Source organism: Nocardioides sp. Root151, assembly GCF_001427925.1.
GTDB lineage: Bacteria > Actinomycetota > Actinomycetes > Propionibacteriales > Nocardioidaceae > Nocardioides.
On the sequence record NZ_LMGG01000004.1, the window covers coordinates 473104 to 700056 of the forward strand.

Consider the following 226953-nt stretch of genomic DNA (forward strand, 5'->3'; position numbering starts at 1 on the left):
CGGCACGCGCGCTGGCGGCGTTCTCGTCGCTCACAGGCCGAACCGGTGGCCGGATGAATGTCGCGCAGATGCAGGCGTTCGCGCTGTCGCTCCCCGGAGCGTGGCCCGACAACCCGTGGGGCCACGAGCACCCCGTGATCAAGGTAGGCCCGGGGGAGCGCGGCAAGATCTTCGCGTTCCTCGGCGAGACCGGTGTCGGGGTGAAGTGCGGTCCCGACCGCGACGTCGCCGACGAGTGGCTCCAGCGCTACCCCGACGACGCCTCCGTGATGCGTTACATCGGCCGCTCCGGCTGGAACGACCTCGCCTTCGGCGGCGCGATCCCCGACGACGAGCTGCGTGCGGCCGTCGAGGAGTCGTGGTCCACCGTGGTCTCGAAGTTGCCCAAGAAGCTCCGGCCCGACGCGCAGGGGACCACCTGATGGCCGACCACGAAGCGTTGATCGAGCGCATCAACTCGGTGATCTTCACGCCGGTCCGCGCCCAGGTCGGCTACGAGATGGGCCACGTAGACGACTTTCTCGACGGCCTCGTCGTGGCCCTGCGCCAGGGTCGTCCCGTGGAGGCACTGGTCGACATGGTGCGCTTCTCGACGGTCCGCTTCCGCGAGGGGTACGCCATCCTGGAGGTCGACGAGTTTCTCGCCAGTGTGGTGGCGGAGTCGAAGGGGGCTCCGGCGCCGGAGCAGTCGCCGCCCCAGGAGCAGTCCCACCACACGCCTGCCGACCCCCACGTCGAGGTGCCCGGCGTGATCGAGGAGCAGCACGGCCTGTTCAAACGGCTCTTCCGCCGCTGAGCGACGGAGGCACCGGAACGCGGCTCACTCGGGCTCGGCGGGCGGGTCGAGCTCGCGCGGCGCCTGCTCATCGCGCTTCTCCAGCGCCTTGCGCTCCTTCTTCTCGAGGCGTCGGCGTTCTCGCTCAACCATCTCGTCCCTCATGAAGACCACTCGGCCCAGGTTCAGCCCGGTGCCGAGCATCACGAAGAGCGGCCACGGGAAGTTGGGGTGGAAGCCGTCGCCGCCGAAGCTGGTGGCGGCCCAGATCACCCAGCAGATCAACGACGCGGAGAGGAACGTCCACAGGGCGTCCTTGCGGTCCTTGCGCCAGGCCAGGACGGCTCGTTGGTCGTGGTCGACCAGCGCCGCCGGGGTGGTCGCCGTGACCGGCACCAGGTCGCCGATCAGTGCGGGGAGCTCGCCGAGCGTCCGTGAGCCGAGCACCCGGTCGGTGCGCTCGTCGAGCTCGGTGCGGTCCAGTCGCCCGTCGCCGTACGCCTGTTCCAGCACCCGGCGTACGACGTCGCGGTCGCGATCGGCCGCACGCAGGGCACGGTTGTCCGCGTCGCGCGGATCGTGCTCGAACTCGTCCCAGATCGCAGGCATGGACCAAGACTAGGCCCCGCCCGACGCCGGTCGGAGGCGTCACCAAAATCGGCCCGGCTCGTTACTCGGAGGTACACATCCGCGCGTCGGCATTGCCGATAATGAGAACACGTTCTAGTATTGCGGCTTCGTCACCAGTGCGTTCGCGCAGGCGGCACCGGACCAGGGAGGTAACAGAGTGGGGTTCTCCGCTGTGTCCGTGGTCCGTGGCCCCGGCGAGATCACGGCGATGGTCGTGCAGGTGACCAAGCGGATCTTCACCAGGCCGTTCCAGTTCCGCGAGTTCATCGAGCAGGCCTGGTTCATCACCAGCGTCACCCTGATGCCCACGATCCTCGTCTCGATCCCGTTCGGCGCGGTGATCTCGCTCCAGGTCGGCAACCTGACCGGCCAGCTGGGCGCGCAGTCCTTCGCCGGTGCCACGGCGGTGCTGGCGGTGGTCCGCGAGGCGGCACCGATCGCGGCGGCCCTGATCATCGCCGGAGCCGCGGGGTCGGCGATCTGCTCCGACATGGGCGCCCGCAAGATCCGCGAGGAGATCGACGCCATGGAGGTGCTCGGCATCGACCCGCTCGAGCGCCTGGTGGCTCCCCGGGTGTGCGCCACCGTCTTCGTGGCCCTGATGATCAACGGGCTGGTGATCTCCGCCGGCATCGGTGGCGGCTACTTCTTCACCGTCATCATCCAGGGCGGTTCGGCGGGTGCGTTCCTGTCGTCGTTCACCGCACTGGCCTCGCTGCCCGACCTCTACATCGCGATGATCAAGGCCGCCGTGTTCGGCTGGCTGGCCGCTGTGGTGGGCGCCTACAAGGGGCTCAACGCCGGCGGCGGCCCCAGCGGCGTCGGCCGGGCGGTCAACGAGTCGGTGATCATCGCCTTCATGCTGCTGTTCTTCATGAACGCGATCATCACCGCGATCTACTTCCAAGTCGTCCCACCGCCGGGGTTGTGATGGCGACTCTCACCTCACTCGGTACCTCGTTCGTCAAGGGCCGCCGCGACACCCTCGAGGCGTACGGCGACCAGTTCCTGTTCTACGTGAAGGCACTGAGCTGGACGCCCCGCGCCGTACGCCGCTATCGCCGCGAGATCTGGAACACCCTGGCCGAGGTCACGTTCGGGGCGGGCGGCCTGACCATGATCGCGGGCACCGTCGGGGTGATCGCGTTCCTGGCCTTCTTCGCCGGCACGGAAGTCGGCATCCAGGGCTACGCCTCCCTGAGCCAGATCGGCGTCGCCAAGTTCAGCGCGTTCATCTCCGCGTACTTCAACACCCGCGAGGTGGCCCCCCTGGTCTCCTCGATCGCGCTGGCTGCGACCGTCGGGTGCGGCTACACCGCGCGACTGGGTGCCATGCGCATCTCGGAGGAGATCGACGCGCTCGAGGTGATGGGCGTGCCGTCGCTGCCGTTCCTGGTCACCACCCGCATGATCGCGGCCTTCATCGCGGTGATCCCGCTCTACATCGTGGCGCTCTCGGCGTCGTACCTCTCGCCGCGGCTGATCACGACGCTGATGTACGGCCAGTCGGCGGGCACCTACGACCACTACTTCCTGCAGTTCCTGCCGCCGATCGACATGCTCTGGTCGTTCTTCAAGCTGCTGTTCCTGGCGATCTCGGTGATCCTGATCCACTGCTACTACGGCTACACCGCCTCGGGCGGCCCCGCCGGTGTGGGTACGGCGGTCGGCCGCGCGATCCGCACCTCGATCGTCTGGATCGTGGTGGCCGACTTCTTCCTCAGCTTCGCGATCTGGGGTTCGACGACCACGGTCAGGATCACGGGGTAGTCGCGTGCTTCTGGTCAACCTGCACCACGGCAACGCCGCAGAACACCGGCGGTTGCTGTTCTTCGGCGTCGTCTTCCTGACCCTGCTGGCCACCTTCATCGGCACCTCGATCGCGGTCTACCAGAAGGTCTTCGAACCGGTCACCATGGTCACGATCAAGGCCGACCGGGCCGGGCTGCAGCTCGCGAAGTTCGGAGACGTGCGGGTCCACGGCGTCCTCGTCGGACAGGTCCGCGGCATCGACCAGGACGGCAAGCAGGCCTCGATCAAGGTCGGCCTCAAGCCCGACGCGGCCGAGAACATCCCGTCCAACGTCTCCGTGGAGATCCTGCCGACGACGCTGTTCGGCCAGAAGTACATCTCGTTCGTCGACCCCGAGTCCCCGTCAGGGAAGTCACTCGCGGACGGCGACGTGATCCCCTCCGACCGGGTCGAGACCAACGTCGAGCTCAGCCGCATCCTGGCCGACCTGTTCCCGCTGCTCCGCTCGGTGCGCCCGGCAGACCTGAACGCGACGCTGAACGCACTGGCCACCGCACTTGCCGGCCGGGGCGAGGAGATCGGCGAGACGATGGACAAGCTGGGCTCCTACCTCGGCGCCATCGAGAGCCACCTGCCCACGCTGCGCAAGGACCTGATCCTTCTCGGCGAGGTCGCGGAGACCTACTCCATCGCGGCGCCCGACCTGATCGACGTGCTGCGCAACGCGACGGTGACCAGCCAGACCGTGCTGGACAACAAGGAGAACCTCGGCACCTTCTTCGCCGACGTCACCGGGCTGGCCGGCACGACCACGCGCATCCTCCGGGAGAACGAGACCGACCTGATCCGGATGGGCGAGGTCACCGAGCCGCTGCTCAACCTGCTCGCGGTCTACTCCCCGGAGTTCCCCTGCCTGCTGCGCGGTCTCGACAGGTACGACGACTACCTCGGAGACATGTTCGCCGGCGACCGGGTCAAGCAGTACGTCGAGCTCGGTGCCACCCAGTACGCCGGGTACACCAGCGCCGACCGGCCGCAGTACGGCGAGGTCGGCCACGGGCCGTGGTGCGCCGGACTGCCCAACCCGCAGGTGCCCTACCCGCCCGTGCCCGCCCTCAAGGACGGTGACGACCGCACGCTCGACGACTCACCGACCGCGTTCCTCCAGGACCCGAGCCGGTTGCTCGACCTGCTCGGCATCAGTGCCACCAGCCGGCGCAACGTGACGATGGGCGAGGTGGGCACCGCCGCCGACCAGAAGATCACCAGCTCGCTGCTGGCCGCCCGCTCGGGCAGTCCGGCCGACTCCTACGGCTCGATGCCCTCGCTGCTCTACGGTCCGCTGATGCGCGGGGCGGAGGTGTCCTCATGAGCCGCAACTCGGTCACCATCGCGGCCGGCATCAAGCTCGGCATCTTCACCGTGGTCAGCATCCTGGTCACCGGCCTGCTGGCCGCGATCATGGGCAACATCGGCTTCGGTGCGGGGAAGACGTACCAGGCCGAGTTCACCAGTGCGTCGATGCTCGAGAAGGGTGACGACGTACGCATTGCCGGGGTGTCGGTCGGCGAGGTCAAGGACGTCGAGCACCACGACCGCAACCACGCGCTGGTGACCTTCCGGGTCAAGGCCGACGTGCCGATGACCACCTCGACGCGGGCCGAGATCAGGTTCAAGAACCTGGTCGGCGACCGCTACCTCGCCATCGAGGAGGGCAAGGCCGGCGACGCCCCGAAGCTCGACGAGGACTCCACGATCCCACTCTCGCGGACCAGTCCGGCGCTCGACCTGACGGTGTTGTTCAACGGGTTCCAGCCGCTGTTCACCGCGCTGAACCCGACCCAGGTCAACGACCTGTCGCTCAACCTCGTGCGCGTGCTGCAGGGCGAGGGCGGCACCGTGCAGAGCCTGCTGGCCAACACTGCGTCGCTGACCAACAGCCTCGCCGACCGCGACAAGCTGATCGGTGAGGTCATCACGAACCTCAGCCAGACCGCAGACACCGTCAACAACCGCTCCGAGCAGTTCACCGAGCTGATCGTCGAGCTGAAGGGCTGGATGACCGACCTGGCGAAGGACCGCAAGACGATCGGCAGCTCCCTGGACAACATCTCCGACCTCACCGAGGTGGTGGCCGGGCTGCTCAAGGACTCACGGCCCTGGCTGAAGGCCGACGTGGTCGAGCTCCGCAAGCTCGCGGAGCTGCTCACCCGCCCGGAGAGCGAGAAGGTGCTCGGAGAGCTGCTCGACCGGCTGCCCGAGTCGATGACCGACCAGACCCGTACCGGGACCTACGGCTCCTGGTACAACTACTACCTCTGTGCCGCCTCCGTGCGGATCCAGCTGCCGGTGCTCAGTGACGTACCGGGCCTGGCCAAGCTCCAGGAGCAGCTCGGCAACTTCAAGATCAAGTCCAACGCGGCCAGGTGTCAGTGATGCGCGGCTACAGCGAGCACCAGATCCTGCGTCTGGGGGCGATCACCCTCGTCGTCGCCCTGCTGATCGTGGCGGCGGCGTTCAACCTCTCCAAGTTCCCCGGGTTCGGCGGCGACAGCTTCCAGGCCGAGTTCAAGGACGCCAGCGGCCTGCGCAAGGGCAACATGGTCCAGGTCGGCGGCATCCGGGCCGGCCGCGTCCAGGACATCGAGCTCAAGGGCGACAAGGTGCTGGTCACCTTCGAGGTCGACCACGGGGTCGAGTTCGGCAGGGAGAGCCGGGCCTCGGTGCAGGTGCTGAACCTGCTGGGGGAGAAGTACCTCGAGCTCACGCCGGCCGGTCCGGGGCAGCTCGACACCGACGACGTCATCCCGGTCTCCCGCACCAAGGCCGCCTACGACATCGTCGGGGTGCTGGGCGACCTCACCGACACCACCGCGCGCATCGACATCCCGCAGCTCAAGCAGGCCCTGAACACGGTGGGCTCGACGATCGAGTCCTCGGGCCCGGAGCTGCAGGCCGCCTTCACCGGCATCTCACGGCTCTCGCAGTCGGTCGCCGGCCGGGATGCCGAGCTGCAGACCCTGCTCGAGGGCTCGGCGTCGGTCAGCGAGATCCTCGACGACCGCCGCAACGACGTCGTCAAGCTGGTCAAGAACGCCGACCTCGTCTTCAAGGAGCTGCGCAGTCGCAAGGCCGCCGTGCACCGCCTGCTGGTCAACGCCAGGGTGCTGGCCCGTGAGCTGCGCGGCGTCGTGGTCGACAACCAGTCGGAGATCGGACCGGCCCTCAAGGAGGTCGACGACCTGCTGAACTTCCTGACCTCCAAGGAGAAGGAGCTCAAGAACACCCTCGCCGCCTACGGCCCGTACGCCGACATCCTCGGCAACATCATCGGCACCGGACCCTGGTTCGACGCCTACGTGGTCAACCTGGCCGGCCTGGCCACCGGTGAGTTCAGCCAGGTAGGGACGGTGAACTGACATGACCCGTTACCTCAACCCGCGCCTGCTCGCCGTGGTGGTCGCCGTACTCCTGCTGGCCGGCACCTTCATGGCGATCCGCGGCGACGAGGAGACCAAGACGGTCACCGCCCACTTCCCACGGGCGGTCAGCATCTTCAAGGACACTGACGTCCGCGTGCTCGGGGTGACGGTCGGCAAGGTCACCGACGTGGTGCCCGAGGGCAACTCGGTGCGCGTCGAGATGCAGTACGACGCCAGCGTGAAGCTGCCCGACGACGCCAAGGCCGTGATCGTCACGCCGACCCTGGTGGCCGACCGGTTCGTGCAGCTCACCCCGGCGTACACCTCGGGGGCGGTGATGGCCGACGCCGCCGACATCGCCTTGCCCGACACCGGGGTCCCGGTCGAGCTCGACCGGATCTACGCCGGGCTGCGCGACCTGACCACCGCGTTGGGGCCGAACGGCGCGAACAAGGACGGCACGCTCAACCACCTGCTCAAGGTCGCGGACAAGAACCTCAAGGGCGAGGGCAGGCTCGGCAACCAGATGATCAACGACCTGGCCGCGGCGGCGACCACGTTCGGCAACGGCAGCGGTGACCTGTTCAAGACCGTGGAGAACCTGGCGAACTTCACCGAGACCCTGGCCGCCAACGACGAGTACGTCGTCGCGTTCATGAAGGACCTGGCCGGCGTGTCCGCCGACCTGGCCGACGAACGACAGGAGCTGCAGCAGGCCCTGGCGTCGGTGGCCGGTGCGGTCGGCACGGTCGAGAAGTTCATCAAGCGCAACCGGAAGGCGATCGGCACCGACGTGCGCAAGCTGACCCGGGTGGCGAAGAACATCGCCTCCGAGAAGGACTCGATCGACCTCGCGCTGACCGCCGGCCCCGTGGGCATCGGGAACCTCGTCCGCGCCTACGACCAGAAGTCCGGCGCGATCGGCTCCCGTTTCGGGTTCCAGCAGAACCTGGCCGACTCCGACGGCTTCCTCTGCGCGGTGATCCAGCAGTCCGAGCTGCCCAAGGCCAGCAAGGACCTCGCCTGCACGCTCTTCAAGTCGCTGCTCGAGCCGGTCGTCTCGCAGGCCAACCAGAGCCTCCCGAGCCGCGGCACCGGAACCAAGGGCGCGAGCCCCGACCAGCAGGTCGCCGACCAGTACGCCGGCGACACCTCGACCACGCTCTCCGACCTGACGGGGGCCCGATGATGACCCGGCTCCTGCGTGGACGCATCCTGCTGGCGGTGGTGCTGGCGCTCCTCGTGCTGGTCGCCGGCTGCAAGTTCGACGGCGCCTACGACCTGCCGCTGCCGGGCTCCGGTGTCGACGAGGACAAGTCGTTCGAGGTCACCGCCGAGTTCGACGACGTGCTCAACGTCGTACCGCGTTCGCCAGTGATGGTCGACGACGTCCCGGTCGGGGAGATCACCGACGTGGAGCGGGTCGGGTGGCACGCCAAGGTGACGATGCGCATCCGCGACAACGTCGAGCTTCCCGCCAACGCGGTCGCGATGATCCGGCAGACCAGCCTGCTCGGCGAGAAGTACGTCGCCCTCGAGCCGGACCCGGTCAAGCCCCCGGTCGGCCGACTCGGCGACAAGGACAACATCGCGCGGGCCGACACCGGTCGCAACCCGGAGGTCGAGGAAGTGCTCGGCGCGCTGTCGTTCCTGCTCAGCGGCGGCGGCGTGGCGCAGCTCGGCACGATCACCACCGAGCTCAACAACGTGATGAACGGTCGCACCGACCGCCTCAAGACCCTGCTCTCCAGCCTGGACTCGGTGGTCGGCACGATCGACGACCAGAAGGCCGACATCATCCGGGCGATGGAGTCGCTCAACGGCCTGGCCACCACGCTGAACGACGAACGCGCGGTGATCGGCGACGCCCTCGACGTGATGGGCCCGGCGGTCAAGGTGCTGGCCGCGCAGCACGACGAGCTGGTGCAGATGCTGGTCGGCCTCGACGACCTCGGCAAGGTCGGCACCCGGGTCATCGGCGCCACCAAGGGCAACCTCGTCGCCTCGCTGAAGTCGCTCAAGCCGATCCTGTCGAAGCTCAACGAGGCCGGGAAGTCGTTGCCGGCCGGGCTCTCGCTGATGCTGAGCTTCCCGTTCCCCGACGAGGCCCAGGACATCGTCAAGGGCGACTACGGCAACACCGAGATCCGGCTCGACATCAACCTCGAGAACTACCTCACCGACGCTCCGATCGTCTCTCTGCCCGACCCCGGGCAGCTGGTGAAGGACCTCCAGAAGTGCCTCGCCAGCGGCAACCTGGGCGGCAAGGACTGCGCCAAGTTCCTCACCAACCTCGACCTCTTCCGCGAGCTCCGGGCCGCCTGCAAGCTGCCCGCCAACCGGGCCAAGGACGTCTGCAAGATCGTGGCGGTGCTGCCCGGCGGTGGGATTCCCAGCCTCTCCGACCTGACCGACCTCCTCGGCCTGCCGGGTCTGCCCGACCTTCCGGCGTTGTCCGGGATCCCGGGGCTCCCCGGCCTGCGCGACGCGGCGACCAGCCCGCAGGAGTCACGCGCGCCGGACATCTACGGGACGGGGCTCTCATGACCCACGGTGTGAAGGTCCGCCTGATCGCCTTCTGCATCCTCAGTGCAGTCGGCATCGTCTACGTCACCGCGAACTACCTCGGCTTCGTCGACAAGGTGCTGGGACGAGGCATCACGGTGCACGCCACGCTGCCCGACTCCGGCGGCCTGTTCGTCGGGAGCGAGGTGACCTACCGCGGCGCCAAGGTCGGCAAGGTCTCCGGCATGCACGTCACCGGAGAGGGCCTCGAGCTCGACCTTGCCCTCGAGGACGGCACGAAGATCCCGAAGGACTCGGCGTTCTACGTGCACAACCTCTCGGCCGTGGGGGAGCAGTACCTCGACTTCCTGCCCGAGGACAACGACGGCCCGTACGCCGGAAACGGGTACACGTTCGACGGTGACGCCGACTCGCTGCCGGTCGGTGAGGACGAGGTCCTGGTGGCGTTGAACGCTTTCGTGGGCTCCGTCGACAAGGAGAGCCTCTCGTCGGTGGTCAAGGAGCTCGGCATCCTCTTCAAGGACACCGCGCCGGCGCTGCAGCAGCTTCTCGACGGTGGCACGAAGTTCATCGACGAGGCGGCCCTGCACACCGACGACACGATCCGCCTTCTCGACCAGGGCTTGACCGTGTTGCGCACCCAGAAGGGACGACGCGAGAACATCAAGGCGTTCAGCCGCGACCTGGCCGCGTTGACCGACTCGTTGCGGGGCAGCGACAAGGACCTCCGCACGATCCTCCAGGTCGCACCCGGGGCCGTCCGCGAGGTCGACGCGCTGCTCAAGGAGCTCGAGCCGACCCTTCCCGTCCTGCTGGCCAATCTCGTCACGACCAACCAGGTCGCGGTCAACCACCTGGCCGGCCTCGAGCAGCTGCTCGTCTCGTTCCCCCTGGCCGTGGCGGGCGGCTTCACCGGTACGCCGGGCGACGGTTGGGGACACGTCAACATCCAGCTCGCGCAGAATCCCGGCCCCTGTCGTGGCGCCGGCTACATGCCCGCCGACCAGTGGCGCCAGGGCAATGACCTGACCGACACCGCGATCTACCCGGCGCGGTGCCTGGAGCCCGGGAAGTCGGTGCAGCGCAGTCCCATGTACTCGCCCGAGCGCGGCGCCGGCACGAACTCGAGCGGCCGCGCCTACCGTGGCGCCTACGACCCGATCACCGGGCTGACCGACGGGGCCGTCGACAAGGACGGCAATCCCGTGTCCGTACATTCACCGAAGAATCTCTCGATCCTCGGTGACGACTCCTGGAAGTGGCTCCTCGTGGGGCCGGTGGCACAGCAATGAACCCAGACCAAGTGAACCCGGTCAACCAGTCCCTCGCCCGGACGCTGCGTGTCAACGTCGCGCTCTATGTGGCCGTGCTGCTCGTCGCGTTCGGCGCGGTACTCGCCGGGGTCTTCCTGGTGTGGCCCGAGGTGCAGGCCGACGACGGCCCCGGTGCGCAGAACGTCGCATCGCAGCCGACCAAGGAGGACGTGCCCGAGGTCGTCTACCACGACGTGCTCACCGCGGCCCGCGCCGAGGCGCTCGCGTTCGTGAACCTCGACTACCGCGACATCAGCACGTCCACCGAGGCCGTCCTGAAGGGCGCCACCGGCGGGTTCGCCGACCAGTACAAGGCGTCCGAGAAGGGGTTGCGCACGCTGATGAAGCGCAACAGGTCGGTCATGGAGGGCGAGGTGCTCTCGGCCGGTGTGGTGGCCGCCTCCGAGTTCACCGCACGGGTCCTGGTGGCCACCAACGGCACGGTGCGCAACAAGAGCACCGGTGGCAAGAAGGTGGAGCGCAACCTGCGGTTGCAACTCGACATGACCAAGTCCGAGGGCCGCTGGCTCGTCAACGACCTGCAGTTCGTGGGGTGACCGGGATGCCCGAGAAGAGCTCTCCACGTCGTCCCGTTGCCGGCTCCCGCGTTCCCGCCTCCGCGCCGCGCCGGGTCGCCGGGCGCTCCGCCCGTCCGGGAACGGACGTGCCCGACCTGACTGTCCCGACGCCCGTGTCGCCGGACTCGCCTGATGGTGCAGCCACGTCGTCCGTCGATCGCGCTGAGACCGTTCGGAGCTCGGCGGACACCGTGGCCCCGTCCGTCCAGGCGGACCAGGACGACCGGACCGACGTACCCCAGCGGCAGCCGGGAGTGCTGAGCAGCCGCGGCACCACGAAGGTGCTGGCCGGTGTGCTGGCCGTCCTGCTCCTGGTCGGCCTGGGCGAGGTCGTGACCTGGGCCGTGGCCCGCGGCGACTCCGGGGACTCCGGCAGCAGCGCGGCCGTGCTCGACTTCGGTGAGCCGTACACGGTGACCAAGGAGCCGGTGAAGGTGCCGATGGCCGACTGGCGCGACGCCACCGACTCGGCGGTCAAGTCGGTCACCGAGATCCTCAACGTGTCCTGGAAGGACTACGACCAGAACCTCGACGACGCGTCGAAGTACATCACCGACCGGTTCGCGAAGGAGTACGCCGCGACCACCAAGGACACCCGTGACCTGTTCCTCAAGAGCAAGGCGGAGTACGACTTCGCGGTCGTCGGTGCCTCGGTCGTGGAGGCGCAGCCTGACGAGGTGGCCAGCCTGCTGTTCCTCAACCAGTTCGTCTACAAGGGCGAGGGCAAGCAGCGCACCGGTCCCGAGATCTACCCGGTCCGGGTGATGGTGCGCATGGTGCGCACCGACTCCGGCTGGAAGATCGACGAGCTGCACGCACTCTGATCCGGGACATTCGTCCCGCGTGCTGGACTTTGCGGAACAGCCCGGCTAACTTGGGCAAAACTAGAACACGTTCCACCAAGTTGCTCAGGCGAGGCGCTTGAGTCCCGTGCGTCCGGAGGGGAAGGATCAGGCCATGTCGCCCTCAGAACCTGCCCCCGAACACCTCGAGACCGACCTGATCATCGTCGGTGCCGGACCCACCGGTCTGTTCAGTGCCTACTACGCCGGGTTCCGGGGCATGCGGGTCGCGGTGATCGACTCGCTGCCCGAGCTCGGTGGCCAGATCACCGCGATGTACCCGGAGAAGGCGATCCTCGACGTGGCCGGCTTCCCGACCGTCAAGGGACGTGAGCTGGTCGCGGGTCTCGTGGAGCAGGCCAACACCGCCAGCCCGTCGTACCTCCTGGGCCGTACGGCGACGTCGCTGGACTCGACCGACGACGACGTGACGATCGGGTTGGCAGACGGCAGCACCGTGCGAGGCCGCGCCGTCCTGATCACCGCCGGCATCGGCAAGTTCAGTCCGCGTCCGCTGCCCGCCGCCGATGGGTGGCAGGGACGTGGCGTCGAGTTCTTCGTGCCCAGCTTCGAGCCGTACGCCGGCAAGGACGTGATCATCGTCGGCGGAGGAGACAGTGCGTTCGACTGGGCGATCCACCTCGAGCCGATGGCCCGCTCGGTGACGCTGGTCCACCGCCGCGACGCCTTCCGTGCCCACGAGCGCACGGTGCAGAAGGTCCGCGACTCGTCGGTCGAGATCGTGACCCGCGCCGAGGTGTCCGAGCTTCGCGGTGACCCCGACCTGGCGGAGGCCGTCATCACCGTCGACGGCGAGAAGTCGATGCGGCCCGTGCAGGCCGTCGTCGCCGCCCTCGGCTTCGTGGCCGACCTCGGACCCATGAAGGAGTGGGGCCTCGAGCTCGAGAAGCGCCACGTCGTCGTCGACCCGTCGATGCGCACGAACCTGCCGCGGGTCTTCGCCGCCGGTGACATCACCGAGTACCCCGGCAAGGTCCGGCTCATCGCGGTCGGCTTCGGCGAGGCAGCCACGGCGGTCAACAACGCCGCCGTCGTGATCGACCCCGCGGCCCACGTGTTCCCCGGCCACTCGAGTGAAGGAAGCTGATGTCCGGACGTGACGCCGTACGCCTCGATGACGCGGAGCTCGACGCGTTCCTGCGCGACAACGTCAAGGTCCAGGTGGCCACCGTCGGCACCGACGGCACCGCCCACCTGACCACGTTGTTCTACGTCGTGCTCGACGACGGCCGCCTCGCGTTCTGGACCTACGGACGCTCGCAGAAGATCCGCAACCTCGAGCGCGACCCGCGGATCACCTGCCTCGTCGAGGACGGCACCGACTACTTCGAGCTGCGCGGTGCCTCCCTCAAGGGGGTCGCGGAGCTGGTCCTTGACCCCGACCGCATCTTGGCGATCGGCAGCGCCGTCGCCACCCGCATGGTCGGTGCGACCTCGTTCGAGCAGCTCGGCGACGTCGGCGCGGCCGAGGTGCGCCGCCAGGCGGCCAAGCGGGTCGCCGTCATCGTCACGCCCGAGCGGGTCAGCTCCTGGGACCACCGCAAGATGCTCGAGCCGCAGTCAGCACCCACGGAAGGATGATCAGATGAAGATCAAGGTCGACTTCGACCTGTGTGAGTCGAACGCCCTGTGCGAGGCGCTCGCCCCCGACGTCTTCGAGCTCGACGACGACGACTACCTGGAGGTCAAGCAGGAGGACGTCACCGACGAGAACCGCGACGGCGTGCAGCGGGCGGTCGCCGCCTGCCCGCGCTCGGCCATCTCGATCGTGGAGGACTGAGTCGGTGTCGCAGGATCTCGACCTCGACGGCCGGGTGGCCGTCGTCACCGGTGCCGGTGCCGGACTAGGGCGCGCGGAGGCCCTTGCCCTGGCGCGTGCAGGTGCCCGCGTCGTACTCAACGACCTCCCCGGTGCCGCCGACGAGGCAGCCGAGGAGATCCGTTCGATCGGTGGCTCGGCCGTCGTCGCTGCCGGAGACGTGGGGGAGCGCAGCACCGCCGACCTGATGGTGGCCACCGCCCTCGGTGAGTTCGGCAGCCTCGACGTGGTCGTCAACAACGCCGGCATCACCCGCGACCGCATGCTGTTCAACCTCGGCGACGACGAGTGGGACCTCGTCATCAGGGTGCACCTGCGCGGGCACTTCCTGCTGACCCGCAACGCCGCCGCCCACTGGCGAGCGGTCTCCAAGGAGACCGGTGCGCCGGTCTACGGCCGCATCGTGAACACCGCCTCCGAGGCGTTCCTCTCCGGCTCGCCCGGCCAGGCCAACTACGCCGCGGCCAAGGCCGGCATCAGTGCGCTGACCCTCTCGGCGGCCCGGGGCCTGGCGAAGATGGGCGTGCGCGCCAACGCGATCTGCCCACGGGCCCGCACCGCGATGACCGAGGCGGTCTTCGGCGAGGACGAGTCCGGCAAGGACGTCGACCCCTACTCGCCCGAGCACGTGGCCCCACTGGTGGCCTACCTGGCCTCCCCGGACGCCGACGCGATCAACGGCCAGATGTTCGTCGTGTATGGCGGCATGGTCGCGCTGCTCGCCCCACCCGTGGTCGAGCAGCGCTTCGACGCCAGCGGCTCCACCTGGGACCTCGACGACCTCTCCAAGCAGCTCGGCGGCTACTTCAGCGACCGTGACCCGTCCCTCAGCTTCTCTGCCGACTCGGTGATGAAGCTGACCGTCTGACCGCTCGTCATCCACGTGCCGGCGTCGTCCGGCCACTCAACCGTTCCCGTTCGAGAGGACTCACCATGGGCCGACTGGCCGGCAAGATCGCGATCGTCACCGGCGGCGCTCAAGGGCAGGGCGCGGCCATCGCGCGGGCCTTCGTCGCAGAAGGAGCGCAGGTCGTCATCGCCGACATCGCCGAGGAGTCGGGGGAGAAGCTCGCCGCCGAGCTCGGTGACGCCGCTCGTTTCCAGCGCCACGACGTCAGCGACGAGGCCTCCTGGACGTCGGTCGTGGAGTTCACCGCCGCCACGTTCGGCGACGTCAACGTGCTGGTCAACAACGCGGGCATCCTGCGGTTCGGCGAGATCCACACGATGGACCTCGACGAGTTCGACCTGGTCGTCCGCATCAACCAACGCGGCACGTTCCTCGGCATGCGTGCCGTCGTACCCACGATGCGCAGGAACAAGCAGGGGTCGATCGTGAACGCCTCGTCGGTCGAGGGGCTCGCGGGCATGGGCAGCCTGGCGGCGTACACCGGCACGAAGTTCGCGATCCGCGGGATGACCAAGGCGGCGGCGCTCGAGCTCGGCAGCCGCGGCATCCGGGTCAACTCCGTGCACCCCGGCATGATCGACACCGGCATGACGCGCGAGCACGGTGGCGACGCGGCAATGGAGTACGGCGCCAGCAAGGTGCCGATGCGACGCGTGGGAACCCCGGAGGACATCGCCCCGCTCTACGTCTACCTGGCCAGCGACGAGAGCGGCTACGTCACCGGCGCCGAGATCGCCGTCGACGGCGGCGTCACCGCCACCCACGCCTTCGGCGGCTGAATTCTCGATACTCCCTGACGTTTCGGCCCCACACGTTCGATACTCCCTGACGTTTCGGTCCTCAGGAGGGCCGAAACGTCAGGGAGTATCCCGATTCTGGGGCCGAAACGTCAGGGAGTATCCCGAGGGGGCGTGAGCGAGGGATCGGCTCAGCGCAGGAGGAGGCGGACGGCGACGGACATGGAGGTCTCCACGTCGGTGGCCGAGGAACGGCCGGTGACCCAGCCGACGAGCGAGGAGAGCCAGACGTCGCCGATGACCCGGGCGATCGCGATCTCCTCCTCGGTGGGCTCGGCGTCGCCGGTGCGGGTGCCCATCGCCTCGGTCAGCACCGAGGTGAGCATCATGCCGACGTGGTGGATCTCGGTCGAGACGCTGGCGTCGGCGAACATGAACGCGCGGGTCAGGGCCTCGGTGAGGTTGGGGTCCTTCTGGAGGATCTTGGTGGTCCGGCCGAGCACGTAGTTGACCCGCTGCTCGGCGGTGTCTCCCGGGATCGGCTTGCCGGACATCGCGGCCTGGGAGCGCTCGAACTCGCGGCCCAGGGCGGAGACCAGCAGGTGGATCTTGGAGGGGAAGTAACGGTAGAGCGTGCCGAGCGCGACGTCGGCCTGGTCGGCCACGGCGCGCATCTGTACGGCGTCGAAGCCGCCGCGGGAGGCCAACGCGATCGTGGCGTCGAGGATGCGCTTGCGGCGCTCCCTCTGGGCGGCCGAACCGAGCTCTTCCTGGCTGAGGGAGTTCAGGGCATTCATTGCTTTCCTCTCTCATCAGGGATACTCGTGTGACGCAACCCACGGGTAACTTGGGGGATCGGCGCCGCGTTCTTGAAACGAAACCGCATTCTACGGCGTTGGACTCTCCGCATACGCTACTGCCTCGTGGGCCATAATAGGAACACGTTCCACTTCTCGTGTCGTCGACGCGTGACGGGATCCGGGCCGAACAGGAAGAAGGTGACAGTGATGCGCGTGGCACTGCTGTCCTATCGGAGCAAGCCCCACTGTGGGGGTCAGGGCGTCTACATCCGTCACCTGAGCCGCGAGCTGGTCGCGCTGGGTCACGAGGTCGAGGTCTTCTCCGGCCAGCCGTACCCCGAGCTCGACGAGGGCGTGAGGCTGACCAAGGTGCCCAGCCTCGACCTCTACCGCGAGCCCGACCCGTTCCGGGTCCCGAAGCTGAAGGAGTTCCGCGACCTGGTCGACGTCGAGGAGTTCCTCACGATGTGCACGGCCGGGTTCCCCGAGCCGAAGACCTTCAGCAAGCGCGTCGCCAGGATCATCAAGGCCCGCCGTGACGACTTCGACGTCGTGCACGACAACCAGGTGCTCGGCCACGGCATGGTCGACATCATGGACGCCGGCATCCCGCTGGTCACCACGTTGCACCACCCGATCACCTTCGACCGCCGCGTCGACCTCGCCGCCGCCCCCAACTGGCGCAAGCGGCTGACCCTGCGCCGTTGGTACGGCTTCCTGCGCATGCAGGGCAAGGTGGCCCGCCGCGCGGTCAAGGTGCTCACCCCGTCCGAGTCCTCGGCCCGCGACATCGTGGCCGACTTCGGCGTCGACCCGTCGAGGATCCAGGTGATCCCTCTCGGCGCCGACGACGTGTTCTCCCCGCCCACCAAGCCCCGGGTGCCCGGGCGCATCGTCGCGATGGCCAGTGCCGACGCGCCGATCAAGGGCGTGCACACGCTCCTGGAGGCGTTCGCCAAGCTGCGCACCGAGCGCGATCTCGAGCTGCTCATGGTCACCAAGCCCGAGGCGGGCGGCCGCACCGAGAAGCTCATCGAGAAGCTCGCCATCGGCGATGCGGTCCGCTTCGTCAACGGCATCTCCGATGCCGAGCTGGTCGAGGTGATGGGCTCCGCCGAGCTGGCCGTCGTGCCGTCCCTCTACGAAGGCTTTTCCCTCCCGACCGCTGAGCTGATGGCCTGCGAGACCCCGCTGGTGGTCAGCCGTGCCGGCGCCATCCCCGAGGTTGTCGGGCCCGACGGACTCTGCGCCGACCTGGTCGAGCCGGGCAACGTCGAGGAGCTGCGCGAGGCGATCGCCGCGCTGCTCGACGACCCCGAGCGCCGGGCCCGCATGGGCCGGGCCGGCCGCGAGCGGGTCCTGCAGACGTTCAGCTGGCGAGCAGTCGCTGCGGCCACCGCGGCGGCGTACGACGAAGTGATCGAGAACCACCACGCAAGGGGAACCAATGCTGACCGTTGACTTCGACCGACTGGGCCTCCGGCCCGGTGAGCGCGTGCTCGACATGGGCGCCGGGGCCGGACGCCACGCCTTCGAGATGTACCGTCGCGGTGCCGACGTGGTCGCCTTCGACCGCGACGCCGACGAGCTGTCGAACGTGCTCGACCTCTTCGGTGCGATGAAGGAGGCCGGCGAGGTGCCCGACGGTGCCGAGGCCGACATCAAGGAGGGCGACGCGCTCGCCCTGCCGTTCGCCGACGGCGAGTTCGACCGCATCGTCGCCGCCGAGATCCTCGAGCACATCACGGCTGACGTCGAGGCGATCAGGGAGCTGATCCGGGTGCTGCGCCCCGGTGGCACCCTCGCCGTCTCGGTGCCGCGCTGGCTGCCCGAGGTGATCAACTGGAAGCTCTCCTCGGACTACCACAACGCCGAGGGCGGTCACATCCGCATCTACACCGACCACGAGCTGATCGACAAGGTCACCAAGGGCGGGCGCGACAACGACGGAACCCCGGGCGACGCGATGATCTTCGAGGGCAAGGGCTACGCCCACGGCCTGCACTCGCCGTACTGGTGGATCAAGTGCGCGGTCGGCGTGAACAACGACCAGCACCCGCTCGTGAAGGCCTACCACCAGGTGCTGGTGTGGGACATCATGAAGACTCCGCGTTGGAGCACCGTCACCCGGCTCGCCGAGAAGGCGCTCAACCCGGTGATCGGCAAGAGCATGGTCCTCTACTTCCGCAAGCCGGATGCGGCCTGAGACGCCCTCGCTCCCCGGCATCCTGACCGCCGCCGAGGTCGCCCGCACGGCGGCCTCGATCGCGGCCATGCAGGAGCCCGACGGAGCGATCCCGTGGACGGTCGGAGAGCACGTCGACGTGTGGAACCACGTCGAGGGCGCGATGGCGATGCTGGTCGGCGGTGAGGTCGAGGCGGCCGAGCGCGCCTACGAGTGGTGCCGGCGCACCCAGCGCCCCGACGGCTCGTGGCCGATGAAGATCGTGGCCGGCGAGGTCGAGGACGCCAGCAGCGAGACCAACATGTCCGCCTACCTCGCGGTCGGCGTCTGGCACCACTGGCTGGTGCGTCGCGACGTGAGGTTCGTACGACGACACTGGCCGGTCGTGCAACGCGCGCTGGACTACGTGGTCTCGATGCAGCTGCCCTTCGGTGGCATCGCCTGGTCGCAGGAGTGGGCCGACGGTCGACCCGCGAAGGTGAACGCCGAGGGCCTGCTGGCCGGCTCCTCGAGCATCTACCAGGCGCTGCGCGCCGGGGTCGCCCTCTCGGAGCTGATGGACGAGCCGCAGCCGGAGTGGGAGCTGGCCGGCGGACGCCTCGGCCACGCGCTGCGCCGTCACCGCGACGACTTCCTCGACAAGTCCGAGTTCTCCATGGACTGGTACTACCCGGTGCTGGGCGGTGCGGTCCGCGGGGACGACGGCGTCGACCTGGTCAACTCGCGTTGGGAGACCTTCGTGGAGCCGGGCCTCGGCATCCGTTGCGTCTCGAAGAACCCGTGGGTGACCGGCGCCGAGACCTGCGAGCTGGTGATGGCCCTCGACGCGCTGGGCGACCGCGACCGGGCCCTGCAGCTGCTGGCCGACATGCAGCACCTGCGCTCCGACGACGGCAAGTACTGGACCGGCTACGTGTTCCCCGACGACGTGAACTGGCCGGCCGAGCACACGACGTACACCGCCGCGGCGGTGATCCTCGCGGTCGACGCCCTCGGGCACGGCACCGGTGGGTCCGACATCATGCGCGGCACCACGCTGGCGGCGCACTTCGACGAGATGGCCCTCGAGTGCGGGTGCGAGCTCAGCCGACGCTCGTGACGTCGCCGGCCTGACCGCTGACGCGTTCGAGGACCCGCATGGAGCCGAGGGCGGCGTCCTCGGCGAAGGCTCCACTCGCCAGCGCGCGCTGGAAGACGTGGTACGGCGCCTGGCCGCCGTCGGCCGGGTCGGCGAAGACGTCGTGGATCACCAGCCTGCCGCCGGGCTGGACCCAGTGCGCCCAGCCGGTGTAGTCGTTCTGGGCGTGCTCCTCGGCGTGGCCGCCGTCGATGAAGAGCATCGACAGGGGAGTGCGCCAGTGCTGGCTGACGGTCGTGGACCTGCCGATCACGGCCACGACCTGATCCTCGAGTCCGGCGCGGGCGATGGCCTTGCGGAAGAACGGCAGGGTGTCCATCAGGCCGAACTCGTCGTCGACGACCTCGGTGTCGTGGTGCTCCCACCCGGCCTGGTTCTCCTCCGAGCCACGGTGGTGGTCGACGGTGAACAGCACGCCACCGACCTCGCGCGCGGCGGCGCCGATGTAGATCGCCGACTTGCCGCAGTAGGTGCCGACCTCCAGGGCCGGGCCGGTGGGCAGCTGTTCGCGGGCGACGCGGTGCAGCAGGAGCCCTTCGTCCTCGGGCATGAAGCCCTTGGCGGCGCGGGCATGGTCGAGAAGTTCGGACGGCATCACGCCGGACAGCCTATTCATGGCAATATTGGAACACGTTCTAGTCGGTTGAGTGCTGAGATGGTCGCTCGGGCAACCACCTCAGCACTCAACCGCGACGAAGAAGGAGTGACTGTGTCCCTCGGTATCAGCGACGAGCACCGCGAGCTCGGCGACTCCCTGCGCAAGTGGGCCGGGTCGCTCGGTGCCATCGACGAAGTGCGCGCCGCGGAACACGACGCGTCCGCCGCCTTCGGCCAGACCTGGGCGGCACTCGTAGAGATGGGCGTCCCGGCGATCGGCGTACCCGAGGGTGCCGGCGGTGGCGGGGGTTCCGTGCTCGACGTGGCGGTGGCGCTCGAGGCCTGCGCCCACCGGATGCTCCCGGGGCCCTTGTTGGGTACGGCGGTCGCGGCGGCGCTGCTCGGCGAGACGTCGGACGTCGCCGGTGCCCTGGCCCGTGGCGAGATGTCCGTGGGTCTCGGACTCGTGCCGTCCCTCACGGTCGACGATCGGACGGTGTCCGGGCACGTCGACGTCGTCTGGGACGCCCCGTCGGTCACGCACCTCCTGCTCGGTGCCTCAGGTGATCGCTGGTTCGTCGTACCGTCGACGCTGGCCGAGGTGACTCCCTCCATCGGACCGGACCTGTCCCGCCGCTTCGGCTCCGTCGACCTCGTCGCAGTGCCGCTCTCCGACGTCGTCGAGGTGCCCACGATCGATGCCGCGCTGCTGCGCCGTACGGCGGTCACGCTCGCTGCCGCGGAGGCCGCCGGCGTCGCCCGGTGGTGCCTCGACACGGCGGTGGAGTACGCCGGTGTGCGTGAGCAGTTCGGTGCGAAGATCGGCTCGTTCCAGGCGATCAAGCAGCTGTGCGCCGGCATGCTCGAGACCGCCGAGGCCGTCACCGCGGTCGCCTGGGACGCCGCCTCGATCGCGTTCGGCGACGACGACCAGTGGGCCTTCGCGGCCGACGTGGCCGGCACGATCGCCTTCGACGGCGCGGTGCAGGTCGCTCAGGACTGCATCCAGGTGCTCGGCGGCATCGGCTTCACCTTCGAGCACGACGCCCACTTCTACCTGCGCCGCGCAACCACGCTGCGCGCGCTGTTGGGCGACTCCGACACCTTCGCGGCGTCCCTCACCGACGCTGCCGCGAACGGCGTACGACGCTCGGTCCGGCTCGACTTCGAGGGCGAGGACGAGCCGGTGCGCGAGCGGATCCGCCCGCAGGCCTCGCGGTTGGCCGCGCTCGAGGGTGAGGCGCAACGCCGGGGACTGGTCGAGTCGGGCCTGTTCATGCCGCACTGGCCGACGCCCTGGGGGCAGGACGCGTCACCGCTGGAGCAGCTCGTGATCGACCAGGAGCTTGCGGCAGCGGGCGTCGCACGGGCCGACCTCAAGATCGGCGGCTGGGCGGTGCCGACCATCCTCGCGCACGGCAGCGAGGCCCAGCGCGAGCAGTTCGTGCGCCCCACGCTGCGCGGCGAGATCGTCTGGTGCCAGCTGTTCAGTGAGCCCGGCGCGGGCTCCGACCTGGCCTCGCTGCGCACCCGCGCGGTCAAGGTCGAGGGAGGCTGGCGGCTCACCGGCCAGAAGGTCTGGACCTCGCTCGCCCAGGACGCGCACTGGGCGATCTGCCTGGGCCGGACGAACCCGGAGGCCCCACAGCACAAGGGAATCACCTACTTCCTGCTGGACATGTCCAGCACCGGCATCGACGTACGACCCCTGCGTGAGCTGACCGGCGACGCGCTCTTCAACGAGGTCTTCCTCGACGACGTCTTCGTGCCCGACGACTGCGTTGTAGGCGAGGTCGACAACGGGTGGCGGCTGGCGCGCACCACGTTGGCCAACGAGCGTGTGGCGATGGCTGGCACCAAGCTCGACCTGAGTGTCGAGCGAGCGGTTGCGCTGGCCGGGGGAGTCGGGGCCGCGCAGCGTGCCCGCATCGGACATGCCGTCGCACTCGCCACGGTCTGCTCACTGCTCGGCGTGCGTACGACGCTGCGCTCGCTGGCCGGTGCCGGACCGGGTGCGGAGTCGAGCGTGGCCAAGCTGCTCACCGTGCGCAACCGTCAGGACGGGTCCGAGCTGGTCGTCGACCTGCTGGGGGACCGGGTGGTGCTCGGCGGGGAAGAGGTCGACGCGGCCGTGCACGAGATGCTGCTGACCCGCTGCCTCTCGATCGCCGGAGGCACCACGCAGATCCTGCGCAACGTGGCGGCCGAGCGGATCCTCGGCCTGCCACGCTGACTCGGGTTGGACTCAGCCGCGGTGCACCCGGGCGCCGTACGCCGGACCGGCGTCGCGGTACTTGCCGGTGAGGATGGCGTCGTCCAGGTAGAAGGTCTCCGTGGAGTTGACGATTCGGATCGACGCGGCACCGACACGCACCCACCGCGGATTGCCGAGGCAGGAGCGCGGCACGCGGAAGCGCACAGCCTTGGCGGTGTAGTCGATGCGGATCGCGAGGCGTGGGCACTTGACGGTGGTTCCGGCTCGTGTGGTCATCTCCTTCTCGCCCTGCGCCCCCGTGCGTCGGTCCCGGCTGACGAACACGTCTCTACGAAGGTTGTCGTCGGTGAGCACGGCGATGCCGAACGCCTGGAGGGCTGACGAGCCACGCAGGTCCCGAAAGACCATCGTCACGAACAGGTTGTCGTGTCGGTGGTCGACCACAGTGCGGATGATGTCGCTGTCCTGTGCGTTCGGGGCCGGGGTGAGGGCGTCGTCCTCCGAGTCGTTCCAGTGGACCTTCAGGACGTCGCCGCGGGCGTCGCGGTGGACCACCTTCTCGGCGTGAGCGCTCGAGATGGTGCCGGCAGTGAGACAGACGGTGGTGGCAAGGGCGAGGGCCGCCCCGATGATCTTGTGCACGTGTTCCTCTNCGGGCCCTGTTGCCCCGCGCACAGGCTAGGAGAGAAACGACGCCGCTGGAGGCGGAACGGACCAGATCGCCTCAGCCGCGACGAACGCGAGGGCCGTGGACCGGTCCGGCATTGCGGATCCGTCCGTTGAGGTTGGCGTCGTCGACGAAGGCGCGGCTCCAGTCCCGGCCGGTGTGGAAGGTGTAGATTCCCGCGCGCACCCAACGGGGGTTGCTCAGGCAGGATCGCGGCACCCGGATTCGGACGGTGTTGGCGCGGTAGTCGATCCGGCCGCGCAGGCCGATGCACGTCACACGCCTGCCGGCTTGGGTGACCAACTTGACCTCGCCCTGGCGGCTGGTCGAGGGACTGACGTGCAGCACGACGGTGCGTCCGAGCCTCTCGTTCGTGACCAGTGAGAAGAGGTAGCCGTGAAGGAGGTCGAGATGGCTGTCGAGCTCGGCATGCCTGACCGTGACGAAGACGTTGTCGCGTCGATGGTCGACCACGGTGCTGGTGATGTCACTCGACTTCACGGTCGGGACTGGCGTCTCTGTCTCCGTTTCGGTCTCAAAGGAGTAGTCCTGTCGGATGACGTCGCCGCGGGCGTCCCGGTGCACGACCTTCTCCGCGTGAGCCGCAGCCGCAGTGCTGGCGGTGAGACAGACGGTGGTGGCAAGGGCGAGGGCCGCCCCGATGATCTTGTGCACGTGTTCCTCTNTGGGCCCGTTGCCCGCGGACAGGCTAGGAGAGAACCACGTGCGGCACAGGCGAATCGACTAGTTCGCCTCGGCCTCGGCGTTGTCGATGATCACGTCGGCGTCGACCTCGGACACGTCGAGGCCCTGGCGGTAGCCGTTCCAGTGCCAGTGCAGGTAGCGGTCGATCGCCTTGACCACGTGCCCGGCGCGCACGGACTTGAAGATGTCGTAGGCGTGCTGGGCGAACGGCAGCTCGGCGTACACCACGGAGTTGTCGGCGACCTCGCGCAACCTGGCCACGAAGAGCCGGGCCTGCTCGACCGGGACGAGAGTGTCGTTGGTGCCGTGCAGCACGAAGAAGTCGGGGGCGTCCGGGCGGATCTGCAGGATCGGCGAGGCGGCCTCGAAGGCCTCCGGATCGTCCTTCCAACGCTTCTGCAGGATGCGCGGCGCGAGGAACCGGTCACGCATCAGGATCATCGACTTCAGGCCGGTGGCGCCGGCGAAGTCGTAGACGCCGTAGTGGGGGATCGCCACCGAGACGCTGGTGTCGGCGTCCTCGAAGCCCGGCTGGAAGTCCTTGACGTCGGGGGTGAGGGCGGCCAGCGCGGCGAGGTGTCCGCCGGCCGAGCCGCCGGTGATGGCGAGGTAGTCGGGGTCGCCGCCGTACGCCGCGATGTTCTCGCGGATCCACGCGATCGCCTTCTTGACGTCGATGATGTGCGCGGGGAAGGGGTTGCGTGGTGCGAGGCGGTAGTTGATGGCCACGCAGATCCAGCCCTTGGCGGCCAGGTGGGTCATCAGGGGGAGACCCTGTTCGCGCTTGTCGCCGATCGTCCAGCCGCCGCCGTGCACCTGCAGCAGCACCGGAGCGTCGGTCAGGTCCTGGTCCTTGGCGCGGTAGATGTCGAGCTGTCCGCGACGACCCGCGTCGGTGTAGGCGATGTTGCGCAGCACCTCGATGTCGGGGGTGACGATCTTGAACGGGTTGACCAACGATCGCCAGTTGGTCGCGAGCTCGGCCGGCGAGGGTGCTGCGTCGAGACGCTCCACGTAGTCGACGCCGATGCCCTCGGTCAGCGCCTCCTCGACGCCGTCCTTGACCTTGCCCGCCGTACGGATGAGGTGACCGAGTCCCACCGCGCTGGCCGCTGCGAGTGCCAGCCCGGCCTTGCTGCGCCGCTTCGGGCCCAGGTGGGTGACGGTGTCCGCGGCGGTCAGGGCCAGCAGGTGTGGCGCCAGCTCGTTGGTCATCCAGCCGGCGAAGAACGACGGGATGCCCGCGCGCAGTCCCGGAATCGGCCGGATCGCGTTGGCGGTCAGGGCTGCGGTGAGGATCTGACGACGTAGGTAGGCCACGCCCGGATGCTAGCCCGCCCGCGGTTGGGGGGAACGACCCGTCCAGAATTAGAACACGTTCTCATTTGCCCGGTAGGATGCCGCCCATGGATCGACTCAGTGGGCTGGATGCAAGCTTCCTCTACCTGGAGACTCCCGAGCAGTTGATGCACGTCTGCGGGCTGATCGTGCTCGACCCCGCGACGATCCCCGGCGGCTACTCCTACGCCGGTCTGCGCGACACGTTGCGCGACCGGGTGATCGACGTACCCGAGTTCACCCGGCGGCTGCGACGCGTGCCCCTCGACCTCGACCACCCGGTCTGGGTGGCCGACGACCACTTCGACATCGACCACCACCTGCACCGGCTCACCCTCCCGGCGCCCGGTGGGTACGACGAGCTCGTCGAGCTGTGCGGACATCTCGCCGGCCAGACCATGAACCGCAGCCGCCCGCTGTGGGAGATGTGGGTCATCGAGGGGTACGGCGACCGGGTCGTGGTGTTCTCCAAGATGCACCACGCCACCGTGGACGGTGCCTCGGGCTCCAACCTGATCTCGCACCTGTGCAGCCTCGAGCCCGACCAGCCGCCGCCGACGCAGGAGCGACCCGTCCCGCCGCCGCGCAGCCCGGGTGGGCTGGAGCTCTTCGGGCGCGGCGTGCTCAACAACGCGACCAAGCCGTTCGCGATCACCCGGCTCCTCCAACCCTCCGCGCAGCTGGTCTCCCGGACGGTCGCCCGTGCTCGTGAGGGCACCGCGATGGCCGCACCCTTCACGGCACCGCGCACCTCGTTCAACGGCACCATCACCGGCCACCGAACCATCGGGTTCGCCGACCTCGACCTGGCCGAGGTCAAAGCGGTCAAGGAGGCCACCGGCACGACCGTGAACGACGTCGTGCTGACCCTGGCAGGCGGGGCGCTGCGCGGCTACCTCGAGGGGCGCGGTGAGCTGCCGGACTCGTCGCTGCTGGCCAGCGTCCCGGTCTCGGTGCGGGGCAGGAGTCGGCGGGCCACCGGGGCCAACAAGGTCTCCGCGCTCTTCGCGCGTCTCGGCACCGACCTGGAGGATCCTCTCGAACGCCTCGAGATGATGGCCACCAGCAACCGTCACGCCAAGGACCACCACCAGGCGATCAGCGCCGACGCGCTCCAGGACTGGGCCGAGTTCGCCGCCCCGCGCACCTTCGGCCTGGCCGTGCGGGCGTACGCCGGACTGCGCCTGGCGGAGAAGCATCCCGTCGTGCACAACCTGGTGATCTCGAACGTGCCCGGGCCGCCGATCCCGCTCTACTTCATGGGTGCCCGCATCGACGCGCTCTATCCGCTGGGCCCGGTCTTCCACGGAGCCGGAGTCAACATCACGGTCATGTCGAACAACGGCCGCCTCCACGTCGGCGTGATCGCCTGCTCGGAGTCGATGAAGGACGTCGACGCGCTGGTCTCGCTGTTTCCCGCCGAGCTGGAGAGGTTGCAAGCCGCCCTCGACGGGTCGATCAGTGGGTGAAGTCGCGGGCGCGTGCGGCGGTCGTCGTACACGCTTCGAGCAGGCGGGGCACGAACGACTCGGCCTCGAGCACGCAGGCCGCGTGACCGGCCTCGATCTCGTGGATTGTGGCGCCCTTGATGCGCCGGGCCAGGTCGACCTGCCGATCGGGAGGGATCACCTTGTCGTGCCGCGTCACCACCACCGCGGTCGGCACGTCGATGCGGCCCAGCCACGGACGCGAATGGTGCCGGCCCAGAGCGGCCACGGCCTGGCCGACCGCCCAAGGGCTGGTGGAGGTGAACTCGGCAAGTGCCCAGTCATGGATGTCGGTCCGGCCGAGATCGAGGGCACGACCCGCGGCGCGCGCCGCAGCTGAGCCGATCCTCGAGCGGGAGACACCGCGCAGCCCGGACATGGTCAGACCCATCGACTCGTGGAATGCGCGCTCTGCCACTGTCGACCGGAAGCGATCGGTGCTCGCGCAGAGCACCAGCCCGTCGACCCGATCGGGGTGTTGTCGCCACATCCGCTGGGCCACGATCGAGCCCATCGAGAAACCGGCGAACACGGCGCGCTCCATGCCGAGCACGTCGAGCAGTGCGGCGACGTCGTCCGCACAGTCGCGCAGCGAGAACTCCTCGGACTGGATGCCGCGGCCGTGCCAGCGCAGGTCGAGGGTGACCACACGGAACCTCTCCGCCAGCGCCGGGATGGAGGGATACCAGGTGAGCAGGCCGGTCGTCCCGACGGCATGCAGCAGGACGATCGTGGGCGAGTGGGGGTGCGGTCCCGGGGTGTCGGTGACGAACGTGGAGCCGCGACCGGGCAGCTCGACCATGCGGCCCTCGGGAATCGGGGCCCATGGCAGGTGGACCAGATTGCGCAGCAACCGGCCAGCGGTGGTGAACATGCGAGCTCTCCCGTCCTGGACTGGAACAGGTTACAGTTTTGCGTCGGAGGGTGCGTGGAGGCCACGCCCGCTCTTCCGCCGGCTGAGAGACGAGCGCCAGCGGGCACTGCCCTTTTCGGTGGTTGAGGAGCGAGCGCCAGCGAGCGTCTCGAAACCACCCCAGAAAGTACTTCGAGATAGTTTCTCCGGGCCCTTGACCACCGAAGCCAAGGCCACCGACTGGCGGGCCGAACGACGCAAACGCCTCGCTCACCGGTTGTGGTCCTCACCCGGTTCCTGAACCCTTCCGTGGTGGCTGACGGCTCCCGATCCTCGTCTCGGGGACCAGTAGCCACCAACGAAGCATTCACCGGCGCCAGTGTGGTTTCGAGACGGCGCTGGCGCGCCTCCTCAACCATCGAGGGAACGCGGGGCGTCCTCAACCACCGAGAGGGCGTTCAGCGGTAGCCGAGGGCTTCGCGCGGGGCTCACCACGACGCGGAGCTACCGCTGAAGGAGCGCCCGGGCACGGAATCGGGGTTTCTGACAGCCGCAGCAGACGTCGTCAACCACCGAAGAGCAGGCCGCCCGTTTCAGCCGCCGGTGGATCGGGCGAGGCGGAAGGCGGCCTGCACCAGGGTGAGATGGCTGAACGCCTGCGGGAAGTTGCCGGCCATCCGGTGGTTGTCCGCGTCGTACTCCTCCGACATGAGGCCCACGTCGTTGGCCAGGCCGGCCAGCTTGTCGAAGAGCGCGTGGGCATCGTCGAGCCGTCCCGCCGCGGTGTACGCCGAGACGAGCCAGAACGAGCACGCCAGGAACGGGTGCTCGTCGCCGGAGAGACCGTCGACGCCCGACTGTGTGCGGTAGCGCAGCAGCAGGCCGTCGCGCATGAGGTCGTGCTCGATCGCCTCGATGGTGCCCAGCATCCGGGGGTCGTCGCCCTCGATGAACCCGACCAGCGGCAGCACCAGGAGCGACGCGTCGACCTCGGTGGTGTCGAAGTGCTGGGTGAAGCTGTTGCGCTCGGTGTTGAACCCGCGGGTCATCACCTCCTCGCGCACGGCGTCACGGATCCGGCGCCATTCGTCGACCGGGGCCGGCACGTCGTACTGCTCGACGGCACGGATGCCGCGGTCGAACGCCGCCCACACCATCACCCGCGAATGCGTGAAGTGGCGCAGCGGCCCACGGATCTCCCACAGTCCGTTGTCCGGCTCCTGCCAGTCGGTAGCGAGGGCGTCGACCAGTGCCCGTTGGAGCGCCCACGAGTCCTGGTTGAACGGAAGCCCGGCCTGGCGGGCCAGGTCGAGCGCGACCATGACCTCGCCGAGCACGTCGGTCTGGCGCTGGTCGACGGCGCCGTTGCCGATGCGGACCGGACGCGAGTCGGCGTACCCGGGAAGGTGGTCGAGCTCGCGCTCGGGCAGCTGCCGGGCCCCGTCGACGGTGTACATGATCTGGAGGTCCTCGGGGTCACCGGCCACGGCGCGGAGCAACCAGTCGCGCCAGAGGTTCGCCTCGTCGGTGTAGCCGGCGGTCACCAGCGCCTCCAGGGTCAGCGAGGCGTCGCGCAACCAGCAGAACCGGTAGTCCCAGTTGCGCTCGCCGCCGAAGTCCTCGGGCAGTGACGTGGTCGGGGCCGCGACGATGCCGCCGGTGTGCTCGTGGGTGAGCAGGCGGAGGGTGACGAGTGAACGCAACACCAGCTCGCGGTGGGGGATGTCCGCGCGGCAGCGCGCGGCCCACGACGCGCTCTCCTCGATGGTCTCCTGGATGCGGGCAGGCTCGATGATCGAGGTCGGCAGGTCGGTCCAGGACGGGACCCACGTCGTCGACCAGGTCAGCTCGTCACCCTCGTCGACGTCGAACTCGTCGGCGTGTCGATGGTCGACCGCACGCGGGAGCCGCGGCCCGCGCAGCACCAGCTTGTCGGGGCCGGCGATGGCGACGATCACGGGGTCGCCCCCGAGGTGCGTCCGGTGCACCCACGGTCGCACCTTCCCGTAGTCGGTGCGCACCACCCACTCGTGGCGCATCCGCACGCTGCCACGCACGCCGGTGATGCGGCGTACGACGTCCGCGCGGCGGTCACCGATCGGCATCACGTCCAGCATCGTGACCACGCCCGACTCGGTGGTGAACGTGGTCTCCAGGGCGGCCGAGTGGCCGACGTACTCCCGGGTCGTCTCGTAGGGATCGACCGGTTCGAACTGCCAGTGACCGTGCTCCTCAGTGCCGAGCAGCGCCGCGAAGCAGGCCGAGGAGTCGAAGCGGGGCAGGCACAACCAGTCGATCGAGCCGTTGCGGCCGACCAGGGCCGCCGTGTGCCGATCGCCGAGCAGGGCGTAGTCCTCAATCGGTTGCGAAGCCATGCATGTCAAGGTAGCGGCATGACAGCAGCGGATCCGGTCGCGGCGGCCCGTGTGGCGCTGGCCCTCCTCGACGCGCGCGGCGAGACCCTGGCCACCGCCGAGTCGCTGACTGGCGGGCTCATCGGCGGCACGCTCACCGCGATCCCCGGCTCGTCGAGCGTGTACGTCGGCGGCGTCGTGTCCTACGCGACCCGGGTCAAGGCGGACGTGCTCGGTGTGCCGCAGCAGGTCATCGACGACGAGGGCGTGGTCTCACGGGCCTGCGCGCTGGCGATGGCACACGGCGTACGTCGGGTGCTCGGTGTCGACTGGGGTGTCGCGACCACCGGTGTGGCCGGTCCGGACGCCCAGGACGGGATCCCCGCGGGCACGGTCTGGGTGGCGGTCAGCGGCCCCGACGGCGACCTCGCCGAACGACTGGAGCTGACCGGCGGCCGTGAGACGGTGCGCCGCGTCACCTGCCTGAGGGCCCTCGAGCTGGTGGCCGAATTTCAGCCCTCGGCGTAGTCGGGGCGCGGAAGAAAAGGTGAACGGGTAGCGTTGTGCCCATCAACGGAGAGAGGACAGACCCATGGTGCTGTTTCGTCGGCTGCTCGGCGAGGTGCTGCGTTCGCAGCGCATGCGACGTGGACTGACCCTGCGCGAGGTCTCCGCGGAGGCCCGGGTGAGCCTCGGCTACATCTCCGAGATCGAACGTGGCCAGAAGGAAGCGTCCTCGGAGCTGCTCGCCTCGTTGTGCAACGCCCTCGACGTGCCGCTCTCCGACGTGCTCAGCGACGTGAGCGACGCCGTGGCCCGTGAGGAGCGCGCCCTCGAGATCGCCACCACCCCGATTCCGGTCGTGCGCCGCACCGGCGACGTGGTCGCCTCCGCGGCCTGACCCCTCACCTCTGGCAGGACGGGCACCAGAAGCTCGGGCGCTCTTGCCCGGCCGGCCCCAACATGCCGGTCTGCACGGTCGTGCCGCAGCGCTGGCACGGTTGCTCGGCGCGGCCGTAGACCCAGTGCTGGTGCCCGTGCCGCGTGTTGCCGGTGGTGGTCTGCGTGCGACGTCCCTTGTTGGCCTCGAGCATTGCCTTGGCGCGCCCGACCAGGCGTTCCAGGTTGTCGACCTGACGAACCGGGGTGCCGGGCAGCACACCGGAGAGGAAGCACAGCTCGTTCTCGTAGAGGTTGCCGATGCCGGCCAGGTTGCGTTGGTCGAGCAGCGCCTCGCCGATCGGACGGTCCCTGTCCCTGCGGAGCCGGCGTACGGCCTCGTCGGGGTTCCAGTCGTCGCCGAGCAGGTCGGGGCCGAGGTGTCCGACGGCGTCGACCTCGCGGTCGCGGGTGAGCAGCTCGAGGATGCCGAGCGAGAAGCCGACCGCGATCCAGCGCGGTGTGCGCAGCACCACCCGGGCCTGGTCGACCGGCCGTTGCCAGCGGGTCTCGGCCCGATAGAGGTGCCAGGCACCCTCCATGCGCAGGTGCGAGTGCAGGGTGTGGTCGTCGCCGATGCGGGTGAGCAGGTGCTTGCCGCGGGAGATCGTCCCGTTGACCAGCTTCCCGGTGAGGTCGACCTCTGCCAGTTGGGGGACCCGGAAGTCGCTCAGGGTGATGCGGGCACCGGTGAGTGCCTTGTCGAGTGCCTGGGCCGTTCGCCAGACGGTGTCGCCCTCAGGCACGGATTCTCAACCCTCTCGGTGTGGTCACGAAACCCGCTTCGGCCAGGGCGGCACGCAACGGTGATCCGGCGTCGCCCCGCCCGAGGAGGGGTGCGCCGTCGGCCTTCTCGACCGTCAGCCGACCCAGTGTGCCCCGGCGTACGGCGTCTCCCAGTGCGGCACACGCCGGGCCGAGCAGGTCGGGCGAGTCGCTGAAGGTGAGCAGGGTGCGTCCACCGCGCTCGACGTAGAGGGTCAGTGCGCCGTCGACGAGCACGACCATGGCGCCCGCCTTGCGGCCGGGTCGGTGGCCAGCAGCCCCCTTCTCCGAGCGCTCGCCGTCGGTGGAGACCACCGGCCAGGGCAGGGCTGCGCCGAACGGGTTGGCCGGGTCGGTGGCCGCCAGGGCCACCGCGGTCGGCTTCTGTCCCGTGGGCAGCTCGACGTGGGTGCGGAGCCGGTCGACGGCGCCGGCGGCCCCGAACTGTGCAGCGCCGAGGCCGGCCACGAAGTAGCCGCGTCGGCAGCGCCCCGACTCCTCGAACGCGGAGAGCACCTTGTAGACCCCGGCGAAGCCTCCGGGCACGCGCTCGCTCATCACCGCGCCCCGGGTGACCACGCCGTGTCGTTCGAGCAGGGCCTCCGCGGTCGCGTGGGCACGACGGGTGGGGTCGGTGTCGATGGCCGGCAGCAGCGCCCAGCGGCCGGCTGTCTCGGGCGGGCCGGTGCGCGAGGGCATGGCCGCGCGCCCTCGCGCGGGGGCGACCCGGGCGCGGGGCGGCGTACGGCGACTGCGGTGGGCGGAGGTTCCCGACCGGGTGAGCGCACGTAGTGGCGCGAGGGTGTCGTTGGTCAGGTGGCCTGCCCACACGAGGTCCCAGAGCGCGGCGTTGAGCTCGGCGTCGTTCGTCGAGTCGACGGCCTGGCCGAGCTGCCGGAAGAAGTAGGCGCCGCCGGGTGCCAACGCCTCGAGCACCGCGCGATGGAGGTCGCCGAGGTCGGCCGCGGCGGGCTCGGGCAAGGTCAGGGGAGCCTGGTCGGCGAGGTGCACCGCGACCCAGCCGTCGCTGCCGGGGAGTGCCCCATGGCCGGACCACACCACCTCACCAGCCGCGGTGAGCTCGTCGAGCATCGCCGGCTCGTAGTCGCTGACCCGAGCCGCCAGGACGAGGGGTTCGAGCGCCGAGGCGGGCACCGGGCAACCGGCCAGCTGGTCGACCGCGGCGAGCACCCCGTCGACGCCGCGCAGTGCACCGCGGGCGCGGCCGGTGACGTGCTGCCACGGCGGCAGGAAGCGGCCCAGCGCCTCGGGATCGACCGGCTCGACCTCCTTGCGCAGGCGAGCAAGCGAGCGACGTCGGAGACGGCGCAGGACCTCGGCGTCGCACCACTCGTCGCCACTGCCGGCGGGCCGGAACTCGCCCTCGAGCACCCGGCCCGACGCAGCCAGGCGGAGCAGCGTCTGCCGGGCCACGGCGACACCGAGACCGAGTCGCGTGGCGACCTCGGCGGTCGTGAAGGGACCGTGGCTGCGGGCGTAGCGGCCGACCAGGTCACCCAGCGGGTCGTCGACCGGTTCGGTGAAGGCGTCGGGCGTGCCCTGCGGGACCGGCACACCGAGTCCGTCACGCAGGCGGGCGATGTCTTCGACAGCACACCAGCGCTCGTCGCCGCCCATGCGCACCACGGCCACACGGCGTACGTCGGCCAGGCCGGTCAGCCACGCGGCGGCATCGGCGCCCTCGACACTCCGCTCGGCGACCTCGGCTGTCGACAGGGGCCCGAGCAGCCGGAGCAGGTCGGCCACTCCCTCGGCATCGCGCGCCCGGCGATCGGGCGCGAGGCGTTGCAGCTCGGCCTCGACCTCGAGCAGCACCTCGGGGTCGAGCAGCTCGCGCAGCTCGGCGCGCCCCAGCAGCTCGGCCAGCAGTCCCTGGTCGAGACTGAGCGCTGCGGCCCGGCGTTCGGCGATGGGGGAGTCGCCCTCGTAGACGAACTGGGCGACGTAGCCGAACAGCAGGCTGCGGGCGTAGGGAGACGGCTGCTGCGTCGCGACGTCGACGACCCGCACCTCACGACGATCGACCCGGCCCATGAGCGCGACGAGGCCGGGCAGGTCGTAGACGTCCTGGAGCACCTCGCGCACGGCCTCGAGGACGATCGGGAACGAGGGGTACTTCGACGCGACCTCGAGCAGCTGCGCCGAGCGCTGCCGTTGCTGCCACAACGGCGAGCGCCGACCCGGGTCGCGGCGCGGCAGGAGGAGTGCCCGGGCCGCGCACTCACGGAACCGGCTGGCGAAGAGTGCCGACCCACCGACCTCGCCCGTGACCAGGTCGTCGATCTCGTCGGCCTCGAACACCACGACCTCACCGCCGGGCGGCTCGGCGTCGGTGTCGGGGATGCGCAGCACGATGCCGTCGTCGCTGGCCACAGCGGACGCCTCCACGCCGTACCTCTCGCGCAGGCGGGTGTTGATCGCCAGCGCCCACGGGGCATGCACCGGCGTGCCGTAGGGGGAGTGCACCACCAGCCGCCAGTCGCCGAGCTCGTCGCGGAACCGCTCGACCACGATGGTGCGATCACTGGGCAGCACGTTGGTGGCCTCGCGCTGCTCGGCGAGATAGGTGACCAGGTTGTCGGCGGCCCAGTCGTCGAGCCCCAGCTCCCGGGCGTGTGCCCCGGCCTTCACGGCGTCGAGGGACGACAGCTCACGGGTGAAGGCACCGACCGCCTCGCCGAGCTCGGCGGGCCGGCCGAGGGTGTCGCCCTTCCAGAACGGCAGCCGCCCCGGCACCCCGGGCGCCGGTGTGACCAGCACCCGGTCGTGGGTGATGTCCTCGATGCGCCAGCTGGTCGCGCCGAGTGCGAACACGTCGCCGACGCGTGACTCGTAGACCATCTCCTCGTCGAGCTCGCCGACCCGGTTCGCCTTCTCTCCCACCAGGAAGACGCCGAACAGGCCGCGGTCGGGGATGGTTCCGCCGCTGGTGACGGCCAGGCGTTGGGCGCCGGGACGGCCGGTCAGCTGGCCGGTCACCCTGTCCCACACGATGCGCGGCCGCAGCTCGGCGAACTCGTCGCTCGGGTAGCGCCCGCTGAGCAGGTCGAGTGTGGCGTCGTAGGCGCTGCGCGGCAGCTTGCTGAACGACGCGCTGCGACAGACCAGGGCGTAGAGCTCGTCGACGTCCCACGCGTCGAGTGCGGTCGCCGAGACGACGTGCTGGGCGAGCACGTCGAGGGGGTTGGCGGGGATGCGCAGGGACTCGATCGCTCCGCTGCGCATGCGTTGTACGGCGACCGCGGTCTGCGCCAGGTCTCCACGGTGCTTGGGGAACAGCACGCCTCGGGACACCTCGCCGACCTGGTGCCCGGCCCGGCCCACGCGCTGCAGGGCGCTGGCCACACTGGGCGGCGACTCGATCTGGATGACCAGGTCGACCGCGCCCATGTCGATGCCGAGCTCGAGGCTGCTGGTGGCCACGACGGCGGGGAGCCGGCCGCGCTTGAGGTCGTCTTCGATGATGCCGCGTTGTTCCTTGGAGACCGACCCGTGGTGGGCCTTCGCGATGAGGGGGGCGGCACCTTCGCTGGCGCCGGACTGGGCCATGATCTGGGCTGGCGGCTTGCCGTCGCCGGCCACCACCTGGCCGGCCCGCTCGGCGGCGATCTCGTTGAGGCGGGCGGTGAGGCGCTCGGCCAGACGGCGCGAGTTGGCGAACACGATCGTCGAGCGGTGTTGCTCGATCAGGTCGACCACGCGCTCCTCGACGTGCGGCCAGATCGAGGCGTTGCGCGGTGCGGCGGAAGCCGGACCCTCGAACTGCTCGTCGAGTGGCTGGCCGATCTCGGCCATGTCCTCGACCGGGACCACGACGCGGAGGTCCCACGCCTTCGACGACGGTGGCGCGACGATCTCGACCGGTGCGGTGCCGCCGAGGAAGCGGGCCACCTCGTCGAGGGGCCGCACCGTCGCGGAGAGGCCGATGCGTTGGGCGGGCCGGTCGAGGAGCGCGTCGAGCCGCTCGAGCGAGAGCGCCAGGTGGGCGCCGCGCTTGGTGCCGGCCACGGCATGCACCTCGTCGACGATCACGGTCTCGACGCCGCGCAACGACTCGCGGGCCTGCGAGGTGAGCATCAGGAACAGCGACTCCGGTGTCGTGATCATGATGTCGGGCGGGGTGGTCTGGAAGCGCCTGCGGTCGGCCGGGCTCGTGTCACCCGAGCGCAGGCCGATGGTCACGTCACGGGCGGTCTCACCGAGCCGGTCGGCGGTGTGCCGGATGCCGGCCAGGGGTGCGCGCAGGTTGCGCTCGACGTCGACCGCGAGGGCCTTCAACGGGGAGACGTAGAGGACCCGGCAGCGGCGCAGCTTGTCGGCCGGCGGTGGAGTGGTGACCAGTCGGTCGATGGACCACAGGAACGCGGAGAGCGTCTTGCCCGAGCCGGTCGGTGCGACCACGAGGGAGTGGCGCCCGGCACCGATCGCCTGCCAGGCGCCGACCTGTGCGGGGGTCGGCTCGGCGAAGGCGGCCTCGAACCAGGCACGCGTCGGTGCACTGAACTCCTCGAGGGCCATTCAGCCATCTTCCCCCATGCCACCGACAACCGCCCGAGTAACGCGGGGTTACGGTCGCTCCACACGTGTTGTGACACGGGTGAACCGACCACGGCACCGCACAAGTGCGGCCGAAGCTCTCAGTCGAGCAGGGGAGCGGTGAGGCGTCCGCCGACGTACGTCGCGGCGACCGACATCGAGCGCAGGTGGGCGCCGATCGCCGAGCTGTCACCGACGTCCGCCAGCGGGTCGGCGTCGAGCAGCACCAGGTCGCCGGGGTGTCCGGTCGCGACCGTGCCCCAGCCGTCGGTCGATGCGGCCAGTGCCTCACGCGCGGTCAGCGCCTGTGACGCGTTCCACGGCTCCCGTTCGTCGCCGCTGCGGTGGACCGCGGCCGACATCGCCAGCCACGGGTCGAGCGGAGCCACCGGCGCATCGGAGCCGAGGTGCAGTCGGGTGCCCGCGTCGTACATCCAGCGCAGGGCGAAACAGCGGTCGAGACGGTCGGCCCAGCAGTGCTCGGACACGTCGCGGTCGTCGAGCAGGTGGGCCGGTTGCACGCTGGCCCGCAGCCCCGACGCCGCGAGGAGTGGGACGTCGACCGGGTCGAGCAGCTGGGCGTGCTCGATCGACCCGCGCGCGCCGGTGGCACCGAAGCCGAGCAGCGCCTCGTGCACCGCGGCGTCACCGATCGCGTGCACCGCCACCTCGAGCCCGCCGGCGTGGGCACGGCGCATCAGCTCGTGCATCTCCTCGACGCTCTGGTTGGCGTAGCCGAACGGGTGGATCAGGTCCTCACCGTTCGTGTAGGGCATGCAGCACCACGCCGTACGAGTGTTCAGGGAGCCGTCGGAGATGATCTTCAGCGGGCCCATCACGCCCATGCTCGTGCCCGGCAGCGGGTCGCCGCTGCGCAGGCCGGCCGAGAGTACGGCGTCCAGGCCGGAGGCGTACGTCGCCATGCGGATGCGCAGCAGGTCGGCACCCTCGGCCCAGCGTTGGGCCCACTCCTCTGCGCCGCCGCTGAACTCGAAGTCGACGACGCCGACGACTCCGCGTGCGGCGGCCTCGGCCTCGACGGTGCGATAGGCGGCGGGAGTGGCCTCCTGACCCACCACCTCCTCGAGCCGTCCGTAGGCCTCGAACCACTCCGACTCACGGACCACGTCGTGGCGGGCGGGCAGGCCCAGTGCGCGCAGGGCCGCCGAGTTGAGCCACGCGTGGTGCGCGTCGCCGCTGATCAGCACGATGGGCGTGGTCTCCGAGACCGCGTCGAGCTCGGCGACCGTGGGCTTGCGCGGCCAGGTGGCCGAGCGGTGCCCGAACCCGACAAGGGGCTTGTCGGGCCACACGGACAGGCGTTCCTGCACGAAGAACGTGACCTCCTCGGGCGACCGCGCGGTCGACAGGTCGAGGCGGCCACTGGTCATCGCCACCTGGCCGAGGTGCACGTGGTGGTCCCACAGGCCCGGCACGATCCAGCGTCCGTCGGCGTCGTGCACACGGGCGTCGTCGACATCGGGCAGGTCGGCGCCCACCCGTCGTACGACGCCGTCCTCGACGTGTACGTCGATCGGGTCAGCGGGAGGAGCCTCACCGACGCCGAGCGGCACCGGGAAGACGTTGCGGATCAGCAGCGGTTCCATGCGCCGACACTAGGTGAGTCGACTCCCGAAATCTCATCGGGTCACGCGTCGTGTGGGGCGACTCACTACATGGAGGAGCCCTGCCCGAGCACGTTGCCGTGCGCATCGAGGACGCGGTAGTCCGCGTCGACCAGCCCGCCCGAGCCGGGGTCCTTGAGCACGAAGGCGTAGTTGCCGTCGTTGACCGGGACGGAGAACGTGGCGCCGGTGGCCAGGGTGACCTCGATCGAGCGGGCGTCGCGCGGCATCACTCCGGCAGCCGTGTAGTAGCTGGCGTTCTCCTTGGTCAGCGACTTGTTGTCGGGTCCGGACGTCGTCCCGGAGAAGGCGACCTGGTAGCTGCGCGGCAGTGCCCCGCCGGCCTCGGTGACGGCCGCGTCCGAGGTGAGCGGGGTGAGGGTGCAGGTCCAGTGCTCGCCGTCCTTGACGAGCAGGGCCGACATGATCAGGCCGGCGTCGTCGACGGCAGCCACGGTGGCTCCCCGGAGGTCGGGAGTGAGGGCGGGTGAGGGAGCCTCGACGACTTCTCCCGACTCCGGGTCGAACGACGAAGGCGGGAGGAACATCTCACTGCACACCTCGGCGATGCGCGCGGGCTGGTCCGCCGCGGGGTCCAGGTCGGCGAACGTGACCGGCTTGTTCTCGGAGCCCTGCTCCGGGATGGCGCACAGCACCGGGTTTCCGGAGTTCAGGGCGTTCAGCGCGACGATGTCTCCGACGGCGTAGTCACGCTCATGGGACACCATCCAGTCCTTGGCAGTGAGCTTCCGGGTGTCGGGATACATCGGGTAGTCGTCGTACTTGGCCAGTTGTGGCAGGCAGCGCCGGATGATCTCGTCGTGGGCGAGCGGCTTCTCCTCGGCCTGCACTGCGGAGTGGGGCAACTTGTCGCCGGCGGTCGGCACCGGCTCGCCGTCAGGAAGGGCGGCCCGCACACCGAGGGAGGTGCCGACCACGGCCGCCGCGGTGACCAGTGCTGCGCCGGCGATGCGGGTGCGGTGCCGGCTGCGGCCGGCACGGGCGCGACCGAGCAGGTCGTCGAGGTCGGTCTTCAGTGGCTGGCCGGTGTCGTCGGCGGCCTGCCGGAGCCTGTCGTGGAGTGGATCGTTCATCGCCTGGGTCCTGTCTCTACGTCATCCGTCGCGAGGAGCGGCCGCAGCGCACGCAGGGCGTCGGAGGTCTGGCTCTTCACCGTTCCCTCGGAGCACCCCAGTGCGGCAGCCGTCTCCGCGACGGACAACTGGTGGTAGTAGCGCAGGACGACGCACGCGCGCCGTCTCGGGGTTAGCTCGGACAGGGCCCGCACCATCGCGTCGCGTTCGACGATGCCGCCGTCGGGGGCAGGGATGCCCGCGACGTGGTGGTCGTCGATGTCGACCGACCGCTCCCGGCGCACGGGGCGCCGGGAGTCGTCGATGAGGATGCGGATCGTGGTGCGCCGTGCGTAGGCGAGCAGGCCTTCCCGCCTCTCGACACGGTGCCACGAGCGATAGACCCGGATCAGGGCCTCCTGTGCGGCGTCCTCGGCCCTGTGCCAGTCGGAGCACATGAGGTACGCCGTACGCCGGAGGTCGGCGAGTGACGCCACGGCGAAGGCCGTGAACTCCTCGTCGTACGCCCTGGCCATCCAGATCTCCTTGCAACTGTCGTCGTCACCCTTGAGACGAGGCCCGTGGCGATTCGGTTGGTCACCCGCGGAAAACGTGGGTCTGTCGCGGGTCGATCCGTGACTGACTCCATGGTCCACCCTGCCGGTCTGGGGTGCCTCGGTAGCGTGGGCGGCATGAAGCTTCCCGCCGCTGATCGTGTCCCCACCGCACCCCTGGCCGCACTGGGCCTGCTGGGCGGCTACCTCGTCGCCCGGGAGACCGGCGTACGCCCGCTCGGTGGTGCCGTGCTGGGTGGCGCGGGGCTTCTCGCCGGGCGCAGCTGGTTGGCCAAGGGCGGCCCGGCCACGACGGCCGCTCTCTCGGCGATCTACCTCGGCGGCTTCGGGGCCTCGCACCCGCTGGCGAAGAAGGTCGGCGCCTGGCCGGCCGTGATCGGTGCCGCAGCCGTGTCGGCCGGCGCCTCACACGTGCTGTCCGACCGACGCTGAGCGGCAGCCTGGTCAGGGCAGGTTGACCAACATCCGTTGGTACCACGCGACGTCGATCCACTGCTCGAACTTCCAGCCCACCTCGCGCAGCTGCCCGGTCTTCTCGAAGCCGCACGCGACGTGCAGTGCCTCGCTCGCCGGGTTCGGCAGGGCGACCAGGGCCACCGCGGTGTGCACCCCGGAGACCGCCATGGTCTCGAGCAGGGCGGGGTAGAGCATGCGGCCGACGCCCTTGCCGCGCACGGACTCGTCGAGGTAGATCGAGGTCTCGCGGGTGGTGTCGTACGCCGGGCGGGGTCGGTAGGACGCCGAGTAGGCGTAGCCCACGACGCTGTCGTCCCGGTCGACGGCCACGAGCAGGTGGTCGCCGGGGTGGTCGCCGTCGAGGCGGGCCCGCCAGTAGTCAAGGTCGGGTGGTTCCATGTCGAACGTCGCGTGAGAGGTGTCGACCGCGTGGGAGTAGATCGCCGCGATGTCGTGCAGATCGCGCTCTCGTGCGGACCGTGTGGAGTACTCACCCATCCGCCCATGATCGCAGGTGGGCCGTGCGACAGAATGGCCGCGTGGCGATCGAACCCGACATCAAGGACTGGACCTGGGTCCTCGACGAGCCCTGCCCGGAGTGCGGTTTCGACAGTGCAGGCGTCGACGTGGAGTCCCTGGGTGCCTCCGTGCGCACCAACGCCGAGGGCTGGCGGGTCGTGCTCTCCGACGATGCTCCAGCGCTGTCGCGACGGCCGTCCGAGTCGGTCTGGTCTCCCTTGGAGTACGCCTGCCACGTGCGCGACGTGCACCTCGTGTTCGGTGGGCGGCTCCGCTCGATGCTCGGCGAGGACGACCCGCTCTTCACCAACTGGGACCAGGACGAGGCCGCCGTGGACGGCGACTACCTCGCCCAGGAGCCGACGCGGGTCTCTCGCGAACTGGTCGCAGCGGCCGATGCGGTCGCCGCGACGTACGACGCGGTCGCGGGGGAGCAGTGGGACCGCACCGGACGCCGCAGCAACGGCTCGTTCTTCACGGTCGCCTCGATCGGTCGCTACCACCTGCACGACGTCGTCCATCACCTCCACGACGTCGGGCACGACGCGCGGCTGGCCACGGTCGCGGCGTACGACGCGCATGCGGCTGCCTACGCGTCGGCCTCGGCGGCGATGCCCGACAACGTGGCCGACGAGATCGCCTGGTTCTCCGATGCTGTCGCCTCGGCCACCGGAGCCGGCGGACGGGTGCTCGAGATCGGCACCGGCGGTGGACGCGACGCACTGGCCCTGGAAGCCGCCGGAGTTCGCGTGCGCCGCACCGACGTCTCGTCGCGTTTCGTCGACCTGTTGCGCGACGCCGGGCACGAGGCCGAGCGGATCGACCCGCTCGTCGACGACCTGGCCGACCACGTGACGGGTCTGCCGTACGACGGGGTGTGGGCCCACGCCAGCCTGCTGCACGTCGCGCGCGACGACTTCCCCCAGGTCGTACGCCGACTCGCGGAGGCCACCCGCGTCGGCGGCACCCTGCACGTCGCGCTGAAGGAGGGCGACGGCGATGCCTGGTCGACGCACGGCACCATCGAGGCACCGCGTCACTTCGTGTTCTGGCGGGAGGCGCCTCTGCGTTCCGTGCTGGAGGACGCCGGCTGGCGCGTCGACGAGGTGCGCCACCAGGACGGTGGCGGCCAGCCCTGGCTCATCGTGCGGGGGCGTCGGCGATGAGGCACACGGAGTTCTGGAGCCGCATGGAGCGGGCGCTGGGCAGCGGTTACGCGCGCTCGTGGGCCGAGCAGCACGTGATCGGCGAGCTGGGTTCGCGCACCGTGGTCGAGGCGTTGTCGGCGGGGGAGTCGCCCAAACAGGTCTGGGAAGCGGTCTGGCGCACGCTCGACCTGCCGTTGCGCGACAAGTGAAAAGCTCCGATCACCTGTTCGATTCCCCGCCTGCGTGTCGCGCTTGATCGAACGTCTGTTCGGGCTAGTGTGAACGTCGTCGGCCGGGGTTCTCCACAGCCCTGCAGGTGGTCGGCACCCATTGTCGGTGGCCCGGTCTAACGTCCGGGACAACACATCGACCACAGACTCGACAAGGACGGACCATCATGGCTGGAGACCGCGACAAGGCGCTCGACGCAGCACTCGCCAACATTGAGAAGAGCTTCGGCAAGGGCTCGGTGATGCGCCTCGGCGACGAGACCCGCGCACCCCTCGAAGTCATCCCGACCGGGTCGATCGCGCTCGACGTCGCGCTGGGCCTCGGTGGCCTCCCACGCGGCCGGGTCGTCGAGATCTACGGCCCCGAGTCCTCCGGTAAGACCACGGTCGCCCTGCACGCGGTGGCCAGCGCCCAGGCGGGTGGCGGCATCGTGGCGTTCATCGACGCAGAGCACGCGCTCGACCCCGAATACGCCAAGAACCTCGGCGTCGACACCGACGCGCTGCTGGTCTCCCAGCCCGACTCCGGTGAGCAGGCGCTCGAGATCGCCGACATGCTGATCCGTTCCGGCGCGCTCGACCTGATCGTGATCGACTCGGTGGCCGCGCTCGTGCCGCGGGCCGAGATCGAGGGCGAGATGGGCGACAGCCACGTCGGCCTCCAGGCCCGCCTCATGAGCCAGGCGCTGCGCAAGATGACCGGTGCGTTGAACAACTCCAACACGACCGCGATCTTCATCAACCAGCTCCGCGAGAAGATCGGCGTCATGTTCGGCTCGCCAGAGACCACCACCGGTGGCCGGGCGCTGAAGTTCTACTCCTCCGTGCGCCTCGACGTGCGCCGCATCGAGACGCTCAAGGACGGCACCGACATGGTCGGAAACCGCACCCGCGTCAAGGTCGTCAAGAACAAGGTCGCCCCGCCGTTCAAGCAGGCAGAGTTCGACATCATGTACGGCAAGGGCATCAGCCGCGAGGGTGGCCTGATCGACGTCGGCGTCGAGGCCGGCCTGGTCCGCAAGGCCGGCGCCTGGTACACCTACGAGGGCGACCAGCTCGGCCAGGGCAAGGAGAACGCCCGCACCTTCCTCAAGGACAACCCCGACCTGGCCAACGAGCTGGAGAAGAAGATCCTCGAGACGCTGGGTGTCGGTCCGAAGGTCGACGAGCCCGTTGCGGAGCCGACCAACATCGACTTCTGATGGTCGGTCCCGGCCCTTCGAGCGCGGGGCCGCCGCCCGAGTGGGCGGTGGCGCCCGAGGGCGAGCGGGCTCTCGAGCCGGATCGCCAGGAGCAGCCCGCCTGGCAGGGTGACGTGGGCGACGGGGTCGAGGCGTGGCTGCGCGCCGTGGCCGCCGGCGAGATCACCGCGTCCCCGGACGCGGAACCGCCCGGCGGCACGGAACGGCCCGGCGGCACGGAACGGCACCGAGGTGCGGGGCGGCCGCGGGGCACCAAGCGGTCCCGCCGTGCCGGGCAGTCGAACGGCCAGGAGCAGACCGCGAGTGGACTGGCCCCCGATGACGACGGGTCGGGCGACGAGGCAGACCACGAGGCGGTGGCCCGCAAGATCCTGCTCGACCAGCTCACCGGGCAGGCTCGCAGCCGCAAGGAGCTCGCCGACCGTCTGGCGAAGAAGAACGTCCCCGACGAGATCGCCGGCGCGCTCCTCGACCGGTTCGAAGAGGTCGGCCTGATCGACGACGAGGCCTTCGCCCGCTCCTGGATCGCCTCGCGCCAGCCAGGCAAGGGGTTGGCCCGTCGTGCCCTGGCCCAGGAGCTGCGCCGCAAGGGCATCGACGACCTCGTCGCCCGGGAGGCCCTCGACGAGATCGACCCCGACGACGAGGACGACGCGGCCCGGCGCCTGGTCCGCAAGAAGCTGCGCACCATGCAGGGCCTCGATCGGGTCAAGGCGACCCGGCGGCTGGTCGGCATGCTGGCCCGCAAGGGCTACCCGCCGGGCATGGCGTTCTCCGTCGTCCGCGACGAGCTCGCCGCCGCCGACCAGGTCGACGTCGACGATGACGACCCGGTCGGTGAAACTCCCCGCGACTGGTGAGTCAGATCGAGACCCCGTACGCCTCGTCGTAGAAGGCCGCACGAATGTAGGCCGGCTTGAGGTAGGCGAAGCCGTCGTCACCCCACGAGGTGCCCCAGCTGTTGCGGGCGATGAAGCGGCCGTCGCTGCGGTAGCCCACGATCGCGATCGCGTGGCCGCCGCGCACGGTGTTCGGCTTGAACGTGTCCACCTTGCCGTTCGTGGCGGTGGCGTTGTCCCACGACTCGTCGACCAGGAAGGCGGCCAGGATCGGTCCCTGCTCGGCCAGCCAGGTCTTCCAGTGGGTCAGGTTCAGCCGCAGGTTGTAGTACGCCGAGATCTTGCGGCGGGCGCAGCTGGCGTAGAAGACGTTCTCGCGTCCGGGGAACATCGTCGCGCCGAGGTGGAAGGGCAGGTCCTTCTCGCGGGCCACACCCTGCTTGCGGGCCACGTCCAGGGCGGCCTTGAGCGACGTACCGGCCTCCTCGATGAAGCTCTGTGGCCGTGTCGTGAACTCGTCGGTCTCCTTGGAGGCCATCCACACGTGCCGTGCCGAGAGCTGCAGCGTCTTGGTGGCCTTCCTGGCCTTGACGAGGTGCCAGCGGGCGACGCCGTCGGCGGTGGCCCATCCGACGCAGGACCCTGTTGACTCCTGGTCGTGGATGCCCCACCAGGACTCACGAAGGTCGACGCTGGCGGGCAGGGCGGCGGGGGCGCCGAGGGCTCCGGCGTCGCGGGAGTCGTCGAAGTTCCAGTCCGCGGTCGTGCCGGTCGAGGGCAGCACGTTGCAGACGAAGTGATCGGTGTCGGGGTTGGTGGTCATACCGCAGAGGAGGACGGCCACGCTCGGCCTGATACCGACTGATGGCCTAGCCTCGGGGCATGCCCGAGACCGTGCACGTCGTCGTGCAGTATGGCGGCCGTGACCTGGCCGGCGTGATCCGAGGTGACGAGTCGTGGTCGGCCGCGGCGAAACGGCTGGCGGCCACGATGAGCGGAGAGCCGGCGGCACTGGACCTCTCCGGCACCGACAAGCGTTTCGTCGTCGATCCCGACCTCCGGGTGGGGCTGCGGTCGATGACCCGCGGAGACCTTCCCGACGTGGCCCGCTGGCGCGCCGCGGACCACGTGAACCGCTGGTGGTCCGACGACGGTTCGCCGGATCTTGCGACCGTGACCGAGAAGTATGGCCCGCACATCGACGGCACCACTCCCACCCGGATGTGGGTGGTCGAGGCCAACGGCCGCTCGGTCGGCTTCGTGCAGGACTACCGTCTCTCCGACTATCCCGACTTCGCGCTGCTCACCCCCGATCCGGAGGCGATCGGCGTGGACTACGCGATCGGCGAGGAGGCCTGGGTCGGCAAGGGCCTCGGATCGCGGATGCTCTGGGCATGGCTGCTGCGCACCCGGCACCGGTTCCCCGACGCGGCAACCTTCTTCGCGGCGCCCGACCACCGCAACATTGCTTCGCTGCGCGTCCTGGAGAAGGTCGGCTTCACCCAGGGCACCTGGTTCGACGAGCCGCAGTCCGACGGGTCCAGTGCCACGGTGGTCGGATGCACCCTCGACGTACGGCGGATCCTGGGCTAGCGCCGTGGGTCCGAAGTCGTTGTGCGCTTGGCGCACCCCGGGCACGCACCTCGCTGCGTTGTCAGAGACTCGACGGCCTGGTGGCCGCCTTCGCTCCTCCGCCTTGCGATGCACGCACCCGGAGCCCGACAACCATCACAGGACCTCGGACCCACGGCGCCAGCGACTCGTTAGTCTCTTCCCCATGGCCACGACCGAGTCCTTCCACGACCTCCTCCGGGTGCCTGCGGGTGCCGTCGACCTGGGTGACATCGACCCGCACGGCAAGCCCGGGTTCGACGACGACAAGGCGGCCGGCGAGGCCGCACTCGCGGAGCTCGGCCCGGAGCTGGCCGAGCTCCAGGAGCAGTTGTTCGCCGAGCGCACCACCGACAGCAAGCGGCGGATCCTGCTGGTGCTGCAGGGCATGGACACCTCCGGCAAGGGCGGTGTGCTGCGCCACGCCGTCGGCCTGGCCGACCCGCAGGGGGTCCGGATCACCTCGTTCAAGGCGCCCACCGAGGAGGAGCTCGAGCACGACTTCCTCTGGCGGATCCGCAACGCGGTCCCGTCTCCGGGCTACATCGGGGTCTTCGACCGCTCCCACTACGAGGACGTGCTGATCGGCCGGGTCCGCGAGCTGGTCAAGCCTGCGGAGATCGAGAAGCGCTACGACGCGATCAACGCCTTCGAGCAGGAGCTGGTCGACGACGGCGTCACGCTCGTCAAGTGCATGCTGCACATCTCCGCCGACGAGCAGAAGGAACGCCTGCTGGCCAGGCTCGACGACCCGACGAAGTACTGGAAGTTCAACCCGGGCGACATCGACGAACGCGCCCAGTGGCCGGCGTACCAGCAGGCCTACGAGGCCGCGATCGAGCGCACCAACACCGAGACGGCTCCGTGGCACGTCGTCCCGGCCGACCGCAAGTGGTACCGCAACCTTGCCGTCGCGCGACTGCTGGTGGAGGCGTTGCAGGGACTCGACCTGGCCTGGCCCGCCGCCGACTTCGACATCGAGGAGCAGAAGGCCCGCCTCGAGGACGAAGCCCCGCTGACGTGATCGAGACAGTCCCCGTCACCCGCTATGTCACGCCGCTGCGCGAGGGCGGCTCACTCCCCGGAGTCGTCGAGGCCGGCGACCTGGGCACCTACGTCTGCAAGTTCCGCGGCGCCGGACAGGGCCTTCGCGTCCTGGTCGCCGAGGTCATCGTCGGTGAGCTGGCCCGACGCATCGGCCTGGCCACCCCGCGCCTCGTCGCACTCGACCTGACCGGCGACATCGCCCGCTACGAGGCCGACGAGGAGGTCCAGGACCTCCTCAACGCCAGCATCGGGCTCAACCTCGGCGTCGACTTCCTGCCCGGCTCCTTCGGGTACGACGGACAGGCCGAGACCGATCCGGCCCTGGCCGCGAAGATCGTCTGGCTCGACGCCTTCACCGCCAACGTCGACCGCAGCTGGCGCAACCCCAACCTCCTGGTCTGGCACGGCGAGCTCTGGGTGATCGACCATGGGGCCGCGTTGTACTTCCACCATGCCTGGGGCGGTGGCGTCACGGACCCGGCCCGGTTCGCGGCGCAGCCGTGGGACCCCTCCGACCATGTCCTGCTCGAGCGTGCAGGTGACCTCGCGAAGGCGGACATCGAGATCAGCAACGTCCTCGACGAGTCGGTGCTCGCCGAGGTGGTCGCCGACGTGCCCGACGCCTGGCTCGACCCGGTGCCCGGCGCGGAAGACCCGGCGGCCGTGCGGTCGGCGTACGTCCGGTTCCTGACCGCACGCCTGACCACCCGGCAGTGGCTCCCCGGGGCGACGTCGTGAGCGCGCTCGCCTACCAGTACGTCGTCCTGCGGTGCGTCCCGCGCGTGGAGCGCGAGGAGTTCGTCAACGTCGGGGTGGTGGTCTACTGCCAGGCCACCGACTTCCTCGACGTCGCGTGGCGCGTGGACGCCGACCGACTGCTCGCGGTGCATCCCGGGCTCGACCTCGACCGGGTGTGCGCCTCGCTCGCCTTCGTCGAGGGCGTCTGCGCGGGTGACCCTCGCGTGGGTGCGGCGGGCCAGAAGCCGATCGGCACCCGGTTCGGGTTCCTCAAGGCACCACGCAGCACGGTGATCCAGCCGGGGCCGGTGCACGGCGGCATCACCGCGGACCCCGCCCGTCAGCTCGAACGCCTGGTCACCCAGCTCGTCGGCTGACCCGTCGCCAGTTCGTGCCGACCCGTCGTGAGTTTCGATCGACCTGTCGCCAGTTGCAAGTGACCTGTCGCCAGTTCCAGAAACTGGCGACAGGTCGATCAGACGGGGACCAGCTCGACGGCGCCGACGGCGTACCGCGCCAGGATCGTGCGGGCCAGGGTCGGGTGCGCACCGAGCGGGTCGGAGACGGCGACCGCGCCGGCCTCGATCGCCAGCTCGGCGGCCCGGTCGGGCAGGAAGCCCGGTGCCAGGAAGAACGAGGCGACAGCGATGTGCCGGCGTCCCTCGGCCCGGAAGGCGCGCACGGCCTCACCGGTCGCCGGCGGCGTGGCCGAGGCGAACGCGGCCTTGACGGGCAGCTTGTGGTGGGTGCCCCACAGTCGGGCCAGTCGACCGACTGCCTGGTTGGCCAGTGGGTCGCTGGAACCGGCGGCGGCCAGCACCAGGGCGTCGAGCTCGCGGACCCGGGCCACCTTGAGTGCCTCGCGGAGCCGGATGTCGAGGATCTCGAGGAAGGCGGTCTCGAGACCGAGGATCTCGGTCGCACGGATCTGCAGGCCCTCGTGGCGGGCAACCTGCTCGGCCACGGCGGACGGCACGTCGACCTTGGCATGGAAGGCGTCGCTGAGAAGGAGCGGTACGACGACGATCTCGTCGTACCCGGCCCGGACCAGCTTGTTCACGGCGGTGGCGAAGGACGGCTTGGCGAGCTCGAGGAACGCCGTCTCGATGCGCAGGTCGGGGCGCATCGCTCGGACCTCGTTGACCAGGGCGGTGATCGTCTCGGCCGAGCGGGGGTCGCGGCTTCCGTGAGCAAGGGCAATCAGAGCAGGAGCAGTCATGAGAACTGCCTCCCTTCACGAGCGTTGGTGAACGACGCCGTTGTCGTCTGTGGAACTAAGTGGTGTCGAGCTGACCGTCTACGAGTGGATCCCGCATTCGGTCTTGTTCTGACCGGCCCAGCGGCCGGAGCGTGGGTCCTCGCCGGGTGCGACGCGTGCGGTGCACGGCCAGCAGCCGATCGAGGGGTAGCCGTCGTAGACCAGGGGGTTGACCAGTACGCCGTTCTCGGCGATGTACTGCTCGACCTGCTCGTCACTCCAACGGGCGATGGGGGAGACCTTGACCTTGCCCTTCTTGGCGTCCCAGCCGATGACCGGCGCGATCACGCGGTTGTGGGTCTCCGCGCGGCGCAGCCCGGTCGCCCAGGCGTCGTAGTGCGCGAGTGAGTCCGCGAGGGGCTTGACCTTGCGGATCGCGCAGCACCGGTCGGGGTCGGTCTTGTAGAGGTCCTTGCCGAACTGAGCGTCCTGCTCGGCCACCGTGATGTCCGGCTTGATCGTGACCAGGTTGACGTCCATCGTCGCCTCGACGGCGTCGCGGGTGCCGATGGTCTCGACGAAGTGGTAGCCGGTGTCGAGGAACACGACGTCCACGCCCGGGGCGACCTTGGCGGCCAGGTGGGCGAGTACGGCGTCCCCCATGGACGAGGTCACGCAGAACTTCGAGCCGAACGTGGCCACGGCCCATTCGATGATGTCCTCGGCGGGGGCCAGCTCGAGCTCGGCTCCGACGTGGGACACGATCTCGCGCAGCTCCTCGGGGGAGCGGTCGGCGGTGTGCGAGCCGCGGTAGGCAGCGGCCGCCGTCGTTGTTGCTGCAGTCATGCGCCACCTCCTGGGGTGGGTCGGATCATTCCGAGCATCTTGACGGTGAAGGCCCGAAGGCATGAGCGGCATTCCCAACCGACCTGCTCGCCCTCGTGGGGCCACAGGTTCTCGTCCCCGCAGTAGGGGCAGTGGAAGGGCTGTGCTCGCTCAGACACGGGCGTTCGCATTCATCAGACTGCCTCGAGTGCCTTCTCGCCGCGCAGCACCTCGTCGTCAGCGCGCTGCACCCAGTGGGCGAACAGCTCACCCTCCTCGCGCTGGGCGAGGTAGGCGCTGACCACGTTGGTGACGTAGTCGTCGAGACCCTTGGAGGTGACCTTGTGGGCACGGAGCTTCTTGCCGAGCGCGTTGATCAGGCCGATGCCACCACCGAGGTGCACCTGGAAGCCCTCGACCTGGTTGCCGTCCTCGTCCAGGACGAGCTGTCCCTTGAGGCCGATGTCGGCGATCTGGGTGCGGGCGCAGGCGTTCGGGCAGCCGTTGACGTTGATCGAGATCGGGGTGTCCAGGCCGGGGAAGCGACGCTCGAGCTCGGCGACCAGGTCGATCGAGCGCTGCTTGGTGTCGACGATCGCCAGCTTGCAGAACTCGATGCCGGTGCAGGCCATCGTCGAGCGGCGCCAGTGTGAGGGCCGCGCCGAGAGGCCGATGGTCTCGAGCTCGTCGGCGAAGGCCTCGACCTTGTCGCCGTCGACGCCGATCACCACGATCTTCTGGTACGCCGTGAGTCGGGCACCTGCCGCGCCGTACTTCTCGACGAGCTCACCCAGGCGGGTCAGCACGGTGCCGTCGATCCGGCCGACGGTGGGCGTGATGCCCACGTAGAACTTGCCGTCCTTCTGCTCGTGGATGCCGATGTGGTCGCCGTTCGCGGTGGCGAACTCGGGTGAGGTGCCGTCGACGAGCTTGCGCTCGAGGTACTCGTTCTCGAGGACCTCGCGGAACTTCTCCACGCCCCAGTCGGCGACCAGGAACTTCAGTCGGGCCTTCGAGCGCAGTCGGCGGTAGCCGTAGTCGCGGAAGATCGAGACGACGCCCTCCCAGGCATCGGCCACCTCGTCGAGCGGGATCCACACGCCGAGCTTCTTGGCCAGCATCGGGTTGGTGGACAGGCCGCCGCCGACCCAGAGGTCGAAGCCGGGGCCGTGCTCGGGGTGGTCGACACCGACGAACGAGACGTCGTTGATCTCCGGCGCCGCATCGAGCGTGGGGTGGCCGGAGATGGAGGTCTTGAACTTGCGCGGCAGGTTGGAGTACTCCGGGTTGCCGATGTAGCGGCGACGGATCTCGGCCAGTGCTGGCGTGCCGTCGATGATCTCGTCCTTGGCGACGCCGGCGACGGGGGAGCCGAGGAACCCGCGCGGGCAGTCGCCGCACGCCTCGAGGGTGTCCAGGCCGACCGTGGAGAGGCGCTCCCAGATCTCGGGGACGCTCTTGATGTCGATCCAGTGGTACTGGATGTTCTGGCGGTCGGTGACGTCGGCGGTGTTGCGGGCGAAGTCGGTGGAGATGCCGCCCAGCACCCGCAGCGCCTCCGCGGAGAGCAGGTTGCCGTCGCTGCGCACACGCATCATGAAGAACTTGTCGTCGAGCTCTTCCTCTTCGAGCGCGGCGGTCTTGCCGCCGTCCAGGCCCGGGGCGCGCTGCGTGTAGAGGCCCATCCAGCGGAAGCGGCCGCGCAGGTCGGCCGGGTCGATCGACTCGAAGCCGCGCTTGGAGTAGATGTTCCGGATGCGTGCCTCGACGTTGAGCGGGTTGTCGTCCTTCTTGGACTGCTCGTTCTTGTTGAGCGGCTCGAGGTAGCCGAGGGCCCACTGGCCTTCTCCGCGCTTGGGGCGGGGGCGGGGCGTGCGTGCTGCGGGAGCGTCGTTCATCGGATTCCTTCGGCGCTAAATCTTGACGCGCGATGCGAGGCTCCGACGCTGCGACATTGAAACGTCGGGTTGGCCTTCGACCGGCGCCCGTGGACTTGTCTGTCTGGGCGCCCGCTGCTCAGTGGTGGCTGGGCGGCGGGAGGGTCAGGACGGCCAACACATCATGCTGCTGATGCGCCCGAAGTCCACGTGGCGGCGGGCCACGAGGTGCTTGGACGTCTCAGCGCTGATCATGGGTAGGAGTCTCACCCTGCGGACGGCCTTCCCACAACCGTGAATCTCATGGTGTGGACCCGAGGTCCAGATAATGGGACGGTTCATCGGCATTTCCGCCTCCGGCCGCACGGCGACGTGGGGCAGGTCACGTTGTCCGGTGCCGCCGGCCGGGGATGGGGTGTTCCCGGGGAGTCACTAGTGTGTGCCCCATGACCGACCTGTCTGCCACGACCAGTTCCGCCTACAAGCAGGCCCTCGAGGTGATCGCCTCCGTGGAGCCGCGCATCGCGGAGGCCACCCGCCAGGAGTTGGCCGACCAGCGTTCCTCGCTCAAGTTGATCGCCAGCGAGAACTACGCGTCGCCGGCCGTGCTGCTCACCATGGGCACCTGGTTCAGCGACAAGTACGCCGAGGGCACCGTCGGTCACCGGTTCTACGCGGCCTGCCAGAACGTCGACACGGTCGAGTCCCTGGCTGCCGAGCATGCACGCGAGCTGTTCGGGGCGCCGTACGCCTATGTGCAACCGCACTCCGGCATCGACGCCAACCTGGTCGCGTTCTGGTCGATCCTGGCGCACCGCATCGAGTCCCCGGCGCTGGAGAAGTACGGCGTCAAGGGAGTCAACGACCTGTCCGAGGCTGACTGGGAGTCGCTGCGCCACGAGTTCGGCAACCAGCGCCTGCTCGGCATGTCCCTCGACTCGGGTGGCCACCTCACCCACGGCTTCCGGCCCAACATCAGCGGCAAGATGTTCCACCAGCAGCAGTACGGCACCGACCCGGAGACCGGGCTGCTCGACTACGACGTCGTGCGCGCGAAGGCCAAGGAGTTCAAGCCGCTGGTGCTGGTCGCCGGCTACTCGGCGTACCCGCGCCGGGTGAACTTCGCCAAGATGCGCGAGATCGCCGACGAGGTCGGCGCGACTCTCATGGTCGACATGGCCCACTTCGCCGGTCTGGTCGCCGGCAAGGTGTTCACCGGCGAGGAGAACCCGGTGCCCTACGCGCACATCACGACCACGACGACGCACAAGTCGCTGCGCGGCCCGCGCGGTGGCCTCGTGCTCGCGCAGGAGGAGTACGCCTCCTCGGTCGACCGCGGTTGCCCGATGGTCCTCGGCGGTCCGCTCTCGCACGTGATGGCGGCCAAGGCCGTCGCCCTGGCCGAGGCGCGTCGGCCCGAGTTCGCGACGTACGCCCAGAACATCGCCGACAACGCCAAGTCGCTGGCCGAGGGGTTCATGACCCGCGACGCCAAGCTCGTCACCGACGGCACCGACAACCACATCGTGCTGCTCGACGTGGCGAAATACGGCCTCACCGGCCGTCAGGCCGAGTCGGCCCTGCTCGACGCCGGCGTGGTGACCAACCGCAACTCGGTGCCCAACGACCCGAACGGCGCCTGGTACACCACCGGCATCCGCTTCGGTACGCCGGCGCTCACCACGCGCGGCTTCGGTCACGACGAGTTCGACAAGGTGGCCGAGCTGGTCGTCGACGTGCTCACCAACACCGAGGCCGGCACGAACAAGGCCGGGGCGCCGTCGAAGGCGACGTACCAGCTCGCCGACGGCGTGGCCGACCGCACCAAGGCAGCCTCGGCCGAGATGCTCGACAAGCACCCGCTCTACCCCGGCCTCGACCTGGCCTGACCCGGCGGCCCGGATCAGCGCCAGCGGTACTCGACCTCGGGGCGACCGCTGCCGCCGTACCGCGGGGCCCGGTCGACCAGTCCGGTGTCGGCCAGGTGCTCGAGGTAGCGGCGGGCGGTGACCCGCGAGGAGCCGGTCGCCGCGGCCACCTCGCTGGCCGACATGGCCGTGCCTGATCCGCGGAGGGCGTCGGTCACGTGCTGCAGCGACTCCGCGCTCATGCCCTTGGGGAGGGCGGCCGACGAGCCTGTGGTGCGCAGCGTCCCGAGCATCTGGTCGACCTGGTCCTGGGCCACCTCGTCGCTGCCGCCGGTGAACTGGCTGCGATAGGTGGCGTACTGCTCGAGCTTGCCGCGGAACGTGGCGAAGGTGAACGGCTTGAGCAGGTAGAGGACCACGCCCTGTGCCACCGCGTGGCGTACGACGTCCGCGTCGCGCGCCGAGGTCACCGCAATCACGTCGCACAGGTGGCCCGCTGCCCTGAGCCGTTGGAGCAGTCCCAGGCCGTGGCCGTCGGGCAGGTGCATGTCGAGCAGGATCAGGTCGACGTGTCGGTCACCCGCGAGGTGGCGCATCGCCTCGCCGGCTGAGCGGGCCACCCCGGCGACCTCGAACCCGTCGATGCGGTCGAGGTACTCACTGTGTGCCTCGGCGGCCAGGGCCTCGTCCTCGACGATGAGGACCCGGACTGTCATGACGTGCCTCCCAGGGTGACGACGAACGCCGCCCCGCCCAGGGACGACGGGCCGATCTCGACGCTGCCCCCGTGCCGGCGGGCAGCCTGGCCGACCAGGGCGAGACCGACGCCATGCCCGCCTTCGGCGTCCGAGGTGGCCTTCGTGGTCCAGCCCCTTTCGAGGACGTGGCGCGCGTCGTCGTCGCTGAGGCCGGGACCGCTGTCCTCGACGATGATCTTGAGCTGGGCACCCGATCCGCCGACCGTCACCGCGACGCGACGCGCGTCGCGGCCGGCCACGGCGTCGAGGGCGTTGTCGATCAGGTTGCCCAGGATCGTCACCAGGTCCCGGGCGGGTACGTCGACCGCCCCTGGCGGCACCTCCCCGTCGACCGACAGACTGATGCCGCGCTCGGCCGCCTCGGAGGTCTTGCCCAGCAGCAGCGCCGCGACGACCGGCTCGCCCACGGCGCTGACCACCCGGTCGGTGAGCATCTGGGCGAGCTGGAGCTCCTCGGTGGCGAAGTCGACCGCCTCCGCGGGTCGCCCCATCTCGATCAGGGAGACCACGGTGTGCAGGCGGTTCGACGCCTCGTGGGTCTGTGCTCGCAGGGTGTCGGTCAACCCGCGCACCACGTCGAGCTCACCCGTGACGGCCTGCAGGTCGGTGTGGTCGCGCAGGGTCACCACGGCACCCACGTCGCGATCGGCCCAGGTGGCCGGCGCGGAGCTGACGACGAGCACGTGGTCGTCGGCGACGTAGATGTCGTCGGACTGGGCGGTGTCTCCGACCGCGGCGGCCACGAGGCCGGGAGGGAGACCCAGCTCGTGGACCGACCGGCCCACCACGTCCTCGGGGAGACTGAGCAGCCGCCGGGCCTCGTCGTTGGCGAGCTGCACGATGCCCTCGCTGTCCAGCAACAGGAGTCCCTCGCGGACGGCGTGCAGCACCGCGCTGTAGTACTCGTACATCCGGGCCATCTCCCGCTCGCCCATGCCGTGGGTCTGCCTCCGGAGTCGTCGGCTGACCAGCCAGGCGCCGAGCACTCCCACGCCGAGTACGACGGCCGCGCAGATGCCGACAAGCAGGAGGTCCTGGCGCAGCTGGTCGTCGACGCGGTCGACGGTGATGCCGACCGAGACCAGGGCCACGACCTGGTTGCCGGCGAAGACCGGGACCACCGAGCGGACCGAAGGCCCGAGCGTTCCTCTGTACTCCTGCGTGAACGTTCCGCCCTCGGGCGCATCGCCGAGGTCACCCACGAACGGCTTGCCGATCCGATCCGGCTCGGGATGGGTGAACCGGGTGCGGTCGAGGTCCATCACGACGACGAAGTCGACGCCGGTGTCGACCCGCACGCGTTCGGCGTACGGCTGGAGCCGGACGGACGGGTCCGTCGACGCCAGGGCACTCAACGTGGTGGGGGAGTCGGCAACGGTCCGGGCCACGGCGACGGCACGGTCGGCGGCGTCGGCGCGCACGTCACGCCTGGCGTCGTACGCCGCCAGGGCAACCGCCGCGACCACCAGGGCCAGGACGACCAGCACCTGCAGTTGCAGCATCTGACGTGCGACCGAACCTTCCCGGAGGCCGCGAATGCTGGGCATGGGCGCATTGTGCCGCACTCACTGCTGATCGGCAGTCGGGAACAGGCCTGTTCGAGGTTCTCCGTCGGGCGCGCGAACACGTGCGCGTGGGTCAGGGCAGCTTGAAGACGAGGACGTTGAAGTCGTCGCAGGGGACGCCGCCGCCGAACTGGACCACCAGCTTGTCGTTGATGCTGGTGAAGCTCGTCGTCAGGTTGCCGCACGAGTGGGCCACCACGGGCACGAATCTCGTGCGGTCGAAGGGCTGGGAGAGGGTCACGAGGTACCAGCCGTTCGATGCCCACCACGTCACCGCGGGGATCCCGAATGCGTGCTGGACGCTCGGGGGGAGTGCGCCGGTGACGTGGGCGCCGGCAACAGGCGTCGACCAGGAGGGCGCGAAGGCCGAGGCGTCCTTGCCGTCGATCCGATCCGCATTGAGGTTGGTCACCCGGCCAGTGCCGTTGACGATCATCGGAGCGCTGCTGCGGGTCCTGGTGGTGAGCCGCAGCACCGGGCCCGTCGTGGTTCGGGCGACCACGGTCTGTCGGTCCGCCGTGTTGACCTTGCCGAGGACCAGGCTTCTGCCGGTGGCGGCGAAGGTTGCGTAGTCAGCGCACGTGACCAGGACGACGGCGATGAGGAGAGCGGTCAGGGTGACCTTGAAGCGGCGCATGGCAGGTCCTCCTTTCGCAAAATGGTCAGTGTCCCTGACTAAAAATAGTCAGGGACACTGACGAAAAAGTCAAGCAGTGAACTCAACGAACACAACAGTGACGGGCGTCACAGGACCGCAGAGCATGGCTGCACGGGGAAATCGACCCGGACCCACTCTGGAGGACACATGAGCACCATCACCGAGAACCAGGGGACGCCGCCCGGCGTCTCCCGGCGCAAGGACCGGACGCACTACCTCTACCTGGCGGTGATCGCCGCGGTCGGCCTCGGGATCACCGTGGGCATGGTCGCGCCCGATCTCGCGGTGGAGTTCAAGCCGCTCGGCACCGCCTTCGTCGGCCTGATCAAGATGATGATCCAGCCGGTGATCTTCTGCACGATCGTCCTCGGCGTCGGTTCGGTGCGCAGCGCCGCCAAGGTCGGCAAGGTCGGCGGACTGGCGCTCGCGTACTTCACCGTGATGTCCACGGTCGCGCTGGGTATCGGGATGCTGGTCGGCAACGTCCTCCACCCGGGATCCGGCCTCCACCTCGACGCCAGCAGCGCCGGCGCCGGTCAGGAGCAGGCGGCGGGCGCCCATGGCAGCACCACCGACTTCCTGGTCGGGATCATCCCCGACTCGATGCTGTCGTCGCTGACCTCCGGCGAGGTGCTCCAGACCCTGCTCATCGCGCTCCTGGTCGGCTTCGCCCTCCAGGCCATGGGCCGGAGCGGTGAGCCGGTGCTCCGCGGGGTCGGTCACCTGCAGCGCTTGGTCTTCCGGGTCCTCTCGATGATCATGTGGGCGGCTCCCATCGGTGCCTTCGGTGCCATCGCCGCAGTCGTCGGCGAGACCGGAGCGGGCGCCCTCAAGAGCCTGGCCGTCCTGATGATCGGCTTCTACGTCACCTGCGCGCTCTTCGTCTTCGTCGTGCTCGGCACGCTGCTCAAGGTCACCACCGGCATCAACATCTTCTCCCTGCTGCGCTACCTGGCCCGGGAGTTCCTCCTGATCGTGTCGACCTCCTCGTCGGAGTCCGCCCTGCCGCGGCTCATCGCGAAGATGGAGCACGCCGGTGTCGACAAGCCGACCGTCGGCGTCGTCGTACCGACCGGCTACTCGTTCAACCTCGACGGCACGGCGATCTACCTGACCATGGCGTCTCTCTTCATCGCCAGCGCGCTGGGGGACCCGCTGTCGATCGGCGAGCAGGTCTCGTTGCTGCTGTTCATGATGATCGCCTCGAAGGGCGCGGCCGGCGTCACGGGTGCCGGCATGGCCACCCTGGCCGGCGGGCTCAGCTCGCACCGGCCGGAGCTGCTCGACGGAGTCGGCCTGATCGTCGGCATCGACCGGTTCATGTCCGAGGCCCGCGCGGTCACGAACTTCGCCGGCAACGCCGTGGCCACGGTGCTCGTCGGCTCATGGACCGGGGGCCTCGACAGGGCGCGGATGGACCGGGTGCTGGCCGGCCAGGAGCCGTTCGACGAGACCACGATGGTCGACGACCACGAGACCGCGGAGCCGCAGGCGCCCGCCGAGCAGGCCTCGGACGTCCAGGTGCCCGCCGTACGCCGCGAGACCGCCGACGTCTAGCCAGGACGGGCGATTACGCGGACGGGCTCGACGCTCGGGGGAGACCCCGGGCGTCGAGCCCGTCGGTGCGTCAGGCCGTCGGTCGTGGACTCACTCGGCCAGCTTGCGGAACTCGATCAGCTCGCCCCGGGCCGAGAACTCCTCGCACGCCTTGCGCAGGCCGGCCTCGTCGTCGGTCTCGACAAGGTAGAGGCCCACGATCTGCTCCGCCGACTCGGTGAACGGTCCGGCGGTGACCAACGCGCCACCCGCGCCGTCGGGGCGCATCGAGGTGGCCTGGGCAGAGGGCTCGAGGGGATGGCCGAGCACCAAGGTGTGGCCGCCCTCGGCCAGGTCCTTGTGGAACTGGCCGTGCGAGGCCATGCCCTTCTCGTGCACCTCGGGCGGCAGATTGGCCCATTCCGCCTCGGGAGCGGGCAGCAGGATCAGGTAGCGGCTCATCGTGGTTCCTTCCGGGTGTGGTGCGGCCGCGGTGGCGACCTCATCACCCTGACGGACGACGACCTTGGAAATCGACAGGCCACTCCGGGGAGTTTCAGTCGGAGCCGATGCCGACGCGGTTCGGCAGCCAGCGGCCGAGGTCGAAGTCCCAGAGCAGCAGGCAGGCGAAGGAGACCGTCATCAACGCCCCGATCGCCAGGACCGCGGCCCGGGTTCCGCGATTCGGCTCCGAGTGCCGTGCCAGGAAGAGGACGGCCCACGCGACCACGGCCACGAAGCCGTAGAGCCACAGACCCTGGGCCCGATCACTGAGGCGTGCACTGTCCATCGCATTGAGGCTGGCGCCGGCGAAGGTGCCGAAGCCGAGGAAGTGGAGCAGCACCGGGCCGACGTGCCGGGGCGCGCGTCGGGCGAGGAGCACACCGCCGATGCCGACGGCGAGCCCTGCTCCGGCAATGGCGAGGTGTGCCTCGGTCGACAGGCTCAAGGGAGCGTGGGCGTCGTGCGGTCGACGATGGCGCGCAGGTCGCCACCGGGCAGCGTGCCGAACGTGCCGTTGTACGTCGTGCCGAGGCGCGACGCGCAGAACGCATCGGCGACCTCCGGAGGAGCGAAGCGCACCAGCAGCGATCCCTGAAGGCAGGCGGCCATCTGGCCGGCCAGGCGCCGGGCGGAGACCTCGAGCGAACCCGAATCTCCCAGCAGGGAAAGGGTGTTGGCCACCGCTGCGTCGAGGCGCGGGTCGGCGCCGTGGGCCAGCCCCACCTCGGTGATCCACGCGTTGAGCGCTTCGGGTTCCTTCGCCAGGGCACGCAGGACGTCGAGCGCGTTGACGTTGCCCGAGCCCTCCCAGATCGAGTTCAGCGGCGACTCGCGGAACAGCAGTGGCATGCCCGACTCCTCGACGTACCCGTTGCCGCCCAGGCACTCGAGCGCCTCGGCCACCATGAACGGAGTCCGCTTGCAGACCCAGAACTTCGCCAGGGGCAACGCGATGCGACGCAGTGCCGCCTCGTGCGGGTCGTGGGGCCGGTCGACGGCCGCGGCGAGACGAATCGCCAGTGCTGTTGCGGCCTCCGACTCCACGGCGAGATCGGCGATGACGTTCTGCATGAGCGGTTTGTCGACGAGCAGGGAGCCGAAGGCCGACCGGTGCGACACGTGCCAGGCGGCCTCTGCCAGCGAGCGGCGCATCAGCGACGCCGATCCGATCACGCAGTCGAGTCGGGTGGCGGCCACCATCTCGATGATCGTGCGCACCCCGCGGCCCTCGTCGCCGAGCCGCTGGGCCCACGTGCCATTGAACTCCAGCTCGGACGACGCATTCGACCGGTTGCCGAGCTTGTCCTTGAGACGCACGACGTCGAGTCGGTTGCGGGTGCCGTCCTCCAGCACCCGAGGTACGACGAAGCAGGTCACGCCACCGGCCGTCTGTGCGAGCACCAGGAACATGTCGTTCATCGGCGCCGAGGTGAACCACTTGTGGCCGTGCAGGGTGTACTCGCCCTCGACCGACGTGGGCCGCGCCTCGGTCACGTTGGCGCGGACGTCGGAGCCGCCCTGCTTCTCGGTCATGCCCATGCCGGCCAGGGCGCCCTTCTTGGACGACGGGGCCCGGACACCGGGGTCGTACGTCGTCGAGGCGAGCAGGGGCGACCACGCCTTGGCGATCGACTCGTCGGCGCGCAGGGCGGGGATGGAGGCGTAGGTCATCGAGATCGGGCAGCCGTGGCCCGGTTCGGTCTGCGACCACGCGAAGAAGCCGGCGGCCCGGCGTACGTGGGCGTGGGCCGCATCGGACTCCCAGGGCGCCGCGGCGAGGGCGTGGCCGACCGCGCGCTCCATCAGCCAGTGCCACGACGGGTGGAACTCCACTTCGTCGATCCGGTTGCCGTAGCGGTCGTACGGCGTCAGCTCGGGGTGGAACCTGTTGGCCAGCATGCCGTGCTCCCGGGCCTCCTCGGAGCCGGCCTCGGCACCGAGGTCGAGCAGGTCGCCGACGACCGAGGCGTCCGCGTGGCGGGTGACCGCGTCGGTGAGTGCCGTGTCGGACGCCACCACGTTGTGACCGGAAAGTGGTGGTGCCTGGTTCGTCGTTGCGCGAATGTCGGTGCCCATGTCGATACCGTAGGCCCATGTCCGCCACGATCAAGCAGGACGGGCTCACGCGTCGCCTGGCCCGGCTGTTCTGGCGACTGGTCGTGACGACGGTGTCGACCTGCATGCGCTATCGCGTGACCGGACTGGCCGCCGAGGCCGCGTTCTTCGCCGTCCTTTCCATGCCGCCGCTGATCTTCGCGCTGGCCGGCTCGATCGGCTACGTGGGGGAGAACTTCACCGACGCACAGGTCGAAGACGTGCGGCAGGCGGTGATCGATCTCTCCAGCCGGGCCCTGACCGACAGTGCGGTCAACAACATCATCGTCAAGACCTTCGACGACGTGCTGGCGGGCGGACGCTTCGACGTCATCTCGATCGGATTCATCCTGGCCCTGTGGTCGGGCTCCCGGGCGTTGAACGTCTTCGTCGACACCATCACGATCATGCACGGACTCGGCGGGCACCGCGGGATCGTCAAGACCCGGGCGCTCTCGTTCGGCCTCTACGTGCTCGGACTGGTCACCGGCGTGATCACGATCCCACTCGTGGTGGCCGGGCCGCAGTTGGTCGGTCACTGGCTGCCCGAGCGCCTGGGCTTCCTGGCCGATCTCTACTGGCCGATCGTGATCGTGCTGTGCATCTGCTTCCTCGCGACCCTCTACCACGTGTCCGTCCCGGTGCGGACGGCCTGGCGATACAACCTGCCGGGCGCCACGTTCAGCCTGGTCAGCTGGGTCTTCGGCTCCTACCTGCTCCGTTGGGTCCTCACTGTGACCGCCGCCGACTCCAAGTCCGTCTACGGACCACTCGCCGCGCCCATCGCCGTACTCCTGTGGCTCTACCTGGTCTCGATCGCCGTGCTGATCGGGGCCGCGCTGAACGCGGCGTGTGACGCGGTCTTCCCACAGAACTCCACGCAGCGGGCCCGCACCGAGCTGATGAAGCGGATCAATGCCGTGCTCCCGTCGCGCCTCACTGAGCGCTACACCTCGCCCAAGGACGAGCGCCCGGCGAAGCCCGACCAGGAGGCGCCGGCGAAGCCCAAGGACGAACGCCCGGCGAAGGCCACGCCCGAACGCCAGGCGAAGCGCCTTGTCGAGCGCCCCGTGGAGGGCACGCCGCCGCAATGAGGCCTCCGAGCCGTGTCACACTGACGCCCGTGTCCACACGATTCGACGGCGTCCCCGGGGTGGCTGCCGCGCCCTCGAGCGGGGTGTGGTGATGCAGCACGACGAGCAGACGGTCCAACGAGTGCTCCAGGGCGTCGCGCTCCCGGCCCGTGCCCGCTCCCCGTGGTGGGAGCTGGGCCGGCGTCTCCTGCTGGCCTTCGGGATCCTGGCCGGCACCGTGCTCCTGGTGTGGCTCGACCGCAAGGGATACCGCGACGCCAACGACCCGACGGGCGCCGTGGACCTGGTCGATGCGATCTACTACACGACCGTCACACTGAGCACGACCGGGTACGGCGACATCACGCCAGTGGAGACGTCAGCACGACTGGTGAACGCCTTCGTGATCACGCCGGCACGCATCGCGTTCCTGGTGCTCTTGATCGGTACGACGCTCGAGGTGCTCGCTGCCCAGGGCCGAGAGATGTTCCGGGTTGCCCGGTGGAGGAAGAAGATGCAGGATCACGTCGTCGTCATCGGTTACGGCACCAAGGGCCGCAGTGCCGCCAACACGTTGGTCCAGAACGGCAGGGACCCCGAGACGATCGTGGTGGTCGACCCCAGGTCGAGCGCACGCGACGAGGCCAACGCCGACGGCCTGGCCGTGCTCGCCGGCGATGCCACCCGCCGTGACGTGCTGCGTCGCGCCGGTGTGGGCCGGGCCAGCCAGGTGATCATCACGACCGACCACGACGCCAACACGATGATGGCGACCCTCACCGTGCGCCAGATCAACCCCGACGCCTACATCGTGGCCGCGGTCCGCGAGCAGGACAACGTGCCCCTGGTCCGCCAGAGTGGTGCCGACGCGGTGGTCACCTCCAGCGAGGCCGTGGGTCGCCTGCTGGGCCTCTCGTCCATGTCGCCGACGCTGGGGGAGGTCATGGAGGACCTGATGACCTACGGCGCCGGCCTCGAGGTCGCCGAGCGCGACCTCCTGGTCAAGGAGGTCGGCAAGCAGCCGCAGTCGCTTCCCGACCAGGTCATCGCGGTGGTCCGCGACGAGCAGGTCTACCGCTACTTCGACCCGGTGGTGACCCAGCTGGCGCGCGGCGACCGGCTGATCGTCGTACGCCCGGCCAAGGAGCAGCCGTGGGCGCCGCGTCCCGGCACCCACGACGAGGACACCGCCGACGAGGACGACTGAGCCTCGAGGCTGAGTCGTCCTCGCCGGCCGGTCTCAGACCGTCGCGGCGACGCCCGCACGCAGTCCGTCGACCAGGGGCGTGGTCGGGTGGCCGATCAGCGCGCTCAGCTCGCCGTTCGTGACCCCGAGCAGCCCGTCGCGGGTGTTGCCGTCGAGGGCGACCACGAATCCGGCCGTGCCCTCGTCGAGGCCGGCGGCGACCAGCAGCCGCTGGTGCTCGTCGGGCGTGACCGACTGGAGGGCGACCTCGCGACCGGTCGCCTGCCCGATCGCGTCTGCCAGCTCCTGCTGGTCCCACGAGGTGTCACCCGACAGCTCGAAGGTCCGGCCGGCCGTGCTGTCGTCGAGCAGGACCACCGCGGCCGCCTCGGCGTAGTCGCTGCGGCTGGCGCTGGAGATGCGGCCCTCGCCGGCGCTGGTGAGGAGTACGCCGGTCTGGCGGGCCTGCTCGGCGGCCTGGAGGTAGTTCTCGGTGTACCAACCGTTGCGCAGGATGGTGGCCGGCAGTCCGGAGGCGGCGATGAGCTCCTCGGTGGCCTTGTGCTCCGGGGCCAGGACGAGCGCCGTGTCGTCGGCCTTCGGCGCGCTCGTGTAGACGAGGCGCTTGACGCCCGCTGCCTTGGCGGCGTCGATCACGTTGCCGTGCTGTACGACGCGCTGGCCCAGCTCGTTGCCCGAGATCAGCAGCACGGTGTCGTCGCGGGAGAACAGGTCGGCCAGGCTCGCGGGATCGCTGAGGTCGATCGACCGGGTGTGGACACCCCGGGCCGCGAGGGCGGCGAGCCTGTCGGCATTGCGTCCGGCGGCAACGATGTCGTGCGGCGCGGCGCCGCGGTCGAGCAGCGCGTCGACGGTGAGTGTGCCGAGCTGGCCCGTGGCGCCGATGACGATGTAGGACATGGGGTTCCTTTCGGTGGATGCTTTCACCGACTGGAACGAGCGACCGGTCGCCATACTTCCCAATCCACAGTACGCACTTTGGAGTAAGGTACTGACGTGAAAGTTAGCGAGTCGCCGTTGAGGGACATCCCGGGCCTGGAGGGCGGAGTCTTCCAGGCCCAGTGTCCGAGCCGCACCCTCCTCGATCACGTCACGAGCAAGTGGGGCGTGCTGGTGCTCCTGTCGCTGGGCACCGACACCCTGCGCTGGAGCGAGCTGCGCCGTTGCATCGAGGGGATCAGCGAGAAGATGCTCGCCCAGACGCTGAAGACCCTGGAGGCCGACGGGCTGGTCCGCCGGGTCGCGCAGCCGGTCGTGCCCCCACATGTCGAGTACAACCTGACCGAGGCCGGCCGGGAGGTCCACGGGCACCTGCTGCCCCTGATGCGCTGGGTCGGCACCAACGCCGACCGGATCATCTCTGCGCGGACCTGAGCACGAGGCCCGGGCACTGCGCGATCAGGTGACCTGCGGTGCCGACGTACGGGCTGCCTTCTTGGCGGCTGCCTCGGCTCGGCGCTCCACGAACCTGGCCGCCTCGGCGTCCAGGGCGGCGACCGCGGCCGCGAGCTCCTCGCGCGCCTTCTCCCCGTCGGCGTCGAGGCCCTCGAGATCCCAGACGCCCCACTGTCGCAGCAGCGGAGTGACGATGTCGTCGTGGTGGATCCGCAGGTCGTAGATCCCGGCCTTGGCCATCGCCACCGCCTTGCGCGAGAAGCCGGGGATGATGTTGCCGGGCATCTGGAAGCCGACGACCTCCTCGGTGATCGCGCGCATCGTCTGGCTCGGCGTGAGCTGGAGGGCCGCGGTGACGATGTTGCGGTAGAAGATCATGTGCAGGTTCTCGTCCTTGGCGACCCGGGAGAGCAGCTTCTCGGCGACCGGCTCCTCGGTGTAGCGCCCGGTGTTGCGGTGCGAGACCCGGGTTGCGAGCTCCTGGAAGGACACGTAGGCGCAGACGTTGAGCAACGGCTTGTCGACGGAGTCGTAGCCGACCTCCATGGTCTCCATCCGGGCCCGCTCGAGCTCGACCGGATCGACACCGCGAGTGACGAGGAGGTAGTCGCGGATGCAGAAGGCGTGGCGACCCTCCTCGGCGGTCCAGCGGTTGACCCAGGTGCCCCAGGCGCTCTCGCGACCGAAGGCCCGGTCGATCTCGCGGTGGTAGCTCGGCAGGTTGTCCTCGGTCAGCAGGTTGACCTCGAGCGCCGTACGAGCGATGGGGGACAGTCGTGACTGCGCGAGCTCCCACGGCTCGCCACCGAGGTCGGCGAAGTCGCGGCCGAGGCTCCAGGGCACGTACTCGTGCGGCATCCACTCGTCTGCCGTGGCCAGGTGTCGGTTGAGGTTGTCCTCGACCGTCGATTCGAGTTCTGCGAGCAGGTGGGCACTTTCGAGAGCAGCCATGAACCATGCCTACACCCACCGTGGTTCGGTGACCAGAGGCCCCGGGGCGATGTCGTGCGGGGACTCGCAGGCCGGAGCGGGCAGGGAGCCGGGGAGCACCTAGGAGCTAGATGCGCATTGAAAGTGTCACAGGTGAGCAGTATCGTGCGCACATGACTTCCACGACGCTTCCACCCTTCCATCTCGCGCTCCCGGTCCACGACATCGACGCGGCTCGTCGCTTCTACGGGGAGGTGCTCGGCTTCGATCGAGGGCGCTCGGCCGAGCGATGGACCGACTGGAACGTGGCCGGCCACCAGGTCGTCACGCACCAGGTCGACGAGCACGTGAACGCCGTGGCCGGCACCAATCTTGTCGACGGCCATCAGGTGCCCGTCCCGCACTTCGGGCTGGTCCTGGCTGTCGACGCGTTCCGCGAGCTGGCTGACCGACTCACAGCAGCGGGCACCGACTTCGTCATCGAGCCCTACGTGCGGTTCGAGGGGGAGCCCGGAGAGCAGTGGACGATGTTCTTCCTCGACCCGTCCGGAAACGCGCTGGAGTTCAAGGCGTTCCGCGACATCGACCAGCTGTTCGCGGAGTAGACGCATGGAGCACTCCGGGGGTGCGACCGATGCCGCACACCTCACCGATCACGGAGCGCTCGACGACGACCTGCTGGGTCGACTCGGCGGCAGGGTCCGGGAGCTGCGCGCCGGGAAGTCGATGACGGTCCAGCAGCTCGCCGAGCGATCCGGGATCAGTCGCCGGCTGATGACCCAGATCGAGCTGGGTCAGGCGAACCCCAGCCTCGTGACGGTGACTCGGATCGCGCGTCAGCTCGACACTGACTTCGCTGCCCTCGTTGCTGCCCGCGAGCCCGAGCAGCCGATCACGGTGCACGGTGGCGACGCGCACGTCCTGGTGTGGACCGGTGAGCCGGGCAGTGCCGCGCACCTGCTCGAGTCCGCCGACGAGCGAGTGGTCGACCTGTGGCGCTGGAGGCTGGTGCCCGGGGACAGCTACCGCGGCCACGCCGACCCCGCGCGTTCGCAGGAGCTGTTCTACGTGCTCAAGGGCGAGTTGACTGTCTTCGTCGACGACCAGCGAGTGGTCATCCGTGCGGGGGAGTCGGCTCTGTTGCGCAGCGATCGGCCCTACTCCTACGAGAACTCCGCGAAGACGCCTGTGGAGTTCGTGCGGTCCGTCCTGCTGTCCACCTGAACCCTTCAGGACAACGCTTTCGAATGGCGACTACGTCGCTGCGCGCCGCCTGGGTGACGAGTACCGAAGGCGGAATCCGAGGTCACTGGAACTGTCTCCGTCTTCGCCTCATCTCAATTCCTCATCCCGTCCTCTCCTGGGTCATGGACTCCCCGTGTGGTCAGATCGCTCGTGCCAGGTCGAAGGTGAACCAGTCCGCGTCGACGAAGAAGTGGGCAACGCTGCCGCGACAGACCAGCGTGCCGGGAGGCATCCGACGGCCGTCAGGTATCCCGATTTCGCTCTTCTTGAGACGACTCAGGTTGTCCAGGTTCCCGAGCAGAAGCGATCCGCCGAACTTGTAGTCGCCCATCAGCGCCACCTTCTCACCGGCTATAAGCAGCGCGCGCGGGCCACTGACGTCAGTCGTCGCGCGAGCGGTGGCCTGGTCGGAGGCGATCTCCAGGATCGAGAAATCCGTGTAGGGGCAAGCCCAGACTCGATCGGAATCGACGTTGAGCGCATAACAGTCGGCGAGCCAGTAGTCGTCGATCGCCTCGTACTCCCACAGCTTCTCGAACATGGGTGACCATCGGACTATGCCCGCCGATCCCAGGGGCTCGGGTCCGGGGCTGCCCCAGCCGAAGTTGCCGAAGATCCCTTCGTCGAAGTAGCCGACCCAGATCCCCCCGCTGTCGTCAACGAGCATGTGCTCGATTCCGTCGCCCAGCGTGCCCTCGTGCACGACTGCGCCGTCGTGCCCGACGATCAGGGCGTTGCGCTCTGGTCCTTCAGGACGCCACGCACACCTTGCGCCAACGACGAGGAAGTCTCCGTTGGGCAGCTCCTGTATGAGCGGATGGGCAATCGGCAGCTCCTCCAGGACCACAGCGTGCGCGGGTGCCATGGAGGCAGAGCGGTACGCGCACAGGGCCACCTGGGGCCGAGACGACGTGCGAGTCTCGGGGAAGCTGGCAGAGCCAAGGCTTTCGAAGTGCGCCTCGATATCGCTCCGGGCAGTGGCATCCGCCCAGAGAGCGACGGGACCCGATGGTGCGGCGCTCACGGTGATTAGTTCGTCGAAGCCAGGAGGTGATTGGAGCGCCCCGACGTGCTCGAACCGATGCTCGGCACGCTTGCGCTTTTGGAAGATCGCCATGACTCGAACCGTAGTGACAGAAGTCCCGATCGGCGCGCCGATTTCGGTGGCCGCGTCGCTACTCCGCGGGACGACTGGATCGAAAGTGCGGCCACTGCGGCTGGCGAGGAACGGCCGAGCCCGACCGCGACAGGTATGCTCCCAGAATTGGAAAGAGGCCCTCGAGAGGGCCTCTGACCTGCTGTTTCTCTGTGGGCGATACTGGGTTTGAACCAGTGACCTCTTCCGTGTCAGGGAAGCGCGCTACCGCTGCGCCAATCGCCCGTGATGTCCCAAGATCCCACATTCCGGCAGATCGGGCTATCGAGGTGGAGACGGGATTTGAACCCGTGTAGACGGATTTGCAGTCCGTTGCCTCGCCTCTCGGCCACTCCACCGTGGAGGCAGAAACTCTCCGAGCGGACAACGAGACTCGAACTCGCGACCTCAACCTTGGCAAGGTTGCGCTCTACCAACTGAGCTATGTCCGCTTGCGACCTCCGGCTGACCGGCGGTGCGAAGAGAACATTAGCCGAGACCCCCAGACACGCAAAATCGGGGTCCGGAACTGCGTGTTGCCGGTCTGTCGGGTCGCCGTACGCCCCGATAGATTGCAGTCATGCGCGTATGGATCAACGGCAATCTGCTCACCGACCCGCAGGCTCCGGCGGTGACCGTGTCCGACCACGGCTTCACGGTCGGCGACGGAGTCTTCGAGGCGATCAAGGTCATGGACGGTCAGGCGTTCGCGCTGACGCGGCATGTCGAGCGCCTGGCTCGTAGTGCCAAGGGCCTCGGTCTGCCGCCGGTCGACCTCGACCAGGTGCGGGGTGCGGTCGCCGAGGCGCTCGAGGGTCAGGACCTGCCGTTGGGGCGGATCCGGATCACCTATACCGGGGGAGTCGCGCCGCTCGGGTCCGGGCGTGGCGACGCGCCCGCGACGCTGGTCGTCGTGGCGGCGTCGATGGACCCCTACCCACCGACGACGTCGCTGGTGACGGTGCCGTGGCCGCGCAACGAGCGCGGGGCGCTGGCCGGGCTGAAGACCACGTCGTACGCCGAGAACGTCGTCGCGCTGGCCCACGCGGCCGAGAAGGGGGCGACCGAGGCGCTGTTCGGCAATCTCGCCGGCAACATCTGTGAGGGCACCGGCAGCAACCTCTTCTACGTCGTCGACGGCGAGCTGCGGACGCCGACCCTGGCCAGCGGCTGCCTCGCCGGCGTCACCCGGGCGCTCGTGCTCGAGTGGTACGGCGGTCGCGAGGTCGACGAGCCGCTGTCCGTGCTGGAGGGGGCCAGTGAGATGTTCCTGGTCTCGACGACCCGTGACGTGCAGGGCGTGCACCGGCTCGACGGGCGCGACTATCCGGCGCCCGGTCCGGTCACCAAGGAGGTCGCCGAGGTGTGGGCTCGCCAGGAGGTCGCTCAGCTCGACCCGTGAGTCAGCTCAGTCTGCTCAGACGGCGAGCAGCTGGTCGATCAGCTCGTCGACGTCGATGCGGGTGCTCTCGGTGCCGACCGGCACGCGGGCCAGGGTCCGGTTCACGAACTTCGTGATCTCGGTCGTCGGCGCCTGCACGAGCAGCTCGCCGTCGGGGGAGCAGAGCTCGATGATGACGACCGCCCGACCGTTGGCGTCGAGGCACGGCCAGACGTGCACGTCGCCCTCACCGGTCGGATCGGTCAGGCCGCGGGTCAGGAGGTCGCGGGCGAAGGTCCACACGACCTCGCAGATCTCGGTGCGGAACGTCGCGGTGACGGCGTAGGGGTCGGCCGCGTCGTACCCGAGGGTCGCTTCGAGGACGACGGTCTCGCCGTCGGCGTCGACACAACGCATGGTGATCTCCTGCGTCACGGTGTCGGCTGAGCGGCTTCGGTCGAAGTGCATCTCGGGTCCTCCCTGGAACTGGGGTGTCAGGGATGAAACGCACAGCCGCGAAAATCATGACGCGTGTCAAGATGAAATCTGGGTCACATTCCGAACGGGGGTGGATTCCGTGATGCCCGGGACCATGCGCTAGTGTTTCCGGCGCACCTGCGGGCGATTGGCGCAGTGGTAGCGCGCTTCGTTCACACCGAAGAGGTCACTGGTTCGAACCCAGTATCGCCCACCACCGCAGAGGTAGCGCGGCTCTGCCGTTTGCACCGAAGAGGTCACTGGTTCGAACCCAGTATCGCCCACCACGTTCTTGCAGGTCAGAGGCCGGTTTCCCCAAGGGAAGCCGGCCTTTGTCGTGCTGCGTTCCGGGTGACCTGCCGTGATTGCTTGGAGCTCGGCCGAACTGGCGACGGGTCGATCGAAACTGGCGACAGGTCGATTGGAACTCACGACGGGTCGCGACTGACGTCGAAGGTGATGCGGACGCGCTGGCCCTCGGCGTACGCCGACCGCAGCCGGACCCGCGACGACGTGATCCGGCGGGGGAGCAGCGGGGCGCCGGAGCCGAGGAACACCGGCGTCAGGTTGAGGATGATCTCGTCGAGGAGCCGGGCGTCGTCGAACTGCCCGACCAGGTCGCCGCCGCCCACGACCCAGAGGTTGCGGCCGTCGGAGGCCGCCACCATGTCGTCGTACGACGACTCGACCGGGCCGGAGACGAAGCGGATGTCGACGCCGGGGATCGGTGGCAGCTCCCGGTGCGTGAACACCCAGCACGGGCGCTCGTCGTAGTAGGACTTCCACTTCGCCGGGTCGGCCAGGATCTGGTCGTGCTCGAGGACCCACTCGTAGGTCGTCGACCCCATCGCCATGACGCCGACGCCGGCGATGAACTCGTCCCAGCCGCCGGCGTCGGCGTCGTCGTCGTGCGGGACCTCGAAGAGCCAGTCCAGCGAGTTGTCGGCGTCGGCGATGAACCCGTCGGCGCTCGTCGCCGTGTAGTACTGCGTCCGGACCATGGCCCGACGCTACGCCCCGTGAGTGGGGCTCAGCGCAGGTTGCGCGGCAGCAGGAACTCGCACTCGGGCCCGACGCAGGTGCGGGCCCGCACGAGGATCTTGTGGAACTCGGCGAGGAGCGACTCCTGCTTCGGGTCGAGGGCCAGGTTCTCGTACTCGTTGGGGTCGCCGCGGACGTCGTACAGCTCCTGGCGGATGTTGGACTTCGGGTCGCCCGGCTCGGCCTGCCACTCGGTGTAGAGGTACTGCCCGGTCCGGATGCCGGTGACCTTGCCCAGCATCATCTCGGCGGTGCGGGCTCCGACCGGCTGCTTCGCGGCCAGGGCGTCGCGGACCGCGTTGGTCGGCGTGGTCTCGGTGAGGACGACCCGGCTCCAGGAGTCGCCGCTCGTCTCGTCGCCCAGGCGGACCACGTCGAGCATGCTGCGACCGTCGACGGCCGGGCCGACCTTTGCGTCGCCGAGGTCGGAGAACGTCGAGGCGTAGTCGATCGAGAGGAACGGGTCGGTGCGCACCTCGCCCTTGGGGATGCCCGGCCCGCGCATCAGCAGCGGCACCCGCAGGGACGGCTCGTAGGGGAGCACCTTGCCGGTGGGGATGCCCTGCTCGCCGAGGAAGTAGCCGTTGTCGCTGGTGAAGACGACCACGGTGTTGTCGAGCTTGCCGGTCTTCTTCAGGTTGGCGATCATCCGCTTCACGGCGCCGTCGACGACGTACAACGACTCGGCGCGCTGGCGGGTGAGCTGGAGGACCTGCTTCATCTTGTCCTTGGACGGGTGGCCCTGGAGCCGCTTCGGCTTGTCGGCCTGGCGGTCGGGGTCCTTCCAAGTCGCACCGGGTGCCTTCTTGATGATGTCGTCGAAGGCACCGCGCATGCGCTTGGGCCGGGCCGGCGTCTTGACGTCCGGCGGGTCGTCGGACTCGTGCGGACCGCCGTGGTGGGGTGCGGTGAACGAGACGTAGTGGAAGAACGGGTCGTCAGCGGCTGCGGACTCCGAGACCATCTCGTTGGTCATGTCGGCGTACGCGTTGGTCTGGTACTTGCCCTTGAGCGAGATGTAGCCGTCACCGTTGTTGTTGAGCGTGGTGTCCCAGTAGCGGTAGGTACCGCCGTCGTCGGGGTCCGAGGGGGAGAGGCCGCCGTCGATGGATCCGTTCCAGAGCGCCCAGCCCTGGGGCACGTACTGCGTGGACGTGCCCGTGGTCCTGCCCGGCTCGGGCTGGCTGCCGTAGCCGTTGAGGTACTTGCCGAGGTACGTCGTGCGGTAGCCGGCGGCCGTCAGCCACACCGGGAAGGTCTCCGCGTCGTCGAACGACGGGAAGCCCCACGGCGGGTCATGGGACCAGACGCCGTGGTTGTGCGGGTACTGGCCCGACATCACCGAGGCGCGGGCAGGGCAGCACAACGGGAAGCTGGCGAACGCGTTGGTGAAGTTGACGCCCTGCTTGCCGATCAGCTTCTGCACGTTGGGCATGTAGCGCAGGTCGTCGGCGCGCATGTCGTCGACCATGATCATCAGGACGTTCGGCTTCGCGGTCTCGGCCGCCGTGGCGCGCACCGGACCGGCACCGTCGACGGCCACCGAGACCTTGAGGTCCGCCGACTTCTTGACACACGTGCGGTCGAAGTCGAGGCGGGTCAGCATCGAGGTGGGCTCGGCCACCACATGCGGGGCGCAGCCGCCGAGTGGGATCCGGCCCCGCCGCAGCTCCGTGGTCCTGCCGTTGACCGTCACGGAGAGCTGGTCGGTCCACGGCTTCGTCGCCGTACGCACCGAGACGCTGACCGTCGGGCCCGAGTTGTCGACGTAGACCCGCGTCTTGCGGGGCTCGTCCTTGCCGGAGTCGTACGGCGACTGCGGCAGGACCACCTCGGTCTTCTTCACCGGTCCGTCGTCGTTGACCCTGTCGTAGACGACATATCCACCGCAGGCCACCAGGGCCACGGCGAGTCCGACCAGCAACGCGCGCTTGCTCTTCTGCATCAAGTCCTCAGTCCGCGGGATACGCCCGCACAAGTTCGCCCGAGCACATGCCGATGGTAGGCGTCCGTGGAAAGACGGAACGGCTGACCCACCGACCCGTGGACAGTCGCGCGGGTGCGCCGTCGGCGGGACGGAAACCCGAGGGCGCCACGGCTGGCCGGGCCGATACGATCGCCCTGTCGCCGGACCGGCGACACCACCGCACGCCCCACCAAGGAGAACCAGTGTCCGACATCCACGTCGTCCTCGCCCACGCCGATGCGCGCGAGGAGCAGACCGTGACGACGGGCACCCGGGCCTGGGAGCTGTTCAAGGACGACCCGACCGTGATCGCGGCCCGGGTCGGCGACGCCCTCAAGGACCTCGCCTACGAGCTCGGTGACGGTGACGTCGTCGAGGGCGTGGTCATCGAGAGCGCCGACGGCCGCGACATCCTGCGCCACTCCACCGCGCACGTGCTGGCCCAGGCCGTCCAGGACCTCTTCCCCGACGCCAAGCTCGGCATCGGGCCGCCGATCGAGAACGGCTTCTACTACGACTTCGACGTCGAGACCCCGTTCCACCCCGAGGACCTCGTCAAGATCGAGTCGCGGATGCGCAAGATCATCAAGGAGGGCCAGAAGTTCTCCCGCCGTCCGATCCCGGACGCCGAGGCGATCAACGAGCTCCAGGACGAGCCCTACAAGATCGAGCTGATCGGCCTCAAGGGCGGCGGCAAGGCCGAGGATGCGGCCGAAGGGGCGAGCGTCGAGGTCGGCGAGGGCGAGCTGACCATCTACGACAACCTGAACCGCAACGGCGAGACGATCTGGAAGGACCTCTGCCGTGGCCCGCACCTGCCCACCACCAAGCGCATCCCGGCGTTCAAGCTGATGCGCAGTGCGGCGGCGTACTGGCGCGGCGACGAGAAGAACAAGCAGCTCCAGCGCATCTACGGCACCGCCTGGGAGACCAAGGAGGCCCTCGAGGAGCACCTCCACCGCATCGAGGAGGCCGAGCGCCGCGACCACCGCAAGCTCGGCCGCGAACTGGACCTGTTCAGCTTCCCCGACGAGATCGGGTCGGGCCTGCCGGTCTTCCACCCCAAGGGCGGCGTGATCAAGCGCGCCATGGAGGACTACGTCCGCGAGCGGCACATCGAGGAGGGCTTCGACTACGTCGGTACGCCGCACATCGCCAAGGAGGAGCTGTTCCACACCTCCGGGCACCTGCCCTACTACGGCGAGGGCATGTACCCGCCCCTCGACGTCGACGGCATGGACTACCGCCTCAAGGCGATGAACTGCCCGATGCACAACCTGATCTACCGCTCGCGGCAGCGTTCCTACCGTGAGCTGCCGCTGCGCCTGTTCGAGTTCGGCCACGTCTACCGGCACGAGAAGTCCGGCGTGATCCACGGCCTGACCCGCGTGCGCGGCTTCGCGCAGGACGACTCGCACTCGTACGTGACCCCCGAGCAGGCGCCCGACGAGGTGGCGCACCTGCTGAACTTCATGTTGTCGCTCCTCCGCGACTTCGGGATCGACGACTTCTACCTGGAGCTGTCGACCCGAGACGCGTCGAAGGACAAGTTCATCGGCTCCGACGAGGACTGGGCGATCGCCACCAAGGTCCTCGAGGAGGTGGCCACGGCCACCGGCCTGGAGCTGGTTCCCGACCCCGGCGGCGCGGCGTACTACGGCCCGAAGATCTCCGTGCAGGCGCGCGACGCGATCGGCCGCACCTGGCAGATGGGCACCGTCCAGTACGACTTCAACCAGCCGTCGGCCGACCGGTTCAACCTCGAGTACGTCGCCGCCGACGGCACGCGTCAGCAGCCGGTGATGATCCACTCGGCCAAGTTCGGCTCGATCGAGCGGTTCATGGGCGTGCTGGTCGAGCACTACGCCGGCGCGTTCCCGCCCTGGCTCGCGCCGGTGCAGGTGCAGGGCATCCCGATCGCGGAGCGCCACAACGACTATCTCCTCGAGGTGGCCCGCACCATGAAGGCGCAGGGACTGCGCGCCGAGGTCGACCTGTCCGACGACCGGATGCAGAAGAAGATCCGCAACGCGCAGCTGCAGAAGGTGCCGTTCATGATGATTGCCGGCGACGCCGACGTGGAGGCCGGTGCGGTGTCGTTCCGCTACCGCGACGGCCGCCAGGACAACGGGGTGCCGTTGGCCGAGGCGATCGCCCGGGTGGCCGCCGCCGTCGAGTCACGCGAACAGGTCTGAGGGGGCGCCGCGGTGGCGTCGGAAGGGTTCCACCAGCAGGGGCCGGGGGAGCAGGACGGCCTGGAACGGATCTGGACCCCCCACCGGATGGCCTACGTCCGCACGGCGACGGAGGGTGACGGCTGCCCGTTCTGCTCGATCCCGGGACTGTCCGACGAGGAGTCCCTGGTGGTCGCCCGGGGTGAGCAGGCGTACGCCGTCCTCAATCTGCATCCCTACAACCCGGGTCACCTGATGGTGGTTCCCTACCGGCACGTGGCCGGGCTCGAGGAGCTGACCGAACCGGAGTCCTCCGAGCTGATGGCCCTCACCCAGCGGGCCATCCGGGTGATCAGGGGCGTCAGCAACCCGCACGCCTTCAACGTCGGGCTCAACCTGGGCGGCCCGGCCGGCGGTTCCTTGGCCGACCACCTGCACCAGCACGTCGTACCCCGCTGGTCGGGCGACTCCAACTTCATCACCGTCGTCGGTGGCACCAAGACCCTTCCGCAGCTCCTCCAGGACACCCGACGTCTGCTGGCCGAGGCGTGGGCCAGAGCCGAATGACGGTCCCGGACGCGGAACTCGCCGGCCGGCTCGTGCGTGAGGCCGGGCAACTGGCCGCGCGCATGCGGTCCGACGGTCTCGGCTCGCAGCAGAAGACGAACGTGGCCGACATCGTCACGGCCGCCGACCACGCCGCCGAGGCCCTGATCGTCCGCGCCCTTCGTGAGGCCCGCCCCGACGACTCGATCGTGGGGGAGGAGGGCACCGACCATGTCGGTACGTCCGGTCGCACGTGGGTGATCGACCCTGTGGACGGCACCTACAACTTCTTCCGCGGCATGGACTGGTGGTGCTCTGCCCTGGCCTTGACGGACCGCGACGACGTGCTGCTCGGCGCGGTCCACCACCCGGCGCGTGACGAGGTGTACGTCGGCGGGCCGGACCTCCCGTCGACTCGCAACGGGGAGTTGCTTCCGCGGATCGAGGACAGGCCGCTGGCGGAGTCGTGCGCCTCGACGTACCTGCATCCCCCGTTCTACGCCGGCGAGGTCGGCGCCGCCTTCACACGGGCGGTCGACGGCGCCGCGACGCTGCGGATGCTCGGCTCCGGGACGATGGACCACATGGCCGTGGCCAGGGGGCAGATGGACGTGCTCTTCCAGCACTCGGTGCCGGCATGGGACTGGTTGCCCGGCTCTGCGATCGTGCGGGGTGTGGGCGGCGCCGCCCGCCGTACGACGGCAGCAGGAGTGGTCTGGTCCGTGGCCGGGGTGCCCACTGCCGTCGACGAGGTGTGCGCGGCTCTCGACGCGGGTTGACCTGTCGGGATCAGAACGGGACCGACGTGGTCAGCAGCCCCGTGCCGGTGGCCCTGCCTGAGAGGATGCGGCAGAACTCGACGGCGTCCATCGCGATCGTGTCGGTGCCGGAACGCAGCTCGTCGGACGCCCACTGACCCCCCGCTGGGCCGGTGAGTTCGAGGTGGTACGCCTGCCCGTGCCGTTCTGCCCACTCGCGCACCACGTCGTCGACGATCACACCGTCGTGCTCGGGCGTGAGCTCGAGTGCGTGGCCGGTGGCCCGGGCCAGGTCGATCCGGTGCATCCACGGGTCGCGGGTGAGGATGGTGCCCATCAGGTAGCCCACCGTCCAGTACTCGGAGCGGCCGTCGACCTGCTCCGGCTCGGGCAGCTTCATGCGGCCTCCGGCGATGGCCAGCAGTCGGCGGCCCCGGACGGCCCTGCGGCCGATCCTCTCGGCCTCTGCGACGAGCTCGGCCGGACCGCGGTCGGCGCGCTCGTCGACCTGGACCTGGGTCAGTGAGTCGATCATCTGGCCACCGCGCGTGGCGTGCACCTTCTTGGCAGCCTTCTGCTGACGGGCGACTTCCATCGGGCTGGTGACCATGCTCGCCATCCCGAGAAGGTGCGAGGCGAGTTGTCGCACATCCCATTCGGCGCAGTCCGTGCGCAGGCTCCAGTCGTCGGGCCGCAGCTCGGCGAGCATTGCGGACATGCGGTCGTACTCGGTGGCGGCCAGCTGCATCGCCGTGTGACGGGGCAGCTGTGAGCGCCGTGGGGCGCGTGTGGGGGCAAGGGAGGCCGCGTGGTTCATGGGGCGGACTTTCTCGAGGGAGGAGCGGGATCTTCGGCGGGAAGGCCGACGGCATCGGCCCACATGTCGATCGCGCGGTCGAGGAGCCCGGCGTACCTGTCGCCACCGGGGTCGTTGGCGTGGTGCTGGTTGATCAGACCACCGATCAGGGCGATCAGGATCGCGAAGTCGTCCTCGGAGGTGACCCCGAGCTCGCGGACGTTCGCGGCCGCGCGCTCGAGAACGCGTACGGCGGGGGCGTAGGACTCAGGGCTCGGTTCGAACCCCGGGATGACCCGCTGGTTCATCAACTGGTGGCGCGGGAGGTCGTCGACGGCGAAGTCGAAGAAATGGCGCCCGTACTGCTTGGCGGCGGCGCGGGGGTGCTCGGGCAGCGCGTCTTCCAAGGCCAGCACCGACGACTCGTACTCGCTCCATGCCTGACCGAACATGGCGTCGTAGATCGCGTTCTTCGAGGCGAAGTGGGAGTAGAGCGACGGTGCTCGCATCCCGACGCGAGCAGCGACGTCGCGCAGGGTCAGCTCGGCGAGACCCGACTCGCGGGCGATCGCCCATGCGGCTTCGACGATCTCGCGCCGCGTGGCCTCGCGACGTTCGGCGTTCCTATCGCGGTTAGGCGCATCTAACATAGTTAGGAGCGTGCGCCGGGATCGCCTCCGTGTCAAGGGGCGGGCCGACCCCGGATGCCACGTTGGCCGCGGGCCCGCCTCGAGCCCGCAGCCACCGCTGGTCCACTCAGCTGATGAGGACCCCTGCATCGGTGCGGCCCTGGAACGCCAGGATCGCCGGGTTCACGATCTGCCCGTCCTGGATCTCGATCGACCGCCGGATGGTCTCGTCGGCAGCCCAGGCCTCGGGCCCGGCCAGGACCGTGGGCACGAACGGCAGCAGCGCCTCACTGTTCTCCCATGTGGCCGAGCTCCAGAGGTACGACGGGGTGTGGTCGACCGCGTAGTAGCCGATGTGGTTGCCCACGTTGAACATCGGGTCGTCGAAGGTGGTCGGCCGGGCCCAGCTGAAGCCCATCTCCTCGTCGCACGAGACGTCGACGATCAGGCTGCCGGGCCGGAAGGCGTCGAGGTCCTCGGTGCGCAGGTAGGTCAGCGGCGCCGCGGTGTCCTGCAGCGTGCAGTTGACGACGATGTCGCTCTCCGCGAGGAACGGCGCCAGCGGCACCTTGCCGGCGTCGGTGAAGACCTGGCTGAGGGCCGGCGCTTCCGGGTCGTGCTCGAAGCGGTGGATGCGCACCGAGTGGATCGGTGACGCCACGGCGGCCACGTCACGGATGGTCAGCACCCGGACGTCGTGGATGCCGCTGGCACTCAGGGCGGTCACCGCGCCACGAGCGGTGGCGCCGAACCCGATCACCACGGCGGTGAGCTTGCGCCCGTAGCTGCCGGTGATGCCGCCCAGCGTCAGGGCGTGGATCACGGAGCAGTAGCCGGCCAGCTCGTTGTTCTTGTGGAAGACGTGCAGGCCGACGGTGCCGTCGCGGGTCCAGTGGTTCATCGCCTCGAACGCGACCAGGGTCAGCTTTCGGTCGATCGCCGCCTGGGTGAGCGCGGTGTCCTGCACGCAGTGCGGCCAGCCCCAGAGGACCTGGCCGTCGTGCAGGGCCTCGACGTCTGCCAGCTGCGGCTTCGGAAGAAGGACGACGTCGGAGGTGGCGAGCAGCTCCTCACGCGTGGCGAACCCGGCCACCTGGTCGGCCAACGAGGCGTCGGTGTGGCCGAAGCGTTCGCCGTACCCGTGCTCAAGGGTGATGCGGGCGCGCACCTCCGGGGCGAGGCGCCGGAAGTGCTCGGGGTGGATCGGCAGTCGCCGCTCGTTCTCCTTGGCGGAGGTCGCGACGACACCCAGGCTCAGGGCCTGTGGCGCAGTCACCGTTTCTTTTCGGCGAGCTTGTGCATGTCGGAGGCGGCGGCGGTCTTTGCGTGCTTGTCGGCCCGCTTCTCCTTGATGGACTTTGCGGACTTCTTGGACATTCCTTGCCGTGGCGACTTGTCGGCCATGGTGGCTCCCTGATTGAAAGCCTGGTTGGCTCCGTGCCCTCCACGCTACGCCGACGCTGCAACCCCGCCGGTGGGGCGATACCCTGCACCCGCCATGTTGGAGAGATTTCGCGCGTTCTGGACCAAGTTGCTCAACCCCATTGCGAGGTTGCTCATCAAGCTCGGCATCAGTGCCGACGCGGTGACCTTCGTCGGCACTCTCGGGGTCTGCACCGGCGCCCTGGTGTTCTTCCCCCAGGGCAAGCTGCTGACCGGGGTGCTGTTCATCACCGCGTTCGTCTTCAGCGACCTCATCGACGGCCACATGGCGCGGGTCACCGGGAAGACGAACCGCTTCGGTGCCTTCCTCGACTCGACCCTCGACCGCATCGGGGACGGCGCGATCTTCGGAGGCCTGGTGCTCTACTACGCCGGCCCCGGTGACAGCCGCCTCTACCTGGTGCTCTCCCTGTTGTGCCTGGTGATGGGTTCGGTGACGTCGTACGCCCGGGCCAAGGCCGAGGGCATGGGCTTCCATGCCAAGGTCGGCATCGCGGAGCGCTCCGACCGGCTGGTCTCGATCCTCGTGATGACCGGCTTCAGCGCGATCTTCGACCTGCCCATCCTGATGGAGGTCACCCTCTGGGCGCTGGCCGTGGCCAGCACCGTCACCGTCTTCCAGCGGGTCTGGACCGTCCGCCAGCAGGCGTACGCCGAGGCCGCGAACTCCTGATCCCACCACCGCGGAAGCCGGTCGGTCGACGGGGCCGGCCGTACCACCGGCCCGGGTGAACTGAACGGTGTACAGGCGACTAGGCTGGAGCCATGGCAACTGATTCCCCCGAAACCACCGTCGTCCCCGCGCAGCAGGCGCAGGCGACGGGCACGTCCGGCGTCAAGCGCGGCATGGCCGAGATGCTCAAGGGCGGCGTGATCATGGACGTCGTCAACGCCGAGCAGGCCAAGATCGCCGAGGACGCCGGCGCCGTGGCGGTGATGGCGCTCGAGCGCGTTCCCGCCGACATCCGCGCCCAGGGCGGCGTGTCGCGGATGAGCGACCCCGACATGATCGACTCCATCATTGCCGCCGTCTCGATCCCGGTGATGGCCAAGGCCCGCATCGGTCACTTCGCCGAGGCACAGATCCTGCAGTCCCTCGGTGTCGACTACATCGACGAGTCCGAGGTGCTCACCCCGGCCGACTACGCCAACCACATCGACAAGTGGACCTTCACGGTCCCCTTCGTCTGCGGTGCGACCAACCTCGGTGAGGCGCTGCGCCGCATCACCGAGGGTGCGGCGATGATCCGCTCCAAGGGCGAGGCCGGCACCGGCGACGTCTCCAACGCGGTCACCCACATGCGCACGATCAACGGGGAGATCCGCCGGCTCGGCGCGCTCAGCGCCGACGAGCTCTACGTCGCCGCGAAGGAGCTGCAGGCACCCTACGAGCTGGTCAAGGAGGTTGCCGCCCACGGCAAGCTCCCGGTCGTGCTGTTCACCGCGGGTGGCATCGCCACTCCGGCCGACGCGGCGATGATGATGCAGCTCGGCGCCGAGGGCGTGTTCGTCGGCTCGGGCATCTTCAAGTCCGGCAACCCGGCCCAACGCGCCGAGGCGATCGTCAAGGCCACCACCTTCTACGACGACCCCGACGTGGTCGCCAAGGTCTCCCGCGGTCTCGGCGAGGCGATGGTCGGTATCAACGTCGAGGACATCCCGCAGCCACACCGCCTCGCCGAGCGCGGCTGGTGACCTGCCGCATCACATGGTGACTCGAGGAGCCCGGCGTACGCCCGAGGAGGAGTTGGTCGACTTCGCCCGCCTCCAGGTGCGTGCCGGGCTCCTGTCATCTCCCGACATGCTGGCCGAGGTCGTGCAGGCGATCGACGCAGAGATGCCCGGCACCGACGCGACCATCCTGGCCCGGGCCTGGCTGGCCAAGGCGGGAGCCGACCTGCGCTCGGAGTCTGGCGCCTGGCCCGAGACGACGGACTTCGACCGGCTCCAGGCCGTCTTCGCCGAGTGCGCGTCGCACGGCGTACGCGTTCTGCAGGGCGTGGCCGACCACTGGGCGGCAAAGGCAGAGCTCGAGCGTGACGGAGCGAGCCTGCGCGGCATCTTGTGGTTCACGCCCCCCGACGTCTGGCACGCCATCGACGAGGGCATGCTCGAGGTCAACCTCTGGCACGCGTCGACCGCGAACGCGGCGCCCGGTGACCACCTGCTCGACGCAGTGCTGTCCTGCTTCTCGCGCCACGGACTGACGGCCAGGTTCGACGAGGGCCGCATCGAGGTCACTGCGTCCTGGCAGCGTCGCCCTGCCGCATGAATGACTAGGGACCATGGCCCGATATGACTATTTCTGCGAGTCTGGCGTCAGGAGGGGTCTAGACCACCGTTGAGTAGTCGTGACAGGGGACTGCACTTCCCTGCACTACGACTGATGACAGGGAGCAGAAATGAAGAAGTCGACCAAGGGTTCGATCGCCGCGGCTGCTGCGGCAGTGTTGTTGCTCGGTGGGGCCGGTTCGCTGGCCTACTGGAGCGACTCGACCCCGTTGAGCGGCGGTGACATCGATTCCGGGGAGCTCTCGCTGAGCGACGCCACCTGCGACGCAGGATGGGTCTACGGGCCGGGCAATGCCAAGGCCGGCCAGGCCGTGGGCTTGATCGTGCCCGGCGACACGATCGTCAAGGACTGCGAGTTCACCATTGCCGCAGCCGGTGACAACCTCACTGCGACGCTCACGACGCCGGACACCGCCGACGTGACCGTGACCAGCACTCCGGAGCCGACCACGTTGGTGCTCAACGTCGACGCCACCTACGTCGACCAGGACGACGCACCTCTTCCGGTGCAGGTCACCAGTGCGAACGACGGCGACGTCGTGACCGCGACGCTGGCCGTGGAGTTCCCCTTCGGTGACGTGGCCGCGATCAACGCCAACGACACCCAGAACCTCGCGGCGACTCTCGACGCCATCACGGTGACGTTGACCCAGACCGAAGCCTGATGGTCCGGGGCCCACTCGGGTGGGTCGGCCGGGTCGTCTCCTGGCTGGTGATCCTGAGCGTCGTGGTGATCCTGGTGGTGGCGGTTCTCATCCCCAGGCTCGGCGGGGCAACGCCGTACACGATCCTGACGGGTTCGATGAAGCCGGACATGCCGCCGGGAACGCTCGTGGTGGTCAGGCCGGTCGACGAGGACGACGTCCGGGTCGGCTCCGTGATCACCTACCAGCGCGAGTCGGGCAAGGCGACAGTGGTGACGCACCGGGTGGTTGCCAAGGGGTTCAACAGCTTGGGCGAGATCCAGTTCCAGACGCAGGGCGACGCGAACGACACAGCTGACGAGGAGTGGGTCAGACCGGTCCAGGTCAAGGGCGAGAAGTGGTACTCGGTGAGATACCTCGGCTACGTGAACAACATGCTGAACGGAAAGGAGAGGCAGATGGCGGTCTACGCCGTTGCTGCACTCCTTCTCGGGTATGCCGCGTTCATGCTGACCGGCGCCGTGCGCGACCGCCGCAAGGAACGGGCGAGCTGATGATCAGGTCCCTGGTGGTCGTCACGATGTGTCTACTCAGCCTCATGCCTTCGTCGGCTCACGCAGCCGACGAGCTCGGCGTCAGCCGGGACGGCCGAACCTGGGCCGACCATCTCGACGGTTCGCTGTTCGACTCGCGGCTGCTGTGGGTGCCGGGCGACGTGCGCACGGCGGCGTTCTACGTGCGCAACCAGGCAGACGACGCGGGCACGTTGACGATCAGCGTCGAGAGTCGTGACCCCGACAGGCTGCTGCGCGACGACGACCTGCGCATCGAGACCCGCGTGGGGGATCAAGGATGGGTCGCCCTCGAGCAGAGGGACGGGGCCCACCGGTGGGAGCACAGCGCGCTTCCGGCCGGCGACTCACGCAGGGTGCAGGTGCGGGCCAGCTTCGATCCGGCCTCCGCCAACGACAGCCAGCGTGACCACGTCGGGTTCCGCTTCATGGTGACCCTGGCGGATGCGGATGCCGGCGCAGGGCCTGGTGACGACGGTGGTGACGGCTTGCCGGGCGCAGGGCTGCCGGACACCGGAGCGCCTGCTGTGGGCTGGACGCTCGTGGTGGCAGGGATCGCGATCGGCACGGGGCTGGCGCTGATGAAGCGTGGAAGGCGAGGGGAGACAGGTCATGGCACGGCACGCTGAGGGCAGGAGGTCGAGGACGCGGGGGGCTTCCGGGAACGGCAAGGTGCGGGCGTTGTTGAGCCTGGGGCTCTTGGTGGGGTTCGGGTCGATCGGCACGTACGCCTATTGGAGCGACACCGCCGTGGTCTCCGGGGGACCGATCACCTCGGGCGCGATGGACCTGCAGTTCGACACCACCGGTGCCGTCGGCACCGGAGCGAACTACGCGAAGACGGCGATCACGTGGAGCAACCTCGCTCCCGGGGAGCGCAAGGCTTTCGACCTCAGCGTCAAGAACGTTGGGAACCCGCCGTTCACCTACGTCGCGACCGCGACTCGTGGTGTCTCGCCCACGTGGACGTTCTCCGGAACCCCGATCACGGTGCAGGTGTACTCCGGCACGGCTGTCGCGGACACCACCTACCCGCAGCAGGACACCTGCACGGGCGCGTCGCTGGGCACTGCCCAGGCCGTCGATGAGACCAACAAGTCGGTCATCACCAGCGCACAGGAGATCGCCGCGGGCGGCACGCAGGGCCTGTGCATCGTCGTCGGACTCGACCAGGCAGCCGACAACCTCAACCAGGGGAAGACCGGCTCGATCTCGCTGACCTTCACCGCGAGCCAGAAGCCGTCATGAGCGCGCGTACGACGTGGGCCGGCCGGTTGCGTGAGGGTGCGCTGTGGCTCGGCGCCGGCCTGGGAGTGCTCTGCCTCGTGCTGGGTGCACTGGCCCTGGTCCTCGACGTGCGACCGCTGGTCTTCAAGTCCGGGTCGATGTCGCCCGGGATCGAGTCCGGTGCCCTGGCGCTGGCGCGTGACGTACCCGCGTCGGAGCTCGAGGTCGGTGACGTGGTCAGCGTCATGAGTGGCCGCAACGTGCGCATCACCCACCGCGTCGTCTCCATCGACCGCACCGAGGACGGCACCGTCCTCCACCTGAAGGGCGACGCCAACGCTGCGCCCGACGCCGAGGCGTACCCCGTCGACTCCGCCTACCGGGTCTTCGCCGACGTGCCGTGGGCCGGTCACGTCGTCAACGCGGCCAGTACGCCGTGGGGCCTGCTCGTCTGCGGCGGGTTCGTGACGTTCCTGCTGGTCTCGGCGTTCGGCCGGGGGCGGCGTGAGAAGGATGACGGCGACAGCGACGGCGCAGGGGACGGGGGCGGTACTCGCATCGGTGGTGTGCGCAAGAAACCGCGGAGATCCGTGCGCAGGGCGACACGAAGGGCCGCGGCTGTGAGCACGACCGGCATGCTCGTCGCCGGGGGAGTCTGCCTGGCCCCGATCAGCACCATGGCGACCTTCTCCGACACGGCCGTCGTGACGGGCGGTTCACTCACCGCGTTGACAGTTCCGGCACCGACAGCACCGGCCTGCACCTCGGGGGTCAACGCCACAGTCTCGTGGACCTCGGCCGGCCCGAACTACAGCTACTACGTGACGGCCACCCGGGTGAGCGATGGTGCGGTCTTCTACTCGGGTTTCCAGACGAGCACCAGCATCACCTTCACCACCGGGTTGCTCGGCAATTTGCTCAGCACCAACTTCGTCGCCCGCATCCGTGCCGTGCCCACCGGGACCAACGCGTGGCTCTCCAGCGGCTCGACCACCTCGAACTTCCGCACGCGCACCCTCGGTCTCGGTACGGACTGCGGTCACTTCTGATGCGCAGAGGGCCCGTCACAGCAGGGCGGAGACGATCTCCGCTGCCGGGGCGGGCCGTGCCGCGGCATGTCCCGAGCCGGCCCACAGGGCCATCGCCTGCGGGTCGCCGGCCGACGCGGCCGCCGTACGGATCGGTTTCGTGAGGTGGTGCACGTTCGGGTACGCCGAGGGGGCGTGGCCGTCGTGGGCGCGGACGAAGTCGTTGACCAGCGCCCGCGCGAAACGACCACTGAATGCGCGGGTGACCGTGGCCGAGGTGAAGGCGCCGGACGTCAACGCGTCCTGGTGCGCGGCCGGTGCCTTGCTCTCCTCCGCGGCGAGGAACAGCGTGCCCACGGCGACGGACTCGGCGCCGGCATCGAGGAGTGCGCGCACGGCGGCCGGTCCGTCGACGCCACCGGCCGCTATGACGGGCAGGCCCGACGCATCGACCGCCGCAGCGGTGACCTCGAGGGCGGACATTTCGTTGGGCCGGTCGGAGAGGTGCCACGTGCCGCGGTGACCGCCCGCCTCGCACCCCTGCGCGACCACGAAGTCGGCGCCCAGCCCGGTCGCCTGCTGCGCCTCGTGGGCCGAGGTGACGGTGAACCCGACCGTCGTGCCGACCTCCTGCAACCGGAAGACAGTGGCGGGCGGAACGGGCCCGAACGTGAAGGTGACGACGTCGACCGGGTGGGCAACCAGCCACGGGACCTTGCCCTCGAACGTGTCGTCGTCGAACGACGGGTCGCCCGGTGTGACGCCGTACCTGCCCGCGGTCTCGGCCACCTCGGCCCGGTAGGCGTCCAGGCGGGAGCCGAGCTCCAGCGAGCGGTCGGTCTGCGGCGTGAAGAGGTTGATCGCCACCGGCGCGTCGGTGAGTGAGCGGTATGCCGTCACCTCGTCGGCCATCGCGTCGACCGACAGGTAGCCGGCGGCGAGGAAGCCCAGGCCACCTGCCTCGGACACGGCTGCCGCGAGGGCCGGTGTGCTGGCGCCGGCCATCGGCGCGCTGATGATCGGGTTCGGTCGCTCGAGGAAGCTCACCCGATCGAGGCTAGCGGGCACCACCGGAAGTTCGTCGTGTGTCCCGCACCTGTGCACGCACCTCGCGGCGTTGTCGGAGACTCGACGGGACTCCGTCCCGCCTTCGCTCCTCCGCCTTGCGATGCACGCACCCAGGTCACGGGCCACCCCCCGACGAACCTCCGGCGATACCCACTGGCCCGAGCAGGTCGATGATCTTCACGGCCGTGTCACTCGGTGACGACCCGACGTTCTCCACGACCGAGTGGGGAAAGTCCAGGGGGAAGTCGCCCTCCGTGTTGAACCGGTGCTTCTCGTGCATCTCCTGGTTGTGCGCGGTCGCCCAGTCCACATCGGTCTTGTACCTCTTGTGGCGCAGGCGGTTCTCGGTGCCCTCGCGGGCGAGGCAGATCTCGAGGGGAGCCACCAGCTCGACGAAGTCGACCCGCTCCCCGGCGTCGACGACCGGCGCGACCAGGTCGGCCACACCGCTGGTGTCCTCGTCGAGGTCCAGCGCCAGGACCAGCGTGAAGATCAGTCCCGGAAGCCCGGCCACCACCGACTCCTTGATGACGTCCGCACGCAGCTGGCGGGTGAGCCGGTTGAACGACGGGGTGCCGAAGTCGAAGACGTCGAGCACCGGCTCGATCGACATGTGGTTGTGGAACAGCTTGTAGCCGGTGCGTCGCGCGAGTTCCTGGCCGACGGTCATCTTGCCGGCGGCCGGGGGACCGAAGAGTACGACGAGGTGCATGGCGCCACGGTGTCAGCAGCCGGTCCGGCGGGCAACGGGATTTACCGGCTCACCAGGGGAGATCGCCCTCCTGCCCGGTGAACGTGCCGGTCGGGCCGTCCGTGCCGATGCTCGCCATCCGTACGACGGGAACTGCCCCCGTCTCGACCGACTGCACACCGTTGTGGCCGTTGAGGTCGGTGGCTGTGTAGCCCGGGTCGACGGCGTTGATCTTCAACCAGGGCAGGGACTTGGCGTACATCGTGGTGATCATGTTCAGTGCGCTCTTCGACGACGGGTAGACCAGGCCATAGAGGGTCGACTCGAGCCGGCCCGAGTCGGTGGTGACGCCGAACGACCCCATGCCGCTGGACACGTTGACGATCCGCGGGTTGGCGGAGTCGCGAAGCAGAGGCAGGAACGCGTGCGTCATCCGGACCGGCCCGAGCACGTTCACGCCATAGACGGGGATGAAGTCCGTCGGGACGGTCTCACCCGGTGCGGCCAGGGCCCCGGCGATGCCCGCGTTGTTGACCAGGACGTCGAGGCCGCCGTCCTCGGTGATCGTGGCCACCGCCGCCTCGACCGACTCGTCGGAGGTGACGTCGAGGACCAGCAGTCGTACGTCCCCGAGCGGTGCGAGCTCGGCGACGGCCTTCGCTCCGAGCTCTTCGTCGCGTGCGCCGAGCCAGACCTGCCAGCCGAGGCCGAGCAGCTGACGCACCGTCTCGAAGCCGATGCCCTTGTTGGCGCCGGTGACCAGCGCCCTTGTCGTGGTGTGTCCAGATGTGTCGTGTTCAGTGGTCATGCGGCAACCGTGCGCGCGACGGCGGACGGGCTCCAGTGCCTGACGAGCCTGGGACGCGCAGTCCTACCTTCACGGGGTGTCTCCCGGACCGTCGTGAGCGAGACTGGTCAGGTGAACCGTCCCGAGATCGCCCGGCTGCTCAGACAGGCGCGTTCGCGGATCAGCCCCGACGACGTGGGCATGCCCTCCGGCGAACGCCGGAGGGTGCCGGGACTGCGACGCGAAGAGGTGGCCGCCCTGGCAGGAGTCAGCGTCGACTACGTCGTACGCCTCGAGCAGGCACGTGGTCCGCACCCGTCGCCCGGGGTGCTCTCCGCGCTGGCCCGGGCGCTTCGGCTCAACGACGACGCCCGGGCAGAGCTGTTCGAGCTGGCCGACGTGCGCCTGCCGCGCACGGACACGATCGACCTGCACGTGCGCCCCAGCATCCAGCGCCTGCTCGACCGGCTCAACGACCTGCCGGTCATCGTGATGAGCGCCAAGGGTGACTTCCTGGCGTGGAACTCCATGGCGTCGGCGCTCCTCGGTGACTGGACCCGGCTGCCCGTGCGAGAGCGCAACATCGTGTGGCAGCGGTTCCTGGGCGAGCAGGGACGCGTCGCCAACACCCCGGAGGAGGCGGCGCAGAGTGCCGCACAGTCGGTGGGCAGCCTGCGCGCCGCCGCCGCGAAGTATCCCCACGACGCCGAGCTGCGCGACCTCATCGACAGGTTGCGTGAGGCCAGTGCCGACTTCCGGCGGCTCTGGACCGAGACCGACGTCGCCCCCTGGCGCAGCCACACCAAGACGATCCGGCATCCGGAGGTCGGCGACCTCACCCTCGAGTGCGACTCCATGGTGCTGCCCGACACCGACCAGTCGGTCATCGTGTATTCGGCCGAGCCCGGGTCGGAGGCGGCCGAGAAGCTCGACCTGTTGCGGGTCATCGGCATGCAGTTCTCGGGTCAGTCGCGAGGCTGACCCGACCCACTCCTACGATGCGCACATGCCTTTCCCCACCATCGGCGTGTTCGCCCTCCAGGGCGACGTGCGCGAGCACCTGCGCATCCTCTCCGACCTCGGCGCCGAGGCGATCGCCGTACGCCGACCGGTGGAGCTCGACCGTTGCGACGGGTTCGTCATCCCCGGCGGCGAGTCGACCACGATGTACAAGCTGGCCCGCACGTTCGACCTGTTCGAGCCGTTGCAGGAGCGGATCCGTGGCGGCATGCCGACCTTCGGCACCTGCGCCGGCATGATCATGCTGGCCGACCGGGTCGAGGGCGGCACCGCCGACCAGGAGACCCTGGGCGGCCTCGACATCACCGTGCGTCGCAACGCGTTCGGTCGCCAGGTCGACTCGTTCGAGGGCCAGCTGGAGTTTGACGGGTTCGCCGACAAGGTGCACGCCGTGTTCATCCGGGCCCCGTGGGTCGAGCAGGTCGGTGAGGACGTCGAGGTCCTTGCCCGCGTCGAGGGCGGTGAGGCAGCGGGTAGGATCGTCGCCGTTCGCGAACGGAACGTGATGGCGACGTCGTTCCATCCTGAAGTGGGCAAGGACGACCGCATCCACCGCTACTTCGTGGATCTCGTCACGACGTCACAGCGCTGAAGCAACGGAAGAGGATCTCGCATGTCCGGCCACTCCAAATGGGCGACCACGAAGCACAAGAAGGCCGCCATCGACGCCAAGCGCGGCAAGCTCTTCGCCAAGCTGATCAAGAACATCGAGATCGCCGCGAAGATGGGTGGCCCCGACCCCTCCGGCAACCCGACCCTCTTCGACGCCATCCAGAAGGCGAAGAAGCAGTCGGTGCCGAACAAGAACATCGACTCCGCGGTCAAGCGCGGCGGCGGGCTCGAGGGTGGCGCGGTCGACTACGAGACCATCATGTACGAGGTCTACGGACCCCAGGGCGTCGCGATCCTGGTGGAGTGCCTCACCGACAACCGCAACCGTGCCGCCATGGAGGTCCGCACCGCGGTCACCCGCAACGGCGGCACGCTGGCCGACCCGGGCTCCGTCTCGCGGCTCTTCGACCGCAAGGGCGTCGTCGTGGTGCCCAAGGTGCAGGAAGCGCGTGAGGTCGGCGAGGACGACGTGCTCGAGGCCACCCTCGACGCCGGTGCCGACGACGTGAACGACCTCGGCGAAGCCTTCCAGGTGCTGTCCGAGGCCGGCGACGTGGTCGGCGTCCGTACGGCGCTCCAGACCGCGAGCCTCGACTACGACTCGGCGGACGTCGAGTTCGCGGCCAGCCTCGAGATCCCGGTCGACAAGGACGCCGCGGTCAAGGTCTTCAAGCTGGTCGACGCCCTGGAGGACCTCGACGACGTGCAGAACGTCTTCAGCAACGTCGACGTCCCCGACTCGGTGCTCGCCGAGCTCGAAGAGTCCGACGACTGATCCCGTGAACCGGGGGAGACCGCTGGCGTGGCTGGCGGCACTGGCATCAGTGGTCGGGCTGCTCGCAGCCTGTGGCAACGAGTCGGACACGGACGCGAACCCGGCCGGGCAGGTCCAGGTCGACCGCGCCGAACCTGACAGCGACCTGCCGGACTCGCCGTTCGGCAGGCTCCTGTCCTGGTCGGCACCCACGGCCGACCGGGTCTGGGCGGTGACCACGGCCGAGAAGACCTGCGCCTCGTGCGCCGCCCTGTGGTCGTACGCGCCCGGGTCGACGCGTGGATGGAAGCGGGTGCACACCTTCGCCGAGCCGGCCGAGGCCGGGCAGGACGACGGATACGGCCCGTTCCCTCCGGTGAGCGCCACGTCGCTGGTGATGGCCCCCGACGGACTCCACGGCTGGTTCCGCTGGGACACCGACGGCATCCTCGCCACCGAGGACGGCGGCCGGTCCTGGCGCCACCTGCCGTCGCCCCAGGACGCCGACGAGCGGGCCACCGGCGAGATAGCGGTCCACGAGGACCACCTCTACCTCGTCTTGCTCGCCCAGTGTGAGAGTGACGAGTGCCCGAACACGGTGTGGCGGACCGGCCTCGACGCGAGCGACTGGACCGAGGTCACACCCGAGGGTTCCGAGGGCATCTTCGAGCTCAGCGCCAGCGACGCCGGCCTGTGGGCCGAGGACCTGGGGACCGGAGCCGTGCACACGAGCCGCGACGGTGCGGACTGGGAAAGGACTCCGCTCGGGAGGTTCGGCGGGCTGTGCCTGCCGGCCGACGGGACCCCCGACGTGCTGGCCGCCGCATGCCAGACCAGCGACCAGGGCGAGCCCGGTGGGGAGGTCGAGGTGAGTGAGGACCGTGGCCGGACCTGGCGCACGATCCACACCACGCCGCGCAACGTCGAGGCCGTCGTGGCCGGCCCGAAGGGTCACTTCCTCGTGCTCGCCGGCGGTCAGGGAGTGCTCATCTCGGACGGGACGACCTCGAAGGTGCCGTCGACGGGAGGTCTCCACGAGTGGAGTGGCCGCTTCATCGACGAGCAGACGATCTATCTGGGTGGGCCGAGGGGTCTCTTCGCCACCCGCGACGGCGGCCGGACCTGGGACAACCTCATCAGCAAGAAGCGCGTCGGCTGAATCGCACGGCTCGGGGTGTCGCGCCGATCAGGCCGGTGGCCGGTTGCTACGTTGTGTCCGAACAGGTGTTCGGACGACATGAAGGACTCACGATGCGCGTGCTCGGGATTGACCCCGGCCTGACCCGCTGCGGCATGGGCGTGGTCGACGGTGACGTGGGGCGCCCGCTGACCATGGTCGACGTCAACGTGCTGCGCACGTCGTCGTCCGAGCCGGTGCCGATCCGGCTGGTCACGATCGAGAAGGGCATCGACGCCTGGATCGACGAGTACGCACCCGACGCGGTGGCCATCGAGCGGGTCTTCGCCCGCTCCGACGTGAGCACCGTCATGGGTACCGCCCAGGCCAGCGGCATCGCGATGGTCTGCGCGGCCCGACGAGGCATCCCGGTCGCGCTGCACACGCCCAGCGAGGTCAAGGCAGCAGTCTCCGGCAGCGGTCGGGCCGACAAGGCCCAGGTCGGCGCCATGGTCACCCGCATCCTCCGGCTGGCCGCGCCGCCGAAGCCGGCCGATGCGGCTGACGCGCTGGCGCTGGCCATCACCCACATCTGGCGCGGTGGCGCCCAGTCGCGGATCGAGGCCGCGCTGCTCAAGGCAGGCAAGCAACGTTGATCGGGAGAGCTCTGTGATCGCATTCGTCCGTGGCACCGTCGCCGCAGTCACCCTCAACACGGCCGTCGTCGAGGTGGGTGGCGTCGGCCTTCAGGTGATGTGCACGCCCAACACGCTCGCCACCCTGCGCACGGGCGAGCAGGCGACCCTGCCGACCAGCATGGTCGTGAGGGAGGACTCCCTGACCTTGTTCGGCTTCCTCGACGACGACGAGAAGTCGTGCTTCGAGCTGCTCCAGACCGCCAGCGGAGTCGGGCCCAAGCTGGCCCAGGCGATGCTTGCCGTGCTCACCCCCGACGACCTGCGACAGGCGGTCGCGAACGAGGACGTCAAGACGCTGACCAAGGTGCCCGGCATCGGCCAGAAGGGCGCCCAGCGCATCATCCTCGAGCTGCGTGACCGGCTCGGTCCGGCCATCGGTGCGGGGCAGGCCACCCGCACCGGACTCGCCGCCAGCGGTGCCGCCTGGCGTGACCAGGTCCGCGAAGGTCTTGTCGGACTCGGCTGGTCGGCCAAGGAGGCCGACAAGGCCGTCGACTCCGTCGAGCCGGACGCCGGCCCGACCCCTGACGTCGGCGCCCTGCTCCGGGCCGCCCTCCAGACGCTGCGCAAGGCCTGAGCATGGACCAGTTCAGTGCCGCCGAGGAAGCCGAGATCGCCCGGCTCACCTCCGCCGACGCCACCGGCGACGAGCGCGCCATCGAGGCCGCGCTGCGCCCCAAGTCTCTCGACGAGGTGATCGGCCAGCAGCGGGTCCGGGAGCAGCTCGGCCTCGTGCTCGACGCCGCCAAGGCGCGCGGACGCGCCCCCGACCACGTGCTCCTCTCCGGTCCTCCCGGGCTCGGCAAGACCACCCTGGCGATGATCATCGCCGCCGAGATGTCGGTGCCGTTGCGGCTGACCAGCGGCCCGGCGATCACCCACGCCGGCGACCTGGCGGCGATCATCTCGGGGCTCAACGAGGGCGACGTGCTGTTCGTCGACGAGATCCACCGCATGTCGCGCGCCGCCGAAGAGATGCTCTACATGGCCATGGAGGATTTCCGGGTCGACGTCATCATCGGCAAGGGACCGGGCGCGACGGCGATCCCGCTCGAGATCCCACCGTTCACCCTGGTCGGCGCCACCACCCGGGCCGGACTGCTGCCCGGCCCGCTGCGCGACCGGTTCGGCTTCACCGCCCACCTCGAGTTCTACGAGCCCGAAGACCTCGACCTGATCGTGCACCGTTCCGCCGGCCTGCTCGACGTACCCCTCACCGAGGAGGGCTCGGCCGAGATCGCCGGCCGCTCCCGGGGCACGCCGCGCATCGCCAACCGGCTGCTGCGACGGGTCCGCGACTATGCCCAGGTGCGCGCCGACGGGGTGGTCACGATCGACGTGGCGCAGCAGGCCCTCGAGCTCTACGAGGTCGACGCCTCCGGGCTCGACCGGCTCGACCGCGGCGTCCTCGACGTGCTCTGCCGGCGGTTCGGCGGGGGACCGGTGGGGCTCTCGACGCTGGCCGTCGCCGTGGGCGAGGAGCGCGAGACCGTCGAAGAGGTGGCCGAGCCGTTCCTGGTGCGCAACGGCCTGCTGGCCCGCACTCCGCGGGGACGAATCGCCACCCCGGCGGCCTGGCAGCACCTCGGACTCACCCCGCCCACTCAGGGGGTCGTGGACTCGACTCTCTTCGAAGACTGATCGCCGGTTAGACTTCGGGCGATCAAGCCCAGACTGTCAACGCCTCGAGAGGTCGGATCCACTTGAAGGACCTGCTGTCCTTGCTGCCCATCATCGGCATCTTCCTGATCTTCTGGTTGCTGGTGATCCGGCCCGCGTCGCGTCGCCAGAAGGAGATGCAGTCCGTCCAGCGCAGCCTGGAGGTCGGTGACGACGTGATCACCAACAGCGGCATCTTCGGAACCATCCGCTCCATCGACGACGACAAGATCGGGCTCGAGGTCGCGACCGGCGTCGTCCTGACGGTCGCGCGTGCGGCCATCGTCGGCCTGCCCCGCGACGACAACGACGACGCTCCCGTCGTCGGGGACGCCGACGACTCGACGGACGACTCCGCCGTGACGGACGAGGCCGACTCGACCGGCGAGGTCGACTCGACCGGCGAGGCCGAGGAGTCCCGCGCCCCCGAGCAGGAGAAGTAGGCCTTGTCGCACCCCGGCGTCGACGTCGCGGAGGCGTTGACCCGCCTGGTCCGTGACGTCCCCGACTATCCCGAGCCCGGCGTCCTGTTCAAGGACATCACTCCGCTGCTCGCCGACCACGCGGCCTTCACCGCGGTGGTCGAGGCCCTCGCCGACGCCGGCCGCGACGACGACGGCAACGTGGTGGTCGACAAGGTGGTCGGCATGGAGGCGCGCGGGTTCATCCTCGCCGCGCCGGTCGCGCTGGCCCTCGGTGTCGGCTTCGTCCCGGTCCGCAAGGCCGGCAAGCTGCCGCGTGAGACCCACGCCGTCTCCTACGCCCTCGAGTACGCCGAGGCGACGCTCGAGGTGCACGCCGACGCGGTCGCCCCCGGTGAACGCGTCCTGCTCGTCGACGACGTGCTGGCCACCGGAGGCACCGTGGCCGCGACCCGCCAGCTGATCGACCAGTGCGGCGGTGTCTCCCACGCCGTCGCCGTACTCCTGGAACTGACTTTCCTGCCCGGACGCGAGACCATCGGCGACCTGCCGCTGCTCGCGCTGGGGCAGGTCTGAACCGCACCCCCACGAAAGACCGAGGAACGCAGCCGTGACGTCTGACCACTTCGCCACCTGGAAGAGCCGTGAGGCCCTCGCCGAAGAGATGATCCCGATGATCGGGCGCCTCTACCGCGAGCGTGACGTGACCGTGCTGGTGCACAGCCGCTCACTGGTCAACAAGTCGGTGATCAGCATCCTCAAGACGCACCGCTACGTGCGCCAGATCGAGGGCCGCGAGCTCGCGATCGAGGACACCTTCCCGATCCTGAAGGCGCTCACCACGCTCGACCTCGGTCCCTGCCGCGTCGACATCGGCCGGCTCGCCGTCTCGTACGCCGAGGACTCCCAGGGCCTCACCGTCGAGGAGTTCACCGCCAAGGCCGTCGAGGGCGCCACCGGCGAGAACAAGCTGGTCCAGGAGGGCCCGCGTGACGTGGTGCTCTACGGCTTCGGTCGGATCGGTCGCCTGCTGGCCCGCCTGCTGGTCGAGAAGTCCGGTTCGGGCAACGGCCTGCGCCTGCGTGCGGTCGTCGTACGCAAGGGCGGCGAGGACGACCTCAAGAAGCGCGCCTCCCTGCTGCGTCGCGACTCGATCCACGGCCAGTTCAACGGGTCGATCCACATCGACGCCGACAACAACACGATCTGCGCCAACGGCAACACCATCAAGGTGATCTACGCCAACGACCCGACGGAGATCGACTACACCGACTACGGCATCGACAACGCCGTCCTCATCGACAACACCGGCAAGTGGCGCGACCGCGAGGGCCTCTCCAAGCACCTGCGCCCCGGCGTCTCGAAGGTCGTGCTCACCGCGCCCGGCAAGGGCGACGTGAAGAACATCGTCCACGGAGTCAACCACCTGACGCTGCGCGAGGACGACAACATCCTGTCCTGCGCCTCCTGCACCACCAACGCCATCGTGCCGGCGCTCAAGGCGGTCAACGACGAGTACGGCGTCGTGCACGGGCACGTCGAGACCGTGCACTCGTTCACCAACGACCAGAACCTGCTCGACAACTACCACAAGGGCAACCGCCGCGGCCGTTCCGCGCCGCTGAACATGGTGCTCACCGAGACCGGTGCCGCCTCGGCCGTGGCGAAGGCGCTGCCCGAGCTGACCGGTCACATCTCCGGCTCCTCGATCCGCGTCCCCACCCCCGACGTGTCGATGGCGATCCTCAACCTGACGATGGACAAGGAGACGACGCGCGAGGAGATGCTCGAGTACCTCCGCCACACGTCGCTGCACTCCACGATGAAGCGGCAGATCGACTTCGTCGCCTCGCCCGACTCGGTGTCCACCGACTTCGTCGGCTCGCGCGCCGCCTGCATCATCGACGCCAACGCGCTGATCGTGAACGGCAAGCACGTGGTGCTCTACGCCTGGTACGACAACGAGTTCGGCTACAGCTGCCAGGTGGTCCGCGTCGTCCAGCACGTCACCGGCGTCGAGTACCCGCTCTTCCCGCAGGACTGACGAGATCATCGACCATCGGCCTCTAGACTGGTCGAATGACTGAGGAGACGCCCGTCGAGCCTGCCGTGCCGACGCGCGCCTCCGAGCCGATCGGGTCCCAGACCGGGCGCCGCATGCGCGCCCGGCTGGCCCGGATCGGGTCCCGCCCGCCGGTCGGGAACCCCGTCCTCGAGCCCCTGTTCCGCTCGGTCAAGGCCAACCACCCGAAGGCCGACCTGGCCCTCCTCGAGCGCGCCTACCTGATCGCCGAGAAGCAGCACGGCACCCAGATGCGCAAGAGCGGTGACCCCTACATCACCCACCCGCTCGCGGTCACCACGATCCTGGCCGACATCGGCATGACCGAGCCGACCCTGGTCGCTGCGCTCCTGCACGACACCGTCGAGGACACGCCGTACAGCCTCGACGAGCTGCGCTCCGACTTCGGCGACGAGGTCGCCCAGCTGGTCGACGGCGTCACCAAGCTCGACAAGGTGCAGTACGGCGACTCCGCGCAGGCCGAGACGATCCGCAAGATGATCGTGGCGATGTCGCGCGACATCCGGGTGCTCGTGATCAAGCTGGCCGACCGGCTGCACAACATGCGGACCCTGCGCTACGTCAAGCAGGAGACCCAGGAGCGCAAGGCCCGCGAGACGCTCGACATCTACGCGCCCCTGGCCCACCGCCTGGGCATGAACACCATCAAGTGGGAGCTCGAGGACCTCGCGTTCGCCACCCTGCACCCCAAGATCTACGACGAGATCGTGCGCATGGTGGCCGAGCGGGCGCCCTCACGCGACCAGTTCCTCGCCGAGGTGATCGCCGGCGTCGAGGAGGACCTGAAGGAGTCCAAGCTCAGCGCGCGGGTCTCCGGACGCCCGAAGCATTACTACTCGATCTACCAGAAGATGATCGTGGGTGGTCGTGACTTCTCCGACATCTACGACCTGGTGGGCATCCGGGTCCTGGTCGACGACGACCGCGACTGCTACACGGCGCTCGGCGCGATCCACTCGCGATGGAACCCTGTGCTGGGGCGGTTCAAGGACTACATCGCGATGCCGAAGTTCAACATGTACCAGTCACTGCACACCACGGTGATCGGTCCGCAGGGCAAGCCGGTCGAGATCCAGATCCGCACGTTCGCGATGCACCGTCGCGCCGAGTACGGCGTCGCGGCGCACTGGAAGTACAAGGAAGACGGCCGCAACGGCGTCGACACCGATCGTCGTGCCGAGGTCGACGACATGACCTGGGTGCGCCAGCTGCTCGACTGGCAGCACGACGTGGAAGACCCGGGGGAGTTCCTGGAGTCCCTGCGCTTCGAGATCAACCGCACCGAGGTCTACGTCTTCACCCCGCGTGGCGACGTGATCGCCCTTCCCGCAGGGGCCACACCGGTTGACTTCGCGTACGCCGTGCACACCGAGGTCGGGCACCACACCATCGGGGCCCGGGTCAACGGCCGGCTGGTGCCTCTGGAGTCGACGCTCGACAACGGCGACGTGATCGAGGTCTTCACCTCCAAGGCGCCCAACGCGGGTCCGTCGCGCGACTGGCTGAACTTCGTGCGCTCGCCCCGGGCGCGTTCCAAGATCCGCCACTGGTTCACCAAGGAGCGGCGCGAGGAGGCGATCGAGCACGGCAAGGAGCAGATCGCCAAGCTGATGCGCAAGGAGGGGCTGCCGCTCAAGAGGCTGCTCTCCCACGAGTCGCTCATGCTGGTCGCGGGCCAGCTGAAGCTCCCCGACGTGACTGCGCTCTACGCTGCCGTGGGCGAGGGCAATCTCGGTGCGCAGACCGTCGTACGCCGGGTCATCGACCTGCACGGCGGCGACCAGGGCGCTGCAGAGGACCTCGCCGAGGGCGTCACGATCACGGGCCGCCGCGGTCGCAGCCGGCTCACCCACGGGACCGACGCGGGCGTCGTGGTCAAGGGCGCCGACGGCCTCTGGGTGAAGCTGGCCAAGTGCTGCACGCCGGTGCCACCCGACGACATCCTCGGCTTCGTGACCAAGGGCGGGGGAGTCTCGGTGCACCGCTCCGACTGCACGAACGCCGCCAGCCTCAAGGCCCAGCCCGAGCGGCTGGTCGAGGTCATCTGGGAGCCGACCACGAAGTCTACGTACCTGGTCAACATCCAGGTCGAGGCGCTCGACCGGGCCCGCCTGCTCTCCGACATCACGATGGCGCTGTCCGACGTGCACGTGAACATCCTCAGCGCCTCGCTGACCACCACCCGCGACCGCGTCGCGAAGAGCAAGTTCTCCTTCGAGATGGCCGATGCCATGCACCTCGACTCGGTGCTGCGCGCCGTCCGCTCGGTGCCGGGAGTCTTCGACGCCTATCGCATCACCCAGTGAGCCGGGCGCACTCGGGCGCGCCGAACCGGCCCTGGGCGCTCGCCTGCCTCGTCGGCTGCCTCGCCTTCTGGGCGTTCGACGCCCTGGCGGTGCTCCTGTCCGCCGACGACTACTCCGCCCGGCGTGACCTGGTCTCGTCCCTGGCCGGCCGGGGCTCGTCCGTCGGCTGGCTCGGCGAGCTGGCGATCGCGGCGTACGTCGTGGGGCACACCTCGGCGTGCGTGCTGATGCTGCGCGCGTGGCGCACCAAGGTGGCCGGTGCGTTCGTCGGGCAGGGCGCCTTCCTGATGGCCGGCATCCTGCTCTTCCGCGGCAACTGCCCGCAGGGCGAGGCCGGGTGCGGTCGCGGCGCGAACCACGTGGTCGACCTCGGCACCACCTTGCACTCGGTCTTCGGCAACCTCTACCTCTGGACCATGCTGATCGGCCTGCTGGTCGCCTCGGTCTCGGCCATCTGGGAGCACGGCGTGCATCGGCTCACCGCCCTGCTGGCGATCCCCACCTGGCTGCTCTCGACGTACGCCGCCAGCCGCTGGCTCGCGCAGGGCGGGCACTCCGACGGCCTGTGGGAGCGGGTCTGGCTCGGCTCGCACGCGGCCTGGTTCGTGGTCATCGCCGTCGTGGTGCTGGCACGCCGTCGTACAGACGCCCACGCCCCCGCCTGACGTCCTGCGGCCCGGCCGCCGGAGCGACCTCGACGCAGGACGTCGCGCGAGAGGCCAGTCAGCCGGAGAAGTCCTGGGCGGCCTTGCGGGCCATGTCGAGGAACGCCCGCCGTGAGGCGAGGTTCTCCTCGAGGTCCTTGACCAGCTTGTCGTTCCCGTCGGAGCGTGCCTTGTCGAGGTCGGCGGAGATCTCGTCGATCGCGGACTCGAGCTTGCCGATCATGTCGTCGGCGCGCGCCGACTTCTCGGGGTCGGACTTCTTCCACTGCTCGTCCTCGACGCCGCGGATCGCCGTCTCGACCTTGCGGATACGGGCCTCGAGCGGCTTGATCTTGTCGCGGGGCACCTTGCCCGCGGCGTCCCACTTGTCGGCGATGTCGCGGAAGGCGCGCTTGGCGGCCTCGACGTCGGTGACCGGCAGCAGGGCCTCGGCCTCGACGAGCAGGGCCTCCTTGACCTCGGCGTTGGCGGCGAACTCCATGTCGAGCTCGGCGTTGGCGGCGTCGCGGGCACCGAAGAAGGCGTCCTGGGCGCCGCGGAAGCGCTTCCAGAGCGCCTCGTCGACGTCGCGGGGCGCCGGGCCGGCGGCCTTCCAGTCACGCATCAGGTCGCGGAACCTGCCGGCGGTCGGGCCCCACTCGGTGGAGTCGGCCAAGGACTCGGCCTCGGTGGCGAGCTTCTCCTTGACCCCACGGGCGGCGTCACGCTTCTCGTGCTGCTCGGCGAAGTGGGACTTGCGGCGACGGGTGTACGCCGTACGCGCGGACGAGAAACGGCGCCAGAGGCTGTCGTCGGTGGAGCGGTCGAGGCGGGGGAGTGCCTTCCACTCCTCCAGGAGGTCGCGGAGCCGGTTGGCGCCGTTGCGCCAGTCGTTGGACTCGGCGAGCTTCTCAGCCTCGGCGACGATGGCGTCCTTGCGTTCCTTCGACTCGGCCACCTTGGCCGCACGCTCGGCCTTGCGGGCCTCGCGCTGGGAGGCGATCACCGGGCCCAGGCTGTCGAGCCGGGCGGCGAGGGAGTCGAGGTCACCGACCGCATGGGCGTCGGCCACCTGGGCTCGCACCGTCTTCACCGAGCCCGCGGCCTCGTCGGGCGACATCGCACCCCCGCGCACCCGCTTCTCGAGGAGTTCGACCTCGAAGGCCAGTGCGTCGAACCGGTCGGTGAAGAACTTCAGGGCCTCCTCCGGTGTGCCCTCCGGGTACTGCCCGACGGACCTTTCACCCTCGGACGTACGGACGAATACGGTGCCGTCGTCGGCTACCCGACCCCATGGTGACTCCTGCTGCGCGCTCATGGTCGCCCATCGTAGTCAAAGCTCCGGGGGGCATCGGTAGGCTGACACCCACATTGCCACCGGATCGTGACTCCCGGACGGCTCCTCATCCCCAGCAACGAAGGAATCCTGACGTGTTCATTGCCGGCTTCCCCGCTGGCCAGCTGGCTGCGAACTGCTACTTCGTCGGTGCCGAGGCCGGCGGCGAGTGCGTGATCATCGACCCGGGCCAGGACTCCGCCGAGGGCGTCGACCGACTCGTCGAGGAGCACTCCCTCAAGCCCGCCGCTGTCCTGGTCACCCACGGTCACTTCGACCACATGTGGCAGGCGCAGGTCGTGGCCGACAAGTACGACGCCCCGCTGTGGATCGGCGCCGCGGACCGCCACCTGCTCAAGGACCCGATGGCGGCCATCTCGGGCCAGTCCGCGGCGATGCTGCGTGCCCAGTTCGGCATGAACGACCTGCCCGACTTCCGCGAGCCGGGCAAGGTCCACGAGGCGGTCGAGGGGTCGGTCATCGAGATCGAGGGACTCACCGTCGTGGTCGACCACGCTCCCGGCCACACCCCGGGCACCGTGCTCTACCGCATGGAGTACGCCGGTCCCGAGGACATCTCCCAGGTGATGTTCTCGGGCGACTTCCTCTTCCAAGGGTCGATCGGACGCACCGACCTCGTGGGCGGCGACCACTCCGAGATGCTCGAGAGCCTGCGCAGCAAGGTGTTGCCGCTCGCGGACAACATCGTGGTGCTGCCGGGCCACGGCGAGCAGACCTCCATCGGTCGCGAGCGCGCCACCAACCCCTTCCTCCTCGAGCTGCAGGACGACGCATGAGCCGCACCACTCCCAAGCCGATGAGCGGCTTCCCCGAGTTCCTCCCGGCGCAGCGCGAGGTCGAGCGCCAGGTCATCGACACCCTGTCGCGCACCTTCGAGCTGCACGGGTTCGCCAACGTCGAGACGCGGGCCGTCGAGCCGATGGACCAGCTGCTCCGCAAGGGCGACACCTCCAAGGAGGTCTACGTCCTGCGTCGGCTCAACGAGGAGTCCGACGAGGGACATGCCGGCATCGGCCTGCACTTCGACCTGACCGTGCCGTTCGCGCGCTACGTGCTCGAGAACGCCGGCAAGCTCGAGTTCCCCTTCCGTCGCTACCAGATCCAGAAGGTCTGGCGCGGGGAGCGTCCCCAGGACGGCCGCTTCCGCGAGTTCGTCCAGGCCGACATCGACGTCGTCGGACAGGGCGAGCTGCCGTTCCACCACGACGTCGAGGTGACCCGGGTGATGCTGCAGGCCCTCGGGCGGCTCGCCGACCCGGGCTCCATCGGCCTGCCCGGGTTCACGCTGCAGGTCAACAACCGCAAGCTGATCCAGGGTTTCTACCAGGGGCTCGGCATCACCGACGTCGACGAGGCCATGCGCCTCATCGACAAGCTCGACAAGATGCCGGCCGACGTGATCGGCAAGCTCCTGCGTGACGAGGCCGGCCTGACCGACGAACAGGCCGACCAGTGCCTGGCCCTGGCCGCGATCAGCTCTGACGACGACTCGTTCGTCGGGCAGGTGCGTGCTCTCGGCGTCAGCAACGACCTGCTCGACGAGGGGCTGGCCGAGCTGGCCGAGCTGGTCCGGGCCTGCGCCGGGGTGGCCACCGACCGCGTGCGCATCCGGGCCGAGCTCAAGATCGCCCGCGGTCTCGACTACTACACCGGCACCGTCTTCGAGACCCGTCTCGACGGCTACGAGAACCTCGGCTCGATCTGCTCCGGCGGGCGCTACGACTCGCTGGCCAGTGACGGGCGTACGACGTACCCGGGCGTCGGCATCTCCCTCGGCGTGAGCCGGGTGCTGGTGCCCCTGGTCAACAAGGGCCTCGTGGTCGCCGACCGCTCGGTGCCCAGCGTCGTCCTGGTCGCACTGCCCGACGAAGAGTCGCGCGCGGCGAGCGACGCGATCGCCGACCAGCTGCGCGCCAACGACGTCCCCTGCGAGGTCGCGGCCAGTCCGCAGAAGTTCGGCAAGCAGATCAGGTACGCCGAGCGCCGTGGCATCCCCTACGTCTGGTTCACCGACCGCGAGGGCGGCCACCAGGTCAAGGACATCCGGTCCGGCGACCAGGTGCCGGCGGACCCGTCGACCTGGGTCCCGCCGACAAACGATTTGAAGCCGACGATCGTCCACACCGACAATCAGTAGAGCAACACCCATCAACCACGCGTGGTTCGACGGTCGCAGAACGACCTCCTCGACCACCGGCCAATTTTCAGACAACCCGAGGAGCATCACCCGTGATCCGCACCCATGACGCCGGCGCACTGCGCGCCGAGCACGTCGGCCAGACCGTCACCCTCGCTGGTTGGGTGGCCCGGCGACGCGATCACGGGGGCGTGGCCTTCATCGACCTGCGTGAGGCCAGCGGCGTCGTCCAGGTGGTGATCCGCGACGAAGAGGTGGCGCACAGCCTGCGCAGCGAGTTCTGCCTCAAGGTGACCGGTGAGGTGGTGGCCCGCAAGGAGGGCAACCAGAACCCCAACCTCGCCACCGGCGAGATCGAGGTCGTGGTGAGTGACCTCGAGGTGCTCAGCGCCGCCGCACCCCTGCCGTTCCCGATCGACGACGCCGGCTCCAGCAAGGGCGGCGACGTGGGGGAGGAGGCGCGCCTCAAGCACCGCTACCTCGACCTGCGCCGCAGCGGCCCGGCGGCCGCGCTTCGCCTGCGCAGCAAGGTGAACAAGGCTGCCCGCGACGTCCTCGACAACCACGAGTTCGTCGAGATCGAGACCCCCACGCTGACCCGGTCGACGCCCGAGGGCGCCCGCGACTTCCTGGTGCCGGCCCGCCTCCGTCCGGGCAGCTGGTACGCCCTGCCGCAGAGCCCGCAGCTGTTCAAGCAGCTGCTGATGGTGGCCGGCATGGAGCGCTACTACCAGATCGCCCGCTGCTACCGCGACGAGGACTTCCGCGCCGACCGCCAGCCCGAGTTCACCCAGCTCGACATCGAGATGAGCTTCGTCGACCAGGACGACGTGATCGCCCTGATGGAAGACATCCTCGCCGCGATGTGGGGACTCATCGGCCAGGAGATCCCGCGACCCATCCCGCGCATGACCTACGCCGAGGCGATGGCGAAGTACGGCTCCGACAAGCCCGACCTGCGCATGGGCAACGAGCTGGTGGAGTGCACCGACTACTTCAAGGACACCCCGTTCCGGGTGTTCCAGGCCGACTACGTCGGCGCGGTGGTCATGCCCGGCGGCGCGAGCCAGCCCCGCAAGCAGCTCGACGCCTGGCAGGAGTGGGCCAAGCAGCGCGGCGCCAAGGGCCTTGCCTACCTCCTGATCAAGGAGGACGGCGAGATCACCGGCCCGGTGGCCAAGAACATCTCCGACGCCGAGCGCGAGGGCATCGCCGCCCACGTGGGCGCCAGTCCGGGGGACTGCGTCTTCTTCGCCGCCGGGGCGGCCAAGCCGAGCCGGGCACTGCTCGGCGCGGCGCGTCTCGAGATCGGCCGCCGGTGCGACCTGATCGACGAGGACGCCTTCGCGTTCACCTGGGTGATCGACGCCCCGCTGTTCGAGCCGAGCTCCGACGCCGTCGCCAGTGGTGACGTCGCGGTGGGGGCCGGCGCCTGGACGGCCGTGCACCACGCGTTCACCAGCCCCAAGGACGAGTTCCTCGACACCTTCGACACCGACCCCGGCCCGGCCCTGGCCTACGCCTACGACATCGTGTGCAACGGCAACGAGCTCGGTGGCGGCTCGATCCGAATCCACCGTGGTGACATCCAGAAGCGCGTCTTCAAGGTGATGGGCATCGACGAGGACGAGGCCCAGGAGAAGTTCGGCTTCCTGCTCGACGCGTTCAAGTACGGCGCACCGCCGCACGGCGGAATCGCTGTCGGCATGGACCGCATCGTGGCGCTCCTCGCGGGCACCGACTCGATCCGCGACGTCATCGCGTTCCCGAAGTCCGGCGGCGGTTTCGACCCGCTCACCGAGGCCCCGGCACCCATCACCGCGGAGCAGCGCAAGGAAGCCGGCGTGGACGCCAAGCCCGTGAAGGATGTCCCGGCCGACGCCTGATCGGCGTGAAGCCGTCCGGCCCACGGGCCGGACGGCAGCAGTGGTTCTCGAGACCAGATCGTTACCGCTCAGTGACCACCGTCACCCCCTGAGTCCCTTAAAGTTGCGGACGCGGTGCCACCCGGCGCCGCAGATCCCGACTGGGTGACAGGCGGTTTCGGTGTGAAGGGAACGGTATGACTCTGCCGGTGGCGGAACTCTCCACGGAGAACCCGATTGGCCCGGTGGGCGAAGGTGAACGCAAGAAGATCGCCGGACGTTCCCCCACACGCATTGCGATCGATCGACTGCGCAAGGACCCGATCGCCGTCGTCTGCTTCGCGTTCGTCCTGCTGTTCGTGATCATCGCGGTCTTCGCCGGCACGATCTGCGACCTGCTCGGTGTCTCGACCGAGACCGTGCGGGCCAGCACCCGCATCGACCTCGTCACGCTGATGCCGTTGAAGGGCCCGCCCAACCACGGCTTCGACCCGGAGCACCCCTTCGGCGTCGCTCCCGGTTCGGGCACCGACAACCTCGCCGTCTGGATCGAGGGTTGCCGCACGTCGATGTACCTCGCGTCCGTCTCGGCGATCCTCTCCACGATCATCGGCGTGACCCTGGGCCTGCTGGCCGGATTCCTCGGCGGCATCTTCGACACGGTCATCTCGTTCATGACCGACCTGTTCCTCTGCTTCCCCTTCCTCCTGGCCGCCCTCGCGGTCGCACCGATCATCAACGAGCGCTTCGCCACCGACACGGCGAAGCTCAAGTTCGTCAGCTTCTACGCGCTGGTGGCGATCCTGGTGTTCTTCGGCTGGATGGGCGTGGCCCGACTCGTGCGCGGCGAGGTGCTCTCCCTGCGCGAACGCGAGTTCGTCAAGGCGGCGCGCGTGATCGGTGTGCCCACGCACCGCATCCTCATCCGCGAGATGCTGCCGAACCTGATCGCCCCGATCGTGGTCTCGTTCTCCCTCGGACTGCCGGCGTACGTCTCCGCCGAAGCCGGGCTGTCGTTCCTCGGTATCGGCGTCTTCGGGCGCGAGTCGTGGGGCCGCTCGATCGCGGCAGCCACGAAGTACTGGGAGGAATACCCCCTGTTCCTGCTCGAACCCGTGATCGGGATCGCCGTCCTGGTGGTTGCCCTCAACCTCCTCGGTGACGCGATCCGTGACGCGTTCGACCCGAAGACACGACGCTGAGTCGTGAAGACGTCGGCCACGCCCAAGCGTGCCAACGAAACAAACAGAGAGAGGCTGGACAGATGAAGCGCAATAAGGCGTTGTTCGCCGGCGTGAGCGCGATGACCCTCGTGCTCGGGCTTGCCGCCTGTGGCGGCAGTGACGATGAAGGAGGCAACGATTCCTTCAACGAGGGAGGTACGGCGGCCGGTGGCAAGAACGCCTCGGCAGTCGGCCCCGCTCCTGCTCTCGAGGGCGCCAAGCCCGGTGGCGAGATGACCGTCCTCGCTCCGGACCCGGACGACGGCCCCACCAGCCTTGACCCTGCAGGCCTGTGGTCGGTGACCGACAACGGCATCGCCCAGGACCTCCTGTTCCGGTCGTTGACCACGTTCCGCCAGAACGGCAAGGGCGGCTACGAGCTCGTTCCCGACCTCGCCACCGACCTGGGCACGCCCAGCGAGGACTTCAAGACCTGGACGTTCACGCTCAAGGACGGCATCAAGTGGGAGAACGGCAAGCCCGTCACCGCTGAGGAGGTCGCCTTCGGCATCAAGCGCTCCTTCGACGGCGACACCTTCGCCACCGGCCCCGGCACGTCCTACTCCAAGCCCTTCTTCGAGGGTGGCGAGGACTACAACGGCCCCTACGCCAAGGGTGCCCCGGCTGACTTCCCGGGCGTCGAGGTCGACGGCAACAAGATCGTCCTGCACATGGCCAAGCCGTTCCCCGAGATGGACTTCTACTCCATCTTCCCGGCCATCGGTCCCGTCCCGCTCGACGCGCCGGCCGCCGACTACGGCCTCAAGCCGCTGTCCACCGGCCCGTACAAGATCGAGAAGTACACCCCCAACCAGGAGCTCGTCCTGGTCAAGAACGAGAACTGGGACGCCAAGACTGACCCGGCCCGTCGCCAGCTGCTCGACAAGTACACCTTCAAGTTCGGTGTCGACCCGACGGTCGCCGGCAAGACGGTGCTCAGCGACTCCGGCAAGAACACCGTCGTGACCGCACTCGAGTCGCCGACGTACAGCCAGGCACGCAAGGACGGCAAGGAAGCGCAGACCCCGATCGGTCCGCAGCCCTGCACCAGCTTCGTGATGCCGAACTACACGAAGGTCAAGGAGCTCGAGGTCCGTCAGGCCCTCGCCTACGCCTACGACTACGAGAACGTCTGGGCCGCCGGTGGCGAGATCCCGGGTGTCACCCGCGCCAACGGTGTCAGCAACCCCGACCTCGGCTTCAACCTGCTGCCCCCCGGCATGGTCGGTCGCAAGGTCTGGAACGGCCCCGAGGGCCAGCCGGCCATCACGTTCGACCCGGCCGAGTCGAAGAAGCTCCTCAAGGAAGCCGGCTACGAGCCCGGCCAGTACGAAGTCTCCTTCGTCTACGACGCCACCACCCCGCAGGGTGAGGCCGCCGCCGAGCAGCGCAAGAACGGCTACGAGGAGTCCGGCTTCAAGGTGAAGATGTACCCCTACACCGCCGGCAGCCTCTACGACGTCTGGACCAACCCGGACAGCAAGCTGTACAAGAAGATCAACCTGCTCGGTACGGCCTGGTGCCAGGACTGGCCGTCGTCGGCGACGTTCCTCCCGCCGATCGTCAAGACGGGTGCCGCCTACAACACGGGCGCGTTCTCGGAGAAGGCGATCGACGACCAGATGGACGCCATCAGCGCGATGCCCCAGGACGAGCAGGCAGCGGCATGGGGTGAGCTCGAGCAGAAGGTCATGAACGAGTACCAGCCCGTGATCAACACCGGCTTCTACAACACCATCTACGGCGTCGGAAGCAGCGTTGCTGGCTTCAACAACGACATCTCCGTCGGTGGAGCGCCGGACTACCGCACGATGTCCATCAAGTGAGTGCATTCGCACTGATCTGATCGTGCACTGAAAACGCACAACCCTCCGGGCCGGGCGAGGCACGCCTCGTCCGGCCCGGAGGCCGCGATCACTTCCTGAGAGGCCCCCGCATGTTCTCGTTCCTGGTCAAGCGTCTCCTGTCTGGAGCGATGATCGTGGTTCTTGTCTCGATGATGGTGTTCCTGCTGTTCTTCTACGGTCCGAAGAGCCCTGCCCTGGAGCTGTGCCGTCGCGACACCCACGGTCGATGTGGTGAGACCTCCCCACGGCTCGAGCAGTACGAAGAGCGGCTGGGCTACAACAACCCCGTCTACTCCGAGTACGGCAAGTGGGCCAAGGGACTCGTCCAGGACCGCACCATCTACATCGGTTCGACCGGCTACAAGTGCGAGGCGCCGTGCCTGGGCCTCTCCTACCGCGACCGGACCCTGGTCACCGACCAGCTCAAGGAGAGATTCCCGATCACCCTGAGCCTGGCCGTCGGGGCCTCCTTGCTCTATCTGATGATCGGCGTGCCCATCGGCGTGCTGGCCGCCAGACGAAGAGGCAGCTTCGCCGACAAGGCGCTGGTCTCTTCCACCCTCGTCTTCAGCTCCATCCCGTACTACCTGGTCGCGCTGCTGAGCATGCTGCTGCTGACCTTGAGTACGCACGTGTTCCCGACCGTCGCCTACCACCCGTTCCTCGACAACCCGTTCAAGTGGTTCTCAGGATTCCTGCTCGTGTGGCTGGTGATGGGCCTCTACGGCGCCACCGCCTACACCCGATATTCGCGCGGGTCGATGGTCGAAGTGCTCAACGAGGACTACGTCCGCACCGCGAAGGCCAAGGGGCTCAAGGACCGCGTCGTGGTCATCCGACATGCCCTGCGCTCCGCGCTGGTGCCGGTGGTGACCATCTTCGGCCTCGACGTGGCCTTCCTCCTGTCGGGCACCGTCTTCACCGAGCAGATCTTCGACCTCGACGGCATCGGCAAGTGGGGCCTCGAGGCGACCTACATCAAGGACCTTCCCGTCGTGCAGGCGACGGCACTGGTCCTCGCCGTGGCCGTGGTCATGGCCAACATCATCGTCGACATCGTCTATAGCGTGCTTGACCCGAGAGTGAGGCTTTCATGAGCGGCGACCCGTACCTGGAGGTGACCGACCTGAGTGTCCGGTTCCCGACCAGCGACGGACTCGTGCAGGCAGTCAACGGACTGACCTACAGCGTCGAACTGGGCAAGACCCTCGGCATCGTGGGGGAGTCGGGTTCGGGCAAGTCGGTCTCCAGCATGGCTGTGCTGGGCCTGCACGACCCCAAGGCCGCACGCATCGAGGGCTCGATCAAGGTCGGCGGCACCGAGGTGGTCGGCCTGGCCGAGGACAAGATGCGGAGCCTGCGTGGCAACAGCGTCGCGATGATCTTCCAGGACGCGCTGGCCGCACTGCACCCGTTCTACAAGATCGGCGCGCAGCTCGGTGAGGCCTACCAGGTGCACCACCCCAAGGCCAGCAAGAAGGAGGCCCGCAAGCGCTCGATCGAGATGCTCGAGCGCGTCGGCATCCCGCAGCCGGACCGTCGCGTCGACGACTACCCCCACCAGTTCTCCGGTGGCATGAGGCAGCGCGCCATGATCGCGATGGGCCTGATCAACGACCCCTCGCTGCTGATCGCGGACGAGCCCACCACGGCTCTCGACGTCACGGTGCAGGCGCAGATCCTCGACCTGCTCCAGGACCTCCAGAGGGAGTTCAACTCCGCGATCGTGATCATCACCCACGACCTCGGTGTCGTCGCCGAGATGGCCGACGACGTGCTCGTGATGTACGGCGGCCGCTGTGTCGAGTACGGCGCGTGCAAGGAGATCCTGACCCACCCGGAGATGCCCTACACGTGGGGCCTGCTCTCCAGCGTCCCTGACGTGACCGGTGACCCCAACGCCCGCATGATCCCGATCCCCGGCAACCCGCCGAGCCTGCTCGACCCGCCGCCCGGATGCGCGTTCCACCCGCGTTGCGTGCACAGCTCCAAGGTGCCCGGTGACCTGTGCGCGACGACCCTGCCCGAGCTGACCGTGGGTGCCCGCCAGGGTCACCTGAAGCGGTGCCACCTGGTCGACTCGGAGACCATCTACGCCACCGAGGTCCTTCCCGAAGTGGCCCCCGACCTCGCCATCCACCTCGCTGAGGAGAACCGATGACGCCCGAGCTGCCGGCCGACGACCTCACGCAAAGCCCGGCGGGCACCGTGTCCTTCGAGAGCATCGTCGGACACGCCCACGCGGCCGCCACGCTCGACCCGACCGCCGAGCCTGTGCTGACGATGGACAACGTGCGGATGTACTTCCCGATCCGCAGCTCGCTGATGCGGCGCACGGTCGGGCACGTGCAGGCCGTCGACGGTGTGTCGTTCCAGGTGCCCAAGGGCGGATCCCTCGGCCTGGTGGGTGAGTCGGGCTGCGGCAAGTCGACGACCGGCCAGCTGATCACCCGGCTCTACAAGCCGACCGGTGGCACGATGATGTTCGAGGGCCACGACCTGGCGCAGATGTCCAACCGGCAGATGAAGCCGCTGCGCAAGGACATCCAGATGATCTTCCAGGACCCCTACACGTCGCTGAACCCGCGGCACACGGTCGGCTCGATCATCGGCTCACCGCTCGCGGTGCACAACGTGGTGCCGAAGAAGAAGATCCTCTCCCGGGTCCAGGAGCTCCTCGAGGTCGTGGGCCTCAACCCCGAGCACTACAACCGCTACCCCAACGAGTTCTCCGGTGGCCAGCGCCAGCGTGTCGGCATCGCCCGGGCGCTGGCCCTGCAGCCGAAGCTGATGGTGGCCGACGAGCCGGTCTCCGCGCTCGACGTGTCGATCCAGGCACAGGTGATCAACCTCCTGCAGGACCTGCAGAAGGAATTCGACATCGCGTTCCTGTTCATCGCCCACGACCTGGCCGTCGTACGCCACTTCTGTCCCGAGGTGGCGGTGATGTACCTCGGCAAGATCGTGGAGATCGCCGACCGTGACACGCTCTACTCGCGCTCGCACCACCCCTACACGCAGGCCCTGCTCTCCGCCGTGCCCGACGTGAAGCAGGCGGCCATCGGTGGTCGCCGCGAGCGCATCATGCTCGAGGGTGACGTGCCCAGCCCGATCAACCCGCCCTCGGGTTGCCGGTTCCGCACCCGCTGCCCGTTGGCCCGTGAGATCTGCGCGAAGGTCGAGCCGCCGATGCTGCAGGTCGGTCCGCGGCACAAGGTGGCCTGCCACTTCGCCGGCGAGCTGGGCAACCACCCGCACGACCCGGTGACCGCGCGCATGCTCGGCGTCGACAACGAAGGCAGCCCCGACCCCGGTGCCAGTCCCTCCGACATCGGCAACGAGCCCGGCTTCTCCGACGTGTGGTTCGACCTCAAGGAACGCCGCACCGTCAAGCCGTGACCCCGCGAACGTAGGGTGGCGGGTGTGGATGGTCTGTTCGAGGTCGATGCTCCCGCCGGTACGCCGGCCAGGGCCGGCGCAGGTGCACAGGGCAAGGGATCGCTGACCGGCAACACGCACGCGTCAGCGCCCCTTGCCGTGCGCATGCGCCCGCGCACGCTCGACGAGCTGGTCGGGCAGCAGCAGCTGCGGGCCGAGGGTTCGCCGCTGCGGCAGCTGATCGAGGGTGACCGGTCGATGTCCCTGCTGCTGTGGGGACCGCCCGGCACCGGCAAGACGACGATCGCCTCGATCCTCTCCCAGCAGACCGACCGGCAGTTCGTGGAGGTCTCGGCGGTGGCCGCCGGCGTCAAGGAGGTGCGGGCGGCCATCGACATGGCCCGCTCCGACCTCGTGCGCAGCGGCCGCGAGACCGTCCTCTTCGTCGACGAGGTTCACCGTTTCACCAAGGCCCAGCAGGACGCCCTGCTCCCGGGCGTCGAGAACCGTTGGGTGACCCTGGTCGCCGCGACCACCGAGAACCCCTTCTTCTCGGTGATCTCGCCGCTGCTCTCCCGTTCGCTCCTGCTGCGGCTCGAGTCGTTGACCGACGACGACGTGCGCGAGGTCATGCGGCAGGCCCTGGTCGACGAGCGTGGACTCGCGGGTGAGGTCACGGTCGACGACGACGCCCTGGAGCACCTGGTCCGGTTGGCCGGGGGAGACGCCCGCCGTTCCCTGACCTACCTCGAGGCCGCGGCCGGAGCCGCCGAGGCGAAGGGCTCGACGACGGTCGACCTGGCCGCCGCGGAGACCGCGGTCGACCAGGCCGCGGTCCGCTACGACCGGCAGGGCGACCAGCACTACGACGTCATCTCGGCGTTCATCAAGTCGATCCGTGGCTCCGACGCGGACGCCGCACTGCACTACCTGGCCCGCATGATGGAGGCCGGCGAGGACCCGCGGTTCATCGCCCGCAGGTTGGTGATCCTGGCCAGCGAGGACATCGGCCTCGCCGATCCGACGGCGTTGACCACCGCCGTGGCGGCCGCCCAGGCGGTGCAGCTGATCGGCATGCCCGAGGCGCGCCTCAACCTCGCCCAGGCGGTGATCGCCCTGGCCGTCGCGCCGAAGTCGAACGCGGTGATCAAGGCGATCGACGCGGCCAGTGCCGACGTACGCGCGGGCAAGATCGGCCAGGTGCCACCGCACCTGCGCGACGGCCACTACGCCGGCTCCGAGAAGATCGGCCATGGCCGCGGCGCCCCACAGCCGTACAAGTACTCCCACGACGAGCCGTTCGGGATCGCCGAGCAGCAGTACGCGCCCGACGAGATCGGCGACGCGGCCTACTACCGACCCACCAGCCTGGGTGCCGAAGCGACGATCAAGGAGCGCTGGGAACGTGTGCGCAAGCTGATCCGTGGTGCGCGATAGGGTCGGGCACCATGACCAGTGCCGACCTCCTTCTGCCCGTCGTGCTGGGCGCGGTCGTGCTCGTGCTGCTGGCCTGCCTGGCGCTAGCCGTCCTCGCCTTGCGCCGCGAGCGGGTCGGCGCCCGCGCCGAGCTCGAGGCCACACGAGCCGAGGCCGCCCAGTTGCGTGAGCGCGTCGACGCGCTGGCCCGTTCGGTGCAGCCCCGTCACGCCCCCGACGAGTTCGTGATCACCGCCCTCGGCGACCCCACAGCCTCTGACGAACCCGCTCCCGAACCCCAGCGCATCGAGGGCCGGCTCTTCGCCGACCTCGTCCTGCGCGAGTCGGTGGTCAAGGCGGCCGCACTCACCCATGGCGTACGCCGCGCCCTGGCCCCCGAGTCCCGCAACCGGATCCGCTTCCAGATGAAGCAGGAGATCAAGCGCTCCCGCAAGCAGCGCCGCATCGACATCCGCGACGTACGCCGGGAGATGGCGGCCCGGCAACGCTCGCAAGAAGGCGCAGCATGACCAGGAGGCTCGGATGAGCCGCACGCTGTGGTTCGCGGCCGGTGCCGGGGCGACGGTCTACGCGATGAACCGGGCCCGCCGACTGCGCGAGTCCTTCACCGTCGACGGCCTGCGCGACCGGGCCAGCAGCCTCGCGGTGGGTGTCCGCATGTTCCGCGACGAGGTGGCGCAGGGGCGTCACGACAAGGAAACCGAGTTGCGCGAGCGACTCGGACTGGTCCCTGATGGAACCCCGGCCCTCGGCGCCGGGCCCAGCGCGGCCACCGAACCACCTAGCCTCACTCACCACGAACGCTCGGGCACGAACCAGGAAGGCACGAACTGATGGACACCGCGGAGATCCGACGGCGGTTCTTGACCCACTTCGAGAACGCCGGGCACACGGCCGTGCCGTCGGCCTCGCTCCTGGCCGACGACCCGAACCTGCTCTTCGTCCCCGCAGGCATGGTGCCGTTCAAGCCCTACTTCCTGGGCCAGGAGACGCCGCCGTACGCGACGGCCACCAGCGTGCAGAAGTGCGTGCGCACGCCCGACATCGAAGACGTCGGCAAGACCACCCGCCACGGCACGTTCTTCGAGATGTGCGGCAACTTCTCGTTCGGCGACTACTTCAAGGAGCGGGCCATCGAGCTCGCCTGGGAGCTGGTCACCAAGCCGCAGTCCGAGGGCGGCTGGGGCTTCCCCGAGGACAAGCTCTACCCGAGCGTGTACGTCGACGACGCCGAGGCGGTCGCGCTCTGGAAGAAGATCACCGGCCTGCCCGACGACCGCATCGCGCGGCTCGGCAAGTCCGAGAACTACTGGTCGATGGGCGTGCCCGGCCCCGGTGGCCCGTGCTCGGAGATCCTGATCGACCGCGGTCCGGCGTACGGCGCGGACGGCGACTTCTCCGCCGAGGACCGCTACCTCGAGTTCTGGAACCTGGTCTTCATGCAGGACGAGCTGAGCGCGGTCCGCAGCAAGGAGGACTTCGACATCGCCGGCCCGCTGCCGAAGAAGAACATCGACACCGGCATGGGCCTCGAGCGGGTCGCGTTCATGACCCAGGGCGTCGAGAACATGTACGAGATCGACGTGATGTTCCCGGTCATCGAGCGGGCGATGGAGCTGACCGGCAAGAAGTACGGCGCCAACCACGAGGACGACGTGCGCTTCCGGGTGGTCGCCGACCACGTGCGCAGCTCGATGATGCTGATCGGTGACGGCGTGACGCCCGGCAACGAGGCCCGCGGCTACGTGCTGCGTCGCCTGCTGCGTCGCGCGGTCCGCTCGGTGCGCCTGCTCGGCTACGAGGACCCGGCGCTGCCCGAGCTGATGCCGATCAGCCGCGACAAGATGGGCGAGACCTACACCGAGCTGATCTCCGACTGGGAGCGCATCTCGCGGGTCGCGTACGCCGAGGAGGAGGCGTTCCGCAAGACGCTCCAGTCCGGCACGCAGATCTTCGACCTGGCCGCGACCGACGTGAAGAAGTCCGGCGGCTCGAAGCTGTCGGGTGACCAGGCGTTCGCGCTGCACGACACCTACGGCTTCCCGATCGACCTCACCCTCGAGATGGCGTCCGAAGCCGGGCTCACCGTCGACCACGACGGGTTCCGCAAGCTGATGACCGAGCAGCGCGAGCGGGCCAAGGCCGACGCGCGCTCCAAGAAGGGGCAGCACGCCGACACCGGGGTCTACCGCGGCATCCTCGACGCCAACGGTCCGACCGAGTGGCTGGCCTACGAGACCCTCGAGACCGAGTCGTCCGCTCTGGCCGTGCTCCGGGAAGGACAGCCCGTCCCCGCACTGGGCAACGGCGAGATCGGCGAGATCGTGCTCGACCGCACGCCGTTCTACGCCGAGTCCGGTGGCCAGGCCGCCGACGCCGGCATCATCGAGTTCGACGGTGGACGGCTCGAGGTCGTCGACGTCCAGCGTCCCGTGCGTGGCCTGGTGGTGCACCAGGTGCGGGTCATCGACGGTGAGTTCCACCCCGGCTCGCAGCTGCATGCGCAGGTCGACCCCGACTGGCGGCTCGGTGCCCGGCAGGCGCACTCGGGCACCCACGTGGTGCACGCGGCGCTGCGTGAGGTGCTCGGCCCCACGGCGCTGCAGTCCGGTTCCTACAACCGGCCCGGCTACCTGCGCCTCGACTTCGGCTGGACCCAGGCCCTGACTCCCGAGCAGTACGCCGACCTCGAGCAGGTCGCGAACAACGCGTTGCGTGCCGACCTCGCCGTCGGCTGGGACTACATGACCCTGCCGGAGGCCAAGGACTGGGGCGCCATCGCGCTCTTCGGCGAGACCTACGACAACACCAAGGTGCGGGTCGTCGAGATCGGCGGCCCCTGGTCGCGCGAGCTCTGCGGTGGCACGCACGTCGACCACTCGTCGCAGATCGGCACGATCGTGCTGACCGGTGAGGCATCGGTCGGCTCCGGCAACCGGCGCATCGAGGCGCTGACCGGCGTCGAGGGCTTCGCCTACCTCGCGCGCGAGCGCGACGTGGTGGCGCAGCTGACCGGGCTGCTCAAGACCCAGCCCGACGACCTGGTCGGGCGCGTCGGAGACCTCGTCGAGCGCCTGCGCACCGCGGAGAAGGAGATCGAGAAGGTCCGGGTCGGCCAGCTGCTGGCTGCCGCGGGAGAGCTCGCCGCCGGGGCCACGGTCGTCGACGGCGTGCACCTCGTGGCGCACCGCGCCGACGGTGCCGGCGGTGGCGACGTACGCACCCTGGCGCTCGACATCCGCGGCCGCCTGCCGCAGGGCCAGCCCGGTGCGGTGGTGGTCATCGGCGCCGCCGACGGCAAGGTGGCCGCGGTCGCCGCCGTCAACGACGAGGGCCGCGCGCGGGGGCTGAGTGCCAACGCGCTGATCCGTGCGATCGGTCCGTTGCTCGGTGGCAAGGGAGGTGGCAAGGACGACGTCGCGCAGGGCGGCGGCACCGACGCCACCCGGATCGACGAGGCACTGGCCCTGGTCGAGTCCGAGGTGCACCGGGCCGTCGGCCAGGCGTGATGCGCAACGGCGTACGCCTCGGCCTCGACCCCGGAGACGCCCGGATCGGTGTGGCCCGCAGCGACCCCAGCGGCTTCCTGGCGACACCCGTCGAGACGGTGCAGCGTGGCGAGGGCGACCTCGCCCGGTTGTGCCAGATCGTCGACGAGGAGAACGCGTTCGAGATCATCGTCGGTCTGCCCCGTTCGCTCTCGGGTGCCGAGGGGCCGGCCGCGGCCAAGGCCCGGGAATTCGCCGGCCAACTGGCGCGGCTGGTTGCCCCGATGCCAGTGAGGCTCTTTGATGAACGCTTGACGACCGTCACCGCGGAGTCGATGCTTCGGGAACGCGGGAAGAAGGGCGCCAAGAGAAGAGCGGTGGTCGACCAGGCCGCCGCAGTCGTGATCCTCCAGCACGCGCTGGACGCGGAGCGTGCTCGGGGGAGCGCGCCGGGAGAAGTGGTCACGGTGCCACCGACAGAGGGGTTGGACCAGCAGTGACCGAGCAGCAAGGCGAGCATCAGCCCTCCCACGAGGGGATCGACCAGCTCGGGCTCCGGCACGACCCCGACGACGAGGCTGCGCATGACGAGGAGCCCGTACGCCGGGCGCCGGTCTCGCGGCGCGGCAAGCGGCGGCGTGGCCCGTTCGGCTGTCTCATCGCGCTCGTGGTGGTCGGCCTGATCGCCGCGGGCCTGGCCCTGCTCGGCGTGAAGGGCATCGACTGGGTCAAGGACCAGTTCGGGGAGGGTGAGGACTACTCGGGCCCTGGCACCGGGGAGGTCTCGATCATCGTCGAGAGCGGAGACACCGCGACCGACATCGGGCGCACCCTCAAGGACGCCGACGTGGTCGCCTCCGTCGAGGCCTTCACGAAGGCCGCCAGCGCACGCGCCGACGAGGCGGCTCGCATCCAGCCCGGCTCCTACACGTTGAAGCAGAAGATGAAGGCGTCCGACGCCCTCACCGTCCTGATCGACCCGAAGAACCGGGTCCAGAACCGGGTGACGATCCCCGAGGGGCTACGCGTCGTCGACATCGTCGCGTTGCTGAGCAAGAACACTGACTTCAACAAGAGGCAGTTCAACCGGGCGCTGGCCAAGCCCGCGGCGCTCGGCCTGCCGGCGTACGCCAAGGGCAACCCGGAGGGCTACCTCTTCCCGGCCACCTACGAGTTCGGCCCGAAGGCGAAGCCGGTCGAGATGCTGCGCGCCATGGTCGACCGCTGGCGACAGGCCGCGGACGACGCCGGCCTCGAGGAGTCGGCCCAGGCCCTGGGCTACACGCCGCACGAGATCATGACGGTCGCCGCGCTGGTCGAGGCCGAGGGGCGTGGCAAGGACATGCCGAAGATCGCCCGGGTCATCTACAACCGTCTCGAGAACCCCGGCACCGCGGGCACCATCGGGCGGCTCGAGATCGATGCCACGGTCAACTACGCACTCGGGCGCAACCTGGGTGTCGGAATCACCACCGAGGACATCGACTCGGTCGCCGGCTCGCCGTACAACACGCGGCGTCAGACGGGTCTGCCGCCGGGGCCGATCGAGGCTCCGGGTGACGACGCGATCCGCGCGGCGCTAAAGCCGGCCGAGGGCGACTGGTACTACTACGTGACGGTCGACCTCAAGACCGGCGAGACGAAGTTCGCGTCGACGTACGACGAGTTCCTGCGCTACAAGGCGGAGTTCCGCGAATACTGCACGACCTCGGACGCCTGTTGATGGGACCGCGTTGTGGGGTCCTCGGGGACCCGATCGCGCACTCGCTCTCGCCGGTGCTGCACCGGGCGGGCTACGCCGCGTGCGGCCTCGACGACTGGTCCTACGACGCACACCGGGTCGACGAGGCCTCGTTGCCGGAGTTCCTCGCGGGGCTTGACCATTCGTGGCGCGGGCTGTCGCTGACCATGCCGCTCAAGCGCGCGGTGCTGCCGCTGGCCGACGAGGTCAGTGACCGGGTGCGGGTGGCGCACGCAGCCAACACACTGGTGTTCCGCGACGGGCGGGCGTCCGCGCACAACACCGACATCCCCGGGGCGATCGCCGCACTCCGCGAGCAGTACGCCGGAGCGGTGTCGCGCGCGACGATCCTGGGCGGGGGAGCCACGGCCACCTCGCTGGGCATGGCGCTGGTCGAGCTGGGTGCCACCCACATCGACGTGCTGGTGCGCTCCGCGGACCGTGCCGCCGAGACCCTCGAGGTGCTGAGCTCGCTGCCCTCGTCCCCGCAGGTGGAGATGGGGGACCTCGCCACCGCGGCAGTCACGGGTGACGTGGTCGCCTCGACCATCCCGGCCGGGGCCCAGACCGTCGACCTGGTGCGCCGTTGCGACGGTGTGCCCGTCGTCTTCGAGGCGTTGTACGACCCGTGGCCGACTCCGCTGGCGAGTGCGGCCGCCGACCGGCCGCTGGTCGGCGGGCTCGACCTGCTCGTGCACCAGGCAGCCCTGCAGTTCGAGATGTTCACCGGGCAGTCGGTGGCGGTGGAGGTCATGCGCACGGCAGGGCTCGCGGCACTGGAGCAGTCAGACTAGGTCGTGTTGCCGGAGGAGGCCGGGTGCCAACCCGGACGTCCGTCCAGCAGCGCCGCCACCGTTCGACCGAGGGAGTGAGCCGTGACCGACCGACCTGAGATCGTCTGCATCTGCGGTTCCATCCGGTTCGCGGAAGAGATGCGTGCGGCAAACCGTGACCTGACCTTCGCCGGTGTCATCGTCGTCGCGCCAGGTGAGGCTGACGAGTTGGTCACCCACGAGCAGAAGACCGCGCTGGATGCCCTTCACCTGCGCAAGATCGACCTGGCTGACCGGGTTCTGGTCGTCAACCCGGGCGGGTATGTCGGCGAGTCCACGAGCAGGGAGATCGCCTATGCCCGGGCCACCGGCAAGCCGATCTCGTTCACCGATCCGGTCTGACCACTGCACGCTTGGTGGCCCAGACCTCAGGCTGCACGGCCCAGGTCGACCACGACGATCGTGTGGTTGTCGGGCTCGCCTGCCTCGGCGACGGCCGTCGCGACTGCGTCGGCCACCTCCTGCGGGGTTCCGTCGAGCGTGAGCAGGCGGCCGAGATCGTCGATGTGGGAGTGGACCCCGTCAGTGGTCAGCACGAGCCGGTCGCCCTCGTGAAGGTCGAGCACGATCTCGTCGGCCACCACACCGGGCGCCAACGCCCGGTTGAGCAGGTTGCGGTGCTCGTGTGCGCGGGCCTCGTCCGCGGTCAGCTCACCGGCCTCGATCAGCGCCGCCACGACCGTGTGGTCGTGGGTGACCTGCCGGACCTCCCCATCGCGCACGAGCCAGACCCGGCCATCGCCGATGTGCGTGACCTGCGCGCTCCCACCCGTGAACGCGACGGCGGTGAGCGTCGTACCGGAGGCCGGCAGCTCAGGCAGGGCTGCGCTGACGTCCGGGGCGATCTCGGAGATCGCCCCGACGAGCCCGCTCTCCGCAAAGGCGGCCAGGGCGGCCGCGGCCACGTCGTCGCGGTCACCGAAGCCGTCGGCGACGGCGATCAGGCCGGTGGTGACGAGGAGCGCGTCCTGCTGCGCATCGCGTCGCCCCTGGCGGTGACTGGAGCCGTGTTCGGCGTGCAAGGTCCTGGTGGCTGTGGTCATTTCGTGTGCCTCGTTCCTCAACTGATGGACGAGGGTGGTGACGATGCCGCGCCGAGTCGCGGTGTCGGCCTCGATCTGGCGCCAGTACGCCTCGATCTCCCGAGCCGCCGCAGCGTTCGAACCGTTGACGACGTTCTTGATCCGCGACAGTGGCATCCCCAGGATCCTGAGCGTCGCCACCAGCCGGGCCCGCTCGAGCTGCGCCGGGGCGTACCTGCGGTACCCCGAGTGCGGGTCCACCTCGGCCGGACACAGCAGGCCGAGGTCGTCGTACAGCCTCAACGCCTTGGGCGTCAGTCCCGCAGCGCGGGCGAAGTCGCCGATCGTCATGAGCGTCATGGTCACCATCCTCCCGGTGTCGGTCACCGGTGAAACAGAGGTTGGGCCTTCCCGTTGGGGCAAGGTCAAGAGTCGGCTTCGTGATGGCCCTGCCGGATGCCGTGCTGCATGAACTGGCGCAGGTAGTGGTCGATCCGGATGCCGTCAAGGGCGAGGGGGAGCGCGGCGAACCACGCCGTCGTCCGCTGGTCAGGCGTCGTGCTGTGGGTGCCCAGCGGCCCGCGATAGCCGGTTCCCGACGGCCTGATTTCTTGTCCACAGATGTCGAGAATCCCTTGCCAGGGTTGACGAAACTCGATAGACTCGAACACATGTTCGAAGCATCCGAAGTCACCTCGCCCCAGGAGCCCACCGCGGCCCCTGGAGTGGTGCTGGACGCCTCGACAGTGACCGCCTGGACAGAAGCCTTGCTGAACGTCTCGGAGGCGGTGGGCGACGACGACGCCCGCATCGACGTGATCGGCGCACTGGAAACCCTCAAGTCGGCCATCGCCGCCGCCCAGGCCGAGCTCTCGGTCGACTTCGACGAGTCGATGCGTGCCAAGGCCGCCGCCTCCGGGGTCGGGAAGCGCCGCCAGGGTCGCGGCATTCCCGAACAACTCGCCCTCGCCCGCCGGGAGTCGCCCTACCGCGGGAAGCGTCACCTCGGCCTCGCCAAGCTCCTGCGCAAGGAGTTGCCGCACACCCGGGCGGCGTTCCGGGCCGGACAGATCACCGAATGGGCCGCCACGCTGCTGGCCAAGGAGACCGCCTGCCTGGAGGTCGACGACCGCGCGAAGGTGGACAAGGAGATCGCCGGCGACCCCGAGGCCGTCGCGAAGTTGTCGGAGAAGCAGGTCGGTGACCAGGCCCGCAAAATGGCCGCGAAGCTCGACCCCGCCTCGGTGGCCCACCGGCGGGCGAAGGCGGAGAAGGACCGCCGGGTCACCATCCGTCCGGCACCGGACACGATGACCTACCTCACCGGGCACCTCCCGGTCGGGCAAGGCGTACAGGTGTACGCCGCGTTGAAGAAGGCCGCCGACACGTTGATCGCCGGTGGCGACGAACGCACCCGGGCGCAGATCATGGCCGACACCCTCGTCGAACGCGTCACCGGCAAGGCCCAGGCCCCGGCGGTGCCGGTGATGATCAACCTGGTGGTCTCCGACCAGACCCTCCTCGGCACCAGTCACGACCCGGCGCACCTCGACGGGCACGGCACCATCCCCGCCGACCTGGCCCGTGAGCTGGTCGCCACCGCCCTCGAACACGAAATCCAGACCTGGTTGCGGAAGGTGTACGCCTCACCCCACGGCGGCCTCACGGCGATGGACTCGCGTGCCCGGATCGTCCCCCACGGACTCGCGCGCCTCATCCGGACCCGGGACGGCGGCATCTGCCGCACCCTGTACTGCGACGCACCCATCCGCCACATCGACCACGCCACCGGCATCGCCAATGGCGGTGAAACGGTCGAGGAAGACCTCCAAGGACTGTGCGAGGGCTGCAACTACGCCAAACAAGCACCCGGCTGGACAGCGTCTGGCCACCACTCACCCCACGGGCGACATCAAGTCACCACCACCACACCGACCGGGCACACCTACGTCTCCACCGCACCACCACTGCCCGGCTGGGCCGAACTTGAGCCGAGACGCCTTCTCGCCGTACCGGAACCGGAAGACCCCACCGATCTCCTCGCCGAGTACGAGCTCATCGACGTGGAAGCCGCCTGATCGTCACTGATGGTGGCTGCGCCTACAGTCGGGTCTGTGAGCGAGCGCAAGAGCTGGACCATGACCACCCACGACTGGTCAAGGGATCTCGACCTCGCTCACCTTGCTGAGGTCCGGGATCACACGGATCGCTACGGCGCCGGCGGCCGACGCCACATGATCCTGGAAGTGCTCGCCTACGCGAATGACGAAGCCGAGTCCATCGGACGAGTGGGACATGCGGTGGTCACGTTCCATGACGACGGGAGGGTGCGCGTGTCCGATGACGGCCGCGGGACCGACACCCGGGTGGACTCCGTCGGCGCCGTTGTCCGCAAGCCGGTGATGGCTACCAAGGACCTCCGGTTCTTCGACGGCCTCGACGGACCCCTGTTGCCCGACGGCCTCCCGCGACGCGGAATGTCGACCGTGTCGGCGCTGAGCTCCGTCCTGGTCCATGAGAACCATCGCGCCGAAGGGTCGTGGTCGCAGACCTATCGCCACGGCGTTCCGGAAGCGGCTCTTTGCTCGCTTCGCGCGGCAAGCGACTCGGGCACCTCCGTTGAGTTCGTCCCGGGCACGAGCATTGGCGGTCCCGATTCGCTCGAGGGCTCGGATCTCCAGGCCTTCTCCTGGTTGCACATCGATCTTTTGGCCGAGTGACCGCCTCGTCGACCACGAAGGTCAAACAGAACTCACGACAGGTCGGCGCAGGCCGTAGGGTGACCAGCCATGGACTGGGCAGCACATCTCGACACGGTGATCGTCTGTGTCGTCCTCGGAGCGATCACCGGATGGTTCGTTCCACGCGTCGTGGCGAGGCTGCCCGAACCCGTCCCGTTCGCCGAGGAAGAAGGCGACGACGAGGCGCACGACGACGCGGGCGGGGAGACCACGGCCGAGCCCGAGGAACCCAAGCCGTTGTACGCCGACCTGGCTGCTGCACCACACATGGCGACGTGGACTGCGGGCTGGTCCGCGCTCGTCGCCGGTCTCATCGGCGCACGAATCGGGTGGGACTGGCCGCTGCTCTACCTCGTGCCGCTGGTGCCGATCGGCGTCGCGCTGGCGTGGGTCGACCTGCGGACCCGCCTGCTGCCGAAGCTGATCGTCGGACCCACCTACCTGCTGACCGTCGTGCTGCTGCTGGTCTGTGCCCTCGCCCAGGGTGACGCCGACGCGTTGATCCGTGCCGCGATCGGCTGGCTCGTCGCCGGCTTCGTCTACTGGTTCCTGTGGCGGTTCACGCCCGGCATGGGCTACGGCGACGTACGCCTGTCCGGCATCCTCGGCATGGCGCTGGCCTACCTCGGCTGGGCGGAGTTCGCCGTCGGCACCTACGCCGGGTTCGTGATCGGCGTGGTCGGCTGGATCCCGCTGCGAGTGCTGCGGATCACCAGCGACCGCACCTTCCCGTTCGGTCCGTTCATGTTGGTGGGCGCGGTGGTCGGCGTGCTGTGGGGCGCCGACATCGGCGGCTATCTCGCCGACCGGCAGGGCTGACGAGCGCGCGCGGGGCGCGTGAAAGACTGCACCCATGCTGCGTTGGCTCACTGCGGGCGAATCCCACGGCCCGTCCCTTGTCGCGATCCTCGAAGGCCTCCCTGCCCATGTGGAGGTGACCTCGACCGACATCGCCGACGCGTTGGCCCGGCGCCGACTCGGCTACGGCCGCGGCGCCCGCATGAAGTTCGAGCAGGACCAGGTCACCATCATCGGCGGCGTCCGGCACGGCAAGACCCAGGGCGGACCGGTCGCGATCCAGGTCGGCAACACCGAGTGGCCCAAGTGGGAGCAGGTCATGTCGGCCGACCCGGTCGACCCCGAGATCTTGGACAGCCTGGCCCGCAACGCGCCGCTCACCCGGCCGCGTCCCGGCCATGCCGACCTGGCCGGCATGCAGAAGTACGGCTTCGACGAGGCCCGCCCGATCCTCGAGCGCGCCTCCGCCCGCGAGACCGCCGCCCGGGTGGCGCTCGGTCGGGTGGCCAGCAACTTCATCGAGCAGACCATGGGTGCGCGCATCGTCTCCCACGTCGTCGAGCTCGGGGGAGTGGCCGCGCCCTACGGCAGCGTGCCCAGCCCTGAGGACGTCGAACGGCTCGACGCGGACGAGGTGCGCTGCCTCGACCCCGATGCCAGCAAGCAGATGGTTGCGGCGATCGACCAGGCCCACAAGGACGGCGACACCCTCGGCGGCGTCGTCGAGGTGGTCGTCCACGGACTTCCGCCGGGCCTCGGCTCGCACGTGCACTGGGACCGTCGCCTCGACTCGCGCCTGGCCGGTGCCCTGATGGGGATCCAGGCGATCAAGGGAGTCGAGGTCGGCGACGGCTTCGGCCTGGCCGCCGTTCCCGGCTCGCAGGCCCACGACGAGATCGTGCCGTCACCCGAGGGCATCCGGCGTACGTCGGGTCGTTCCGGTGGCACCGAGGGCGGCATGACCACCGGTGAGATCCTGCGGGTCCGGGCGGCGATGAAGCCGATCGCCACGGTGCCGCGGGCCCTCAAGACCATCGACGTTGCCACCGGCGAAGAGGCGGTGGCCCACCACCAGCGCTCCGACGTCTGTGCCGTGCCGGCCGCCGGCATCGTCGCCGAGGCCATGGTCGCGCTGGTCGTGGCCGACGCCGTGATCGAGAAGTTCGGCGGCGACTCGGTCGCCGAAACCGCGCGCAACTGTGCGTCCTACCTCGACGCCATCGCCTTCAAGTGAATCTCGACAAGCTCGATCACCGACCGCAAGCCGATCACCGACCGCGCGTCGTCCTGATCGGCCCGATGGGGTCGGGCAAGACCACGGTGGCCGGCCGACTGGCCCGGCACTGGGGCGTGTCGTCACGCGACACCGACCACGACGTCGAGGTCGCCGAGGGCCGGGCCATCTCGGACATCTTCGTGGAGTCGGGAGAGGCGCACTTCCGCGCGCTCGAACGCGCTGCCGTGAAGCGGGCGCTCGAGGAGCACGACGGTGTCCTCGCACTGGGCGGAGGCGCCGTCGTCGACGAGCAGACCCGCGCGGCGCTGGCCGGACACACCGTCGTCTTCCTGCGCGTCGGACTGGCCGACGCCGTCAAGCGGGTCGGGCTCGGCACGTCGCGACCGTTGCTGCTCGGCAACGTGCGCAGCCGGATCAAGGCCCTGCTCGACGAGCGCACACCGGTCTACGAGGCCGCCGCGACCTTCGCCGTCGACACAGACGGACGCACCCCCGACGAGATCGCGGACGAGATCGTCACCCGAATCGAGGAACAGTCATGAGTGAACCCACCGTCCTGCACGTCGGCGGTGCTTCGCCGTACGACGTCGTCATCGGGCACGACCTCATCGACCGCCTGCCCGGCCTGATCGGCGAGGGTGTCGAGCGGGTGGCGCTCCTCTTCCCCGGTGAGCTCGGTGAGCTGGCCGAGCCGGTGCTGCGCGCGCTGGTCGAGGAGTACGACGTGCTCGCGCTCGGCCTGCCCGACGGCGAGAACGCCAAGACCGCCTCGGTCGCCAACGACTGCTGGGAGGCACTGGGGGAGCGCGGCTTCACCCGCTCCGACGTCGTGGTCACGGTGGGAGGTGGCGCGACCACCGACCTGGGTGGCTTCGTGGCCGCCAGCTGGTTGCGCGGCGTCAAGGTCGTGCACGTGCCGACCACGCTGCTCGGCATGGTCGACGCCGCGGTCGGTGGCAAGACCGGCATCAACACCGGCGCCGGGAAGAACCTGGTCGGCGCCTTCCACGAGCCCGCGGGAGTGCTCTGCGACCTGTCGCTCCTGGCCACCCTGCCTGCCCAGGAGCTGCGGGCCGGCCTCGGTGAGGTCATCAAGTGCGGCTTCATCGCCGACCCCGAGATCCTGCGCCTCGTCGAGGACGACCCGGCTGCGGCCCAGGACCCGGCATCGCCGGTGCTGCGTGAGCTGATCACCCGCGCCATCCAGGTGAAGATCGACGTGGTGGTCGCCGACCTCAAGGAGACCGGCGGCGTCGAGGGGCACCCCGGTCGCGAGGCGCTCAACTACGGCCACACCATGGCGCACGCCATCGAGCGGGCCACCGACTACGAGATCCGGCACGGCGAGGCAGTGGCCATCGGCTGCGTCTACGTCGCCGAGCTGGCGCGTCGCGCGGGTGTGCTCGCCGACGATCTCGCCGACCGCCACGCCGCTGCGTTCGGTCTGGTCGGCCTGCCGACCTCGTGGTCCGGCGCCGGGTTCGACGAGCTGCACGATGCGATGAAGGTCGACAAGAAGTCGCGCGGCTCGCAGCTCCGGTTCGTCGTGCTCGACGAGCTTGCGAAACCGCGCGTCCTCGCCGGTCCGTCGGAGGCCGACCTGCGCGCGGCGTACGACGTGATGACCGGAGGTGCGCAGTGACCCGGGTCCTCGTGCTCAACGGGCCCAACCTGGGCCGGCTCGGCAAGCGCCAGCCCGAGATCTACGGCCACACGACGTACGCCGAGCTGTCGGACCTGTGCGTGCAGTGGGGCACCGAGCTGGGGCTGGACGTCGAGGTGCGCCAGACCAACCACGAGGGCGAGCTGCTCGACTGGCTCAACACCGCGGCCGACGAGGCGACGCCGGTGGTGCTCAACGCGGCCGCTTGGACGCACTACTCGTGGGCGCTCTTCGACGCCTGTGCGCAGCTGACCGCGCCGCTGGTCGAGGTGCACATCTCCGACCCGTCGCAGCGCCCGGAGGAGTTCCGCCACACCTCCGTCGTGACGCCCCATGCGGTGCGGGTCATCGCCGGCCGTGGGATCGACGGCTACCGCGAAGCCCTCGAGCTGCTCGCGCCGAGCTGAGGGAACCGTTCCCGAGCGCTGCTCGTCCAAGGTTCGGCCGTCCGGCCGCGGAGGACGAGGAGAGCACGATGGACAAGTCAGTGACGCTGAGCGTCAAGGGGATCCTGCTTGCAGGCCTGGTGCTGCTCGCACTGGTGACGGCGTACCTGCTCGGCGGGGCCGGCGACTCGCCGGGGACGACCGCGCGCGCCGACGAGGGTGACGGCGCGGCGACGCAACGACAGATGACCATGGTCGGCACGGGCACGGCGACCGCCGTGCCCGACCAGATCTCGTTCACGGTCTCGGTGAGCCACCTCGACCCCGACCTGGAGACGGCGCTGGCCGAGGCGAGCACCACGATGAAGGCGGTGCTCGGCCGGCTCGAGGAACACGGCGTGACCGCGAAGGACATGCAGACCACCGGCCTCTCGATGAACCGGGAGTACGACTACCCGAGCTACGGGAGCCCGGTGTTCAAGGGCTACCGGGTCAACCAGAAGGCGCGGATCCGGGTGCCGGAGCTGAAGGAGGGCGGCAAGGCGATCACCGCGGCCGTCGATGCCGGCGGCAACCGTGTGCGGGTCAGCAACATCGACCTCGAGGTCTCCGACCGGGAGGCCGTGCTGGCCGAGGCCCGCAAGGCCGCCGTCGAGCAGGCCACCGCGAAGGCGGAGGAGTACGCCGACGCGGCCGGACAGGACCTCGGCGACGTGGTGACCCTCAAGGAGGTGTCCACCAGCACCCCGAGCACCGAGCTGCTGGACATGCAGTCCTACCGGATGGCCGCCAGCGACCTGGCCGCGAAGGTGCCGATCCGGGCCGGCGAGGACGAGCTGGCGGTGCGGGTGCAGGTGGTGTGGCAGCTCGGTTGACGCCTCGACCCGGACGCCGGGTCAGCGCCGGTGGGAGCCCTGGAGGGTCCGGGGCTCGTGGGTGGAGGCCAGGTGGCTGTGCCGGCGGCCGTACGCGACGTACAGCACCAGGCCGCCGGCCATCCAGATCGCGAAGTTGCGCCAGGTCTCGCCGGTCAGGTTGAGCATCAGCCAGCCGGTGGCGGTCGCGGACAGCACCGGCAGCAGGGGCATCATCGGCACCCGGAACCCACGCTCGAGGTCGGGCTGCGTGCGCCGCAGCACGATCACCGCCAGGGCGCAGAACAGGAACGAGAAGAGGGCGCCGATCACCAGCAGCTGCTCGAGCTGGAAGAGCCCCGGCCACAGCGCGAGCACGGCGGCGATCGAGCCGGCGACCAGGGCAGCGGTGCTGGGGGCCAGGAAGGTCGGGCTGACCCGGCCGAGTGACGGCGGGAGCAGGCCGTCGCGGCCCATCGCGAACAGCACTCGGCTCTGGGCGATCAGCACCACCATGATCACGGTGGTCAGCGCAAGCAGGGCACCGAGGTTGACCACCTGGGCGGCCCATCCCACACCGACCGCCTCGAGAGCATCGGAGACGGGCGCCGGCGAGCCGAGCTCGGCCGAGGGTCGCAGCCCGACCAGGACGACAGCCATCGCCACGTAGAGCAGGGTGACGATCGCCAGCGAGATCATCATGCTGCGGGGGATGCTGCGCCGCGGCTCGTGCGCGTCCTCGGCGGCAGTCGCGATCAGGTCGAAGCCGATGTAGGCGAACACGATCACGCCGGCGGCACTGAACACGCCGACCGCGCCGAACTGCTCGGTGGAACCGACCAGCATCTGCAACACGGTGCGTGGCCCGTCGGTGGCCTCGGCCTCGCGGCCCTGGGGGACGAACGGGGTGTAGTTGCCGGGAGTGACGTACGCCGCGCCGACCGCGATCACGAAGCCGATCACCGCGAGCTTGGCGGCCACGACCCAGGTCAGCACCCGGGCGGAGAGCTTGGTGCCGGTGACCACCAGCAGGCCGATCACGGCGACCGCGACGAACGCCACCCAGTTGGTGCCGGTGTCGGCCGAGGCGTGCTCACCCAGCCAGGCGGGGATCTCGAGACCGAACCCGTCCAGCGTGGCCACGAAGTACGTCGCCCAGAAGCGACCGACCAACGCCGCAGCGACCACGAGCTCCAGGACCAGGGCCCAGCCCACCAGCCACGCCCAGACCTCACCGATGGCGACGTAGCTGAAGGTGTAGACGCTGCCGGCTGCCGGGATGGTCGAGGAGAGCTCGGCGTAGCTGAACGCCGCGAGCAGGCAGACCAGCGAGGCGATGCCGAACGAGATGATCACCGCCGGTCCGGCCGCGGTCGCGGCCTGCTGGCCGGCCAGGCCGAAGATGCCGGCGCCGATCATCACACCGAGGCCGAGCATCACCAGGTGAGCGGTGCCGAAGACCCGGGGGAGACGATGCCGGCCGGCGTCGACGCGATGGATCGCGACCTCAGCGGGCAGCCTGCGGCCCGGGGACGTATGCCGAGTCATACTCACCTCATGGTTCGGGGGTGTCCGCTGTGCGGACAAAGTGCCTCAAGGAGCGCACGCTATCCCTCGGCGGTCCGATTTGTCAGGTCCCGGTGCCGGTGGGATCACGGACGTGGAACCGGAGGTCTGGTCCCGGGAGGACGACGAGATTGGCGGCTACGGGCCGTGGGACGTATAGAATTGGCGGCTGCTGCCCGCTGGCCTCCGGCGCGGGCGACTCCGACACCCCCGACTCGAAGAGGCTCACGCGCGCATGGCAACAACGAACGACCTGAAGAACGGCATGGTTCTCAAGCTCGAGGGCCAGCTCTGGACCGTCGTCGAGTTCCAGCACGTCAAGCCCGGCAAGGGCCCGGCCTTCGTGCGCACCAAGCTCAAGAACGTCGAGTCGGGCAAGAACGTCGACAAGACCTTCAACGCCGGCACCAAGGTCGAGACCGCCAACGTCGACAAGCGCACCATGCAGTACCTCTACAACGACGGCACGTCCTACGTCTTCATGGACACCTCCACCTACGACCAGCTCGAGGTGACCCCCGAGATCGTCGGTGACGCCGCGAACTTCATGCTCGAGAACCAGGAAGCCATCGTGGCGACCAACGAGGGCCGCGTGCTCTTCGTCGAGCTGCCCGCCTCGGTCGAGCTGCTGATCAGCCAGACCGACCCCGGCCTCCAGGGCGACCGTTCCACCGGTGGCACCAAGCCGGCCACCCTCGAGACCGGCCACGAGATCCAGGTCCCGCTGTTCATCAGCTCGGGCGAGAAGGTCAAGGTCGACACCCGCGACTCGTCGTACCTCGGTCGCGTCAAGTCTTGAGCGCCCGCACCAAGGCCCGCAAGCGCGCCCTCGACGTCCTGTTCGCCAGCGAACTGCGCAACGAGGGTCCCGTGATCGCACTCGACCGGTCGATCGCCGACGGCGAGGGACCGACGAACGACTACACCGCCACGCTGGTGCGCGGCGTGGTCGAGCACCAGGAAGAGATCGACGCGCTGCTCTCGGGTGCGGCCGAGGGCTGGACCCTCGACCGGATGCCGGCGGTCGACCGCAACGTCCTGCGCATCGGCACGTGGGAGCTGCTGTACGCCGACGACGTCCCCGACGCCGTGGCGGTCTCCGAGGCGGTCAATCTCGTGCGTGACCTCTCCACCGACGAGTCGCCCGGCTACGTCAACGGAATCCTCGGCACCATCCAGCGCACCAAGGCCTGACCCGGAGCGCGAAGATGTGAAGGCTCTCACCGGGCCTTCACCTGCGGCTCATCGGCGGCCGTGAACCTGTTCTCCTCACTACTCGGAGGAGAACAGTTCATGAACACCGTCCTGATCCTGGCGTTCGACGTCGCGGCCATCGCCGTCCTGGCACACGGCATCTACTTCCGGCGACACCGTCGCCGGGACATGCTGATCGCCTACACCGCCCTCAACGTCGGTGTGATGGCCGTGGCCATGGTGCTGGCCACCTCGACCGTGGCGGCGGGTCTCGGGCTCGGGCTGTTCGGCGTTCTGTCGATCATCAGACTCCGTTCCTCGGCGTTGACCCAGGAGGAGGTCGGCTACTACTTCGCCTCCCTCGCGCTGGGACTGATCTGCGGGCTGCGCCCCGACCCGGTGTGGGTGGCACCGCTGGTCGGTGCCCTGTTGGTCGCGGTCATGTACGTCGCCGACCACCCGCGGATGCACGTGCACAACCGCCAGCAGGAGCTGACCCTGGACCGCGCCATCACCGACGAACGCGTCCTGGTCGCCCGGCTCGGCGAGCTGCTCGGGGCGGAGATCCAGCGGTTCATCGTCACCGAGACCGACCTGGTGCGTGACGTCACGGTCGTCGACGTCCGCTACCGCGTGCACCCGCAACGCCGACCGCTCGACGCCGGGCGGGACGACCAGCCCGAGCACGACCGCCTCGAGCCGGAGTCGACGCCGTACCCCGCCACGGCCCTGCGCGACCAGCGGCCGGGCGTGCGATGAACCGGGGACCCGCAGCCGTTGCCCAGCGGGTCGGGGTCGGTGCCTTCGCCCCGATCACCCTGGCCGAGGTGGTGGAGGCGGCCTCGCTGCAGACCCGGGTGGACCGGAAGTACCTGATCCCTCCGGACGCCTTCGCGGCCCTGATGCACGGGCTGGTCGGGACCTGTCGCGTGCTGGAGATCGACGGGCTGCGCGACTTCCGCTACGAGTCGGTCTACTTCGACACCGCCGGGCTGGACTCCTACCGCCGTGCGGCCACCGGTCGCCGCCGCAAGTTCAAGGTGCGCACCCGCAGCTATCTCGACTCGGGGGGCACCGTGCTCGAGGTGAAGACCGAGGGCGGCCGGGAGGAGACCGTCAAGGACCGACTGGCCACGACCGCGGCGCAGCGCGACAGCCTCGACCCGGCGGGCCTCGCGTTCGTGGACGCACGCATCGACGTCCCGGCGTGCGGGCTGGGGCCGGTGCTCACGACCACCTACCATCGGGCCACCCTGGTCGACGCGGACGCCGGCTTCCGGATGACGTGCGACGCCGGCCTCCGCCTGAGCGACTGGGCCGGCACCGTGGTCGAGATGACCGACCACGTGCTGGTCGAGACCAAGTCCCTGCGCGGGGCCGGGCCGGCCGACCGGTTGCTGTGGCGGCTCGGGCACCGACCGGTGCCGATCAGCAAGTACTGCGTCGGGATGGCCGCCGTCGACCCGCGGCTGCCGGCCAACCGCTGGAACCGGACGCTGCGGCGCTACTTCGGATGGCGTCCAGCGTGACCTGGGACACGCCGGCTCGTTGAGCGGCTCGTGGAGATCTCCCGTCGTGACCTGCTGAGATCCGGACTGGCCGTGGGTGCGGTCGCCTCCTTGGGCGGTGCCGGCCTCGTCGTCGACCCCGCACGTGCGGCTCCGGGCGTGCCGATCGCGGCGGCCGGTACGACCCTCGAGCGCACCTTGCTGCGCGGTCCGGCCGGTGGTGGCGGGTACCGGCAGGTCGTCCACGGGCCGGGGGAGCCGCACGTCGTGCGCACCGACCTGGGTAGGCCGGCGAGCGTCGGGCGCGACGGTCGGCGCCGGGGACTCCTGGCCTTCGCCCACCTCACCGACCTCCACGTGGTCGACGCCCAGTCGCCGATGCGCCTGGAGTGGCTCGACCGCTTCGACGACCAGGACAAGCCCGGCGACCCGACGACGGGACTGGCCTCCTCGGCGTACCGACCGCAGGAGATGCTCAGCGCCCACGTCGCGGAGTCGATGGTGCGCGCGGTCAACGACGTCGGGGTCGGGCCGGTCACCGGCGCGCCGCTCGCCTTCGCCCTGCAGACCGGCGACAACTCCGACAACGCCCAGCGCAACGAGGTCCGCTGGAACATCGACCTGCTCAGCGGTGGGACCACGGTGACCCCCGACTCCGGCGACCTGACCCGGTGGGAAGGCGTGGCCGACAACGACCGCCTCCACTACGACGTCCACTACTGGCATCCCGACGGCAACCCGCCACTCACCCAGGCCGACCAACCCCGCCGGCTGTACGGCTTCCCGTCGGTCCCCGGCTTGCTCGCCGCAGCGCGAACACCCTTCGTGGCGCAGGGCCTGGGCATCCCGTGGTACTCCGCGTTCGGCAACCACGACGGCCTGGTGCAGGGGAACTTCCCGCCGGGCAGCCTGGGACTCGCCATGAGTGCGGTCGCCACGGGCGGCCTGAAGCTGATCTCACCGCCACTCGGAGTCTCCTTGGCCGACCTGATGCGTCTGCTCGGGCAGGACTACCAGGGCTTCCTGCAGGGCCTGGCCCTGACGCCGTTCGTGCGGGCGGTGACGCCCGACCCGGAACGCCGGATCCTGAACCGGGGCGAGGTCGTGGACGAACACTTCACCACCACCGGCTTCCCGGTGGGCCACGGCTTCACCGAGCAGAACCGGGCCCAGGACACGGCCTACTACGCGTTCGACCAGGGACCGGTGCGCTTCCTGGTGCTCGACACCGTGAACCAGAACGGCTACTCCGACGGCTCCCTCGACCGGCCACAGTTCGACTGGTTGGCGGCCCAGCTGGCCGCCTCGCGGGACCGCCTCGTCGTCATCTCGAGCCATCACACCAGCGACACGATGACCAATCCGCTGGTGGCCGCGGGGGGAGAGGTGACACCTCGGGTTCTCGGGCCCGAGGTCGTCACGCTGTTGCTCGGGCATCCGCAGGTCATCGCATGGATCAACGGCCACACCCACCGCAACCAGGTGTGGGCACGCCGTCAGGAAGGTCTGCCGGGTGCGTTCTGGGAGATCAACACCGCGTCGCACGCCGACTTCCCGCAGCAGTCAAGACTTGTCGAGATCGTCGACAACCTCGACGGATCGCTCTCGATCTTCAGCACGATGCTCGACCACGCCGGCCCGGCGGCGTACGGCAGTCGTCTGCACGACCCGGTCGCGCTGGCCGGGCTGGCCCGTGAGCTCAGCGCCAACGACTGGCAGGAGCGGTCCCAGGACCGTCGTGGCGCCACTGACGCACGCAACGTGGAGCTGCTGATCGAGGCGCCCGCGCTGGCCTGAGGTCGAGCCGGGCGGGGTCACATCGGGCGGGGGACGTCCAGGGAGAAGCGGACGTCGTCCAGCAGCGCGCCGGGGTGACGGCCCGACGGCAGCCACCCGGGCAGCTCGCCGACGGATGACACGTCGGCCTCGACCCTGGACAGCCGCATCCGGCCACGCGCCTTGAGCCGGGTCCCGCGAAGGGAGTGGTCCGGGAACTCCTGGGCCACGCGGGCCCTGCTGACCACAGGGAGCCGCGGCCCCTTCGCGCGGGCCGTGGCCGACACCTGCCAACCGGCGCCAGTGGCGCTCGACGCGGTGAACGGCGTTCCGTCGGCGGGGGCGCCGGAGAAGTCGGCCAGGGTCTTGGGGATCGACCAGTTGGCGCGTCCGCCAACCAGGCTGCTGGGGGAGTCGACCGCCATGAACGGGATGGTCGCCACGAGGCGTCGGCCGAGTCCCCGCCCGAACAGGACAGCGACGGCGCCGAACACCTCGTCGTAGGTGCCGACCGGGGTGTCGGCGTACCGCACGAGTCCGCCGACGACTGCGACAGCCCTACCCCGCTCTCGCACCGAGGCGGGAAGCGCTGCCGTCGCCGCGGGAGTCGCCTTCGACCACCACACGACGGCGGAGGCCCTGACGGACCAGGGAGCCGGTGCGGAATTTCCGGGAAGTGTGCCGACCAGCTCGGGTGGGAGGTCGGTCTCGGGCACGCCGTACACGTCGGTCGGGTCGAAGCTGTCCATGCCGACAGCATGACGCACCACCGGTGCCATGGACATCGCGGCCGTCACCGACTTGAGTGGAGCCATGGACGTCGACGTGATCGTGATCGGACTCGGCCCGGGCGGCGAGTCCGCGGCCACCCAGCTCGCGAAGGCGGGACTCAAGGTGGTCGGCATCGACCGAAGACTGGTCGGCGGTGAGTGCCCCTACTTCGGCTGCATCCCGTCGAAGATGATGATCAGGGCGGCTGACGTGCTCGCCGAGGCCCGGCGGATCCAGGGACTGGCCGGTTCCGCCGACGTACGCCCCGACTGGTCGGTGGTCGCCGACCGGATCCGCGACGAGGCCACCGACGACTGGGACGACCAGGTCGCCGTCGAGCGGCTGGAGGCCGCCGGCGCGGTCTTCGTGAGGGGAGAGGCCCGGATCACCGGACCCGGCCGGGTCGAGGTCGACGGCACGACGTACGTCGCGTCGCACGGCGTGGTGCTCAACACCGGCACCGAACCGGCCGTGCTGCCGATCGACGGGCTCTCCGGGTCGCCGTACTGGACGAACCGCGAAGCGGTGCGGGTCACCGAGCTGCCGGCGTCGATGGCCGTCATCGGTGGTGGCGCCATCGGCGTCGAGCTGACCCAGGCCTTCGCCAGGTTCGGCGTCGAGGTGACCCTGCTCGAGGTGGCCGACCGGATCCTGGCCCCCGAAGAACCCGAAGCGTCGGCGCTGGTCACCCGGGCGCTGGAGGCGGACGGTGTCCACGTGCGCACCGGGGTGCGGATCGACCAGGTGCGCCACGACGGGCGGTTCCACCTCACGGTCGACGGCGACAGCGTCGAGACGGACCAGCTGCTGGTCGCCGCGGGTCGCCGCACCAACCTCGCCGGCATCGGGCTCGACACGCTCGGCCTCGACGAGACCGCGCGCAGCCTGGAGACCGACGAGCGGATGCGGGCCGGCGAGCGGCTCTGGGCGATCGGCGACATCACCGGGAAGGGCGCCTTCACCCACATGTCGATGTACCAGGCCGACGTGGCGGTGCGCGACATCCTCGACCAGGACGGTCCGGCCGCCGACTACCGCGCGGTCTCACGCGTGACGTTCACCGACCCCGAAGTCGGGTCGGTCGGCCTCACCGAGCACCAGGCCCGCGAGCGCCGTGGCGACGTACGCGTCGGTCTCTCCGCCGATCTCGGCACTCGCGGCTGGATCGCCAAGGGCGAGGGCCTGATCAAGCTCGTCGCGGACGGTGACGTGCTCGTGGGTGCCACCGCGGTCGGGCCCAGCGGGGGAGAGGTGCTCTCGATGCTGACCACGGCCGTGCACGCACGGGTCCCGATCGCGACCCTGGCATCGATGCACTACGCCTACCCCACCTTCCACCGCGCGGTCGCCACGGCCGTGCAGGAGCTGGCCTGATCCGTTCGGCTGCACCTCACGCGCCAACACTGGTGTACTTCCTCCATGGGAGATCAGGGCGACGACCTGGGGGAGAAGGCCGACGAGCTCGGTCGGCGTGCCGACAACAGCGACACCGTCGACCACGCGGTGAGGTTCGGGCTGGTGGTCTACGGGCTCGTGTACCTCCTCGTCGCCTGGCTGATCGTCCAGCTGGCACTGGGCGAGCGGCGAGGTTCTGTCTCGACCAAGGGCGCGCTCAAGGAGGTCGCGGAGCAGCCGTTCGGCGACGTCCTGCTCGTGGTGGTCGCCGTGGGCATGGTCGTGCTCGTGCTGTGGCGGCTGCTTGACCTGTTCGTGGGGCACCGCGACGAGGAGGGCGCTGACCTGTGGCGTGGACGCGGCGCAGACCTGCTCAAGTCCGCAATTTACGGATTCCTCGGGTGGAAGGCGTTCGGACTGGCCACGGAGAGCTCGTCGAGTGGAGGCACCAAGGTGCTCACCGCACGGATCATGGACCTGCCGATGGGCCGGGTCCTCGTGGGCGCGATCGGGCTCGCGATCGTCGGCTACGGAGTCGCCAACCTCTGGAAGGGTCTCAGCAACAAGCACCGCGAGCACCTGGCACACGAGGGCCGCAGTGGCAACGCAGGATCGGCGTACCTGCTCCTCGGCAAGGTCGGCTACGTGTCCAAGGGGCTGGTGGTCGGGCTGGTCGGCGCGCTGTTCGTCTACGCGGCGATCACGCACGAGCCGAAGGACTCCAGTGGGGTGGACGGCGCCGTGCGGGAGATCCTGCACCAGCCGTTCGGTACGCCGCTGCTGGTGGCGGTCGGCCTGGGCATCGCGAGCTACGGCCTCTTCGCCCTGGCCCGGGCGCGGCACCTCTCACGATGACGTCGCGCCGACGCTGGACCGGTGCCCGCGGCGTGGTCGATCGGCTGCTAGAGTTCGGGTCGTTCGACATCCTTTAACGAGCCGTCCCGTGAGGCGGAGAAGGAGGTCCGGCAAGCACATGCCTGCCCCGACCCAGCCCGGCGATGACGCCACTCCCGAGGGTCACATCGTGCTCGATGCCCGTGACATCTCCCGGGCGCTGACTCGCATCAGCCACGAGATCCTCGAACGCAACAAGGGCCCCGAAGACCTGGTTCTCCTCGGCCTGCACACCCGCGGCGTCCCGCTGGCCAGGCGGATCGCGGAGCGCATCGAGTCCGTCGAGGGCACGCCGATCGCGGTCGGCTCGCTCGACGTCACTATGTACCGCGACGACCTGCGCTCGCACCCCACCCGCGGACCGCAGAAGACCGTGGTGCCGGCCGGCGGCATCGACGGTCGCACCGTCGTGCTGGTCGACGACGTGCTGTTCTCCGGCCGCACCATCCGCTCGGCCCTCGACGCGGTCAACGACCTGGGCCGCCCCTCGACGGTCCGGCTCGCCGTGCTGGTCGACCGCGGCCACCGTGAGCTGCCGATCCGGGCCGACCACGTCGGCAAGAACCTCCCCAGCGCCCGCAGCGAACGGGTCAGCGTGCGCCTCGACGAGATCGACGGCCACGACGAGGTCCGCATCTCCCAGATCGGAGCCAAGCCGTGAAGCACCTGCTGTCCATCAACGACCTCGACGTCGACGCGATGCGGATGATCTTCGACACCGCCGCCGAGATGCACGACGTGCAGCACCGCGAGGTCAAGAAGCTGCCCGCCCTGCGTGGCCGCACGGTGATCAACCTGTTCTTCGAGGACTCCACCCGCACCCGGTCGAGCTTCGAGATCGCCGGGAAGTGGCTCTCGGCCGACACCATCAACATCACCGGCAAGGGCTCCTCCACGTCGAAGGGCGAGAGCCTGCGCGACACCGTGCTCACCGTCTGCGCGATGGGCGTCGACGCGCTGGTCATGCGCCACCACGCGAGTGGGTCGGCGCAGCAGGTCAGCGAATGGGTCGACGCGGTCGTGATCAACGCCGGTGACGGAACCCACGAGCACCCCACCCAGGCGCTTCTCGACGCCTACGCGCTCGAGCTGAAGCTGGGCAGCCTCGAGGGTCGCCGCATCGCGATCGTCGGAGACCTCACCCACAGCCGGGTCTTCCGCAGCAACGTGCTGGCCCTGACCAAGCTCGGCGCCGACGTCACCGTCGTGGCGCCACCGACCCTGATGCCCAGTGGCATCGACGCCTGGGCGAAGGCGAGCGGCTTCTCGACGTCCTACGACCTCGACGAGGTCCTGCCCGGCGCCGACGCGGTGATGATGCTGCGCGTGCAGCGCGAGCGCATGAACGGCGCGTTCTTCCCGACCGCCCGCGAATACACGGTCCGCTACGGGCTGACCCGTGACCGACTGGCCACCCTCAAGCCGGACACCCCGATCCTGCACCCCGGCCCGATGAACCGCGGCCTCGAGATCGCCGCCGACGCTGCCGACGCCGCCCAGTCGCTGGTTCTCGACCAGGTCTCGGCCGGAGTCGCGGTGCGCATGTCCGTGCTCTACCACCTGCTCGCCGGAGAGGAAACCGCATGAGCACCCACACCAGCCCCGGCGACAAGATCGTCGTCAAGGGCGCGTCCCTGCTCGGGGAGCAGGCGACCGACCTGCTGCTCGAGGACGGCGTGATCCGCGAGATCGGCTCCGTCTCCGAGAAGGGCGCCCGCGTGATCGAGGCCGACGGCCTGGTCGCCCTGCCCGGGCTCGTCGACCTGCACACCCACCTGCGTGAGCCCGGTCGCGAGGACGCCGAGACGATCCGCACCGGCTCCGCTGCCGCTGCGGTCGGCGGCTACACCGCGGTGCTGGCGATGGCCAACACGAGCCCGGTCACCGACACCGCCGAGAACGCCGAGCGGGTCTTCGACCTGGGTCGTGCGGCCGGGCTGGTCGACGTACACCCGGTGGGCGCGGTCACCCGCGGCCTGGCCGGGGAAGAGCTCGCCGAGCTCGGCCTGATGGCCACCAGCCGGGCCCGCGTGCGGGTCTTCTCCGACGACGGCAAGTGCGTCGGCGACGCCCGCGTGATGCGCCGGGCCCTCGAATACGTCAAGGCGTTCGGCGGCGTGATCAGCCAGCACTCCCAGGACTCCTCACTGGCCGGCGCGTCCGCGTGCTGCCACGAGGGCGAGGTCTCCGGCCAGCTCGGCCTGCCCGGCTGGCCCGGCATCGCCGAGGAGGTCATCGTCGCCCGAGACGTGATGCTGGCCCGTCACACCGGCTCACGCGTCCACGTCGCCCATGTGAGTACGGCGGGCAGCGTCGAGGTGATCCGCTGGGCCAGGGCCCAGGGCATCGACGTCACCGCCGAGGTCACGCCGCACCACCTGCTGCTCACCACCGACCTGCTCACCGGCTACGACCCGACGTACAAGGTGAACCCGCCGCTGCGTCCGGTCGAGGACGTCGAGGCACTGCGTGCCGCCCTGGCCGACGGCACGATCGACGCGGTGGCCACCGACCACGCACCGCACGCCCGCCACGACAAGGAGCACGCCTTCGTCGACGCGGCCTTCGGCATGCTCGGCCTGGAGACCGCGCTCGGCGTGGTCAACACGGTCATGCGCGGCAACGACCTGCTCGACTGGGCCGGCGTTGCTCGCGTCATGTCGGCCAACCCCGCACGCATCGCCGGTCTCGCCGACCAGGGCCAGGCCCTCCAGGTCGGCGCCCCGGCGAACCTCACCCTGATCGACCCCGAGGCCCAGGTCACCGTCGACCGCGACGCCTCCGTCTCCCTCTCCCGCAACAACCCGTGGCACGGCCGCACCCTCACCGGTGCGGTGCACGCCACCCTGTTGCGTGGAGTGCCCACCGTCCTGGAAGGAAAGCTCGTATGACTGAGGCTGTGCTGGTGCTCGAGGACGGCCGGGTCTTCCATGGCGAGTCCTACGGCGCCGAAGGCGAGACGTTCGGCGAGGCGGTGTTCTCCACCGGCATGACCGGCTACCAGGAGACGCTCACCGACCCGTCGTACCACCGCCAGGTGGTCGTGATGACCGCCCCGCACGTCGGCAACACCGGCGTCAACGACGAGGACCCCGAGTCCTCGCGCATCTGGGTGTCGGGCTACGTGGTCCGCGACCCCGCCCGCGTCCCGTCGAACTGGCGCTCGGTGCGCTCGCTCGACGACGCGCTCCGCGACCAGGGCGTCGTCGGCATCTCCGGCATCGACACCCGTGCGCTGACCCGACACCTGCGCGAGCGCGGCGCCATGCGGGTCGGCATCTCCTCGACCGGCGGCAGCGTCGAGGCCCTCCTGGAGAAGGTCCGCGCGTCCGGCGAGATGGCTGGCGCCGAGCTCTCCGGCGAGGTCTCGACCAGCGAGGCGTACGTCGTACCCGCGGTCGGGGACAAGCGGTTCACCGTCGCCGCCCTCGACCTCGGCATCAAGGCGAACACGCCGCGGATGATGGCTGAGCGTGGCATCGAGGTGCACGTGCTGCCGGCGAACTCGAGCATCGACGACGTGCTCGCCGTCAAGCCCGACGGCCTCTTCTTCTCCAACGGCCCCGGCGACCCGGCCGCCACGACCGGTCAGGTCGAGCTGCTCAGGACCGCACTCGAGCGCGGGCTGCCCTACTTCGGCATCTGCTTCGGCAACCAGCTCTTCGGTCGCGCACTCGGCTTTGGCACCTACAAGCTGAAGTACGGCCACCGCGGCATCAACCAGCCGGTGATGGACCGTACGACGAACAAGGTCGAGGTCACCGCGCACAACCACGGGTTCGCTGTCGACGCCCCGCTCGACAGGGCGACCGAGACCGAGTTCGGCACCGTCACCGTGAGCCACGTGTGCCTCAACGACGACGTGGTCGAGGGCCTCGAGCTGCGCGACGACACCGGCAACCTGAAGAGCTTCTCGGTGCAGTACCACCCCGAGGCCGCCGCCGGCCCGCACGATGCGGCGTACCTCTTCGACCGGTTCATCGACCTCATGGAAGGGCAGGCCTGAGATGCCGAAGCGCGAAGACATCAAGTCGGTCCTGGTCATCGGCTCCGGGCCGATCATCATCGGCCAGGCCTGCGAGTTCGACTACTCCGGCACCCAGGCCTGCCGGGTGCTCAAGGCCGAGGGCCTGCGGGTGATCCTGGTCAACTCCAACCCGGCCACGATCATGACCGACCCCGAGTTCGCCGACGCGACGTACGTCGAGCCGATCACGGCCGAGTTCGTCGAGAAGGTGATCGCCAAGGAGCGCCCCGACGCGCTGCTGGCCACGCTCGGTGGCCAGACCGCCTTGAACTGCGCGGTCGCCCTAGACGCCAACGGCGTCCTCGAGAAGTACGGCGTCGAGCTGATCGGCGCCAGCATCGAGGCCATCGACCGCGGCGAGAACCGCCAGGTGTTCAAGAAGATCGTCGACGAGCTGGGCGGCGAGAGCGCCAAGTCGATCATCTGCCACTCCATGGACGACCTGCTCGCCGCGGCCGACGAGCTCGGCTACCCGATGGTCGTGCGTCCGTCGTTCACGATGGGCGGCACCGGCTCCGGCATGGCCTACAACGAGGCCGACCTGCGCCGCATCGGCGGCTCCGGCCTGGCCGCCAGCCCGACCACCGAGGTGCTCCTCGAGGAGTCGATCCTCGGCTGGAAGGAGTACGAGCTCGAGGTCATGCGCGACACCGCCGACAACGTGGTGATCATCTGCTCGATCGAGAACGTCGACCCGATGGGCGTGCACACGGGTGACTCGATCACCGTCGCGCCCGCGATGACGCTCACCGACCGCGAGTACCAGAAGATGCGCGACCTCGCGATCGGCATCATCCGCGCGGTCGGCGTCGACACCGGCGGCTGCAACATCCAGTACGCCGTCAACCCGGCCGACGGCCGCCTGATCGTCATCGAGATGAACCCCCGGGTCTCGCGTTCCTCCGCACTGGCCTCGAAGGCGACCGGCTTCCCGATCGCGAAGATCGCGGCCAAGGTGGCCATCGGCTACACGCTCGACGAGATCCCCAACGACATCACCAAGGAGACGCCGGCGAGCTTCGAGCCGAGCCTCGACTACGTCGTGGTGAAGGTGCCGCGGTTCGCGTTCGAGAAGTTCCCCGGCGCCGACCCGGTGCTCACCACGCACATGAAGTCGGTCGGCGAGGCGATGGCGATCGGCCGCAACTTCACCGAGGCCCTGCAGAAGGCACTGCGCTCGCTCGAGAGCAAGGACGCGGTCTTCGACTGGAGCCACCAGTGGGTCGACCTCGACAAGTCCGCGCTGCTCGACGAGATCCGGGTGCCCCACGACGGCCGCCTGCGCAAGGTGATGGACGCGATCCGTGCCGAGGCCACCCCCGAGGAGATCTTCGAGTCCACCAAGATCGACCCCTGGTTCCTCGACCAGCTCGCACTGATCAACGAGGTGGCCGGCCAGATCGCCGCCGCCGACGGTCTCACGCCGAGCCTGCTGCGCAAGGCCAAGAGGCACGGCTTCTCCGACGCCCAGATCGGCAAGATCCGCAACATGGGTGCCGACGTGGTCCGCGGAGTGCGCCACGCCCTCGGCGTACGCCCGGTGTTCAAGACCGTCGACACCTGCGCCGCCGAGTTCGCCGCCCAGACGCCGTACTACTACTCGTCCTACGACGAGGAGTCCGAGGTGCTCCCGCGCGAGAAGGAAGCGGTGATCATCCTCGGCTCGGGCCCGAACCGCATCGGCCAGGGCATCGAGTTCGACTACTCGTGCGTGCACGCCAGCATGGCGCTGAGCGAGGCCGGCTACGAGACGATCATGGTCAACTGCAACCCCGAGACCGTCTCGACCGACTACGACACCTCCGACCGGCTCTACTTCGAGCCGCTCACCCTCGAGGACGTCCTCGAGATCGTCGACGCCGAGCGCGCCGCCGGCCCGATCGCCGGGGTCATCTGCCAGCTCGGCGGACAGACCCCGCTCGGCCTGGCCCGCGGACTCGAGGAGGCCGGCGTGAAGATCGTCGGCACCTCGCCGGCCGCGATCGACCTGGCCGAGGAGCGGGGCGCGTTCGGCCGGGTCCTGCACGAGGCCGGCCTGCCCGCCCCCAAGCACGGCACGGCGACGACCTTCGGCCAGGCCCGCGAGATCGCCGAGGAGATCGGCTACCCGGTGCTGGTGCGGCCGTCGTACGTCCTGGGCGGCCGCGGCATGGAGATCGTGTACGACGAGGGCGCGCTGGAGTCCTACCTCGAGAAGTACGTCGCCAACGGCCTGATCAACGAGAAGCAGCCGGTGCTGGTCGACCGGTTCCTCGACGACGCGGTCGAGATCGACGTCGACGCGCTGTTCGACGGCGAGGAGCTCTTCCTCGGCGGCGTGATGGAGCACATCGAGGAGGCCGGCATCCACTCCGGTGACTCCTCGTGCGCGCTGCCGCCGATCACCCTGGGCAGCTCGGAGATCGAGCGGATCCGCAAGTCCACCGAGGCGATCGCCCGCGGCGTCGGCGTGCGCGGCCTGCTCAACATCCAGTATGCAATGGCCTCCGACGTGCTCTACGTGCTCGAGGCCAACCCGCGCGCCTCCCGCACCGTGCCGTTCGTCTCCAAGGCGACCGCCACTCCGTTGGCCAAGGCCGCGGCCCGGGTGATGCTCGGTGCCTCGATCGCCGACCTGCGTGCCGAGGGCCTGCTCCCGGCCGGCGACGGCGGCCTGCTGCCCGACGGCTCGCCGATCGCGGTCAAGGAGGCGGTCATGCCGTTCAACCGGTTCCGTACGCCGGAGGGCACCATGGTCGACGCCGTGCTCGGGCCAGAGATGCGCTCGACCGGTGAGGTGATGGGCTTCGACGCCGACTTCGGCACCGCCTTCGCCAAGGCCGAGGCCGCCGCCTACGGGTCGCTCCCGCTGCAGGGCAAGGTGTTCGTCTCGGTCGCCAACCGCGACAAGCGGCACATGATCTTCCCGATCAAGCAGCTCGCCGAGATGGGCTTCGAGATCGTCGCCACCGCCGGCACGGCCGAGGTGCTGCGCCGCAACGGCGTCACCTCCACCGTGGCCCGCAAGCACTTCGAGGGCGACGGCCCCGGGGGTGAGCAGACCATCGTCGGACGCATCCACGACGGCGAGATCGCCCTGGTCGTGAACACGCCGCACGGCACCACCAGCGGTGGCTCGCCACGCGTCGACGGCTACGAGATCCGGGCCGCGGCGATCATGACCGACATCCCCTGCATCACCACGATCCAGGGCCTCGGTGCCGCCGTACAAGGCATCCAGGCGATGCAGGCCGGCAGCATCGGCGTCCGGTCGTTGCAGGACTGGGCGAAGCTCCTCACCAGCAACACGAAGAAGGAGGAGCCGACCGCGTGAAGCCTTACGCGCTGCTCTTCGACCACGTGCTGACCCGCACCGATCCGGAGCGGGCCCACCACGCGGCCTTCGCCGCGATCCGGGCGGGTCGTCCGGTGACGGGTGCAGTCCGCCGACGGCTCGTGCCCGACCAGCCGGTGACCGCGTTCGGCCTCACGTTCGCCAACCGGCTGGGGCTGGCCGCCGGCTTCGACAAGAACGCCCTCGGCATCGACGCGCTGGCCGGGCTCGGCTTCGGCCACGTCGAGATCGGCACGGTGACCGGGGAACCGCAGCCGGGCAACCCGAAGCCGCGGCTGTTCCGGCTGCCCGAGGACCGCGCGGTGGTCAACCGCATGGGCTTCAACAACGACGGCGCCGAAGTGGTCGCCCGACGACTCGCGGCTCGGCGCGCAAGAATCCACGGTTCGCGCATCAAGAGTCCACGGTTCGCGCAGGACGGATCGAGAACAGTTCTCGGGGTGAACATCGGCAAGACCAAGGTCGTGCCCGAGGACGACGCGATCGCCGACTACGAGAAGTCCACGCGGCTGCTGGCCCCCGAGGCCGACTACCTCGTCGTCAACGTGAGCTCGCCGAACACCCCCGGTCTGCGCAACCTGCAGGCCGTCGAGAAGCTCGAGCCGCTGCTGGCCGCCGTACGCCGGCAGGCCGACGCGGTCACCGAGCAGCACCTGCCGCTGCTGGTGAAGATCGCACCCGACCTCAGCGACGACGACGTCCTGGCGGTTGCCGACCTCGCCAAGGCACTCGGCCTCGACGGCATCATCGCCACCAACACGACGATCTCCCGCGACGGACTGCGCAGCCCCCGCGAGAAGGTCGACGCGATCGGTGCCGGCGGGCTCTCCGGACGGCCCCTCGCTGAGCGCTCCCTCGACGTGCTGCGCCTGCTCAAGGGCCGCGTCGGCGACGACCTCGACCTGGTCTCCGTCGGCGGCCTCACGACGCCGGACGACGCGCGGGCCCGCCTCGACGCCGGGGCCGCACTGCTGCAGGGCTACACCGCGTTCATCTACGAGGGCCCGCTGTGGCCGCGGCGGGTGCTGCGAGGCCTGGCCGACTGATGAGCAGCGCACGCGATCCGCTCCACGTCACCGGCGAAGTGCTGGTGGTGAAGAAGATCGGTGCCTACCGCCACCTCACCATCGCGGCGTCCGGCATCGCCGAGCGCTATCGCCCGGGCACGTTCGTTGCGGTGTCCATCGGCGACCTCACCCCGCGCGCCCACCTCGCCCGCCGCAGCTTCTGGATCACCGGCGTCCGGCCGACCGGCAGCCACGGACCGACCATCGAGCTCGTCGTCGAGCCACGCGGCGTCGGCTCGACCTGGCTCGCCGACCGGCGCCAGGGCGACCACCTCGAGCTGACCGGACCCCTGGGCCGCCCGTTCGCGCTGCCCAAGGAGCCGGTGTCCTGCCTGCTGGTCGGTGAGGGGTACGCCGCCGGTGCGCTCTTCCCGCTGGCCGAGCGGCTCCGGGCGCGTTCGTGCACCGTCACGATGCTGCTCGGCGCACCCGACGAGGTCCACCTGCTCGGCGCACTCGATGCCCGGCGAGCCGCTCGCGCCGTCTCGGTGGTCACCGGTGACGGCTCGGTGGGCCGCCGCGGCGACATCGCCGGCGCCCTGCCCGAGGTGATGGACGGCATCGAGGTGGTCTACGCGACCGGGTCCCACCGGGCCCTCCACGCGGTCGCCGCCGCCGCGGAGCAGCACGGCGCCTGGAGCCAGGTCGCCGTCGAGACGCCCCAAACCTGTGGCACCGGCCTGTGCCAGGGCTGCCCCCTTCCCGTCGTCGGCGAGGACGGCGTGGCCCGCGTGGTGCGGGCCTGCGCCGAGGGTCCGGTGATCCGGGGAGACCGGGTCCGCTGGGCCGACCTGGGGGTCTCATGAACCTCGGCAGCGTCACCCTGGCCAACCCGGTCATGACCGCCTCGGGGTGCGGTGGCACCGGCCGTGAGCTCGCCGACTTCGACGCGCTCGACGCGGTCGGGGCGTTCGTCACCCGCTCGATCACCCTCGACCCGCGCCCCGGGTCGCTGCCTCCGCGCGTCGTGGAGACACCCTCCGGACTGGTGCACACGATCGGCCTGCAGAACCCCGGCCTCGACCAGTTCCTCACCCGCGAGCTGCCCTGGCTGGCCGCCCGGCGGACCCGCACCTTCGTCTCGGTCGCCGGCTCGACCCTGGGGGAGTACGCCGACCTCGGCCGCCGGCTCGGACGTTCCCCGGGAGTCACCGGCATCGAGGTGAACCTCTCGGAGCCGGGCGACCTCGGCCTGTTCGACACCCGTGAGCCGTTCCAGGCCGCCCGGGTGGTGCAGGCCGTACGCCGCGACCTGCCGCCGGGCCTCCCGGTGATCGCCAAGCTCGCGCCCGACCCGACCCGCATCGTCGAGACCGCGCGGGCGATCGCCGAGGCGGGCGCCGACGCCGTCGTGCTCGGCAACGCCGCCCCGGCCCTGATGCCCGACGGTCGACCCGCGGGGCTGAGCGGCCCGGCGATCCGCCCGCTCGCCCTGCGCTGCGTGCACGACGTCCACGCCGAGCTGCCCGACCTCCCGCTCATCGGCACCGGCGGCATCACGACCGCCGACGACGCCAGGGCCTTCCTCGCCGCCGGTGCGTTCGCCGTACAGATCGGCACCGCACTGCTCCACGACCCGACCACCGCCGCCCGCATCGCGGCCGAACTCCAGGGAGAACCCACATGACCAGCACCAGCTTCGGCGCCCGCTACCGGGCCGCGCTCGACACCCGGGGCCCGCTCTGCGTCGGCATCGACCCGCACTCCTCACTGCTCCTCGACTGGGGCCTCGACGACGACGTGGCCGGCCTCGAGCGCTTCGCGATGACCGTCGTGGAGGCGGTGGCCGGCGAGGTGGCCGTGGTCAAGCCGCAGTCGGCGTTCTACGAGCGCTTCGGCAGCCGCGGCATCGCCGTCCTCGAGAAGGTGATCAGGGAGAGCCGGGCCGCCGGCACCCTGGTGCTGCTCGACGTGAAGCGCGGCGACATCGGCTCCACGTCGCAGGCCTACGCCGACGCCTACCTCGACCCCTCCTCGCCGCTCTTCTCCGACGCGATCACGGTCAGCCCCTACCTCGGCTTCGGCTCGGTGACGCCGATGATCGAGACCGCGCTGCGCAACGAGGCCGGCGTCTTCGTGCTCGCACTCACCTCCAACAAGGAGGCTCCCGAGGTGCAGCACGCGGTCGGCGCCGACGGGCGCACCGTCGCCGGGGGAGTGCTGGCCAGGCTGCGTGAGCTCAACGCCGGGGCCGACCCGCTCGGCTCGGTCGGTGCCGTGATCGGCGCGACCATCGGCGACACGGGGGAGGACTTCGACTTCAACGGCCCGATCCTCGCGCCCGGTGTCGGCGCCCAGGGCGGCACCGTCGACGACGTACGCCGCATCTTCGGCTCCGCCGCGCGCAACGTGACACCCAGCAGCTCACGACAGCTGCTGCTGCAGGGCCCCGACGCGTCGAGCCTGCGTGACGCCGTACGCCGCACCAACGACGAGTTCCGGGCCCTGGCGGTCTGATGCGTCGCCTGTTGCCTGCGCTCCTCGCCGCCCTGCTGGTGCTCCCCACCGGGTGCGCGCAGAGCAAGGAGGAGGCGCGCGACGCCTACTGCAAGAAGGTGAAGGCCGAGAGCGAGTCGATCACCCGCAAGGTCGATGAGGGCGGCGCCGGTGCGGCCCTCGACCTGCTGCCGACCCTGGAGGGCCTGGCCGAGGAGTCCCCGGACGACCTGAAGGACGAGTGGCAGACCTACCTCAACGCCCTGCGTGGCTGGCGCGACGCACTGGACGACGCCGGGCTGGAACCCGAGGACGTTGCCAAGGGCCTGCCCAAGGGGCTCTCCCGCGAGGAGCGTCAGCGAGTGCTCGGGGCGATCTCGGTGGTGCAGGGTGACGACGTCAAGGCGGCCTCCGAGGGCATCGAGCAACAGGCACTCGACGTGTGCGGCACGTCATTGCTGTGAGGTGACGGGGCACCCCAGCGTTGCCGAGGCACAAGGCCTGTGACTAGATTGACCACCACGTCCGCCACCGCACGATCGATCGAGGATTCCCACCCGTGGCCCTGCCCCCGCTCACACCTGAACAACGCCAGGCTGCCCTGGACAAGGCCGCCGCTTCGCGTCGGGAACGCGCCGAGGTCAAGAACCGGCTGAAGAACTCCGGTGCCTCGATCGTCGACGTCCTCCACGAGGGCCAGTCCAACGAGGTCATCGGCAAGATGAAGGTCGTCGACCTGCTCCAGTCGATGCCGGGCCTGGGCAAGGTCCGCGCGCGTCAGCTGATGGAGCGCCTGAGCATTGCCGAGAGCCGCCGCGTCCGCGGCCTGGGCAGCAAGCAGGTCGCTGCCCTCGAGGCCGAGTTCTCCTCGCGGGGCTGAGGACTTGACGGCACCCCAGTCCAACCGGCTCGTCGTCCTGGCCGGACCCACCGCGGTCGGCAAGGGCACCGTGGCCTCGGTGATCCGCGACGACCACCCCGACGTGTGGATCTCCGTGTCGGTGACCACCCGCCCGGCCCGCCCCGGCGAGGTCGAGGGCGTGCACTACCACTTCGTCTCCGACGAGCGCTTCGACGAGATGGTCGAGCGTGGCGAGCTGCTCGAGTGGGCGGTCGTGCACAAGGCGGCCCGCTACGGCACCCCGCGCGGCCCCGTCGACGAGGCACTGGCGTCCGGCCGGCCGGCCCTGCTCGAGATCGACCTGCAGGGTGCACGCCAGGTCAAGGTGAACATGCCGGAGGCGCTCTTCGTCTTCCTGGCCCCGCCCAGCTGGGACGAACTCGTCCGCCGACTGGTCGGCCGCGGCACCGAGGACGAGCGCGAACGCGAGCGCCGCCTCGAGACGGCGCGGGTCGAACTCGCCGCCGAGGCCGAGTTCGACAAGACCATCGTGAACCGCGAAGTTCACGCTGCAGCCAACGAGTTGGTAACCTTGATGAAGGCCCCTCTGCGGGCCTGATGAAATCCAGCCATCGCTGGGTGCAATTCCAACTACTTGTGAGGCGTGTGCACGTGTCTGTCCCCACCGGCGAGGGTGTCACCAACCCTTCCATCGACGATCTGCTCACCAAGACGGACTCGAAGTACAAGCTGGTCCTCTACAGCGCCAAGCGCGCCCGGCAGATCAACGCCTACTACTCCCAGCTCGGCGAGGGCCTGCTCGAGTACGTCGGCCCGCTGGTCGACACCCACGTCCAGGAGAAGCCCCTCTCGATCGCCCTGCGCGAGATCAACGAGGACCTCCTGACCTGCACCGACATCGACCCGGCCGAGCTCGCCGCCGAAGAGGCCGCTGCTGCTGCCGCCGCCGCGGAGCCCGATCTCACTGCGTCCGAGTAACTCCCCGGAGTTCCGATGACGGAATCCTTGCACCACGACGTGGCCGCTTCCGCTGTGCGGGAGCGGCCTCGTGTCGTCCTCGGAGTCAGTGGCGGCATCGCGGCCTACAAGGCATGTGAGCTGCTGCGCCGCTTCACCGAGTCCGGCCACGACGTCACCGTCGTACCCACCGCCGCCGCCCTGGAGTTCGTCGGTGCCCCGACGTGGGCGGCGTTGTCCGGCAAGCCGGTGGCCACCGACGTCTGGACCGGCGTCGAGCAGGTGCCGCACGTCCGCATCGGGCAGTCGGCAGACCTCGTCGTGGTCGCCCCGGCCACCGCCGACCTGATCGCCAAGGCGGCACACGGCCTCGCCGACGACCTGCTCACCAACACGTTGCTCACCGCGCGTTCCCCGATCGTGTTCGCCCCGGCGATGCACACCGAGATGTGGGAGCACCCGGCCACGGTCGCCAACGTCGCCACCCTGCGGTCCCGCGGCATCCTGGTCATCGAGCCGGCCGAGGGCCGGCTCACCGGCAAGGACACCGGCAAGGGGCGCCTCCCCGAGCCCGCCGAGATCTTCGAGTTCTGCACCGACGTGCTGGCGCGCGGCGCCGTACCCGCCGACCTGACCGGCCGGCAGGTCGTCGTGTCCGCCGGCGGCACCCGCGAGTACCTCGACCCCGTGCGCTTCCTGGGCAACCGTTCCTCGGGCCTCCAGGGCTACGCGCTCGCCCGCACGGCCGCCGCCCGGGGCGCGGAGGTGACCCTGGTCGCGGCCAACGTCACGCTGCCCGACCCGGCCGGAGTCAAGGTGGTGCCCGTGTCGACCACGGCCGAGCTGCGCGACGCGGTGGTGAGCGCCACGGCGTCCGCCGACGCCGTCGTGATGGCGGCCGCGCCCGCCGACTTCCGGCCGACCAGCGTCAGCAGCGACAAGATCAAGAAGGCCGCCGACGGCTCTGCGCCGGCCATCGAGCTGGAGCAGAACCCCGACATCCTCAAGGAGATCTCGCACCACCGGACCCGTGAGGCGCAGGTGATCGTCGGCTTCGCCGCCGAGACCGGCGACGACACCGGCACGGTGCGTGAGCTCGCCCTCACCAAGCTGGCCCGCAAGGGCTGCGACCTGCTGGTGGTCAATGACGTCAGCGGGGGAGCCGTGTTCGGCAGCCCCGACAACGAAGCGGTGATCCTGTCCCGGGAGGGGGAGGCGACCGAGGTCCCACGCGGCACCAAGGGAGCCCTGGCCCACGCCATCTGGGACCAGGTGGCACGGCGACTGACCTGACCGTCAGGGCAAGATTGCGGTGAGACACGAGCACGTAACTCCACCGCTGGACTATCGTTTTGAGAGCACACCAACAATTCGGGAGTGAGATCCACTGTGGCTGGACGCCTTTTCACGTCGGAGTCGGTGACCGAGGGTCACCCCGACAAGATCGCTGACCAGATCAGCGACACCGTTCTTGACTACCTCATGGAGAACGACGCCGACAAGGAGAACCTCCGCGTCGCCGTCGAGACCCTGTTGACCACGGGCCTCGTCGTCGTCGCCGGTGAGGTGCGCACCAACGCCTACGCTCCGGTCGCCGAGCTGGTCCGCAAGAAGATCCTCGAGATCGGCTACGACCACTCCGACAAGGGCTTCGACGGCACCACCTGTGGCGTCCAGGTCGCGATCGGCGGCCAGTCGGTCGACATCGCCGCCGGTGTCGACGACGGCCACGAGTCGCGGGTCGGCTCCTCGGACGACGACCTCGACAAGCGTGGTGCCGGCGACCAGGGCCTGATGTTCGGCTACGCCAACGACGACACCCCCGAGCTGTTCCCGCTGCCGATCAAGATCGCGCAGACCCTCTCGGAGAAGCTCTCCGAGGTCCGCAAGGACGGCACGCTGCCCTACCTGCGTCCCGACGGCAAGACCCAGGTCACCATCGAGTACGACGCCGACAACCGTCCGGTGCGCATCGACACGGTGGTGCTCTCCACGCAGCACTCCGCTGAGATCGACCACCCCACGCTCGAGGGCGACATCAAGAAGCACGTCATCGACGCGGTGCTCGAGGGCTTCGACATCCCCTCCGACGACTACCGCATGCTGGTCAACCCGACCGGCAAGTTCGTGGTCGGTGGCCCGATGGGTGACGCCGGCCTGACCGGTCGCAAGATCATCGTCGACACCTACGGCGGCATGGCCCGTCACGGTGGCGGCGCGTTCTCCGGCAAGGACCCGTCGAAGGTCGACCGCTCCGCGGCGTACGCCATGCGCTGGGTGGCCAAGAACGTCGTCGCCGCGGGCCTGGCCCGTCAGTGCGAGGCACAGGTCGCCTACGCCATCGGCAAGGCGCACCCGGTGGGTGTCTTCATCGAGACCTTCGGCACCGGCACCGTCCCGGACGAGAAGATCCAGGAAGCCGTGCTCCAGGTCTTCGACCTGCGCCCGGCCGCGATCATCCGCGACCTCGACCTGCTCCGCCCGATCTACGCCAAGACCGCTGCCTACGGCCACTTCGGTCGCGAGCTCCCCGAGTTCACCTGGGAGCGCACCGACCGCGCCGATGCCCTCAAGGCCGCCGTCTCCGGCTGATCCGTTCGTCGCATTCCCCGGTGCACCGGGGAAACCTGCACTCCCCACGCGAGTTTTCGCGTGGGGAGTGCGCGTTTTCTGTGGGGAGTCGGCTCGACCCTCGCCCCGCCCCCGGCCCGTACGCCGACCAACTCCCGGCGTACGACGGGGCCTGTCGGCCGCGACTGGTAGGAATGCCCCGATGACCAAGCCGACGTACGACGACCTCACCGGGCAGCCCGAGCTGTTGCCCGGACTCGTGCGTGCGCGGGCCAAGGGCAAGGCCCCGGCCAAGAAGGCGATCGAGTTCGCCGACGTCGACCCGGTCGCGCAGGTGCTGGTCGACCTGCCGCTCGCCCACCTCGACCGGCCCTTCGACTACGCGGTGCCCTCGGCGATGGCCGACGCCGCCGTGCCCGGTGCCCGGGTGAAGGTCAGGTTCGCCGGACAGGACGTCGACGCGTTCGTCGTGGCCCGGGTGGCCAGCAGCGACCACACCGGCCGGCTCCAGCCGCTGCGTCGCGTGGTCAGCGCGGAGCCGGTGCTCGCCCCGGCGATCGCCGCGCTGAGCGAGCAGGTCGCCCGGAGATACGCGGGCAGTCGCGCCGACGTGCTGCGACTTGCGGTGCCGCCACGGCACGCCACCACCGAGAAGGAGTCGTCGGAGTCGGCACCGGTGCGCCGACCCGAGGGCGCTGCCGAGGCCGGCCTGGCCTGGTCCGCGGACACCCACGGTGCCGGCTTCGTCGAGGCACTGGCCGACGGCCGTTCCCCGCGTGCCGTCTGGTCCGCCGCACCGGGCACCGACTGGCCCACGAGGCTCGCCCACGCGGCTGCTGCGACGTACGCCTCGGGCCGCGGCAGCATCATCTGCGTGCCTGACGGCAAGGACGTCGCCCGGGTCGACGCCGCCCTGACGGCCGTGCTCGGCACCGGTCATCACGTCACGCTCACCGCCGACAGCGGGCCGGCCGCCCGCTACCGCGACTTCCTCTCCGTCTCCCGTGGCGTCCGCCGCATCGTGGTCGGCACCCGGGCAGCGGTCTTCGCGCCGGTCCACGATCTCGGCCTGCTGGTGATCTGGGACGACGGCGACGACCTCTACGCCGAGCCCCGCGCGCCCTACCCGCACACCCGTGAGGTGCTGCTGATGCGCGCCGAGGCTGAGGGTGCCGCGGCCCTGGTCGGCGGGTTCGCCCGCACCGTCGAGGCCGAATACCTCCTCACCACGGGCTGGGCGGCCGAGATCCTGCCGACCCGCCAAGCGCTGCGCGACGGCCTCACGGTCGCGGTCACCGGCGCCACCGACCGCGAGCTCGAACGCGACCCGATGGCCCGCGCCACCCGCTTCCCGGCGCTCGCGTTCGACACGATCCGCTCGGCCCTGGCCGACGGACCCGTCCTGGTCCAGGCTCCCCGGGCCGGCTACGCGGCGTCCCTGGCCTGCGAACGCTGCCGCACCCCGGCCCGCTGCAGCAGCTGCACGGGCCCGCTGCGCCAGGCCAGCAGCGAGCAGGCCGTCGCCTGCGCCTGGTGCGGCACGGTCCACCCCGACTTCGCCTGCACCACCTGCGGTCACCGCGGCCTTCGGGCACCGGTGCGTGGCGACGCGCGTACGGCGGAGGAGCTCGGCCGCACCTTCCCGCGCACGGTGGTGCGCAGCTCCAGCGGAGACCGGGTGCTGAGCCGGGTCGACGCCAAGCCGGCGATCGTGGTCGCCACACCCGGGGCCGAACCGGTCGCCGACGGGGGATACGCCGCCGTGATCCTGCTCGACACCTGGCTCGTGCTGGCCCGCCTCGACCTCCGCACCGCCGAGGAGGCCCTGCGCCGCTGGATGAACGCCGCAGCCCTCGCCGCGCCCGGTGGGAAGGTCGTGGCGGTCGGCGACCCGGCCGAGCCGACGCTCCAGGCACTGGTGCGGTGGGACCCGGGCGGCTTCGCCCGACGCGAGATGGAGGAACGGCGCTCCGCACACCTGCCGCCGGCCAGCCGGATGGCCACGATCACCGGCTCTGCCGGAGCCCTCGACGACGCCCTGACCCTCCTGAGCAAGCCCGAGGGCGCCGAGCTGCTGGGTCCGATCGAGGTCCCGGCCGCTCCGGGCCACACGGCACCGGAGAGTCCGGAGTTCCGGGCCGTGCTGCGGGTGCCGCGCATTCACGGACCCGCACTCAGTGATTCACTCGGTGAGCTGCAACGGCTCCGCTCGGCCCGCAAGCTCGATGCCGTGAGGGTGCACGTCGACCCACCGGGCCTCTGACGTCGCCCCCCACCGGGGGAATGCCCCCACAGGCCGCAGACGTCTACACTTGCCCGCGCACTCGACCCACCAAGGAGAACCGTGGCCATCCAGCCGATCCGACTCTTCGGTGACCCGATCCTGCGCAGCCGCGCCCTCGAGGTCACCACGTTCGACAAGGAACTGCGCGCTCTCGTCGCTGACCTGACCGACACCATGCTGGAGGCCCCGGGGGCTGGCCTGGCCGCACCGCAGATCGGTGTGGGAGTCCGCGTCTTCACCTGGAACGTCGACGGCGAGCTCGGCCACCTGGTCAACCCGGTGCTCGACCTCTCCGAGGAGACCCAGTTCGGCCCCGAGGGCTGCCTGTCCCTGCCCGAGCTGACCTACGACTGCCGACGCGCGATGTCGGTGGTGGCGTCGGGGTTCAACATGCACGGCGAGCCGGTGAGGATCGAGGGCTCCGAGCTGCTGGCCCGCGCGATCCAGCACGAGACCGACCACCTCGACGGCGTGCTGTTCATCGACAAGCTCGACACCGAGGCCCGCAAGGACGCCATGCGCACGATCCGCGAGTCCGACTGGTTCGGCCTCGAGAAGCCCAAGGTCAAGGTCTCGCCCCACGCCACGAACGGGTTCGGTCTCTGATGCGGGTCGTCTTCGCCGGCACCCCCGAGGTCGCCGTACCCGCGCTCGAGGCGATCGCGGCCAGCCCCCACGAGCTGGTCGGCGTGGTCACCCGCCCCGACGCCCCCTCGGGCCGGGGGCGCAAGCTGGTCGCCTCGCCCGTCGCCCAGCGCGCCGAGGAGCTCGGCATCCCGGTGCTCAAGCCGGAGCACCCCCGCGACCCCGACTTCCAGGAGCAGCTGAAGGCCCTCGCACCCCACTGCTGTCCCGTCGTGGCGTACGGCGCTCTCCTGCCGCAGTCGGCCCTCGACATCCCCGAGCACGGCTGGATCAACCTGCACTTCTCGCTGCTGCCCGCCTGGCGCGGGGCAGCCCCGGTGCAGCACTCCATCTGGGCCGGCGACGAGATGACCGGGGCCACCACGTTCCGCATCGTCAAGGCGCTCGACGCCGGACCCGTCTTCGGCGTGATGACCGAGACCATCCGGCCGACCGACACCGCCGGCGACCTCCTCGGCCGGCTGGCCCAGGGCGGGGCGGGCCTGCTGGTGGCCACCCTCGACGGCATCGCCGACGGCCAGCTCGAGGCCCGCGAGCAGCCCGACGAGGGCGTCAGCATCGCGCCGAAGATCCTCGTTGACGACGCCGCCGTCGACTGGACCGAGCCCGCCGTACGCGTCGACCGCCGCGTCCGGGCCTGCACGCCCGGCCCGGGTGCCTGGTCGACCCACGACGAGCAGCGGATCAAGATCGGCCCGGTGACCATCGACACCGAACACGAGCCGCTGGCCCCCGGCGTGCTGGCTGTCGGCAAGAACTCCGTGCACGTCGGCACCGGCACCGACCCGGTGAAGCTGGGCGAGGTCAAGGCGTTCGGGAAGAAGCAGATGAACGCGGCCGACTGGGCCCGCGGCGTCCGCCTCGAGCCGGGCACGCGTTTCGGTGACGGGTGAGTGCGACTACCGTCGTTGCCATGACGCGCGGGGCCACACCTGAGGACATCGAGACGATCTGCCTGTCGCTGCCCGAGGTCGAGTTCGGCACGTCGTGGGGCGACCGCCCGACGTACAAGGTGCCCAAGGGCGACAAGGGCAAGGGCTTCGTGCTCCACCGCATGCCGCACAGGACCGCGATCGATCCCGAAACAGGTGAGATGTACGACGACCTGCTGGTGATCCACACCCCGACGCTCGAGGACAAGGAAGCCCTCGTCGCCGACGAACGCCTGCCGTTCTTCACCGTCGACCACTTCAACGGTTTCCGGGCGGTGCTGGTGCAGGAGTCGCGCCTCGGCGAGATCGACCTCGACGAGCTGACCGAGATCATCACCGACGCCTGGGCGTCCAAAGCGCCCAAGCGGCTGGCCAGGGAGTTCTTCGCCGAGCGGTCCACGGATGGCTGACCCGCGCCGCGGCGGTGCAGCACGTGGTGCGCGGCGTCCGACCACGAGCTCCGGCGGTCGGCCCCCGGCACCCAAGGCCAAGGTCGACCCGCCTCGGGCGGCTGCGTACGACGTGCTGAAGCTGGTCCGACTCGAGGACGCCTACACCAACCTGGTGCTGCCGCACGTCCTGGCCGAGCAGGGCCTGAGTGGCCGCGACGCCGCGTTCGTGACCGAGCTGGTCTCCGGCACGATCCGCCGGCAGGGCACCTACGACGCGATCATCCGCGCCTGTCTCGACCGGCCGAAGGTGGAGGCCAAGGTGCTCGACGCACTGCGGCTCGGCACCCACCAGCTGCTGTCGATGCGGGTGCCGACCCACGCCGCGATCAGCACCACGGTCGACCTGGTCCGCGCCCGCGTGGGTCAGGGTCCTGCCGGGTTCACCAATGCCGTGCTGCGTCGCGTCACCGAGCACGACCTCGACGAGTGGATCCGCCTGCTCGCACCCGCTGACACCCTCGGCTTCGCGACGATCGCGCACTCGCACCCGCGCTGGGTGGTCGAGCAGCTCGGCCACGCCCTCGCCGCGGGCAAACGGCGCGAGGAGCTCGACGCGCTGCTGGCCGCCGACAACGCGTCACCCAAGGTGACCCTGGTGGCCCGTCCCGGTCTGGTGACCGTCGACGAGCTCACCGAAGCCGGTGGCGAGGCGACCGGGCGTACGCCGTACGCCGTCGCGCTGCCCGGTGGCGACCCCGGAGCCGTCGAAGCCGTGGCGCAGGGCCGCGCCGGCGTCCAGGACGAGGGCTCCCAGGCAGTGGCGCTGGCCTGGGCCGCGGCTCCCATCGAGGGTCGCGACGAACGCTGGCTCGACGCGTGCGCCGGACCGGGTGGCAAGTCCGCCCTGGTGGCCGCGCTGGCCACCGGCCGCGGTGCCCGACTGCTGGCCTCGGAGCGACAGGAGCACCGGGCCGGCCTGGTGCGCCGCGCCACCGCCCGGGTCGGAGCGGGCATGGCCGGCATCGTGGTCGCCGACGGAACCCGACCGGCCTGGGCTCCGGGCACGTTCGACCGGGTGCTGGTCGACGTGCCGTGCTCGGGCCTGGGTGCCCTGCGCCGACGCCCGGAGTCCCGCTGGCGGCGCACGCCGGAAGACGTCGCCGGGCTGGTGCCGCTGCAGCGGGCCTTGCTCGAGCAGGCGGTCATCGCCACGCGCGCCGGGGGAGTGGTCGGCTACGTCACGTGCTCGCCGGTGATGGCCGAGACCCGTGAGGTGGTGGAGCACCTGCTCGCCACCCGCGACGACGTCGAGCTTCTCGACGCCCCCGCGATCCTCGGATCGGTGCCGGGCGTGCACCTCGACGACGTCGACGGGCCGATGCCGGGGACCGTGCAGCTGTGGCCGCACAGGCACCAGACCGACGCGATGTTCCTGGCCCTGCTCCGGCGCAGCTGAGCCCTGCGTCCTGCGCCTCCCGCGCACCGTCGGACGATACGTTGTGGGCATGGCCTCCTCATCGCCCGCAGTCGAGCTCGAGGTCGACGATCGCCTCGTGCGGGTCAGCAACCCCGAGCGCGTCTACTTCCCGGAGCTCGGCGCGACCAAGCTCGACCTGGTGGAGTACTACCTCGCCGTCGGCCCGGGCATCGTCAACGCCCTCTTCGAACGACCGTGCATGCTGCACCGCTTCCCCAAGGGCCTGGCCGGCGACAAGGTGCACCAGAAGCGGATCCCGCAGGGAGCACCGCCCTGGATCGAGACCGTGCAGCTGCACTTCCCGCGGTGGAACCGGACCGCCGACGAGCTCTGCGTGACCGAGCTGGCCCACGTGATCTGGGCGGTGCAGATGTCGACCGTCGAGTTCCACCCGTGGAACAGTCGCCGCGAGGACACCGAGCAGCCCGACGAGTGGCGCATCGACCTCGATCCCGGTCCGCTGTCGGACTGGCCGCAGGTGCAGCGGGTGGCCGGGGTGGCGCACGAGATCCTCGATGAGCTCGGTGCCACCGGGTTCCCGAAGACCAGCGGCGGGTCCGGCCTGCACGTCTACGTGCGGATCCGTCCCGACCACGGTCACAAGGAGGTACGCCGGGCAGCGTTGGCCTTCGCACGCGAGGTCGAGCGCCGGATGCCCGACGACGTGACCACCACGTGGTGGCGCAAGGACCGCGACCCGCACCACCTCTTCGTCGACTACAACCAGAACGCCCGCGACCACACGATCGCCGCGGCATACTCCGTGCGCGGTGTGCCGGAGGCCCGCGTCTCGGCCCCGGTGACGTGGGACGAGATCGACGAGGTCGAGCCCAACGACTTCACCATCCAGACGATGCCCGCGCGCTTCGCGGAGATCGGCGACCTGCACGCCGACATCGACGACCACGTCTTCGACATCGAGGTCTTGCGGGAGTGGGCCAACCGCGACGAGCGTGACGGCAAGGAGACCCCCGCCGAGCCCGACGCGTGACTCAGAGGAGCCCGCGCACCTGCTCGACCGTGTCGATCTCGCCGACCGGCTTGTCGTCGCGGTAGCGCAACACCCGCGCGAACCGCAGGGCCACACCACCGGGGTAGCGCGACGATCTCTGCACGCCGTCGAAGGCGATCTCCACGACCTGCTCCGGCCGCACGAACACGACGTGTCCCTCGCGGTGCGTCTCGAGCTCGAGGAACCGCTCGGTCTGCCAGGTGAGCATCTCGTCGGTCATCCCCTTGAACGTCTTTTGCGGACGTGACTGATTGCCTTGCGTGCCACCTTGGTTGCGTGCCACCATGGTGGCACGCCGCATTACAAGAAACCTACACAAACTGAAATCAACGACCACTACCCATCTGACAAAGACACCTACGACGAAACTCGCCCACTCATCAATCAAAAACGAAATGAAACTGCGCGCGGCGGAACGGAGCACATGGACATGGCAGACGAAATCCGCGAGTTCACGGTTCGGCTACCTGTTGAGGACCACCGGATGCTGAAGGTGCACTGCGCTCTTACTGGCGAGAGCATGAACCAAATCGTCGTCGACTTGGTTCACGACTTCCTTGCCGGTGAGGGGCGTAGGGACGCCTTTGACGCCGCACTGTCCAAGACGCAGGCCGACTACCGTGAGGCTCTTGACAGATTGGCGAAGTAGCGTGCGATACCTAACCGTTTCAGAGGTGCAAAAGATCAACGAGGCCGAGGCGGGACCAGGAAACTTGGTCGACTTCGGTCGTCTGGAGGCCGCCGTGCTGCGTCCTCAAACAACGGTGGGCGGCGAGGACGCTTACGTTGACCTGTGTGACAAGGCAGCCGCGATGATGCACTCCATCGCGAGGAACCATGCGTTTGTGGACGGTAACAAGCGCACAGCCGCGGCCGCCATGATCGTGTTCCTCAAACTGAACGGTTACGGCTTTCACGCGAACCAGGACGAACTAGTGTCGTTGACCACGGATGTTGCAGAGGGATTCCTCGATGTCCCTCAAATCGCGGGCGCCCTCAAGGGATGGGCGTGGGACGAGATCGACTCCTTGCCTGAGAGTTGAAGCCGGGCAACCGGCCGCGGATCAACGCGGTCGGCTGCTCGGCCCATCCGCGGTACACACCCGTGATGACCGGGCCCCTCATCCCGGAAGCGCCGATCTCAAGCGTAAGCCGCTGAAGCACAAGCTGGCGGCTCGGTGATGATGGGCTTCATGCCCAACGTACTGATTGGCACCGCAACCGAATGTCTAACGCTCGTGCCAGAACCTTCTGTGGGAGCGCCCGACTCGCTCGTCGCAACTCTCGACCTGGAGGGACTTTCGGCGAGTCGCTCGGTAGTGCACAACTACGCGTCTGGCTTTGACGACCTCGCCAACTTCTTCGCCGACTTGGCCGATGCCTGGCGAGGCTGGCTGGGTACGCGGACATGGGAGTCGCTTGAAGGGGACCTCAAGATCGAAGCCCGGCACGACTACGGGCATGTCGGGCTCACGATCACGGTGCGGAGGGACCAGGCTGAGTGGGGAAATCATGGCTGGCGGGTTACTGGTGACCTCACCATTGAGCCTGGGGAGCAGCTGTCGCAGATAGCGGGAGACCTCGTCGCTCTAGCGCGCGGGTAGATAGGACTGGACAGCCGCGATCGTGTCCGCTTCGCTCGCGGACTTGTCGTTGCGGTAACGGACAACACGTGCGAACCGTAGGGCTACACCTCCGGGGTAGCGCGTTGACCTTTGCACGCCGTCGAACGCGATCTCGACAACTTGCTCGGGTCGCACGGTCACGACCCAGCCGTCGTCGGCGACCTGGAGCTCGCGGAACCGCTCGGTCTGCCACGCGAGCATTTCATCCGTCATCCCCTTGAACGTTTTTCCGACGGGGACCCAACCGGGATGTGTAACCGTTCCCCCCAAGGTCTTGCCCGGCATCACCAGCTCACCCGTCTCGGCATCACGCGCACCGAGGTGGATGTTGGACAGCCAGCCGCGTCGCCGCCCGCTGCCCCACTCGACGGCCAGCACGACCAGGTCGAGCGTGTGCCGCGGCTTGACCTTCACCCAACCGGCACCGCGACGGCCGGCGGCGTACGGCGCCTGCGGGGCCTTGACCACGACGCCCTCGTGTCCGGCGGTGAGCCGGTCGGCGAAGAACTGTTCGGCCTCGGTGACGTCGGAGGTCAGCAGACGGGGGACGACGTGGGCCGGCGCGACCTCCGAGAGCAGGCTCCAGCGCTCGAGCGCCGGCACGTCGACGAGGTCGCGGCCGTCGAGGTGCAGGAGGTCGAAGAAGTACGTCGACAGCGGGATCTCGGTGCGCACGCGATCGGGGTCGGCGCTGCTCATGGTGCGGGAGCCGGTGACCTGGAACGGCTGGGGGCGGCCGTCGGCCTCCGCGATCACCTCGCCGTCGAGCACTGCCGTGTCGGCCGAGAGAGCGGCCACCGCCTCGACCACCTCGGGCAGTCGGTCGGTGACGTCGTCGAGGGTGCGGGTGAACAGGCGCACGGTGCCGTGGTCGAGATGCGCCTGGATGCGGATGCCGTCGAGCTTGGAGTCGAGGGCCACCTCGACACCGTCGGCGAGCGCCGAGGCGATGTCGGGCGCCGACGCGGCCAGCATCGGACGCAGCGGGCGACCGACCTCGAGGAGCACCTCGTCGAGGGCCGCGCTTCCGCCGGTGAGCGCTGCCGCGGCCACCGGTCCGGCGAACCCGGCCAGCATCACCGCCCGGCGCACGGCCAGCTCGTCGACCTCGGCGGCGACCGCGATCGCCTTCAGCATCACGCCGTCACCCGCGCCCTGGCGCATCTCTCCGGTGATCAGCCCGCGCAACCAGGCCTGCTCATCGGCGGTCGCCCGGCCGAAGAGCTCGGCGACCGCAGCGCTGCGCTGGGCCGTCGACCCCTGCCCGGAGAGCACGCCGATCGCGGTCAGGGCGGCGTCGACCTCGGTGACGAGGAGCGACGGCGACTCGGCCGGCTCGGGCAGCTTCGCCATGCCCCGCCAGCCGACTCCGATGCGGCGCTGGGGGAGCACCCCGGCGAGGTAGTCGGTGACCACCTCGACCGGCGCGCCCGACTCCACGGCCTCACGGAGCGTGTCGGACAGGGCGGCCACCTTCTCGTTGCGGGACCGGGTCGCGGCCACCGCCGCCGACGTGGCGATCACTCGTGCGAGCTGCATGCGACCAGCATGCCCGAGTGCGCCGACAGTCGGGACTCTCGGCGCCGGTGGGGCTCAGGGGCGGTGGTACGGCCGCTGCCACAACAGGTGGACAGCTGTGTTGCGGCAGCCGGTCGTGCGGTGCGCGACGAACTGCGAGCGGTAGGCGTTCGGCACGTAGACCCGGAAGCCGTCCACGCGGGCCGGGCGACAGGTCGACTTCGAGTAGTTGCCGGCCCTGACCATCTGCAGTGAGCTGACCAGCCTCTGGCCGGGGCGTACGACGTACTGGCGCACGGCTGCCCGGTTCACCCGGATCGCCGCGTGCCCGATCTGCGTGCCGTCACCGTCCCCGACGTACGAGACGCCGCCGTAGCCGCCGGTACGGCAGGCGTGGCGCGACACGTTGGTGACGCGGATCCAGCCGTAGCTGCTGCCGGCCCCACTGTCGCTGTAGCGATAGTCGACGTGCAGGTCGGCGTTGGTGCAGGCCGGAGTGGTCTGCGACGAGGCGGCCGGGGCCGGTGCGGCCTGGGTGGGCGCGGCCTGGGTGGGCGCGGCCTGGGTGGGCGCGGTCAGCGCGAGACAGGCCGGTGCAAGACAGCAGAGCGCTGCCGCGGCAGCCGCGGCGCGGATCATGATCTTCATGGTGCGGTCCTTCCGTGAGTGAGGGAGAGTCCCTTCACGGGTAGGACGCAATCGATCGCGATCCGGTTCGTCAGCGACGGTGGGACTTCACGCAGCAGAGGCCGTCCTCGGGTTCGAGGCAGGCCTCGACGCCGGTGCAACCGAGGCCGTCGGCCACACCCTGCACGTAGTCACGGTTGAGGCCGCACACGAGCTCGGTGTGCTGCTTGGCCAGGCTGTCGAACGGGCAGTTGGCCAGCGTGACGGTGTCGTCCTCGCGGCGGGCCTCGTAGCCGCGTCCGGACAGGGTCTCGGCAAGTCGGTCGAGTGGGTCCTCGACTCCCGACTCCGCGGACTGGCCGTCGACGCGGCCGTGCTCGGTGGCGGCACTGCTGAGCGCCTCGTCGAGCGACGTGCCGCGCGCCGCCTGCTCGACGGCCGACGCGAGGATGTGCCCGACCAGGTCGTAGTGGCGCTCGGGCAGCGACACCGCGAACTCGCGGGCGCTGCGCTGGTAGAGCTTGCTGGGCCGTCCGGCCCCCGGACCGGTGCGACCCGACAGGCGGCGGAACTCGGTCTCCAGCAGCCCCTCGTCGACCAGCTTGTCCAGGTGGAACTTCGCGGTGTGGGCCGGTACGTCGACCGCGCTCGCGGCCTGCTCCCGGCTGACCGGATCGGCCTGCGTGGCGACGTACTCGTAGAGCGCTCGGCGTACCGGCTCGGCGAGCGCACCGATGCTCGAGGCCTGTCCTGCCAGATCCACCACGATCGCGCCCTTCTAAAGGAGATGATCATTGACCTTACACTCCCGGAAGGTCTAACGTAGAGAAAAGTCTACTTTAGAAAACCGGAGGTCACCATGACCACTCAGCAGTCTCCCGCCCCCACCTCGCAGTGGGCCACGAACTCGCCGGTGGAGCAGGCGTTCTTCCTGCTCCGCACCGTCTTCACCATCGCCCCGATCGTCTTCGGGCTGGACAAGTTCGCCGGTCTCCTCACTGACTGGGAGGACTACCTGGCTCCGTGGATCAACGACCTCGTGCCGGGATCCGCCCACCAGGCCATGCTGGCGGTCGGTGTCATCGAGATCGTCGCCGGCCTCGCGGTCGCCCTCGCGCCGCGGTTCGGTGCCCTGCTCGTCGCGGCCTGGCTGGCCGGCATCATCCTCAACCTGCTCACCATGGGGGAGTACTACGACGTGGCCCTCCGCGACTTCGGCCTCCTGGTCGGCGCCCTCGCCCTGGCCCTCCTTGCCCGCGCCCGGCACTCGGCGACCGGCCGATGACGGCGACCCCACTGCGTCCCCGCATCACGCATGCCCGGGGCGACATCGACCCGAGGGCGGTGGAGGAGTCCTGCGCCCGCTTCCTCACCGCCCTCGGGCTCCCCATCGAGACCCCGGCCATGCTCGACACCCCACGTCGTATGGCCGATGCCTATCTCGAGATGCTGAGGGCCCGCGACTTCGACCTCACGACGTTCCCCAACGAGCAGGGGTACGACGAGCTCGTGCTCGTGCAGGACATCCCGGTCCAGTCCCTGTGCGAGCACCACATGCTTCCCTTCTGGGGTGTGGCACACGTCGGCTACCTGCCCGGTGACCGGATCCTGGGCCTCTCGAAGTTCGCCAGACTCGTTGAGTTCCATGCGCGCAGGGCCCAGACTCAGGAACGACTGACGCAGGAGGTCGCCGACCACCTGCAGCGTGCCCTGTCGCCGAAGGGGGTGGGTGTGGTGATCGAAGCCGAACACACCTGCATGAGCTTCCGCGGTGCTCGCGTCTCGGGGGCCCGCACCGTGACGTCCGCCCTGTCCGGCAGGTTGCGCGAGGACCCGTCAGGCCGGGCCGAGTTCCTGACCCTGACCAGACCAGCGAGGGAGAAGACATGAAGATCGTGATCGTCGGGGGCGGCCTCGCTGCCGCGAACGCAGCCGCCGAACTGCGAGACCGCGGGCACCTCGGGGAGCTCACCGTCTTCGCCGACGAGGCGCACCTCCCCTACGAACGACCGCCGCTCTCCAAGGGTGTTCTCCTCGGCAAGGACGAACCCGACTCGGCCATCGTCCACGCCAAGGAGTGGTACGCCGACCACGACGTCGACCTGCGTACGGCGACGGCCGTCGACGCGCTCGACCTCGACACCGGCGCCGTCCTGGCAGGGGAGGAGCGGCTGGTGTTCGACCGCCTGCTCCTGGCGACCGGATCCCGGCCCCGTCACCTTGCGATGGCCGACGAGAGCGGTGCGCCGGTGGCCTACCTGCGTACCTTCGAGGACAGCGCCGCCCTCAAGTCGTCGTTCGGTGAGGGCCGCCGCCTCGTCATCATCGGCGGTGGCTGGATCGGGCTCGAGGTCGCCGCCGCCGCTCGCGAGGCCGGCACGGAGGTCACGATCGTCGAGTCGCTCGAGCTGCCCCTGCTTCGAGTCCTCGGCCCCGAGGTGGCCGGGCACTTCGCCGACCTGCACCGCTCCCACGGTGTCGACCTCCGCCTGTCGGCCAGCGTCACGAGCATCGACGCCGACGGCACGGTGCACCTGGCCGACGGCGAGGCGATCGGTTCCGACCTGATCGTGGTCGGCATCGGGGTCGAGCCCGTCGACGACCTGGCCAGGGCCGCGGGCCTCTCGGTCGACAACGGCATCCTGGTCGGCCAGGACCTGCGCAGCTCCGACCCGCGGGTCTTCGCGGCCGGCGACGTCGCCAACCAGTTGCACCCGACGCTGGGCAGGCGGATCCGCGTCGAGCACTGGGACACCGCGATCCACCAGGGCCGGCACGCGGCCCGCGTCCTGCTCGGCGAGGACGTCGACTACGACCGGCTGCCCTACTTCTTCACCGATCAGTACGACCTCGGCATGGAGTACGTCGGCAGCGTCGGCCCCGACGGCTACACGTCCGTGGAGTTCGAGGGCGACCCCGCCTCCGGCACCTACCGCGCCTTCTGGATCCGCGACGGGCTGGTCGTGGCGGGCATGCACGTCAACGACTGGGACGCCACCGACGAGATCCGCGCTGCAGTCGGCAAGCCGCGCTGAGCGAGGCCTCAGGCCAGACCTGTCCCGGCCGCCCAGGCCCAGAGCACCGTCGTGCCCACGAGTACGGCGACCGGCGTCACGACCGCGGCATGGAGGTGGAAGAGCCGGGTGTCCACGGACGACCCATGCCGTCGCAACGTACGCCGCCACAACAGGTTGGCCAACGATCCGGGGTAGGTGAGCCCCGAGCCGACGTCGAGCCCGATCAGTGCCGCCAGCACGGCCACCGGGCCGAGCGGCGCGACCAACGGGACCAGCAGCAACGTGGCGGGCAGGTTGTTGACCAGGTTCGCCAAGGCCGTGGCGAGGACGGCGACCAAAAGCAGGGAGACGAGGCCGTCGCTCGACGGGATGAGGCCGGCCACCGCCTCACCCAGGAAGGAGTCCGTGACCGCGAGGACGACCACGCCCAGGCACAGCACGAAGACCACGAACGGCAGATGCGCGGCTTGTACGACGGCCATCGCGCGCGTGGCACGCCGTGAGAGTGCGTGCACGACAAGCACGACTGCAGCGGCGCCGGCCACCCAGAACGGGTCGACGTCGATGGCCGATCCCGCGGCGAAGCCGGCGAGCATCGCGACGACCGTGACCAGCGGAACCAGCGGCATCCGAAGAGGCTCGGCCGGGTCCGGCACCACCCCGGAAGACGAACGGCGCCGCCGGGCCTCCGGGAAGACCAGGAGCACACCGGCGTACTCGACCAGGATCACGACGACCCACACCGGTGCCATCAGCAGCACCCAGGTGGAGAACGAGAGGTCCAGGTGGGGGAGTGCCAGCAGGTTCGTCAGGTTCGAGACCGGCAGCAGCAGCGAGGCAGAGTTGGCCAGCCGGACGCACGCGTGCATGCCTGCTCGCTGTGCACCGGTGCCGGTGGCCGCGGCTGCGATGACCGGAGTCAGCAGCACGACGGTCGCGTCCAGGCTGAGGACGGCCGTGACCGCCGACGCCACCACGAACGTCAGCACCACGAGCCTGCGCGGGCTGCCCCGGCCTGCTCGGCGAACCCGCTGGCCCACCGCCGCGAAGAGGCCCTCGGCCGCGCACAGCTCCGCGACCACGAGGATCGCCGCGAGGAACAGCACGACCGGCAACAGGGTCCGGACCTGGTCGCCGACCTCGGCGAACGACACGGCACCGACGGCCAGCACGGCGCCAGCGCAGGCCACCCCCGCGAGCAGCTCGTGGCGACCGCGCGGGTGCAGGAACGCCACCGTCAGCAGGGCGACCAGGCAGGCGACCCCGACGAGGTCCACGACGAACGGCACCGCCGAAGCCTAGACGCCGGCCACTAGTCTCACGTCCATGTCGCCCCTACTCGACGACCTGGACCACGAGGTCCCCCTCCCAAGGCCCGCGCGGCGTGTGGTCTCGCTGGTCCCGTCACTCACCGAGGCCCTGGCCACGTCGGCACCCGGCGTGCTCGTCGGCGCCACCGACTGGTGCACCCACCCGGCGGACCTGGACGTCGCCCGCGTGCGCGGCACCAAGAACCCCAACCTCGACGCCATCGCGAAGCTCGAGCCCGACCTGGTGATCGCCAACAAGGAGGAGAACCGCGAGCTCGACGTACGCCGGCTCCGCGAGCGCGGCATCGCAGTGTGGGTGACCGTCACCGAGTCCGTGCCGCAGGCACTCGACAGCATGGAGCGCCTGTTCGCGGAGGCGCTGGCGCTCGACGTGCCGGACTGGCTCGTGGAGGCGCGGCGGCTGTGGGGGCGCGAGGTGCCGGAGGCGGTGGCGACCGCGGCCGTGGCGATCTGGCGCGACCCGTGGATGGTGGTCGGGTCGCACACCTTCACCGGCGACGTGATGCGCCGCCTGGGCCTGGTCAACGTGTACGACGACCACGCCGACCGCTACCCGTCCGTCACGGTGGCCGACATCGAAGGGCGCACGCCAGACCTCGTGCTCCTGCCCGACGAGCCCTACGTCTTCACCGCGGACGACGGACCCGAGGCCTTCGCCGACGCGACGACCCGACTGGTCAGCGGACGACTGCTCACCTGGTACGGCCCGTCGCTGGTGGAGGCGCACACCGAGCTGGGACGACTCTGCTGAGTGCCCTCGTGTGAGCCGTGCCACGGTGGCTTTGCACAATTCCTAGGACGTCCTACTATTTAACTAGGACGTCCAACTATCTCTGTTCTGGAGCCGAAACGTGAGCACTTCGACCGACCTCCACAAGCCCGAACTCCACAAGCCCGTGAACCCGGTTCGGTTCGTCACCGCCTCGAGCCTCTTCGACGGGCACGACGCATCGATCAACATCATGCGGCGGATCCTCCAGAGCCAGGGCGCGGAGGTCATCCACCTCGGCCACAACCGGTCGGTCCAGGAGGTCGTCGAGGCCGCGATCGAGGAAGACGTGCAGGGTGTCGCCGTGTCGTCGTACCAGGGCGGCCACGTCGAGTACTTCGAATACCTCGTCGAGTCGCTGCGCGAGCGCGGCGCCGGCCACATCAAGGTCTTCGGCGGGGGCGGCGGCGTCATCGTCCCCGAGGAGATCGCCCGCCTGAAGAAGAGCGGCGTCGTCATCTTCTCGCCCGAGGACGGCCAGCGCCTCGGCCTCGTCGGCATGATCAACCAGATGATCCGCGAGTGCGACATCGACCTCTGGAAGGACAGCGCGGTCACCGCCGACGCCGTCATCGCCGGCGACCGCTTCGCCGTGGCCCGTGCGCTGACCGGTGCCGAGCTCGGCGAGCTGCCGGCCGACGTCCTCTCCGCACTTCAGGACGCCGCGAACGCGCGCACCGCACCCGTGCTGGGCATCACCGGCACCGGTGGTTCCGGCAAGTCCAGCCTCACCGACGAGCTCGTACGTCGGTTCCGGGTCGACCAGGAGGACAAGCTGCGGGTCGCCGTGATCGCGGTCGACCCGACCCGTCGGCGCGGCGGTGGCGCCCTGCTCGGTGACCGTATCCGGATGAACTCGCTCGACGGCGAGCGCACGATGTTCCGCTCGCTGGCCACCCGCGGGAGTCACGAGATCCCTGAAGGCCTCGCCGACGTGATCGCGGTCGTGAAGGCCGCCGGGTTCGACCTCGTCGTCGTCGAGACCCCCGGCATCGGCCAGGGCGACGCGGGCATCCTGCCCTTCGTCGACACCTCCATGTACGTCATGACGCCCGAGTTCGGTGCCGCCTCCCAGCTCGAGAAGATCGACATGCTCGACTTCGCCGACACCGTCGCGATCAACAAGTTCGAGCGCCGCGGGGCGATGGACGCCCTGCGCGACGTCGGCCGCCAGCTGGTCCGCAACAAGGAGGCGTTCGGCAAGAAGCCGGAGGACATGCCGGTCTTCGGCACCAGTGCCGCCACGTTCAACGACGACGGCGTCACCGCGCTCTACCAGCACCTCCTGGCCTCGCTCGGCGAGCTCGGGCTCCCGGTCGCCGAGGGCGTGCTGCCGCGGGTCGACGTACGCCACTCCTCGGGCATCGCCCAGGTCGTGCCGACCCAGCGGGTGCGCTACCTGGCCGAGATCACCGAGACCGTCCGCAAGTACCACGCCGAGACCGAGGACCTCGTCGCCGCAGCGCGCAAGGTGCAGCAGGTCGAGGCCGTCCAGGCAGCGCTGGCCGAGGCGAAGGCCGAGGCGGGCGGTGTGCCCGAACTGCTCGCGAGCGCACGCAAGCAGCTGCCCCACGAGGTCGCCGACCAGATCGAGAACTGGCCCAAGGTCGTGGAGTCCTACTCCGGCGACGAGCAGGTCGTCAAGGTTCGCGACAAGGAGATCCACACCCGCCTGACCAAGGAGTCGCTGTCGGGCAACAAGATCCCGCGGGTCTCGCTGCCGAAGTTCGACGACCACGGTGAGCTGGTGCGCTACTGGCGCAAGGAGAACCTGCCCGGCTACTACCCCTTCACCGCGGGCGTCTTCCCGTTCAAGCGTGACGGAGAAGACCCGGCACGCATGTTCGCCGGCGAGGGCGACCCGGCCCGCACCAACCGCCGGTTCAAGATCCTCAGCCACGAGGGCGAGGCCACCCGCCTGTCCACCGCGTTCGACTCGGTGACCCTCTACGGCCGCGACCCGGACCTGCGCCCCGACGTCTACGGCAAGGTCGGCACCTCCGGTGTCTCGGTCGCCACCCTCGACGACATGAAGGTGCTGTACGGCGGCTTCGACCTGGTCGCCCCGTCCACCAGCGTCAGCATGACGATCAACGGTCCGGCGCCGACGGTGCTGGCGTTCTTCCTCAACACGGTCATCGACCAGCAGGTCGACGCGTTCCACGAGAAGGAGGGCCGCGCGCCCAACGACGACGAGCGCGCCATGCTCGCGGCGTACGCCCTCGCCAACGTGCGCGGCACCGTGCAGGCCGACATCCTCAAGGAGGACCAGGGCCAGAACACCTGCCTGTTCTCCACCGAGTTCAGCCTGCGCATGATGGCCGACATCCAGGAGTGGTTCATCCAGAACCAGGTCCGCAACTTCTACTCGGTCTCCATCTCCGGCTACCACATCGCCGAGGCCGGGGCGAACCCGATCAGCCAGCTCGCGTTCACGCTGGCCAACGGCTTCACCTACGTCGAGGCCTACCTCGCGCGTGGCATGGACATCGACGACTTCGCGCCGAACCTGTCGTTCTTCTTCTCCAACGGCATGGACCCGGAGTACTCCGTGATCGGCCGCGTCGCCCGACGCATCTGGGCGGTCGCGATGAAGGAGAAGTACGGCGCCAACGAGCGCTCGCAGAAGCTGAAGTACCACGTGCAGACCTCGGGTCGTTCGCTCCACGCGCAGGAGATGGACTTCAACGACATCCGTACGACGCTCCAGGCGCTCATCGCGATCAACGACAACGCCAACTCGCTGCACACCAACGCGTTCGACGAGGCGGTCACCACGCCGAGCGAGGAGTCCGTGCGCCGGGCCCTGGCGATCCAGATGATCATCAACAAGGAGTGGGGCCTCTCGATGAACGAGAACCAGCTCCAGGGCTCCTTCATCATCGACGAGCTCACCGACCTGGTCGAGGCGGCGGTGCTGGCCGAGTTCGACCGCATCAACGAGCGCGGCGGTGTGCTCGGCGCCATGGAGACCGGCTACCAGCGTGGCCGCATCCAGGACGAGTCGATGCTCTACGAGCACCGCAAGCACGACGGCTCGCTGCCGATCATCGGCGTCAACACGTTCCGTCGCCCCGAGAGTGCGGGCGAGGAGGACCACACCGTCGAGCTGGCCCGCGCGACCGAGGCGGAGAAGAAGTCGCAGCTCGACCGCGTGCACGCCTTCCAGGACACGCACCGCAGCGAGGCCGACCGGGCCATCGCCCGGTTGAAGGAGGCCGCCATCGGCGGCGAGAACGTCTTCGCCGTGCTGATGGACGCCGCTCGGGTGTGCTCGCTCCAGCAGGTGACCGAGGCGTTCTTCGAGGTGGGCGGCCAGTACCGCCGCAACGTGTGAGGTGCGCCTGAGGTGTGAACAGGGGCGGCGCGGGTGAGAATGCGGGCATGAGCCACAACGTGAGCCCCTCACCCACGCCGCCGAACAACCGCAAGATCGCCTTCGTGCTCGCGGGCATCCTGGTGATCCTGTTCGGCACGGCGGCCGTCGTCTGGGCGGTCAACCGCGGGGGAGCGGAGTCCGTCCAGGACGTCGCGGACGCCGCGGTCGAGGCCGGCGAGGACATCGACGTCGACGCCGGCATCGACCTGCTCTGCGATGCGCCGACCGACGAGCAGCGCGAGAAGGTCGAGGAGTTCGTCGACGCCGGCAAGGACGAGGCCGGCACCGACGACCCGGAGATCCACGTCGAGGCCTCCGACGTCGAGGGCGAGGCCGAGGGCTCCTTCGTACTGACCATCTGGAGCGACGACGGTGGCCTCGCCGAGAGCTACGGCGTGGTCGACGTGGAGGTCGAGAAGGACGGCGACCGGTCCTGCATCGCCGACGTCGACATCGACCAGCGCGACGGCCCCCGCCCGTAAGGGATGTCGGGCAGCTTCCGCCTCTCCGCCACGCTGACGATCGCCACCGCGGTGATCGCCGGTGCCGGTGTCCTGCGGTTGGGTGGTGCACCGGGACACGTGGTCGGCACGCTGCGCGGCCTCGGTGCCGACGGCTACGCGTGGTGGTACGTCGCAGTGCTGCTCACCCCGCTCGTGCTGCTCGCCGCCGCGGTCGGCGTACGACGCACACCGTGGCCTTGGATCACCGCCGTGGTGCTCCATCTGGCCAGCGTGGTGGCGGCAACGGTCCGCGTCGAGCACTGGCTGTCGGCGTGGGCGTGGTCCGCACTGGTGGGCGCCGTGGCAGTGGGCCTCTGGTCGGTGGCCGTAGCCCTGGCCGGGCCACGGGGCACGACCGACGCGTAACGGTTGGCGATCGTGTGGCCGACTTCTGTACGCTGATCCGCGTCCGGCCCCGATTCGAAAGCAGCTGACGCACACCACTCATGGACGGTTCTCAAAGTCCCCAGCTCATTGATCCCGTGCCGAACGGGGGAGAGCCACGATGACTGCCTGGTTGTTGCTCGGCCTTGCCGTGCTCCTCATCCTCGCCTGCGGTGTGTTCGTCGCGGCGGAGTTCGCCTTGGTGACCGTCGACCGCAACGCGGTCGACAAGGCCGCCGCGGCCGGTGACGCCGGCGCGATCGGCGTGCAGAAGGCCCTGCGGTCCCTGTCGACCCAGCTCTCCGGGGCACAGGTCGGCATCACGGTCACGAACCTCGCCATCGGTTTCCTCGCCGAGCCCGCGATCGCCGAGCTGATCCGCGACCCGCTCGGCGCCATGGGGCTGCCCGACGGTGCCGTCCACCCGACGGCGATCGGCTTCGCGTTGGCACTGAGCACGGCGCTGACGATGATCTTCGGAGAGCTGGTCCCCAAGAACCTCGCGATCGCGATGCCCCTCGAGACGGCCCGGGCCACGGCCCGTCTGCAGCGCGGCTTCACGACCGCCATGAAGTACCCGATCCGGGTGCTGAACGGATCGGCGAACGTGCTGGTGCGTCGCCTCGGCATCGAGCCGCAGGAGGAGCTGCGCTCGGCCCGCAGCACCAACGAGCTGGCCTCGTTGATCGCCCGGTCCGCCGACCAGGGCACCCTCGACCCCGACACCGCCGAGCTGATGGAGCGCTCCGTGGAGTTCGGCACGCGCACCGCCGGCGAGATCATGACGCCGCGGGTGCGCACGACCAGTGTCGAGGCCACCGACCGGGCGAGCACGGTGATCGAGCTGGCCCGCGGCACCGGCCACTCCCGCTTCCCGGTGCTCGACGACGCCGACGCCGTGGTCGGCACGGTGCACGTGAAGCACGCCGTGGCCCTGCCGCTGCACGAGCGGGCCACGACCCGCATCAAGCACATCATGGTGAAGCCGATCGTGGTTCCCGACTCCCTCAAGCTCGACCCGCTGCTGGCGCTGCTGCGCCGTGACGGGTTCCAGATGGCCGTCGTCCTCGACGAGTACGGCGGCCAGGCGGGCATCGTGACCCTCGAGGACGTCGTCGAGGAGATCGTCGGCGACATCTCCGACGAGCACGACCGCCTCGGTGCGCGGGTGCGGCAGCGACGCGACGGCACGTGGTCGCTGAGCGGCCTGCTCCGGCCCGACGAGGTCGAGGACGTCACCGGGGTCGACCTGCCCGCCAACGAGGACTACGACACCATCGCCGGCCTCGTGCTGCGCGAGCTCGGCCGCATCCCGGTCGCCGGTGACGTCGCCGAGGTGCCGCTCCCGGTCGAGCTCGACGACGATGACGACGAGCTGCCGCGGAAGATCGCGGTGCTGAAGGTCGAGCACATGGACGGACTGCGGGTCGACCGGATCCGGCTCTCGGTCCGGACCGAGGAGGTGCACGATGGGTGACCTCACCGGAGTCGTGATCGCCGTGGTGCTGCTCGGCTTCAACGCGTTCTTCGTCGGTGCCGAGTTCGCGCTCGTCTCCGCACGGCGCACGCAGATCGAGCCCCGCGCCCAGGCCGGGTCCTCCGTGGCGCGGACCACGCTGCGGGCCATGGAGAACGTCTCCCTGATGATGGCCGGCGCCCAGCTGGGCATCACGATCTGTTCGCTCGGCCTCGGTGCCGTCGGTGAGCCGGCGGTGGCGCACCTGCTCGAGCCCGGTTTCCACGCACTCCACGTGCCGGAGAACCTGCTCCACCCGGTGTCGTTCGTGGTGGCGATGACCATCGTGGTCTACCTCCACGTCGTCCTCGGAGAGATGGTTCCCAAGAACATCGCGCTGGCCGGACCCGACCGTGCCGCGCTTGTCCTGGGCCCGCCGATGATGGCCATCGTCACCGTGCTGCACCCGATCATCGTGGGCCTCAACTGGATCGCCAACGTCACGCTGCGGCTGCTCCGCGTGGAGCCGAAGGACGAGGTCTCCTCGACCTTCACCCGCGAAGAGGTGGCCGCGCTCGTCGAGGAGTCACGCGGTGAAGGACTGCTCGCCGACGAGGAGTACGACCGCCTGGCCGGCGCCCTCGGGTTCACCGAGCGGTCGATGGAGTCGGTGCTGCTGCCGATGGCCGAGCTCAGCACCCTGCCCCGCGGCTGTACGGCGGCCGACGTGGAGGACCTCTGTGCCGCCACGGGCTACTCCCGCTTCCCGATCTGCGACAGCGAGGGCGAGCCGATCGGCTACCTCCACATCAAGGACGTGCTCGAGACCGACCCGCGTCGGCGTACCCGCGTGATCGACGACAAGTGGATCCACGCCTTCGCGACGGTCCGTCCCGACGACGTCCTGCACGACGCGCTCGAGACGCTGCAGCGCAAGGGCGCACACATGGCCCGCGTGGTCGACACCGAGGGCCGCACGCTCGGGTTGGCCACCATGGAGGACGTGCTCGAGGAACTCGTCGGCGAGATCCGCGATGCCGCACACCTCGAAGACACCCCCGGCCAGTTAGGGTGACATCCGGCAACCCCACGGCGAGAGATGGTCACGGAGAAGTGCAGGACGAACAGCGCACCTCACGCGTCTGGACGGTGCCCAACATCCTGAGCATGGCGCGGCTCCTCGGAGTCCCGCTGTTCCTCTGGCTGGTGCTGGGTCCCGAAGAGGACGAATGGGCGATCGCCGTCCTGATGGTCTCCGGGGTGACCGACTGGCTGGACGGCTACCTGGCCCGCAAGCTCGACCAGCGCTCGACCCTGGGCGAGATCCTCGACCCGGTGGCCGACCGGCTCTACATCCTGGCCGTGGTGATCGGTCTGGCCCTGCGCGACATCATCCCGTGGTGGCTGGCGCTCCTGCTGCCGCTGCGTGACCTCCTGCTCTGGGGACTGGTGCCGTTCCTGCGCACGCGCGGTTACAGCGCGCTGCCCGTGCACTTCCTGGGCAAGGCGGCCACCTTCAACCTGCTCTACGCCTTCCCGTTGATCCTGCTGGGCCACGGTGACAGCACCGTGGCGACGCTGGCCGACGTCTTCGGATGGGCGTTCGCGATCTGGGGGATCGGCCTCTACTGGTGGGCCGGCGTGCTCTACGCCTGGCAGGTGCGCAAGCTGCTGAAGGAGACCGACCGAAGGGCCCCGGTGCCCGATGGCTGAGCGTCGCCCCGCCACCGCACCCGAGCCCGGCAAGACCCTGCCGGAGCACGTCACCCTGCCCCTGCTGAGCCTGATCACCCGGCAGAGCATGGACGGCGACTACCAGCACGTCGCCGAACGCCGCAAGGCCGACGGCGAGGAGCGCGCGGGCCGACGCATCACCCGCAACACCGCCCTGGTGGTCGCCCTGTTCGGCCTGATGATCGTGATCGCCGCCGTACAGACCTCACGGGACGCCGCCGCGACCGAGGAGGGGCGGCAGGAGCTGATCCGGCAGATCAGTCTGGAGCGCTCCGACCTCGGAGACGCCCAGGACACCATCAGCGACCTGCGCGCCACCAACGGCGACCTCAGTGAGCGGGCCGACGACCTCGAACGCCTCGAGGGCAGCGTCACGCGGCGACTGCTCCAGGCCCGCGGGGCCAGTGGGTTCGCACCCGTGCGCGGCCCCGGCGTCCGGATCACCGTCGACAACTCACCCGACGGCACCGACGACGGCCGGGTGCGTGACGAAGACCTGGCCATGCTCATCGACGGGCTCTGGGTGGCCGGGGCCGAGGCGATCTCGATCAACGGCCAGCGGTTGACCAGCATCAGCAGCATCCGCAGCGTGGGCGACGCCATCCATGTGCGCACCCAGCCGCTCAAGCCGCCGTACGAGATCCTGGCCGTCGGCGACCCCAACACCTTGCAGGCCCTGTTCGCCGAGTCGCGGCCCGGGCTCCAGTGGATCTCCCTGCGCAACACCTTCGGCTTCGAGTTCGAGATCGAGAACTCGACCTCCGACCTGTCCCTCCCGGCGAGCCGACGGGCGCTCCTACGTTCCGCACGTGTCGCCGAACCCGAACCACTCAACAAGAAGGAGGCCATTCCGTGATCGCAGCACTCGGACTGCTCGTCGGAATCGTGGCAGGGCTCATCCTCCAGCCCGACGTGCCCCTGTGGCTCGAGCCCTACCTGCCGATCGCGGTGGTGGCCGCCCTGGACGCCGTCTTCGGTGGCCTGCGCGCCTACCTCGACGGCATCTTCGACGACAAGGTGTTCGTCGTGTCGTTCTTCAGCAACGTCGTCATCGCCGCGGCGATCGTGTTCCTCGGCGACAAGCTCGGGGTCGGCGGCCAGCTCTCCACCGGCGTCATCGTGGTCCTGGGCATCCGCATCTTCTCCAACGTCGCGGCGATCAGGCGGCACGTCTTCCATGCCTGAGAAGAAGCCGCCGCCAGGCAAGGGTGGGGCCGACAAGGCCCGTCCCTCCAAGCCCACGCCCGCCAAGCCCGCGCCCGCCAAGCCCGCGCCTGACACGGCTGCGCCCGGGACCGCCGCGCCCGACCCGGCCCGACCCGATCCGCGCGAGCGCATCCGGGCCGCGTTCATGGCGCGACCGTCCCGCGGGCAGGTGCTGGTCGCCGTACTCCTGGCCGCGGTCGGCTTCGCCGCGATGACCCAGGTGCAGAACAACGAGCGCGACGACGACTACACCGGGCTGCGCCAGTCCGACCTGATCCGCGTGTTCGACGGCCTGTCGGCGAGCCAGCAGCGCGCGGAGAACGAGATCGACCGGCTCACCGGAATCCGCGACGACCTGCAGGACGAGTCGTCCAGCCGCGAGGCCGCCCTCGACCAGGCCCGCCAGGACACCGAGGTCTACGGCATCCTGGCCGGCACGCTGCCCGCCACCGGCCCCGGCGTACGCATCACGATCACCGACGACGAGGGCAAGGTGGGCTCCGAGATCCTGCTCGACGCCCTCCAGGAGCTGCGGGCCGCAGGTGCCGAGGTGCTCGAGTTCAACGACCGGGTGCGGGTGATCGCGCAGAGCTCCATCGAGGAGACCTCTGCGGGCATCGAGATCGACGGCCAGCTGCTCGAGGCGCCGTACGTCATCGACGTGATCGGTGAGCCGACCACCCTCGCCGGCTCACTCGACTTCCCGGACGGCCCGACGGAGGCGGTCGAGGAGAGCGGCGGCACCGTCACGTTCGAGGAGCTGGAGAGCGTCGACATCGAGAGCGTCGTCGATTCCTCGGAGGGGGACTTCGCAGAGCCCCGCGAAGGCCAGTAGCGTTCCACCGAACCCAGCACCACGCACCACCCACCGCAGAGCACCACCCACCACCCACCCAAGACACCGCGACAGCAGGGAGACCCCCATGTACCCCGAGGACCTGAAGTACAGCAGCGAGCACGAGTGGGTGCGGCAGCCCGGCGAGACCGAAGGGTCGGTGCGCATCGGCATCACGCACTTCGCCCAGGACGCGCTCGGCGACATCGTCTACGCGTCGCTTCCCGAGCTGGGCGAGACCATCGCCGCGGGCACCACGGTGGGCGAGCTGGAGTCGACCAAGTCCGTCAGCGACGTCTACTCGCCGGTGACCGGTGAGGTGGTTGCCCGCAACGAGGCCCTCGACGCCACCCCCGAGCTGGTCAACTCCGACCCGTACGGCGACGGCTGGCTGTTCGAGGTCGCCGTCGGCGACACCGCCGAGATCGACGGGCTCATGGACGCCAAGGCGTACCAGGCCTCACTCGACGGCTGATAGGTTGGAAACCGTCAACCTCGACCAAGTGTTGAGGGTTCGTGGATCGATGACCGGGAGGGTTGTACATGCCGTTCTGCACTAGCTGTGGCAAGCAGAACCCGGAGGACGCACGGTTCTGTGCCCAGTGCGGCCACCGCCTCGTGAGCGAGGAGCCGCAGGACCACGCGGAGAGCCCGGTGGAGTCGACCGCGACCATCACCTTCGGTGCTCCCGAGAAGGCCGAGACCGACGAACGCTCGCTCAACCCGGCGGAGTCCGCCGCGGTCGACGCACTGCCGGTCGGCCACGCCCTCCTGGTGGTCCAGCGCGGACCCAGTGCCGGGTCGCGCTTCCTGCTCGACACCGACCTGGTCAGTGCCGGTCGTCACCCCGAGAGCGAGATCTTCCTCGACGACGTGACGGTGTCGCGTCGCCATGCGGAGTTCCGACGGGTCGACGAGGGCTACTCGGTCTCCGACGTCGGCAGCCTCAACGGCACCTACGTCAACCGTGACCGGATCGACGAGGTGACACTCCAGGACGGCGACGAGGTCCAGATCGGCAAGTACCGCCTCGTGTTCTTCGCCGGCCACGAATCCGTGAACGGCTGACCGATGGCGACGCCAGCTGCTTCACAGCGTCGCCGGATGAACATCGGGGAGGTCCTCTCCCAGTTGAGTGGCGACTTCCCCGGCATCTCCCACTCGAAGATCCGGTTCCTCGAGGACAAGGGCCTCATCGACCCGGAACGCACGTCGGCCGGCTACCGAAAGTTCTCCGCCCACGACGTCGAGCGCCTGCGCTACGTCCTGCGGATGCAGCGCGACCACTACCTGCCGCTCAAGGTCATCGGGGAGCACCTCGACGCCATGGACCGCGGCCTCGAGCCGCCGGCCATCGAGGAGGTCGGGCCGCGGGTGCCGAAGGTGGCACTGGCCAACGACGGGCTGCCGTCCGTGGACTCGTTCCGGGCCAGCTCCGACCTGCGCATCTCGCGCCGCGAGCTGCTCAAGGTGGCCGAGATCGACGAGGACCTCCTCGCCCAGCTGGAGACCTACGGACTCGTCGCCGCCAGCCGCACCGGCCATTTCGACGCCGACGACCTCGTGGTCGCCAAGACCGCCTCAGAGCTCGCCGGCTTCGGATTCGAGCCCCGCCACCTGCGCGCGTTCAAGACCGCTGCCGACCGCGAGGTGGGCCTGGTGGAGCAGGTCATCGCGCCGCTGCGACGGGGTCGTGACGCCTCCGCACAGGCCCGCGCCGAGGAGGCCGTGGCCGAGATCGCGGCGCTCTCGGTGAAGCTGCACGCCACCCTGGTCAAGGCCGGCCTGCAGTCCTGACGGACTGCCACACCGGCTGCGGCGCGCGACCCACCGCAAGGCGAGTAGGGTTGCTGCATGCGTGAAGTGGATGTCATCGGAGTCAGGGTCGAGATGCCGTCGAACCAGCCGATCGTCCTGCTCCGGGAGGCGTCGGGGGAGCGTTACCTCCCGATCTGGATCGGTGCGGTCGAGGCGACGGCGATCGCGTTCGCACAACAGGGCGTCGTGCCCCCGCGACCGCTGACCCACGACCTGATGAAGACCATCCTCGAAGAGACCGGCAACCCGTTGGCCGAGGTGCGGATCACCGAGATGCAGGGCGGTGTCTTCTACGCGATCCTGGCCTTCGAGTCGGGGCTCGAGGTGAGCGCGCGTCCTTCCGACTCGATCGCGCTGGCGCTGCGCACCGGCACCCGCATCGTCTGCGCCGAGGACGTCCTCGAGGAAGCTGGTCTCGCCGTGCCCGAGGAGCAGGAGGACGAGGTCGAGCGGTTCCGCGAGTTCCTCGACCACGTGACGCCCGAAGACTTCGAGAGCGGCGACCAGAACGAGGGCTGAACCCTCACCCTCAATCTGAGGTTTAGGGTTGCGACACGCGGCCCAGCAGATTGACCACCCTCAGGCGGGGGCCTACCTTGGAGTGTCTTCGTTGTAACTCCACCGTTGTGGTTGACCCCGGCTCGACTGCCTGGTTGATCCTGACGACCTTCCCCCGCCGGGGTTACGCTGAACGAAGTATCTGACCGGAGGGTCGACGTGGCATCAAACGAAACCGGATCGGCGGACAGGCAGTCCGCCGAACACGAGGTGGCAGCCGGCATGGCCGATGAGCAGGGACTGCTCTTCACCGATGACGTCTCGCCGCTGCCCAGTGACCAGGGCTACCGCGGTCCGACGGCGTGCAACGCCGCCGGCATCACCTACCGCCAGCTCGACTACTGGGCCCGCACCGGTCTCGTCGAGCCCACCGTGCGCGGTGCGACCGGCTCCGGCACCCAGCGCCTCTACAGCTTCCGCGACATCCTGATCCTCAAGGTGATCAAGCGCCTCCTCGACGCCGGCATCTCGCTCCAGCAGATCCGCACGGCCGTCCAGCACCTGCGCGAGCGCGGCACCGACGACCTGACCCGCGTCACGCTGATGAGCGACGGCGCCTCGGTCTACGAGTGCACCAGCAACGACGAGGTCATCGACCTGCTCCAGGGCGGCCAGGGTGTCTTCGGCATCGCCATCGGCGGTGTCTGGCGCGAGATCGAAGGCTCGCTCGCCGCACTGCCCAGCGAACGCGCTGCCGACCCCGCCGCCGAGAGCACCAGTGCGGCCGACGAACTCGCCGCCCGCCGCGCGGCACGCAAGATCGGCTGACCCAGCCCGATCCCACACCCTCCGGTCCGGCCCGCCACACTCGATGTGGCGGGNGACTGCCGAGGCCGGGATCCGTCGCGCCGGTGATAGGTTTGCCGCGCTGACAATCCCGCACGGGAGAGTCTTCTCGGCTGCCGGCTGGTGGTCGTGGAGCGCCGAAGGGGCAACCCCTCCCCGGAACCTCTCAGGCGCCAAGGACCGTGCGGGCTGGCGACTCTGGAGTGGCGCGGGCACCCTGCGCGCGATGACAGAGGGGGAGGTGGGGTGTGCAACCGCATTCCCCCTGCCAGCCACTTGGAGTCCACGTGTCAGACCGCCAGACGCTCGCCGATCTCGACAACGCGCTGCCGTTCACCGAGCGCCACATCGGCCCGCAGGCCGACGAGATCGAGACGATGCTCGCCCGCCTCGGCTACGCCGGCCTCGACGAGCTGATGAGTGCCGCGGTGCCCGGAGGCATCCGCAGCGCCGCTGAGCTCGAGCTGCCGACCGCCGCGACCGAGTCGGCCGTCGCCAAGGAGCTGCGCGAACTGGCGGCCAGCAACCGGCCCGCGGAATCGTTGATCGGGCTGGGTTACCACGGCACCATCACCCCTCCGGTCGTACGCCGCAACGTGCTCGAGGACCCGAGCTGGTACACCGCCTACACGCCGTACCAGCCGGAGATCTCGCAGGGCCGGCTCGAGGCCCTGATCAACTTCCAGACCATGGTCGGTGACCTGACCGGCCTGCCCACCGCGAACTCGTCCCTGCTCGACGAGGGCACCGCGGCCGCCGAGGCGATGACCCTGGTCCGCCGGGCGAACAAGAAGGCAAAGGGCCCGTTCGTCGTCGACGCCGACGCGCTGCCGCAGACCATCGAGGTGGTCCGCACCCGCGCCGAGGCGATGGGCATCGAGGTCGTCGTCGCCGACCTGGCCGAGGGCCTTCCCGAGGGTGAGCTGTGCGGCGTGCTCGTGCAGTACCCCGGAGCCTCGGGTCGCGTGCTCGACCCTCGCGCGGTCATCGAGGAGACCCACGCCCGCAACGGCCTGGCCGTCGTGGCTGCCGACCTGCTCGCCCTGACCCTCCTCGAGTCGCCCGGCGAGCTCGGGGCCGACGTGGCCGTCGGCTCCTCCCAGCGCTTCGGGGTGCCGCTGTTCTACGGCGGCCCGCACGCCGGCTTCATGGCGGTCAAGGCCGGGCTCGAGCGCCACCTGCCCGGCCGTCTGGTCGGTGTGTCCGTCGACGCCGAAGGGCGCCCGGCGTACCGCCTGGCCCTACAGACCCGTGAGCAGCACATCCGCCGCGACAAGGCCACCTCCAACATCTGCACCGCGCAGGTGCTGCTCGCCGTGGCCGCGTCGATGTACGCCGTCTACCACGGTCCCGCCGGCCTCAAGGCGATCGCGACCCGTGCCCACCGCTACGCGACGGTGATCGCGGCCGCGCTGGCCGGCGCAGGCGTGGAGGTCGTGCACTCCGACTTCTTCGACACCCTGACCGTGCGGGTGCCGGGCAGGGCCGCCGAGGTGATCGCCTCCGCACGCGCCCTCGGCCTGCACCTGCGCCACATCGACGACGACCACATCGGCCTGACCACCTCCGAGACCACGACCCGCTCGACGGTCACCAGCGTGCTGAAGGCGTTCGGCGCCCCGGGCGATCTCGACGCGCTCGACCGCGCGACGGACGACGCACTGCCTGCCGGCCTGCTCCGCGAGACCGGCTACCTCGACCACGAGGTGTTCAACACCCACCACAGCGAGACCGCGATGCTGCGCTACCTGCGCAAGCTCTCGGCCCGTGACTACGCGCTCGACCGCGGCATGATCCCGCTGGGCTCGTGCACGATGAAGCTCAACGCGACCACCGAGATGGAGCCGATCAGCCTGCCCGGCTTCGCCGACCTGCACCCGTTCGCCCCGGCCGCCGACGCCGCGGGCTACCAGCGCCTGGTCAACGACCTCGAGGGCTGGCTGGCCGAGGTGACCGGTTACGACCGGGTGTCGATCCAGCCCAACGCCGGCTCGCAGGGCGAGCTGGCCGGACTGCTCGCGATCCGTGGTTTCCACCGCGCCAACGGCCAGGCCGAGCGCGACATCTGCCTGATCCCGTCGTCGGCCCACGGCACCAACGCGGCCTCCGCCGTGATGGCCGGCATGCGCGTCGTGGTCGTCAAGGCCGCCGACGACGGCTCGATCGACCTCGACGACCTGCGCGCCCAGTGCGAGGAGCACTCCGACGACCTCGCCGCGATCATGGTGACCTACCCGTCGACCCACGGCGCCTACGAGGACTCCATCACCGACCTCACCAAGCTCGTGCACGACCACGGCGGCCAGGTGTACGTCGACGGCGCCAACCTCAACGCGCTCCTCGGCTACGCCAAGCCGGGCGAGTTCGGCGGCGACGTGTCGCACCTCAACCTGCACAAGACCTTCTGCATCCCGCACGGCGGTGGCGGTCCCGGGGTCGGCCCGGTCGCCGTGCGTGCGCACCTGGCGCCGTACCTCCCCTCGCACGGGCAGCACCCGGTCGAGGCGATGCGCTCCGGCATCGGCGCGATCAGCGCCGCGCCGTACGGCTCGGCCGGCATCCTGCCGATCTCGTGGGCCTACATCCGGTTGATGGGCGGCGCCGGGCTCACCCGCGCCACCGCGGTGGCGGTCCTCGCGGCCAACTACGTCGCCGCTCGACTCGGCGAGCACTACCCGGTGCTCTACAAGGGCCACGGCGGGCTGGTCGCCCACGAGTGCATCCTCGACCTGCGCGGCCTCACCAAGGACAGCGGCGTCAGTGTCGACGACGTCGCCAAGCGCCTGATCGACTACGGCTTCCACGCGCCGACCATGTCGTTCCCGGTCGCCGGAACCCTGATGGTCGAGCCGACCGAGTCCGAGGACCTCGCCGAGATCGACCGGTTCTGCGACGCGATGATCGCGATCCGCGAGGAGATCGCGCGCGTCGAGGCAGGGGAGTGGACCCCTGAGAACTCGCCGCTTCGTGGTGCCCCGCACACCTCGCGCGCGCTGGTCGCTGACTGGGACCGCGCCTACTCCCGCGAGCAGGCGGTCTTCCCGACCGGCCCCGACCCCGACAAGTACTGGCCGCCGGTGGCCCGCATCGACCAGGCGTACGGCGACCGCAACCTGGTCTGCGCGTGCCCGCCGCCGGAGGCGTTCGCCGAGGTCGCCGAATGAGCCTGCCGGTCCGGCCGGTCGAGGCGGTGACCGCGCGTCGCCTGTTGGCGAAGATCGCGCACGTCCAGGTCAACGGTCGCCTGCCCTCGATCGTGGCAGGCGTCGTCCGTGACGGCGCCCTGGTGTGGTGCGACGGGTACGGCGACGTGCAGGGTGAGCCCGCCGACGTGCAGTACAAGATCGGCTCGATCACCAAGACGCTGACCGCAGTGCTGATCCTGCAGCTGGTCGACGAGGGATCCCTGTCCCTGGAGGACACCGCCGGCTCGGTGCTGGGAGACGTCGGCTACGGCGACCGCACGATTCGCAGCCTCCTCGCGCACAACTCCGGCATGCAGGCCGAGCCCAACGGCTCGTGGTGGGAGCGCAGCCCCGGGCTCTCGTTCGACGAGCTCGCGGCCGCCAACGCCGACTCCACGGGTGCCCTCCCGGTCGGGCAGCAGTTCCACTACACGAACCTCGCCTACGGCCTGCTCGGCGAGGTCGTCGCCCGGTTGCGTGGTGACACCTGGTGGTCCAACGTGCAGTCCCGCATCCTCGAGCCGCTCGGCATGACGCGGACGTCGTACCAGGCCGAGGGCGTCCACGCACAGGGCACCAGCATCGATCCCTACTCCGGCGAGGCGACCGACGAGCCGCACCCCGACACCGGTGCGATGGCGCCGGCGGGCCAGCTCTGGAGCACGGTCACCGACCTGGCGACGTACTGCAGCTTCCTGCTCGAGGGTCACCCCGACGTGCTCTCGAAGGAGTGGCTCGAGACGGCCTACATCCCGCAGTCCGGCGCCCTCGCCTCGGGCCTCGCGTCAGGTCACGGCCTGGGCTTCCAGATGCACCGCGGCGGCTCGGGCACCCTGGTCGGCCACACCGGCTCGATGCCCGGCTTCGTGGCGACCTGCTTCGTCGACCGGGTGCGCCGCACCGGCGTGGTCGGCTTCGCCAACGCGATGAGCGGCATGCCCGCGGACTCGCTGGCCACCACACTGCTCGAGGAGCTCGAGGCGAGCGAGCCGACCTTGCCGCAGGCGTGGCGCCCGTCGACCGACGTGCCCGCGGAGGTGCGCGAGGTGCTCGGCGTGTGGCACTGGGGACCCAAGATGTTCGTGTTCCGCTGGGAGCGCGACGAGCTGGTGGTCTCCAGGGACGGCGTGGTCGCCTATCGATATCGCCTGCGCGACGGTTCGCTGGTCGGCACTGCCGGCTACCAGATGGGGGAGACGCTCCGGGTGGTGCGCAACGACGACGGCTCGGTCAACCACCTCGACCTGGCCACGTTCATCTTCACGCGCACGCCGTACGACCCGAACGCGCCGATTCCCGGCGGGCTTCCGTAGTCTCGAACCGGGCCCGGCCATATCGGTTTGCGAACGGACACTGCCGCCGACAGGGTGGTCGCCATGACCCTCGCCGACCAGTTCCCGCCGTTCGGGCTCCGCATCCACTGTGGTGACCTCGAGCTGGTGCCGATCACGGACGACGTGATCCCCGGCCTGGTGGAGCTCGCGCTCGACGGAATCCATGCCCCCGACGCCATGCCGTTCTACGTGCCGTGGAGCACCGCGCCGCGCGAGGAGCTGGGCCGCAACATGGCGCAGTTCTACTGGCAGGGTCGCGCGACCTTCTCGCCTGCCGCCTGGTCGCTGCACCTGGCGGTGCGCCACACCGGCGAGCTGGTCGGCTGCCAGGACGTCTCCACGCGCGACTTCGCCGTGACGCGCACGGCTGAGACCGGGTCGTGGCTGGCGTCGAAACACCAAAGCCGCGGCATCGGGACGCGCATGCGCCAGACGATCCTCGCCTTCGCGTTCGACGAGCTCGGCGCCACCGAGATGACGTCGGGCGCCTTCACCGACAACCCGGCCTCGCTCGCGGTCAGCCGCAAGGTCGGCTACCGGCCCAACGGTGTCGAGCGCCGGCAACGGCGACCGGGTGAGCTGGCGCAGGTGCAGCGCCTCATCGTCGGCCCCGACGACTTCAGGCGCGGCGAGCCGATCACCGTGACCGGCATCGAGGCGTTCCGCTTGTTCATCGGGCTCGACCAGTCCGACAGGTGAGCCGTGGGGACCTGTGTCTTGACGCCCGGCTTGCTCAGGCTGGCGGCGGCAGGTCGGCGCGCTCGGCATCGGGAGGCAACGCGGGCGGGGCTTTCGAGCGGTAGACGTGTCCGGTGGGCGTGATGAACTCGACCTCGTGACCTCCCGGTCGCGGATCGCTCACCCTGGTGCGCCATTCGGGTGCTTCCTTGGCCAGGTTGTGGCCCTCGCAGAGCCCTTGCCCGTTGACCCGCGTGCTCTCGCCCCCGTCGGCGTGGCGCACAGGGTGGTCGATGTCGTCGATGAGTCGCTCACAGCCCGGCATGCGGCATTCCTGATCGCGATCACGGATGAAGGCCTTGTCGGCTTCGGTGTGCCGGCGGCGCCTGGGATCGCGGTCGGTGGCGACACCGGTGACCGGGTCGGTGAAGATACGGCGCAACCACACGGGCGCACCAGGCTGGTTGGCGAGATCGCGCGCCGTCTGCGCGGGCACGGGCATTCCGTCGTTCATGCGGGCCGGGCGATCGGAGAAGCCGAGCAGGGTGTCGGGGGTCATCACGAGACCCACCTCGACGGGCACCAGTTCGGCCGACTTCTGGCCGGTGAGCCGCTCGACGAACAGGTCGGCCATCAGCTGGTTGATCGTGCGCAGGTCGCCGCCGGCCTTGATCGCCTCGGCCGAGGCCTTGAGGTTGGCGTAGACGGAAACGCCCTTGGCCACCGGTAGCAGCCCGGTCACGTAGGTCATCGTGTTCGGGGTCGGGCGGATCGTCACCCTGCGCTGCTGCGCCGACTTCGCGGCGCGGCGCACGGCGGCCTTGGGGTCGAGCTCGTTGCCGAGGGCACGTGCCCGGTCGCCGGCTCGACGCGGTGTGAGGCCGAGGACCTCGGGGCTGAAGACTTCGCCCGTCTTCGTGTCGACGGTCGTGGCGCACAGCGACTGGTCGACAGCGGCGCGGTCCTTGAACTTGAGGATCGCGGTCTCCTTGACCAACAGGGTCGCGACCCACTCGCTGATCTGCCCGCGCGTCAGGAGGTCATGGGTGTGAGGCATCTCGGCCATCGCCTTCGCGAAGCCAAGGTGACGTGAGCCGAGTGACGTGGAGCATCCGCGGGCCAGCGCGACCTGGTCGCCGATGCCCCGGCCGAGGTCGCGTTCGATGCGCTCGGCCTTTGCCTCCAGCCCAGCTGCTCTCGCCTCATCGGCGGCGTCGCGCTGCCGAGACAGCTGCGACTGCTCGAACGCCTGCGTGATGCGGGCCTGGGCCGCGGCGGTGGCGGCCTTCAACCGTTCGAGCAGGGTCAGCTGGTCGACCCGGGCGATGTCGTTGCCGGGGCTGTCGAGCTGCGGGTCTCCGTCGAGTCGGGCGATCGCCTCGATCATGTCGTCGAGCATGGCCGGCGCGGCATGCTCGCTCACCCGCAGGACGCCGGGTGCGACCTGTTCGAGGAGCGGAGCTGCCGTGGTTGTCATGTGATCCAGTCAAGCCGTGCCCACTGACAACGGACCCTGGAAACCAGCCCTTGATCCCGAAATGTGAGACAACTCGAGAAGTATTTTTCAGGTCCCGGGCGCTTGCGCTCAGGAGAGGTCGAGACGTGGAAGCGACGGCCAGCGCTGCGATGCCCAGTGCGACCAGCTCTCGAAGGTCCGCGGTGCGGCAGGTAGCGGCTCGCCTGCCACCTCTGCCGCCGTGGGCGGCGTGAAGGACGCCAGAAACCCGTCGTGATCGTCGGAGCTCATCTCATAGGCCGACGTGGTGTCACGCTGCCAACGGACCTCGGCGCGTGCCCTGCGTTCGGCTTCCCCGACCTCGAGGTGGTGAAGCGAGAACGAGGCTTCGGCGCGCGCGGCGACATCCCGGATGGCGTAACGCTCCTCGATCGACCAGCACCCGAAGTCCAGGATCACAGAGAGTCCGCCGCGAAGGGACTGATGGGCGACCCATATGAACCGGCCCTCGAGCAGGGCGCGCTTCTCGGCCTCGTCGGTGTGACCGAAGAGGGGCACCATCCACTCGTCCGGGGTCAGTCGGAGGGCGCCCGTGTCCGCTTCGATCCTGCGGGCCTGTGCCGTCTTCCCGGCTCCGGGCAGGCCGACCATGAGGTGCAGGACGGGAGGAGAAACCATGTCTCGACCCTTGCGCACGCGAGGCTGCGGGGCCACTCACTTTCCGGGGATCCACCCACGGTCGGTGCAGACTGGCTGTCATGCCCAACCATGTGGACCCACGACGGGCACTGGTGTTCGGCCAGGTCGCCGCGGACTACGCGCGCTTCCGACCGGCCTGTCCGGACGCAGCGGTGGACTGGCTGACGGACGGCGCCTCGGTCGTGGCCGAGCTCGGCGCGGGCACCGGCCAGCTCACCGGGAAGCTGCTGGAGCGGGCCATGACGGTGCACGCGGTGGAGCCCGACGAACGCATGCTCGCCGTGCTCCGCAGGGAGTTCCCCGCTGCGCTGGCACACCACGAGTCCGCCGACAGCATCCCGCTCGCCGACCACAGCGTCGACGCGGTGGTCAGCGCTGACGCCTGGCACTGGTTCCCGGTCGAGGAGACGGTGGCCGAGGTGCGCCGCGTGCTCAGACCGGGCGGATGGCTCGGCCTGGCGTGGAACGTGCCCGCACCCCAATCCACCTGGGAGTTCGAGCTCGCGGGAGTCGACCCGGACAAGAAGGAGTCGTCACCCGCCGACCGCGCGGGCTTCGGTCCGTTCCCTGACGACGAGAGCACGCGTGAGAACTTCCCGTGGGCCTGGCCGGTCGACCCCGAGTCGTTCCGGGGATACCTGGCCACGAACTCCGCACTCATCATGATGGAGCCGGGGGAGCGGCAGGAGAGGCTCGACGCGGCCGAGGTCGTCGTGCGCCACGCCTGCCGGGCCCTCGGTACGACGAGCGTCGCGATGCATCACACGGCCGCCTGCTTCCGCTGGACCCCGGCCCCATGACCAGCACGTCGGAGGCAAGGGCGGTGGTGCTGGTCGAAGGCGACAGTGACCGCAACGCCGTGCTCACGCTGGCCGAGAGGCTGGGACGCGACCTGCGCGCGGAACGGGTCGAGGTGGTGGCCATGGGCGGCGCGACCAACATCGGTCACGCGCTCGAGGAGTACGGCCCCGGCGGGCGGGACCTCGAACTGCACGGCCTCTACGACGAGGGCGAGGAGCGGTTCTTCCGCCGCGGCCTCGAACGCGTCGGCCTCGGCGCCGACCTGGACCGCGACCAGTTGGCGGAGCTCGGGTTCCACTGCTGCGTCGTCGACCTGGAGGACGAGCTCGTGCGGGCGCTCGGCGTACCAGCGGTCGAGGCGATCATCGAGTCCGAGGGGGAGGCCCGGTCGTGGGGGCGCTTCCTCTCCCAACCCGACCGGGCCGGACGCCCGATGCAGGACCAGCTTCGGCGCTTCATGGGCACCAGGTCCGGCCGCAAGATCAGGTACGGCGGCCTGCTGGTCGCGGCACTCGATCTCGACCGGGTGCCCGATCCGCTGGCCGCACTGATGGCGGGTCTCGCCTAGGCCTTCGTCAGCACGCAGTCCGCAAGCACGGGGGAGCCGTCGCGCTGCTCGTGCTCGCTGGCGATCGTGGCACTGACGAGCACGCGATCACCCTCGTCCCAGGCCTGCACACGGATCGTCTCGCCCGGGAACACGATGCCGGCGAAGCGGGCCGCGAAGCCACCCACGCGCGACGCGTCGCCGTCGAGCAGCAGGTCGGTCACCTCGCGCAGCACGATGCCGTACGAGCACAGGCCGTGCAGGATCGGCGCCGGGAAGCCCGCGCCCTTGGCGAACGCCGGATCGGCGTGCAGGGGGTTCCGGTCGCCGCAGAGGCGGTAGAGAAGCGCCTGCTGGGGCGTGACGGCGTACGACGACTCGGCGTCGGCGTCCCGGGTCGGGAGCTCGACCTTGGTCGACGGACCGCGCTCGCCACCCCAGCCGCCCTCGTTGCGCACGAAGATGCTGGAGCGCACGGTCCAGAGGTGCTCGCCGGACTCGGTGTGGGCCTCGCCCTCCTGCACGATGACGGCGGCCTTGCCCTTGTCCCAGACGTCGGAGATCTTCGTCTTCAGGGTGGCCGAGCCAGAGGCCGGGATCGGCGCGTGCACGACGACCTCCTGCGATCCGTGCAGCACCATCTGGAGGTCGATGTCGCAGCCGGGCAGGTCGAGGGCGGGTGGGTTCGTCTCGTGGAACGTCGGCGCGACGACCCCGAACGACGGCAGCACCTGGAGGTTGTCGTCGTCGAGCGTGTAGCGCAGCGCTCCGGCGTCGGTGTTGTCGCCGGCCCGGGAGCCGGCGCCGATGCCGAGGTGGTAGAGCAGCACGTCTGACTCGTTCCACGAGAACGTGCGGTCGGGGAGGGAGGCGCCGACGGCGACCTGGGTGTCGATGGGCATGGGCAGACCTTCTCAGTGGTGGGCGAGCGAATGGAGCGGGCTCCCGATCACCGGGAAGGGGCGCGGTCGGCGCCGATGGAGTCAGCAATCGCGTTGGCGGCGATCCACCCGAACGTGATCGCGGGGCCGATGGTCGCGCCGGCGCCGGCGTACGTGTGGCCCATCACGGCCGAGGAGACGTTGCCGGTGGCGTAGAGGCCCTCGATCACCGAGCCGTCGGGCCGCAGCGCCCGCGCCTTCGCGTCGGTGACGATGCCGCCCTTGGTGCCGAGGTCGCCGGGCACCATCTTCACCGCGTAGAACGGCCCCTCCTCGATCGCGCCCAGCGACGGGTTGGGCTTGACCCGCGGGTCGCCGTAGTAGCGGTCGTACGCCGAGTCGCCGCGACCGAAGTCGAAGTCCTTGCCGGTCCGCGCATAGCCGTTGAACGTGGCGACCGTGTCAGTGAGGGCATCTGCGGGCACGCTGATCTTCTCGGCCAGCGCCTCCAGAGTGCCTGCCTTCACGATCACGCCCGACTTGAACCATCGGCCCGGGAACGGCTGCCGCGGGCCGAGCCCGGCGAAGAGGTAGCGGTTGCGGTAGCGCTGGTCGATGATCATCCAGCTGGGGAAGTGGTCGATGCCGGTGCGCTCGGCGGAGTCGTACATCGCGTGCACCGCGTCGACGTACGGCGCGGCCTCGTTGCCGAACCGCAGGCCGGCCTGGTTGACGATCATCGAGCCGGGGAGGTTGCGCTCGGCGAGGCAGAACCACGGGCCACTCGGCAGTGGGATGGAGGGCCCCCACCAGGCGTCGTCCATCAACGCCAGCTCGGCGCCGATCTTCTCGCCGGCCAGGATCCCGGCGCCGGTGTTGCCGGCCGCGCCGGTGGTCCAGTCGGAGCCGATCGGCGCACGTTGGTGCTTCTGTCGCATCTCGGCGTTGTGCTCGAACCCGCCGCAGGCGAGGATCACGCCGTGCCGAGCGGTCAGCACCTGCTCGGTGCCGTCGCGGGTGACCACGACGCCGCTCACCCGCCCGTCGCGGACCTCGAGGTCGGTGAGCGGCGTTTCGTACCAGACCGGGATGTCGCGGTCGAGGAGGCCCTTGCGCATGCCGATCATCATCGCCATGCCCATGCCGTACATCCGCTTGCCGAGGGCCATCGTCAGGATGCGGGTCAGGAGGACCTTGATCATGGTGAGCGGTCCGCGAAGGGTGCGCATGCCGAGCGAGATCTTGCGGAAGTCGGCCTGCGTGACCACCATGCCGGCCGGTGCCTTGGTGTAGGACTTCGTGAGCCGGTCGAGCTCGTCGCCGATCACCTTGCCGTCGATCGGCTTCGGCTCGACGCTGCGGCCGCTTGCCTTCCCGCCCGGTGCCTCGGGGTAGTAGTCGCTGTAGTGCGGGACCCAGGTGAAGTCTGCGGCGGAGTTGTTGCGCACGAACTCCAGGGCGGCCGGTCCGTTCTCGACGAACGCGTCGATCCGGTCGCGGGGGACCGAGTCGCCGATGATCGAGTAGAGGTACTCCTTGACCTCGGCCACGGACTGGGTCTGGCCGGCCTTCTTGAGCGCATGGTTGTTGGGGATCCAGACCCCGCCTCCCGACCGGGCCGTGGAGCCGCCGAACCCGTCGGTGCTCTCGATGACCAGGGTGTCCAGGCCACGCTCGTGCGCGGCCAGCGCCGCGGTGAAGCCACCGCCGCCGGTGCCGACGACGATCACGTCGTACTCGGTCTTCTCGCCCACACTGCCTCCGCTGTCAGTCCCGCTGTGCGGGCTCCTACACCGCAAAACTGTAACAGGTTCTACCAGTAGCGCAGAGCCCTTGGTCGACGCTTGGTGGGATCAGCGCCGGGGCAGCGCGCGTCGGATCGCGTCGGCCTTCTTGCTCTTCGCGTTCACCACGAACAGCTGCTGGGATCCGTCGTCGAGCCCGATCCGGAGTCGGGAGCGCAACCCGCCGCCGAAGAAGTCCGCAAGGCTGATCGGCGACTTCCCGACGTCGGAGATCGAGCTGAGTGGAACCTGCCAGACCCGACCGCCGAGGTTCGCGTCCAGGGCGTGCGGCTCGAAGATCAGGCGGTGTGAGGTCAGCACCAGGTGGCCGCCCAGGGCGCGCTGGCTGTGTACCGAATGGTTGGCCCGCCAGCTGGCGATGACGGTCTCGTCGGCTCGAAGGGTGCTCTTGGGTTTCCTCACGGCGGCGATCGTAGCCGCGCCGTCGAAGAGGCAGCGTCCTCGCGGAAAATGAGAACGTGTTCTAGTATTGGTCGAGAGATCCCACCAAGCCAGGAGACAAGAGATGTCGAAGGAAGTCCTCGACGGAGTGCGCGACCTGCTGCCGACGTTCCGCGAGCGGGCCGACGAGGCCGAGAAGCTGCGCCAGGTTCCCGAAGCCTCCGTGAAGGCGCTCGAGGAGACCGGCTTCTTCCGTCTCCTGCAGCCCCGGCGCTTCGACGGGCTCGAGGCCGACCCGGTCGACTTCTTCACCGCAGTGAAGGAGATCGCCTCGGCCGACGGCTCCACCGGCTGGATCTCGTCGGTGCTCGGCGTACACCCCTGGCAGGTCGCGCTCTTCCCCGACGACGCGCAGCAGGCGGTGTGGGGCTCGGACACCGCGACCCGCCTCTCGTCGTCGTACGCGCCGACCGGCAAGGCCGTGCTGACCGACGGTGGCTACACGCTCTCGGGAAAGTGGTCGTTCTCCTCCGGCTCCGCCCACGCCAGCTGGGTGCTGCTCGGCGGCCTGGTCTTCGACGCGGACGGCAACGTGGTCGACTTCAAGACCTTTCTCGTCCCGCGCGACAAGTACGAGATCGTCGACGTCTGGAACGTGGTCGGGCTCAAGGGCACCGGCTCCAACGACATCGTCGTCGACGACGTCTTCGTGCCGGAGGCGTTCACCTTGTCGATGAGCGACACCGGCCGCTGCTTCGGCCCGGGCCAGGAACAGAACCCCGGCAACCTCTACAAGCTGCCCTTCCACTCGCTGTTCACCACGACGATCAGCTCCCCGATCATCGGCATGGCGTCGGGGGCGTACGCCGAGCACGTCGACATGCAGCAGAAGCGGGTGCGTGCGGCGTACCTCGGTGAGAAGGCGTCCTCGGACCCGTTCGCGGCGGTGCGCATCGCCCGCGCCGGCTCGGAGATCGACGCGGCGTGGGCCCTGTGCATGGCCAACATCCGCGAGGAGCAGGCCCAGGTCGAGCGCGGGGAGAAGATCCCGCTCCAGCTGCGCCTGAGGGTGCGCCGCGACCAGGTGCTCGGCACGCAGCGCGCGATCGACGCGATCGACGCGCTGTTCGAGGCCTCGGGTGGCAGGGCGCTGGCCGAGGGCACGTACCTGCAGCGCGCCTGGCGCGACGCGCACGCCGGCCGCGTGCACGCGGCCAACGATCCCGAGCGCGCACTGAAGATGTACGGCGACCTCGAGTTCGGGCACAAGATCGACCCGGGGATGTACTGATCGTGACGCTGGCACAGGACGACGTACGCCGCACGGCCACGGTCGACGGGCTCACGATCAACTACTACGACTCGGCTGATTTCGAGACAGGCGCAGAAGGCCTTGCTCAACCCACGACAGGGCCGCTGCCGCTGGTGATGCTGCACGGCGGTGGACCGGGTGCCTCCGCGTGGTCGAACTTCGGTGCCGCGCTGCCCGGATTCGCCAAGGACTTCCGCACGATCCTCGTCGACCAGCCCGGCTTCGGTGGCTCCGACAAGCCGCCGGTCGAGGGCAACTACTACCGCTTCGCCGCGTCGTACGTCGTGGGCCTGCTCGACAAGCTCGGCATCGACCGCTGCCACCTGCTCGGCAACAGCCTCGGCGGCGGCACGGCGATGCGGCTGGCCCTCGAACACCCCGAGCGGGTCGCGCGGCTCGTGCTGATGGGGCCGGGCGGGCTCTCGCTCAACCTGTTCCACGCCGACCCCACCGAGGGCGTCAAGCGGTTGATGGAGTTCGGCGCCGACCCGACCCGTGAGGCCCTGAAGGCATTCATCTCGACGATGGTGGTCAACCAGGCGCTGGTCACCGACGAGCTGGTCGAGGAGCGCTTCGCCGACGCCACGGCGCCGGGGTCCCGCGAGGCGATGGCGTCGATGGGCGCGTCGTTCTGGAATCCCGACACGTTCGAGGACGGCATGCTCTGGCGCGAGGCCTACAAGCTGCGCCAGCACACGCTGCTCACGTGGGGGCGCGAGGACAGGGTGAACCCGCTCGACGGTGCACTGGTGGCGCTGAAGCTGATCCCGAAGGCGCAGCTGCACGTCTTCCCGAACTGCGGCCACTGGGCGCAGATCGAGGCGGCCGAGGAGTTCCGCCAGGTGACCACACAGTTCCTCGACAACCATGTGGAGCGTGCCAAGTGACGATCGACATCAAGTCCATGGGCTACGTGCGCGTGGCCTCCACCGACCTCGACCAGTGGCGCCACTTCGCGGGCAAGGTGCTCGGTCTCGGTGAGGGTCGTGGGCCGTCCCCGGACAACCTCTACTACCGCATCGACCAGGTCTCGGCCCGGCTCGTGGTGTTCCCCTCCGACGTCGACCGGCTCGAGGCCACCGGCTGGGAGGTCGCCGACCACCAGGCGCTGCAAGAGGCCCGCGAGCACCTCGAGAAGGCGGGCGTCGCCTTCGAGGAAGGGACGCCCGACGAGCTTGCCGAGTGGCGCGTGCAGGAGCTGGTCCGTTTCGAGGACCCGTGGCAGAACGTCTTCGAGCTCTTCCACGGCATCACCTACGAGTCACGCCCGGTCGTCACGCCGTACGCCGCGACGTTCGTCACCGGCGACCAGGGCATGGGGCACATCGTCGTACCGGTCACCGACGACGTGGAGGCGCTGCGCTTCTACACCGAGGTGCTCGGCTTCCGGCTGCGCGACTCGATGAGCATGCCGGGGGAGTTCGTCGGCAAGGAGCCCGGCTCGAAGGTGTGGTTGCGGTTCCTCGGCGTGAACCCGCGGCACCACTCGCTGGCGTTCCTCCCGATGCCAAACCCGAGCAAGTGCGTGCACATCATGCTTGAGGTCGAGAAGCTCGACGACGTCGGTCGCGCGCTGGAGCGCGTGCGCAAGCACAAGGCGCCACTCTCGGCCACCCTCGGACGTCACATGAACGACGAGATGGTGTCGTTCTACGTGAAGTCGCCCGGCGGTTTCGACGTCGAGTTCGGTACCGAGGGTCTCCAGGTCGACGACGCGCGCTGGGTGGCCAGGGAGTCGACCGCGGTCTCATACTGGGGCCACGATTTCGGCGGCGGCGGTGGCTGACGGGACAATGGACACCATGACCGACCACGACATCCCGACCGGCATGCGTGCCGACGCGCGTGAGTCCTGGCCGCCGCGGGAGCTGATCGACTCCTTCCTGGGCAACTTCGACTTCGAGTTCCGCCCGGGTGAAGCGACCGACATCGCCGACACCGCGGCCGCCCAGGAAGCGGCCCGTCGGTTCCGCGACGTACTCGGTCGCTTCGCCAGTGGCGTCACCGTGATCACCTCGGTCGCCGGCGACGAGCCGGTCGGCATGACCTGCCAGTCGTTCTCCTCGATCTCGCTCGACCCGCCGCTGGTGATGTTCAGCCCGGCCAAGACGTCGCGCGCCTGGCCGCTGATCCAGCGCTCCGGTCACTTCTGCGTGAACTTCCTGGCCGCGGGCCAGGAAGACCTGTCGAACGTGATGGCCAGCCGGGGCACCGACAAGTTCGCCGGCCTCGAGTGGTCGCTGTCGAAGACCGGCGCCCCGCTGTTCGACGGCATCGTCGGGTACGTCGACTGCACCGTGCACGCCGTGCACGAGGCGGGCGACCACTACGTCGTCATCGGCAGGGTCCAGGACATGGACTTCACCGTCGGTGCATCTGGCGAGACCCCCGACCCGTTGCTCTACTTCCAGGGTGCGTACCGCACCGTCACGTGACCGCAGCCGGTGGCAGGATGACCGCGTGAGCGACACGGAGGCGGACCTCGACGGCCTGGGTGAGGCCCTCGACGACGACGTGGGTCGCGACGAACCCGCTGGTGCTGATTTCTCCGACCGCCTGGTCCGGCGGTTCCTGCGGTTGTGCGAGAACCCGATCACCCGCGACCGCATGCTGCGCATGGTGCAGGCCAGTGTCTCCGACGCCCGTTCCGCCCAGCGCTTCTACAGCTTCCTCAACAACCGGATGGGCGGTCTGGTCGGACGCCGCCGCCGGGTGCAGATCTCCACGTCGCGCATGGAGCTGATCGGCTCCCAGCTGATGGGGATGGCCATGCTGCGCTACGTGCTGAAGGTCGAGCCGATCGCCTCGATGTCGATCGATGAGCTGGCCCCGATGGTGGCCGCCGGGGTGCGTGGCGTGCTCCGTAGTCAGCCCGGCGTGCTCGCTGCAGAGGCCGCACCAGTTGAGGGAAACCCCGCCGAGGCCCTGCTGCCCTACAAGGCCACCGGCCGCCCGCTCTGACCGGGCTCGCCGTCTCGCCGTCGAGTCCTGTGTCAGGGGCGGGGTCGTGGTCGCCGTACCCTGCCTGCGTGCCAGAAGAACTCCAGATCAGCCGGGGTGACGGCGTCGTCACCGTCACCTTCAACCGCCCGGAGCGCCACAACGCCTTCACCACGGCGATGTACGCAGGTCTCCGTGACCTGTGCAGCGAGCTGCGCCAGGACACCTCGGTCAAGGTGCTCGTGCTCCGCGGTGCCGGTGGCCGCGCGTTCGCCGCGGGCAACGAGATCTCCGACTTCGTGAACGCCGACGCGGTGGCCTACGAGACCTGGATCCGCGAGCTGCTCCAGGCGCTCTTCGAGCTGCCGCAGGTCACGATCGCCGCGGTCGAGGGCGTCTGCGTCGGTGGCGGACTGGCCGTGGCCACACACTGCGACCTCCGCATCGCCACCCCGGGGTCGCGTTTCGGCTACCCGATCGCCCGCACCCTCGGCAACGCCCTGTCGGCACCGATCGTCTATCGCTGCTCGTCGGTCTTCGGGGAGTCGCTGACCCGGGAGATGCTGCTCGCCTCGCGCCTCGTCGACGCCGACCGGGCGTACGCCGTGGGCGCGGTGATGTCGGTCACTGACGACCTGGACGCCGAGCTGTCCAGCCTGGTCGACGGCATCGGCAAGGCCTCCGGGGTCACGCTGCGCACCACGAAGGCCCAGCTGACCGCTCGCGCCGAGACCCTCGAAGCAGCGCCGTCGGATGACGACGACGTGCTCCGAGAGGTCTACACCGGCAGTGACTTCGCCGAGGGCGTGCGGGCGTTCCTGGCGAAGGAGAAGCCGGCCTTCAAGGCCTGACCTGTCGCCAGTTCATATCGACCCGTCGCCAGTTCCGATCGACCCGTCGTGAAGTTCACGACGGGTCGACCCAGTCAGGCGTCGAGGGCGCTGATCGCCTCGGCGATCGAGAGGGTGCGCTGGGCGGACTCGACGTGCAGGTTCTCGACCATCTTGCCGTTGTAGGTCACGACGCCGGCGCCCTTGCCGTCCTCGAACGCCTGGATCAGGCCACGCGCGTCCTCGATCGCCTGCTCCGACGGGGCGAACGCCTCGTTGGCGCCGGCGACCTGGCCGGGGTGGATCAGCGTCTTGCCGTCGAAGCCCATCTCGCGGCCCTGCTGGCACTCGGCCAGGAAGCCCTCGGTGTTCTTCACGTCGTTGTAGACGCCGTCGATCACCGCGATGCCGGCGGCCCGGCCGGCGAGGAGGGCGGTGTGCAGGCTGGGCAGGATCGGCGCGCGGCCGGGCACGTGCTCGGCGTAGAGCTCCTTGACCAGGTCGTTGGTGCCGAGCACGAACGCACCGAGACGCTCGGAGGCGCGGGCGATCGAGAGGGCGTCGAGGATCGCGATCGGGGTCTCGACCATGGCCCACAGCTTGGTGTGCTCCGGGGCGCCGGCCTTCTCCATCGCGGCGACGAGCTGCTTGACCTCGTCGGCCGAGTTGACCTTGGGCACGACGATGGCGGCCGGTCCGGCCTGCGAGGCGGCGACGATGTCGGCGTCGTGCCACTCGGTGCCGATGCCGTTGACCCGGATGGTGACCGTACGGCGGCCGTACTCACCGCTCGACGCAGCGGCCGCGGCGGACTCGCGCGCGGCCGGCTTGGCATCGGGGGCGACCGCGTCCTCGAGGTCGAGGATGAGGCCGTCACAGGCGATCGACTTGGCCTTCTCGAGGGCCCGCTCGTTGGAGCTGGGCATGTAGAGGACCGAGCGCAGCGGGGTGAACTCAGTCATGTCAGGCCTCCACGGAGATCGCGTCGTACTGCTTCTTGAGCTCGGGGTCGATGGCGGCCAGTTCCTCGGCCAGGGCGACCATCACCTTGCACTGCTTGACGGAGGCGTCGTCCTCCATCTTGCCGTCGAGCATCACCGCACCGGTGCCGTCGCCCATGGCCGCGATGACGCGACGTGCGTGGGTGACGTCCTCGACACTGGGGGAGAAGACCTTGTTCGCAATCGCGATCTGCTTGGGGTGCAGCGACCAGGCGCCGACACAGCCGAGCAGGAACGCGTTGCGGAACTGGTCCTCGCAGCCGACCACGTCGGCGATGTCGCCGAAGGGGCCGTAGTACGGGAAGATCCCGTGCATTGCGCAGGCGTCGACCATGCGGGCGATCGTGTAGTGCCACAGGTCCTGCTGGTAGGTCGGACGCGGGGCGTCGATCTGGCTGTTGCCCTCGGCGTCACGCGGGGCGTCCTCGCGCACGAGGTAGCCGGGGTGGCCGCCGCCGACACGCGTGGTCTTCATCCGACGGTCCGCGGCCAGGTCGGCCGGGCCGAGCGAGAGGCCCTGCATGCGCGGCGAGGCGGCGCAGATCTCCTCGACGTTGGCCACCCCGCGGGCGGTCTCGAGGATCGCGTGCACCTGGAGCGGCTTGGTGATGCCGGCCTTGGCCTCGAGCTGGGCCAGGATCCGGTCGATGTAGTGGATGTCCTCGGCGCCCTGCACCTTCGGGACCATGATCACGTCGAGCTTGTCGCCGATCGCGGGGACCAGCGTGGTCAGGTCGTCGAGCACCCAGGGGGAGTCGAGGGAGTTGATCCGGGTCCAGAACTGCGTCGGCCCACTGGCTGAACCAAGATTGGCAACCTCCTGGCCGATCTTCACGAGGCCGTTGCGGGCCTTCTCCTTGTTCTCGGCCTTGACCGCGTCCTCGAGGTTGCCGAGGAGGACGTCGGTGGTGCCGACCATCGCGGGCACCTTCGCCGCCATCTTCTCGTTGCCGGGGTCGAAGAAGTGGATCGCCCTCGACGGGCGGGCCGGCATCTCACGCAGCGGCGCGGGTGCACCGACGGCGAGGGGGGCGAAGAAGTCCTTGGCGGTTCGCAACGATCTGCTCCTCAGTGTGCGGGCACGCCCAGAGGGACGGCGTACCGGATTCACCGGCGAACCTAGCAGGGCTGCAGGCCGGGTCGTCATGACCGGCGTCACGCGAGACGGTCGTCGCGTCTAAGGCATCTGCCCGATGCAACCAACTACCTCAGACGGTCACTCTCGATGAGTGACGTCGCCGCCCTGCACCCAGTCTCCCCACCTGTTCTTCGCCGAGCACCCGGCTGCTCTCGACCGCGCCAGGCAGCTGTGCGCACAGTGCCCCCTGGCGCTGGAGTGCCTGACCGGGGCCCTCGAGCGGGGCGAGCCGTACGGCGTCTGGGGCGGCCAGATCGTGATCGACGGTGCCGTCGTGGCGCACAAGCGCGGCCGAGGCCGCCCGCGCAAGGACGAGGCGGCCTGACCCGCCTCGGCCTCAGCCGGCGTAGGTGTACTGCGGCCGGTTCGCGCTCGCCCTGGCGACGATCGCGGTGACCAGGGTCGCCACCCAGCCGGCGACCGTGAGGAAGGCGAAGGCAGCGGCGAGCTGGCCGCTGAGGTCGATCAGCCGGTCTGAGTGGCCGAAGACCTGGGTGAGGAACGACAGCTCACTCTCCTCGCTGTCGCCGAAGTCGGGCAGGAACAGCCCGAAGCCGGCGAGGCCGACCCACATGGCCACGTGCGCGATCGACTGGGCGCTGGTGAAGCGGCGCGGACGCGTCGCGACGGTGTAGGCCACGACGTTCGAGATGATCAGGGCCACCACCACGAACGGACCCACGAGCAGCGGCAGGATCAGCAGGAACCAGCCGCCGACGCCGAAGAGCACCCGGCCGGCCCACGCCCAGAACAGGAGGGCGATGGTCAGGGGGAGGTTGGCGAAGAACAGGAACCGTCCGAAACTCTGCATGCCCCCATCCTGTCCGGTCGGCGCGTGGTTCGAACCCGGTACGCGTACTCATCCTTGCCAGGAGGATCGTCGCCGGAAAACCCGTGGCGCCGAGGGCCCCGGCAGAGGATCGTCAACGCCATGGAGATCACGCAGTTCGGCCCTGACGACAGGGTCCCGCTCCAGGGCATGGTCGACGTCGCGAACGCCACGATCGCGGTCGACGCGCCCTGGTCGCACCCCGCCACCATGACGTCGTACGACGGGATGCTGCGCAACGGCTGGGACGGCGAACCGTCGGTGCCGTTCCTGGCGACGGTCGACGGTCTGCCCGTTGCCTACGCGACGTACGGCACGAGCGAGTGGGACAACCTCGAGCTCGCCTGGGTTGGCGTCGAGGTGCACCCGGCGCACCGCCGCCGGGGCCACGGCACCGCCCTGTTGGAGTTCCTGCTCGACCGGGCTCGGGCGGAGGGGCGTACCAGCGTCGGCACCGACGCCTGGGAGTCCGAAGCGGCACGGGCGTTCACCGCGCGCCACGGCCTCGAGCAGAAGTCGCAGGCGATCAACCGTCGCCAGGTGCTGGCCGACGTCGACTGGAACGTCGTCCGGGGCCTGCACGACCACGCCGGGGCCGGGGCCGCCGACTACGAGCTCGTCCGCCGCATCGGGTTCACGCCCGACGACGAGCTCGACAAGCTGGCCGAGATGACCGCGGCCATCAACGACGCTCCGACCGATGACCTCGAGATCGAGGACGAGGTCTTCACCGGCGAGCGGGTGCGCAACTACGAGCACGCCCAGCTCAGCAGCGGCGGCCGTCTCCATCGCCTGATGGCGCGCAACCGGACGACGGGCGAGCTGGCGGGACAGTCGGTGGTGGTCGTGGAGTCCGAGCGACCGTGGATCGGTCACCAGCACGACACCTCGGTGGTGCGCGCCCATCGGGGCCATCGGCTCGGACTGGTGTTGAAGTCGGCGATGCTCCTGTGGCTCCACGAGGTCGAGCCACAGCTGGCCGCGATCGACACCTGGAACGCCGAGTCGAACGACTACATGATCTCGGTCAACGAGCAGCTCGGCTATCGCGTGATGGGTCGCGAGGTGCAGTACCAGCGCGGGCTCTGACGCGGGTCGGGCCCGCCTGCGCACCGTGCGAAGGCGGGCCCGGTCTCGGCGCAGGATCAGAGGCGCCAGCAGCTGTTCAACGCGGGCAGGCCGGCGAATCGGGCCTCGAGGAACAGGAAGATGGTCGGGATCGACGCCACGTAGTCACCCACGTGGGTGGGTGCGAAGTTGGTGTCGAACTGCACCTTCGTGCCCTGGCCGCACCATCGCTGGGCCAGCTGCTTGCCGGTCTTGTAGGGGATCACGTCGTCCAGCGCCGAGTGGGTGATCAGCACGGGCACGTTGGGCTTGCGTCCGTTGCCGATCAGCTGGTCGGCCACCATCTGGTTGAACGGCGCCTTGGTCAACAGGTCCGTGACCGGCAGGCCGTTGGTGGTCAGGTCCTTCGACTTCACGAACGGGAAGGTGGCCAGCGAGTCCAGGGTGCACTGGGTCGACAGCGTGGCCATCATGGCCTGGCCCTTCGCGTTGAGCATCGGGGTCATGTCGATGCCATAGCTGTTCGCCAGGGCCGAGACGGCGTACCCCATGAACGAGACGTACAGGGACCCGTCGAGGTTGATGGCCACCTGGCTGAGGTCCGCGGGGACCGCGCCGGCGGCGACCGCCTTCAGGTTGATCTCCGGGGCGTACGTCGGAGCCAGCTCACCGGCGGACGCGGCGGCGCCGCCACCCTGGGAGAACCCGCTGATCGCGACCGGGTTCGCGGCGGTGACCCCGGAGCCGGGCAGGCGCTGGGCGGCACGGACCGAGTCGAGGACGGCGTGGCCCTGGGTCTCGCGCATCATGTAGGTGTGCTCGCCCTCGGTGCCGAGGCCCTCGTAGTCGGTGACGACGATGGCGTAGCCGCGGGCCAGCAGCCCGGCGATGAACGGGCCTTCGTACTCCAGGCCCTTGCCCAGCGTGCGCGACGGCGCACACTGGTCGCCCATGCCCTGGGTGCCGACGGCGTACCCGATGAGGGGGCGCTTGCCTGCGCCGACCCACGGGGTCTTCGGCGTCAACACCGTGCCGGTGACCGCGACCGGCACTCCGGTGCGGTCGGTGGAGCGGTACATGATCCGCTGCACGTCGGCGTCGGCCTTGATCAGCTTGACCGGGTCGACGTAGAACTCGGACGGCTCCGACCTGACGATGTCGCCGTTGTTGGCCGGCAGCGTCGTCGGTGTGTCGTAGAACGATGTGCCGTCGGCCTGTGCCGGCGACGCCGTGGCCAGCGGACTCAGTGACAACGCCAGCAGCGCGCCTGCGGCCACGCGGGCCCAGGTGTTCTTCCTCATTCGGCAACTCCCTCTTGTGTCCCCCACATGTGGACTCCCGAGGAGTTACTTTCGAGTAACGAACGTCACACGTCAATGGCCACGAGCATTTCGTGGGCGCCCCTGAGGTGGTCCACCGCCTCGGTGACGACCCGGTCGACCAGCTCCTCGCACGACGGCAGGTCGTCGAGGACGCCGACCACCTGCCCGGAGGCGAGCACTCCGGCGGAGGTGTCGCCGTCGACGAGTCCGGCCTTGAGCATCATGGGCGTGTTGGCGGCCAGCGACATCTGCGCGAGTGAGCGCCCCTGGGTCTTCTTCATGGTCCGGCCGTCGCGGGCGAGGTCGAGCCAGCTCATGCCGGACATCTTCTTGAACTCCAGCGTGCGCCTGAGCGTGGGCGTCAGCCGCTTGAGGCGACTCGACTCCTCGATCTCCTCCACGAGCTCGGTGCGCAGCATGCGGTGCGGCATGCCGTCGACCTTGTCGGTGACCACCGTGCCGTTGACGTCGTACGACAGGTAGAGCTGCTTGACCGCGTCGGGCACGGCGCTGTCACGGGTCAGCAGGAAGCGGGTGCCCATGCCGATGCCGGCCGCTCCGTAGGACAGTGCGGCGGCGAGGCCGCGTCCGTCGAAGAAGCCGCCGGCCGCGACGACCGGGATGTCAACGGCGTCGAGCACGCTCGGCAGCAGGAGGGTGGTCGGGACGGAGCCGGTGTGGCCACCGCCCTCGCCGCCCTGGATCATCACCGCGTCGGCGCCCCACGAGGCCACCTTCTCGGCGTGACGGGGGAGTCCGACCGAGGGCATCACCATGATGCCGTGGTCCTTGAGCCTGGCGATCAGGTCCTTCTTCGGGGCCAGCGCGAACGAGGCCACCTTGACGCCGTGCTTGATCAGCAGGTCGCAGCGGTCACCCGCGTCGGCGGCGTCGGCGCGCAGGTTGACGCCGAACGGCTGGTCGGTGCGCGACTTCACCTCGAGGATCGCCCTCTCGAGCTCCTCGAAGCCCATGGTGGCGCTGGCCAGGATGCCGAGTCCGCCGGCGTTCGCCGTACCGACCACCAGGCGCGGGCCAGCCACCCAGCCCATGCCGGTCTGGACCACGGGGTGCCGCACCCCGGCCAGCTCGGTCAGGGGAGTGCGCAGCACCTGTGCGGTGGTCACGACGCGACCGCCTCGACCGGCGGGACCTCGCGGTCGCGCAGCGTCCTGGGGTCGAGCACCTCACGGATCAGGGTGAGCTCCTCCGCGGTCGGCGTACGCGTCTCGGGGACGTCGCCCTCGACCGCCAGGTCGAAGCCGGTCGCCGCGACCACGTCGTCGACCGTGACGCCCGGGTGCACCGAGAGGAGGCGCACGGTGTCGTCGGCGCCCAGAACGTCGAAGACGGCCAGGTTCGTCACGATGCGGTGGATGTCGTTGTACTTCGCGGCGCCGACGCCGGCCTCGCGGGCCCGCTTGGGGCCGACTCCGGAGACGATGTCGACCTCCTCGACGAAGACCCGGTCGGAGTGCTTGGGCACCCAGTAGGACGTGCGGTTGTTCACCGTGTTGCCGGGGGCGCCGCGCGAGCCGAGCAGCTGGCGCTTCGGCTGGGCGAAGTCGCCGATCGCGGAGATGTTCTGGTTGCCGTGCCGGTCGACCTGTGTGGCGCCCATCATCACGTGGCGCTTTCCGTAGGCGACCACGTCGAAGACCCGGCGGAACGGGATCCAGCCCTCGACCACGTCGGCCTTGGCGAACAAGGGCGGGACACCGCCCAGGAACAGCGATTCGCCGTCGGAGAGCACGAGGTCGGGGTTGCTGGTCAGCTTGGCCAGGCGTACGCCGAGCATCGGCAGCATGCCCATCGGAGAGCCGAAGATCTCGCCGTCGTCCTTGAAGGCGTCGGCGATCGCGGTGGCGCACACCTCGGCGCGGGTGAAGTCGGTCATCGGGTCTGCTCCTCGTCGTGGAACTCGCGGACGGCGTCCTGGTAGGCGGCCTCGTCGCCGCTGAGGAAGCGCTCCTCGAACCGGGTCCACGACTCGTCGTCCTTGGCGGCCGCGGCGTACGCCTTCTGGAACTTCTCGTCACGTTCGTAGTCGGGCGCGCAGTTGGTGAAGTGCGCGCCGTTGGGGGTCTCGACGACGCCGGTCACCATCATCCGGTTCAGCAGGAGGCGCTGGACCGGGGTGTCGACGGTCAGGCCGGCGGTGTCGACGACCTGCTCGCAAGTGACGTAGGTGCGCTCGGCGGCCATCGCGAAGAGGTCGTCGAAGAAGGGATCGGGCCCGAGGTACGTCGCGTTGCCGTGCTGGTCGGCCCGGTTCAGGTGCACCAGTGCGACGTCGAGCCTGAGCGCGGGCACGGCGACGAGGTCCTCGACGTTGCCGTCCTCATCGGCGTACGGGCTGGCGACGGTCTTGATGTGCGGGTTGTTGACCAGGATGTCGGAGCCGAGTCCGGCGCGCATCGGCAGGAACGGCAGGCGCTGCGACGCGGCCAGCAGGCCGGTCTGGAACATGCCCTCGTCGAGCTCGACGATCTCGGGGATCGACTTCTCCTGGCGGGCCTTCTGGAAGTTCGGCTCGAGCGGCACGGTGTCGAGGGAGACGAACGCGTAGACCAGCTTGCGGATCTTGCCGGCGCGCGCGAGGAGGCCGACGTCGGCGCCGCCCCACGACACGATGGTGAGGTCCTTGAGGTCGCTGCGCAGGATCGCGCGGACCAGGGCCATCGGCTTGCGCCGCGGGCCCCAGCCGCCGATGCCGATGGTCATGCCGTCCTCGAGGGAGGCGACGACCTCGTCGATGGTCATCCGCTTGTCGCGTGGTGTGCCGTTCACTTGTTCCCCTTCTCGGTTCCGGCGCTCTGTGCACTCTTCGCCGTCCCGGCGAAGGCGTCCCGGAGGTCGTCGGAGACGCCCATCAGGTTCAGCTCCATGGTGAAGCCCTGCTCGAACCGGTAGCTCTTGTTGACGTCGCACGGGTCGATCCCGTTGAGGGCCTCCTTGGCCGCGCGGATCACCCGGGTGTCCTTGGCCGCGATCTCCTGCGCCACTTTCAGTGCCGCGTCGTCGAGCTGGTCGCGCGGGACCACCTCGAGCACGGAACCGTGCTGCACGAGGTCGGCGGCCTTGATCGTGCGGGCGGTGAAGTAGAGAGTGCGCATGAGGTGCTGCGGCACGAGGCGGGCCATGTGGGTGGCGGCACCGAGGGCGCCCTGGTTGACCTCGGGGACGCCGAAGTAGGCGTCGTCGCTGGCGATCACACAGTCGGCGTTGCCGACGAGGCCGACGCCGCCGCCGACGCAGAAGCCGTTCACCGCCGCGATCACGGGTACGGCGCACTCGTAGACCGCCTTGAACGCCGCGTAGCAGCCCCGGTTGGCGCCGAGGAGCGCGTCGAAGCCCTCGGAGTTCTGCATCTCCTTGATGTCGACGCCGGCGTTGAAGCCCTTGCCCTCGGCGCGCAGCACGACCACATGGGTCTCGAGGTCGCGGCTCGCCTTGTCGAGCGCGTCGGCCACGTCGTACCAACCCTGCACGGGCAGTGCGTTGACCGGCGGGTGGGCCATCGTGATGACGCGGACGTGGTCGTCACGCAGTTCAGAGGTGATCGGCATTTCTCTCCTACGGATTCTGCCCCGGGCTAACAAACCTAACGTTTGCTTGGTACCCTAGCACTTGCTTGGTCCGGTGTCCCGGATCGACGTCGGACGAAACCGCACCTGGGTGTGCGTGGAGGAGTGGCATGGCAATCGGAATCGACCTCTCCGGTCGGGTGGCACTGGTCACCGGCGGTTCGCAGGGGATCGGGCTCGGCATCGCCGAAGCGCTCGTGGCGGCCGGCGCGACCGTGGTCACCTGTGCCCGCTCAGAGGTCACCGACCCGCCGGCGGGTACGACGCACGTGCCGTGCGACGTACGCGACCCGGAGGCCGTGCGGGCCCTGGTCGACGGGATCGTGGACAGCCACGGCCGCCTCGACATCGTGGTGAACAACGCCGGGGGAGGGCCGTACGCCCTGGCCGCCGACGCCTCTCCTCGGCTGCACGACAAGATCCTCGGCCTCAACCTGACGGCACCGCTCCTCGTCGCCCAAGCCGCCAACGCGGTCATGCAGCAGCAGGAGACCGGCGGGGTGATCGTGAACATCTCGTCCGTCAGCGCCCAACGGCCCTCGCCGGGCACCGCGGCCTACGGCGCCGCCAAGGCCGGCGTCGACTCGCTCACCAAGTCGCTCGGCATGGAGTGGGCGCCGAAGGTCAGGGTCAACGCGATCAACGTGGGGCTGTGCCGCACCCCGGACACCGCCGACCACTACGGCGGGGACGAGACCGTGGCCGCCATCGAGAAGACGATCCCTCTGGGCAGGATGGGCCGGCCGCGCGAGGTCGGCAACGTGGCAGTCTTCCTGGCCTCGGACCTGGCCAGCTACGTCACCGGTGCGGCGATCGAGTGCCACGGCGGCGGCGAGCCGCCGGTCTTCCTCTCGGTCCTGAACCAGAACCAGTCCTGACCACCTTCCACACCAGGAGCAACGACGTGACCCGACTTCTCGAAGGACGCATCGCCATCGTGACCGGCGCGGGCCGTGGCATCGGCCGCGCCCACGCCCTCGAGCTCGCCCGCCAGGGCGCCACCGTGGTCGTCAACGACTACGGCGTCTCGAACAACGGGGTCAAGGAGGACTCTCCCGCCCAACAGGTCGTCGCGGAGATCGAGGCGCTCGGCGGCCACGCGGTCGCGAACGGCGCCGACGTCGCCGACTTCGAACAGTCGGCCGCACTGGTCCAGCAGGCTGTCGACGCCTTCGGCGGCCTCGACATCCTGGTCAACAACGCCGGCTTCGTGCGCGACCGGATGCTGTTCAACGCCACCGAGGACGAGTGGGACGCGGTCATCCGGGTGCACGTCAAGGGCCACTTCGCGATGCTGCGCCATGCTGCGGCGTACTGGCGTGCCGAGTCCAAGGCCGACCGTCAGCGTGCCGCCCGCGTCATCAACACCACCTCGGGCGCCGGCCTCCAGGGCTCCGTGGGGCAGGTCGCCTACTCGACCGCCAAGGCCGGGATCGCGTCGATGACCCTGGTCGCGGCCGCCGAGCTCGGGCGCGTGGGAGTCACCGTCAACGCGCTCGCCCCGGTCGCCAAGACACGCATGACCGAAGGTGCCTTCGACACCTCCGAGATGGCGCTCCCCGAGGACAACTCGCCGATCGTGGCGTGGCTCGCCTCCGTGGATGCCGGCCACGTCACCGGCCGCGTGTTCGAGAGCGACGGCTCGCTGCTCACCCTCGAGGAGGGTTGGCGCCACGGCGCCTCGCGTGATGCCGGGCGACGCTGGGACGCCACCGAGCTGGGTGAGGTCGTCGACTCGCTGATCGCCGAGGGTGCTGACCCGGAGCCGGTCTACGGCAGCTGACCCTGTCGGTCAGGGCTTGAGCAGGCGACCGTCCGCGTCGCGCTGCTGGTCGTTGACCAGGAGCAGGATGCCGTCGATCAGGCTCCAGATGCCGCACCCGCCGAGGGTGAAGAGCTGGGCGAGCGCCATGCCTGTGTGGCCGGTGTAGAAGCGACCGATGCCCAGCGGGATGAGGATCTGCAGCACGCCGGCGATGACCTTGCTCTTGTCGCCGTACGGCTCGCCGGTGCGGGGGTCGCGGCCGTACGGCGCACTCGGGTCGGCGCCGTAGTAGGCGGGCTGTCCGTACGCCGGCTGGCCGTAGGGTGCCTGCCCGTAGGGCGGCTGGCCCTGGGGCGCCTGGCCGTAGGGCGGGGGTGCTGGTTGTCCCCACCCGGGTTGCTGGGGCTGCTCGCCCTGCGCGCCGCGGTTCGGGTCGGTTCCCTCGGGCTGGTCTCCGGTGTCGCTCACATGCCAGATCGTGCCATGCCCGCGGTGACCCCGTGCGTGCGCCACGGGTTCAGCGGGTGGTCAGAGACGCTCGATGATGGTGCCGGAGGCCTGGGCCCCGCCCGCGCACATGGCGACGAGCGCCGTGGTCGCGTCGCGGCGTTCGAGCTCGTGCAGGGCGGTGGTCAGCAGCCGGGTCCCGGTCGAGCCGACCGGGTGGCCGAGCGCGATCGCGCCGCCGTTGACGTTGATCTTGTCCTCGGGCACCTTGTGCACGGTCGCCCAGGACATCACCACGGCGGCGAACGCCTCGTTGACCTCGCAGAGGTCGATGTCGGCGATGCCCATGCCGCTGTCGGCGAGCACCTTCTCGGTGGCCTGGACCGGTCCGTCGAGGTGGTAGTAGGGGTCCGCACCGACGAGGCACGAGGTGATGATCCGGGCGCGCGGCTTGAGGCCGAGCTCGGCGGCGAGCGACTCGTCCATCAGGAGCAGCGCGGAGGCGCCGTCGGAGATCTGGGACGAGGTGCCGGCGGTGTGGATGCCGTCGGGAAGCACGGGCGTGAGTGCGGCCAGGCCCTCGAGCGTGGTGTCGCGCAGGCCCTGGTCCTCGGTGACGGTGCGGGTCACGCCGGTGGCCGTGCCCTCGTCGTCGAGCACCGGTGCCTCCACGCCGAAGACCTCGCGGTCGAAACGGCCTTCGTCCACCGCGACTCTCGCCTTCTGCTGCGACCAGAGCCCGAAGGCGTCGACGTCCGCACGGGTGAAGCCACGATCGCGGGCGATGCGGTCGGCGCCGAGGAACTGGTCGGGCAGGTCGATGTTCCAGTCGTCGGGCCGGGGGCTGCCGGTGCCCTTGGGCACGTTCGCGCCGAGCGGGATGCGTGACATCGACTCGACACCGCAGGCGACACCTGCGCGAATCGCCCCGCCGGCGATCATCGCGTTGATCAGGTGCACTGCCTGCTGGGCCGAGGAGCACTGGGCGTCGATGACGGTGGAGGCCGTGTGGTTGGGCAGGCCCGCATGCATCCACGCACGCCGGACCATGTTGTTGGACTGTTCACCGGCCTGTGACACGCAGCCGCCGATCACCTGGTCGACCAGCTCCGGGTCGAGCCCGGCGCGGTCCAGGACCTCGATCTGCGCTGCACCCAGGAGTACCGCCGGATGGACGCCGGCCAACCAGCCGCGGCGCCGGCCCTGCGGCGTACGCACTGCTTCGACGATGACCGGATTGCCCATGGATTGCCTCGCTGTCCGAACGCACTCGACGTACGTCGCTCCAGTGGCGACGTACCACCCGAAAGTAGAACACGTTCTTGATCGCCGGCAAGGCGAGTCCCGGCTGGTGGGAGTTCGGGGACGAATTCGTGTTCGGGTCTTCCGAACATTCCGAGAGTATGTAACGATCGTCACTAGAACGTGTTCTAGCATCGTGGAGGAAGCAAGTGACCGTGACGACGCAGTTGCCCGATTCGTTGCCAGTGGGATTCGACCCCACCGACCCCGGGCTCATCGAGGAGCGCATCCCGCACGAGGAGTTCCGCGCGATGCGCCAGGGATCACCGGTGCACTGGGTGGCGCAGCCCCAGGAGGCGCGGGCCGGGTTCCGAGGTGCCGAGGGCTACTGGGCCCTGACCAAGCACGAGGACATCGCCGCCGTGTCGAAGAACAGCAAGTCGTTCTCGACCGCCAAGCAGGGCGCGATCATCCGCTTCGCCCCGGACATGACGCCCGAGCAGATCGACCTGCAGGGGGTGATGCTGATCAACCAGGACCCGCCGGACCACACCAAGCTGCGCCAGGTCATCTCGCGCGGGTTCACCCCACGCGCCATCGCCGCGCTGCACGACGCTCTCGAGGAGCGGGCCCGCCGGATCGTGGCCGACGCCGCGGCGAAGGGGTCGGGCAACTTCGTGGAGGACATCGCCGCCGAGCTGCCGCTGCAGGCGATCGCCGAGCTGATGGGTGTGCCCCAGGAGGACCGCGGCAAGCTCTTCGACTGGTCCAACCAGATGCTGTCCTACGACGACCCCGAGATCGAGGGAGACGCCGAGGCGGCGTCGATCGAGATCCTGATGTACGCCGCCGGGCTGGCCGACGAGCGGCGGCGCAACCCGAAGGACGACATCGTCACCAAGCTGATCACCGCCGACGTGAACGGGCACGCGCTGACCGACGACGAGTTCGGCTTCTTCGTGATCCTGTTGGCCGTCGCCGGCAACGAGACGACGCGCAACGCGATCACGCACGGCATGGACGCCTTCTTCGACAACCCTGACCAGTGGGAGCTGTTCAAGGCCACGCGTCCGGCGTCGGCGGTCGACGAGATCGTCCGGTGGGCGACGCCGGTCACCGTGTTCCAGCGGGTCGCCCTCGAGGACGTCACGCTGAACGGCGTCGACGTCAAGGAGGGCGACCGGGTCGGACTGTTCTACGCCAGTGGCAACTTCGACGAGGACGTCTTCGAGGACCCCTACCGGTTCGACGTCTCTCGTGAGGACAACCCGCACCTGGGGTTCGGCGGCCACGGCGCGCACTACTGCATCGGCGCCAACCTGGCCCGCCTGGAGATCGAGCTGATCTTCAACGAGATCGCCGACCAGGTCCCCGACATCGCCCGTGCCGGTGCGCCCCGGCGCCTCCGCAGTGCCTGGATCAACGGCATCAAGGAGCTCCAGGTCACCTACTCGCCAACCGTGGATTCTTGATGCGCGAACCGTGCATTTCTGATGCGCGAACCGTGGATTATTGACGTCCGAACCATGGATTCTTGATGCCGTCGAAGTCCGCTGCCCGTGAGTTTTCCACAGGCGGCGGACTTCGTCGTTTCATGACGACGTCGATCGGCAAGCCTCGTCGACATGTCAGAACAACCCCCAACAGATCCATTCAGATGGAGTGACTTGGCCGAACTCGGCGTCTCCGAGTTCACCCTCCGACGCTGGCTCAGGTCCGGCGTCGTACGACGACCGCTCACGGGCGTCTATTGCTCGGCGTCTGTCGAGGACACACTCGAGCTCCGCGCCAGTTGCGCCGCCCTTGTCCTGCCAGAGGATGCGGTGGTGTGCGACCGGTCAGCCGCCTGGCTGTGGGGCGTGGACGTGCATGAGCCGGACGAGCGTTTCGCCGTACCGGACCTGGAAGTGGCGGTCAAGCCCGGGCACACGCCGCCACGTCGCAAAGCGGTGCGCGGCGTCGAGCGGGAGTTGGCCGAGGAGGAGGTGATCCAGGTTCATGGCGTGAAGGTCACGACGCCAGTGCGCACTGCTCTCGACGTTGCCTGCCTCCGTGGTCGATGGCGAGCGTTGGCCACGCTCGACGCCTTCATGAGTGAGCACGAGCTGACGCACGAAGACTTCGGAACTGCCGTCGTGCGACTCTCCGGACGGCGCGGTGTCACGCAAGCGCGAGAGCTGTACCCGTTGGCTTCTCCGTTGTCCGAATCGCAGGGGGAGTCGTGGGTGCGTGGCGCCATTCACGACTCCGGCCTGCTGATGCCCGAACCTCAGGTGGAGATCCGGGAGGACGGCGTAGTCATGGCGCGCATCGACCTGGCCTATCGGCGTCTCCGGATCGCGGTCGAGTACGACGGGGAGGAGTTCCACGCCGAGGAACAGGCAGAACACGACGAGGCCAGGCGTGACTGGCTGCGCGAACGTGGTTGGTACGTCATCGTCGTACGCAAGCATCAGCTGGCGGGTCGGGCGCGCGAGCAGTGGCTTGACGAGCTCGGCGCGATCATCGCTGCACGCAGTGCGCCACAGAAGCGGAAGTACGCCCGGAGTCGAGTGCCCTGGGTCCCCGCGCAGTGAGTCCGGCGAGATCAGAAATGCACGGTTCGGGCATCAAGAGCACGCGGTTCGCGCGTCAAGAATGCACGGTTCGCGCATCAAGAGCACGCGGTTCGCGTCAGCGGGCGGTGAGGACGATGGGATCCGCGTCGGTGATGGCGATGGTGTGCTCGGAGTGGGCGCCCCGTGATCCGTCGGCGCTGCGCAGGGTCCAGCCGTCGGCGTCGGTGTAGATCTCGTCGGTGGTGTGCAGGAACCACGGCTCGATCGCGATGACGAGTCCGGGCTTGAGCGGGTAGCCGCGTCCGGCGCGTCCGTCGTTGGCCACGTGCGGGTCGCCGTGCATGGTGCGCCCGACTCCGTGGCCGCCGAACTGGAGGTTCACCTTGAGGTTGGCGGCGCGGGCCACCTGGCCGATCGCGAAGCTGATGTCGCCGATCTTGTTGCCTGCACGGGCCGCGTCGATGCCGGCCGCGAGTGCCACCTGCGTGGTCTCGATCAGGGCGAGGTCCTCGGGCCGCGGCGTGCCGACGACGACACTGATCGCCGAGTCGGAGACCCAGCCGTCGACGGCGCAGGCGAAGTCGAGGCTGAGCAGGTCGCCGTCCTTGAGCACGTAGTCGTGGGGGAGGCCGTGCAGCACGGCGTCGTTGACGGACGTGCACAGGACCTTGCCGAACGGCGAGGCCCCGAACGACGGGTGGTAGTCGATGTAGCAGGACTCCGCGCCGCGGTCCTTGATCATCCGGTGGGCCAGGGCGTCGAGCTCGAGCAGGTTCACCCCGACGTCGGCGGCGGCGGCGAGCGCGGTGAGGACTTCGCCGACGAAGACACCGGCGGGACGCATCTCGTCGATCTGGGTGGGGGTGCGGAGCTCGATCATGCGCCCAGCCTAGAGGGCGGGCTTGTCCGCCCCGACCACCCACATGGCGAAGAACTGCGAGCCGCCGCCGTACGCGTGACCGAGCGCACGTCGTACGCCGTCGACCTGGTGCTCGCCGGCCCGGCCGCGCACCTGCAGTGCGGCCTCGGCGAAGCGCAGCATGCCGGACGCCCCGATCGGGTTCGAGCTGAGCACTCCGCCGGAGCAGTTGACCGGCAGGTCACCCGTCATCGCGGTCACGCCGGACTCGGTCAGCTTCCAGCCCTCACCCTCGTCGGCGAAGCCGAGGTTCTCCAGCCACATCGGCTCGAACCACGAGAACGGCACGTACATCTCGACCGCGTCGATCTCGCGCCGCGGGTTGGTGATGCCCGCCTGCTTCCAGAGGTACGCCGCCGCATCGCGGCCCGCCTGCGGGTTCACCTGGTCACGTTCGGCGGCGGTGGTGGGCTCGGACCTCATCGCCGTGGCGTGGATCCAGGCCGGGTTGTCGACCGAGGCGGCGGTGTCGGCGTCGGCGATGACCAACGCGCACGCCCCGTCGGAGGACGGGCAGGTCTCGTCGTAGCGGATCGGGTCCCACAACATCTGTGAGGCCAGCACCGACTCGACCGTGGTGTCCTTGTTCTGCAGGTGCGCGAAGGGATTCTTCAGCGCGTTCTGGCGGTCCTTGGCCGCCACCACCGCGCCGATGTGGAGCGGGGCGTTCGACCGGCGGATGTAGGAACGGACGTGGGGCGCGAAGTAGCCACCCGCGCCGGCATGGACCGGCATGATGAACGGAACCGGCACCGAGAGTGCCCACATCGCGTTCGACTCCGACTGCTTCTCGAACGCCACGGTCAGCACTCGCTTGTGCACCCCGGACTGCACGAGTGATGCGGCGACGATGGCGGTCGATCCGCCGACCGACCCGGCCGTGTGCACGCGGAGCAACGGCTTGCCCGCGGCGCCGAGCGCCTCGGCCAGGTAGAGCTCGGGCATCATCACGCCCTCGAACAGGTCGGGCGCCTTGCCGACCACGATCGCGTCGATGTCGTCGAACGACAGGTTGGCATCGAGCAGCGCCCGGTCGATCGCCTCGCGGCACAGGCCGGCCATCGAGACGTCTTCGCGCTTGGCACGGTGGTGGGTCTGGCCGACACCGACGACGGCGGCAGGTTGCTTGCTCATTTCGTGGCTCCGTCCATGACGCAGACGAGGTTCTGTTGCAGGAGTGGACCGGACGTCGCGTGGCCGAGCGCACGCGTGACCTCACCGTTGCGGATCCGGTCGGCCGCCTCGCCGATACGGTTGAGGCCGGCGGTGAACATCGGGTTCGAGGTGAGCGCACCTCCCGACGGGTTGATGCGTACGTCGGACGCGAGGCCCAACGCGTGACGCAGGATGAGCTCCTGGTGGCTGAACGGTGCGTGGAGCTCGGCGACCTCGACATCGTCGATGACCGCGGACTCCGCGGCCCGTGTCGCGGACTTCGAGGCGGTGAGGTCGCGGGCGCCGAGCTGGAGCGGATCGACGTTGTGCGCGAGGCCGGTGATCCATGCTGGTCGCTCGGCGGCGTCCCGCGCACGGTCGTCGGCGGCCAGCACGATCGCCGAGGCTCCGTCGGTCACGGGCGCACAGTCGTGCTTGCGCAGCGGGTCGGCGTACATCGGACGGGCCAGGAGCTCCTCGACCGACGAGCCGCCGCGGCGTACGGCGTGGGGGTTGGTCTCGGCGTCAGTGAGCGACCTCTGGGCCACCGACGCCATCGCCGTCTCGTCCCAGAGCTCGGCCTCGATGCCCAACCTGGCCTGGAGTCCGGCGAGGGACACGCTGTCGGGCCACAACGGCGTCATCGTGTAGGGATCGAGCTGCAGGGCGAGGGTGCGGCGCAGGACGCCGGCCGACGACTTGCCGAACCCGTAGACCAGTGCGGTGTCGATCTCCCCGGTCTGGATCTTCACCCAGGCCTCGTAGAGCGCCCATGCCGCGTCCATCTCGACGTGCGACTCGTTGACCGGCGGCAGGGCCCCGATCGCGTCGACCGCGGAGACGAACGAGAACGACCGGCCGGCCAGGTAGTCGGAGGATCCGGAGCACCAGAAGCCAATGTCCTTGCGGGTGAACCCGGTCTGCTCGTAGAGCTCCGCGAAGAGCGGGACCAGCAGCTCGACCATCGTGGGGGAGCCGTCGAACTCCAGCATCTGACGTTGGGCGAAGCCCACCACTGCCACGTTTCTCACAGGTGCACCTTGTAGCTCTCGAAGTCCGCGTCCGGCTCGTCGGTCGGCGCGAAGTGACTGATGTTCTCGACGGTCGTGCCCCACTCATCGCGCGGCCGCCACACCGCCTCGACCCGCATTCCCATGCGCACCTCGCTCGCCTCGATGCCGAGGATCAGGTGCAGGAAGGCGATGTCGGCGCCGTCCAGCAGGACGTACGCCGACACGTACGGCGGGGTGATCTTCTGGCCCAGGAATGGCACGTTGACGATGCAGAACGTCGTGACCGTGCCGGTGCCCGGGAGCTCGACCTCGTCGGTGGTGGGTACGCCGTCGACCGGGCACGCACCACGCGGGGGCACGTAGACCTTGCCGCACGCGGGGCAGCGCTGGCCGAGGATCCGCCCCTGCTCGAGCCCGCGGAAGAAGGCGCTCTCCTCGGGGCTGGCGGCGTAGGTGTAGTCGAGGTTGACCGGGGTGATCAGCGGGTCGGTCTTGCGCGGGGCGCCCCCGTCACCGGGTCTCGACTGCTCGGTCGCGGCCTCGTCCCTCAGCCGCGCTCGCGCTCGACCTTCGCCCGCCACGCCCGCCGCTCCTTCGTCGCGTCCGTCTGCGGGCTCGAAACAGGCGATGTCGGTGATGGCTCCCGCTGGTTCGTTCACCCAGCGTGCCCGGACTCGCATGCCGACGCGCAGGTCGTCGTACGGGATGTCCAACGCGTGGAGGAAGGGGGCGGTGGCGCCGTCCAGCAGGACCAGGGCCCACGCGAAGGGGCGGTCGAAGGGCTGCTCGGCGACCGGCTCGGGGACCCACGTCCACGACTGGACGGTGCCGGCGGGGCCGACCTCGACGAAATCGGTGACCGGTTCGTGGGTGGCAGGGTCGAACTCGGGCGGCGGAAGGACGACACTGCCGTCGGCAAGTCGGCCGGCGACGAGGCGGCGTTCGAGGAGACCCGCGAAGAACGCACCGAGCGTGGGGCCGACAGATCTGGTGTAGTCGAAGCTGACGCGCAGCGGGGCACTGAGGGTCCGGGCCTGCGAAGTGGTCATGGTCCAAAAGTGAAACATGTTCTAGTGTGGGGCACAAGCAATTCTGGTGAGGAGATGCACATGAAGCTGGGCCTGCAACTGGGGTACTGGGGAGCGCAGCCACCGACCGACGTCGCCGAGCTCGTCGCGGCTGCGGAGGAGTCCGGGTTCGATGCGCTGTTCACCGCGGAGGCGTGGGGGTCCGACGCGTTCACCCCGCTGACCTGGTGGGGCCGCGAGACCAGTCGACTGCGGCTAGGCACGTCGATCGTGCAGATGTCGGGCCGCACTCCGGCGTCCATCGCGATGCATGCGCTGACCCTCGACCATCTCTCGGGTGGCCGGGTGGTGCTCGGCATGGGCGTCAGTGGTCCGCAGGTCGTCGAGGGCTGGTACGGCCAGCCCTTCTCCAAGCCACTCGCCCGCACCCGCGAGGTTGTCGAGATCATCCGGAAGGTGCTGGCCCGCGAGGCACCTGTCACCAATGCCGGTCCGCACCACCAGATGCCGTACGACGGCCCTGGGTCGGTCGGACTGGGCAAGCCGCTCAAGTCGATCGTGCACCCGCTGCGCGCAGACATCCCGATCTGGCTCGGTGCCGAGGGGCCGAAGAACGTGGCCCAGACCGCCGAGATCGCGGACGGCTGGATCCCGTTGTTCTACACCCCGAAGTCGGCGGAGATGTACCAGCCGTGGCTGGACGAGGGTTTCGCACGCCAAGGGGCTCGGCGATCGCGGGCGGACTTCGAGATCGCCGCCAGCTGCCACCTGCAGGTCACCTCCTCGGAGGAGGAGCGTCGGGCCGTGATCGACGCGATCAAGCCCACGATCGCCTTGTACATGGGCGGTATGGGCGCCAAGGAGCAGAACTTCCACAAGGCGGTCTTCGACCGAATGGGCCACGAGGCGATCTCGGGCAAGGTGCAGGAGCTCTTCCTGGCCGGGAAGCGCGACGAGGCTACCGCGCTGATCCCCGACGACCTGGTCGACGACATGCACATTGTCGGCAGCGCGGCGTACGTGAAGGAACGCGTCGCCGAGTGGGAGTCGACGGGTGTCACCGAGCTGTTGCTGAGCTGCCGTACGACGAGCGAGGTGCGCGGAGTCGCGGAGGTGCTGGCGTGACTGCGTCCAGCTCGACGGGGGCCGACCTCCACGCCGGCACCCACAACGGCCATCTGATGGTCAGCGCCCTGAAGCGGCACCGCGACGACCCGGTGATGTACCTCGGCGACGTCACCCTCACCGGCGGCGAGGTGGAGAGCCGGATCAGCCAGTACGTCCAGGCCTTCGAGGCGCTCGGCGCCGGCACCGGCTCGGCGTCGGCGCTGCTGGCGCTCAACCGACCCGAGGTGCTGTTCATCCTCGGTGCCGGCCAGACCCAGGGCTTCCGCCGTACGTCGTTGCACCCGCTGGGGTCGCTCGACGACCATGCCTACGTGATCAACGACGCCGGCATCACCACGCTGATCGCCGACCCGGCCTTCGCCGAGCGTGCCCTGGGCCTGCTCGACAAGTGCCCCGGCCTGACGCAGGTGCTGACGATCGGCCCTGTGCCCGAGGTGCTCAGGCAGGTCGGCACGGACCTCGTCGCGGCCGCTGCGTCGTACCAGCCCCAAGCCTTGACCGCACGGCTGCTGCCCGGCGACCACCTCGTGTCGATCACCTACACCGGCGGCACGACCGGCAGGCCGAAGGGTGTGATGGGCACCGCGCGGTCGATGAACACGATGGCGCAGATCCAGCTGGCCGAGTGGGAGTGGCCGGACAACCCGCGGTTCCTGATGTGCACACCGCTCTCGCACGCCGGCGCCGCGTTCTTCGTGCCGACCGTGATGAAGGGTGGCTGCCTGGTCGTGCTGCCGAAGTTCGACCCGGCCGAGGTGCTGCGCACGATCGAGGAGCAGCGGATCACCGCCACGATGCTGGTGCCGTCGATGCTCTACGCCCTGCTCGACCACCCCGACTCGCGCACCCGCGACCTCTCCTCGCTGGAGACCGTCTACTACGGCGCCTCGTCGATCAACCCGGTGCGGCTGCAGGAGGCGATCGACCGCTTCGGCCCGATCTTCGCGCAGTACTACGGCCAGTCCGAAGCGCCGATGGCGATCACCTATCTCGCCAAGGGCGACCACGACAAGGCCAGGCTGAGCGCGTGCGGACGCCCGTCGGCGTTCATCCGTGCCGCCCTGCTCGACGAGGACGGATCGTCCGTCGCCCAGGGGGAGCCGGGAGAGATCTGCGTGGCCGGTCCGCTGGTCGCGTCCGGCTACTGGCAGCTGCCCGACGAGACCGCGGCGACCTTCCGCGACGGCTGGATGCACACGGGCGACGTGGCCAGGGAGGACGAGGACGGCTTCTGGTTCATCGTCGACCGCACGAAGGACATGATCGTGACCGGCGGCTTCAACGTGTTCCCGCGCGAGATCGAGGACGTCGTCGCGGAGCACCCCTCCGTCGCCCAGGTGGCGGTCATCGGCACACCCGACGAGAGGTGGGGTGAGGCGGTCACCGCCCTCGTCGTACTCCGCGACGGCGAGGTGCTCACCGACGAGACGACGCAGTCGATCACCGCGCTGGTCAAGCAGCGCAAGGGATCGGTCCACGCACCGAAGCACGTGATCGCCGTGGACGCGATTCCGCTGACTGGCCTGGGAAAGCCGGACAAGAAGGCACTGCGGGCTCAGTACGCCGGCTGATCGTCGGCGTGCACGCCTGCTTCTTCGTCGCACTGGCCGCGCACGTCGGGTGTGGTCGTCAAGCACCAGGTAGTGGACCGCGACCGCCTGCTCTCGCGCATGCTGTGAACGCGAGGCAGGCCGGTTTGGTCAGGCCCCTTCCTTCACCTCGTAGATCTCGTCGGCGACGAGCCCGTGCGCCTCGCGGTGGACGGTGTTGGCCGCCTCGGGATCCGGTGCGTCGACCAGGCAGAAGATCTTGCCGTTGGCCTCGTCGACCCAGTACTTCAGGTAGTTCACTCCGTGCTGGTCCTGGATGGCCAGATCGGCGGCGTGGGCTTTGGCCACACCGTCGACGGTCACCCCGTCACCGACGTTGTGGACGTCCATGTAGAGCGTCATCGGCGTACTCCTTCGTTGAGGGACGCTTCAGGCTAGGAGCCCCTTGTGAGCCGCCGCATCCCCTGAACGGGGCATCTGGCGGCCACGAACGGTGCCGACCGCGCAGGCGGGGATCCCCGGGTCACCGGCCCTGGAAGCGGGGAGGACGCTTCTCGGCGAAGGCGCGGGGCCCCTCCTTCGCGTCGTCGGACGCGAACACGGCCGCGCCGACCTTCGCGTCGTCGGCCCAGCAGTCGTCCTCGTGCTTGCCTTCGGAGTCGCGGATCGTCTTGAGCACCGCCTGTACGGCGAGTGGGCCGTTGGCACCGATCAGGTCCGCGAGCTCGTGGGCCTTGGCCAACGCCTCGCCGTCGGGGACCACATGTCCCACCAGCCCGATCTCCTTCGCCTCGGGGGCCTTGATGTGGCGCCCGGTCAGCAACAGGTCGGCCGCCACGGTGTAGGGCAGCTGGCGGGGGAGTCGCACCGCCGAGCCGCCGAGCGGATAGAGGCCCCACTTGGGTTCGGAGACCCCGAACCGCGCCGACTCCCCGGCGACCCGGATGTCGGTGGCCTGCAGGATCTCGGTGCCGCCGGCGATGGCCGGCCCCTCGACCGCGGCGATCAGCGGCTTGGTGAGGCGGAATCCCTTGAGCAGCGACTTGATCACGGACGGGTCGAACTCGCCGGACTCGAACTTGTCGGAGGGCGCGGACTGAGACATCGCCGTGAGATCGGCGCCGGCGCAGAACGCGCCTCCGGCGCCGGTCAGGATGGCCACGCGCACGGAGTCGTCGGCGTTCACCCGGTCCCACGCCTGCTCCATGAGTGCGAGCATCTCGCCGGAGAGGGCGTTGCGCTTCTCGGGGCGGTTCATCGTGACGACCAGGGTGTGCCCGACCTGCTCCACGAGGCAGTGGGGTTCCGTTTCTCGAGTCATGGTGAGGACTCTAGTCAGAAACGAGAACGTGTTCTAGTCTTTCCGGCATGGCCCTGAACATCGCTGATCTCTTCGAGCACGCCGTCGACGCAGTCCCCGATCGCCACGCCATCCAGGTCGGTGACCGCAAGGTGGACTACACCGAGCTCGAGGCTTCCGCCAACAAGCTGGCGCACCACCTGCAGGCACAGGGGATCGGCGTCGGCGACCACGTCGGCGTCTACGCCAAGAACAGTGTCGAGCACGTCGTGGCACTGCTTGCGATCTTCAAGATCCGTGCCGTCGCGATCAACGTGAACTACCGCTACGTCGAGGGCGAGCTCGACTACCTCTTCGACAACGCCGACCTCGTTGCCCTGCTGCACGAGCGCACCTACGCGCCCCTGGTCTCGCTGGTCGCTCCCAAGCACGACAAGCTCACGACACTCATCGCGATGGTCGACCCGACCGACCCGACGAACGACGCCGACATCTCGTCGTACGGCGGGGTCACCTGGGCCGAGGCACTCGAGGGCCAGAGCGACGCCCGCGACTTCGGACCGCGCAGCAACGACGACCTCTACATCGTCTACACGGGTGGTACGACGGGCTACCCGAAGGGCGTGATGTGGCGCCACGAGGACTTCTGGCGCGTGCTCGGCGGCGGCATCGACTTCATGGCCGGCAACCGTCTCGAGGAGCTCGACCAGTCCAGGTCGGCGGCGGCCAACGCCCCGATGGTCACCTTCCCGCTCTCGCCGCTCATGCACGGCGGTGCGCAGGCGGCCATGCTGATGCACCTCTTCGCCGGGCACCTGACCATCCTCGCGCCCAAGTTCGACCCGCGTGAGGTCTGGGAGATCGTCGACCGCGAGAAGGTCCAGCTGATCTTCATGACCGGCGACGCGATGGCCCGCCCGCTGATCGAGGAGTTCGAGCGCTCGTCGTACGACGGCACCTCGCTGGTCGCGGTCGCCAGCAGTGCCGCGATCTTCAGTCGCCCGGTGAAGGAACGCTGGATGGGCGCCTTCCCGAACACGTTCTTCACTGACTCCGTCGGGGCCTCCGAGACCGGCTTCCAGGGCACCGGCCTCCAGGACAAGGACAACATCAAGGGGGAGGGGGCGATCATCAGCCTCGGCCTCGAGTCCGTCGTCCTCGACGAGAAGAACCGGGTGCTCGACGCGGCCACTCAGGTCGGCGAGATCGGCCGCCTGGCGCGGTCGGGCAGCGTCCCGGTCGGCTACTACAAGGACGAGGTGAAGTCCGCGCAGACCTTCATCGAGGTCGACGGCACGCGCTACTCGGTGCCCGGCGACTTCGTGCGGCTCGAGGGTGACAACAAGGTCACGTTGCTGGGCCGGGGCTCCAACTGCATCAACACCGGAGGCGAGAAGGTCTACCCCGAAGAGGTCGAGAACGCGTTGAAGGCGCACCCCGACGTGTTCGACGTACTCGTCGTCGGCATCGCGGACGAGAGCTACGGCCAGCAGGTGGCCGCAGTCATCCAGCCGCGCACCGGCACGGCGCCCGAGCTCGAGGGCCTGCGGTCGTTCCTCCGGACCAGCCTCTCCGGCTACAAGCTGCCGCGCTCGGTCACCCTGGTCGACGAGATCCCTCGTCACGCGACGGGCAAGGCCAACTACCCCAGGGCGAAGAAGCTCGCCGGCGCCACTGTCGCGGCAGCGGTCTGAGGACGACGATGCACAGCGACCTGTGTGAACTCTTCGGCATCGACTACCCGATCTTCGCGTTCACGCCCTCCGAGCACGTGGCGGCGGCAGTCTCGAAGGCCGGCGGGCTCGGGGTGCTCGGGGCCGTGCGGTTCAACGACGCCGACGAGCTCGACCGTGCCCTGACGTGGCTCGACGACAACACCGACGGCAAGCCCTACGGCGTCGACGTGGTGATGCCGATGAAGGTGCCCACCGAAGGCAAGGCGGTCGACCTCAAGGCGATGATTCCGCCGGAGCACCTCTCATTCGTGGAGCGGACGCTGCAGCAGCTCGGCGTACCGCCTCTTCCGGAGGGTGAGGGCCGCGACGGCGTGCTGGGCTGGCTGCATTCCGTGGCCCGCTCACACGTCGACGTGGCGCTGTCACACCGTCCGGTGCTGATCGCCAACGCATTGGGCTCGCCCCCGGTCGACGTGATCGAGCAGGCGCATGCCGCGGGGGTGAAGGTCGCCGCTCTTGCCGGCGCGGCCAAGCACGCGCTCTCGCACGTGCGCAACGGCGTCGACATCATCGTCGCCCAGGGCTACGAAGCAGGCGGGCACACCGGTGAGATCGCCGGCATGGTGCTCACTCCCGAGATCGTCGACGCGGTGGGACCCGACGTCCCTGTGCTCGCCGCGGGCGGCATCGGCTCTGGCCGCCAGATGGCCGCCGCCATGGCACTGGGCGCCCAGGGCGCCTGGACGGGCTCGCTCTGGCTGACCGTCGAGGAGTACGACCTGTCGGCCGGCACGGGCATCCGCGACGCGCTGCTGGCCGCCGGTTCGGGCGACACGGTGCGCACCCGCGTCTACACCGGGAAGCCCGCGCGTCTCCTGAAGACGAAGTGGACCGACGCCTGGGAGGCCCCGGACGCGCCGGAGCCGTTGATGATGCCGTTGCAGAACCTGCTCGTCGCCGACGCCCACAACCGGATGAACCGCGGCGACGACCCCGAGACGATCTCGATGCCGGCGGGCCAGATCGTCGGGCGCACCAACGAGGTGCGTCCGGTGGCCGAGGTGATGGCGTCGTTGGTCAAGGAGTACGACGAGACGGTGGCGCGGCTGCAGTCCCTGGCGTGAGCCGGATCGCGCGGCGTCAGGTCCCGCTGGCCTTGGGAAGCTGGAGCATGCCGTAGGCACGCTTCGGCGTGATGCGTACGACGGCGCGCCCCTCGTCGACCATCGCCTTGCGGTAGGCGGCCCAGTCGTCGTGCTCGCCGACGAGTGCACGGTAGATGTCGACGAGCTCGTCCACCACGGCGTCGTCCGGAGACTCGGCGACCGGTGACAGTGCGGCCTCGCCCTCGATCACCGCGTAGGAGAAGAAGGTCTCGCCGTTCACGTGGACGGCGACCCAGGGCTCACGTTCCATGTTGCGAAACTTGGCCCGTCCGGCCGTGGTGGAGATCCGGATGGTGCCGTCGTCGTCCACCGTGTGCAGCACGTTGGACTGCTGGGGACGGCCGTCGCGCCGGACCGTGGTCAGGATTGCCTCGCGCGTCGCACGGGCGGTGTCGAGAGCCTGTGTCAGTTCCATGCCGACACAAAGCCTGAGTCGCTTCGGGTATTCCTGCCCGGCGCCGTGGTCAGTTCGACGGCTCGAAGCGAGGCGTGAAGGGCATCGTCGGGGTGGACGAGAAGTCGCCGCGAGGTCCGCTGAAGTCGCCGGCGTAGTAGCCGTTGTGCCGGCGAGTGCGGCCCGAGAAGCGCCCCGACTCCTCTTCGACGGGGATCGATGCGGCGCACCTCAGGTCCAGGGGTTGTCCCAGCGGCCGTCGGCCTTCGCCGAGTCCACTTCTGCCCGGCCGCCGGGGCGCATCAGACCACGCGCGGTGAGGTCCTCGACCTTGGCGATGTTGATCCGCGACCACCTGCTCCGGGGACGCCTTCGCGTGTAGCGCTGGAGATAGGTGTCGTCGTCGCAGCGTCGGCGTACGGCCGAGATCCAGCCGTGGCACAGTCCGACGTCGACCATTTCGTCCTCGGTGACCGACTCCAGCGCGGACGACTTCTTCGCCGTACGAATCCACACCGCCCGCGACTGGGCGGGCTGGGCCTCGAGCCAGTCGTCGAACTGCTCACGCGAAGGCAGGTCGAGCACCGGCTCGCCGTCGATCGGGTCCATGCCAGCAGCCTAGGGCTCGCGGCACGTCGCTCCGCGGGAACCGTGAGAGCGCACCGACCGGCCGCACGTGACCTCGACCGTGGTCACGCGGGATCCGTGGCCAGATGGCGACCGATGGCCAGCGCCTGCTCGGTGGCACCGCCGAAGGAGAACTCGAAGCGTTTGGCGGCGGTGAAGTAGCGATGGGCCTCACCCTCGAGGTCGATGCCGTGGCCGCCGTGCACGTGCACCGCGGTGTGCGCGACCCGGTGCCCCGCGTCGGCCGCCCACAGCTTGGCGGTGGCCACCTCGACGTCGGCGGGCAGCCCCTCAGAGAGACGCCAGACCGCCTGCCACAGTGTGAGCTCGTCGAACAATGCGTCGATGTAGCCGTCGGCCAAGCGCTGCGACACGGCCTGGAAAGTGCCGATCGGGCGGCCGAACTGTTCACGCGTCTTGGCGTACGCCGCGGTCAGCTCCACCGCTCCACGCACGACGCCGAGCTGCTCGGCGGCGGCGCACGCAGTGAGCAGGTGGCCCAGCCGGTGGGCGACCACGCCGTCGAGCGCACCGAGGAGCAACCCCCTGGCCCCGTCGAACGAGACCAGGGCCACGGCGTCGCCATCGCTGGTGCGTTGTGCGGCGACCGTGACACCCGTGTCATCCGGCCGCACGAGGAAGACTCCGACTCCCTCGGGTGCAGTGGCGGTGACGAGGAACAGGGCGGCCGTCGTACCGGCCCGGACGATCGTCTTGACCCCGGTCAGCGCGAACCCGTCGCCGTCAGCGACCGCCGTCGTCGTGGGGGTCGCGGGCAGGTGCGCACGCTCCTCGGCGACTGCCGCGGTGAGCACGTGCGTGCCGGTTGCCGCACCCGGCAACCACTGCTCCTTCGGCTCGTCTGCTCCGCACTCGGCGAGGACCAGGGCGCAGGCGCCGTGCACGGCGAGCGGCACCGGCGCGACCCGACGTCCGGCCTCGATGAGCACCCGGGTCAGCTCGACCAGACCGAGGCCCGCTCCGCCGTACTGCTCGGGGACGGCGAGGGAGAGCAGCCCGGCCTCGCCCATGGCGGACCACAGGTCGCGGTCGAAGCGGTCGCCCTTCTCCTCGACCGCGCGCATCTGCGCGGGCGTGGTCTTGTCGGTGAGGATCTTCGCGGCCAGGGCGGCGGCCTCGTCCTGCTCGGGAGTGAAGGTGAAGTCCATGAGGCTGTCCTATCGCTTGGCGGCGGGGAGGCCGAGGCCGACGTAGCCGATGATGTCGCGCTGGATCTCGTTGGTGCCGCCGCCGAAGGTCATCACCAGCGACGAGCGGTAGTACCGCTCGAGGCGGCCGGCGATCACGGCTCCGGGGGAGTCCGCGGTGATACCGGCGTTCGGTCCGACGATCTCCATCAGCGCGCGGTAGACCTCGGTGGCCAGCTCGGAGCCGTAGACCTTCGTCGCCGAGGCATCGGCAGGGGACAAGGTGTCGATCTCGGAGGCGAGCTTCCAGTTGACCAGGGTCAGCGCATCCGTGCGGGCGTGTGCCCGGCCGAGAAGGATCTGCACCCATTCCTGGTCGATCACCCGCGTGCCGTCCGGATTGCGGGTCTCGGCGGCCCACTCGCGCACGAGCTTGATCGAGTGCACCAGGGCCGCCGACGAGGTCAACGCCACGCGCTCGTGGTTGAGCTGGTTGGTCATCAGGCTCCAGCCGCCGTTCAGCTCACCGACCAGGTTGGACGCCGGCACCCGCACGTCCTCGAAGTACGTCGCACTGGTGTGCACGCCGGCCACGGTGTGGACCGGCGTGTAGGAGAAGCCGGGGGAGTCGGCCGGGACCAGGATCATCGAGAGCCCCTTGTGGCGGGGGAGATCCGGGTCGGTGCGGCAGGCCATCCAGATCCAGTCGGCGTACTGGATGAGCGAGGTCCACATCTTCTGTCCGTTGATCACCCACTCACTGCGTCCGTCAGGAGTGGCCTCGCGCACGGCGCGGGTCTTCAACGACGCGAGGTCTGTGCCCGAACCCGGCTCGCTGTAGCCGATGGAGAAGTGCAGGTCGCCGGCGAGGATCCGCGGGAGGAAGTAGTCCTTCTGCTCGTCGCTGCCGTAGCGCATGATCGTCGGGCCCACCGTGTTGAGCGTCAGGTAGGGGATGGGGACGCCGGCGACGGCGGCGACGTCGGTGAAGATCAGCTGCTCGATCATGGAGCGCGCCTGGCCGCCGTACTCCTTGGGCCAGCCGATGCCGAGCCAGCCGTCGGTGCCGACCTGCTTGATCACCTCGCGGTAGATCCGGGCGTCACCGAACTCACCGGTGGCCATCGCCAGGGCCGCGCGACGCTCAGGCGTCACGAGCTGGTCGAAATAGTCGCGGAGTTCGTCGCGAAGGCGTTGTTGGGCTGGTGTCAGGGCGACTCGCATGTGGTAAAACTATAACGTGTTCTCGTTTTGGTCCAGACGCGCTGGAGGTAGTTCGCATGAGTGACACCCGTCTGCTCGACAAGGGCACGGTCCCGGAGCGGTTCGCCCGCGGCTGGCACTGCCTGGGCCTGGCCGACAGCTTCAAGGACGGCAAGCCGCACGCGGTCGAGGCGTTCGGCGGCAAGCTCGTCGTCTGGGCCGACAGCCAGGGCGAGATCAAGGTGCTCGACGGCTACTGCCGGCACATGGGCGGCGACCTCACCCAGGGCACGGTCAAGGGCGACGAGATCGCCTGCCCGTTCCACGACTGGCGGTGGGGCGGCGACGGGAAGTGCAAGGCCATTCCCTATGCCCGCCGGGTGCCGATGCGGGCCCGCACCCAGACCTACCCGACGGTGATCCGCAACGGTCAGGTTCTCGTGTGGCACGACGTCGAGGGCAGTCCCGCCGACACGGAGATCCTGCCGCCCGAGCTTGAGGGCATCGGCACCGAGCGCTACACCGACTGGACCTGGGAGGTCATCGACGTCCCGAACGCGCACTGTCGGGAGATCGTCGACAACGTCGTCGACATGGCGCACTTCTTCTACATCCACTTCGCCTTCCCGACGAACTTCCGCAACGTGTTCGAAGGCCACATGGCGACGCAGTTCATGGAGTCCACCGGGCGACCTGACATGGCCGGCGAGGGGTACGGCGACGAGGACCTGATCCTCAAGTCCGAGGCGACCTACTACGGGCCGGCGTACATGATCAACTGGCTGGAGACCGACTACAAGGGCTTCCTGACCAAGGTCATCCTGGTCAACTGCCACATCCCGACCGGCCCCAACTCGTTCAAGCTGCAGTACGGCCTCTGTGTCGAGAAGCCCGAGGGGCTCGACGAGAAGACCGCGAACTACATCGGCAAGAAGTATTCCGACATGTTCGGTGACGGCTTCCTGCAGGACGTGGCGATCTGGCTCAACAAGGCGCCGGTCCAGAATCCGTTGCTCTGTGAGGAGGACGGTCCCGTCTACCAGTTGCGGCGTTGGTACGAGCAGTTCTACGTGGACAAGGTCGACGTGGCGGCCGAGATGACCGACCGCTTCGAGTTCGAGGTCGACACCACGCGGGCCAACGAGAACTGGCGCGCCGAAGTCGAGGAGAACCTGGCCCGGAAGGCCGCCGAGGAAGCTGAGCTGGTCTCGACGGGTCCGGCCGCCGAGTCCCCCGACGAGTCCTGATGCCGTCTTTCATCCCGACACACGAGGAGACTCTCGAGGACCAGCGACTGTACACTCAGGCCCGTCTTGTAAAGGTGCAGTGCCTCGACTGTCTGGCGCGTGTGGGTGTGAAGAAGAACAGTGACCACCACACGTCCATCCAGTGGGACCATGAGGCGCTGGGCCAGTGTCAGGAGTTTGCCCGCATGTCATCGCAGCCCGCCGGCCGCGCCGTCCACACCGCCTGTCCCCGCCTGCTCGGCACCATCGAAGCTGCCGTGCGTGAGGGTGAGATCCCCATTGGAGCCGAAGATGGATACTGACTCCTTCGTTCTGCCGGTCCTCGGCGTCATCGACGAGACGGCCGACGCCTGTTCGGTGCAGCTCGGCCTCACCCCTGAGGCCGAAGGCCACTTCGACTACAGGCCCGGGCAGTTCCTCACCCTTGCGGTTCCCAGTGACGAGACCGGCCTGGCCGCGCGGTGCTACTCGCTGAGCAGCTCGCCAGCGGACGACGGCCCGCTCACGGTGACGGTCAAGCGGACCGCCGAGGGCTATGCGTCCAACTGGATCTGCGACAACCTCAAGGCCGGCGACACGATCCGGGTCCTTCCGCCCAGCGGCATCTTCACGCCCGCCGACCTCGACCACGACCTGCTGCTGTTCGCCGGAGGCAGTGGCGTCACGCCGATCATCTCGATCACGCGGACGGCGCTCGCGCGTGGCGCCGGCAAGATCGTGGTGTTCTACGCCAACCGCGACGAGAAGTCCGTGATCTTCGCCGACGAGTGGGCACGCCTCTCCGTCGAGCACCCCGACAGGCTGGTTGTCGTGCACTGGCTCGAGACCGTGCAGGGGCTGCCCACCCAGGACCAGCTCAAGGCGTTCGCCGCGCACTTCTCGACATACGACGCGTTCTGCTGTGGTCCCGCGCCGTTCATGAAGAGCGTGTCTTTGGCGCTGCGTGAGCTGGAGTTCCCGCGGGCCCGCCGACACCAGGAGAAGTTCGTCTCGCTGGGCGGCAACCCGTTCGGTGACGTCGAGGAGCTTCAGAAGGCCGAGGCCACGCTGGCTGACGCCGACGACCACGAGGACGGCGATGCGCCCTCCGCCCTGGTCGGACCAGTGCGCCTCGAGGTCGAGCTCGACGGCCAGCACTATGAGTTCGACGACTACACGGGCGACAAGCCGATCCTGGAGTTTCTCGAGGAGAAGGGCGTCGACGCGCCGTTCTCCTGCCGCGAAGGCAACTGCAGCGCCTGCGCCTGCA

231 protein-coding genes, 4 tRNA genes and 1 riboswitch (1 of these 236 only partly in view) are annotated in these 226953 nt (G+C 69.4%); of the genes, 162 read left to right on the forward strand and 73 right to left on the reverse strand.

Annotated features, from left to right (window positions below; translation table 11 throughout):
- A partial coding sequence (locus ASD66_RS10730) for an MmcQ/YjbR family DNA-binding protein (protein WP_235530047.1) occupies positions 1-422 on the forward strand: 422 nt, incomplete at its 5' end.
- Positions 422-796: a hypothetical protein gene (locus tag ASD66_RS10735; protein WP_056890927.1), complete on the forward strand. Its 375-nt coding sequence runs from the start codon at positions 422-424 to the stop codon at positions 794-796. The genes ASD66_RS10730 and ASD66_RS10735, both read left to right, overlap by 1 nt.
- A gap of 24 nt (positions 797-820) precedes the next feature.
- Here ASD66_RS10735 and ASD66_RS10740 read toward each other — a convergent pair whose 3' ends face one another.
- Complete coding sequence (locus ASD66_RS10740; RefSeq protein WP_056890928.1) at positions 821-1384, reverse strand: DUF1707 domain-containing protein; 564 nt, start codon at positions 1382-1384, stop codon at positions 821-823.
- A gap of 229 nt (positions 1385-1613) precedes the next feature.
- Between ASD66_RS10740 and ASD66_RS10745 the strand changes: the two genes are divergently transcribed.
- The 15 genes from ASD66_RS10745 to ASD66_RS10815 all read left to right on the forward strand — a co-directional run bounded on the left by ASD66_RS10745 (position 1614) and on the right by ASD66_RS10815 (position 15367).
- Positions 1614-2336, forward strand: a complete 723-nt coding sequence (locus ASD66_RS10745) for an MlaE family ABC transporter permease (RefSeq protein WP_056891435.1) — start codon at positions 1614-1616, stop codon at positions 2334-2336.
- Positions 2336-3175, forward strand: coding sequence for an MlaE family ABC transporter permease (locus ASD66_RS10750; protein WP_056677195.1), 840 nt, complete (start codon positions 2336-2338; stop codon positions 3173-3175). Before ASD66_RS10745 ends, ASD66_RS10750 begins: the two co-directional genes overlap by 1 nt.
- 4 nt (positions 3176-3179) lie before the next feature.
- Positions 3180-4529, forward strand: coding sequence for an MCE family protein (locus ASD66_RS10755; protein ID WP_056890929.1), 1350 nt, complete (start codon positions 3180-3182; stop codon positions 4527-4529).
- The gene (locus ASD66_RS10760) at positions 4526-5593 is read left to right on the forward strand and encodes an MCE family protein (protein WP_056890930.1); all 1068 of its coding nucleotides are present in this window, start codon (positions 4526-4528) and stop codon (positions 5591-5593) included. Before ASD66_RS10755 ends, ASD66_RS10760 begins: the two co-directional genes overlap by 4 nt.
- Positions 5593-6576 carry an MCE family protein gene (locus tag ASD66_RS10765; protein WP_056677205.1) on the forward strand — a complete coding sequence of 328 codons (984 nt, stop codon included), beginning with the start codon at positions 5593-5595 and terminating at the stop codon, positions 6574-6576. Before ASD66_RS10760 ends, ASD66_RS10765 begins: the two co-directional genes overlap by 1 nt.
- A 1-nt stretch (position 6577) precedes the next feature.
- On the forward strand, positions 6578-7768 hold the full coding sequence (locus ASD66_RS10770) for an MCE family protein (RefSeq protein ID WP_056890931.1): 1191 nt from the start codon (positions 6578-6580) through the stop codon (positions 7766-7768).
- Positions 7765-9126 (forward strand): MCE family protein, encoded by a 1362-nt coding sequence (locus ASD66_RS10775; RefSeq protein ID WP_235530048.1) that lies wholly within the window; start codon positions 7765-7767, stop codon positions 9124-9126. Before ASD66_RS10770 ends, ASD66_RS10775 begins: the two co-directional genes overlap by 4 nt.
- Entirely contained in the window at positions 9123-10397 is a 1275-nt protein-coding gene (locus ASD66_RS10780; RefSeq protein ID WP_056890932.1) for an MlaD family protein, read from the forward strand. Before ASD66_RS10775 ends, ASD66_RS10780 begins: the two co-directional genes overlap by 4 nt.
- The gene (locus tag ASD66_RS10785; RefSeq protein ID WP_156388639.1) at positions 10394-10975 is read left to right on the forward strand and encodes a hypothetical protein; all 582 of its coding nucleotides are present in this window, start codon (positions 10394-10396) and stop codon (positions 10973-10975) included. The genes ASD66_RS10780 and ASD66_RS10785 overlap by 4 nt, the downstream gene beginning before the upstream one ends.
- A gap of 212 nt (positions 10976-11187) precedes the next feature.
- A complete protein-coding gene (locus ASD66_RS10790; protein ID WP_056890934.1) occupies positions 11188-11820 on the forward strand; it encodes a hypothetical protein in 633 nt (210 codons plus the stop codon).
- 133 nt (positions 11821-11953) lie between these two features.
- Positions 11954-12946, forward strand: coding sequence for an NAD(P)/FAD-dependent oxidoreductase (locus tag ASD66_RS10795; protein WP_056677215.1), 993 nt, complete (start codon positions 11954-11956; stop codon positions 12944-12946).
- Positions 12946-13440: a pyridoxamine 5'-phosphate oxidase family protein gene (locus ASD66_RS10800; RefSeq protein ID WP_056890935.1), complete on the forward strand. Its 495-nt coding sequence runs from the start codon at positions 12946-12948 to the stop codon at positions 13438-13440. Before ASD66_RS10795 ends, ASD66_RS10800 begins: the two co-directional genes overlap by 1 nt.
- A 4-nt stretch (positions 13441-13444) precedes the next feature.
- A complete protein-coding gene (locus tag ASD66_RS10805; RefSeq protein WP_056677220.1) occupies positions 13445-13639 on the forward strand; it encodes a ferredoxin in 195 nt (64 codons plus the stop codon).
- 4 nt (positions 13640-13643) lie between these two features.
- Positions 13644-14546, forward strand: coding sequence for a 3-oxoacyl-ACP reductase (locus ASD66_RS10810; RefSeq protein ID WP_056890936.1), 903 nt, complete (start codon positions 13644-13646; stop codon positions 14544-14546).
- Positions 14547-14611: 65 nt separating this feature from the next.
- Positions 14612-15367 (forward strand): glucose 1-dehydrogenase, encoded by a 756-nt coding sequence (locus tag ASD66_RS10815; RefSeq protein ID WP_056890937.1) that lies wholly within the window; start codon positions 14612-14614, stop codon positions 15365-15367.
- Between the two features lie 149 nt (positions 15368-15516).
- Here ASD66_RS10815 and kstR read toward each other — a convergent pair whose 3' ends face one another.
- Complete coding sequence (gene kstR / locus ASD66_RS10820) at positions 15517-16122, reverse strand: cholesterol catabolism transcriptional regulator KstR (RefSeq protein ID WP_056677228.1); 606 nt, start codon at positions 16120-16122, stop codon at positions 15517-15519.
- A gap of 210 nt (positions 16123-16332) precedes the next feature.
- Here kstR and ASD66_RS10825 point away from each other — a divergent pair, with 210 nt between their 5' ends.
- From ASD66_RS10825 to ASD66_RS10835, 3 genes are read left to right on the forward strand one after another with little or no spacing between them, the layout of a single operon-like run.
- Positions 16333-17586 carry a glycosyltransferase family 4 protein gene (locus ASD66_RS10825; protein ID WP_056890938.1) on the forward strand — a complete coding sequence of 418 codons (1254 nt, stop codon included), beginning with the start codon at positions 16333-16335 and terminating at the stop codon, positions 17584-17586.
- On the forward strand, positions 17573-18331 hold the full coding sequence (locus ASD66_RS10830; protein WP_056679251.1) for a class I SAM-dependent methyltransferase: 759 nt from the start codon (positions 17573-17575) through the stop codon (positions 18329-18331). Before ASD66_RS10825 ends, ASD66_RS10830 begins: the two co-directional genes overlap by 14 nt.
- Positions 18321-19409 (forward strand): prenyltransferase, encoded by a 1089-nt coding sequence (locus ASD66_RS10835; protein WP_056890939.1) that lies wholly within the window; start codon positions 18321-18323, stop codon positions 19407-19409. Before ASD66_RS10830 ends, ASD66_RS10835 begins: the two co-directional genes overlap by 11 nt.
- Here the strand turns inward: ASD66_RS10835 and ASD66_RS10840 are convergent.
- Entirely contained in the window at positions 19393-20043 is a 651-nt protein-coding gene (locus ASD66_RS10840) for a class I SAM-dependent methyltransferase (RefSeq protein ID WP_056890940.1), read from the reverse strand. The two genes, ASD66_RS10835 and ASD66_RS10840, sit on opposite strands and share 17 nt — an antisense overlap.
- Positions 20044-20157: 114 nt before the next feature.
- On the opposite strand from ASD66_RS10840, the gene ASD66_RS10845 reads away from it, so the two are divergent.
- The gene (locus ASD66_RS10845; RefSeq protein ID WP_056890941.1) at positions 20158-22278 is read left to right on the forward strand and encodes an acyl-CoA dehydrogenase; all 2121 of its coding nucleotides are present in this window, start codon (positions 20158-20160) and stop codon (positions 22276-22278) included.
- A 1393-nt stretch (positions 22279-23671) separates the two neighbouring features.
- On the opposite strand, the gene ASD66_RS10860 is transcribed toward ASD66_RS10845, so the two are convergent.
- A complete protein-coding gene (locus ASD66_RS10860; RefSeq protein ID WP_082599443.1) occupies positions 23672-24952 on the reverse strand; it encodes an alpha/beta hydrolase in 1281 nt (426 codons plus the stop codon).
- 86 nt (positions 24953-25038) lie between these two features.
- Here ASD66_RS10860 and ASD66_RS10865 point away from each other — a divergent pair, with 86 nt between their 5' ends.
- Entirely contained in the window at positions 25039-26439 is a 1401-nt protein-coding gene (locus tag ASD66_RS10865; RefSeq protein WP_056890944.1) for a WS/DGAT/MGAT family O-acyltransferase, read from the forward strand.
- Here the strand turns inward: ASD66_RS10865 and ASD66_RS10870 are convergent.
- Together ASD66_RS10870 and ASD66_RS10875 are read right to left on the reverse strand one after the other, a co-directional pair.
- Positions 26429-27331: an alpha/beta fold hydrolase gene (locus ASD66_RS10870; protein WP_056890945.1), complete on the reverse strand. Its 903-nt coding sequence runs from the start codon at positions 27329-27331 to the stop codon at positions 26429-26431. The two genes, ASD66_RS10865 and ASD66_RS10870, sit on opposite strands and share 11 nt — an antisense overlap.
- Before the next feature lie 572 nt (positions 27332-27903).
- Positions 27904-29685 (reverse strand): glycoside hydrolase family 15 protein, encoded by a 1782-nt coding sequence (locus ASD66_RS10875; protein ID WP_056890946.1) that lies wholly within the window; start codon positions 29683-29685, stop codon positions 27904-27906.
- A gap of 18 nt (positions 29686-29703) precedes the next feature.
- Here ASD66_RS10875 and ASD66_RS10880 point away from each other — a divergent pair, with 18 nt between their 5' ends.
- Positions 29704-30192 carry a CinA family protein gene (locus tag ASD66_RS10880; protein ID WP_056890947.1) on the forward strand — a complete coding sequence of 163 codons (489 nt, stop codon included), beginning with the start codon at positions 29704-29706 and terminating at the stop codon, positions 30190-30192.
- Positions 30193-30256: 64 nt separating this feature from the next.
- Complete coding sequence (locus tag ASD66_RS10885; RefSeq protein ID WP_056677259.1) at positions 30257-30565, forward strand: helix-turn-helix domain-containing protein; 309 nt, start codon at positions 30257-30259, stop codon at positions 30563-30565.
- Between the two features lie 4 nt (positions 30566-30569).
- Here the strand turns inward: ASD66_RS10885 and ASD66_RS10890 are convergent, their stop codons facing one another.
- The 5 genes from ASD66_RS10890 to ASD66_RS10910 all read right to left on the reverse strand — a co-directional run bounded on the left by ASD66_RS10890 (position 30570) and on the right by ASD66_RS10910 (position 39159).
- A complete protein-coding gene (locus ASD66_RS10890; protein ID WP_056677264.1) occupies positions 30570-31349 on the reverse strand; it encodes a DNA-formamidopyrimidine glycosylase family protein in 780 nt (259 codons plus the stop codon).
- Positions 31342-35907 (reverse strand): ATP-dependent helicase, encoded by a 4566-nt coding sequence (locus ASD66_RS10895; RefSeq protein ID WP_056890948.1) that lies wholly within the window; start codon positions 35905-35907, stop codon positions 31342-31344. The genes ASD66_RS10890 and ASD66_RS10895 overlap by 8 nt, the downstream gene beginning before the upstream one ends.
- Before the next feature lie 119 nt (positions 35908-36026).
- The gene (locus tag ASD66_RS10900) at positions 36027-37532 is read right to left on the reverse strand and encodes an amidohydrolase (RefSeq protein WP_056890949.1); all 1506 of its coding nucleotides are present in this window, start codon (positions 37530-37532) and stop codon (positions 36027-36029) included.
- 65 nt (positions 37533-37597) lie between these two features.
- Entirely contained in the window at positions 37598-38644 is a 1047-nt protein-coding gene (locus ASD66_RS10905) for a hypothetical protein (protein ID WP_056890950.1), read from the reverse strand.
- Positions 38641-39159, reverse strand: a complete 519-nt coding sequence (locus tag ASD66_RS10910; RefSeq protein WP_056677277.1) for a SigE family RNA polymerase sigma factor — start codon at positions 39157-39159, stop codon at positions 38641-38643. The genes ASD66_RS10905 and ASD66_RS10910 overlap by 4 nt, the downstream gene beginning before the upstream one ends.
- Positions 39160-39315: 156 nt before the next feature.
- Here ASD66_RS10910 and ASD66_RS10915 point away from each other — a divergent pair, with 156 nt between their 5' ends.
- Positions 39316-39630 (forward strand): hypothetical protein, encoded by a 315-nt coding sequence (locus tag ASD66_RS10915; protein WP_056890951.1) that lies wholly within the window; start codon positions 39316-39318, stop codon positions 39628-39630.
- A 12-nt stretch (positions 39631-39642) separates the two neighbouring features.
- Here the strand turns inward: ASD66_RS10915 and ASD66_RS10920 are convergent, their stop codons facing one another.
- Positions 39643-40152, reverse strand: a complete 510-nt coding sequence (locus ASD66_RS10920) for a GNAT family N-acetyltransferase (protein WP_056677285.1) — start codon at positions 40150-40152, stop codon at positions 39643-39645.
- Positions 40153-40193: 41 nt separating this feature from the next.
- Between ASD66_RS10920 and ASD66_RS24940 the strand changes: the two genes are divergently transcribed.
- The 4 genes from ASD66_RS24940 to ASD66_RS10945 all read left to right on the forward strand — a co-directional run bounded on the left by ASD66_RS24940 (position 40194) and on the right by ASD66_RS10945 (position 43613).
- On the forward strand, positions 40194-41339 hold the full coding sequence (locus ASD66_RS24940; protein WP_235530049.1) for a class I SAM-dependent methyltransferase: 1146 nt from the start codon (positions 40194-40196) through the stop codon (positions 41337-41339).
- Entirely contained in the window at positions 41336-41530 is a 195-nt protein-coding gene (locus ASD66_RS10935; RefSeq protein ID WP_056677288.1) for a DUF3046 domain-containing protein, read from the forward strand. Before ASD66_RS24940 ends, ASD66_RS10935 begins: the two co-directional genes overlap by 4 nt.
- A gap of 188 nt (positions 41531-41718) precedes the next feature.
- Positions 41719-42753: a recombinase RecA gene (gene recA, locus ASD66_RS10940; protein WP_056677294.1), complete on the forward strand. Its 1035-nt coding sequence runs from the start codon at positions 41719-41721 to the stop codon at positions 42751-42753.
- The gene (locus tag ASD66_RS10945; RefSeq protein ID WP_082599444.1) at positions 42753-43613 is read left to right on the forward strand and encodes a regulatory protein RecX; all 861 of its coding nucleotides are present in this window, start codon (positions 42753-42755) and stop codon (positions 43611-43613) included. Before recA ends, ASD66_RS10945 begins: the two co-directional genes overlap by 1 nt.
- Position 43614: 1 nt before the next feature.
- Here ASD66_RS10945 and ASD66_RS10950 read toward each other — a convergent pair whose 3' ends face one another.
- Positions 43615-44415: a C1 family peptidase gene (locus ASD66_RS10950; RefSeq protein ID WP_082599445.1), complete on the reverse strand. Its 801-nt coding sequence runs from the start codon at positions 44413-44415 to the stop codon at positions 43615-43617.
- A gap of 59 nt (positions 44416-44474) precedes the next feature.
- Between ASD66_RS10950 and ASD66_RS10955 the strand changes: the two genes are divergently transcribed.
- From ASD66_RS10955 to ASD66_RS10970, 4 genes are all read left to right on the forward strand, one after another.
- Entirely contained in the window at positions 44475-45185 is a 711-nt protein-coding gene (locus tag ASD66_RS10955) for a GNAT family N-acetyltransferase (protein ID WP_056890952.1), read from the forward strand.
- A 184-nt stretch (positions 45186-45369) separates the two neighbouring features.
- On the forward strand, positions 45370-46227 hold the full coding sequence (locus ASD66_RS10960) for a PPK2 family polyphosphate kinase (RefSeq protein ID WP_056890953.1): 858 nt from the start codon (positions 45370-45372) through the stop codon (positions 46225-46227).
- Positions 46224-46988, forward strand: coding sequence for a HipA family kinase (locus tag ASD66_RS10965; protein ID WP_056890954.1), 765 nt, complete (start codon positions 46224-46226; stop codon positions 46986-46988). The genes ASD66_RS10960 and ASD66_RS10965 overlap by 4 nt, the downstream gene beginning before the upstream one ends.
- Positions 46985-47365 (forward strand): DUF3037 domain-containing protein, encoded by a 381-nt coding sequence (locus ASD66_RS10970; RefSeq protein ID WP_056891439.1) that lies wholly within the window; start codon positions 46985-46987, stop codon positions 47363-47365. Before ASD66_RS10965 ends, ASD66_RS10970 begins: the two co-directional genes overlap by 4 nt.
- A 98-nt stretch (positions 47366-47463) precedes the next feature.
- On the opposite strand, the gene ASD66_RS10975 is transcribed toward ASD66_RS10970, so the two are convergent.
- The 3 genes from ASD66_RS10975 to ASD66_RS10985 form a co-directional block, all read right to left on the reverse strand.
- Positions 47464-48207 carry a sirohydrochlorin chelatase gene (locus ASD66_RS10975; RefSeq protein WP_056677305.1) on the reverse strand — a complete coding sequence of 248 codons (744 nt, stop codon included), beginning with the start codon at positions 48205-48207 and terminating at the stop codon, positions 47464-47466.
- A 78-nt stretch (positions 48208-48285) separates the two neighbouring features.
- The gene (locus tag ASD66_RS10980) at positions 48286-49032 is read right to left on the reverse strand and encodes a phosphoadenylyl-sulfate reductase (protein ID WP_056890955.1); all 747 of its coding nucleotides are present in this window, start codon (positions 49030-49032) and stop codon (positions 48286-48288) included.
- Positions 49033-49205: 173 nt separating this feature from the next.
- Positions 49206-50909 (reverse strand): nitrite/sulfite reductase, encoded by a 1704-nt coding sequence (locus ASD66_RS10985; protein WP_056677310.1) that lies wholly within the window; start codon positions 50907-50909, stop codon positions 49206-49208.
- A 425-nt stretch (positions 50910-51334) separates the two neighbouring features.
- Here ASD66_RS10985 and ASD66_RS10990 point away from each other — a divergent pair, with 425 nt between their 5' ends.
- The gene (locus ASD66_RS10990) at positions 51335-52777 is read left to right on the forward strand and encodes a glycine hydroxymethyltransferase (RefSeq protein WP_056677313.1); all 1443 of its coding nucleotides are present in this window, start codon (positions 51335-51337) and stop codon (positions 52775-52777) included.
- Between the two features lie 14 nt (positions 52778-52791).
- On the opposite strand, the gene ASD66_RS10995 is transcribed toward ASD66_RS10990, so the two are convergent.
- The 3 genes from ASD66_RS10995 to ASD66_RS11005 all read right to left on the reverse strand — a co-directional run bounded on the left by ASD66_RS10995 (position 52792) and on the right by ASD66_RS11005 (position 55716).
- The gene (locus tag ASD66_RS10995; RefSeq protein ID WP_056890956.1) at positions 52792-53472 is read right to left on the reverse strand and encodes a response regulator; all 681 of its coding nucleotides are present in this window, start codon (positions 53470-53472) and stop codon (positions 52792-52794) included.
- Entirely contained in the window at positions 53469-55061 is a 1593-nt protein-coding gene (locus ASD66_RS11000) for a sensor histidine kinase (RefSeq protein ID WP_056890957.1), read from the reverse strand. Before ASD66_RS11000 ends, ASD66_RS10995 begins: the two co-directional genes overlap by 4 nt.
- Before the next feature lie 91 nt (positions 55062-55152).
- Positions 55153-55716 carry a hypothetical protein gene (locus ASD66_RS11005; RefSeq protein ID WP_056890958.1) on the reverse strand — a complete coding sequence of 188 codons (564 nt, stop codon included), beginning with the start codon at positions 55714-55716 and terminating at the stop codon, positions 55153-55155.
- Positions 55717-55884: 168 nt separating this feature from the next.
- On the opposite strand from ASD66_RS11005, the gene ASD66_RS11010 reads away from it, so the two are divergent.
- Positions 55885-57294: a cation:dicarboxylate symporter family transporter gene (locus ASD66_RS11010; RefSeq protein WP_056890959.1), complete on the forward strand. Its 1410-nt coding sequence runs from the start codon at positions 55885-55887 to the stop codon at positions 57292-57294.
- Positions 57295-57384: 90 nt separating this feature from the next.
- Here ASD66_RS11010 and ASD66_RS11015 read toward each other — a convergent pair whose 3' ends face one another.
- The 3 genes from ASD66_RS11015 to ASD66_RS11025 form a co-directional block, all read right to left on the reverse strand.
- A complete protein-coding gene (locus ASD66_RS11015) occupies positions 57385-57735 on the reverse strand; it encodes a YciI family protein (protein WP_056890960.1) in 351 nt (116 codons plus the stop codon).
- 94 nt (positions 57736-57829) lie between these two features.
- Entirely contained in the window at positions 57830-58222 is a 393-nt protein-coding gene (locus ASD66_RS11020; RefSeq protein WP_056890961.1) for a hypothetical protein, read from the reverse strand.
- Positions 58219-59853 carry an acyl-CoA dehydrogenase family protein gene (locus ASD66_RS11025; protein WP_056890962.1) on the reverse strand — a complete coding sequence of 545 codons (1635 nt, stop codon included), beginning with the start codon at positions 59851-59853 and terminating at the stop codon, positions 58219-58221. Before ASD66_RS11025 ends, ASD66_RS11020 begins: the two co-directional genes overlap by 4 nt.
- 17 nt (positions 59854-59870) lie before the next feature.
- Between ASD66_RS11025 and ASD66_RS11030 the strand changes: the two genes are divergently transcribed.
- Together ASD66_RS11030 and ASD66_RS11035 are read left to right on the forward strand one after the other, a co-directional pair.
- Complete coding sequence (locus ASD66_RS11030; protein WP_235530050.1) at positions 59871-60965, forward strand: YihY/virulence factor BrkB family protein; 1095 nt, start codon at positions 59871-59873, stop codon at positions 60963-60965.
- Positions 60966-61056: 91 nt separating this feature from the next.
- On the forward strand, positions 61057-62151 hold the full coding sequence (locus ASD66_RS11035; RefSeq protein WP_056679267.1) for a potassium channel family protein: 1095 nt from the start codon (positions 61057-61059) through the stop codon (positions 62149-62151).
- Between the two features lie 33 nt (positions 62152-62184).
- Here the strand turns inward: ASD66_RS11035 and ASD66_RS11040 are convergent, their stop codons facing one another.
- On the reverse strand, positions 62185-63051 hold the full coding sequence (locus ASD66_RS11040) for an SDR family oxidoreductase (protein ID WP_056677338.1): 867 nt from the start codon (positions 63049-63051) through the stop codon (positions 62185-62187).
- Positions 63052-63147: 96 nt separating this feature from the next.
- Here ASD66_RS11040 and ASD66_RS11045 point away from each other — a divergent pair, with 96 nt between their 5' ends.
- Positions 63148-63525, forward strand: coding sequence for a winged helix-turn-helix transcriptional regulator (locus ASD66_RS11045; protein WP_235530051.1), 378 nt, complete (start codon positions 63148-63150; stop codon positions 63523-63525).
- A 24-nt stretch (positions 63526-63549) separates the two neighbouring features.
- Here the strand turns inward: ASD66_RS11045 and ASD66_RS11050 are convergent, their stop codons facing one another.
- The gene (locus ASD66_RS11050) at positions 63550-64497 is read right to left on the reverse strand and encodes an acyl-ACP desaturase (RefSeq protein WP_056890963.1); all 948 of its coding nucleotides are present in this window, start codon (positions 64495-64497) and stop codon (positions 63550-63552) included.
- A gap of 152 nt (positions 64498-64649) precedes the next feature.
- On the opposite strand from ASD66_RS11050, the gene ASD66_RS11055 reads away from it, so the two are divergent.
- Both ASD66_RS11055 and ASD66_RS11060 read left to right on the forward strand, forming a co-directional pair.
- Positions 64650-65081 carry a VOC family protein gene (locus ASD66_RS11055; protein WP_056890964.1) on the forward strand — a complete coding sequence of 144 codons (432 nt, stop codon included), beginning with the start codon at positions 64650-64652 and terminating at the stop codon, positions 65079-65081.
- A 4-nt stretch (positions 65082-65085) separates the two neighbouring features.
- Positions 65086-65700, forward strand: coding sequence for a helix-turn-helix domain-containing protein (locus ASD66_RS11060; RefSeq protein WP_056890965.1), 615 nt, complete (start codon positions 65086-65088; stop codon positions 65698-65700).
- A 160-nt stretch (positions 65701-65860) separates the two neighbouring features.
- Here ASD66_RS11060 and ASD66_RS11065 read toward each other — a convergent pair whose 3' ends face one another.
- The 4 genes from ASD66_RS11065 to ASD66_RS11080 form a co-directional block, all read right to left on the reverse strand.
- On the reverse strand, positions 65861-66838 hold the full coding sequence (locus tag ASD66_RS11065) for a hypothetical protein (protein ID WP_056890966.1): 978 nt from the start codon (positions 66836-66838) through the stop codon (positions 65861-65863).
- 192 nt (positions 66839-67030) lie between these two features.
- Positions 67031-67102 (reverse strand) — tRNA-Val (locus tag ASD66_RS11070).
- Positions 67103-67144: 42 nt separating this feature from the next.
- A tRNA-Cys gene (locus tag ASD66_RS11075) sits at positions 67145-67215 on the reverse strand.
- A gap of 20 nt (positions 67216-67235) precedes the next feature.
- Positions 67236-67308 (reverse strand) — tRNA-Gly (locus tag ASD66_RS11080).
- A 128-nt stretch (positions 67309-67436) separates the two neighbouring features.
- Here ASD66_RS11080 and ASD66_RS11085 point away from each other — a divergent pair.
- On the forward strand, positions 67437-68258 hold the full coding sequence (locus ASD66_RS11085; RefSeq protein WP_056677358.1) for an aminotransferase class IV: 822 nt from the start codon (positions 67437-67439) through the stop codon (positions 68256-68258).
- A gap of 15 nt (positions 68259-68273) precedes the next feature.
- Here the strand turns inward: ASD66_RS11085 and ASD66_RS11090 are convergent, their stop codons facing one another.
- Positions 68274-68705 (reverse strand): SsgA family sporulation/cell division regulator, encoded by a 432-nt coding sequence (locus ASD66_RS11090; protein WP_162250913.1) that lies wholly within the window; start codon positions 68703-68705, stop codon positions 68274-68276.
- Positions 68706-68856: 151 nt separating this feature from the next.
- Here ASD66_RS11090 and ASD66_RS11095 point away from each other — a divergent pair.
- Positions 68857-68931: transfer RNA gene (locus ASD66_RS11095), tRNA-Val, on the forward strand.
- Positions 68932-69142: 211 nt separating this feature from the next.
- Here the strand turns inward: ASD66_RS11095 and ASD66_RS11100 are convergent.
- Positions 69143-69715 (reverse strand): dihydrofolate reductase family protein, encoded by a 573-nt coding sequence (locus tag ASD66_RS11100; RefSeq protein ID WP_056890967.1) that lies wholly within the window; start codon positions 69713-69715, stop codon positions 69143-69145.
- 29 nt (positions 69716-69744) lie between these two features.
- Entirely contained in the window at positions 69745-71700 is a 1956-nt protein-coding gene (locus ASD66_RS11105) for a sulfatase-like hydrolase/transferase (protein ID WP_056890968.1), read from the reverse strand.
- A 224-nt stretch (positions 71701-71924) separates the two neighbouring features.
- Between ASD66_RS11105 and thrS the strand changes: the two genes are divergently transcribed.
- From thrS to ASD66_RS11120, 3 genes are read left to right on the forward strand one after another with little or no spacing between them, the layout of a single operon-like run.
- Entirely contained in the window at positions 71925-73916 is a 1992-nt protein-coding gene (gene thrS, locus ASD66_RS11110; protein ID WP_056890969.1) for a threonine--tRNA ligase, read from the forward strand.
- 12 nt (positions 73917-73928) lie between these two features.
- Entirely contained in the window at positions 73929-74462 is a 534-nt protein-coding gene (locus ASD66_RS11115; protein WP_056677369.1) for an HIT family protein, read from the forward strand.
- A complete protein-coding gene (locus ASD66_RS11120; RefSeq protein ID WP_056890970.1) occupies positions 74459-75220 on the forward strand; it encodes an inositol monophosphatase family protein in 762 nt (253 codons plus the stop codon). Before ASD66_RS11115 ends, ASD66_RS11120 begins: the two co-directional genes overlap by 4 nt.
- Before the next feature lie 10 nt (positions 75221-75230).
- Here ASD66_RS11120 and ASD66_RS11125 read toward each other — a convergent pair whose 3' ends face one another.
- From ASD66_RS11125 to ASD66_RS25530, 4 genes are all read right to left on the reverse strand, one after another.
- Positions 75231-76016 (reverse strand): maleylpyruvate isomerase family mycothiol-dependent enzyme, encoded by a 786-nt coding sequence (locus tag ASD66_RS11125; RefSeq protein WP_200949998.1) that lies wholly within the window; start codon positions 76014-76016, stop codon positions 75231-75233.
- On the reverse strand, positions 76013-76645 hold the full coding sequence (locus tag ASD66_RS24145) for a TetR/AcrR family transcriptional regulator (protein WP_056677374.1): 633 nt from the start codon (positions 76643-76645) through the stop codon (positions 76013-76015). The genes ASD66_RS11125 and ASD66_RS24145 overlap by 4 nt, the downstream gene beginning before the upstream one ends.
- 106 nt (positions 76646-76751) lie before the next feature.
- Positions 76752-77900 carry a N(5)-(carboxyethyl)ornithine synthase gene (locus tag ASD66_RS11135; RefSeq protein ID WP_056677377.1) on the reverse strand — a complete coding sequence of 383 codons (1149 nt, stop codon included), beginning with the start codon at positions 77898-77900 and terminating at the stop codon, positions 76752-76754.
- On the reverse strand, positions 77897-78028 hold the full coding sequence (locus ASD66_RS25530; RefSeq protein ID WP_268788277.1) for a hypothetical protein: 132 nt from the start codon (positions 78026-78028) through the stop codon (positions 77897-77899). The genes ASD66_RS11135 and ASD66_RS25530 overlap by 4 nt, the downstream gene beginning before the upstream one ends.
- Before the next feature lie 94 nt (positions 78029-78122).
- Here ASD66_RS25530 and pgsA point away from each other — a divergent pair, with 94 nt between their 5' ends.
- From pgsA to ASD66_RS11175, 8 genes are all read left to right on the forward strand, one after another.
- Positions 78123-78740 (forward strand): phosphatidylinositol phosphate synthase, encoded by a 618-nt coding sequence (gene pgsA, locus ASD66_RS11140; protein WP_056890972.1) that lies wholly within the window; start codon positions 78123-78125, stop codon positions 78738-78740.
- Between the two features lie 92 nt (positions 78741-78832).
- Positions 78833-79762, forward strand: coding sequence for a pyridoxal 5'-phosphate synthase lyase subunit PdxS (gene pdxS, locus ASD66_RS11145; RefSeq protein ID WP_056677384.1), 930 nt, complete (start codon positions 78833-78835; stop codon positions 79760-79762).
- 13 nt (positions 79763-79775) lie between these two features.
- The gene (locus tag ASD66_RS11150; RefSeq protein WP_235530052.1) at positions 79776-80339 is read left to right on the forward strand and encodes a DUF6891 domain-containing protein; all 564 of its coding nucleotides are present in this window, start codon (positions 79776-79778) and stop codon (positions 80337-80339) included.
- A gap of 130 nt (positions 80340-80469) precedes the next feature.
- Positions 80470-81024: an alternate-type signal peptide domain-containing protein gene (locus tag ASD66_RS11155; protein ID WP_056677388.1), complete on the forward strand. Its 555-nt coding sequence runs from the start codon at positions 80470-80472 to the stop codon at positions 81022-81024.
- Positions 81024-81557, forward strand: coding sequence for a signal peptidase I (locus ASD66_RS11160; RefSeq protein WP_056890974.1), 534 nt, complete (start codon positions 81024-81026; stop codon positions 81555-81557). The genes ASD66_RS11155 and ASD66_RS11160 overlap by 1 nt, the downstream gene beginning before the upstream one ends.
- A gap of 44 nt (positions 81558-81601) precedes the next feature.
- On the forward strand, positions 81602-82204 hold the full coding sequence (locus ASD66_RS11165; protein ID WP_156388641.1) for a hypothetical protein: 603 nt from the start codon (positions 81602-81604) through the stop codon (positions 82202-82204).
- A gap of 55 nt (positions 82205-82259) precedes the next feature.
- Positions 82260-82823, forward strand: coding sequence for a SipW-dependent-type signal peptide-containing protein (locus ASD66_RS11170; RefSeq protein ID WP_162254264.1), 564 nt, complete (start codon positions 82260-82262; stop codon positions 82821-82823).
- Positions 82820-83851, forward strand: coding sequence for a signal peptidase I (locus ASD66_RS11175; RefSeq protein ID WP_082599449.1), 1032 nt, complete (start codon positions 82820-82822; stop codon positions 83849-83851). Before ASD66_RS11170 ends, ASD66_RS11175 begins: the two co-directional genes overlap by 4 nt.
- 15 nt (positions 83852-83866) lie before the next feature.
- Here the strand turns inward: ASD66_RS11175 and ASD66_RS11180 are convergent, their stop codons facing one another.
- The 3 genes from ASD66_RS11180 to ASD66_RS11190 form a co-directional block, all read right to left on the reverse strand.
- Complete coding sequence (locus tag ASD66_RS11180) at positions 83867-84877, reverse strand: nitronate monooxygenase (RefSeq protein ID WP_200949999.1); 1011 nt, start codon at positions 84875-84877, stop codon at positions 83867-83869.
- Between the two features lie 136 nt (positions 84878-85013).
- On the reverse strand, positions 85014-85610 hold the full coding sequence (locus ASD66_RS11185; RefSeq protein WP_056890978.1) for an AAA family ATPase: 597 nt from the start codon (positions 85608-85610) through the stop codon (positions 85014-85016).
- A gap of 49 nt (positions 85611-85659) precedes the next feature.
- Positions 85660-86397: an SDR family NAD(P)-dependent oxidoreductase gene (locus tag ASD66_RS11190; protein WP_056890979.1), complete on the reverse strand. Its 738-nt coding sequence runs from the start codon at positions 86395-86397 to the stop codon at positions 85660-85662.
- 111 nt (positions 86398-86508) lie between these two features.
- On the opposite strand from ASD66_RS11190, the gene ASD66_RS11195 reads away from it, so the two are divergent.
- The 12 genes from ASD66_RS11195 to ASD66_RS11250 all read left to right on the forward strand — a co-directional run bounded on the left by ASD66_RS11195 (position 86509) and on the right by ASD66_RS11250 (position 97712).
- A complete protein-coding gene (locus tag ASD66_RS11195; protein ID WP_056677406.1) occupies positions 86509-87357 on the forward strand; it encodes a helix-turn-helix transcriptional regulator in 849 nt (282 codons plus the stop codon).
- Between the two features lie 25 nt (positions 87358-87382).
- Positions 87383-87988 carry a pyridoxal 5'-phosphate synthase glutaminase subunit PdxT gene (gene pdxT, locus ASD66_RS11200; RefSeq protein WP_056677409.1) on the forward strand — a complete coding sequence of 202 codons (606 nt, stop codon included), beginning with the start codon at positions 87383-87385 and terminating at the stop codon, positions 87986-87988.
- A gap of 21 nt (positions 87989-88009) precedes the next feature.
- Positions 88010-88783, forward strand: a complete 774-nt coding sequence (locus ASD66_RS11205) for a YebC/PmpR family DNA-binding transcriptional regulator (protein ID WP_056890980.1) — start codon at positions 88010-88012, stop codon at positions 88781-88783.
- Positions 88784-88787: 4 nt separating this feature from the next.
- Positions 88788-89921, forward strand: coding sequence for a hypothetical protein (locus ASD66_RS11210; protein ID WP_156388642.1), 1134 nt, complete (start codon positions 88788-88790; stop codon positions 89919-89921).
- A gap of 92 nt (positions 89922-90013) precedes the next feature.
- Positions 90014-90535 (forward strand): crossover junction endodeoxyribonuclease RuvC, encoded by a 522-nt coding sequence (gene ruvC, locus ASD66_RS11215; protein WP_056677418.1) that lies wholly within the window; start codon positions 90014-90016, stop codon positions 90533-90535.
- A gap of 13 nt (positions 90536-90548) precedes the next feature.
- Positions 90549-91154, forward strand: coding sequence for a Holliday junction branch migration protein RuvA (ruvA, locus tag ASD66_RS11220; RefSeq protein WP_056677421.1), 606 nt, complete (start codon positions 90549-90551; stop codon positions 91152-91154).
- A gap of 2 nt (positions 91155-91156) precedes the next feature.
- A complete protein-coding gene (ruvB, locus tag ASD66_RS11225; protein ID WP_056677424.1) occupies positions 91157-92218 on the forward strand; it encodes a Holliday junction branch migration DNA helicase RuvB in 1062 nt (353 codons plus the stop codon).
- Between the two features lie 62 nt (positions 92219-92280).
- On the forward strand, positions 92281-92679 hold the full coding sequence (gene yajC, locus ASD66_RS11230) for a preprotein translocase subunit YajC (protein ID WP_056677427.1): 399 nt from the start codon (positions 92281-92283) through the stop codon (positions 92677-92679).
- A 3-nt stretch (positions 92680-92682) separates the two neighbouring features.
- Entirely contained in the window at positions 92683-93234 is a 552-nt protein-coding gene (locus ASD66_RS11235; protein WP_056677429.1) for an adenine phosphoribosyltransferase, read from the forward strand.
- Positions 93235-93268: 34 nt separating this feature from the next.
- A complete protein-coding gene (locus tag ASD66_RS11240) occupies positions 93269-94702 on the forward strand; it encodes a glyceraldehyde-3-phosphate dehydrogenase (RefSeq protein WP_082563546.1) in 1434 nt (477 codons plus the stop codon).
- A gap of 113 nt (positions 94703-94815) precedes the next feature.
- Positions 94816-97047: a RelA/SpoT family protein gene (locus tag ASD66_RS11245; protein ID WP_056679283.1), complete on the forward strand. Its 2232-nt coding sequence runs from the start codon at positions 94816-94818 to the stop codon at positions 97045-97047.
- A complete protein-coding gene (locus tag ASD66_RS11250) occupies positions 97044-97712 on the forward strand; it encodes a DUF998 domain-containing protein (RefSeq protein WP_056677432.1) in 669 nt (222 codons plus the stop codon). The genes ASD66_RS11245 and ASD66_RS11250 overlap by 4 nt, the downstream gene beginning before the upstream one ends.
- Positions 97713-97770: 58 nt before the next feature.
- Here the strand turns inward: ASD66_RS11250 and ASD66_RS11255 are convergent, their stop codons facing one another.
- Positions 97771-99009, reverse strand: coding sequence for a DUF349 domain-containing protein (locus ASD66_RS11255; RefSeq protein ID WP_056677435.1), 1239 nt, complete (start codon positions 99007-99009; stop codon positions 97771-97773).
- Between the two features lie 113 nt (positions 99010-99122).
- Here ASD66_RS11255 and ASD66_RS11260 point away from each other — a divergent pair, with 113 nt between their 5' ends.
- From ASD66_RS11260 to ASD66_RS11335, 16 genes are all read left to right on the forward strand, one after another.
- Positions 99123-99824 (forward strand): MBL fold metallo-hydrolase, encoded by a 702-nt coding sequence (locus ASD66_RS11260; protein WP_056677440.1) that lies wholly within the window; start codon positions 99123-99125, stop codon positions 99822-99824.
- Positions 99821-101185: a histidine--tRNA ligase gene (gene hisS, locus ASD66_RS11265; RefSeq protein ID WP_056677443.1), complete on the forward strand. Its 1365-nt coding sequence runs from the start codon at positions 99821-99823 to the stop codon at positions 101183-101185. Before ASD66_RS11260 ends, hisS begins: the two co-directional genes overlap by 4 nt.
- Before the next feature lie 92 nt (positions 101186-101277).
- Entirely contained in the window at positions 101278-103071 is a 1794-nt protein-coding gene (aspS, locus tag ASD66_RS11270; RefSeq protein ID WP_056677445.1) for an aspartate--tRNA ligase, read from the forward strand.
- 176 nt (positions 103072-103247) lie between these two features.
- Entirely contained in the window at positions 103248-104252 is a 1005-nt protein-coding gene (locus ASD66_RS11275; protein ID WP_056677447.1) for an ABC transporter permease, read from the forward strand.
- Positions 104253-104314: 62 nt separating this feature from the next.
- Complete coding sequence (locus ASD66_RS11280) at positions 104315-106099, forward strand: ABC transporter substrate-binding protein (RefSeq protein ID WP_082563548.1); 1785 nt, start codon at positions 104315-104317, stop codon at positions 106097-106099.
- Positions 106100-106209: 110 nt separating this feature from the next.
- Positions 106210-107217, forward strand: coding sequence for an ABC transporter permease (locus ASD66_RS11285; protein ID WP_056677452.1), 1008 nt, complete (start codon positions 106210-106212; stop codon positions 107215-107217).
- The gene (locus tag ASD66_RS11290) at positions 107214-108281 is read left to right on the forward strand and encodes an ABC transporter ATP-binding protein (RefSeq protein WP_056677454.1); all 1068 of its coding nucleotides are present in this window, start codon (positions 107214-107216) and stop codon (positions 108279-108281) included. The genes ASD66_RS11285 and ASD66_RS11290 overlap by 4 nt, the downstream gene beginning before the upstream one ends.
- A complete protein-coding gene (locus tag ASD66_RS11295; RefSeq protein ID WP_082563549.1) occupies positions 108278-109519 on the forward strand; it encodes a dipeptide ABC transporter ATP-binding protein in 1242 nt (413 codons plus the stop codon). Before ASD66_RS11290 ends, ASD66_RS11295 begins: the two co-directional genes overlap by 4 nt.
- 24 nt (positions 109520-109543) lie before the next feature.
- Positions 109544-110935, forward strand: a complete 1392-nt coding sequence (locus ASD66_RS11300) for a replication-associated recombination protein A (RefSeq protein ID WP_056677458.1) — start codon at positions 109544-109546, stop codon at positions 110933-110935.
- Positions 110936-110946: 11 nt separating this feature from the next.
- Positions 110947-111444 (forward strand): hypothetical protein, encoded by a 498-nt coding sequence (locus ASD66_RS11305; RefSeq protein ID WP_056677461.1) that lies wholly within the window; start codon positions 110947-110949, stop codon positions 111442-111444.
- Positions 111445-111457: 13 nt separating this feature from the next.
- Complete coding sequence (locus ASD66_RS11310; protein ID WP_056677464.1) at positions 111458-111769, forward strand: DUF6167 family protein; 312 nt, start codon at positions 111458-111460, stop codon at positions 111767-111769.
- Positions 111769-114444, forward strand: coding sequence for an alanine--tRNA ligase (gene alaS, locus ASD66_RS11315; protein ID WP_056890983.1), 2676 nt, complete (start codon positions 111769-111771; stop codon positions 114442-114444). The genes ASD66_RS11310 and alaS overlap by 1 nt, the downstream gene beginning before the upstream one ends.
- Positions 114444-114923 (forward strand): Holliday junction resolvase RuvX, encoded by a 480-nt coding sequence (ruvX, locus tag ASD66_RS11320; RefSeq protein ID WP_056890984.1) that lies wholly within the window; start codon positions 114444-114446, stop codon positions 114921-114923. The genes alaS and ruvX overlap by 1 nt, the downstream gene beginning before the upstream one ends.
- Positions 114920-116146: an endolytic transglycosylase MltG gene (gene mltG, locus ASD66_RS11325; protein ID WP_235530054.1), complete on the forward strand. Its 1227-nt coding sequence runs from the start codon at positions 114920-114922 to the stop codon at positions 116144-116146. Before ruvX ends, mltG begins: the two co-directional genes overlap by 4 nt.
- Positions 116146-116958 (forward strand): shikimate dehydrogenase, encoded by an 813-nt coding sequence (locus ASD66_RS11330; protein ID WP_056890985.1) that lies wholly within the window; start codon positions 116146-116148, stop codon positions 116956-116958. Before mltG ends, ASD66_RS11330 begins: the two co-directional genes overlap by 1 nt.
- Positions 116959-117039: 81 nt before the next feature.
- Positions 117040-117339, forward strand: coding sequence for a hypothetical protein (locus ASD66_RS11335; protein ID WP_056890986.1), 300 nt, complete (start codon positions 117040-117042; stop codon positions 117337-117339).
- A gap of 26 nt (positions 117340-117365) precedes the next feature.
- Here the strand turns inward: ASD66_RS11335 and ASD66_RS11340 are convergent, their stop codons facing one another.
- Entirely contained in the window at positions 117366-118379 is a 1014-nt protein-coding gene (locus ASD66_RS11340) for a MerR family transcriptional regulator (protein ID WP_162254265.1), read from the reverse strand.
- 65 nt (positions 118380-118444) lie between these two features.
- A complete protein-coding gene (locus tag ASD66_RS11345; RefSeq protein WP_056890988.1) occupies positions 118445-118690 on the reverse strand; it encodes a hypothetical protein in 246 nt (81 codons plus the stop codon).
- Here ASD66_RS11345 and ASD66_RS11350 point away from each other — a divergent pair, their 5' ends adjacent.
- The 8 genes from ASD66_RS11350 (at position 118691) to ASD66_RS11385 (ending at position 125719) form a co-directional block, all read left to right on the forward strand.
- Entirely contained in the window at positions 118691-120097 is a 1407-nt protein-coding gene (locus tag ASD66_RS11350; RefSeq protein ID WP_082599450.1) for an HNH endonuclease, read from the forward strand.
- A 36-nt stretch (positions 120098-120133) separates the two neighbouring features.
- The gene (locus ASD66_RS11355) at positions 120134-120739 is read left to right on the forward strand and encodes a hypothetical protein (RefSeq protein ID WP_056891443.1); all 606 of its coding nucleotides are present in this window, start codon (positions 120134-120136) and stop codon (positions 120737-120739) included.
- A 69-nt stretch (positions 120740-120808) separates the two neighbouring features.
- A complete protein-coding gene (locus ASD66_RS11360; RefSeq protein ID WP_056890989.1) occupies positions 120809-121579 on the forward strand; it encodes a prepilin peptidase in 771 nt (256 codons plus the stop codon).
- Positions 121580-121613: 34 nt separating this feature from the next.
- Positions 121614-122792, forward strand: a complete 1179-nt coding sequence (gene aroC, locus ASD66_RS11365; RefSeq protein WP_200950000.1) for a chorismate synthase — start codon at positions 121614-121616, stop codon at positions 122790-122792.
- Positions 122789-123337: a shikimate kinase gene (locus ASD66_RS11370; RefSeq protein WP_414858574.1), complete on the forward strand. Its 549-nt coding sequence runs from the start codon at positions 122789-122791 to the stop codon at positions 123335-123337. Before aroC ends, ASD66_RS11370 begins: the two co-directional genes overlap by 4 nt.
- Positions 123334-124437, forward strand: a complete 1104-nt coding sequence (gene aroB / locus ASD66_RS11375) for a 3-dehydroquinate synthase (protein WP_056890990.1) — start codon at positions 123334-123336, stop codon at positions 124435-124437. Before ASD66_RS11370 ends, aroB begins: the two co-directional genes overlap by 4 nt.
- Complete coding sequence (locus ASD66_RS11380) at positions 124434-124865, forward strand: type II 3-dehydroquinate dehydratase (protein WP_056677492.1); 432 nt, start codon at positions 124434-124436, stop codon at positions 124863-124865. The genes aroB and ASD66_RS11380 overlap by 4 nt, the downstream gene beginning before the upstream one ends.
- 68 nt (positions 124866-124933) lie before the next feature.
- Entirely contained in the window at positions 124934-125719 is a 786-nt protein-coding gene (locus ASD66_RS11385; protein WP_056677495.1) for an SIMPL domain-containing protein, read from the forward strand.
- Between the two features lie 21 nt (positions 125720-125740).
- On the opposite strand, the gene ASD66_RS11390 is transcribed toward ASD66_RS11385, so the two are convergent.
- Positions 125741-127246, reverse strand: coding sequence for an amino acid permease (locus ASD66_RS11390; protein ID WP_082599451.1), 1506 nt, complete (start codon positions 127244-127246; stop codon positions 125741-125743).
- 253 nt (positions 127247-127499) lie between these two features.
- Here ASD66_RS11390 and efp point away from each other — a divergent pair, with 253 nt between their 5' ends.
- The 5 genes from efp (at position 127500) to ASD66_RS11415 (ending at position 131763) form a co-directional block, all read left to right on the forward strand.
- On the forward strand, positions 127500-128063 hold the full coding sequence (efp, locus tag ASD66_RS11395; RefSeq protein WP_056677498.1) for an elongation factor P: 564 nt from the start codon (positions 127500-127502) through the stop codon (positions 128061-128063).
- Positions 128060-128458, forward strand: coding sequence for a transcription antitermination factor NusB (nusB, locus tag ASD66_RS11400; protein WP_056677500.1), 399 nt, complete (start codon positions 128060-128062; stop codon positions 128456-128458). Before efp ends, nusB begins: the two co-directional genes overlap by 4 nt.
- Positions 128459-128557: 99 nt before the next feature.
- Positions 128558-129217, forward strand: coding sequence for a DUF4956 domain-containing protein (locus ASD66_RS11405; RefSeq protein ID WP_056677502.1), 660 nt, complete (start codon positions 128558-128560; stop codon positions 129215-129217).
- A complete protein-coding gene (locus tag ASD66_RS11410) occupies positions 129214-129987 on the forward strand; it encodes a polyphosphate polymerase domain-containing protein (RefSeq protein ID WP_056677505.1) in 774 nt (257 codons plus the stop codon). Before ASD66_RS11405 ends, ASD66_RS11410 begins: the two co-directional genes overlap by 4 nt.
- Positions 129988-130017: 30 nt before the next feature.
- A complete protein-coding gene (locus tag ASD66_RS11415; protein WP_156388643.1) occupies positions 130018-131763 on the forward strand; it encodes a TIGR03767 family metallophosphoesterase in 1746 nt (581 codons plus the stop codon).
- A gap of 17 nt (positions 131764-131780) precedes the next feature.
- On the opposite strand, the gene ASD66_RS11420 is transcribed toward ASD66_RS11415, so the two are convergent.
- The gene (locus ASD66_RS11420; protein ID WP_162250916.1) at positions 131781-132491 is read right to left on the reverse strand and encodes an acetoacetate decarboxylase family protein; all 711 of its coding nucleotides are present in this window, start codon (positions 132489-132491) and stop codon (positions 131781-131783) included.
- A 28-nt stretch (positions 132492-132519) separates the two neighbouring features.
- Here ASD66_RS11420 and ASD66_RS11425 point away from each other — a divergent pair, with 28 nt between their 5' ends.
- The 23 genes from ASD66_RS11425 (at position 132520) to ligD (ending at position 156777) form a co-directional block, all read left to right on the forward strand.
- Positions 132520-133887: a dihydrolipoyl dehydrogenase family protein gene (locus tag ASD66_RS11425; RefSeq protein WP_156388644.1), complete on the forward strand. Its 1368-nt coding sequence runs from the start codon at positions 132520-132522 to the stop codon at positions 133885-133887.
- A gap of 45 nt (positions 133888-133932) precedes the next feature.
- Complete coding sequence (locus ASD66_RS11430; protein ID WP_056677514.1) at positions 133933-134763, forward strand: DUF1206 domain-containing protein; 831 nt, start codon at positions 133933-133935, stop codon at positions 134761-134763.
- A 118-nt stretch (positions 134764-134881) separates the two neighbouring features.
- Entirely contained in the window at positions 134882-135463 is a 582-nt protein-coding gene (pyrR, locus tag ASD66_RS11435) for a bifunctional pyr operon transcriptional regulator/uracil phosphoribosyltransferase PyrR (protein ID WP_056677516.1), read from the forward strand.
- Positions 135460-136389 (forward strand): aspartate carbamoyltransferase catalytic subunit, encoded by a 930-nt coding sequence (locus ASD66_RS11440; RefSeq protein WP_056677519.1) that lies wholly within the window; start codon positions 135460-135462, stop codon positions 136387-136389. The genes pyrR and ASD66_RS11440 overlap by 4 nt, the downstream gene beginning before the upstream one ends.
- Positions 136386-137693: a dihydroorotase gene (locus ASD66_RS11445; protein ID WP_056677522.1), complete on the forward strand. Its 1308-nt coding sequence runs from the start codon at positions 136386-136388 to the stop codon at positions 137691-137693. The genes ASD66_RS11440 and ASD66_RS11445 overlap by 4 nt, the downstream gene beginning before the upstream one ends.
- Positions 137690-138808 (forward strand): glutamine-hydrolyzing carbamoyl-phosphate synthase small subunit, encoded by a 1119-nt coding sequence (gene carA, locus ASD66_RS11450; RefSeq protein WP_056890991.1) that lies wholly within the window; start codon positions 137690-137692, stop codon positions 138806-138808. Before ASD66_RS11445 ends, carA begins: the two co-directional genes overlap by 4 nt.
- Before the next feature lies 1 nt (position 138809).
- On the forward strand, positions 138810-142142 hold the full coding sequence (carB, locus tag ASD66_RS11455) for a carbamoyl-phosphate synthase large subunit (protein ID WP_056890992.1): 3333 nt from the start codon (positions 138810-138812) through the stop codon (positions 142140-142142).
- Positions 142139-143209, forward strand: coding sequence for a quinone-dependent dihydroorotate dehydrogenase (locus ASD66_RS11460; protein WP_056890993.1), 1071 nt, complete (start codon positions 142139-142141; stop codon positions 143207-143209). The genes carB and ASD66_RS11460 overlap by 4 nt, the downstream gene beginning before the upstream one ends.
- A complete protein-coding gene (locus tag ASD66_RS11465) occupies positions 143209-144036 on the forward strand; it encodes a hypothetical protein (RefSeq protein WP_082599525.1) in 828 nt (275 codons plus the stop codon). Before ASD66_RS11460 ends, ASD66_RS11465 begins: the two co-directional genes overlap by 1 nt.
- A complete protein-coding gene (locus ASD66_RS11470; RefSeq protein ID WP_056677537.1) occupies positions 144033-144857 on the forward strand; it encodes a nitronate monooxygenase in 825 nt (274 codons plus the stop codon). The genes ASD66_RS11465 and ASD66_RS11470 overlap by 4 nt, the downstream gene beginning before the upstream one ends.
- The gene (gene pyrF / locus ASD66_RS11475; protein ID WP_056890995.1) at positions 144854-145687 is read left to right on the forward strand and encodes an orotidine-5'-phosphate decarboxylase; all 834 of its coding nucleotides are present in this window, start codon (positions 144854-144856) and stop codon (positions 145685-145687) included. Before ASD66_RS11470 ends, pyrF begins: the two co-directional genes overlap by 4 nt.
- A complete protein-coding gene (locus ASD66_RS11480) occupies positions 145687-146130 on the forward strand; it encodes a hypothetical protein (protein WP_056677543.1) in 444 nt (147 codons plus the stop codon). Before pyrF ends, ASD66_RS11480 begins: the two co-directional genes overlap by 1 nt.
- 95 nt (positions 146131-146225) lie before the next feature.
- Positions 146226-146546 (forward strand): integration host factor, actinobacterial type, encoded by a 321-nt coding sequence (mihF, locus tag ASD66_RS11485; RefSeq protein ID WP_056677546.1) that lies wholly within the window; start codon positions 146226-146228, stop codon positions 146544-146546.
- 4 nt (positions 146547-146550) lie between these two features.
- A complete protein-coding gene (gene gmk / locus ASD66_RS11490) occupies positions 146551-147126 on the forward strand; it encodes a guanylate kinase (RefSeq protein WP_056677549.1) in 576 nt (191 codons plus the stop codon).
- A gap of 47 nt (positions 147127-147173) precedes the next feature.
- Positions 147174-147506, forward strand: a complete 333-nt coding sequence (gene rpoZ / locus ASD66_RS11495) for a DNA-directed RNA polymerase subunit omega (RefSeq protein WP_200950001.1) — start codon at positions 147174-147176, stop codon at positions 147504-147506.
- A 15-nt stretch (positions 147507-147521) separates the two neighbouring features.
- Complete coding sequence (coaBC, locus tag ASD66_RS11500) at positions 147522-148778, forward strand: bifunctional phosphopantothenoylcysteine decarboxylase/phosphopantothenate--cysteine ligase CoaBC (RefSeq protein WP_056890996.1); 1257 nt, start codon at positions 147522-147524, stop codon at positions 148776-148778.
- Positions 148779-148874: 96 nt separating this feature from the next.
- Entirely contained in the window at positions 148875-150077 is a 1203-nt protein-coding gene (gene metK / locus ASD66_RS11505) for a methionine adenosyltransferase (RefSeq protein WP_056677555.1), read from the forward strand.
- 181 nt (positions 150078-150258) lie between these two features.
- Positions 150259-152319, forward strand: coding sequence for a primosomal protein N' (locus tag ASD66_RS11510; RefSeq protein ID WP_056890997.1), 2061 nt, complete (start codon positions 150259-150261; stop codon positions 152317-152319).
- Between the two features lie 81 nt (positions 152320-152400).
- A complete protein-coding gene (gene def / locus ASD66_RS11515; protein WP_056677561.1) occupies positions 152401-152946 on the forward strand; it encodes a peptide deformylase in 546 nt (181 codons plus the stop codon).
- Positions 152946-153878, forward strand: coding sequence for a methionyl-tRNA formyltransferase (gene fmt / locus ASD66_RS11520; protein WP_056890998.1), 933 nt, complete (start codon positions 152946-152948; stop codon positions 153876-153878). The genes def and fmt overlap by 1 nt, the downstream gene beginning before the upstream one ends.
- Positions 153879-153898: 20 nt before the next feature.
- A complete protein-coding gene (locus ASD66_RS11525; protein WP_056677568.1) occupies positions 153899-154327 on the forward strand; it encodes an MmcQ/YjbR family DNA-binding protein in 429 nt (142 codons plus the stop codon).
- Entirely contained in the window at positions 154320-155765 is a 1446-nt protein-coding gene (locus ASD66_RS11530; RefSeq protein WP_056890999.1) for an RsmB/NOP family class I SAM-dependent RNA methyltransferase, read from the forward strand. Before ASD66_RS11525 ends, ASD66_RS11530 begins: the two co-directional genes overlap by 8 nt.
- Positions 155766-155814: 49 nt before the next feature.
- Positions 155815-156777, forward strand: a complete 963-nt coding sequence (ligD, locus tag ASD66_RS11535) for a non-homologous end-joining DNA ligase (protein WP_056891000.1) — start codon at positions 155815-155817, stop codon at positions 156775-156777.
- Position 156778: 1 nt separating this feature from the next.
- Here ligD and ASD66_RS11540 read toward each other — a convergent pair whose 3' ends face one another.
- Positions 156779-157018, reverse strand: coding sequence for a hypothetical protein (locus ASD66_RS11540; RefSeq protein WP_321163502.1), 240 nt, complete (start codon positions 157016-157018; stop codon positions 156779-156781).
- A 36-nt stretch (positions 157019-157054) separates the two neighbouring features.
- On the opposite strand from ASD66_RS11540, the gene ASD66_RS24720 reads away from it, so the two are divergent.
- The 3 genes from ASD66_RS24720 (at position 157055) to ASD66_RS11555 (ending at position 158402) form a co-directional block, all read left to right on the forward strand.
- Entirely contained in the window at positions 157055-157447 is a 393-nt protein-coding gene (locus ASD66_RS24720; protein ID WP_162254257.1) for a hypothetical protein, read from the forward strand.
- A gap of 1 nt (position 157448) precedes the next feature.
- Positions 157449-157841 (forward strand): type II toxin-antitoxin system death-on-curing family toxin, encoded by a 393-nt coding sequence (locus tag ASD66_RS11550; protein WP_056891003.1) that lies wholly within the window; start codon positions 157449-157451, stop codon positions 157839-157841.
- Positions 157842-157991: 150 nt separating this feature from the next.
- Positions 157992-158402: a DUF6228 family protein gene (locus ASD66_RS11555; protein WP_056891446.1), complete on the forward strand. Its 411-nt coding sequence runs from the start codon at positions 157992-157994 to the stop codon at positions 158400-158402.
- Here ASD66_RS11555 and ASD66_RS11560 read toward each other — a convergent pair.
- The 3 genes from ASD66_RS11560 to ASD66_RS11570 form a co-directional block, all read right to left on the reverse strand.
- Positions 158388-159962: an ATP-dependent DNA ligase gene (locus ASD66_RS11560; protein WP_056891004.1), complete on the reverse strand. Its 1575-nt coding sequence runs from the start codon at positions 159960-159962 to the stop codon at positions 158388-158390. The genes ASD66_RS11555 and ASD66_RS11560 overlap by 15 nt on opposite strands.
- A 54-nt stretch (positions 159963-160016) precedes the next feature.
- A complete protein-coding gene (locus ASD66_RS11565) occupies positions 160017-160589 on the reverse strand; it encodes a DUF4232 domain-containing protein (protein WP_056677587.1) in 573 nt (190 codons plus the stop codon).
- A 70-nt stretch (positions 160590-160659) separates the two neighbouring features.
- Positions 160660-161334 (reverse strand): helix-turn-helix transcriptional regulator, encoded by a 675-nt coding sequence (locus tag ASD66_RS11570; protein ID WP_235530056.1) that lies wholly within the window; start codon positions 161332-161334, stop codon positions 160660-160662.
- A 93-nt stretch (positions 161335-161427) separates the two neighbouring features.
- Here ASD66_RS11570 and ASD66_RS11575 point away from each other — a divergent pair, with 93 nt between their 5' ends.
- The 3 genes from ASD66_RS11575 to ASD66_RS11585 are packed head-to-tail and all read left to right on the forward strand — an operon-like array spanning position 161428 to position 163603.
- Positions 161428-161853, forward strand: coding sequence for a DoxX family membrane protein (locus ASD66_RS11575; protein WP_056891005.1), 426 nt, complete (start codon positions 161428-161430; stop codon positions 161851-161853).
- Complete coding sequence (gene folE / locus ASD66_RS11580) at positions 161850-162458, forward strand: GTP cyclohydrolase I (RefSeq protein WP_056891006.1); 609 nt, start codon at positions 161850-161852, stop codon at positions 162456-162458. Before ASD66_RS11575 ends, folE begins: the two co-directional genes overlap by 4 nt.
- A complete protein-coding gene (locus tag ASD66_RS11585; RefSeq protein ID WP_056891007.1) occupies positions 162455-163603 on the forward strand; it encodes an NAD(P)/FAD-dependent oxidoreductase in 1149 nt (382 codons plus the stop codon). The genes folE and ASD66_RS11585 overlap by 4 nt, the downstream gene beginning before the upstream one ends.
- 8 nt (positions 163604-163611) lie before the next feature.
- Here the strand turns inward: ASD66_RS11585 and ASD66_RS11590 are convergent, their stop codons facing one another.
- Positions 163612-164874 (reverse strand): SLC13 family permease, encoded by a 1263-nt coding sequence (locus ASD66_RS11590; RefSeq protein ID WP_056891008.1) that lies wholly within the window; start codon positions 164872-164874, stop codon positions 163612-163614.
- Between the two features lie 37 nt (positions 164875-164911).
- Here ASD66_RS11590 and ASD66_RS11595 point away from each other — a divergent pair, with 37 nt between their 5' ends.
- From ASD66_RS11595 to ASD66_RS11680, 18 genes are all read left to right on the forward strand, one after another.
- Complete coding sequence (locus ASD66_RS11595) at positions 164912-165667, forward strand: helical backbone metal receptor (RefSeq protein ID WP_056891009.1); 756 nt, start codon at positions 164912-164914, stop codon at positions 165665-165667.
- 100 nt (positions 165668-165767) lie between these two features.
- On the forward strand, positions 165768-169022 hold the full coding sequence (gene icmF / locus ASD66_RS11600; protein ID WP_056891010.1) for a fused isobutyryl-CoA mutase/GTPase IcmF: 3255 nt from the start codon (positions 165768-165770) through the stop codon (positions 169020-169022).
- Positions 169023-169069: 47 nt separating this feature from the next.
- The gene (locus tag ASD66_RS11605) at positions 169070-169546 is read left to right on the forward strand and encodes a hypothetical protein (protein ID WP_056891011.1); all 477 of its coding nucleotides are present in this window, start codon (positions 169070-169072) and stop codon (positions 169544-169546) included.
- A gap of 3 nt (positions 169547-169549) precedes the next feature.
- Positions 169550-169933: a hypothetical protein gene (locus ASD66_RS11610; RefSeq protein WP_056891012.1), complete on the forward strand. Its 384-nt coding sequence runs from the start codon at positions 169550-169552 to the stop codon at positions 169931-169933.
- Between the two features lie 139 nt (positions 169934-170072).
- Positions 170073-171428, forward strand: coding sequence for a hemolysin family protein (locus ASD66_RS11615; RefSeq protein WP_056677612.1), 1356 nt, complete (start codon positions 170073-170075; stop codon positions 171426-171428).
- Positions 171421-172482, forward strand: a complete 1062-nt coding sequence (locus tag ASD66_RS11620) for a hemolysin family protein (RefSeq protein WP_056677616.1) — start codon at positions 171421-171423, stop codon at positions 172480-172482. Before ASD66_RS11615 ends, ASD66_RS11620 begins: the two co-directional genes overlap by 8 nt.
- Positions 172483-172574: 92 nt before the next feature.
- On the forward strand, positions 172575-173120 hold the full coding sequence (locus ASD66_RS11625) for a CDP-alcohol phosphatidyltransferase family protein (RefSeq protein ID WP_235530117.1): 546 nt from the start codon (positions 172575-172577) through the stop codon (positions 173118-173120).
- Positions 173113-173997 (forward strand): DUF881 domain-containing protein, encoded by an 885-nt coding sequence (locus ASD66_RS11630; RefSeq protein ID WP_056677624.1) that lies wholly within the window; start codon positions 173113-173115, stop codon positions 173995-173997. Before ASD66_RS11625 ends, ASD66_RS11630 begins: the two co-directional genes overlap by 8 nt.
- Entirely contained in the window at positions 173994-174326 is a 333-nt protein-coding gene (locus tag ASD66_RS11635) for a small basic family protein (protein ID WP_056677626.1), read from the forward strand. The genes ASD66_RS11630 and ASD66_RS11635 overlap by 4 nt, the downstream gene beginning before the upstream one ends.
- The gene (locus tag ASD66_RS11640; protein ID WP_235530057.1) at positions 174319-175182 is read left to right on the forward strand and encodes a DUF881 domain-containing protein; all 864 of its coding nucleotides are present in this window, start codon (positions 174319-174321) and stop codon (positions 175180-175182) included. The genes ASD66_RS11635 and ASD66_RS11640 overlap by 8 nt, the downstream gene beginning before the upstream one ends.
- Positions 175183-175270: 88 nt before the next feature.
- On the forward strand, positions 175271-175657 hold the full coding sequence (gene gcvH / locus ASD66_RS11645) for a glycine cleavage system protein GcvH (RefSeq protein WP_056677629.1): 387 nt from the start codon (positions 175271-175273) through the stop codon (positions 175655-175657).
- A gap of 68 nt (positions 175658-175725) precedes the next feature.
- On the forward strand, positions 175726-176250 hold the full coding sequence (locus ASD66_RS11650) for an FHA domain-containing protein (protein WP_056677631.1): 525 nt from the start codon (positions 175726-175728) through the stop codon (positions 176248-176250).
- Between the two features lie 36 nt (positions 176251-176286).
- Entirely contained in the window at positions 176287-176979 is a 693-nt protein-coding gene (locus ASD66_RS11655) for a MerR family transcriptional regulator (RefSeq protein ID WP_082599452.1), read from the forward strand.
- Between the two features lie 57 nt (positions 176980-177036).
- Positions 177037-177519: a bifunctional nuclease family protein gene (locus ASD66_RS11660; protein WP_056677637.1), complete on the forward strand. Its 483-nt coding sequence runs from the start codon at positions 177037-177039 to the stop codon at positions 177517-177519.
- Between the two features lie 261 nt (positions 177520-177780).
- Positions 177781-178326 carry a MerR family transcriptional regulator gene (locus ASD66_RS11665; RefSeq protein WP_056677640.1) on the forward strand — a complete coding sequence of 182 codons (546 nt, stop codon included), beginning with the start codon at positions 177781-177783 and terminating at the stop codon, positions 178324-178326.
- A gap of 104 nt (positions 178327-178430) precedes the next feature.
- Positions 178431-178537: riboswitch (glycine riboswitch) on the forward strand.
- Between the two features lie 94 nt (positions 178538-178631).
- Positions 178632-181508, forward strand: a complete 2877-nt coding sequence (gene gcvP / locus ASD66_RS11670; RefSeq protein WP_056891014.1) for an aminomethyl-transferring glycine dehydrogenase — start codon at positions 178632-178634, stop codon at positions 181506-181508.
- The gene (locus tag ASD66_RS11675) at positions 181505-182842 is read left to right on the forward strand and encodes a serine hydrolase domain-containing protein (RefSeq protein WP_056891015.1); all 1338 of its coding nucleotides are present in this window, start codon (positions 181505-181507) and stop codon (positions 182840-182842) included. The genes gcvP and ASD66_RS11675 overlap by 4 nt, the downstream gene beginning before the upstream one ends.
- 63 nt (positions 182843-182905) lie before the next feature.
- Positions 182906-183562, forward strand: a complete 657-nt coding sequence (locus tag ASD66_RS11680) for a GNAT family N-acetyltransferase (RefSeq protein WP_056891016.1) — start codon at positions 182906-182908, stop codon at positions 183560-183562.
- A gap of 34 nt (positions 183563-183596) precedes the next feature.
- Here ASD66_RS11680 and ASD66_RS11685 read toward each other — a convergent pair whose 3' ends face one another.
- Positions 183597-185018 carry an HNH endonuclease gene (locus tag ASD66_RS11685; RefSeq protein ID WP_056891017.1) on the reverse strand — a complete coding sequence of 474 codons (1422 nt, stop codon included), beginning with the start codon at positions 185016-185018 and terminating at the stop codon, positions 183597-183599.
- 108 nt (positions 185019-185126) lie between these two features.
- Positions 185127-185648 (reverse strand): AAA family ATPase, encoded by a 522-nt coding sequence (locus ASD66_RS11690; protein ID WP_056677656.1) that lies wholly within the window; start codon positions 185646-185648, stop codon positions 185127-185129.
- A gap of 107 nt (positions 185649-185755) precedes the next feature.
- Here ASD66_RS11690 and ASD66_RS11695 point away from each other — a divergent pair, with 107 nt between their 5' ends.
- Positions 185756-186496: a class I SAM-dependent methyltransferase gene (locus ASD66_RS11695; RefSeq protein WP_082599453.1), complete on the forward strand. Its 741-nt coding sequence runs from the start codon at positions 185756-185758 to the stop codon at positions 186494-186496.
- Entirely contained in the window at positions 186493-187065 is a 573-nt protein-coding gene (locus tag ASD66_RS11700) for a TOPRIM nucleotidyl transferase/hydrolase domain-containing protein (protein ID WP_056891019.1), read from the forward strand. Before ASD66_RS11695 ends, ASD66_RS11700 begins: the two co-directional genes overlap by 4 nt.
- Here the strand turns inward: ASD66_RS11700 and ASD66_RS11705 are convergent.
- The 3 genes from ASD66_RS11705 to ASD66_RS11715 form a co-directional block, all read right to left on the reverse strand.
- The gene (locus ASD66_RS11705; RefSeq protein ID WP_056677664.1) at positions 187062-187946 is read right to left on the reverse strand and encodes a MaoC/PaaZ C-terminal domain-containing protein; all 885 of its coding nucleotides are present in this window, start codon (positions 187944-187946) and stop codon (positions 187062-187064) included. The genes ASD66_RS11700 and ASD66_RS11705 overlap by 4 nt on opposite strands.
- Positions 187947-187993: 47 nt before the next feature.
- Entirely contained in the window at positions 187994-189679 is a 1686-nt protein-coding gene (kstD, locus tag ASD66_RS11710; protein ID WP_056677666.1) for a 3-oxosteroid 1-dehydrogenase, read from the reverse strand.
- A gap of 99 nt (positions 189680-189778) precedes the next feature.
- Positions 189779-190132 carry a GRAM domain-containing protein gene (locus tag ASD66_RS11715; protein WP_056677670.1) on the reverse strand — a complete coding sequence of 118 codons (354 nt, stop codon included), beginning with the start codon at positions 190130-190132 and terminating at the stop codon, positions 189779-189781.
- A 103-nt stretch (positions 190133-190235) separates the two neighbouring features.
- On the opposite strand from ASD66_RS11715, the gene hsaA reads away from it, so the two are divergent.
- The 6 genes from hsaA to ASD66_RS11745 all read left to right on the forward strand — a co-directional run bounded on the left by hsaA (position 190236) and on the right by ASD66_RS11745 (position 195214).
- The gene (hsaA, locus tag ASD66_RS11720) at positions 190236-191402 is read left to right on the forward strand and encodes a 3-hydroxy-9,10-secoandrosta-1,3,5(10)-triene-9,17-dione monooxygenase oxygenase subunit (RefSeq protein WP_056677673.1); all 1167 of its coding nucleotides are present in this window, start codon (positions 190236-190238) and stop codon (positions 191400-191402) included.
- A gap of 2 nt (positions 191403-191404) precedes the next feature.
- Positions 191405-192310 (forward strand): 4,5:9,10-diseco-3-hydroxy-5,9,17-trioxoandrosta-1(10),2-diene-4-oate hydrolase, encoded by a 906-nt coding sequence (gene hsaD / locus ASD66_RS11725; protein ID WP_056677675.1) that lies wholly within the window; start codon positions 191405-191407, stop codon positions 192308-192310.
- On the forward strand, positions 192307-193209 hold the full coding sequence (gene hsaC, locus ASD66_RS11730) for an iron-dependent extradiol dioxygenase HsaC (protein ID WP_156388646.1): 903 nt from the start codon (positions 192307-192309) through the stop codon (positions 193207-193209). Before hsaD ends, hsaC begins: the two co-directional genes overlap by 4 nt.
- Before the next feature lie 16 nt (positions 193210-193225).
- The gene (locus ASD66_RS11735; protein WP_235530058.1) at positions 193226-193858 is read left to right on the forward strand and encodes a flavin reductase family protein; all 633 of its coding nucleotides are present in this window, start codon (positions 193226-193228) and stop codon (positions 193856-193858) included.
- A gap of 25 nt (positions 193859-193883) precedes the next feature.
- Positions 193884-194384 carry a hypothetical protein gene (locus tag ASD66_RS11740; protein ID WP_056677678.1) on the forward strand — a complete coding sequence of 167 codons (501 nt, stop codon included), beginning with the start codon at positions 193884-193886 and terminating at the stop codon, positions 194382-194384.
- A 68-nt stretch (positions 194385-194452) separates the two neighbouring features.
- Positions 194453-195214, forward strand: coding sequence for an enoyl-CoA hydratase-related protein (locus ASD66_RS11745; RefSeq protein WP_056677681.1), 762 nt, complete (start codon positions 194453-194455; stop codon positions 195212-195214).
- A gap of 74 nt (positions 195215-195288) precedes the next feature.
- On the opposite strand, the gene ASD66_RS11750 is transcribed toward ASD66_RS11745, so the two are convergent.
- Positions 195289-196155, reverse strand: a complete 867-nt coding sequence (locus ASD66_RS11750; protein ID WP_056677684.1) for an HpcH/HpaI aldolase/citrate lyase family protein — start codon at positions 196153-196155, stop codon at positions 195289-195291.
- Position 196156: 1 nt separating this feature from the next.
- Entirely contained in the window at positions 196157-197251 is a 1095-nt protein-coding gene (locus ASD66_RS11755; protein ID WP_056677685.1) for an HpcH/HpaI aldolase/citrate lyase family protein, read from the reverse strand.
- A 172-nt stretch (positions 197252-197423) separates the two neighbouring features.
- Between ASD66_RS11755 and ASD66_RS11760 the strand changes: the two genes are divergently transcribed.
- On the forward strand, positions 197424-197657 hold the full coding sequence (locus tag ASD66_RS11760; protein WP_056677688.1) for a WhiB family transcriptional regulator: 234 nt from the start codon (positions 197424-197426) through the stop codon (positions 197655-197657).
- A 12-nt stretch (positions 197658-197669) separates the two neighbouring features.
- Here ASD66_RS11760 and ASD66_RS11765 read toward each other — a convergent pair whose 3' ends face one another.
- On the reverse strand, positions 197670-198143 hold the full coding sequence (locus tag ASD66_RS11765) for a hypothetical protein (protein WP_056677691.1): 474 nt from the start codon (positions 198141-198143) through the stop codon (positions 197670-197672).
- A gap of 120 nt (positions 198144-198263) precedes the next feature.
- On the opposite strand from ASD66_RS11765, the gene ASD66_RS11770 reads away from it, so the two are divergent.
- Complete coding sequence (locus ASD66_RS11770; RefSeq protein ID WP_235530059.1) at positions 198264-199250, forward strand: GNAT family N-acetyltransferase; 987 nt, start codon at positions 198264-198266, stop codon at positions 199248-199250.
- 56 nt (positions 199251-199306) lie between these two features.
- Here ASD66_RS11770 and ASD66_RS11775 read toward each other — a convergent pair whose 3' ends face one another.
- The 5 genes from ASD66_RS11775 to ASD66_RS11795 form a co-directional block, all read right to left on the reverse strand.
- Positions 199307-200530, reverse strand: a complete 1224-nt coding sequence (locus ASD66_RS11775) for a lipase family protein (protein ID WP_056891020.1) — start codon at positions 200528-200530, stop codon at positions 199307-199309.
- A gap of 65 nt (positions 200531-200595) precedes the next feature.
- Positions 200596-201678, reverse strand: a complete 1083-nt coding sequence (locus ASD66_RS11780) for an NAD(P)H-dependent flavin oxidoreductase (protein ID WP_056891021.1) — start codon at positions 201676-201678, stop codon at positions 200596-200598.
- Positions 201675-202448 (reverse strand): CoA-transferase subunit beta, encoded by a 774-nt coding sequence (locus ASD66_RS11785; RefSeq protein WP_056677701.1) that lies wholly within the window; start codon positions 202446-202448, stop codon positions 201675-201677. Before ASD66_RS11785 ends, ASD66_RS11780 begins: the two co-directional genes overlap by 4 nt.
- A complete protein-coding gene (locus tag ASD66_RS11790; RefSeq protein ID WP_235530060.1) occupies positions 202445-203341 on the reverse strand; it encodes a CoA transferase subunit A in 897 nt (298 codons plus the stop codon). Before ASD66_RS11790 ends, ASD66_RS11785 begins: the two co-directional genes overlap by 4 nt.
- The gene (locus ASD66_RS11795; protein ID WP_056677706.1) at positions 203338-204120 is read right to left on the reverse strand and encodes an enoyl-CoA hydratase family protein; all 783 of its coding nucleotides are present in this window, start codon (positions 204118-204120) and stop codon (positions 203338-203340) included. Before ASD66_RS11795 ends, ASD66_RS11790 begins: the two co-directional genes overlap by 4 nt.
- 128 nt (positions 204121-204248) lie before the next feature.
- Between ASD66_RS11795 and ASD66_RS11800 the strand changes: the two genes are divergently transcribed.
- On the forward strand, positions 204249-205016 hold the full coding sequence (locus ASD66_RS11800) for an SDR family oxidoreductase (protein ID WP_056891022.1): 768 nt from the start codon (positions 204249-204251) through the stop codon (positions 205014-205016).
- 26 nt (positions 205017-205042) lie between these two features.
- Positions 205043-205921 (forward strand): SDR family oxidoreductase, encoded by an 879-nt coding sequence (locus ASD66_RS11805; protein WP_056677714.1) that lies wholly within the window; start codon positions 205043-205045, stop codon positions 205919-205921.
- 9 nt (positions 205922-205930) lie between these two features.
- Here the strand turns inward: ASD66_RS11805 and ASD66_RS11810 are convergent, their stop codons facing one another.
- Together ASD66_RS11810 and ASD66_RS11815 are read right to left on the reverse strand one after the other, a co-directional pair.
- Entirely contained in the window at positions 205931-206371 is a 441-nt protein-coding gene (locus tag ASD66_RS11810; RefSeq protein ID WP_056677717.1) for a TM2 domain-containing protein, read from the reverse strand.
- Positions 206372-206431: 60 nt separating this feature from the next.
- Positions 206432-207595 (reverse strand): steroid 3-ketoacyl-CoA thiolase, encoded by a 1164-nt coding sequence (locus ASD66_RS11815; RefSeq protein WP_056677721.1) that lies wholly within the window; start codon positions 207593-207595, stop codon positions 206432-206434.
- Between the two features lie 212 nt (positions 207596-207807).
- Here ASD66_RS11815 and ASD66_RS11820 point away from each other — a divergent pair, with 212 nt between their 5' ends.
- Positions 207808-209064, forward strand: coding sequence for a cytochrome P450 (locus ASD66_RS11820; RefSeq protein ID WP_321163503.1), 1257 nt, complete (start codon positions 207808-207810; stop codon positions 209062-209064).
- 153 nt (positions 209065-209217) lie between these two features.
- A complete protein-coding gene (locus ASD66_RS11825) occupies positions 209218-210168 on the forward strand; it encodes a type IV toxin-antitoxin system AbiEi family antitoxin (RefSeq protein ID WP_156388647.1) in 951 nt (316 codons plus the stop codon).
- A gap of 97 nt (positions 210169-210265) precedes the next feature.
- On the opposite strand, the gene map is transcribed toward ASD66_RS11825, so the two are convergent.
- Genes map through ASD66_RS11845 form a run of 4 tightly spaced genes read right to left on the reverse strand, consistent with a single transcriptional unit; the run spans position 210266 to position 214286 of the window.
- Complete coding sequence (gene map / locus ASD66_RS11830; RefSeq protein ID WP_056677729.1) at positions 210266-211030, reverse strand: type I methionyl aminopeptidase; 765 nt, start codon at positions 211028-211030, stop codon at positions 210266-210268.
- 9 nt (positions 211031-211039) lie between these two features.
- Complete coding sequence (locus ASD66_RS11835; RefSeq protein ID WP_056677731.1) at positions 211040-212203, reverse strand: thiolase domain-containing protein; 1164 nt, start codon at positions 212201-212203, stop codon at positions 211040-211042.
- The gene (locus ASD66_RS11840) at positions 212200-213255 is read right to left on the reverse strand and encodes a thiolase domain-containing protein (protein ID WP_056677734.1); all 1056 of its coding nucleotides are present in this window, start codon (positions 213253-213255) and stop codon (positions 212200-212202) included. The genes ASD66_RS11835 and ASD66_RS11840 overlap by 4 nt, the downstream gene beginning before the upstream one ends.
- The gene (locus ASD66_RS11845; protein ID WP_056891024.1) at positions 213252-214286 is read right to left on the reverse strand and encodes a Zn-ribbon domain-containing OB-fold protein; all 1035 of its coding nucleotides are present in this window, start codon (positions 214284-214286) and stop codon (positions 213252-213254) included. The genes ASD66_RS11840 and ASD66_RS11845 overlap by 4 nt, the downstream gene beginning before the upstream one ends.
- Positions 214287-214346: 60 nt before the next feature.
- Between ASD66_RS11845 and ASD66_RS11850 the strand changes: the two genes are divergently transcribed.
- The gene (locus ASD66_RS11850) at positions 214347-215390 is read left to right on the forward strand and encodes an LLM class F420-dependent oxidoreductase (RefSeq protein WP_056891025.1); all 1044 of its coding nucleotides are present in this window, start codon (positions 214347-214349) and stop codon (positions 215388-215390) included.
- Positions 215387-216964 (forward strand): fatty-acid--CoA ligase FadD8, encoded by a 1578-nt coding sequence (gene fadD8 / locus ASD66_RS11855; protein WP_056677744.1) that lies wholly within the window; start codon positions 215387-215389, stop codon positions 216962-216964. The genes ASD66_RS11850 and fadD8 overlap by 4 nt, the downstream gene beginning before the upstream one ends.
- 129 nt (positions 216965-217093) lie before the next feature.
- Here the strand turns inward: fadD8 and ASD66_RS11860 are convergent, their stop codons facing one another.
- Both ASD66_RS11860 and ASD66_RS11865 read right to left on the reverse strand, forming a co-directional pair.
- Complete coding sequence (locus ASD66_RS11860) at positions 217094-217345, reverse strand: DUF4242 domain-containing protein (RefSeq protein WP_056677747.1); 252 nt, start codon at positions 217343-217345, stop codon at positions 217094-217096.
- Positions 217346-217466: 121 nt separating this feature from the next.
- A complete protein-coding gene (locus ASD66_RS11865; protein ID WP_056677750.1) occupies positions 217467-218264 on the reverse strand; it encodes a crotonase/enoyl-CoA hydratase family protein in 798 nt (265 codons plus the stop codon).
- Between the two features lie 47 nt (positions 218265-218311).
- On the opposite strand from ASD66_RS11865, the gene ASD66_RS11870 reads away from it, so the two are divergent.
- Both ASD66_RS11870 and ASD66_RS11875 read left to right on the forward strand, forming a co-directional pair.
- Complete coding sequence (locus ASD66_RS11870) at positions 218312-219937, forward strand: acyl-CoA synthetase (protein WP_056677753.1); 1626 nt, start codon at positions 218312-218314, stop codon at positions 219935-219937.
- Between the two features lie 8 nt (positions 219938-219945).
- Positions 219946-221043, forward strand: coding sequence for an NAD(P)H-dependent flavin oxidoreductase (locus ASD66_RS11875; RefSeq protein ID WP_056677756.1), 1098 nt, complete (start codon positions 219946-219948; stop codon positions 221041-221043).
- A gap of 16 nt (positions 221044-221059) precedes the next feature.
- On the opposite strand, the gene ASD66_RS11880 is transcribed toward ASD66_RS11875, so the two are convergent.
- The 4 genes from ASD66_RS11880 to ASD66_RS11895 form a co-directional block, all read right to left on the reverse strand.
- Positions 221060-221500, reverse strand: a complete 441-nt coding sequence (locus tag ASD66_RS11880; protein ID WP_056677759.1) for a PPOX class F420-dependent oxidoreductase — start codon at positions 221498-221500, stop codon at positions 221060-221062.
- Between the two features lie 210 nt (positions 221501-221710).
- Positions 221711-222088, reverse strand: a complete 378-nt coding sequence (locus ASD66_RS11885) for a YdeI/OmpD-associated family protein (RefSeq protein ID WP_056677762.1) — start codon at positions 222086-222088, stop codon at positions 221711-221713.
- An 83-nt stretch (positions 222089-222171) separates the two neighbouring features.
- On the reverse strand, positions 222172-223275 hold the full coding sequence (locus tag ASD66_RS11890) for an acyl-CoA dehydrogenase family protein (RefSeq protein WP_056891026.1): 1104 nt from the start codon (positions 223273-223275) through the stop codon (positions 222172-222174).
- Between the two features lie 9 nt (positions 223276-223284).
- Entirely contained in the window at positions 223285-224478 is a 1194-nt protein-coding gene (locus ASD66_RS11895; protein WP_056891027.1) for an acyl-CoA dehydrogenase family protein, read from the reverse strand.
- A 56-nt stretch (positions 224479-224534) separates the two neighbouring features.
- On the opposite strand from ASD66_RS11895, the gene ASD66_RS11900 reads away from it, so the two are divergent.
- The 3 genes in view from ASD66_RS11900 to ASD66_RS25625 are tightly spaced (each overlapping or abutting the next) and all read left to right on the forward strand, a layout consistent with a single transcriptional unit that may run on beyond the window.
- Positions 224535-225704, forward strand: a complete 1170-nt coding sequence (locus ASD66_RS11900) for a Rieske 2Fe-2S domain-containing protein (RefSeq protein WP_056891028.1) — start codon at positions 224535-224537, stop codon at positions 225702-225704.
- Positions 225704-226006 carry a hypothetical protein gene (locus ASD66_RS11905; RefSeq protein WP_056677774.1) on the forward strand — a complete coding sequence of 101 codons (303 nt, stop codon included), beginning with the start codon at positions 225704-225706 and terminating at the stop codon, positions 226004-226006. The genes ASD66_RS11900 and ASD66_RS11905 overlap by 1 nt, the downstream gene beginning before the upstream one ends.
- A protein-coding gene (locus ASD66_RS25625; protein WP_056891029.1) for a ferredoxin--NADP reductase crosses the window boundary here: on the forward strand, positions 225996-226953 show its 5' portion. It continues 131 nt past the right edge of the window; only the first 958 of its 1089 coding nucleotides appear in the window; its start codon is at positions 225996-225998; its stop codon lies off the right edge, out of view. Before ASD66_RS11905 ends, ASD66_RS25625 begins: the two co-directional genes overlap by 11 nt.

Bases quoted from the DNA above. Each gene is read 5' to 3' on its own strand.
- ASD66_RS10735 (WP_056890927.1), top strand. From the start codon at position 422: ATGGCCGACCACGAAGCGTTGATCGAGCGCATCAACTCGGTGATCTTC.
- ASD66_RS10740 (WP_056890928.1), bottom strand. From the start codon at position 1,384: ATGCCTGCGATCTGGGACGAGTTCGAGCACGATCCGCGCGACGCGGAC.
- ASD66_RS10745 (WP_056891435.1), top strand. From the start codon at position 1,614: ATGGTCGTGCAGGTGACCAAGCGGATCTTCACCAGGCCGTTCCAGTTC.
- ASD66_RS10750 (WP_056677195.1), top strand. From the start codon at position 2,336: ATGGCGACTCTCACCTCACTCGGTACCTCGTTCGTCAAGGGCCGCCGC.
- ASD66_RS10760 (WP_056890930.1), top strand. From the start codon at position 4,526: ATGAGCCGCAACTCGGTCACCATCGCGGCCGGCATCAAGCTCGGCATC.
- ASD66_RS10765 (WP_056677205.1), top strand. From the start codon at position 5,593: ATGCGCGGCTACAGCGAGCACCAGATCCTGCGTCTGGGGGCGATCACC.
- ASD66_RS10770 (WP_056890931.1), top strand. From the start codon at position 6,578: ATGACCCGTTACCTCAACCCGCGCCTGCTCGCCGTGGTGGTCGCCGTA.
- ASD66_RS10775 (WP_235530048.1), top strand. From the start codon at position 7,765: ATGATGACCCGGCTCCTGCGTGGACGCATCCTGCTGGCGGTGGTGCTG.
- ASD66_RS10780 (WP_056890932.1), top strand. From the start codon at position 9,123: ATGACCCACGGTGTGAAGGTCCGCCTGATCGCCTTCTGCATCCTCAGT.
- ASD66_RS10785 (WP_156388639.1), top strand. From the start codon at position 10,394: ATGAACCCAGACCAAGTGAACCCGGTCAACCAGTCCCTCGCCCGGACG.
- ASD66_RS10795 (WP_056677215.1), top strand. From the start codon at position 11,954: ATGTCGCCCTCAGAACCTGCCCCCGAACACCTCGAGACCGACCTGATC.
- ASD66_RS10800 (WP_056890935.1), top strand. From the start codon at position 12,946: ATGTCCGGACGTGACGCCGTACGCCTCGATGACGCGGAGCTCGACGCG.
- ASD66_RS10805 (WP_056677220.1), top strand. From the start codon at position 13,445: ATGAAGATCAAGGTCGACTTCGACCTGTGTGAGTCGAACGCCCTGTGC.
- ASD66_RS10815 (WP_056890937.1), top strand. From the start codon at position 14,612: ATGGGCCGACTGGCCGGCAAGATCGCGATCGTCACCGGCGGCGCTCAA.
- kstR (WP_056677228.1), bottom strand. From the start codon at position 16,122: ATGAATGCCCTGAACTCCCTCAGCCAGGAAGAGCTCGGTTCGGCCGCC.
- ASD66_RS10825 (WP_056890938.1), top strand. From the start codon at position 16,333: ATGCGCGTGGCACTGCTGTCCTATCGGAGCAAGCCCCACTGTGGGGGT.
- ASD66_RS10830 (WP_056679251.1), top strand. From the start codon at position 17,573: ATGCTGACCGTTGACTTCGACCGACTGGGCCTCCGGCCCGGTGAGCGC.
- ASD66_RS10835 (WP_056890939.1), top strand. From the start codon at position 18,321: ATGCGGCCTGAGACGCCCTCGCTCCCCGGCATCCTGACCGCCGCCGAG.
- ASD66_RS10840 (WP_056890940.1), bottom strand. From the start codon at position 20,043: ATGCCGTCCGAACTTCTCGACCATGCCCGCGCCGCCAAGGGCTTCATG.
- ASD66_RS10865 (WP_056890944.1), top strand. From the start codon at position 25,039: ATGGATCGACTCAGTGGGCTGGATGCAAGCTTCCTCTACCTGGAGACT.
- ASD66_RS10870 (WP_056890945.1), bottom strand. From the start codon at position 27,331: ATGTTCACCACCGCTGGCCGGTTGCTGCGCAATCTGGTCCACCTGCCA.
- ASD66_RS10875 (WP_056890946.1), bottom strand. From the start codon at position 29,685: ATGGCTTCGCAACCGATTGAGGACTACGCCCTGCTCGGCGATCGGCAC.
- ASD66_RS10880 (WP_056890947.1), top strand. From the start codon at position 29,704: ATGACAGCAGCGGATCCGGTCGCGGCGGCCCGTGTGGCGCTGGCCCTC.
- ASD66_RS10885 (WP_056677259.1), top strand. From the start codon at position 30,257: ATGGTGCTGTTTCGTCGGCTGCTCGGCGAGGTGCTGCGTTCGCAGCGC.
- ASD66_RS10895 (WP_056890948.1), bottom strand. From the start codon at position 35,907: ATGGCCCTCGAGGAGTTCAGTGCACCGACGCGTGCCTGGTTCGAGGCC.
- ASD66_RS10900 (WP_056890949.1), bottom strand. From the start codon at position 37,532: ATGGAACCGCTGCTGATCCGCAACGTCTTCCCGGTGCCGCTCGGCGTC.
- ASD66_RS10905 (WP_056890950.1), bottom strand. From the start codon at position 38,644: ATGAACGATCCACTCCACGACAGGCTCCGGCAGGCCGCCGACGACACC.
- ASD66_RS10910 (WP_056677277.1), bottom strand. From the start codon at position 39,159: ATGGCCAGGGCGTACGACGAGGAGTTCACGGCCTTCGCCGTGGCGTCA.
- ASD66_RS10915 (WP_056890951.1), top strand. From the start codon at position 39,316: ATGAAGCTTCCCGCCGCTGATCGTGTCCCCACCGCACCCCTGGCCGCA.
- ASD66_RS10920 (WP_056677285.1), bottom strand. From the start codon at position 40,152: ATGGGTGAGTACTCCACACGGTCCGCACGAGAGCGCGATCTGCACGAC.
- ASD66_RS10935 (WP_056677288.1), top strand. From the start codon at position 41,336: ATGAGGCACACGGAGTTCTGGAGCCGCATGGAGCGGGCGCTGGGCAGC.
- recA (WP_056677294.1), top strand. From the start codon at position 41,719: ATGGCTGGAGACCGCGACAAGGCGCTCGACGCAGCACTCGCCAACATT.
- ASD66_RS10945 (WP_082599444.1), top strand. From the start codon at position 42,753: ATGGTCGGTCCCGGCCCTTCGAGCGCGGGGCCGCCGCCCGAGTGGGCG.
- ASD66_RS10950 (WP_082599445.1), bottom strand. From the start codon at position 44,415: ATGACCACCAACCCCGACACCGATCACTTCGTCTGCAACGTGCTGCCC.
- ASD66_RS10955 (WP_056890952.1), top strand. From the start codon at position 44,475: ATGCCCGAGACCGTGCACGTCGTCGTGCAGTATGGCGGCCGTGACCTG.
- ASD66_RS10960 (WP_056890953.1), top strand. From the start codon at position 45,370: ATGGCCACGACCGAGTCCTTCCACGACCTCCTCCGGGTGCCTGCGGGT.
- ASD66_RS10975 (WP_056677305.1), bottom strand. From the start codon at position 48,207: ATGACTGCTCCTGCTCTGATTGCCCTTGCTCACGGAAGCCGCGACCCC.
- ASD66_RS10980 (WP_056890955.1), bottom strand. From the start codon at position 49,032: ATGACTGCAGCAACAACGACGGCGGCCGCTGCCTACCGCGGCTCGCAC.
- ASD66_RS10985 (WP_056677310.1), bottom strand. From the start codon at position 50,909: ATGAACGACGCTCCCGCAGCACGCACGCCCCGCCCCCGCCCCAAGCGC.
- ASD66_RS10990 (WP_056677313.1), top strand. From the start codon at position 51,335: ATGACCGACCTGTCTGCCACGACCAGTTCCGCCTACAAGCAGGCCCTC.
- ASD66_RS10995 (WP_056890956.1), bottom strand. From the start codon at position 53,472: ATGACAGTCCGGGTCCTCATCGTCGAGGACGAGGCCCTGGCCGCCGAG.
- ASD66_RS11000 (WP_056890957.1), bottom strand. From the start codon at position 55,061: ATGCCCAGCATTCGCGGCCTCCGGGAAGGTTCGGTCGCACGTCAGATG.
- ASD66_RS11005 (WP_056890958.1), bottom strand. From the start codon at position 55,716: ATGCGCCGCTTCAAGGTCACCCTGACCGCTCTCCTCATCGCCGTCGTC.
- ASD66_RS11010 (WP_056890959.1), top strand. From the start codon at position 55,885: ATGAGCACCATCACCGAGAACCAGGGGACGCCGCCCGGCGTCTCCCGG.
- ASD66_RS11015 (WP_056890960.1), bottom strand. From the start codon at position 57,735: ATGAGCCGCTACCTGATCCTGCTGCCCGCTCCCGAGGCGGAATGGGCC.
- ASD66_RS11025 (WP_056890962.1), bottom strand. From the start codon at position 59,853: ATGGGCACCGACATTCGCGCAACGACGAACCAGGCACCACCACTTTCC.
- ASD66_RS11030 (WP_235530050.1), top strand. From the start codon at position 59,871: ATGTCCGCCACGATCAAGCAGGACGGGCTCACGCGTCGCCTGGCCCGG.
- ASD66_RS11035 (WP_056679267.1), top strand. From the start codon at position 61,057: ATGCAGCACGACGAGCAGACGGTCCAACGAGTGCTCCAGGGCGTCGCG.
- ASD66_RS11040 (WP_056677338.1), bottom strand. From the start codon at position 63,051: ATGTCCTACATCGTCATCGGCGCCACGGGCCAGCTCGGCACACTCACC.
- ASD66_RS11050 (WP_056890963.1), bottom strand. From the start codon at position 64,497: ATGGCTGCTCTCGAAAGTGCCCACCTGCTCGCAGAACTCGAATCGACG.
- ASD66_RS11055 (WP_056890964.1), top strand. From the start codon at position 64,650: ATGACTTCCACGACGCTTCCACCCTTCCATCTCGCGCTCCCGGTCCAC.
- ASD66_RS11060 (WP_056890965.1), top strand. From the start codon at position 65,086: ATGGAGCACTCCGGGGGTGCGACCGATGCCGCACACCTCACCGATCAC.
- ASD66_RS11065 (WP_056890966.1), bottom strand. From the start codon at position 66,838: ATGGCGATCTTCCAAAAGCGCAAGCGTGCCGAGCATCGGTTCGAGCAC.
- ASD66_RS11085 (WP_056677358.1), top strand. From the start codon at position 67,437: ATGCGCGTATGGATCAACGGCAATCTGCTCACCGACCCGCAGGCTCCG.
- ASD66_RS11090 (WP_162250913.1), bottom strand. From the start codon at position 68,705: ATGCACTTCGACCGAAGCCGCTCAGCCGACACCGTGACGCAGGAGATC.
- ASD66_RS11100 (WP_056890967.1), bottom strand. From the start codon at position 69,715: ATGGTCCGGACGCAGTACTACACGGCGACGAGCGCCGACGGGTTCATC.
- ASD66_RS11105 (WP_056890968.1), bottom strand. From the start codon at position 71,700: ATGCAGAAGAGCAAGCGCGCGTTGCTGGTCGGACTCGCCGTGGCCCTG.
- ASD66_RS11120 (WP_056890970.1), top strand. From the start codon at position 74,459: ATGACGGTCCCGGACGCGGAACTCGCCGGCCGGCTCGTGCGTGAGGCC.
- ASD66_RS11125 (WP_200949998.1), bottom strand. From the start codon at position 76,016: ATGAACCACGCGGCCTCCCTTGCCCCCACACGCGCCCCACGGCGCTCA.
- ASD66_RS24145 (WP_056677374.1), bottom strand. From the start codon at position 76,645: ATGTTAGATGCGCCTAACCGCGATAGGAACGCCGAACGTCGCGAGGCC.
- ASD66_RS25530 (WP_268788277.1), bottom strand. From the start codon at position 78,028: ATGGCCGACAAGTCGCCACGGCAAGGAATGTCCAAGAAGTCCGCAAAG.
- pgsA (WP_056890972.1), top strand. From the start codon at position 78,123: ATGTTGGAGAGATTTCGCGCGTTCTGGACCAAGTTGCTCAACCCCATT.
- pdxS (WP_056677384.1), top strand. From the start codon at position 78,833: ATGGCAACTGATTCCCCCGAAACCACCGTCGTCCCCGCGCAGCAGGCG.
- ASD66_RS11150 (WP_235530052.1), top strand. From the start codon at position 79,776: ATGGTGACTCGAGGAGCCCGGCGTACGCCCGAGGAGGAGTTGGTCGAC.
- ASD66_RS11155 (WP_056677388.1), top strand. From the start codon at position 80,470: ATGAAGAAGTCGACCAAGGGTTCGATCGCCGCGGCTGCTGCGGCAGTG.
- ASD66_RS11160 (WP_056890974.1), top strand. From the start codon at position 81,024: ATGGTCCGGGGCCCACTCGGGTGGGTCGGCCGGGTCGTCTCCTGGCTG.
- ASD66_RS11165 (WP_156388641.1), top strand. From the start codon at position 81,602: ATGCCTTCGTCGGCTCACGCAGCCGACGAGCTCGGCGTCAGCCGGGAC.
- ASD66_RS11175 (WP_082599449.1), top strand. From the start codon at position 82,820: ATGAGCGCGCGTACGACGTGGGCCGGCCGGTTGCGTGAGGGTGCGCTG.
- ASD66_RS11185 (WP_056890978.1), bottom strand. From the start codon at position 85,610: ATGCACCTCGTCGTACTCTTCGGTCCCCCGGCCGCCGGCAAGATGACC.
- ASD66_RS11190 (WP_056890979.1), bottom strand. From the start codon at position 86,397: ATGACCACTGAACACGACACATCTGGACACACCACGACAAGGGCGCTG.
- pdxT (WP_056677409.1), top strand. From the start codon at position 87,383: ATGCCTTTCCCCACCATCGGCGTGTTCGCCCTCCAGGGCGACGTGCGC.
- ASD66_RS11205 (WP_056890980.1), top strand. From the start codon at position 88,010: ATGTCCGGCCACTCCAAATGGGCGACCACGAAGCACAAGAAGGCCGCC.
- ruvC (WP_056677418.1), top strand. From the start codon at position 90,014: ATGCGCGTGCTCGGGATTGACCCCGGCCTGACCCGCTGCGGCATGGGC.
- ruvB (WP_056677424.1), top strand. From the start codon at position 91,157: ATGGACCAGTTCAGTGCCGCCGAGGAAGCCGAGATCGCCCGGCTCACC.
- ASD66_RS11245 (WP_056679283.1), top strand. From the start codon at position 94,816: ATGCGCGCCCGGCTGGCCCGGATCGGGTCCCGCCCGCCGGTCGGGAAC.
- ASD66_RS11255 (WP_056677435.1), bottom strand. From the start codon at position 99,009: ATGAGCGCGCAGCAGGAGTCACCATGGGGTCGGGTAGCCGACGACGGC.
- hisS (WP_056677443.1), top strand. From the start codon at position 99,821: ATGAGCCGCACCACTCCCAAGCCGATGAGCGGCTTCCCCGAGTTCCTC.
- ASD66_RS11275 (WP_056677447.1), top strand. From the start codon at position 103,248: ATGACTCTGCCGGTGGCGGAACTCTCCACGGAGAACCCGATTGGCCCG.
- ASD66_RS11280 (WP_082563548.1), top strand. From the start codon at position 104,315: ATGAAGCGCAATAAGGCGTTGTTCGCCGGCGTGAGCGCGATGACCCTC.
- ASD66_RS11285 (WP_056677452.1), top strand. From the start codon at position 106,210: ATGTTCTCGTTCCTGGTCAAGCGTCTCCTGTCTGGAGCGATGATCGTG.
- ASD66_RS11290 (WP_056677454.1), top strand. From the start codon at position 107,214: ATGAGCGGCGACCCGTACCTGGAGGTGACCGACCTGAGTGTCCGGTTC.
- ASD66_RS11295 (WP_082563549.1), top strand. From the start codon at position 108,278: ATGACGCCCGAGCTGCCGGCCGACGACCTCACGCAAAGCCCGGCGGGC.
- ASD66_RS11305 (WP_056677461.1), top strand. From the start codon at position 110,947: ATGACCAGTGCCGACCTCCTTCTGCCCGTCGTGCTGGGCGCGGTCGTG.
- ASD66_RS11310 (WP_056677464.1), top strand. From the start codon at position 111,458: ATGAGCCGCACGCTGTGGTTCGCGGCCGGTGCCGGGGCGACGGTCTAC.
- alaS (WP_056890983.1), top strand. From the start codon at position 111,769: ATGGACACCGCGGAGATCCGACGGCGGTTCTTGACCCACTTCGAGAAC.
- ruvX (WP_056890984.1), top strand. From the start codon at position 114,444: ATGCGCAACGGCGTACGCCTCGGCCTCGACCCCGGAGACGCCCGGATC.
- ASD66_RS11330 (WP_056890985.1), top strand. From the start codon at position 116,146: ATGGGACCGCGTTGTGGGGTCCTCGGGGACCCGATCGCGCACTCGCTC.
- ASD66_RS11340 (WP_162254265.1), bottom strand. From the start codon at position 118,379: ATGACGCTCATGACGATCGGCGACTTCGCCCGCGCTGCGGGACTGACG.
- ASD66_RS11350 (WP_082599450.1), top strand. From the start codon at position 118,691: ATGTTCGAAGCATCCGAAGTCACCTCGCCCCAGGAGCCCACCGCGGCC.
- ASD66_RS11360 (WP_056890989.1), top strand. From the start codon at position 120,809: ATGGACTGGGCAGCACATCTCGACACGGTGATCGTCTGTGTCGTCCTC.
- aroC (WP_200950000.1), top strand. From the start codon at position 121,614: ATGCTGCGTTGGCTCACTGCGGGCGAATCCCACGGCCCGTCCCTTGTC.
- aroB (WP_056890990.1), top strand. From the start codon at position 123,334: ATGAGTGAACCCACCGTCCTGCACGTCGGCGGTGCTTCGCCGTACGAC.
- ASD66_RS11385 (WP_056677495.1), top strand. From the start codon at position 124,934: ATGGACAAGTCAGTGACGCTGAGCGTCAAGGGGATCCTGCTTGCAGGC.
- ASD66_RS11390 (WP_082599451.1), bottom strand. From the start codon at position 127,246: ATGACTCGGCATACGTCCCCGGGCCGCAGGCTGCCCGCTGAGGTCGCG.
- efp (WP_056677498.1), top strand. From the start codon at position 127,500: ATGGCAACAACGAACGACCTGAAGAACGGCATGGTTCTCAAGCTCGAG.
- ASD66_RS11405 (WP_056677502.1), top strand. From the start codon at position 128,558: ATGAACACCGTCCTGATCCTGGCGTTCGACGTCGCGGCCATCGCCGTC.
- ASD66_RS11410 (WP_056677505.1), top strand. From the start codon at position 129,214: ATGAACCGGGGACCCGCAGCCGTTGCCCAGCGGGTCGGGGTCGGTGCC.
- ASD66_RS11420 (WP_162250916.1), bottom strand. From the start codon at position 132,491: ATGGACAGCTTCGACCCGACCGACGTGTACGGCGTGCCCGAGACCGAC.
- ASD66_RS11425 (WP_156388644.1), top strand. From the start codon at position 132,520: ATGGACATCGCGGCCGTCACCGACTTGAGTGGAGCCATGGACGTCGAC.
- ASD66_RS11430 (WP_056677514.1), top strand. From the start codon at position 133,933: ATGGGAGATCAGGGCGACGACCTGGGGGAGAAGGCCGACGAGCTCGGT.
- pyrR (WP_056677516.1), top strand. From the start codon at position 134,882: ATGCCTGCCCCGACCCAGCCCGGCGATGACGCCACTCCCGAGGGTCAC.
- ASD66_RS11445 (WP_056677522.1), top strand. From the start codon at position 136,386: ATGAGCACCCACACCAGCCCCGGCGACAAGATCGTCGTCAAGGGCGCG.
- carA (WP_056890991.1), top strand. From the start codon at position 137,690: ATGACTGAGGCTGTGCTGGTGCTCGAGGACGGCCGGGTCTTCCATGGC.
- carB (WP_056890992.1), top strand. From the start codon at position 138,810: ATGCCGAAGCGCGAAGACATCAAGTCGGTCCTGGTCATCGGCTCCGGG.
- ASD66_RS11465 (WP_082599525.1), top strand. From the start codon at position 143,209: ATGAGCAGCGCACGCGATCCGCTCCACGTCACCGGCGAAGTGCTGGTG.
- ASD66_RS11470 (WP_056677537.1), top strand. From the start codon at position 144,033: ATGAACCTCGGCAGCGTCACCCTGGCCAACCCGGTCATGACCGCCTCG.
- pyrF (WP_056890995.1), top strand. From the start codon at position 144,854: ATGACCAGCACCAGCTTCGGCGCCCGCTACCGGGCCGCGCTCGACACC.
- ASD66_RS11480 (WP_056677543.1), top strand. From the start codon at position 145,687: ATGCGTCGCCTGTTGCCTGCGCTCCTCGCCGCCCTGCTGGTGCTCCCC.
- coaBC (WP_056890996.1), top strand. From the start codon at position 147,522: ATGACGGAATCCTTGCACCACGACGTGGCCGCTTCCGCTGTGCGGGAG.
- ASD66_RS11510 (WP_056890997.1), top strand. From the start codon at position 150,259: ATGACCAAGCCGACGTACGACGACCTCACCGGGCAGCCCGAGCTGTTG.
- fmt (WP_056890998.1), top strand. From the start codon at position 152,946: ATGCGGGTCGTCTTCGCCGGCACCCCCGAGGTCGCCGTACCCGCGCTC.
- ASD66_RS11525 (WP_056677568.1), top strand. From the start codon at position 153,899: ATGACGCGCGGGGCCACACCTGAGGACATCGAGACGATCTGCCTGTCG.
- ASD66_RS11530 (WP_056890999.1), top strand. From the start codon at position 154,320: ATGGCTGACCCGCGCCGCGGCGGTGCAGCACGTGGTGCGCGGCGTCCG.
- ligD (WP_056891000.1), top strand. From the start codon at position 155,815: ATGGCCTCCTCATCGCCCGCAGTCGAGCTCGAGGTCGACGATCGCCTC.
- ASD66_RS11540 (WP_321163502.1), bottom strand. From the start codon at position 157,018: ATGACCGACGAGATGCTCACCTGGCAGACCGAGCGGTTCCTCGAGCTC.
- ASD66_RS11555 (WP_056891446.1), top strand. From the start codon at position 157,992: ATGCCCAACGTACTGATTGGCACCGCAACCGAATGTCTAACGCTCGTG.
- ASD66_RS11560 (WP_056891004.1), bottom strand. From the start codon at position 159,962: ATGCAGCTCGCACGAGTGATCGCCACGTCGGCGGCGGTGGCCGCGACC.
- ASD66_RS11565 (WP_056677587.1), bottom strand. From the start codon at position 160,589: ATGAAGATCATGATCCGCGCCGCGGCTGCCGCGGCAGCGCTCTGCTGT.
- ASD66_RS11575 (WP_056891005.1), top strand. From the start codon at position 161,428: ATGACCACTCAGCAGTCTCCCGCCCCCACCTCGCAGTGGGCCACGAAC.
- folE (WP_056891006.1), top strand. From the start codon at position 161,850: ATGACGGCGACCCCACTGCGTCCCCGCATCACGCATGCCCGGGGCGAC.
- ASD66_RS11585 (WP_056891007.1), top strand. From the start codon at position 162,455: ATGAAGATCGTGATCGTCGGGGGCGGCCTCGCTGCCGCGAACGCAGCC.
- ASD66_RS11595 (WP_056891009.1), top strand. From the start codon at position 164,912: ATGTCGCCCCTACTCGACGACCTGGACCACGAGGTCCCCCTCCCAAGG.
- ASD66_RS11605 (WP_056891011.1), top strand. From the start codon at position 169,070: ATGAGCCACAACGTGAGCCCCTCACCCACGCCGCCGAACAACCGCAAG.
- ASD66_RS11610 (WP_056891012.1), top strand. From the start codon at position 169,550: ATGTCGGGCAGCTTCCGCCTCTCCGCCACGCTGACGATCGCCACCGCG.
- ASD66_RS11615 (WP_056677612.1), top strand. From the start codon at position 170,073: ATGACTGCCTGGTTGTTGCTCGGCCTTGCCGTGCTCCTCATCCTCGCC.
- ASD66_RS11620 (WP_056677616.1), top strand. From the start codon at position 171,421: ATGGGTGACCTCACCGGAGTCGTGATCGCCGTGGTGCTGCTCGGCTTC.
- ASD66_RS11625 (WP_235530117.1), top strand. From the start codon at position 172,575: ATGGCGCGGCTCCTCGGAGTCCCGCTGTTCCTCTGGCTGGTGCTGGGT.
- ASD66_RS11630 (WP_056677624.1), top strand. From the start codon at position 173,113: ATGGCTGAGCGTCGCCCCGCCACCGCACCCGAGCCCGGCAAGACCCTG.
- ASD66_RS11640 (WP_235530057.1), top strand. From the start codon at position 174,319: ATGCCTGAGAAGAAGCCGCCGCCAGGCAAGGGTGGGGCCGACAAGGCC.
- gcvH (WP_056677629.1), top strand. From the start codon at position 175,271: ATGTACCCCGAGGACCTGAAGTACAGCAGCGAGCACGAGTGGGTGCGG.
- ASD66_RS11650 (WP_056677631.1), top strand. From the start codon at position 175,726: ATGCCGTTCTGCACTAGCTGTGGCAAGCAGAACCCGGAGGACGCACGG.
- ASD66_RS11655 (WP_082599452.1), top strand. From the start codon at position 176,287: ATGAACATCGGGGAGGTCCTCTCCCAGTTGAGTGGCGACTTCCCCGGC.
- ASD66_RS11660 (WP_056677637.1), top strand. From the start codon at position 177,037: ATGCGTGAAGTGGATGTCATCGGAGTCAGGGTCGAGATGCCGTCGAAC.
- ASD66_RS11665 (WP_056677640.1), top strand. From the start codon at position 177,781: ATGGCCGATGAGCAGGGACTGCTCTTCACCGATGACGTCTCGCCGCTG.
- ASD66_RS11675 (WP_056891015.1), top strand. From the start codon at position 181,505: ATGAGCCTGCCGGTCCGGCCGGTCGAGGCGGTGACCGCGCGTCGCCTG.
- ASD66_RS11680 (WP_056891016.1), top strand. From the start codon at position 182,906: ATGACCCTCGCCGACCAGTTCCCGCCGTTCGGGCTCCGCATCCACTGT.
- ASD66_RS11685 (WP_056891017.1), bottom strand. From the start codon at position 185,018: ATGACAACCACGGCAGCTCCGCTCCTCGAACAGGTCGCACCCGGCGTC.
- ASD66_RS11690 (WP_056677656.1), bottom strand. From the start codon at position 185,648: ATGGTCGGCCTGCCCGGAGCCGGGAAGACGGCACAGGCCCGCAGGATC.
- ASD66_RS11695 (WP_082599453.1), top strand. From the start codon at position 185,756: ATGCCCAACCATGTGGACCCACGACGGGCACTGGTGTTCGGCCAGGTC.
- ASD66_RS11700 (WP_056891019.1), top strand. From the start codon at position 186,493: ATGACCAGCACGTCGGAGGCAAGGGCGGTGGTGCTGGTCGAAGGCGAC.
- ASD66_RS11705 (WP_056677664.1), bottom strand. From the start codon at position 187,946: ATGCCCATCGACACCCAGGTCGCCGTCGGCGCCTCCCTCCCCGACCGC.
- hsaA (WP_056677673.1), top strand. From the start codon at position 190,236: ATGTCGAAGGAAGTCCTCGACGGAGTGCGCGACCTGCTGCCGACGTTC.
- ASD66_RS11735 (WP_235530058.1), top strand. From the start codon at position 193,226: ATGACCGACCACGACATCCCGACCGGCATGCGTGCCGACGCGCGTGAG.
- ASD66_RS11750 (WP_056677684.1), bottom strand. From the start codon at position 196,155: ATGACTGAGTTCACCCCGCTGCGCTCGGTCCTCTACATGCCCAGCTCC.
- ASD66_RS11765 (WP_056677691.1), bottom strand. From the start codon at position 198,143: ATGCAGAGTTTCGGACGGTTCCTGTTCTTCGCCAACCTCCCCCTGACC.
- ASD66_RS11770 (WP_235530059.1), top strand. From the start codon at position 198,264: ATGGAGATCACGCAGTTCGGCCCTGACGACAGGGTCCCGCTCCAGGGC.
- ASD66_RS11775 (WP_056891020.1), bottom strand. From the start codon at position 200,530: ATGAGGAAGAACACCTGGGCCCGCGTGGCCGCAGGCGCGCTGCTGGCG.
- ASD66_RS11785 (WP_056677701.1), bottom strand. From the start codon at position 202,448: ATGACCGACTTCACCCGCGCCGAGGTGTGCGCCACCGCGATCGCCGAC.
- ASD66_RS11795 (WP_056677706.1), bottom strand. From the start codon at position 204,120: ATGCCGATCACCTCTGAACTGCGTGACGACCACGTCCGCGTCATCACG.
- ASD66_RS11800 (WP_056891022.1), top strand. From the start codon at position 204,249: ATGGCAATCGGAATCGACCTCTCCGGTCGGGTGGCACTGGTCACCGGC.
- ASD66_RS11815 (WP_056677721.1), bottom strand. From the start codon at position 207,595: ATGGGCAATCCGGTCATCGTCGAAGCAGTGCGTACGCCGCAGGGCCGG.
- ASD66_RS11825 (WP_156388647.1), top strand. From the start codon at position 209,218: ATGTCAGAACAACCCCCAACAGATCCATTCAGATGGAGTGACTTGGCC.
- map (WP_056677729.1), bottom strand. From the start codon at position 211,030: ATGATCGAGCTCCGCACCCCCACCCAGATCGACGAGATGCGTCCCGCC.
- ASD66_RS11835 (WP_056677731.1), bottom strand. From the start codon at position 212,203: ATGAGCAAGCAACCTGCCGCCGTCGTCGGTGTCGGCCAGACCCACCAC.
- ASD66_RS11845 (WP_056891024.1), bottom strand. From the start codon at position 214,286: ATGACCACTTCGCAGGCCCGGACCCTCAGTGCCCCGCTGCGCGTCAGC.
- ASD66_RS11850 (WP_056891025.1), top strand. From the start codon at position 214,347: ATGAAGCTGGGCCTGCAACTGGGGTACTGGGGAGCGCAGCCACCGACC.
- ASD66_RS11860 (WP_056677747.1), bottom strand. From the start codon at position 217,345: ATGACGCTCTACATGGACGTCCACAACGTCGGTGACGGGGTGACCGTC.
- ASD66_RS11865 (WP_056677750.1), bottom strand. From the start codon at position 218,264: ATGACTCGAGAAACGGAACCCCACTGCCTCGTGGAGCAGGTCGGGCAC.
- ASD66_RS11870 (WP_056677753.1), top strand. From the start codon at position 218,312: ATGGCCCTGAACATCGCTGATCTCTTCGAGCACGCCGTCGACGCAGTC.
- ASD66_RS11875 (WP_056677756.1), top strand. From the start codon at position 219,946: ATGCACAGCGACCTGTGTGAACTCTTCGGCATCGACTACCCGATCTTC.
- ASD66_RS11880 (WP_056677759.1), bottom strand. From the start codon at position 221,500: ATGGAACTGACACAGGCTCTCGACACCGCCCGTGCGACGCGCGAGGCA.
- ASD66_RS11885 (WP_056677762.1), bottom strand. From the start codon at position 222,088: ATGGACCCGATCGACGGCGAGCCGGTGCTCGACCTGCCTTCGCGTGAG.
- ASD66_RS11890 (WP_056891026.1), bottom strand. From the start codon at position 223,275: ATGGACTTCACCTTCACTCCCGAGCAGGACGAGGCCGCCGCCCTGGCC.
- ASD66_RS11895 (WP_056891027.1), bottom strand. From the start codon at position 224,478: ATGCGAGTCGCCCTGACACCAGCCCAACAACGCCTTCGCGACGAACTC.
- ASD66_RS11900 (WP_056891028.1), top strand. From the start codon at position 224,535: ATGAGTGACACCCGTCTGCTCGACAAGGGCACGGTCCCGGAGCGGTTC.
- ASD66_RS11905 (WP_056677774.1), top strand. From the start codon at position 225,704: ATGCCGTCTTTCATCCCGACACACGAGGAGACTCTCGAGGACCAGCGA.